The following is a 193,589-nucleotide window of genomic DNA, read 5'->3' on the forward strand; positions in this document are numbered from 1 at the left end:
CAGCACCAAATTTAGTTTGTCGATCTTCTTCTGCATGACTCTGAAGTACGGAATACCTTTGCTTGCGATCAGGAAAATCGTCAAAGCAAGGATAGGAATGGCGCCAACGAAAACGAGAGATAGGTGCGAGTCCTTCGAAATCGCCATAATCAGACCTCCGACGCACATCATCGGCGCGGCGACCATCAGGCGCATCATCATGATAAGCACCTGCTGGACTTGGGTAATATCGTTAGTCGTTCGAGTTATTAGCGACGCCGTTCCGATCTTATCGAATTCCTGCAGCGAGAAATTCTCGACGTGACGGAACGTCTTGCTGCGAACGTCGCGTCCGAATCCGGCCGCAACGCGCGAAGAGAGATAGCTGGCCGCAATCGATACGACCGTCCCTACTGCCGTTACCGCTAGCATGAAACCGCCGATTTTCCAAATGTATGGAATATCGCCCTTCACGACGCCATCGTTAATGATGTCTGCCATCAAGGTCGGAAGATATAGCTCGCTCAAAGACTGCATCAGGATAAGTGCCATAACTGCCGCGACCGCCCATCGATATGGGCCGAGAAATCGAAAAAGCTTAATCATCGTTCATCATCTCCGTAATAGTGGATTGTGTCAGCTGAACTTCATATGTAAAAATTATTATATGTTTCGATTATGAACGCAATATGAACGAAAAACAAATGCTAGATAAAATTTAACCCTGACATTAAGTTGTCAGGGTTAATCGCTTATTCTAATATAGAAAGAAAGTTCGCGGTCGACTAAGGAGGATGAAGCGCTTGAAGCTGGATCGGCTGCTCGCGATTACGATGGCATTGCTGAATCAAACCCGCGTTAGCGCGACGGAGCTGGCGGAGCGGTTCGAGGTTTCCCTTCGAACGATTTACCGGGATATGGAATCGATCAACCTGGCCGGAATACCGATCATATCGTTTCCGGGCTCCGACGGCGGCTACGAAATTCTGTCCGGATACCGCGTCGACAAGCAAATTCTGTCCATCGACGATTTCTCTTCCATTTGCGGCGCGTTGCGCGGGGCGAAAACCGCCACGAACAACGCGGATATCGACGGCCTGCTGGAGCGAATCGGCGCCTTGATGCCGAACAAACCGGGGTCGTTCGATTCATCCGTCTCGCTGGACTTTTCCCCGTCCCCTAGCGATAAAGAAAAGATCAAGCCTCTTCATCAGGCTATCAAGGAGCTTCGCTTGGTCCGATTCGAATATTGGGATTTCAAAGGCAAGGAAAGCTTGCGAACGATCGAGCCTATGGGGCTCTTCCTTAAAGGATACGCATGGTATATATACGGTTACTGCTTGGACAGGAACGACTTTCGCGTGTTCAGGTTATCCAGAATGGCCGATCCCGTCGTATTGGCGGAGAAGTTCGTCCGACGGGATTACACGTTGCAAGACGTCGAGCGGCAGTTCATGAGCAAAGCGGATTTCAACAGAGTCGGCGCGACGCTGCGCTTCGATCCCGCGATCCGAACGAGGGTTAGGGACGAATTCGGATTCGACAAGCTTACGATAAATGCCGACGGAACTATCGATGTCGAGGCCAAATACTCCTCAAAGGAGCGAGCTATCCAGAATATCCTTAGCTACGGCGTCAACGTCCAAGTGCTAGAACCTCCGGAAATACAAGAGGAATTGCGGATTATCGTGACCGAAATGCTGTCGCATTATAGTTGATGAGCGGCCGATATACCCATTGGGATATAACAACAAACGACCGTCTTATCGGATAGAATCTCCGATAAGACGGTCGTTTAGTCGTGATTATAACGCAACTTGCGATCGACGTATAACGGACCAAAAGGAAGAAACGCGGCGAGAACGGCCAGCAACGTCATGCCGATCGAGATCTTCCTGACGATAACGGCATTCAGAATGGCCAGCAAATACAATGAAAACAAAGCTCCGTGAACGATTCCGACGATCGTGACGGGTTCCGGAATATCGGCGGCATATTTAAGCGGCATCGCGATCAACAGCAATACCAAGAAGGAGATAGCTTCGAACGTTCCGATAAAACGCAACCGTCCCAATGCGGTACTTAACATAGCCCTGTCCCCCGATATGACCCATTTCCTCCATCATATCAAACGACAGGCAAGTTATTCCATGAACAAGTTGTGACTTTTCAAATTAGATTAGCTTCACCTCGAGACGTATTTCAGCGCCTCCCTTTCGCTCAATGGCGATAATCGGCTTACGGCTACGAATTCCCGAACGGACTGTTCATCGGTTTTCGAATATTCGCGAAGCGCCCAGCCTATAGCCTTGCGAATGAAAAACTCCTTTTCGTCCTTGCAACGGCTAATGTAATCGAACAAACGACCGACATCCGTTTGTTGCTTGTATCTCAGCTGATACAGAATAGCCGTCCTGCGAAGCCATAAATCGTCGGAATTAATCCATCGTTCCGTATATTCGGGAATGAGATCCGGATGTCGGGCCAGATGATCGCCCATCGTGTGCGATGCCAAATAATCGACGGTATCCCACCAAGACTTAGTCGTTATCAAGCTTTCGAATACGTCGATATCCGTTTTTTTCGCTTTTTTGGCATGTTTCTCGAGAAAGGCCATCCCTACGTTCTGGAATTCGCGTTCGGGCAATAGCCATAGCTGCCGCACGACGTCGAGCAGTTCGTTTCCTACCGGTATTCCGTGCTTCGCCCAGAATTCCTTGGTTAACCGCGTTCGTTCGGGCGTTTTTAATCCAAGGAAGGGATATTGGTTGCGCATGTAATCTTCCATCGGTTTAGCCTTGCTTCGGTCCTCGTACCGCCTGAACCATTCCGCTAGTTCCGCCGTGTACTCCGCCGTATCCGCCACTCGAAATCAACTCCTATAGAAGTTCGGAACATTTTAGAAATTCGGGTTAAGCCCCACCTGATCGGCGACGGTGCGCATGAGCGAGGGCAGCGGAGCCTTGAATTCCCTGCCGTCCGCAAGAATGATTCGCCATGCGTGAAGCAGCTGATAATTAACGTCCCCGAATCTCTTGCCTCCATACTTAATATCCCCAAGCAACGAATGTCCAATATCTTGGAAATGTGTTCTGATCTGATGCGTACGACCGCTTATTAATTCGACTTCGACCAAGGAGTACGAGCTCCCGGTCTGCAATACCCGGTACCGCGTTTCCGCGGACTTGATTTGTTCGGCTCCGCCATGACGAGCGACGTCGGTTTTCTCTCCGACCACGTGCGTGCGGTTTTGTTTCTCGTCGCGTATCAGATCACCGGATAAAATCCCTTCGCCGGTCAACCGTCCCTCCACGATCGTCACGTAATATTTTTGAAGCTCGTGCTTCTGAATCCATTGGTTCAATTGGTGCAGCATTCCCGCCGTCTTACCGACTAGGATGATGCCGCTCGTATTGCGGTCCAACCGATTTGCCGTAGCCGGCATGAACAAGGGGCTATCCAACTCGCCCTTGCGATACAGGTAAGCATGCACCCGATTGACCAGCGTATCCTTCTGATCCGCCTGATCGGGGTGCGTCAACATACCCGCCGGCTTGTTCACGACCATAAGCTCTGCATCCTCGTGCAGGACGTCGATATTGGCGTTAACGCCGACGTATTTCGTTTTCTTCTGTCCGATGCTCGCCTCTTGATAGGCAGCCTCTTCCACGTATATCGTTAATTCGTCGCCTGAGACGATCTCGTAGTTCTGGTTCTTCCGTTTGCCGTTCACTTTCACTTTCCCTGAATCGATCATTTTGTAGATTTGCCCTAATGGGATGTTCGGCATCAGATTTCTCAGATATCTATGTAATCTCTTGCCGCCCTCGGACGGAGTAACTTTGCGATTGATCATGATTGATTATCTCCTCTGGCTGTAATACAAACGGATTTGAATGTCTTGATTGTAATTTCCGAAGCCCGTGCCGTATAAAGTCATACCGCCGACATGAACGGCGTCGTCCTCGACCGCGAACCGAAGCGTCCAGAAATGCTTTTCCAGCCGCAGTTCCTCCAACGTCGTGTCCGAGATTTGCTGTCCGTCCATATACGTCCCGGTTTTGTTTACCCGCAACACTTTCCACAAGCCGTATTGGTTAACGTGGGTCGTCCACCATTCCGGCGTGAATCTCCCCCGGGTATGGCCTCCGAAATCTCCCGGGCTCGTCCATTCCCCCAACCGCACTTCATTCAAATAGAAGCGGATGTCCGATGGCCAATGGTCATTCGCTCCCGGCGCTTCCGATGCGATCTCGAATGAAATTTCCAATTCGTCCGGGCGTTGGCTCGGAAGCAAATAATTCGGCATTTTATATTCGACGTAACCTTTGCCCAGCCATAGAATCGCGGCGTTAACCCTCTCCGGATCTAGAAAATACCTGGGATCGTCGAACTGCCCTATCAGCTTCTCGCGCGTTGCCAATCCGCAAGTCGGATGCGCTTCGAAGGAGGTATAATGTCCGACCGGAATATTCTGTTCGTAAAATAATCTTTCCTCCGCTTCCGCGTGAGGCAGCGTAATTTCGACGCTCGTCTCGGCCAAAGAGCATATTTTGTGCGTGCCCCCCTGCTTGCGAACCATCTTCGTATCGATTAATCCCGCCAGTTCGAGCTTGCGAACGTGCATCGTAAGAATCGCGCTGCTTAGTGCCAGCCGTTCTGCGATTTCCTTGAGATTCATCTGCTTCTCTGCCAGCAGCTCCAGTATCCGCAAACGAACTTCGCTTGCCAGCGCTTCGTATAGCGGTAGCCATTTGCGATCCGTATTCGCTCTAATCACGGGAATCCCCTTTCTCCGAACGGTTCCTTTGATTAAATTAATATATATATAAATCCTGAGAAAATCAAATCTATTCGGGAAATTTGCTGTTGCAAACCAGCTCTCCTTCCTGTTTAATAAGAGTTGAAGAATTGATTTTATTTATTGAATAATAAATTTATTAATCCAAGGAGAGATAACTATGTCGCATCAAGCCAAAATGATCGTAGACAAGGATTTCGTTATTTCCGCCATCGACGATCGCCTGTACGGTTCGTTCATCGAGCATCTTGGAAGGGCGGTTTACGGGGGCATTTACGAGCCCGGACATCCTTCGGCCGACGAGCGAGGTTTCCGCAAAGACGTCTTGAGCTTGATCCAAGATCTGCGCGTCCCCATCATCCGTTATCCGGGCGGCAACTTCGTATCCGGCTACGATTGGAAGGACGGGGTTGGCCCGATAGATCAACGCCCAAACCGTTTGGAGTTGGCTTGGAGAACGATCGAGCCGAACAAGTTCGGGATGAACGAGTTCGTGGAGTGGTCCCGTAAGGCAGGTACCGATGTCATGTGGGCGATCAATCTCGGCACGCATGGCGTTGACGAAGCCCGCAACGTTGTAGAATACGCGAATCATTCCTCCGGGTCCTACTGGAGCGATCTGAGGATCAGCCACGGATATGCGCAACCGCACGCGATCAAGACCTGGTGTCTTGGCAACGAGATGGACGGCCCTTGGCAAATCGGAAGTAAAACGGCAGTCGAATATGGCAGGATAGCATGCGAATCGGCGAAGGTCATGAAGTGGGTAGACCCGACGATAGAATTGGTTGCTTGCGGAAGTTCCGGCCGACAGATGGCATCCTATCCCGAATGGGAAGCTACCGTGCTGGACCATACTTACGAGCACGTAGAATTTCTTTCTTTGCATAGTTATTACGGCAACCACGAGAAGGATACGGCCACTTTCCTCGGACGTTCTCTGGAGATGGAAGACTTCATCAAGAGCGTAACGGCCACCTGCGACTACATCAAGGCCAAGAAGAGAAGCAAGAAAACGATGTACCTCTCCTTCGACGAATGGAACGTCTGGTTTCATTCCAACGATGCGGACAAAAAAATCGAGCCTTGGCAAATCGCTCCTCCCCAGCTTGAGGACCATTATACGATGGAGGACGCTCTTGTCGTCGGATGTCTCTTGATCGCGCTGCTGAAACACTCGGATCGCGTTCGAATGGCATGCTTAGCCCAACTGGTCAACGTAATCGCACCGATTATGACCGAGAACGGCGGACAGGCATGGGCCCAAACGATATACTTCCCGTATATGCACGCTTCCGTGTACGGACGCGGACAAGCGCTCGTTCCGCTCGTGCAATCGCCTAAATACGATACGAAAGAAATCACGGACATCCCTTTCCTGGAATCGATAGCGGTCTACAATGAAGATGCGGGAGAGGTAACCGTATTCGCCGTAAATCGCGATCTGAAGGGCTCCCTTCCGTTGGAAGTCGATCTTCGAAGCTTCGGCGGGAGTTGTCGGATCATCGAGCATCTCGTCCTCGAGAACGAAGATTTGCTGACAAGCAATACGAGCGCCTCGCCGAATCGCGTTAAGCCCCATACCGGGGGCAATGCCGTTGCCGACGGTTCGAAGATCAACTCGACGCTCGGCAAAGCGTCTTGGAACGTCATTCGTATTAGTCTTCTATAAAATAAATAGCCCTCGTGGATATTACGAATCCATGAGGGCTACTTATTTGTCATTTATTATAATTTTTTTAGGAATGTTACCCAAAACGAAAAAAGTTATGTTATACTGAAAGCGCTACCAAAGCACCATCATTCTAAGGGGGATTGGAACGATGAATGTAGCGCTGCAGGAGAAAAATGTGTACGAGGATTTCGAGCCGCGTCAGGACACGTTGTTCTTCAAAGTCGGAGCTCAAGGATTAATCAGCTTTCACGGACGGAATTATAACATTAAAAAAAGACTATCCGCCGATGAGAGAAATAAACTGCTAACGGATTCCGCGACTTTCTTCAAAGTCTCTTCGGATTGTTACGTTAACGTGAGAAATATATCCATAATGGGCGAACATCATATTTTCTTCGGGGATACGTCCAAACGGTTGTCCTGCTCTCAACGGAAACAACAGATGATCCGCCAGATGCTGGATATGTAATTCCGCGAACAAACAAAGCCTGAGTGAACCGGGGGAATACTCCCTTGGTTGACCCAGGCTTTGTTTGTTCGGAACGGTATATAAGGCGGAGAAAAATATTAGTATCTCGGAGCCAATAGCTCCATGATAAGTCCGGCCGTCTCTTCGATCGCCTTCTCCGACACGTCGATAATCGGGCATTTCAACTTATGCATGATATCCGAAGCGAATTGTAATTCCTTCTCTATACGATCCATGGAGGCATAATTGGCTTGGCTCGGGAGCCCCAATGCCTTCAGCCGCTCCGTGCGGATCTTCAGAAGCCTTTCGGTCTGCATCGTCAATCCGACCACAAGCCTATTCGAAACCGCGAATAGCTCCTGCGGCGGCTTGACCTCGATCGTCAGCGGATAGTTGGCCGTCTTGATTCCTTTATGAGCCAAGTAGATGCTGAGCGGCGTTTTCGATGTCCGCGAAACTCCCACGAGCACCACTTGAGCCTGGAGTAGTCCCCTGGCGTCTTTGCCGTCGTCGTATTTGACGGCGAACTCGATCGCTTCGATCTTGCGATAGTAGCTTTCGTCCATCTCGTGCAGAAGTCCGGGCTTGTATTTTGGAGAATCGTTAAACGTATCGATAAAGGCTTGCATCATCGGTCCCATGACGTCTACCGCGCGAACGCCCAACCGGATCGTCTCATCCCGCATCGTCTCCCGCAGCTCGGGTTGGACGAGAGTATAGGCGATAAAACCGCCGACTTGCAAAGCCTCCTGAATAATCGATCTAATCTCTTCCTCGTGCTTAATATTGCCGTACCTTTTGATTTTGACCTGCTCGGTCGCGAACTGACGAGCCGTCGCTCTCGCTACCGCTTCGGCTGTTTCTCCGACGGCGTCCGAACAGACGAAAATCATTTTCTGCCGTTGCTCCGACATCCCTTCTCCCCCTACTCAGCTATAAACCCCGAGGTCACATCCACCAACGCTTGCGTCATATTCGTCTTCGTAATGCGCCCGACGACTTCCAAGCGGTTGCGTTCGCCTTGAGAAAACGCCTGTACGACGGGCAACCCGCCTACTTGATGGTCCAACATTCGCTTGGCGGCTTCCAGCACGGAATCTTCCGGAGAGACGAATGCCAGACGCGGCACTCTCGTCATCACCATGCTGATCGGAATGGTCGCCGCATTGGCATTTCCTAGCGTTACTTTCAGCAGATCCTTCAACGAAACCATGCCCGTTAGAGCTCCTATCTCGTCCGTTACCGTCAAGAAACCCGTGTTCTCTACGAATAAGGAAATAACCGCGTCGTTAACCGTCGCACTCTCCGAGATCACGACGGGCCGGTTCATGACGTCCTTGACCTTCAAGTTCATGAACCTCTCGCTCTGGCGGCCTTCCGTCGTCATGACTTTACCTAGGAAATACCCGACTTTAGGCTTGGCATCTATATAGCCCAGCATCACTAACACGGATAAGTCCGACCTGATGGTCGGACGGCTGATGCCCAGAGCCTCGGCGATTTGCTCGCCGGTAATAGGCGCGTGTTTCTTGACGAGCTCGATAATCGTTAACTGTCTAACCGTGAGTTCGATACCCTCTCACCCCTCTTATCCCCTGTAGCCTTCCTACTTAGGATCCTGTCCTCCTAGCGTCCAAGCTTTTCCACCCTAATTATGGTATACCACAAAGCTATATATGACACAACAATAAGCATATTACTTTTATATGGCGTCATAATTAGACAAATAAAAGGACAGCCGATAGCGCTGCCCTCAAGTTTATATTAGAAACGTACCGTTAGTGGTTCGCACCTGCTCGTTCTTTGCCTTTGTCCGATTCGCCGGCGTTCTTGTTGGCGGCATCGCGGTCAAGCTGCATCTCTTCTACGGATTTTACCTTCAAGCGCGCCGCGCCGCGATAACCTTCGTTAGTCGGAATGAGGTTACCGGCAGCCAGTCGTCCTTTGGCTTCGGCAATCGAATCTCCGTATTGCGGCAACCACTTCTCTTGCGCGACGAGCATCTCGTCGACCATCTGCCAGATTTCCTTCGGATTGCAAACCGCTCCGACCAGCGGATCCATCATGAACGCTTGACGAAGAAGCTGATCGTCTCCGTGGATGGCAGCCTCGACCGCCAAACGCTGGACGGAGATGCTAACGTTGCATACGGCTGCCGGACCGAGGGGCAGCTTACCGACCAGCGGCATGGAAATCCCGTTACGGTCCACGTATCCCGGAGCCTCGATAATCGCATCCTCGGGCAGGTTGGCGATGACGTCGTTATTCCTCACGTTGAAATGTCCGCGGTATACCCGACCCGTCTCCAGCCCTTCGATGATGTAAGAGCCATGTTCTTCCCCGCGCTCTTCCGGCGCGTATTTCATGGCGGGCTCCTTCATCCAGTTGGGGAAGTCCGTCTCGAACCAATTGCGGCCTTCCGTGCACACGCGCAAATAACCGCCCGTCTCTCCGTTGATCCAACTGCCGAGGTCGATCCATTGCTCGATCTCGTCCGGACGTTTCCGATACCAGGGCACGTATTCGCTCAGATGGCCATTCGATTCCGTGCTATAGTATCCGAATCTTCGCAGCATGTCGATCCGAACCTTCTCCGTGCGGCTGAAATCCGGATGCTTCTCGAACGCTTCCAGCAATTTCCCGGTCAGATCCTCGCCGTCGTGGCGAATCTGGATGTACCAGGTCTGATGGTTGATACCGGCGCAGATGATGTCGACGTCTTTCTTCTCTAAGCCGAACGCATCCGCGATCTGCCGATGTCCGCCTTGCACGCCGTGACAGAGTCCGATCGTCCGCACTCCGCCGTATTGATTGCAAGCCCAAGTGAGCATGGCCATCGGGTTGGCGTAATTCAGAAGCAGTACGTCTTCGGACGCCACCTCGCGAATATCTTTGCAAATATTCATCATTTCCGAGATGCCCCGCTGGCCGTACATAATGCCTCCCGCGGACAATGTATCGCCGACGCATTGGTCGACCCCGTACTTAAGCGGAATATCCACATCCGTAGCGAACGCCTCCAGACCGCCGACGCGAATCGTGCAGAATACGTATTTCGCTCCCGCCAACGCTTTCCTTCGATCCGTCGTCGCTTCGATGCGGATTCCGAGACCGTTCTCGCTAATATCCCTCTGGCATAGCTTCGTAACCATCTCCAGGTTATCCGGATTAATGTCCGTAAAAGAAACCTCGATGTCCTTAAATTCGGGAACGCTCAGCATATCCCGCAGTAATCCGCGGGTGAAGCCGATACTTCCCGCTCCAATAAACGCGATCTTAAACGCCACGATTATCGCCCTCCAGCTCGTTTTTCAATTGAATACGGTATTTGTTCAATTGTAACAAGCCCTAATAAGAAAGCGTTATCGTAATTCTGACCTCCTTGCATCCAATGTGTCAGAAATTCTCACTTCCTAATCTTACACGCCTTGAGCATTCATCGAATTGCGATACTCGATCGGAGTTAGTTCCGTATGCTTCTTGAACAAAGCATGGAAATATTGTCGGCTGCCCGTTCCCACGTATTCGGAAATATCCGCAACGGGAATATCGGTATGCAGGAGCAGCATTTTCGCCTTCTCCATTCTAATTGCGGTTAAATATTCCATGAGGGTTTGGCCGGTTTGCGATTTGAATATCCTTTGCAAATAACCGGGGTGAAGATTAACGAACGCGGCGATGTCTTTCACGAGTATGTTCCGGTCATAGTTCTGATGCAAGAAGTTCACGCTTTGTTTCACGTAGTGATCGGTTTGCTGCCAGCCGTTATTCTCGGCGTCCCGTCTTATGCGGCTAATCCGGATCAACAGCTGGGTGAGCAGCATGCGATCCAACAAACCTCCGTCTCCTCCTCTTCCGTCCAGCTCCAGGACCAAGCTTTTCAAAGTATGGTAGACTTCGTCCGGGTCCCGCAACTTCAAGTAAGCTGCAGGAGCGGAGACCATGGCGCGCAGCGTTTCCTCTTCTTCGCATACTTGTTTAATGGAAGGAAATCCTCCCTCGTGCACGGCAAATCCGAACTCGACGTTAAGCATTCGACACTTATTGTCCACGTAAAGCCGATGAGGCACGTTCGCATCCAGGAGAATGAACTCGCCCTTGTTGAGCTTGACTGCCTGACGCAATCCCGTCCCATCGTCTCCCCAGCTCCATTCCACTTGGCATTCTCCCTGGATCACGTACATGATCTCCGTGGAATCATGCTGATGAAACGGCATTTGATACCCGTCCCATTGCTTATAATAATAGGCGGAAACCCTTGGCGAATAGTTCGCTTCCAATAGATCCGCATCGAAAATGCTTCCGTTGCCCATCGTAACCTCCGCGCGATTCGCCTTCGCGAAATGTTTCTGACTCTCTCTTCAATATGGACAATAATGATTTCCCAGTCAATGCGAACGAGGAGACAAATTTATACGTAACGCATATATGACGCAGTATTATCCACGCTTCATTATCTTCGTATATTGTGTTATATTATTTAACATTATATTTACAAGAGGGAGTGTTCTTAAGATGGATAAGTTGAACCTATTATCGGAGATGCCGAAGGTAGATCTGCATGTGCATCTCGACGGCTGCATCAAACCCGCCACCTTGCTTAGGCTAGCCGATCGTCAAGGCGTTCTCCTCCCGTCCAACGATCTATCCGATTTGCAAACCTACGTACAGGTAGGAGAAGATTGCACGAACCTGACCGAGTACTTAACCAAATTCGATTTCGTCCTTCCCTTCCTGCAAACGGGCGAAGCATTGGAGCAAGTCGCGTTCGAAGTCGTGGAACAAGCCGCCGAGCACCGGATTAAATATATCGAAGTCCGCTTCGCCCCTCAGTTGCATAGAAAAGAAGGACTGTCCGCCGCGCAAGCCATTCAACACGTAATCGCGGGATTGAATCGCGGAGAGACGCAATATGGCGTCAAAGCGCGCACGATCGCCATTTGCATGCGAAACCATCCGCTCGCGGATAATGTGGAAGTTATCGAGGCCGCATCCCTCTTCATCGGAAACGGGCTTGTCGCGGTGGATCTCGCGGGAGACGAAACGAACTTTCCCGCATCGTTGTTTCGCGAAGTGTTCCAACTCGCGCAATCATTCGGCATACCCGTCACCATTCACGCAGGGGAAGCAGCGGGACCGGACAACATCGAAGAGGCGGTGCTTCACCTTGGAGCGAGCCGCATCGGACATGGCGTTCGGCTTAAGGAGAGCGACAGCGTAATGAGCCTCATTCGGGAGCAACGGATTCCGCTCGAATTATGTCCGACGAGCAATATCCAGACTAAGGCCGTTAACGGGTGGGACGTTTACCCGATCAGGGAATATTACGATCAAGGAATTCTGTTTACCGTCAACACGGATAACCCCGGCGTTTCCGGAACGGATATTACGAAGGAATACCGTCTGCTGACAGAAAAATTCGGATTCACTTTACCCGAGATTTCGACGCTGATCTTAAACGGCGTCGAAGCATCGTTCTTGAATCCTCTCGAGAAAGCCGATATGAAACGCGACTTCGAACAGATATTCACGCAGCTCGGGGTATACGATTCCACGAAACACTAAACCCTAATAGCGCCGCCCCGCTTAGAGCACAGCCTCCTATCGCGTGGCGGTGCTCTATTTTGCATGCCCCCGATGGAATTGACTATAATTGTGCAAGAGGGAGAGGATTACATGAAATCGTTCCAACAACGAATTGAGCAATACGCGGCTTTAGCCGTCGAAGTCGGAGTAAACGTTCAGCCCGGACAAACCTTGTGCATCATCACAACGATTTCCACGGCGCCGTTCGTCCGCGAAGTAGTCAAACACGCTTATAAGATCGGCGCTAAATACGTACACGTCGATTGGAGCGACGAGAATATCGTCCGCACCCGCGCGGAGCTTGCGTCGGAAGAGGGCCTTGCCCATTATCCGGATTGGCACGCCAAGGGAAGAGTCGAGATGGCGGATGCCGGAGCGGCATTCCTATGGGTCGTCGCCGAGAATCCCGACTTGCTGAAAGGTATCGATGCCGCCAGAATCGCGAGTATCTCCAAGGCGCAGCAAACCGCCCTTCAACCGTTCCGCCAGTACACGCTGAACAACAAAGTCGCTTGGTCCATTGTCGCCGTGCCATCTCCCGAATGGGCGAACAAGGTATTCCCGGATTTAGAGGCCGATACGCGCGTCGATGCGTTATGGGAAGCGATTTTCTCCGCAACCAGAGTGAACGACGAGGATCCGGTCGGCTCATGGAGAAGCCATGCGGAGTCGCTAAGCTCCAAGGCCTCATGGTTAAACGAACGTAAATTCAAGGAGCTGCGATATCGCGCGCCGGGGACGGACCTGACGATCGGTTTACCCGAAGGAGCGATATGGACGAACGCCGGCAAACGCAACGAGAGCGGAAATCCGTTCATTCCGAACATGCCGACGGAAGAGGTTTTCACTTCGCCGCACAGGGAGAAGGTAAACGGAACGGTTTCCAGTAGCAAACCTCTTAGCTATAACGGAAATCTGATCGATAACTTTTCTATTACCTTCAAGGATGGCCGTATCGTCGATTTCCAGGCCGAGAAAGCCTACGATGCGTTGAAGCAATTGATAGAAACGGACGACGGGTCCCATTACTTGGGAGAAATCGCGTTAGTCCCTCACCGCTCTCCCATCTCGAATACCGATCTCATCTTCTACAACACGCTGTTCGACGAGAACGCCGCATGCCATCTGGCCATCGGCTTCGCTTTCCCGTTCTGCTTGGAAGGCGGCTTGGAAATGAGCAAAGAGCAACTGAAGGAAAAAGGCCTTAACGATAGCTTGACACACGTCGATTTCATGATCGGTCGCGAGGAATTAGAGGTGGACGGCATTACGGAAGACGGAAGAGCCGAGGCCATATTCCGAAACGGAAATTGGGCGTTCTAAGTAATAAGAAAACCGAGCATCGGGATCGCCCCGGCCGCTCGGTTTTCTTATTCTTACACCTATTTAACGCGTAACTTCCCGGCCGCCGGACAGAAGCCTGTTCAGCTCTGCCCGTTTGGGAAGTCCTTCCCAGTCGCCTTTGTACTGTGTAGCCAGCGATCCCATGAAGTTGGCTCTCTCGAGAGCCTTCAGGAGATGATCGCCTTGCGCCAAGTCCCCGTTCTCCAAGAACCCGGACAGAAACCCGGCAGCGAACGCATCGCCCGCTCCGACCGTGTCCACGATTCTCGACACCGGGAAAGGATCGGCCTTCACCGGCGAACGCTCCGCTACGAAGCCGACGGATCCGCGCTCGCCGAGCTTGAGAATGACGGACTTAGCTCCGAGCTCCAAGAAACGAGACCCGTATTCCTCTTCCGACCGTTCCCCGATCAAGAACTCGGCTTCTTCGATGCCGGGCAGGAAGATGTCGCACAGAGGAATCAAGGAAAGCAGCATCGCCCGCGCTTCTTCTTCGGTCCATAACTTGCGACGCAAATTAGGGTCGAAAGAAATCGTCATCCCGAGTTGCCTTGCTTGCTTCATCAGTTCTTTTACCGCATCGCCCGTTTCCGGACCGAGCGCGGGAGTAATCCCCGTTACGTGCAGATGTTTTGCGCCTTGAAGCCAAGAGTTTTCAATATCGCGCGGAGTCAAGCGGCTAACCGCCGAGCCTTTGCGATAGTAATAGACATTCGGATCTCCGTAGCCTTTGAACTCCTTGAAGTAAATCGCCGTCGGATACCCATCGTCTCTCGCCACGAGCGAGACGTCGATCCCTTCGCCCGCCAGCGTGGACAGAATCGCGTCGCCGAACGGATCCGCGCCCAAACGGCTGATCCACCGTACTTTGAACCCTAGACGCGACAATCCGATCGAAACGTTGGATTCTGCTCCCGCGATAGATCGTGTAAATAACGGCGCGTAGGCTAGCGAGCCTTCGCTCATCGGCTGCATGAGCACCATGCTCTCGCCTAAGGTAACGACGTCCGCGGTTATCGGCGAGCTCATACCGTTTTCGCCCCTTGCACCTCGTTCACGAACGACCGGGCGAGCTGACGGAGCTCTTCGAATTTCCCGTCCTTCACCAGCTGCTTATCGACAAGGTTGCCTCCCAAGCCAACGGCAATCGCGCCGGCATCCAGCACTGCATTGATATTTTGCAAATTCACGCCGCCCGTAGCTACCATCGGAATATGATTCAATGGCGCGCGGATTTCTTTCAAGTAATTGATTCCGAGCGAACCCATCGGGAACACCTTAACGGCCGAAGCTCCGGCTTTGTATGCGCGGACGATTTCCGTCGGAGTCATCGTTCCCGGCCACACTTCCACTCCTTGTTCGACTCCGTAATAGACGACTTCTTCATCCAGATTCGGAGAAATCAAATATTCGGCCCCCGCCGCGATCGCTTCTTTGGCTTGTCCGAGATCGAGAACGGTACCCGCTCCGATTCTCAACCGGCCTTCATAATCCTTGCGAAACCGCGAGATCATGTCCAACGCGCCATCCGTATTCAAAGTAACTTCCAGGAATACGATTCCTCCGTCGGCCAAAGCTTTGGCCGTCGCGTCTCCGGACTCGGCGGAAATTCCGCGAATAATGGCCACGATTTTTTCGCGCGATAAAGCTTGCATGAGTTCGGAAGGCATAAGAGTAAGCTCCTTTGATGGTAAAGTGGTTTGATCTTATAATGACGTTAGATTTTCCGGTTTGACCAACGTATCCCATTTTACCATCACTGTCCGCGCGATGAAAGCATCGAATAACGGCAATATCGTACTGTTTATTGATTTTTCGTCGAGGTTTACCGCTGCGCGGCCGCCCTCTCCTTCGTTAGAGCTTCCCACATCCCGTTCAAATAAACGGCTCCCAGCGCGCGATCGTACAAGCCGTAGCCCGGTTTGCCCGTCTCTCCCCATATCATTCGGCCGTGATCGGGACGAACCGGTCCCGAATAATCCACGTCCCGCAGCGCCCTCATGATCTCGCCCATATCCAACGATCCCGCCGAAGACAGATGCGCCGATTCCTGGAACGATCGCTCACCCGTATGCTTGATATTGCGGGCATGCATAAAGTTGATTCTGTCTTCGGACCCGAACCGGCGGACGAGAGCCGGCATGTCGTTGTCCGGATTCGCGCCGAGCGAACCGCTGCAGAGGCACAATCCGTTTACTTTATGGTCGTAGAGACGAAGAAATCTGTTCAACGCATCTCCGTCGGTAATGATTCGCGGAAGGCCGAAGATCGGCCAAGGCGGATCGTCCGGATGAATCGCCATCAAGACGCCCGCTTCCTCCGCTACCGGCATGATCGCCTTAACGAAATAGGCCAGATTGTCCCACAATCTCTCTTCGTCAACCTCGGCATACTGCTCGAATAGAAGGCGCAGTTCTTCTTTTCTGTAACTGCTGTCCCAGCCCGGCAATTGCAGCTCTCCGCTTAACGGATTCATTCGCTGTACGACTTCCTCGTCGTAGATAAGCGCATTGGAACCGTCCTCCAGCACGTAATCGAGTTGCGAACGCGTCCAGTCGAATACGGGCATGAAGTTGTAGCAGACGATACCTACGCCCGCTTGCGCGAGATTACGCAGTGTTCGGCTATAATTTTCGATATAACGATCGCGACTCGGCAACCCCAGCTTGATGTCTTCATGAACGGGAACGCTCTCGATTACGCTAAGCGACAACCCTGCCGATTCGATCTTCCCTTTCAATTCGACGATCTTCTGCAGCGGCCATTCTTCTCCTACGGGAATATCATAAATGGCGCTAACGATGCCGGTCACGCCGGGAATCTGGCGAATTTGCCACAGCTTGACCGGATCTCCGTCACCGAACCAACGAAATGTCATTTGCATCTTGTTTTTCCTCCTTCGAGCTTGCCTCAAAGCGGCTCCGATGTTATGCGAAGTCAGATCGTCATAGATCCGAAACCTCCGTCGACCCTGAGCAGCGATCCCGTAACGAAGCCGGAAGCGCGTTCCGAAGCGAGGTATACGACGGCTCCTTGCAGTTCCGACGGATCTCCGAATCTTCCGAGCGGCGTATGCCCCATGATCGATGCAACCCGTTCCTCGGACAGGATTGCTCTATTCTGTACCGCCGGGAAAAATCCGGGGATGATCGCATTCACCCTAACCCGTGCCGGCGCGAATTCCCGAGCGAGAAATTGCGTCATGTTATTAACCGCCGCCTTGGATGCGGAATACGTGAATACTCGGGATAGCGGAAGCGTCGACGAGACGGAAGATAAATTGATGATGCTGCCGCCTCTCCCTCGTTCGACCATATATTTGCCGAAAACTTGGCACGCGATCATAACGCTTTTGGCGTTGACGTCCATGATCTTGTCCCAATCCTCTTCCTCGATATCGAAGAACGGCTTCGCGCTGTTCACGCCCGGGCAGTTCAACAGGATGTCGACGCCACCGGACCATGACGTTACTTCTTGAAGCAGAAGCTCCAAATCCGCTTTCGACGTCGCTTCAATCGCGTAGCTGCGCGCTTGTCCTCCGGCGGATTCGATGCGTTGGCGAACGGGCTCCGCGTTCTCGGCTTTGCGGCCCGTCAATGCGATCTTCGCTCCATATGCCGCCAAAGCTTCGGCCATCACTCCGCCAAGCGTCGAAGAACCGCCGATAACGACGGCCGTTTTGCCGCTTAAGTCGAATAAGTCCACTCGCCATCCCCCACCTTCTCCATCGCGACGCGTTTTTCCTTTAAATCCTTTTTGTAACGCTCGGGCGTGACCCCGACATGTTGCTTGAACAACCTGCTGAAATGGGCCAGATGCTTGAAGCCGAGGCGGAAGGACACTTCCGTTACGGCCACGCCGGGCTGAAGCAGGAATTGAATCTTCGCCTCGTTAATCCTCTTGCGGTATACGTACTCGAAGATCGTCACGCCGGTAACTTCCTTGAATATTTTCGCCAAGTAAGATTTGCTCAGATGCAACTCCTTCTGCAACCTCTCCATATTAAGTTCGTCGTCCGCGTATTGATGCTCCAGCAAGTCGATCACGTCCTGTACCGACTTTTCTTTATCCGAAGGGAACTCGCGTTGTTCGCTAAGCGGCTGTAAGCACCGATCGTAAATAAAATGAAGCAGATCCGCGAAGGCGAGCAACAACCGGCCGGCACCTACTTGATCGCCCCGCCGCTGATGACTTTCCATAGTGACCAGAATCCGTTCGGCTTCTTCCTTGTCATCTCCGCGCAGGCTTAACCTGTAATTCTTGAATTGCTCGAAGGGCTGCAGGATCGGAACCGCTTGCGGAAGCTCCATGTAAGGCCTTAGAATAGCCGGATCGAAATGGACGATCGACCTAACGTAAGGGACCGAAGGATCTATCTTCGGACAGTGCAGCGTCATTCCGTACATTAGGATGAGATCGCCTGGAGCCAGATGATAGATCTGATCCCCGATCAAGTAATTGCACTTGCCTTCGTGAAAATAGTACACCTCGTAGAACGTATGCGAATGAAAGACGGGCTCGAATAAGCCCGTCGATCTGTAGCTAAATTCAAACATCGGACTGAAGCTCCGCAAGCAGGGCTCCCATGTAATCGGAGAAGTGGTTCAGCATGTCCTCCGAATTCGGGAATTGTTTGCTGAAATCCTCTACCCCTAAGTAACCGTCGTATCCGACCGCCAACAAATCGGCGATAACCTGTTTCCAAGGTACCATGCCGTCCTTGAGCCCGGCCCACTCGCTATGCCATATCGCGCTTCCGTCCTCGGCAGTGCCTTTGACCGACCACCCGCCATTCTTCACGTGAACGTGGGCCAAATAAGGTCCTAACAGTTCCAGCGCCATCTTGTAATTCTCGAACCCTTCGTGCACCGTATTGCCCGGGTCGAACAGGACTCCGATCCATTCGGGATCCAAACCTTCCACCAATCTTCTCGCTCCGGATGCGGAAGCCGATAACGTCCCATGATGAATTTCGATCAAGCCCTTGACGCCGTACTGCTTGCAAAGTCCTTCGGATTCCTTTAAATACGTTCTCGCAAGCTCGAACAATTCGTCGAACGAACGAGTGCGATCATATCCGGGAACGCCCAAGCGAATATAGGATGCGCCCATATAACGCGCCGCGCGCAACACTTCCTCCGTCGACGCCAAATCTCCCGCTTGCAAGTAGGGAGTAACGCTAACCGTTTTCACCCCGGCTTGTTCCGTGGCTAGCTTAAAACGTTCAAGTTCGCTCTCCCCTCCCGAAGGAGAGATCGTGCTGCGGTTATTGCCCCAGAACGAAGGCGCTTCGTTCTTTACCTCCGCCGGCGTCTCTTTGAAGCGCCATTCGATTCCTTGCAGACCGGACTTCTTAACGACGGCTGCCAGTTCGGCCGGATCAAGCTCCGGGGTAGCGACCGTAAATACAGATAATTTAATCATGAATATCGTTCCTCCCTATAGTCGGATCTCGGTTATTCGACTTTCACGGCTTTGGCTTGCGCTATCAAGCAAAGCTCCGCCGCCTTGAAGGCGTGCGCCTGCGTCATCGCGTTGTCCGTTCGATTCAAGACGTCCAGAATGAGCTCTCCGAAATACGGATAACCCACCTTGCCGCCAAGCTCCATATGGAACTCGCCTTCGCTATTGACCAAGTAAAGCTGGTCGCCCTTAGGATCGCGCGCGATGTCGACGTATTTGCGCAATTCTATATAACCGTTAGTCCCCATAACGATCGTTCTGCCGTCGCCCCATGTCGATAATCCGTTCGGCGTCAGCCAATCCACGCGGAAATAATTCGTCGCCCCGTTGTCGCCGACCAACGTCGCATCCCCGTAGTCCTCGAGCTCGGCGTATTCCTTGTTATTGTAATTCGCCACCTTGCTATGGAGCACTTCGGCGTCAGCGCAGCCAGCGAACGACAGGAACTGCTCGATCTGGTGGCTGCCGATGTCGCACAAGATTCCCCCGTATCGTTCTTTACGGAAAAACCAATCCGGCCTCGATGCGGCGTTTAACCTGTGAGGCCCCAATCCCAGCACTTGAACAACGCGGCCGATAGCGCCGTCCTTGATCAATTGTCCCGCGAAAATCGCGCTCTCCACATGGAGACGTTCGCTATAATAGACCGAATATTTCCGCCCGGTGGATTGAACCGCGAGTTTCGCACGTTCAAGTTGATCCAATGAGGTGAACGGAGTTTTGTCCGTAAAATAGTCTTTGCCATGTTCCATTGCTTTGACGCCCAGCGGTCCTCTATCGCTTGGAATCGCCGCCGCCGCGACGAGCGCGATTTCCGGGTCCTGAAGAATCTGTTGCTCGGATTCCGCCACGCGAACATGAGGATACGTCTTGACGAACTGACTCACTTTAGCCGGATCGGGATCGTATACCCACTTCAACGTCGCGCCAGCTTCCTGAAGCCCGTTGCACATGCCGTAAATATGTCCATGGTCGAGCGACAGGGCGGCGAACGCGAATTCGCCTTCGGCGACGACCGGTTTCGGCTTTCCTTGCGGCGCATAGTTCATGCCGTTGGCTTTGGACATTGGGTTTCTCCTTATGCTCTCGATTTAGCCGAGCGTTCGATTTGCTCTTGCAGCTTGTCGTAGAATAAATCCTCGTCGATCGGGAGATCCACCCATCCGTCCGTCCAAGTCGATAGGAGCATGGCGTTGGAAATCGTCAAGCCTTTGATTCCGTCCTCTCCCGGCGCCAGAAGAGGCGTTCCGTTCAGGATAGCGTTGGTCCAATCCTGCGTAATCTCTTTATGCTGGGCTCCGCCCGCGCTAATCGGAATCTCGAACTTCCACACTTCCGGCGCCGCGAACGGGCTCGTATTGACTCTGTTAAATTCCGACTCGGGCTGGCGCAGGCGCCAGAAGGTCATCTTATCGTCCTCGATTACGATCTTGCCGCGATCTCCCGATATTTCGAAGCGGTTCGTACCCGGATATTCGTGCGTCGAGGTAACGAATACGCCCGTTGCTCCATTCTCGTATTCGGCATAAGCCGTCACGTCGTTCTCGACTTCGATGTCGCGGTGCTTTCCGAAGGAACAGAAGGCGCGAATTCTCTTAGGCATTAGCCCCGTCGCCCATTGCCATAGATCAAGCTGGTGCGGATCTTGGTTGATAAGCACGCCGCCGCCCTCGCCCGCCCAAGTCGCTCTCCAACCGCCGGAGTTATAATAACTTTGGGAGCGGTACCAATTCGTGATAATCCAATTCGTGCGCCGAATTTCTCCCAGCTCTCCCGAAGCTATCAGCTCTCTAAGCTTCATGTAAAGCGGGTTCGTGCGTTGATTGTACATGATTCCGTATATTTTGCCGCTGACGGCCGCTGCTTCGTTCATTTCCCTTACTTGTTTCGTATATACGCCCGCCGGTTTCTCTACCAACACGTGAAGTCCGCATGCGAACGCGTCGATCGCCTGAACAGGGTGCTCGTAATGCGGAGTGCATAGCAACACGCCGTCGATCGCTCCCGATCGAAACATCTCCTCGGGGCTTTCGAACGTACGAATACCGTCTCCCCATTGCTCCTTAACCTGCGCCAACCGCTCCGGCCGGATATCGCTGACGGCTGCCAATACAGCGCCATTTACTTGACCTTCAATCAAATAAGCAGCATGGCCTGTTCCCATGTTACCCAATCCCACGATACCGATTCTAACCTTATTCAACGGGATTTCGCCTTCTTTCAGTTCGAATGATTTGCTTGTTACTATTGTAACACTATTAACTGTGGATCAACTTTACCGACACGCTTCAATATCAATCTTAATTTAACTGTGAGTCTACTATTTGCGATGGGCATAATTGGATTTTTGTATGCGCGGGTGAGTATTTGTGGCTGCCTTGCGGGGAATATACGGGCCGTTGTTTGAAAAATTCGTGTAGCTCGGGCACGCTCACAGTTACTCGTTCAAACCGGGTAATTCTCTCCTCAGTGGGCGATTCACTCACCGTTAACCGTCCAAACCGGGTAATTCTATCCTCAGTTGGCGATTCGCTCACCGTTAACCGTCCAAACCGGGTAATTATCTCCTCAGCTGGTGATTCGCTCACCGTTAACCGTTCAAACCGGGTAATTATCTCCTCAGCTGGCGATTCGCTCACAGTTACTCGTTCAAACCGGGTAATTCTCACCTCAGTTGCCGTTTCCCTCGCAGTTACTCGTTCAAACCGGGTAATTCGGCAGATAGTTGGTGAGAGATGCTCGAATTATTCGAGTATCTCGGGCGCAGAGGTGACTATTTTGGCGCGTTGTTCGAATTTTTCGTGTAACTTGGATGATACGGCAGCTAGTTGGTGGGAGATGCTCGAATTTTTCGTGTATCTCGAACTCCGAGGTGTCTATTTGGGGCGCGTTATTCGAATTTTTCGAGCATCTCTGGTACGGAGGTTGTCTATTTGGGGGCGTTGTTCGAAATTTCGAGTATCTAGAGTTTCTCTGGTTACTGTCGCCGATTCGCTTGGATTCAACCCGAGAACGCAAAAAACCGCCGGCGTTATGCCGACGGCGGGTCAATATGCTACTTTTTCTATCAGCAGAAAACTTCACACCCGCAATAAATAAATGACTGCCGTCACCGTCACGATGCTTAAAACGGTCGAAATCAGGACGGTTTGCGAGGCGAACTCCTTCTCGTTATCGAATTCGACGGCCAGCAGTACGCTGGACAAGGAAGTAGGTACCGCCGAAGACACGATTAGAGCAGACGCCATCAACCCATCTAAACCCATCACGAGCACGACGCCCCATGCCAATAACGGACCTGCCAGCAGCCGAAGCGCCGATGCGATCCCGACGTCCACCGCAAGCTTCCGGTTGATAATACTCGTCATGCTGCCCAACTGAACCCCTAAGGTAAATAAAGCCGTTCCGATGAACGCGTTGGATAAGTATCCTACCGAGATATTAACGAATTCCGGCAAAGGAACGCGTAATCCGTGCAAGAGGAAGGCAACCGGAATGACGTAAATAACGGGCATGGATAAAATCACTTTGCGAATTTCCCGCCAGTTCGCCTTATGGGCGTTCACGCTGTAAATTCCGTATGTATTCGGGATAAGCGATTGCAGCATCATGATGAGAATTTGTACCGAAAGCGTATAAGCGTTGCCTGAGAAAGCGAGCTGATTAATCGGGATTCCGTAGTTCGCGCTGTTGTAGAAGAGTACGCTATTCCGCATGGCAGCGCGCTTGCCGCCGTCATATCGCCTCATCCTAACGACTACCTCGAGCAGAACGTATTGCGCAAGCATGAACAAGACGAAGAAGAGCATGACCTGACCGAAAACCTGAAGCGATATCGAGGTTTCGTACAGCAGTTCGAACATGATCGCCGGTGAAAACAAATAAAAGTTCAGCTTCGATAACGTCTTGATGTCCAAGTTGAATATCCGATGAAGGAAAGCTCCCAGACTGATGATGACCGATAACGGAAGTACGTTGTTCCATAGAATGTGCAGAAAAATGTCCATGCCGTCTATTATCCACCGGATGCCCCGAACCGTCAAACCCCAATTCTCATGGTATACTGTACCTTAGACAGCCTTGATTATCGCATAGCAAAGGATGAGACGACATGGCATTCGGTATCACCAGAGCGGAATTAAACGAGTGGAAAGCCGCCGTATCCCGCGGAGAAACTTCTTTCTTGACGCATTACTGGTTCGACCCCCGTTTTCCGGATATTCGAACTGTCACGAAAGTAGGCAATGCGAACCTGGCCAGATTGACGGAGTGGTGCGTCGGTCATGGCATAAATCCCAAATACATTCACGATCGTCCGCCGTTCCCTCATTTCGATCTGATGGGAGCCTTGCAGCGTGAAGTGCTGATGAAGGAAAACCTGGCAGAACACCTCGACCGATTCCGATTGCAACAATAAAAAACCGCCATTCGCGTTTCTCGGCGCGGAATGGCGGTTTCTCGCTTACAGCCCTTTATTCCAATCGAACCCGATCTTGTTCAAGAACGCGCGGGCAAGAACCGCGTGCCCTGCCTGGCTAGGATGAACGCGATCCCAAGCCAACGTTCCGGAATATAACCGTTGAAGAACGACGTCGAATGCCGCTTGCGTATCCACGAACAACGCTCCGGAACGTTCCGCTATTTTCTTCACGATCGCTCCGTATTCGTCCATAGTCCGTCGCATGGCATCATCCTTGTTGCTTTCCAAGAAAAACGGAGTCATAAGTACCAGTCGGCTTACGTGCGGTTTCGTCCGTTCCACCAATTGACTTAACGTCACCTCGTATTTATCCGCGTATACGTGCCAATCCTTAATGAACGGAGTATCGTATTGACGCCATACGTCATTCGTTCCGATCATGATCGATAGCCAGTCGGGCTTCCTATCGAGCACGTCCTCCTGCCATCTCGCTTGCAGGTCGACGACGGTATTACCGCTCGATCCGACGTTCACGACGCGGATGCCCAGCTCCGGATATACCGCCTGGAGGAAAGCATCGACCATGGATACGTATCCTTTGCCTAGAGCTCCGAACAAACCTTCCCCCGAAGGCTTCGCCCTATCGCAATCCGTGATCGAATCCCCGATGAATAGCAGCGTTTGGCTTTTTTGCAACAACATGTTCTTCTCTCCCCAATCGATTATGAAATTCCATCCCTTTAAGTCACCATTATTTTACATGCTAACATCGGTCAGGGATAGTCCGATTTCCGGAGATCGAATATCGGATTCGGTCAATTGCCTTAACCGGCTCAGCTCCCCGTAGATTCGGAAGAACGATTTCGTTTAGCCGGCATTAACCGATCGAGCACCCTCACGAGTCCGAATAGACCCATGCAAAGCGCAAGCGCCACAAGCTCCAATTGAAGGAGATACCATGGCCAAGGCGCGAGTAAATCCAGCATCGAAGCCGTATCGGGCTTGCGGGCGAGGAACATGAAGTTACTGCCGGATAAGCTATTGGCTATCGCAGCGGGAATGGCTAAGACGTGAAGCCAACCAATAGCCCGGAATACCGATCCTAGGGTCGGACGGTAACCCTCGATTACGGTCAGAAAAACGCTGGAACCAATAATCGCGCCGTGGGCGATGAAAAAGTGAAAGTAACGAAACTCGGGATAGGAAGCGTCCAAATTCGGCGTAATAAGAGCCTGCAGTGCGCCCATGATGCCTAGGAAAAAAGTCATTTCGTATAGATGGCGGTTACGGGTAAGGAGCAACAGGGCGGATAACCACATCATGATGCTGCAAAGCTGGAAAGGCAAGGATTGCAAACCCCAATTATCCGTCAAGCCATACCAAGCCTGAAGCGACAGTTCGCACCCGACGAGTATTGCGACAAGAGCGTATCTGGCTACGCGGTTTGTTCTCTTCTCCCTTAGCTTTCCGCGGAAAACCACGATGCCCAAGAGAATAGCCGCGGCGATCGCGACACCTAATCCGTGAGCCAACGAGAATGCTTCGAACGCCATTTCCGCACCCCTTTCCGCCTGCTTCCTTCTTATATCTTTATTCTAGGTTTAGCGAGCAAAAAAAATAGTACCAACTTTATATGGTACCCTTGCCTTGCAAGCGATATTCGATTAACTAGCCATGATTCCAACCGAGGTGTGCGTTAGAACAACCCTTTCTCCTTCGCGTCTTGCGCCGCTTCTTTGGAGCCTTTGGAGCCTAGCTTCTTGAGAATGTGGTTGATATGGTTTTTGACCGTGCGAATGGATACGAAGAGACGCCCGGCGATTTCGGATTGGGTGTAGCCCTTATCTACGAGCTTGAGTAGCTCAAGCTCCGCCGGCGTAATCAAATCCTGCATTTTCTTCGTTTCGAAATCCCGTTCGAGCCGCTTCAGCCTGCGGAATTCCTCTCTCATCCTTTCCGCCGCCGCGGAGCTGATCGGGGACTCCCTTCTCGCGGCAGCTCTGATCGCCTCGGGTAGTCCTTCAAAATCCGATTTGATCCGATAATCGATTGCCCCTGCCTGAAAAGAACGGAAAATAAACTCCTTCTCTTCCATCGACGTCAACATGATGACGCGCGCGCCGGTCGAGACGGCCACCTCTTCGGCCAGACCGATTCCGGCAGGCACTCCGTGCAGCATAATATCCATAAGCACGACGTCCGCCGATGTTTTCTCGTCTCTTTCCCCGAGCGCAACTCTCAAGGCTTCCGGATCGTCCGACGCAAAGGTTACCTCGATCCCCGCTTGGCTGCCTAAGAACGCTACCAGCCCGCGAAGCCAGTCCCTGTCATCTTCGACGATCCATACTTTGACGTTATCCATGAACCTCTCTCCCTTCCGCGATCGACTCCGCTTCTTGTATTTTTCTGTTCGCTTTGATGCTGCGTTTCGGGAAAATCATATAAGCGCGCGTGCCCACGCCCGGCTTGCTCCGGATATGAAGCGCTCCGCCGTGCTTACGCATTACGTAATAGGCATAGGGCAATCCGAGACCGAAGCTCGTTTCCCTATGGCCTTTCGTCGTATAGAACGGTTCGAGAGCCTTCGCCGTTTGCGTCTTGTCCATACCGGGTCCCGTATCCCGGACTTCCAAAATCAGCTCCTTCTTGCTCTCCCGAAGCACGAGAAATAATCGGCCTCGTCCGTCCATCGCGTCGATCGCGTTCGAGATCAAGTTGTTAAGCGATTCGCCTACCTGCGCCGCATCGAGCGTACAAAACCAACCCGAGGGAATCGCGATTTGCAGCTCGATCTCTTTCAACCTCGGTTCATGCTGCTTCGCGACGTTTCTTACGAGCGTCTCCAGCTCAGCCTCGCCAGGCCGCAGCTCAAGATCCTCCGTTCGGCGATGCACGCGGGAGATCATCTCTTGGATATGGGCAGAAGCGTTCTGGACGACTAGGATATCGTCCAATAGCTCGGGCTGATTCGTAGCCGCCGCGTACGACTTCATTTTCTCGGTGAACAATCGCATCTTTCCTACGTCGTTCTTAATCGCGTGATGCAGTATCGCCGTTCCCGAAGTAACCGCGCGTAAAGCGGAATCCAATCTTCGCTTATCGATGAATACCCTTACCCCTAAAAATCCGTACGTGAACAACCCGATCAGGAATACCGCGACTCCGACGAATACGAACCAAACGTTATATTTCCACATTCTTAATATTCCGAAGCTCGGAAGAACGTAACTCATCGCCATCGAGAAGAGAACCGTCGGCAAGACTGCGAGACAGATGATCCAATGAGAATGGGATAACGAGTAATGACCGGTTTTCTTAGACAATACGATGGCCGCTGCCGCTAAAAAATAAGGCGCTGCCCACCAAATGACGACGGAATGCGTGATCGGATGATATTCATTATATGGAGGCGTAAATATCGTGCTTAGTATGATGGGGATCAGTAAAGCGAAAGAAACCATGCGTAGAGTCCCGCGGGAATAAGAGAGGGGCTTATATGCGATAGCGAATAGCAGGAACGTATAAGGCAGTCCGTAATACGAAGTCAACGAAGCTCCGGCCTGGAGCGTATATAAGGCGTCCTCCAAGCCGGCGTTCGGTTGATTGGCATGCAAATATGGCAGGAATACGTCGTCCAGCGTAGCGGCTAGCGCTCCCGCTCCCCCGCAAAGGGCAACCGCGCTTAACCGACGGTTTACGCTCGAACGGCGGTCGGCCAATAACAATATAAGAGCGACTGCCCATAAGGCGATCCAAACGACAAGCATGGGATAGCTCCTATCTTAGAATTGCTGGCTTTCCAACCATGTACCGCAAACGGCGGTCCATGATTTCACGTGAGGATTGGCTTCGGCTAAGCCGAGTCCATGAGAACCATGCTCGTACACGTGCAAATCGAACGGAACTTTGTTCTTGCTAAGCGCCGCGGCGAAGAGCAACGCGTTCTCGACGGGCACGGCGGCGTCGTCCGACGTATGCCAGATGAACGTAGGCGGCGTATCCGGCGTGACTTGTCCTTCGCAGCTCAATAACTCTATCAACTCCGGATCCGGATTGTCGCCAAGAAGATTAATCGCCGACCCTCCATGGTAGAACGGAGGCTTCAGCGTAATGACCGGATAGCAGGGAAGGATCGCGTCGGGGCGACATGATTGTCTATCGATCGGATCCATGGCTTCCGGATTACCGGAATCGTAATGGGTACCGATCGACGCGGTCAAATGTCCGCCCGCCGAGAAGCCCAATACGCCGATTTTGCCGGCGTTGATTCCCCATTCGCCGGAATGATGCCGCACGTAGCGTACCGCCCTCTGAACGTCGGTCAACGCGCATGGATATCTGTATGGCGCGACTCTGTATCTCAGGACGAAGGCATGAATGCCCAAGCTGTTAAGCCATAAAGCGATCGGCTCGCCCTCGTGACCGGCGCGCATCCCGTATCCTCCGCCCGGACATACGACGACGGCTCCCCTGCCTACGCCTTGAACAGGAAACGCTTGAATAGCCGGGATATCTTCCTCCGTGCTTCCTTGCGCCAAAGGCGCGCCTTCCGGCCATAAAACAATCCATTCTTTGTCGTTTGCGGTCAATGTAATCCCTCTCATTCTCGTTGACTCCGACCAAATTGCGATCTGATTACATTGTAATGGCTTACATGGGAATCGACAACAAAAAAGAGATGCCCGAGATCGGCATCTCCATCCGTTAACTATGGCTATCGTCGCTATTCGTGCTTCAGATGCTGCATCGTCAGTACGAATAATTGCTCGATATGCGAATCGTCCAACGAATAGTAGACGGTTTTCCCCGCTTTGCGCCGTTTGACGATTCTCACGTTCCTTAAATAACGAAGCTGATGAGAGATAGCCGACTGCCCCATGCCCAGCAATTCGGCCAGGTCATGCACGCATAGCTCGTCGATCAACAATGCGCCGATCAACTTCACCCTGGTCGGATCGCTTAGCGCCTTGAATAAATCCGCCAATTCATGCGCGGTTGCATCGTCGACCATCTTTCGTTTCACTTCGGCCAAATCGGTATCCGTTCCCGCGCAAGCCGTATCGCACGTCTCGACCGTTAGCTTCTCCATTCCATCACCTTCGGGACAATCGTTTTAGCCATTATAACAATTTCCGTTCTTTTCGGAAAGGTTACGATCTGGACTTAAACGCTTCGTTATAGCAGCGGCGGCATACCGGCTTGTAGTCTTCGCTTCCGCCGACTTGAATCTGATCGCCCTCGTTGACCGGAACGCCGTCTTTGAACCGAATGACCATCGTGGCCTTGCGGTCGCAGTACCAGCATATCGTTTTGATTTCCTCGATTTTGTCCGCGTACACGAGCAGGTTGTAGCTTCCTTCGAACAGCTCGTTCTGAAAGTCGTTCTTCAATCCGAAAGCCATTACCGGGACGTTCAATTCGTCGACGACGCGGGTTAGCTCGACGATGTGGTGTTTTTTCAACCATTGCGCTTCGTCCACGAGCACGCAGAAAAATCTTCCGGAGCCGGATAGCTGAGTGACGACCGAGTCGTACAGGTTCGTGTTCTCGTCGACGGTTATGGCCGGACGCGTAAACCCTACCCTAGAGCCGACCTGATCCGAGCCGTTCCTCGTATCGATCGACGGAGTGAAGATCAATACGGGCTTCCCTTGCTCCTCGTAATTGTGGGCTACCTTAATAATCTCGAACGATTTGCCGCTATTCATCGTACCGTATTTGAAATATAACTGAGCCACTATGCTACCTCCGCAACGATGTTGGATAGCAACCATTATACATTAGATAAGGTTGTTTCCATAGGGAATCGTGTCGGATAGCGGCGATTGGACTAGCCCATCATTTCCGATAAAAACACCTTCCGGCCCGTCTTCGAGCTCTCGATCGCTCCAAGAACCATCGCCATGCTGTGAATGTTGTCTCGGCAATCGGTCTCAGCCCGTCGGCCTTCCTTCAGTGCGGCGAACATTTCGTTCAGACAGCCTTCATGGAACGAATCCGCTTGTTCCCGAACGTTAGCGTCGATGCGTACGAATTCCCGAACGAAGTTGCCTTCCTGATCGCCGGGCGCGACCGCTTCGGCGTAAGGATTGCCCTTGCCGTCCCAGATCGCCGTTCCCTTCTCTCCCGTCACCCTCCATTCGGCTTCCCAAGAAGTCGGGGCTCCTTCCGAGCACCAAGAGCCGCGATAACAGAATACGGAGCCGTCCGACATCTCGAATATGCAGATAGCGGCGGCTTGTCCCGCATACCATGATCCTACGGGATTGAATTCCTGGCAATAAACCGATACCGGATCTGCTCCCAGAATGAGCCTCGCCTGATCGAAAGTGTGGATGGCCATGTCGAGCAGAAGCGGACTATCCATCGCATCGCGGAAACCTCCGAAATGCGGGCCTAAGAAGAAGTCAGCGCCGACATAACCCGGTTTGCCGATATGGCCGTCCGTAATCAGCTCACGAAGCGCGCGAATCCGAACATCGTAACGTCTGTTCTGCATAACGTTATGCGTGCGTCCCGTCCGATCCGATACCCGGATGATCTCTTGGCATTCCGACAGCTTCTCGGCCAGCGGTTTCTCCGCGAAGACGTCGCATCCCGAGTTCATGGCCGTCGTGCTGATGGCAAAATGACTGGCCGGAATCGTGATATCGAATACGAGATTTGCTCCCGTCTCTTCGATGGCCTGCTTCAGATCCGTAAACGTGCGGCAGGTTAAACCGTGGCGATCCGCCATCGCTTGGGCGAATTCCTGCTTGATATCGATTAGCGCCACGATCTCGGCATCTGGCCTCTCCATCGCGTACTTCACCCAAGTGTTGGCCATTCCTCCGCAGCCCGCTACGGCGATCTTATAAGAATGCGTCATGGAACATCGACTCCTTCGTCATGGAGAATATCACTCTTATCTTGCTAAGAGAATATCTTATTCCCCTATTATATTCGCCCGATTCGGAAGTTTCTCTATACAATCCTGACCTTTACTAGCACGATATTGTCGGCTCTTTGCAATAAAAAGAAAGCATGCAAGCCTAATGGCTCGCATGCCGCCTAATCGTCTGATCGTTAGATTTTGGCCAGTGCCAGACTCGGTACGATCTCCGCGATGCAATCCGGCGTTTCCCATGCTACGTTCTCGACGAACGGCGTAACCGGGTACGTTCGGAAATCGGCTTCCGGAAGCGCGCGAAGGAGCGTTTGCAATCGTTCCGTTCGCTTCTCTTCCGGATCGAGCCATACGTCCATCGACCGTTCGTCCAGCATGACGGGCAACGGATGATCGGTATCGAAGGCCGACCCGCTCGTAATAACGGTGCACATCGGATATTCGTTTTTCTCCGAATCCAACCATACGTCGAAGATGCCGGGTATCGCGAACGTGGATTTCGTCCGATGCACGACTCTCCACGCCGCTTTGCTCTTGCCTTCCTGCTTCCAAATATAGAATCCGCTACACGGAACGACGCATCTTTTTTTCATCAGCATCGAACGAAGGTATTTTCTTTCCCCTATCGTCTCCAAGTTCGCATGAACCGAATTTTTCCCCCAATACGGCATCAAGCCCCAACGCTGTTGGTTAAGGCAACGCAGTTCTCCGATTTGTTGAATGATCGGAATTTGCTGCGTGGGGGCAATGTTATACCTTCTTGAATACGGAACCCGAACGCTGTCGATACGGAAGTCCTCGGTTAATTCCGATAACTCCGCCGTTAAAGAAAATCGATTGCACATGCTTATCAGCCCATTTCCGCGGATTTAATCCACTTAGTGTGGGCCAATCTCAGGTAAATTATGTATCTCCATGACTTCCGCTTATGACAGCTTCACGATACGCACGGCATCCCCTTTGGCGATCTTCCCCTCCCGCTCGACGGAACAGACGATTCCTCTCCGTTTGTATGCGGCTTTCACGAACTTGGAAGCGATTTCCTCGCGGCCATAAATCTTGCCGATTAATTTACCAGGGTCGAGACAGGGCTCGTTCTCTCCTTCGCAGATCAATCCGGTCCCGTCCGGGAACAGCATTCTCATGCCTAGAGGAAGAGCGGTCAGTTTATCCAACCCGCTAACCAATATGTTGGCTCCAAGCCACTCCGGCTTGATCTCCGGAACGCCCATCCGCTCGGCGATTTCGCGGCATTCTTCCACGGATACGATGCTGAGCTGGCGCCGATTGGCGATCATCGTTCCGCGAGGATAGATCGTCTGACGGGAATCGGAAGGCACCAAAATGCCGAAATGCCGATCGCCGGGAATCCCTCCGAGCTCCACCTGTATGCTTGGCGCTTCCGATGTCGCGAAAGTAGCGGTATCATCGGCCTTCAGCACGGAGACGACTACGACTTCGTTCATGCTTCAAATTCCTCCCTAACATCGTATCTGATACCGAATCCCTAGGTTGCGGACCGATCTTGCCTTTCATTCTCAGATTAACCGATAATCGTGAATCAATCCTCGAAAGAGCCGTTATTTATTTTGTCTTCCTCGTTATCGCGAATCGTTTTCTGCAGCACTAAGCTCGTCACGATCAGGAATGCCGCGGCAATCGCGTAATAACCGACGACGTAGAACGGTTCCTCCAACGTAGACAGTCCGACGAATTCGAACAAAGCCGCCAGCACGAACCCGATCCATGAAAGGAAAGTAAACGCCGACGTGTTCCGTTTGCGGTGATTATGATTAAGCTCGCGCAAATAATGGTCTTCGTCGTTGTCTCTTATGACCTTCTGCAGGACGAACGAGGTAATGATGAGCAGAATCGCGACAGCCGCGTAATATCCCCTCACGGAAAGAGGCTGCTCCAAAGAGTAAATGCCGCCGAATTCGAAGCCGAATGCAAGAACGAAAGCCCCCCAAGCCATGAACGTGTAGGTCGGGGTATTCCTGCGGCGGTAGAAGTTGTTCGTGCGTCTTGTGCTCTGAACCGGAATCGGGCTTTTCTCTTCCATGATGATGTATCCTCCTAATAGTGGGTCGTTTCGATAAATTCATCATAGAACGATCGCCGATTAACGAATAGTACCATCTTCTTGTAGTACCGAACCGACGCAATAACAAAAAAACGACTTCCCCGCCCCGGAGCAAGCTCGGCAGAGAGGTGAAGTCGTTGGGGTAAGACGTAAAAAGCCGTTAATTAAGACGTAACACGCTCGCCAATATTATCGGGTCCGCAATTTATTGAAAACCCGATAGCTTCTATCCGCGCATTCCGAGATGGAGATCGGGTGGAACCCATGAAGGTCCGCATATAAAGTATCGTTTAAGGGATCGATCCAGGAAGCCGGCAATGCATCCGCTCCAAGGCTTGCTCCGAGGATGGAGCCTACCGTCGCCCCGTTGCAGTCCGTATCCCAACCTCCCAATACGGCCGTCGTGATGCCTTTCTCGAAATCCCCCTTGGCATAGATGAGAGACGCGGCGACCAATGCGGCGTTATTGTTCGTGTGAACCGGGTCGTAGTGCTTGAATGCTTCCCAAATTCGGCTGACCAGCTCGACTTGATCTTCGGTGTCGCGCGCGATCTCGACCGCCTTCCGTATATCGTGGGCTAGCCGCGAGGTCGAAGGGATTTGTCCTAATCCGGCGGATATGATTTTCTCCGGATCGGTTTCGACGAAAGCGGCGGCGATCATGGCGGCGACGAACATCTCTCCGTAAATTCCGTTCTTCACGTGCGAGAAGGAGGCGTCGCGCCAAGCCAGCTCCGCTGCTAGCTCCGGATTGCCCGCGGCTCCGTAAGCGAACCCGTCCGCCCGAATCTGCGCGCCGATCCATTCGCGATACGGGTTCAAATGCGTTCTGACCCAATCCTTCTTCCTGTTCCAATCTTCCGGCTTATCCCATGACATATGAGCCGACACCTGCGCGAAGTTCAAGTAGGCTTGAGTTTCCGCCGTGCAAACTTGGCTATAAGTAAGCCGTCCGTGCCAGAGCTTGCCGATGTTCCACGAATCCCAATCCAATCCTTTTTCCTCGAGCATGATAAGGCCTAACAGCGTATAGCGGACATCGTCGTCGCTTTCCATGAACGCGATGCGCTCACGGGTGCTGCGCAAGCACCATCTGGAAATATCGATGCCGGCTTGCTCGGCTCTGGAATGCTCCGGCGTATAGCCGCGAATCGGCCATGCGTCCGCGCCTTCGAACCATAACTGGACGTTCTTCCAGCCGGGATTTCCGGCTCCTCCGCCCATCATGTGTCCCGCTTCGAGCGGTTTGCCTAACGCGCACCCGCTAAGGCGGCCGAGCCATGCCCCGCGAAACTTATCGCGCCATTCCGATTCTCCCGGTTCCGCGAACGAAATCAACGCTCCCGACGGACGCAAGCGCTTGATCTCCTCCAGCTCCGACGGTTCGTCGAACGGATAATCCGGTTCGATCGGCAGCTTCGCCAGCTCGTCGTATATCGTCATCAGTCGCCGCTCGTCTTCTCCGGCTTCTTCCCATTTGCTCTCGAATCCTTCAACGTTGCAGCCCTCTTCGCGCCGCTGCACGATTTCCAGCTTAACCAAATTCCTCAGCGTATCCCAACCGGCCATCTTCATCGCTCCCTAGGTCTCGTCTCTCCCTAAGATAACTCTTTTCCGCCCGGCGATCTTCCCGTTCTCTAGCTTAACATTCTTAATTTCGGCTATTCTCTTCAAGAAAAGGAGCGATTGCGGAACTGCAGAGGGGATAAACCGACAAGCTGTTGGAAGGTTCGGTAAAACGGAGCCGAGCTGGAATAGCCGCAGGCCATGTAAATATCCGTAACGCTCAGGTCGCCCTGCGAGAGCATCCGCTTGGCCTGCTGGATCCTGACGAAAGCAAGGTACTCCTTGAAGCCTTTGCCTACGCATTCCTTGAACAGATGCCTCGCTCTCGATTCGCTTAGGGATAACACGCTCGCAAGGTCATGCAAATCTATTGGCTCGGCGTAATGCTTCTCCACGAACTCCAATGCCGGCTTGATCTTGCTCAAGCTTCTCAGCATGCCATTCCAATTTTCCTTGGAATAATACGTTTCTTCCAGTCGGTGTAGCCTTACGCACAGCTCAAGCATCTTGGAACGAAGCAAAGCTTCGTATGAGGAACGCTTCGATTCGTATTCTTGCATCAGCGATCGGAAGAACGTTTCGAGATCCGGGAATCCGGGACAATTTCGCGCGATGTCCGATTCCTTGCGGAGAACCGTTTGCCTAAAGGTCAGCAGCAGCTGTCGGTTGTCCTCGGGAAGGATTTCCTCTCCGAAATACAGGAAATAAAATCCGAACGAGCCGTTCTCTCCGGAAACTCCGATATGCGGTTCATAGGGCGGGAACAGCAAAATATCGCCTGCCGCGACCTCCAGCGTTCTTTCGCCGATATGAAAGGCGCCGCTGCCTTCGTAACAATATCCGATCTCGTAGAAGGAGTGCCAATGCTGTTCTTTAAGCACGGTAGGCGGGCCGTACCGGAAAATATGAAAAGGAAGCGGAGCTTCGAAGCCGAATAGCTCCTGCATGGGAAACCCCTCCGATGGATGGAATAGTCGTTTCCTTCATTTTACGACGTCCGTCATCTTTATCCAAGCATTCACCTTATTACGTCAACCAATATATCGGGATGCACAGCAACGGAGTGATGATGCTGGAGAGCCCCATCGCGAAACCGCTCACCCCTCCCCGAAGCTCGGAGTCCCGCAATAATCGAGCCGTACCGATTCCGTGGGAAGCCGTGCCGACCGCCGTGCCGATTGCAATATCGCTACGGACTCCCGCCTTGCGCAACAACAACGGTCCGACCATGCTGCCTAGCAATCCAGTAAGCACCGCGAACACTCCGCCCAATTCCGGCGTCCCGCCCAGCTGGCGCGCGAGCTCGATCGCGATCGGCGACGTCGCCGATTTCGGCAGCATGGACAGCATCGTATCCTTTACGCCGTTTAACGCCCACATGAGCAAAGCCACGGAAAGCAAGCCGCTAAGCGAACCGATTGCCGAACCGAGCACGATTGCCCGGATCTTTCCCTTCATCGCTTGCGCCGACTTATACAAGGGCACCGCCAAAGCAACTGTCGCGGGTCCCAAGAAGAAGGTGACGATGTCGCCTCCCGCCTTATAATTTTCGTAAGGAATATTGCAGGCCACTAGGAGCACGATCATCCCTCCCGCCGTGACGAACAACGGATGCAGCCATCTCCATCTTCGGTTTAACGTTTGGGCTATCGCGTAGAATACCACGGTCAACGCCACTCCGAATAACGGTTGCCTAGTTATTTCTTCGATCGCCGTCACGCGCCTTCCCCCTTCGGCTTCCGCTTGACTAACCAAGCAGTCGTCCAGCCGGTAACGAGAAGCACGGTAAGCGCGCTTCCGACAAGGCTTAAGGTAATCGAGACCCACTCGTCGCCGATTCTGGAGAAGAAGACGATCGTCCCGACGATCGTCGGCGCGAAGAAAATCATCATATGTTTGAGCAAGAACTGCGCGGACAGCTCGATCCACTCTACCTTCACCCAACCGCAAAATAAGGAAACGACCAGCAAGATGAGCCCGATGACGTTCGCGGGAAGAGGGACTTCCAAAAAGCGATGAGCCGCATAGCCTATGCATTGATAACCGAATAGAATAGCCAAGCCTCCCATAATTTCGTCGCTCCTTCGATTTCGTATGTCCGGTTCAATTATTCGACGTGCGAGAGACGATTCCTTGCCATTAGAAAAAGCTAACCCCGGACGTTCGCGCGTCGGTGTTAGCCGTAAGATAAGGATACTCCGTCACTCGCAATGGCCAAAGACATCCATGTAGTCTATCATTTACGATGCTCTCGAATCAACTTCATCTTAAGCTCCCATATTTTCTCGCTGAAATTGACGGTATACCCTTCCGGATTCAGCTTTCGTAGATGCTCCGGCCAGAATAAGGCGATCTGCGACTCGTGATAGCTTCGGATCTGCTCGAGATTCGGCATTTCGTACGTTAGTTTTCCCGCAGAGAATATGGAATGTAGCAGAGGGATCGAATCATATTCCTCTACGAGCTTGACGCGATGCGAATGAACGGGGTCGAACAGCTTAATGGCTCTCCCTTCCCGCACTTCCGTCTCCTCCGTCATGCTCATATAATCCGACACCGCCATTCCCGTTCGCTTGTCTATGATTCGATGGACGTTTTTAACGCCCGGATTCGTTATTTTCTCCGGATTTCCGGAAATTTTAATAACCGGCACGAGCTCCCCCGCGCGCTCTCGGGCGACCAATTTATATACGGCGCCTAGCGCGGGCTGATCGTATGCAGTTATCAGTTTCGTTCCGACTCCCCAGACGTCGATTCTAGCTCCCTGGGCTTTGAGATCGGCGATTATATTCTCGTCCAGATCGTTCGAAGCGACTATCTTCACGTACGAAAGCCCGGCTTCGTCCAACATCGTTCGCGCTTTCTTCGATAAGAACGCTAAATCTCCGCTATCGAGGCGAATGCCTTTCATCCGCTTGCCTCGACTTTCCAATTGCTTGGCGATTTTAATCGCGTTCGGCATTCCGCTTCTTAAAGTATCGTACGTATCGACCAACAGCGTCACGTGATCGGGCAACGCTTCCGCGAACTGCCCGAACGCTTCTTCTTCGCTCTCATGGCCTTGAACCCAGGAGTGGGCATGGGTACCGGATGTCGGTATTCCGAAAAGCATGCCGGCACGCATGTTCGAAGTCGAGTGAAAACCCGCGATATAAGCGGCTCTTGCTCCCCATATCGCCGCATCCGCCTCCTGCGCGCGTCTCGTCCCGAATTCGAGCAGCCTTTCGTCCGGCGCAATCCGCTTGATTCGAGAAGCTTTGGTTGCGATCAAGGTTTGATAATTGACGAAATTAAGCAACGCGGTCTCAACTAGCTGGGCTTCGAATACTCTAGCTTCAACCCGTACGATAGGTTCGTTAGGGAAAACGAGCGTCCCTTCGCGCATGGCATGGATGCTGCCGTTGAACCGAAAGCGACTTAATTCCTCCAAAAAGCCTTTCTCGTACCCTTCTTCCTGCTTTCGTAAATAGGAGAGGATTTCTTTCCCGAATGAGAGCTTGCGGATATAGTCGATCAACCGCTCCAATCCCGCGAATACGGCAAACCCGTTGCCGAAGGGGAGATTGCGGAAATAAGCCTCGAATACGGCATTATCGTTCATCGTCCCTTGCTTCCAGTGCGCGTACATCATATTGATCTGATATTTGTCGGTATGTAAAGTCAAGTCAGTGTAATTCATCGGGGGGACGCTCCTTTCTTTTCTTCTTGTTCCTTCCATGTTAAGTTTAAAAGAGAAAGGATGGTACGCCATGTATGTATTCTTAATCGTAGGTTTGTTCATTATCATAATTGCATCCGTATGTACTTATGGATTCCTCATAGAGCCCCGCAGAATGATCATTACGAAACACGATATTTATTCGGACAAAATTCCCATAACCTTTCATGGGATCCGCGTCGTGCAGTTTAGCGATACGCATATCGGCCGCCACTATTCTTTGAAAAGGCTCGCGGCTCTGGTCGAAAAGATCAATTCCTTGAAGCCGGACATCGTCGCGTTCACCGGCGATCTCTTCGATGCGGGCCGAAACGAAAATCTAAGCAAGTACGATCCTTCCTCTATTCTATCGCTCATTCAAGCGCCGAACGGCAAATTCGCCGTCTACGGGAATCACGATTTCGGATATTCGAGGAAACATCGGTCGACCGGCCCATTCCTTGAGAACGCGGGTTTTGAAATGCTCCTAAACGAAAGCAAGAGAATCAAGATGCCGGACGGAGAGTTCATCACCGTGTCGGGGCTGGACGATTACGTTTGCGGCAAGCCGAACGCAAGGTCCGCTTTCGCCAAGCTGAACGACCGGCATTTCAATCTGCTTCTGGCGCATGAACCCGACGTGGCGGATAGTTTAGCCCGGTATCCGATCGATTTGCAGTTATCCGGCCATAGCCACGGCGGTCAGGTTTCGTTGCCCTTAGTCGGCGCGCTTATTCGGACGTCGCTCGGACGTAAATACATAGGCGGATTATACCGCGTGCAGGAACGACTCCGCAAAAATCGGCCTTACACGTTGTTCGTTAATCGGGGAATCGGCACGACGCGAATTCCGATCCGGCTGGGCAGCGTACCGGAATTGTGCGTCTTTACGCTGCTCCGCCCCGAGTGAGGGCGGGGCAGCCAGCCTCGCGACTATTGAATCCTTTTCGGCTATTGAATCCTTTTCTCTCCAGACTCTTTCTGCGATAACATGGACGAAGTCCTTTTCCAGACCCAAGCCACGATAAGAACGAACGCTGCGGTTGCCACCGGGAGCCAGCCGTATTCCCATCGTCCCCAGCTCGGCAGATGCGACCGAACGAACTGGACACCTTGCAGCATTTCCCCCGCGGTGTAGCCAAGTATGGCCGAACCCACCCAGACCACGGCCGGAAACCGGTTGATGAGCTTCAAGATGAGCTGGCTACCCCATATGATTAGCGGAATGCTTAGAGCGATCCCCGCTACCATCAGCCACATATTGTCTTTGGCTATCGATGCGATCGCCAGCACGTTATCCAAGCTCATCACCAAATCCGACACCAGTATGATTCCGACCGCTTTACCAAGGGAGCCGACTCCTTGTACGTCCTTGGATTCCCCATCATCCATAAGTAACTGAATCGCGATATAGAGTAGCATCAACGAACCTATGATCTGAACGGCGGGAATATCCAATAACGCGACTGCCGCGACCGACAGAATAATCCGCAGGACTACAGCGCCGACCGCTCCAAGCCAGATCGCCCGGTTACGAAGATTCTCGGGCAAATTCCTGCTTGCCATGGCGATCACGACGGCATTATCGCCGCTTAATACGATATTGACCAACAAAATTTCCAGTAGCAGAAGCACGCTCTCCAGCATCTTATCGCATCCTATCTCTTATCCTATTTCTACTTCGTTCTTTACTCGTCCTTAACGTAAGTATTATACCCATTGCCGATGACCTTCTATAACCGCCGGCCGTTTTTCCGCATGAGATAAAGACCGCCGAAAGCGGTCTTGAGCGTAACCTCGTATATTTAGTTGGCCGGAATGTGCTTAGCTTCTTAAAGCTTGAGATGGCGGCATTCCCTTGTACTTCTTGTATAACTTCGTAAAATAATTGGCATTGCCGCAGCCGACGCGTTCCGCGATTTCGGTGACGTTCAGGTCGGAATGTAGCAGCATGCGTTCCGCTTCGTTCATCCGATGGCCGTTCACGTAATCGACGAACGTTCTTCCCGTCAGCTTTTTGAAGATTTTACAGAAGTAATACGGATTCAAATTAACCATGCGGGCTGCTTGTTCGATGGACAAAGGCTCGTCGTAATGCTTCCTGATATGTTCGACCAGAGGTTTGAACGGCTCAGCGTTGCGGGTCGTCGGCCGTTTCTCCGCCAGCTTCCGCGGCAGGAACCGGCGGGCTAGGAGCGCGAATAGCAGCTCCATCTTATGCTTCACGACCAATTGATACGCGTCATCCCGTCTCTCAAGTTCGGAGGTAATCTCTCGGACGAGAGGGCGCAAGTAAAACTCTTCCGCTTCCTCGGCGCGGATCTTGACCGGCAACGAGGCTCTTCCGTCCAGATAAGGAACGATATACCTATCGTACACCGGATCATGTACGGGCTTGCTTACCAACGCGCCGTCGAATACGATCGCTACGTATTCCACGGGACCGTCCTCCGTGCTGTAACCGATATGCAACCCGCCTGAAGGAACGAATAGCAAATCGCCCTCCTGCGCCTCGTAAGGATGGCTATCGATATGAAACACGGCTCTTCCCGCCTGCATGTCTATGATCTCGAACGATTCATGCCAATGAAGCGACAGAATAACGTCGTCCTTCAAGCTCGCGCTAGCGCGGTTACGATGAATGCGAATGGGATAATGGGTATCCCATTCTTTCGTCCCTTCGCGTAACTCCAGGGGATAAGTCAACGATGATGCCCCTTTCCTACAACTTAATATTAGACCTATAAAGCACAAGATCGGATAGAGAAAACGAATTCATTGGCGGATATAATAGCGCTATGCGGTCATCATACGACAATATTGGAGTGATTATCAATCATGAGACATAACTTTCCGAGAATCGGTACGTTGGTAGGCGGCGTAGACGCCGTACGGGTCATTCCGCAAATATCGAAGCATGGCTTCGAATCTTACAGCCTGACCTTCTGGCAAACGACGGGCGAGGTCGATCTAGTAGAAACAGGGAAGCGAGTAAGCGATATCGTGGCCGAGAGCGGCGCGATTATCTCGGCCATCGGCGTGTTCGGCAATCCGCTAACCGGAGCCGGCGACAACAAAGATACGCTCGCAAGCTGGGAGCGCCTGATCGATCATGCCCATCTATTCGGAACCGATATCGTCAACGGGTTCACGGGACGAATTACCGACCGCCCTATCGACGAATCCATTCCGAAATTCAAAGAAGTATTCGGGGAGCTAACGCGCCGCGCCGCCGATAAAGGCGTACGGATCGCGTTCGAGAATTGCGATATGGGAGGCACTTGGCAAACCGGCGACTGGAATATCGCGCATAACCCAACCGCTTGGGAGATGATGTTCAACGCCGTTCCGCTGGATAATATCGGCCTCGAATGGGAGCCCTGCCATCAAATGGTGAGCCTGATCGATCCGATTCCCCAGTTGCGGAAATGGGTGAACAAAGTGTTTCACGTTCATGGCAAGGACGCGACGATCGCATGGGATATCGTTAAGGAGTACGGAGTCCACGGACCGAAAGATTTCGTCTGGCATCGCACGCCGGGCTTCGGCGATAGCAACTGGACGGATATCATTACGATATTGCGGCAAGCGGGGTATCAAGGAACCATCGATATCGAAGGCTGGCACGATCCGGTATATAAGGACGAGCTCGAGATGACCGGTCAAGTGCATGCGTTAAATTACCTGAAACGCTGCCGTGGCGGCGATTTCGTGCCTAATCCGGCGTAGGTTAGCTAAATATTAATATCTTCCACTCGATAATAGTCGGAAAAAGCGACTTTGCTGGCGCGACTTGGGGTGAATTCGCACTTTTGTGCCCGCCATAGTCGGAAAAAGCGACTTTGCTGGCGCGGTTTGGGGTGGACTCTCACCTTTGTGCCCGCCAAAGTCGGAAATAGCGACTTTGCTGGCGCGGCTTGGGTGGCCTCTCACCTTTGTGCACGCCATAGTCGGAAATAGCGACTTTGCTGGCGCGGTTTGGGGTGGACTCGCACCTTTGTGCACGCCATAGTCGGAAAAAGCGACTTTGCTGGCGCGGCTTGGGGTGGACTCGCACCTTTGTACCCGCCATAGTCGGAAATAGCGACTAAGGCTTCATCTTTTAAGGAAGAACATCTCGAATTCGTACAACGCACGCATATCGGTGATGTATGATTCTCGACTTCCGTCAAACAAATCAAACAAAGCCCCCCATCTACTCCAACAAGCATGGAGCGGACGGGGGGCTTTGCCTTATCGTTCTATTCGCACAATTTACGGTGAACGGAGGCCCCTTGATGGTTCGGGTCCATGACGAGCACCGCGTCGAATTGCGTCTTGGCTTCCTCGAACTGACGTTTACCGACGAGGCCTAGCCCTTTCATGTAGAGGCAGTGAATTTCGTTTCGTTTGTTCAGATCGTCTTCGAATACGAGGAAATCCGGCAACGAAACCGCGAAGTAGTCGAATTTGATATCATCCTGCAAATGCTTCTCCGCGTAATCGATCAGCTTATTGAACCGGCGGTTCGCTTCCTTCTCGTTGCCTAGCTTATGCCAAGCCAACCCTTGATAGAAAATCATATCGGGCGGCTGATCGTTGTAATACATCGCGCTGGCCGGTTCTTCTAAGCCTTTCGAAGCCAATAAGAAATGCTCCCTTGCTCGAATAGGCTCGTTAAGCCCTTCGTATGCGCAGCCGAGGTAGTAATAGACGTGGTTCTCCTGCGCTCCCGCCAGCTTCCCTTCTCCCAGATTCTCGGGATAGACTAGCGCTTCCTGCAGATGGACTATCGCTTGCTCGAACCGGCCGGCGTCAAGCTCCAGCTTCGCGAATTCTACGCGGGTCAATACGTGCTGGCCGGTAACTTTGCCTTCCCCGCCTTCCCATGGATGGAACCTTCGCGAGGATAACGCGGACATGGCTTCCTCGTGGCGTCCTTGAGCGTTAAGCAAGGTGACGAATTCCAAATAGAGATCGTCCCGCTTCTCGACGAGCGCTTTGCGCTTCTCCAATTGCCCGAAGCGATTTCCGGCGGCGTATCCGAGCTTCTTGTACAGCTGGTCGAGCTCGTAGAACACGCGGGCATCATCCGGCCGAAGCGCGAACGCTTTCTCCAGGGAGACGAGCGATTTGGCGGAATCGCCGAGCTTATTGAAGTAGGCTAGAGCGAGATTTCGATGGACCGTCGCAAATTCGTCGTTGACGGAAACGGATTTCTCCCAATGGGCGATTGCGTCCTTATGCCTCTTCTTGTCGTATAGCAAGTTGCCCAAATAGTAATGAGCTTTGTCGTCTTCGGCATCCGCGTCGATCGCGCTTTGCAGCACGACCAGCTCGAACAAGCTGTTCGGGAAGCAATAATCCGGAGCGGCCGCGTTGCCGGCGCGACGATATTCGGCGGCCGATCCCGCATCCCCCGCCAGCTCGTGCAAATAACCAAGCGTATAGTGCAGCATCGGATAGGCTTTCGCGCCGACGTCGGGAACGATAACGGCGAGCACGGATATCGCCTCGTCGTACAACCCGCTTCCCGCGTAATCCGAAGCCAGGTTCAAATAATTGTGGGGATCGCCGCGCATGAGTTGAGCCAGATCCCGCAAAACCTTATCGGCGCCGTTCCCGTCTCCCAAACGCGATAGAGATAGTCCAAGTTCGCGGGCGGAACCGAAATCGGCGATATCGAGGGCGAGCGTTTCCTCCGCGTACGCCTTTGCCTTAGCGAACTCTCCCAGCTTCCTTAACAACGCCGCTTTCAGGTGACGGGCCTTGTAGTTGCGGGAATTCCGAATTAAAGAGCGTTCGACCAACTCCAGGGCTTCCGCGTAGGAGCCCTTCTCGCAGGCGATCTGCGCGAGCGAGAAAAATCCGGCGTCCTGCCACGCCGCCGACCAAGTCGATTTGTAGAATGCGGCGAATGCTTCCTCCGCGCGGCCTTGCTGCCTAAGCGCAACGCCGAGCTGGTATAGAGCTTCGCTATCGTAAGGATTGGTATTGCGCCAATTCAGCGACTTCACGGCCGTCCGGAAGTGAGTCTCGGCTTCCGCGAACGAGCCTCGGCGGAGCAGCAGCGTCCCGTAAGCGACATTGATGCGAATATCGCCAGGGTCCCGCTTGAGACCTTCGAGATAATAAGCCTCCGGTTCGAATGTCGCGTGACGGTACTGCTCCAGGTGCAAGCCCGCCAAATATAGTTCCTCGTTCGTGCGAAGCTCATGAGGCTCGGGAAGGGGCTTCGCCGCTTCCGGGACCTCTTCCAGAGATGGCTTAGCCGGTCGATAAGAGACGAGCAATGTACCTTTAGCATCCCGAACCGTTAGCTTAAGATCATGAGCCAAGTCTCCTTCATCCAGCGTTACGACCGACTTAAACGTCGTTACCGGCGAAAGCTCGGCTTCCTCCCGCAAGTATACGCGAGTCTTGCCTTTGAGCTCGACGACCGCGCCTTTGAACGAAGAGGTCGCGTAAGCCCATACGGTCGCTTGACGGCTCTTCTCGTCGATCTCCAGGTTGATCGCTGCGTCTATCGTGGCATTCTTGACGACGCCGATATCCTTGTACGGCATGAAATATTGCGTGAAATTCTTTTCCTCATAAGGCTGAAGCCATGTGAAATCCGGTTGATTATCGGTGAAGACACCGGTCATGAGCTCGATATAGGGTCCATCCTCGTCCGTAAGGTTGCGATCCCACGCTTGCCCGAATTCCCCGTTCCCCCAAGTCCACTGCTTCTTGCCGGGCGAGACATGGTGGTTAGCGACGTGAAGCAGGCCGGCCTGTACGCCGTGGTCGTAACCTCCGACGAAATTGTAATCCGATTTGTACGCCATGTAGGAAGTCGGCACGGGAATATTGCGGTAACGCGAAATATCCACCCCGGCGGAATAGTCCATCTTGTAATAAGTGCCCGTCGCGATCGGAAAACGCGAAACGTCTCTTTTCCCGTGATCGAATACCGCGGTGACATCCGGCGGAAACACGGATTGCGTATGATCGTTGACGGCAACGGCCGGATTCGCCCACCAGAGGAACGTTTGCGGCTCGGCAGTCCGGTTATAGAGCTGAGCCGAAATTTCCAAATACGCTTTGCCCGGATGGAGGGTGAAGCCCGCGGTCACTTTCGTGCCGTACATCCGGTCGATCTCGCTGATCCACACGGTCGCGCTCCCGTCTTCGTTCTCGGACAGCCTATATTCGACCGGTCCGTAGGTGTTCGGACGATGATGCTGAGGCCAGTTAAACTCTATGCCCCCGGATATCCAAGGTCCCGCGAGTCCGACGAGAGCCGGCTTAATGACGCGGTTATAATAGACGAAATCGTAATCGTTCGTTTTGTCGAGAGCACGGTAGATTCTTCCTCCGAGCTCAGGCATGATCTCGATTCGCACGAACTCGTTCTCTAGAATGACCATCCTGTAGTTTTGCGGTTTCTTCTCGTCCTCGATCTTGTCTACGACGGGATGCGGGTATACCCGTCCCGAGCTCCCTTGGTACACGCGTTTCTCCAGGAACATCGGATTGCGGTCAGCTTCCCCGATCGCATAAGTCGGAATCGCTACGTCCTCTTCCCATAGGCGAACGGCTGCATCCGTGCTTCTATTCGACGATGTCAATGTCAATGTAATTCCCCCTTCGGCTTAAGCCATTGCTTATCATATCTTTACTTTACTCCGTATGCAGGGTATCGCCAATTCACGCAATTCGGTTTATGATGGACTATATTCGGATCAATGGAGGTCTAATTCATGGACAACGTTCTTAAGCCGGAAGGATTCGAAGAGGAAAAGCTGTTCGTGCTCCCTCCCCCCTTTACCGCCGAATTGGCACGCTTCCCGTTGACCCGCGACTTATACGTGAGCGACATCGGATACTTCCCTCGCGCCCTGCATCATTATCGCGAACGGGCGGATGGCTGCGAATCCCATATATTCATCTATTGCAGCGAGGGCGAAGGGTGGATTGAATGGGACGGCCGCATCTCGATCGTGCGCGAACGTCAATTAGCCATCATCCCGGCTGGTATGCCGCACCGATACGGAGCTTCGGAGGAAACGCCGTGGAGCATCTATTGGTTCCATCTGCAGGGTGAACAGGTATTGGATTATATTCGGTTATATAACTTAGATGCGGGACTGCTGTCACTTCCGGCCGGCGCCTATGGAGAGATGGTAGAGGGCTTCGACAAATGCTACGGTCTTCTGTCCGATAAACCCTACTCCCTTCCCGTGCAAGTTCTCGTCTCCCGAACAATCGGACAGCTGCTCGGATCGGTCGGGCTGAGAGCCGGAAAGTCGGGCATCGACCGCAAGAGAGAGCAGGACCTCGAGCGCGCTGTGAGATTCATGAACGAACGCCTGACGGGTACTCTGAAGCTCTCCGACATCGCACAGCACGCCGGCATTTCGAAGCAGCATCTCATCTACCTGTTCAATCAAGAGACGGGCATGCCTCCGATCGAATATTTTCTAAGGCTGAAAATGCAAAAAGCCGGCCAGCTGCTAAGCCTGACCGGCATGACCGTGAAGGAAATCGCCGCATACGTCGGCAACTCCGATCCTTACTACTTTTCCCGCTTATTCAAGAAAATCATGGGCATGTCGCCGACGGAATACCGCAACGTCCCCAAAGGTTAATCGACCGTTGTGTATGCGTTGTTCAACTTTATGGCAAAAGCTTCAAGCGAACGAGCTCGCTGCCGTAATCTCCCTTAAGCGTAAGGGCAATTCCGACGTTCATGAGCGTCGAGCCGTGGAGTCTGACCGTCTCCCGGCCTTCCCGGCTTACCTCGTACGCGGCATCCTCATCTAGCCCCTGCAGCAACAGCCTTCTCTCCTCGGAACCGAAAAACTGCGATTGAAGGAACACGAAAACGACGGACTCGTTCCGATCCTTGCCGACGTATTGATAAGCCGCGACATTCGAGCCGCGGAACGACTCCAAGCGATACAGATCGCCTCTTAGAACCGTTGGCCGGATTTCCTTGTATAACTCCACGAAGCGTTTGGCTTCCGCCATCTCGCCGTCCGTCCAATGGCTAATATTCGCGCCGATGCCTAAGCCGCCCATCATGGAGCTATGGAAACGGTACGATAACGGCAGGCTTCTTCCGTTGAAGCCGTGGGGCGATTCGGTAACCCAGCACATCATGACCGCGGGGCTGTACGCGTAGGAGAAGCCCTCTTGAATCGTCAAGCGATCGCGCGCATCCGTATTGTCGCTAATCCACGCTTGATCCGCGAAACGCAATATTCCCAGGTCGATCCTTGCCCCGCCGCCGGCGCAGGTTTCGAACTCGACATGAGGGAACCGCGCGCGCAATTCCGCCCAAATCTCGTACAAGTGCTCCGCGTGCTTCAGCCATATCGCTTCGCCCGAATGCTCCATAAGCGGAGAAATCCCCGGCTCCGTGACCGTCCGGTTCATATCCCACTTAATAAACGAGATTTCATGCGACGATAACAATTCCGTCATAAAGTCGAGAACGAAGCTCTTCACTTCGGGCAAACCTAAATTCAGCAGCAATTGATTACGAAGCTGCGTACCCGTACGCGTCGGGAACTGGTACGTCCATTCCGGATGTCGCCGGTAAAGCTCGCTGTCCGGATTGACCGATTCCGGCTCCACCCACAAGCCGAACTCCATGCCGAGGCTTTGCACCTCGTCGATCAGCTCCTGCAGCCCGTTGGGGAATTTCTCCGGGTTAACCTGCCAATCGCCTAAACCCGCGCGATCGCTATGGCGTTGGCCGAACCAGCCGTCGTCCACGACGAAACGCTCCACTCCGAGCTTGGCGGCTTGCCGCGCGAGCTCCTTCTGCGCTTCAACGGTAACCGCGAATTCGGTCGCTTCCCACGAATTATAGAGTACTTTCCGGTCCCTGCCCGAAGGCAGCACGTACTTCCTCTGGTAGCCGTGAAGGTTCCTGCTCATTCCGCCGAAGCCGGCCGAAGAGAAACCTCCGGTAAACACGGGAGATTCGCAGACTTGTCCCGGCGCGACTAGGAACGAACCGTCGAAGTCGTTGATACCGCCGGCGACGCGAACGTGTCCGAACGTCGTTTTCTCCAATACGATTTTCCAGTTGCCGCTCCATCCGAGCGCCCCGAACCACACTTGTCCGGATTGTTCGTCCGCTTTACCTCCATCCACGGCAAACCATGGATTGGAATGGGGTCCCGTAAACCCTCTTCTCGATTCGAGCACCTTCTTGCCTTCCGACAGAACGTTCGTCCTGAGCTGGTACTCTCCTGCCCAGCGTCCAGTAACGTGCGTCAGCCGGTATTCCGGTAACCGTTGTACAGTCCATACCGCGGCCATGACCTGCTCGATCCGGATCGGTTCCGCTTCCTCGTTCAGCACCCTGACTTTCCGTTCGACGAGATCGAATTCGGGAATCGCCTTGTAATGAAGCTCCACGCGCAAAGCATAGTGCTCGTCCGCGAGATGAACGACCAATTCGTTCGCTTCGAAAATCTCGTAGCCCTCGTACTTCAATTTCAAATCCCGCACGCCGTCGGCGAACGTCGCCTTAAGTGCGGGCTCGGCATAATTGCAGCCGCCCCAGCCGCCGTACTCCTCCGTTTCCCGATCTACGTCCGCATCGAAGGAGCTATGGTGCCTGCTCCTCAGCAAATCGGCGTTTTCTTCGGCAATGACCGGTTTTCCCCAATACGCGTGCTGTACGACGCCTTTAGGATTGATTCCGAACAGATAGGAGGAATTATTCGTGCGAATTTCGAATAAGTTCGTTTTTTCCGAGTAAGTGATAGGCATGGATGCATCTCCTCTTGACCGCTACCCTTTAATCGCGCCGGCAGCAATTCCTTTAATTATATATTTTTGCATAAGCAAGAAAAACCCCACGACCGGAATAATTCCCATGACCGCGTAAGCGAACGCCAAGTTCAAGTCGCTGCTGTATTGTCCGAAGAAAAAGTACTGTTGCAACGGAATCGTCCGATAAAATTTGTCCTGCAGATAAAGTAACGGCAATAAGAAATCGTTCCAAATATACAGCGCGTTCAGCACGATTACCGTTGCCGTAACCGGCTTCAGCAACGGAATGATGATGCGGATAAAGATGCCGGGCGTCGAGCAGCCGTCGATTCTGGCCGCTTCCTCGATTTCCTTGGAGATGGCTCGAATGAAGCCCGCATAGAAGAGAACGCCCATCTGCACGCCGAAGCCGCCGTAGATCAAAGCGATTCCCCAATGCGAGTTAAGCATGCTGAGCTCTTTGCCCATTTTGTACAAGGGCAGCATCGTGATCTGAAAGGGCACGACGAGACCGGCCAGAAATACGATAAACACGAAATTATAGAAAGGCTTGTTCCGTCTAGCGATCGAATATCCGGCCAATGCCGATACGAAAACAATCAGAGTCGTGGAAATGGCGGTAATGATCAGGCTGTTCGTAATGGCGGATAAATAGTTCGATGCCTTCCAGGACAAGGAGAAATTCTCAAAGCTTATGCTCGATGGCAAAGCGTAGAAGGAATCGAAGGTTTCCTTCGGCGTTTTGAAAGCCATCAACACGGCTACGTAGAAAGGAAACAGAAAGATAAGCGCGATAACGGATATGATGGCGAACGCCGCGATTTGGCCTTTTTTCACATTTCCACTTCCCGTCTTCTAAAGATGGAGATTTGCACGATGGTCACGAGAACAAGGATTAGGAAGAAAATAATGGACAGCGCCGTTCCGTATCCCGCTTGGAAATTGGCGAACGAATTTTTGTAAATGAACGTCGAGATGACTTCCGTCGAGAACGCCGGTCCGCCCTGCGTCGTCACGTAAACCAAATCGAACACCTTCAAGGAGCCCGTCAACACGAGCAGAATGTTAATCGTAATGGATGGAGCTATCAGAGGCAGCGTGATATGGAAGAACGATTGGACCGTACTCGCCCCGTCAATCTTGGCGCTCTCCACTAGCTCGCCGGAAACGCCTTGAAGCCCTGCGATATAGATGATCATCGGCGCTCCGATTCCTTGCCAGACCGCGATCAGGATCAGTCCGAACAGGGCATAGTTCGGATCTCCGAGCGGGCTGTTGACATCGAGGCCGAACATCTTGAACAAGCTGGGAAAACCGATCGCGTAGTTGTACTTCCATATGAAACCCGACAATACGGTCGAGATAGCCCCCGATAGGAAGAAAATCGCACGAAAGCCGTTTTTGAATTTGACATAAGAATCCAGAAACAAAGCTAGTAGCAGAGCGATGAAGTTAACAAGCAGCGTAACGATGAATGCGTATTTGAAAGTGTTCGCTAAGACGATCCATAGATCGCTATCGGAAAATGCCCTCACGTAATTGTCCCAACCATTGTAATGAACCGTTCTGGACAGTCCGTCCCAGTTCGTGAACGAGTATCTGGCTCCCATGATTAGCGGAACGAGTACCGCGAATATAAACAAACACAATCCCGGCAAGAGGAAAAGGATATACCACATCTCGCCACGGATTAACCGCTTTATGTTTCCCATCGTGATTTCCCTTTCTGGTGTTCATAACGGCATAGGCTGGGCCTATGCCGTTACGATGATTTATGCGCGATTACTTATGGTTTTTGCTAACCCAGTCGTCCATCGTTGCGATGACTTCGTCTTCCGTAGCTTTATTGAAGAACAATTTTTGCAGGTTTTGCACGAATTGATTCTGCCAGTCGATCGTAGATTTGATATACACTTGGGAATCGTATACCTCGCCGTTGTCGAAATACGGTTGAAGCTCGGTTACCGCGGGAGCGATATCGGCGGAAGCGCCTTTCACATAGCTAAGGGAGTTGATGTTCTTAACCCAGGAATCTCCGCCCTCTTTGCTAGCCATGAAAGCAACGAATTTCAGCGCGGCTTCCTTGTTCTTGGAATTGCTGCCGACCGCAAGCGAAGCGTCCGGATTAAATTCCAGTTTGTTCAGGCTTGCATCGTTGCTGAAAGGATAAGGGAAGTAGCCGATTCCCGTTTCGTACAGCTCGGGGTTTTTCTTTTGAATGTCCGCAAGCGGCCAAGTTCCCATGTACATCATGCCAACGTCGCCTTTGGCGAACAGGTCGACGACGCCGTTGTAATCTACGCCTAACTGATCCTTGTTACCAAGATCGAAAATTTGCTTCGCATGCTGGATCATCGTTCTCGTAGCCGGATTATCGGCGAATTTGGCTGCGCCCGTCTCCAACTGAGCGAAGAAATCGGGTTGATTCTCGACGAGAGCCGTGTTGCTCGGAAGATCGCGGCCAATCCACATGCCGAGCGTCCATCCGTCTTTCCAGCCGAGGGCGAACGGCGTTTTGCCCGCCTCTTTGATTTTCTTGCCCGCCGCGATCAGTTCATCGTACGTTCTAGGAATCGCGATGCCGAGATCGGAGAAAATCTTCTTGTTGTAGAATACCGCGATTGGCGTAGCGTTTACGGGAACGATGTAGTTTTTACCGTCCGTCTCTTGCGCCTTAACGACGCTAGGATCGAAATTCTCGAAGAGCGGCTGGCCGGTCAGATCTTCCACGTAACCGCCGTCCACGAACAATTTGGTTTGAGCTCCATTATTCAAAGTGAATACGTCCACAACGTCTCCGCCGGCCATTTTCGTTTTCAGCAGCGTGTAGTAGTCGTCGTATTTGACCGGTTGAACGTCTACGGTGATGTTCGGGTTGGCCTCCTCGAATTGATCTACGATTTTCTGAACGCCGTCGGTTACGTCGCTCTTGAAGTGCATGAAGGAAATCGTAACGGGCTTCTCTTCCGCAGCCGATTCGGTTGGCGCCGCGGAGCTTTCCGCCGGAGCGCTCGCGGCCGGATCGGACGATGCCGGCGAGGATTGGGGTTCATTGTTGTTGCCGCCGCATGCAGCGAGCAGCAATGTCATTAGTAACGCGCATAAGCCTAAAGCCAAGCTCTTTTTCATTTCTGTTTCCCCTCTTCGTGTGTTTGGATGTAGGACGGAACCGGAAGTCTTTGTCCTGTACCTAGCTTACTTTCCGGCGAGAGGATGCGTAATAGAATAAATTGTTGTGCCGATGTTCAATTTTTTGCCGCGCGCTAATTAGCTAGACTTCGCTTCCCTATACTCGGACGGAGTCATCCCGGTGAATTTCTTGAACACCTGACTGAAATACCTCTGGTTCTCGTACCCGACAAGCTCGGCGATTTCGTTGATCTTGCGGTCGGACGACCGCAAGAGCTCGCATGCCTTCTCCATCCGCTTGCGGGTGACGTATTCGATGAAATTCTCGTCGGTCACCGACTTGAATAGCTTGCTTAAATAGCTAGGATCCATATGAAAACGCGTAGCCATATCGATCAGGCTGACATCCTCGAAGTAATTCGCGTCCAGGAAAGCGACGATCTGCGCGATCGGATGGGCGGATTCCGGCTGATCGTTGTCCACGCTATGCGACGAGATTGCTTCCGCCAAGTGGGCCACGAAAGCCTCAAGCTGCTGGAAATCCAATATTCCCGCGGTTTGCCCGCCGTCGAATAACGCGGGGAAAGCAGCAGCTAGTCCTTTAGCTTCCGTGCCGGCGATCTCCAATATTTTAGCTAGCTCGCGATGGACGTCGCGAATCGTCGTGGACGGGCGCTTGCCGACCCGTTGAACGAATTCGGCCAGCAGCTTACGGCCGTCTTTCACGTTGCCCGATCCGATCGCATGCCCGAGCGCCTTCAGATCGAAAGAGGTGAGAATTCCCGCCGATGTCCCTGCTATGGGATTCTCGGCCGAGGAGAACGACAAACCCGAAAAGTCGAGCTTGTTCCTGTGCAACTCGTCGTTCGCTGCTCCGTTCGCTTCCGGGAGCCTGTCGAACCCGGCGATGACGTTGCTGATCCCCGCGACGACGTCCGTGCTCAACATGCGTTTGACGGCATCGTGAAAGTCGGAGACGCATCGGACGATTTGCTCCATGTCATAGGAAGACTCGGGAAAAATAAGACCGATGCTCATCCTGTCGTCGGATTTGAAGGCGAGCGGATTCTCGTCCCGAATGACTTCGGCGAGAATATTCTCGGCGCTGAACATGAACAAATCCGCGTTCCCGTGAAACTTCGTCTTGGTTACTTCGTTAAATTGGCGAAACATGAATATGCCTAACCGATACGTACCGTTCGCGGTCTCGATTCGAAGCTCCTCCGCTTGATTGTGGATATCGGATAAATTCGTGATTCGTTTGCCCGCAAGATTCTGAAGGAATTCCTCGCGCCTTAGCTTGAGAATGTCCTTCGCGATTTTCTTCTGCTGCTGCAAGCTCATATAGTCCCGGCAGGCGTCTATCGCCTTCGCCATCGCGTTCCGGAGCTCTTGCAAGGAAATCGGTTTAAGCACGTACTCGCTCGCTTGATAAGTCAATGCGGCCTTCAAATACTCGAATTGCGAGTAACCGCTGATGACGATAACCCGAATATCCCCATGAAGCTTGTGCAGGTTCTCCAGAAACTTCTCCCCGTTCATGATCGGCATATTCATGTCGGTCACTACGATATGAGGCTTGTTCATGCGAATAAGCTCCAATGCCTCTTGCCCGTTCTTCGCTTCCGCGATGATCTCGACGTCCAGGGCGAGCTCGCTGATCATCTTGCTGATCGATTTGCGTCCCCAGGTTTCGTCGTCCACGACCATGACTTTATACATTCGTCGCCCCTCCGTTTCGATATGGGATCACGATCTTGATCGTCGTCCCTTTCCCCCGTTCGCTCTCGACGAACAAGCCGTGCGGGGCCCCGTATACGAGCTTGATTCTCTCGTGAACGTTTTTCAATCCGATCGATACTCCCGAGAATACCTCCAAGGATCTGCGCTCCAGGCTCGACTTCAGGACGGCAAGCTTGTTCTCCTCCATCCCGAGACCGTTATCCCTGATCTCGATGACGACGAATTCCCCTTGCCTAGCGGCGCTGATGCGAATAAGAAGCTGGCGACCTCCCTGCTTATCCGCGGCATGCACGATCACGTTCTCGATGATCGGCTGCAGGACGAATCGGACGATGGAGTGGTCCATGAGATCGTTATCCACGTCGAACTCCGTCTGCAGGGAATCCTCGAAACGGAACTGCTGGATGTACAAGTAATTATTCACGTGTGCGAGCTCCTGACCGATCGTCGACTCCATGTTGCCCTCGTAGAAGCTGTAACGGAACATGTCCCCCAGCGCCCGGCACATTTCATGAATCTCGTAATCTCCGATCAATACCGCTTTGCCCCCGATCGTCTGCAGCGTATTGTACAGAAAGTGGGGATTGATCTGCATTTGCAATGCAAGGATTTGCGCTTCCTTGTTTCTAAGCTGCATCTGGTAATCGAGTTCGATCAACTCTCGGATCTTGTCCGTCATGAAATTGAAATTCCTCGTCAGCTCGGAGAGATCGTCCCTATGGCGGTACGGCTTCAAAGTAACGTGAAAATTTCCGTTCCGCACGGCTTTCATCGCTTTGCCGAGACTCTGAATCGGTTTCGTGATAAAGCGTTGCGCGAGCAACGAAAACAGAAAAATAATGAGCATGACGACCGAGAGCGCACCTACGGCCAGAAGCAGCGTGTTCTTGCGATTTTCCGCCAAATCCTCGTTCGGATAAATAATCGTAAATCCAATGTTCGAATTATCGAGATACGAGGTTCCCATAAACAGATCTTTATTCCGGGTAAACGTTACGTCGCGCGGATTATTGGCGGCGAACGCGCCCGGATGGGCAAAAGGCTTGACCGCGTTCGCGTATCGATCGTTGGTTTGGTAGAAAGTCTCCCCGTTGCCGTTCTGCAGTACGATCACGTTAGGCGATTGGTTATTCGCTTCCACCGTCTTGAGAAAATCCTTCATCTGGACATAGAATACCATCGATCCGAATTTTTTCTTATAGAACGGGTCGTAGATGGTGATCGCGTATACGAAAAAATCCTGCCCCAATGTACGGTCCGAATAAGTGAACATCATGTTATGCTGGAACGGCAAATTGAGCATCTCCTTGTAGTTCGGGATGCTCTGTTCGAATTTGATGGAATCGTAGCTGGCGGCTCTCGACCAAAAATCTCGCAACGTATCGTCCTTGCCGTACAGCATGATCTTGAAGATGTCTTTATTCTTGTTCTGTACCAGCTTATAGAAATTATCGAGGGACTCCTCGACGTAGATTACTTCCAAGTCGTTGTAATTCGTTCCGTGCTCCATTAGGCTGACTACCCGGTTAAAAGCATACACCTGCAACGCCGAGGTGGAGATATTACGGAAATACTCGTCTAAATCCTTCGATAAATAGGCCGCGTTCTGGTCGGAGCTTCGCAGTATCGCTCTTTCCAATGAATTCGTGCTCGACCTGTAGAACAAATAAGAGAGAACGAGCAACGGAATCAATGAAATCAGAACGCTGCTCCATACGATTTTCGCGCTGACGCTCCGGTTCAGGAATAACCATTTCATCCGTTAAAGCCTCCAAGCCTGGCGCCGATTCAAGTCAGTGTGATCTCGAGAAACCATCGGTAGGTTCCGCGGCCATCGACCGTCGCCGCTTCATGATGTCTCATCGCGTAATTCAAATCGTCCATTCTTCCCGTCGCGGGCTCGATGGCGAAATGATTATAACCTCCATAGCCGCCCGAATTGGCCCATATGCCCAAGTAGGGAACCTTGTCCTCGGGAAATCTCATCGCTAGCGATTCACCCGTCGCGGGGTCGCTAAGCCTAACCCATCCGACGCTCAGCTTTCCAGTAAAGTAATATTTGTCCGCCACACTCCGGTCCGGAGCTCCGAGGATGCTAAGATCGACGGTCCCTTCGTCTTTCTCGATTAAGGGCCAGTCCGTTAGATCTCCGAATTCGCCGAGCCTTTTTCCTTCCGAGTATGCGATCTCGATTTCATTCAAATCTTCGGGTACGTGAAGCTTCATGCCTTCTTTCCCTTGTAAGAGCGGGTGGGCTGCCCAGTGAAAGGAAAACGAGGAATCGGAAAGGTTCGTCACGACGTAATCGATTCGCAACGTATCCTCGGATAAGAAGGAATATGCCTTCTCTAGTCGATAAGGGAACTGCACTCCCTCCACTTTACACCGCAACTCCGATCCCGTACAACTAGCCTCCCATGCCAGCGACCAAACCTCGCCGTGATCGGGTATCCGGCGACCGCTCCATGGCTCGTCGGGGTAAGAGCATTCGTTGATTCCCGGAAACATCTCGTCCCATCCGCTCTCGTCGCCCGAAGAGAATGGCGAAGCAAAACCTTCGTTGCCGAGCTTCTTCCCGCTGCTCCATAACCATTCCCGGTTCGTCGAACGATTCGCCAACGAAACGACCTTGCTCCCTAATCCGGGTATGACGCAAAGGGAGAGCTTCTCCGTTTCGCCGAACCATGCCGCGTGTCCTTCTCTTTCGCCGATCGTCCATTGTCCGATTCCCATAACGATTCCTCATTTCCGTCGCGATCCGCGATTACGTTTGCATTGATTCTATCATTAGACCTTCCGGGAACGGTTCAATTTTTTGTGCAATCGTTGTTTAAATTATTGGAGAACACATACGTAACGACAAATAGGCTCCCCTCGAACGTTAAGGGCAGCCTATTTATATCGTTCTCGTTCGCTTTCGTTACAAGCTCGGACCTATCCGGTTGATGCTGAACTCTTGGTGGCCGAGCACTTCCGCCTTCGTCCATTTGCCTTCCGCGACCTCGACGATTTCGTCCCAGATCCGGTCGCCGGCTTGCTCCAACCCCAACTCGCCGGTCAGCATGCCGCTTACATCTACGTCCATGTTGTCTTCCATGAGCTTAAACGTGCGCGGATTGCCGGTAATCTTAATGACAGGTACGACCGCCGCGCCCGTCGGCGTTCCCCTGCCCGTCGTGAAGCAGACGATATGCGCTCCGCCGGCGGCCATGCCCGATACGCATTCGATATCGTTACCCGGCGAATCCATGAAATACAATCCGCCCTCGGGAATCGACTCGGCGTATTCGATCACGCCTCGTATCGGCGCGGATCCGCACTTGCTTATACAGCCGAGTGATTTTTCTTCTATCGTAGTCAACCCTCCGGCGATATTGCCCGGACTCGGATTACCGCCTCGCATGTCTTCGCCCATCCGTTCTACTTCCTTCTCGAACCGGTTCACGATAGAGATCAGCTTTTCCGATATTCCGTCATCCGAGCAGCGCCTGGCGAGTAAATGCTCCGCGCCGATAATCTCCGTCGTCTCGCCGATGACGATCCCCCCGCCCGAGCCGATTACTCGATCGGCGGCGAATCCTAGCGCCGGATTAGACGATAAACCGGACGTGGAGTCGGAACCTCCGCACTTGACCGCTACCTTAAGCTTGGCAAGCGGAACTTCCGTCTTTCGTTGCCGACCCAACTCTGCCTTCAAACGCTTCGCGATTTCGACACCATGGCCGATCGCTTTCACGGAGCCTCCAATGGACTGGATATCGAACATTTCCACCGGCTTCCCCGTCTTGCGAATTTCTTCCGCCAGCGCGACCGGATCGACAACCTCGCAACCGAGGCTAATAATGATAACGGCACCTACGTTGGGATTTTTCCCGGTCCCTGCGAGAACGTCGAACGTCCGGTTTTTATCCGCGCCGATCTGGCTGCAACCGTGCTGATGGGGAATCGATATCGTATCGGGTACCATCTGCATAATTCTGTTGCATACTTGATTCGCGCAAATGACCGTGGGAATGATCAACAAATGATTACGGATGCCGATATCGCCGTTATCGCGAGCGTACGCCTCGATCGTCCTCAATTCGCCTCCTCCTTGTCCGCTTGATCTCCGCGTCCGCGAATGCCTTCGATATTGTGAACGTGAACATGACTTCCCTCTTCGATTGCCTCTGTCGATCTACCGATAACTTCCCCGTATTTGCGAACCTCTTCGCCCGCCTCGATCGATACGATGGCGAATTTATGGCCGAAAGCCACGGCTTCCGACAGCCGAACCTCCCTGACCTCGGCTCCGACATGAAACCTGACTTCTTCGCCTACTTTCATATCTTTTAGAGCCGTAGCCACATGATCAAGCTCGTTCATGACGATCGCGTTCGACTTCCGTGCGATTTCATGCGACAATTCGAACTCACCGCTTCCTTTAGAAAGTGCTTGCTTTCGTGGTCGACGGGCACCACCTGGATTGCATAAGCTCGTGCAACAGCACCGCTCTCGATTGCTCGGTATCGATGTAGCGAAGAGCTTCGATCGCATGCCCTTGCACGTATCGGTTGTCGTCTTCCAGCGCTTCCGCCAAATACGGAATCGCCGCTTCCGCCGCGCGTCCCAGCTTGATCAGGGAAAGTCCCGCGGTAAAACGGACTTGCGCGTCTTCGTCCTTCAGACAAGCGATAAGACCGTCGACCGTCTCTCCTTGCGCCGTCCGACCGATCATGCCGAGCGAATCCGCTATCGTTCTGCGAACCTTCGCGGACGATCCGCCTCCTAGCTTCGATACAAGCTTAAGGGCAGATGTATCGGCGTAATGCCGCAACTCGCCGAGCGCGAATGCCGCATGGTTGACCGCATGCTCCTTCTCATCGTCGAGCGCTCGAGTCAAACCTTCGACCGCATCGGCCCCGCACGCCGACAATCCGTAAGCGGATAACAAAGAAGCCCTTGCATCCGTTCCAATCAATGTATCCAACAGAACATCCCGTCCCGCTTCCCCGCAAGTCGCCAAGCCGTATGCGGCATTCAGGGCGATTCGTTCGTCGGAATCCGTTAGCCTTCCCGCCAAATCGGATAGAAGACTTTCATGTTTAGTATCCGCTTTGCCGTAGCGGCTGCCGATTTCTCCCCGCAGCCAATTCCAAGAGTCTTGCCAGTACTCTTCCTGCGGCAATCCCACGGCCGACGCCGCTTCGGGCACGGACCATTCGCTGCCTTCGTAATTCCAAGTCGGTTCGGATGGGGCAACCGTTCTCATGAATTCGAATTTCAGCATATAACGCGGTTTGCCCGTCAGGTTTCTGGTCGACCGATGCCAGATATCGTAATGAATGAGAACGAAAGTGCCTGCCTCCCCGTTCGCCGTCACTTCGTCCTCCGAATCGTCCGGACCGAATGTGCGGCTCTCGTAAACGTGACTGCCCGGCATAACGCCCGTAGGTCCAAGCTCGACCGGAGTATCCTGCGGAAAATACATGATCATGGCCCACCAAGGATGATGGTTGCGGAGGCGATTATAGCCCCAATAGCTGTCTTTATGCCAACCGCCAGCCGTTGGCAAGGCATTATAATGGCAGTGTCTATGCGTATGCATCAGATAATCGGGACCGAGTACGCTCGTTAACGCTCCGGTGATGACCGGATGCTCGAACACCTTCTGCATCTCCCGGATTCTAGGTAAAATATTGTTGCCCAGGTTGCCTTCCTCTTCGTGGACTTGATTCAACCGTTCCAGCAGCCGATCGTGGAAATCCTTCGGAAAGTCCGTCTTCAACAACAATACTCCGTCTACGATAAACGTCTTCATCTGCTCGTCCGTCAATAGTCGCGGTTCGTTCGGTTTCATGGCTTTTTTGTCCTCCCTCTTGTCGATAAGCTCATTATAGGGGAGGGTTTACGTACCGAAAATGGATGAAGCTAAGAATGAAGGGTACAAAACTCAGCATACACATCGCGTGAACAATCCATTAGAATAGAGTCGAGAAAAGAAGAAGCAAAGGTCGTGAATGGGGATGGCTTCAATCAAGAGCGAGCAGGCGATAGCGGATTTGCTGCATAACCTGCAGATCGACGTCACGGCGGCTTACCGGACGCAATGCACCCCCGAATGGCGCAATCTCGACCATTCGCCGGACTATAACAAGTTTTATTTCATTCTTGAGGGGGAAGGTTGGGTACGCGTCGAGGAACAAACCATTCATCCGCGTCCTGGCCAGCTCTTCTTCGCGCCGGCATACACGAACCAAGGCTATTCCGCCGTCAACGATAATGCCTTTCTTAAATATTGGTGCCATTTCACGACGAGGGCCGGCGCGTTCGACCTGTTCCAATGGATCGGCGTTCCGTATTGTATCGATATCCATGACAAAGAACGGGTTTCCCGGCTATTCGAACGATTAGTCGAACCGCAAGGAAGCTCCGCCCTGGTCACTCTAATTAGACAGAAATCCGTGATGCTGGAAATATTGGCGACGTATCTGGAGCATGTTCCGGTTCAAGTGCTGCAGCATCGAAGCGAAGAGATTAACCGGCTCAACGTTATTCACGATTACGTGGACAAGCATCTTCACTTAAGCATCAGCGTCGACGAATTGGCCTCGCTACTGCACTTGCATCCGAATTATTTTATCGCCTATTTCAAGAAGCGATTCGGCGTTTCGCCACATAAATACGTCAATCGCAAAAGAGCGGAGAAAGCGAAAACTTTGTTGATGACGACCGCCCTCAGCATCAAGGAAATCTCCGCCCTTACGGGATTCCCCGACACGAATCATTTCACGAAGTTTTTCCGCAAGGAAACGGGTTTCAGTCCGACCGAATTTCGCGGAATTTATGCCTCATAGGATCGGAAGCCGCGAATGCCACTCGTTTCGGGTTTATTCCCCGTCTCCCCAATCCCACCGGTGGCGATATCGTTCAAGCCGAGGATGCAGAGCTGCTTCCGTAACCGACGTCAGAATGAGCCTTACCTTTACGATCCATTCCTCGAAGGAAGAGAACGAAGCGAACGAATTGGCCATATCGGGCGTAAGGAACAGAAAATGCGGACCGGGCAGCGTCTCCGTCAAATGCCGCAGAGCCGCCTCCATTGGCGTATACTTCTTCCTCTTTCCTTCCCAACCGTCGAACTCGACCTCCCCGCGATCGTATTCCCGTTTCCATTCGAGCAAACGTTTTTCCCGCTTATAATAAGGACTAGTCGGCTTCTTCGACATCCTTCTCATCGTTTCCTCGTGTATCGGATACAACACGAGCTTGGCGAAAGATCGGTCCGAATTGATCTCTATAGCGCGTTCCAACTGTTCGTCCGTGGTCGTCTCGAACGTGTCGTAATAGATCAACGTCCCCTTATCTCCATCCTTCGGCGGCTCGTAGCCATACGGAACGCTTTCCGTTCTTGAACTCATGTACTTGTCCTCCTAGATTGGAATCGGAATACGACGACGCCCGACATGGCAAACAACAGGAAAGCTCCGCTCAATATCCAGAAGATGCTATGCGGGGACACATAGCGAATGCCGTATCCGCCGATGATCGGTCCGGCGATGCTCCCGATGCTGAAATGAATGGAAGCGATGACGTTGGCGGCCGGCATGATCGTACGCGGCAATAGATCCGCGGCGTACGCCAAACCGAGGGAATAAAACGATCCGACAAGTCCCCCTGCCAGCGCGAAGAGCACGACAAGCCATTCCACGCGGTCCTCCGCCAGCGGAATCGCCGCGAAGACGAAGGCACCCGTCACCCCGCAGGCGATCAATACCGGTTTGCGTCCGATCCGGTCGCTCCATATGCCAAGCGGCAGCTGCAGGATGAGCCCTCCGATTCCGAAAGAGAGCAGCAGCAAGGAAATCCATTCTTTGCCCAATTCGATCCGCAATCCGTACAGGGGAAAGCTGCTGTTCATCGAAGCTTCCATGAGACCGTAAAGCATGGCGGGGATTAATCCGAACCACGCGATCCGATAGGCGTTAATGAAGCGGTTTTCTGCCGATTCGCCTCTCTTCGCTCGTTCCGGAAGCACGTTTGGCAGCCGAAGCACGAGTATTAACACAACTAGAAAGAAGAAACCGGTAGCTAAAAAAGGAACGGCATCTCCGAAAGGGAGCAGATTGATGCCAAGCGGACCGATGCTGAATCCCGTTCCGTACGCCATTCCGTACAAGGAAATATATCTTCCTCTTCGTTCGGACGGGCTAGTGGTTACGATCCACAATTGGGTGGCATAATGCAAAGCGCTATCGCCGATTCCGACTAGCAAACGGAGAGCGAACCACAATCCGAGCGATTGGCTCACCGGAAACAGAAGCACGGAAACTGCGATCAACGATATGCCCGCTATGATGACTTTCTTGTAGCCGTAACGAACGACGGGTTTCTCGATAATAAACATCGTGCAGAACACGCCGATATACAACGCCGTAGAATTGAGACCGTTCACGTCCGAGGAAATACCGGAACGTTCCAGCAGAATCGATAGCAAAGGAAGAAGAAGCCCTTGACTCATCCCGGCTACGACGACGACCAACAGTAAGGTGGCGAATCGGTATCGCGAGATGACGAAAGCGTTAGCAGAATTCCCGGTAGACAAGCTTGTAGCATCTCCTTACTGCGAATTAAAATAGCCTTGATTCGATTATGCACCGAAACAAGGCTATATTATAGCATGAATCCGCGAACGACTCCGCTTATATATCGATCAGCCACCGTTCGGCATCGATTCTATTATCGAATACGCCGATTCCGTCGCCCGATAGGGATTTAACATCAAGTTCGTTAAACTCGCCTTCGATCGTAAAATCGTCGGGGATAACAATAGCCGTCTTTACCCGGTCGTTAGACAGAAGTCGCAGCGTCTGATCCGCCACGCCAGTTGTTTGCTTAAAGAAATCTTCCGAAAGCGAATCCGCGTGAAGCATCAGTAGCGATGTCTCGTTTTCCCTGCATGCGGTTACGAGTTCAAGCGCATCCTGCTCCGTGCGTAGCGACGAATGCTCGGAACCGCATTCGACATAGCTTTCCGCGCCCGTTTCTATTACGTTATAATATATGTTCATATCCCTCCTTGACATTGCGGGCTTCCTGGCACCCGCTTACTTCCATTTTACCCAATTACGGAACATCAACCCCATCCCTAAGCGCGCAAAAAACCGCCGAACCCTGAGGTTCGGCGGTCCTTTCTATTCCGATATGAGTTAGCTCGTAAACAAACGTCCGTTAGGAACTACTTGTTTCGATTGCGAAGCGCTAGACCAAGAGAGCTTCGCATGCGCGTTTCCACCGTTCTCTAGGAATTCCATCACGATGTCGTATTTCACGCCCCCGGTCAACGAGATCGTCGCGCTGAGTTCGCCGTTCATGGAAACCCAATTGTTGATCAATTGCTGGCCGTTAACCCATAGGCGAACTCCATCGTCGGTATCCGTATAGAAGGTATACGTTTCCGTATATTGAGGCTGTACTTTCCCTGTCCATCTGGCAGTGAACCATTCACCCGGTACATCCGGCGTAGGTCTGCCGCCGCCCCAATCGAAGTCTATGGTCGCATCGGTTTGCGTTAAAGCCAAAGTTCCGAAATTGCCGGAGTAATATTGACCGATGATCCCGTTCGTAGGAGAGGACGCCGCATTCGTCGTTACGCTAAGCGCGCTGCTTGCCGCCGATACGTTATTGGCAGCGTCTTTGGCTTTAACCGTAAACGAGTACGCGGTGCTAGCGGATAAACCGTTGACCGTAAAGGTCGTCGCTCCGGTTGTGGAGCCGGCAAGCGTGCTGCCGTTGTAAATGTCGTAACCCGTAACGCCTACGTTATCCGTCGATGCCGTCCAAGATAGATTAACGCTCGTGCTTGTTTTCGACGGTGAAGAAAGTCCGGTTGGCGCGGTCGGCGCTTGAGTGTCCGTGCTCGCGTTCGTCGTCACGTTGAGAGAGTTGCTCGCGGCCGAAGCATTGCTTGCCGCATCCTTCGCCTTAACCGTGAACGTATAGGCGGTATTCGCGGTTAACCCGCTCACGGTGAAAGTCGTAGCTCCGGTTGTGGAACCGGCCAACGTGCTTCCATTGTAAACATCATAACCGGTTACGCCGACATTGTCCGTCGATGCCGTCCAAGATAGATTAACGCTATTGGCCGTCTTGGAAGGCGAAGTCAGATTCGCCGGAGCTGTCGGCGCTTGCGTGTCACCGCCGCTTCCGCCCGCTAGATTAACATCGCAGTGCTTATATTGGCCTGCGGCAGGGTCGCTACCGAACGAATTATTGGAGCACATAACGGAATTGGTATAGTTTCCGTACACGTAGCTACCCGTTACTCCATATCGCACTTGTTTCGTACCGCTGAAAGAACATAAGTTATTTTCGCCCGCGCAGAGCGTCCAGTTCGCAGCCGGATCCGTCGTCACCGACAACGAATTGCTCGCCGCCGATAAATTATTCGAAGCATCCTTAGCTTTGACCGTGTAGGTAAACGTCGTGTTTGCCGACAAGCCCGTAAGCGTGGTGGACGTCGCGCTAGCTCCCGTCGTCGTGCCTGCCAACGTTGATCCGTTATAGATGTTATAACCGATTACGCCTACGTTGTCCGTGGAAGCCGACCAGGACAAGCTGACGCTCGTGTCCGTCTTCGCCGGCGAGGTCAAGCCGGTCGGTGCCGTAGGCGCTTGAGTATCGCCCGCGTCCGTCGTTACGTTTAACGTGTTGCTTGCCGCGGATACGTTACCGGAAGCGTCTTTGGCCTTAACCGTAAAGCTGTATGCCGTGCTAGGCGTTAAGCCGGTAATCGTGAATGTTGTTGCGCCGGCTCCCGAAGTAGAGCCCGCCAACACGCCGCCTTTATAAACGTCGTAACCGATGACCGCTACGTTATCGGTCGAAGCCGTCCAAGACAGATCAACCGTCACGTTCGATTTCGTCGGAGCGGACAAGCTTGTCGGAGCGGTTGGCGCCGTCGTGTCCGGCGGTCCTGTAAATACCGTGATCGATTGTTCCTTGACGCTAGCGCGTCCTCCGTTATCCCAGACGCCTAGAATAACTTTGTAAGTGCCGGCTTTCTGGTAAGTGTACGTAGGGCTAGCGGTCGTAACCGGGATGCCCTCGCCAAGATCCCATAAGTTCTCGACGATCGTGCCGTTATCGGTCGACGTGTTCGTGAACGTTACCGGTTGGCCGAGTTGTACCGTGAGAGGACCCGTAAAATTCGCGACCGGTTTGGCATCGCCGAATCCGCGGCTCGTAAGCTGCGTGTTCGTGCCGTTGCCGCTTACCGTATTGCCGCTCCACTCCAAGTCCGCAGCCGAGGACGGATATTGGTCGATCGACGGCCCGCCGTTCCCGGTAATGGTGTTGTTAACGAAGCTCAGTTTATCGGTACCGGAAGCCGTCGTGATCTCGATCGCTTTACGGCCGTTGTTAATAATTTGGTTGCTGTCGAACACGATGTTTTTCGTGTCGCCGTGAATCCGTACCGCGTTGCCGTCATAACCCGGGTATGCCGCGGATGGATGGCCGGTCGCGCCGTTCTGCCATTTGTTCTTGTAGAAATATTGGTATTGCTCCGTGAATCCGGTTCCGGCTCCTTGGAGTTGCATCCCCCACATGACGATATTCTGGACCGTGTTATAGTTCCACAACTGATAACCGGTACCAGGCGACTGCTGCATGCCGACCTGCTGTCCGCCGTCTACCAGGTTGTTCGACGTAACTCCGTGGTCGACCATGACTTCCAAGCCCATATGTCCGACCGATCCGTCGTTAGCCATCACGATATTGTTGCGAACGGCTACGTATTTCGAACGCACCGCGCTTATCCAGTGATCGACGTTGTTGTTCTCGATGAGGGAATAGTCGGTGTTGGTATGCAGCTCGATACCAAGCCCTTCCATTTTCTTGCCCGTACCGGTGACCGTGTTGCCGCGGACGATAGCGTAGGCGCTATCGTCGTTGACGAAAATCCCGCCGCGCCCGGTATCCGCGATCGTATTGTTCTCGATCAGCGCATGGTTGGAGCCCCATCCTACGCGAACGCCTCCGCCCCAGTCGGAGTTGACGCCTGTGTTCGTTACGATATTATTAGAGATTTCGAGATAGGTTGATCCGATTCCGTACAACGCGAACGGACCGAATCCCGCCGAAGCGGCCAAATCCTTGACTCTCAGATTCCGCATTTTGTTGCCGGTGCCCGATTCGGACGTAATCGCGGACAGCAGCACTCCGCTGTTGTTGCCGTCGAGCGTCATATCGGATACTTCGGCATTCGATACGTTATGGAGATAGAAGAACATGGTCGAGCCTGAACCGGACGTCATTCTTACAGTAGTCAGGTCGCGACCTGCTCCCGCGATCTTGACGCCGGTTTTACCGTTTACGTTCGCGGATAAGTAATAAGTTCCCGATGGAATCAATACGGTATCGCCGTTCGCCGCCGAATTGACTGCGTTCTGAATGGCGGTTAAATCGTCCGTCGTATCGCTACCGCTCGCGCCGAAAGCGGTTACATTAATCGTTGCGGCAAAAGCCGTCGTTGCCGGAATAACCGGCAGCATAACCGATAAAGCGCACAAAATACTCAACACTCTCGTTTTAAGCTTTCCTGTTGTCTGGGTCTTTCTCGTCATCGTCATTGATCCCTCGCTTCATTTTTTTCTTCCCTTTCATCACTGCATGCCATGCCATGACTTGCGAATCAAAGATGATAAGCCGACGATCTTTTATCTCCTCCCCTCGTCCCTATACTGACACGTTTCATCGATTCCCGTACACTATCACAAATACGAAAATCATAAAATTTCACTGTTTTAAATACGAATTCCTGCTTCTTGTCAGCCATTTTCTCCTAACCGAAAGCCAGCATTGTATGTGTTTTTCCAAATTATATTTTCAAAAAAATTGACGTCACGGGAACTTCCGTGACGTCAATTTTATACGCGTTATGAGCCGATACCCGCCAACCTGCTATTCGTCTTCATCGATCAGGGGCATGCGTACGATATTCGGATCCGTGAAAATATCGAATTCGTCCCGGCTCGTGCTGGAAAATTCGGACACGACGGCTCCTTGCGGGCCGGCCTGGAACCAATGCTTCGTACCCGGAGCAATCGTGTATTGTTCGCCGGGATTCAGCACGACTTCCCGGAACACCGTATAGTAATGTCTGCTTCGTTCGGGAATGACGGCTTGAATGTCTTCCGCGCTGTTCTCCGGGCCATCCGGCAAGCTATCCAAATACAAGAAAACTTGGCCGGTACGGCAACGAAAAGTTTCCATCTTGCCGGGGTCGCCGCCGACCGGCGGATGCAGATGCTCCGGACAAGTCTGTCTAGGAAATAAAATGAGATCTTTGGCGCAATAGCGATCGGTATTGATATAAGTGATCAATTCCAGTCCTTGTTCCTCTAAGTCGTCCAGCCCGAAGCCGGCGACTTCGATTCCTGCGCGCTCTTCGGCCGTTAATACGATTCCCGCTTCCCCGAGCATTCTCTCCGCCCGAGCTTGAACGATTCGTATTTCGCTTCGTTTCAATGCCATGAATGTTCACTCCCCTTCCCGATAATCATTGCTTTAGCGCTCCCACAATCCATCCTCCGAACGCTTCGAGAACTCCGCGGCAACGTTCGGGTGAACGTTGCGTTGCTCCCATCCGCCTTCTATTCTGCGTTGTATTTCATCCCAAGGCCTGATTCCGCTGACCGCATCCGCTCGCTCGGCATTGCAAGCCCCGACGCCGACCGCCGCTAATAATGCCCGTTCGATAGGCTCCTCCTGGGCGAAGCTGGCCAGTAACCCGGCAATCGTGCAATCCCCCGCGCCCGTCGTGCCCGCCACCCGTACTTGGAAGCAAGGCGCGACCAGCTCGCGGCCGGTCCAAGAGACGATCGTCTCTTCCGAGCTCGCCCATCCATTCATCGCTCTTAACCGTTCGGGGTTCGGAGACGTTCTTACGTACAAACCGTATTCGCCTAGCTTTATTCCAACAATAGCAACGCCCATGTTCAGAAGCTCGTCGGATATGGACGTCAGAATCTCGGATGTCACTTGCGGTAACAGATCCTCCGAGCCTTGTCTTTCCATCATATCCGCATACAGATTCGGATTAAGCATATAGAGGATCTCTTCGAAGCTTGGCAGGAACAGATCCACGTAAGGCAGCGCCCGCTTGAGTATCAAGCGCCAATCCGCTCGACCGGCCGGTGAAGCAGGATCGGGCTTCGCCATATCAAGGGACGCGATCATGCCCTCCGCCTTAACCCCGGCAAGAAGACGAACGAGTCCTTCCCCGTCATTCTCGTACATGGCGCGCATAAGCGGCGGGTATCCGAAATGAAAGATTTTCGCTCCCGTCGCGGACAGCCCCGAGAAATCTTGCGCGGTCAACGTATCGTTCGTCCCCGTGCAATGAAGGAAAATCCGATCGACTCCCGGCGGATTAATGACTATCGTGTAAGAGGTCTGCTCGCCCTTGGCGACGATCATCCCATCCGCGATTTCGGGAGAATGCCTGCTCAGCAGATCGACTATCGCGCCACCGAAGAGATCGTCGCCTACTTTGCCCATCAATTTGACCGGCAAACCAAGCCGATGCAAAGCGAGTCCCGTATTGGATACCGCTCCTCCCGTGGCAAGCATGGCGGGACCGACATCCACCAATTTGCCCGGTACTAGAAATTCGGAGCGGACTGCTGGTTGGACGCGAATGTCCGGTATAATATCCAAGCAAATATGCCCTGCGACGACGATCGGCAGCGCCCGTTCGTTCATGTGCATTTCCTCCATGGCGACTCCGTTGTGTTTCCAACGAACATTTATGTCACTTATTTTGTATATAATATAGCATCACAATGTTGTAAAAGTCTATAAAATGTTGTTTTGTAACATCGAAAGCTGCCGAGGCTTTCTCGACAGCTTTCACTTTAGCAGATTTTTTCCCCTTCGAGGAACGAATTTGAGGCAATTAGAACCGCCGGGGCACGCTTATTTCTCTCCGCGAAGCGAACTTGAGGCAAATAGAACCGCCGGGGCATGCTTATTTCCATCTGCGGAGCGACTTTGAGGCAAATAGAACCGTCTGGCACGCTTATTTCCCTCCGCGAAGCGATTTGAGGCAAATAGTATCGCCAGGCACGCTTATTTCCCTCCGCGGATCGACTTTGAGGAAAATAGAACCGCCGGGCACGCTTATTTCCCTCCGTGGATCGACTTTGAGGCAAATAGTACCGCCCGGCGCGCTTATTTTACTCCGCGGAGCGACTTTGAGGCAAATAGAACTGCCGGGCACACGGTGAAGGTCAATACATTTTTGAAGCGCGTTCAAGATGTGAGCTGGTCATCATCCCTCTCGAACGCTCAATCTTCCGTTCGCTTCCGACAGCTCGATGAATACCGGACGCTCGTCCGGCGTATTGTTCGGCGCATGCAACGCCAACATGATTTTCCCTTCGAACGTGCGGAATATCATGCCATGGCCGCCGTCGTTCTCGAATATCGGAGCCGGTTCCTGAACCCATGGCCCGAGAATGTCCCCGGACTTCGATCGCGCTATTCCTTGGGCATACCGTCCCTGACGGAAGCTCGACCATAACAGCAGCAATTCGCCGTTATCGCACCCGTAAGCGTAAGGACCGTCCGTGACGTAGCCGGCACCGTTTTTGACCGAATCTACCCACTCCGCGTCTTGCGCCGAGAATAGCAATATCGGCTCTCCGACCGCCCGATCCAGCTCCGGCGACAGCCGCAAGGCGCATACGGTTCCGTTCTTGATTTGAACCCATTCATGGCAAAATACGATCCAAGGGGTTCCTTCCGCGTCGATCCACAAAGTCCCGTCCAAGCACTCCCAATCACGCGGAGTCACGGGACCGTCGCTATGCGGACGGAACGGTCCGAGCGGCCCGTCGGCCACGAGGATTTGCGTGCCTCTGCATACGCCATCCGCCTTGAAAGTGGCAAACATATAATATTTGCCTTTGTACTCGTGTACCTCCGGCGCCCAATAGTTCTTGTCCGACCAGAAGTCGCTATCCGGCCGGAAAGCCGGAAACGGTCCTTCCCATAACGTCAGATCCCGGCTTCGGTACGCATCGAATCCGATGCCCTTGGCTTTCCAAATATCGGGGTCCGTCGATCCGTATAAATAATAGCAGCCTTCGCTTTCCTGCTTGAGCACGAACGGGTCGCGCAACTGAATTTGACTCAGCGATAACATACGCCAATCGCTCCCTCCAATAAGATTTAAGCAAACGTCGGCAATACGACGCCCGGTGCCGATTCAACCTCGAATTGCCCTCCAACCAGCCTCAAGACCTCGTTGCCCGAAACCTGGAACGGAAGTTCCCGATCTTCCCATAACAACGCGCTTTCCAATGGGCGAACAGACATTCCGACAAGCTTGACCAGAGAGCCGAAGCGATCGGTTACGACCCGGACGCCGGCGGGAAAGCGGCATAACAGCCGACCGTCGCGATAGATCGAACATAACTCCCGCGTATTGTGAAGCTCATATTCGGATCCGTCGACTATGCGGCTATATGCCGTCTCGTCCGCCAGCTTCTCTCCATGGTCGAGCGTTTGCGGCAATAATCCGGTGAACCAAAGCTCGCCTTCCGGCGTCGGAAGAATCCCGCACATCCGTTCGATATAATCCAACATGCATAGAATCGCCGGCGAATAGGCTTCGGTATAACCTTCTTCGCCCGTCCAAGGACTAAGGCATTGGCCGAACCTGGTCATTCGCGATATCGCGGAAACGATCGGCTGCATGACCCAAGTCAGCTCGACGTATCTCCCGTGCTTTTCGAATGCGTGCGGAGCACGGATCAAGCTTAAGAAATTGACGGCGCCGCCCCATGTATTGTAAGTCGTGAACGGATCGAAGCGCGGATCGTCCATCGCGATGGACGTAAACGGGTATTTCGAGAAAAATTTGCGCGAATTCAATAGATAACGTTCGAGCGACGACGCGAAAAACCGATCATCGCCGACCTCGCAGGCAAGCACTCGCAGCAGGACGTCCGATTGAATCCGATTAAATCTTCCGTTGTTGTCCAGATCGTAGAAGAAGCCGTCGTCTTCGCTGAAGCAATGGGCGACCAGGCTTTCCAGCGTCTCGCCCGCCTTCTTCTTCCAAGCAATAGCCTCTTCCTCCAGCCCCAATTCGCTTGCCATTCGAGCTAAATATTCTCGACCGCAGTAAGCGCTTGCCGTCAAATCCGGAGCCAACAACGGCAGGATGGGGGAATGAGGATCGTATTGCTTCGGATCGTCCATATAAGGCGTATCCGGAACGTGCCAGAACCGCGGCGATAAGTCATGTCCGGTATCGAACGTACAGAACGCTTCCACGCAGCCCGTTCCGCGGGTATTGCGATACCGCGCCAGCCAGCCGTCGAAGCCGGCTAGCGATTCATACATTCGAAGAAGGAACTCGCGGTTGCGTCCGTTCATCGAATAATGGTTCCACGCGCTCCGCGCCGGCGGCGTAACCAACTGGATTTGCTTGAAGACGGGACCGTTCCCCGTCACCTTGTAAGGAAGCAATCCGTCCTCGCGCCGCAGCTCCGCGAACTGCTCGAAAGTCGATTGGGCGGTGTCGGGGCAGAAGCGCGACAAAATCTCCGCGTTGATCGTACCCGTGCTTTCAAGCCAGCAGCCGTGATAGACGCCGCCCTCCTGCAATACCGGCCTGCCTCGGGCGTCCGGCTTGACGCAATCGCCTAGCTTGCCGACGGCAGCGTAATAGACATCCTCCAGCTTACCGGGCGATGCCGCGAATTTAACGCCCGATCGAACGAACTCCGCATGAAGCTTCTTACCGGAATCCGTATCCCGCGAGCCCGCTCTGCCCATCGTATCCAAAGCTTGCAATCGCTCCAATAGGGTACTCATGTGCGCCGTGCTCCTTTGCCGATGAATTATCGATCGTATTCGGACGGGCTATAACCGGTAATCGATTTGAATACTTGGCTGAAATAAGTAGAGTTCTGAAAGCCGACTCTTTCGCTGATTTCATAGACCATGTATTTGCCAGTGCCGATCAATTCGATCGCTTTGCGAATCCGATATTTATTGAAATAGGTCACGAACGGTTCGCCGGTTACCCGTTTGAACAATTGGCTTAAGTAATTGCGGTTCACGTGGAGATTGGCCGCGATTTGTTCAAGCGAAATGTTCTCGTGATAGCACTTTTCGATATATTCCTTAATGACTTTATCCACTAAGGCATGACTCTTCTTACCGGCTTGATCGTCATTGATCTGACCGATCATCCGGGCAACCGAATCGTCCATCCATTCCAGCAATTGCCGGGTAGAACCGCATCTGTTCAATTGGAGCAGGAGATCCTCCAGAGCGGGTCCCGCCGTTTCTGCTTGCATGTCGGGGGTCAGCGAAGCCGTCCAGAACGCGCTTGCGATTCCCGAGCAAACTCCTTTGCATAGCGGAAGAGAAACGCTTCCGTTAATCAGCTCATTACGCAAGACCATCCAAAGATCGTTCGATTGCTGCCATTGCTTTTGGAAGACAGCGTCATGGAGATGCCGAACCGCATCCATCGAGACGGACTTCCCCGGCTCGGATTTATTGGACGCCTCATGCGCGTACACGCGATTCCACTCGTTCATTTCCGCGATTTCCACCGAGCTGCGGCTTTCCAAGTAGGAATCCATGAGCTGATGATAGCCGCTACGGACTGTTCCGAGCCCGGCAAGAACGGAGAGCTTCATATATTGAAGAATATTGTCCAGAATCGAAGCCGACATTTCCAGAATGATTTCCTGGGAATAATCAGACTCGGGATCCGCCAGAAAAATAACGACGAAATCCTGATCCGAATATTCCAGCACCTCGGCGGTCATCATCGGAGTCGCGCTCAAGGCCGAGCTAAGCATCTCTCGGATGATATTCCCCGTTCCGAAACGAAGCAGCTGCCAATCCCGTTCTTCTCTCCGCGCGGAAATATCCGGACGTACGAGGCTGAGGGTCAGAGCTTGAACGGTAGAAACCTCGGGCAAACCCATAAACGCGATCCGTTTGCCCGGTAGCTCGTCAGCCCGGTATCTGGTCGATATTAAATCCCGGAAAAAAGCATCCTTCATCGATCTCCGCACGATTTCCTGTTGCTGCAAATAACTGGCCAGCAGATCTTCGTGTTCTTGAGATTCGTTAAGCAGCTGCACGACTTCGCGCACGACGAACTCTATCTCCGCGATGCTAGGCGGCTTAAGAAGAAAGTGATGCACTCCGGAAGACACGGCTTTCCTCGCGTTCGCCAAATCGTCGTATCCGCTTAAGATCACGATCGGAACCGAGGGATCGATCGCGTGAATTTCTTCGGTTAATTGAAACCCGTCCATTACCGGCATATAGATATCGGTAATTACGAAATCCGGCCGAAGCTCGAGGAATTTATTCAGCCCCTCTAGACCGTCCGCTGCCGTTCCGACTATATTTACCCCCATATCCTGCCAGGGGATATGCTTGAGCAGTCCGTTAATGACATATTCGTCGTCATCCACCAAGAGAATCGAATTCATGGGAAAGGCTCCTTGTCAGTTGCTCCATTTCCTCCTCGTTGCGAATCAGCGGCAAATTCATGATTACTTGCGTGCCCCCATGCGCCCCTGATGCGATATGAACGCCGTATTTAGGACCGCAATAGAGATGGATACGGTCGATAACGTTGCGAATGCCTATTCCCGAAGCGGTCTGAATATCGAATCCGTCGGGCAATCCGCATCCGTTATCGGCGATCGTGACGATCAGCTGCTTACCCCCGATTTCATCCCGTTGCTCGATATCCACATGAACGACCGCATTGTCGTGCCGATTCTGAAAGCCGTGAATGACCGCATTTTCCAGGAAAGGCTGCAAAATGATTTTCGGAATGATGGCATCGAATAAATCGCTTTCCACGTTCTCGGCATATTCGGTGCTGAAATTTTGACGGTACTCTTGAATGGCCATATAACAACGGGCGTGAGCCAATTCATCTCTAACGGTAACGTACCACTTGTCGTTGCTGAGTCCGATGCGGAACAGCTTGGACAATTGCTGAACCATCAGACTGATCTCGTGAGCATTGTAATCCAACGCTCTCCAATGAATCAGATCCAAGGTATTGTACAGGAAATGCGGCTTGATCTGCGCGTGCAGCAGTTGGATTTCCGCTTCCCGGCGATCGCGATGCTCCTGATTCAGGCGTCCTATAAGCTCCTTCAAACGGTGCACCATCCGGTTGAAATGCGTTGTGAGATAGAGGTACTCCTGAATGCTCGACGCATTCATTCTTACGTTGAAATCCCCCTTCTCGATAGACCGCATCCCTTCTACTATGCCGTATATGGGAGAGGTCAGCCTTCTTGACACCCAGAAAGCGAGCGGAATGGACAATAGGATCAACGCGGACAACAATCCGACGATTAACGTGCGGATTTCCTTGCCGCTCTGCTTGAATACGTCTTTGGAAATCAATTGAAGGAGCATCCAATATTGCGAATTCGCGTCCGATTGAATAACGCTGTATTTCGTACCCGATACCGCGTTTACCATCTCGTCCGCGCGTTCAGGCACGGTTATGCCGGTGGGCAGCACCGAAGCGATATAGTTGCCTCCGGAGTCCAAGACTACGTAATAGTCCGGAACGTTCTCCGCCGATCCGTCCTTATCCAGAATTTCGAATAGCATCTTGTCGGGAATGTTAATCTTCACGATACCTAGAATTTCGCCGCGGTTGCCGATGATTTGGTGCACGTAGCTGATCATCCCGATTGACGAATGATCATGGGACGCGATCCAGTAGCCGTCCGACCGATCCATTCTTTCAAGCCATCCTTCCGCTTGCGCTTCTTTAATCGGATGCATGAATTGATCCTGAAAGGTCGGGTACCCGATAAGCCAATCGGTATACAGTTCAATCGAGTGCAGACCCGCCTTCACGGTAGCCAGCTTCTGAAATTCCTCGTACAATTGACGGCTCTTGAATACGAAATCATACTCGCTCTCCGGCTCGACGGACAGGTATTGCTGAACCATCGTGTTCGTCACCAGAAAACGGGCCGTATCCTGGATACCCGCCACGTAATTCGAAAGCTTCTGGGAAGTCTCGTCCAGAAGCTCTTTCTTGGCTAGCCGGATTTCGCGGTAGGCGATTTCCGAGTACGTTCCGTAATATACGACTCCGGAGATAAGCAGGAGAAGGCTATTGAATCCGACGAAGCAAAGCACCATCAGAGTGAAAAGCTTTGTCGGGTATTTGAATCGTTTGCGCATTTTGTCTATCCCTCTGAGTAAACAATTGTCGTACAACCATTTTAACCTTTCAAGCCCGTCGTCGCGATCCCTTGGGTAAAGTATTTCTGTCCCAGGAAGAAGATGACGAGGCTAGGCACGATGGATAAGACCGACATAGCGAATACCGCGCCCCAATTGGAGCTGCCGCTGGAATCCAAGAATAGGCGCAAGCCGAGAGGAACCGTGAATTTCTTGATGTCGCTCAGATAGATCAATTGCCCGAAGAAATCGTCCCATGTACCCATGAACGTGAAGATCGCGGCCGTTATTAACGCGGGCAGGCTGAGAGGCATGATAATGCGGAAATACAGCGTAAACCAGCCGCAGCCGTCGATCTTCGCGCTTTCGTCCAATTCCTTGGGAATTCCGCGTATGAATTGAACGATCAGGAAGACGAAGAAGGCGTCGCCGACGAATTTCGGGGTCATGAGCGGAAGGAACGTATCCACCCAACCGATCTTGTGGAACATGATGTATTGCGGGATCAACGTCACGTGTCCCGGAAGCATGATCGTACCCAGCATGAGCGCGAAGAACAGATTTTTCAAAGGGAAGTTGATTCTTGCGAACGAGAAGGCCGCCATGGACGAACTGAGAACCGTCCCGATGACTGCCACTACGCAAAGAATGAGGGAATTCAAGAAGAACCGGCCGAACTGAATGTTGCGCAAGCCGAACCAACCTTCCGAATAATGCTCGAACGTAATCGAAGAAGGCCATAATCCTTTGGAAGTGAAAATTTCCGTCGTCGGCTTGACCGAGGCGCTAAGCAGCCAAAATACCGGATAGAGCATAAGAAGCCCGAACCCTAGCACCAGCGCATGGAAGAAGAACGATCTGATCTGTCGATGGATGGCCATCCCTCAATCCCTCCCGTCCGAATAGTACACCCAGTAGCGGGATGTCAGGAACAGCACGCCGGTAAAGGCGGCAATTATGATCAGCAGCAGCCAAGCCATCGCGGAAGCGTAGCCCATGTCCAGGAACGTAAAGCCTTTGATATACAAATATAAGGAATAGAGTAGCGTTGAATTGATCGGTCCGCCCGAACCGCCGCTAATGATGAAAGCTTTGGTAAACGTTTGAAACGACTGAATCAACGTAATTGTCAAATTAAAGAAGATGACGGGCGTAAGCAGCGGCAGCGTGATCCGCGCGAATTTCCGAAAAATACTGGCTCCGTCTACGGTCGCCGCTTCGTAGAGCTCTTGGGGGATTTGCTTGAGTCCGGCCAGGAATATGATCATAACCGACCCGAACTGCCATACCGATAATCCGATCAACGAGAAGATCGCATAGTGAGGATCGGCGATCCAGTTGGGACCATCGATTCCCAGCAGGCTTAAGCCTTGGTTATACAGTCCTTCCTTGTCGAACACCTGCTTCCACAGGACGGATATGGCCACGCTTCCTCCCAGCAAGGAAGGAATGTAATAGATGGTGCGATATAAGCCGAGGAATTTCATTCCTTGATTAAGCAGCATGGCCAGTCCAAGCGCGAAGGCCAATCGGAAAGGAACCGACAGCAGCACGTATTTGAACGTGACTTTAATAGAATCGCCGAGACGATAATCGTCCGTAAACATGGTTTTATAATTGTCGAAGCCTATCCATTGTGGCGCGGATAGCAAGTCGTATCTCGTAAAGGATAAATACAGAGATGCGATAATCGGACTTAAGTATAGAAAGATGAAACCGATAAACCATGGCAACAGAAACAAATACCCGGCCGCATAGGTTTTGTATTTCTGCATAATTAGCTCCCCTATCCTTGGGAAAAGGGAGCCGCAAGGGCTCCCCGATATCCCGTTATTTCATGATGATATGACTTATTGCGCTTTAGCTTTGGCGAGCAATTTATCCGTTTCGGTCATGAATTCGTCGACGGAGGACTCGATCGAATTGGCGTTGAACGCGATTTTCTCGCTCGTTAGCTGCAACAGCTTCGTGAATTCGTTATCCAATGGAAATTGTTGATAATCCACGGCCGGAGCCGTGTTGCTAACCAATGAAATGTAATCGTAAAGAACCTTGTCTACCGGCGTGGATTGCGCGGCTAATACATCGCGAATCTTGGCCGCCGGAGGAACTCCTCTAGTGCTGCCGAGGATAACTCCGGCTTCTGGATCGTTCACCATGAAGTCGATGAATTTAGCCACCATCTCCGGATGTTTGGTACCCTCGTAAGAGGTAATGAATTGTCCGGAGATCGGCGGAATCATTCCGCTTCCTGCCGGGCCGTTCGGATACACCGTCAAGCCCAATTGGTCCTGAGTCAACTCTTGGAAACCGAAGATCTGGGAGGCCGACGCGCTCTGAATGGCTACCTCTCCCTTAACGACTAGAGATTTGTCTACGGCAGTCGGAGGACTGGCGACTTGCACGTCGGCAGGTACGATCGCCCCCGCTTTGCGTAGCTCATCCCACATCGAGAACCAGTCGATCATCTCTTGCTTGTCGAAATGGCGCTCTCCGTCGCGATAGAGCTCCTTGCCCACGCTTCCCAGATAGGAACCTAACGAAGCCGCATCGCTGGACAAATCATACGATCCGTAGTGGCCTTTGCCCAATTTCTCCGCGATTTGAATGACGTCCGCTTTGAAATCGTCGTAAGTCCAATTTTCATTCGGAACCGGCAGGCCCGCTTTCTCGAACATACTGGCGTTATACATCAACGTTGTCGAGCTTACGCCTAGCGTCACGCCGTACAGTTTGTCGTTGAATGTAGCCGCTTTCACCAAGCCTCCGTTGAAATCGTCCACATGAAGGATGTCGCCTACGTACGGAGTCAGATCGAGCAACGCGTTTTTGTCTACGTATTCTTTAATGTTGCCGCCTAGTTGGATCAAGTCGGGTGCGTTGCCCGCGGCAATCTGCGTGTTCAGCTTATCCAAGTATCCGTCGAACCCGGAATATTCGCCCGTGATTTTAACGCCCGGATTTTTCTGTTCGAACAGCTCGATAACCTTAAGCGTTTTCTCGTGTCTTTCATCCGCGCCCCACCAAGACATGCGAAGCTCGATTTCCTTGCCGTCGTCAGTCGTCGCCTCGCCGGTAGCTTGCGATGCCGCTCCTTCTTTGTCCGGTTCATTCGAGGCGCCGTTGGAACAGGCCGCTAAAAACAAAACCAGGGTAAGCATGTACATCGCAATAGTTTTTTTCTTCAACATATAACTAACCCTCCTTGAAGTTTGACTGCTTTTTCATTGTAGATGAGGGGAGAGGGGATGGACATAAACAAAAGTAAGGGAAACGTTAACAAAAGTCAGGAGTTGATCGTTACGTATTATGAGCTTCGGCAACGCAAAAACCCCCTTTTCCGCTTGAAGGAGCGAAAAAGAGGGCTAAATGATTCTATTATAATGGACCGATATATCCCGATTAGCGGTGAAATTTCACCAGATCTTTTACTTTAACCGGCATGCCCGTACGAATGGAACGGTTAGCAGCGATTCCGGTCAAGATAGACCTAGCCCCGTCGATATGGTTCGCCGCGCGTTTGAACGGATCGTCGACAGGCGTTCCGAAAATGTCGTTCAAAAGAACCGGATCCCCGCCGCCATGACCGCCTTCGCCTTCCTCCAGTTCAATCTCGACCGGAGGCTCCCACATCGGGAAGAGGACGATGCGCTTATCCTTTAGCGCGCCTTCCAATGCTTTATCGCCGCCGGAATTGACGTAAGATTGTTCCACGATCGTCATTTCCAAGCGTCCTTTCGTCCCGTTGAAAGCGATACGATAGCCTTCCCATGGCATATAGGCGTTCAGGGAATAAGTCAGGATCGCCTTGTTCCGATACTTTACGATTACGCCCATCGTATCCTCGATGCTGATTCCGTCGCCGAATACGCTCTGATCGCGTCTATAGCCATCCTCGTGCTCGGCATCCAGATACATCGCCTTCAAGTGTTCGTTCTCGTCCAGGTGCAGAGCGAACGGATCTTCTTTCGCGAGCGGATTGCCCGTCGCCCGTTCGTAGAAGTTCGTTACTCCGCGTTGCTCCGCGTTCTCTTTCCCGTAATAGAGCAGGTCTCCGTAAGCGAACACCTCTTCGGGCTGCGAGCCGATCCAGTAATTCACCAGATCGAAATGATGCGTCGACTTGTGCACGAGAAGACCGCCGCCGTTGCGTTTGTCCCGATGCCATCTGCGGAAATAATCGGCTCCGTGCATCGTATTGAGCAGCCACTCGAAGTGGACGGAGGTGACCTGGCCGATCGCTCCCTGCATAATCAATTCCCTGGCTTTCGTATGATGCGGCGCATAGCGATAGTTAAATGTCACCCGAACCTCGCGACCGGTCCGTTCGACCGCATCCAGGATGTCCTGGCATTTGTTCTCGTCCACCGTCATCGGCTTCTCGGTGATGACGTCGCAGCCGAGCTCCATGGCGCGAATAATATAAATATGGTGCGTCCGGTCCATGCTGGTCACGATAACGGCGTCCGGCTTCTGCTCCTCGATCATCCGGTCGAATTCGTTCGCCTTGTAGGTAGCGACGCGAGGATATCCGTAATTTTCTTCCAATAGTTTATTCGCGTAATTCATTCGCGTTTGGTTCGTATCGCAAAAGGCGGTCAGCTCGGAGGTTTCCTTATATTGCGACGCGATGGCTCCGTAGAAGAACTCGGCTCTGCCCCCGGATCCTACAAGCACGTATTTCTTTCTGCTCATTTAAAATTCTCCGTTCGAATTGGAATTGGAAATTAGAATTATAGAATGACGCCGTCCTTAAATATAGCGATTTCCCGGAAGCCGTTCTGCTCCCCGTTCGTCCGTTCGACGCCCGACGATAAGGCGATAACGTAATCCATGAGCTCGACAGCCAGCATATCCATGCCGGTACCGTTCAGAAGCTTGCCCGCATCGAAATCGATCCAATGCTTTTTCTTCCGCGCGAGCTCGCTGTTGGTCGATAGCTTAACCGTAGGCACGGGACCGCCGAACGGCGTTCCGCGTCCGGTCGTGAACAGCACGATATGAGCTCCGGCGGCGGCCAACGCCGTCACCGAGACGAGATCGTTGCCGGGGCCCTGAATCAGGTTTAACCCCGGCTTCGTCGCTCTGACGCCATAAGGCAGAACATCCGTCACGCTGGCGTGCCCGCCCTTCTGCGTGCAGCCGAGCGACTTTTCTTCCAGCGTGGTGATTCCGCCGGCTTTGTTGCCCGGTGACGGATTCTCGTATATCTCCTGACCGTGGCGAATGAAATATTGCTTGAAGTCGTTAACCAGCTCCACGACTTTACCGAACACTTCCTCGTTCTCCGCGCGATTCATCAGAATCGTCTCGGCGCCGAACATTTCGGGAACCTCGGTGAGCAAAGCCATGCCGCCTTCCGCCGTCAAAGCGTCGGCCATTCTGCCGACAAGCGGGTTGGCCGTTATGCCGGAAAATCCATCGGACCCGCCGCATTTCAGCCCTAGCTTCAGCTTAGATAAGGAGATCGGTTTACGCGAGAATCGCTCCGCATAGTCGATCAGCTCTTCCAGCAACCGCATTCCCGTCTCTAGCTCGTCATCTTCTTCTTGAGCTTTCAAATAGCGGATCCGGTCATTGTCGCCGCCTAGCAATTCCTTCATCCCGTCGATTTGGTTATTCTCGCAACCCAAGCCTACGATGAGCACGCCGGCGGCGTTTCCATGCTCTGCCAACGACGCGAGCAATTGCCGGGTATGGCCGAGATCGTCGCCCAGCTGGGAACAACCGAAAGGATGGGCGAAGTGGTAGACTCCGTCGATTCCACGATTTCCGAAGCGATTCGAGGCCATCTTGGCCAGCAGCTCGCAGGTCTTGTTAATGCAGCCGACCGTATTCAGAATCCAGATCTCGTTGCGAATGCCGACTTCCCCGTTGTCTCTTTCGTATCCGAGAAAGGTTAACCCTTTCGGCTGCGCGGCGACGGGGTCGGCCGGTTCGTACCGATAGTCCAGCAACCCGCCGAGTCCCGTGCGCAGATTATGGGAATGAATCCAGCCGCCGGCCGGGATATCCGTCTGGGACAGCCCGATGGAATAACCGAACTTGCGTACGTGCCGACCTTGCGGAATCGGGCCAATAGCCAGCTTATGTCCCCTTGGCACGTCGCCGCTTACCTTTACTTCCGTTTCCTTCCCGGACGCGGATATACGAACGTATTCTCCATCGGCTAAGTCCCTAAGCGCGACTGCGACGTCGTCATCCGGGTGCAGAATTACTGTATCGCTCATCGGATCGTCTCCTCCCATTTCGTCATATGCTTAACGATTTCATCCACCAAGCCGGGAAGCAACGTTAAATCTTCTTCCCATATCGCCGTACTTCCCAAGATGGCTTTCACGCCGGCATTCAGCCCGTCGGCTTGCCCTTTTATCGCCGGCCCCCACGCTTCGCTAATCCATTCAAGCAGAGCCGGGTCGTCTCGGATCTGGAATAACGAACCGTCGGGTAACCGCGAATGCGGCGTTGCGACGGTAACGTCCGGACGATACAGCCTGAGCAGCGAAGCAAGCGATTCCGTTAATACGGGCGGTAATTGCCCCGTCCGTTCGATGTATGCCTTAAGCGACGGAAGCAGCCGTACTTTCCATTTAGACAAGCTGTTCATCGCGATATCCGCCAATTTGTGCTTAATGAACGGATTACGGAATCTTTCCAGCGTTTCGTTGGCGTACGCCGTCATTTCATTGCGGTCGAGCTGCAATACGGGCACGATTTCTTCGAACAAACCTCGTATGAATTTAGGCCCCCACGCCGGATGCTCGAGCGCTTCTCTAACTTCGCGAAGCCCGTTCACCAGCCCGATCGCGGCCATCATCGTATGAGTTCCGTTCAGAATACGGACTTTGCGCTGCTGGTAGGGAACCAAATCTTCTACCCAAGCTACGTTAAGTCCCGCCGACGCTAGCGGAAGTCGTTCCTCCAGCTCTCGTTCTCCCTGTATCGCCCAGAAATAATAAGGCTCCGAAGTCGTTAATAACGGATCGGCATAGCCCCATTCGGCGAATAACTCTTCCGCTTCATCCGTTGGGTATCCGGTTACGATGCGATCGACCAGCGTATTGAGAAACCGATTGGAATCGTTCACCCACTGCTTAAAGGCGTCAGGCAAGCTCCAATCGTCCGCATGCCGAAGCACCGTTTCCCGCAATCGTTCGCCGTTGCGTTCCAGCAGCTCGCATGGAAGATGAACGAGACCGCGAGAGGGATCCCCCGCGAATTTATTGTAACGGCGATAGAGGAACGCCGTCAGCTTGCCGGGGAAAGACGGGATGTCCGTCTCCGCATTCCATTCCGCGTACTGATAGGCAAGTCCTGCTTCCGTCGTATTGGAAATGACGAACTCCAGGTCCGGACCATCGGCGAGTTCCAGAAACGACTCCCATTCCGAGTAAGGGTCGATCATGCGGGAGAACACGCAGATCTGCTCCCTCTCCTCTACCCGCTTTCCTTCGCGAATTCCCCTAACGAGCAGCGAATAAACCCCTTGCTGCGCCTTCAATTGATCCAAATGCGGCTTACCCGAGGGGCGAGGCTGGGTTACCGCGACGCCGCCATTAAACAGCCCTTGTCGGTTACAGACATGAATCATCCAATCCGCGAAGCCTCGCAGAAAATTACCTTCGCCGACCTGCAGCACTTTGACGGGAAGCTCCTTCAGACGTTGAAATTGCGTCGCGTTGTCCGGCTGCAAGCTTTTCTCGCCGATTAGCGGCCATGCCGCGGCTTCCGTATTACCCTCCATCATTTCTCTTCCCGCTCCCTTCTCCATTAAAGCGGAAATAACGTTCCGCGTTGCGATAGCCGATATCTTGGACTATTCCGCCTAGCCAGCCCGGATCATTCGGGGCTTCGCCCCGCTCGACCCATTCTCCGAGCATGTTGCATAGAATTCTTCGGAAATACTCATGTCTCGTGAAGGATAGGAAGCTACGGGAATCCGTCAGCATTCCCACGAATCGGCTAAGCAGCCCCATATTAGCCAGCGAGGTCATCTGGGCGATCATCCCGTCTTTGGTGTCGTTGAACCACCAGGCGGATCCGAGCTGGATTTTGCCGGGAATGCCATCCCCTTGGAAGGAGCCGATAATCGATGCCAGTATATCGTTGTCGTTCGGATTCAACGAATACAAAATCGTACGCGGCAAAGCTCCCTCCCGGTCCCATGCGTTCAGCAGTCCGACGATCGCGTCGGCAAGCCGCCCGTCGCCGATCGAATCGAAGCCGGTGTCCGGTCCGAGCTTGGCGAACATACGGCCGTTATTGTTGCGGCGCGCATGGATGTGAAGCTGCATCGCCCAATCCCGCTCGGCGTACCAGCGTCCCAGCTGAAGCAAGGTTAACGTCTTATACTTGTTTTCCTCCTCCTTGCTCACCGACTGGCCGGACAAAGCTTTGGCGAAAATCGCGGCCGCCTCGGAATGGGTAGCAAGAGCGTAAGGCACTTCATCTAGTGCATGATCTGATATTCTGCAGCCACGTTCATGGAAGTAAGCGATTCTGGACTCAAGCGCTTTCAGCAAACCGTCATAATCGGCGATGTCCGACCCGATTGACGTCTCAAGGCGCTTAAGCCATGGAAGGAACGTTTCGCTTCGAAGATTAAGAGCTTTATCCGGGCGGAACGACGGTAATACCTTCGTATCGATCGTCTTGTCCCTTCCGATGAAATCATGGTGCTCAAGAGAATCGGCCGGGTCGTCCGTCGTACAGATAACGATTACATTATTCTTGTTGATCAACTCTCGCACGGAGAATCCATCCCCGTCAAATCGTACTTTCGTTTGGTCCCAAATCGCGCGTGCGTTGCTTTCCTGTATAATATCGTCTACGCCGAACAACCGGCGAAGCTCCAGATGCGACCAATGATATAGCGGATTGCCGACGGTAGCCGGAACCGTTCTCGTCCAAGCGAGGAAACGGTCGTAATCGCCTACGCCTTCTCCGCCCGTGACGTACTTCTCCTCGATGCCGTTCGTCCGCATCGCGCGCCATTTGTAGTGATCTCCGTATAGCCAAGCCTGGGTCAGATTAGAGAATCTCTTGTTCTCCGCGATCTCGCGGGGATCCAGATGGCAGTGATAGTCGATGATGGGCATCGTCGCGGCATAATCATGATACAGCCGGATCGCCGTGTCGTTCTGAAGCAAAAAATGCTCATCCATAAAAGGCTTCATGCGTTCGGCCCCTTCCTAGTAATCATTTCCTCCTTAATCATAGGACAATTTACGTTCCTTGTATTGGCCTTTTTTGCTATAATTACGGATTATATGATCTTTTTTGCCCTGAGGTGATCGCATGTTAGCGAAGGATTCTATTACCGTCGATTTCGGCAACGATGAGAGCGACTTTTACCTGCACCAAGTCGTGCGTTCCACGCCGTTCGAGCGAAATAATCACTATCACAGCACGTACGAGATATACTACTTGCTCTCGGGAAGACGGAATTATTTTATTAAAGATAGCGCTTATTCCGTAGCCGCCGGAGATTTGGTGTTCATCAACAAATACGATGTCCATAAAACGTCGGTCCTCGGCTCACCGCAGCACGAACGGATCGTTATGAATTTCAGCGACGCTTATCTCGGCTCCGACCATCCTCTTTTCCGGCCGGACCTGCTTCACGTCTTCCAACGCGAACACCATCTATATCGGCTAAAGCCGCAAGAGCAATGGTTCGTCGAAGAGCTGTTTCGTAAAATGGCGGAAGAGATCAAACGGCAAGAAGACGGATTTGAGCTGTCTGTCCGACTTCTGGTCACGCAATTATTGTTGTTCGCCGTAAGGATGAGAGACGCCGACGTTCCCGTCACCGACGACCCGCTTAGCCCCACTCACCGGAGAATAGCCGAGGTCGTTAAATTCATCAACTCTCGATATCAAGAAAAGCTGCCGTTGACGGAATTATCGGAACGGTTCGATATGAGTCCATCCTATTTAAGCCGTACATTCAAAAGAGTAACCGGCTTCTCCATCGTGGGTTATCACAACTTGACGCGCGTTCGCGAAGCGCAGTCCTTGCTTGCCCGTTCGAACGCCAAGATCACGGACATCTCGGAACGCGTCGGATTCGAGCAATTCGCGCACTTCAACCGAACCTTCAAGAAAATAACGGGAACGAATCCCACGCGATACCGCAACTTGAACGGCGAGCCTAGCTAACTTCATATGAACTTCAGATTCGGGGAATATAATGAACTCGGGGTGAAGATCGATGAACGAACGCATATTAATCATGGAAGACGACAAAGCGATCAAGCAGCTGCTCGAGCAGTTCTTATCCTCGCAAGGATATATCGTAACGACGGCAAACGACGGCCTTGAAGGCTTGGAGCTTTGGAACAAAGGCACGTACGATCTGGTCTTATCCGATATCATGATGCCCAATCTGAACGGGAACGACGTTCTGCGGATCATCCGGCAGCAATCCGACGTCCCCGTCATATTACTATCTGCGCTAAGCGAAGAGCATCATCAGATCGAGGGTTTCGACAACGGATCCGACGATTATTTGACTAAGCCTTTTTCCTACAAACTATTGATCAAGAGAGTCGAGGCCGTATTAAGGCGCGCCAAACCGGTTCAGTCGGGCGACGGGCTCGAATTCCATGAGCTGCGATTGGACGTTACCTCGTACAATGCCTACGTAGATAACGTCCCGGTCGAACTAACGACCAAAGAATTCGATATTCTGCATACGCTCGTCGAGAACGCGGGTAAAATCGTTACCCGGGAACAGCTACTGGACAAGCTCTGGGGGTACGATTATTTCGGCGATACCCGGATTATCGATACCCATCTGAAAAATATACGCAAAAAAACGAATATTCCTTACATTAAAACGGTAAAAGGAGTGGGATATAAACTTGAACGTTAAATCGATCATTTCCCGATTGCGGAATACGATTACTTTCAAAATGTTCGGTTTGACCGTCGCGATCCTGCTCGTATTCTCGATCAGCACCTATTTAATCATTTATACGCTTCTTCCTCATACGTATAAGAGCTATAAACAACAGCAGCTAGCAAACAATATCGATAGCTTCATCGTCAAGAGCGCTACACTGTCGGACGTCGAAGCCGAGGATGCATTGACGGAGCTGCGCCTGCAAACCAACATCTTCATAACGATTAAAGACAAAGACGAAAAATTGTTATACCCGGTGTTAGGGAATGTCCAACTAACGCCGGCCGTTGCAACCGCGATCTCTTTGAGCCCGACGCCCATCTTAACCCCCTCGCCGGGAACGACGGTGTCAACCGCCGCCGCCTCCGTCTCCGTTGCGAGCGTAAGCAGGGACTTGGTTTTCAAAGGCAAGGAGGCTTCCCTGATTGCCTATTTCACTCCTCAGCCTATCGACGAAGCCTCTAAAGTGCTGGCGTTGCTCGCTCCCTACGTCGCGGCTTTTATTCTCATCGCTTCCATCGGGGGCTCGTTCTTTTATTCCACGCTTATGACGAAGCCTATACGCAAAATCACGCTTTCCGCCGGCAAGATGGCCGAGCTTCAATTGGATACGCGAATTCCGGTGCATTCCTCGGACGAGATCGGCAAGCTCGCGAACAGCCTTAACGTTATGGCAGCCAACCTGCAAGGATCCATTCACGAGTTGAAAACGGCCAACGAGCAGCTTCTGAAGGAAATGGAACGAGAGAGACAGGTCGAAGCTCGCAGAAGAGAATTATTCGCCGCGGTTTCCCATGAACTGAAATCTCCGCTAACCGTCATGAAAGGCCAGTTGGAAGGCATGTTATATAAAATCGGGATCTATGCCGACAGAGAAACCTATCTGGATAAGACGCTGGAAGTAGCCAATGAAATGGAAACGTTGATTGCCGACATGCTGCGAGTCGCTAGCTCGGACGAACGTCAGTTGTCCGGAACTCAGGAAAATGTCTCCATTCGTTCGCTTATTCAAGGACTTATAGCTAAATACGAGGAGCTCGGCCAGCAACGAGATCTCTCTCTCATTTCATTAATTTCGGACGAAAGCGAAATACGGGTCCATCGCGAAATGCTGGAAAAGGCTTTAAACAATTTGATGCACAACGCCATTATGTATACGAATCCGGGAGAGAGCGTCCTCATCAGACAAGCCGTTCATGCCGACTATCTGACGATCGAGATCATCAATACGGGTGCGCATATCGACGAACGACAAATCGGCCGCGTCTTCGAGCCCTTTTATCGAATTGACAACTCCCGCAATCGCAATACCGGAGGCTCCGGGTTAGGCTTATATATTACGAAGCAGATTCTTCAGCAATTATCGATATCGATTCAAGCTAAGAACGCGAAGGAAGGCGTCGTGTTCTCCCTGCATTTCCTCCGCGACCCATTCCAATCCGCTTGCCGCCGATAACAATCCGCACGCAAAGCACATTTCGGCTCCACATTAGCTCCAGACGGGAGAGTTAATCTAGTAAATGTAAGACACATTCTACTAGAAGGAGTTCGATTCGAATGAAGAAAAAATTATTGTTGTTAGGTGCCGCTCTTGCCATTTCCGCCGTCTCCGCTCAAGCCGTTTTTGCCGCACAGGAGCCGACGTTGTCCATCACGAAATCCGATGCTTCCTTGCCGGATATTTCCAACGTCAAGATCGGGGAAGCGAAGGCGATCGGCAAAGTAAACCTCTCGGGAGTGGAGTTTGCGACGACAACCGATCCGGGAAAGGCTACCTTGGTAGCTTCGGGCGTTAAGCTTGACCTTTCCAAAGTTAAAATGTTAAAAGGCGAATTGAAAGCCGTCGGTAAAGTTTCCATCCCAAGCGGCGGACAAACCACGCAAGCAAGCGAATAAAGACGCATTCCACTCTATTCCAAGCAACCCGGGAGTTATCTCCGGGTTGCTTTTTTTATTGCAACCTTTCGAGTTCCGACGCCGTTTAAGGCTATGATCATACTAAAGGGGGCATACACCTTGAAACGCACATTGCAATCTCTAACGATCCTCTCGACCTTGCTCGCGGGAACTCTTGCGGCGACGGCGGCCAATGCCGCGGACGATTCTTCGATCTTTACCGGCGGCTCCGTGAAGTTCAAACCGGACAGCCCTTTCATAACGCTCGGAAACAAGCAAATCAAAGTGCCTACGGCGCCTTATTCGCAAAACGGAACCTTAATGGTTCCCGTACGGGAGCTTGCCGAAGGTTTGCATGTCGCATCTTCATGGAATAGCTCAAATCAGAGTCTTAAGCTTACCAAAGGCAATCAAAGCATTCTAATTAAGGGAAATCTTATAACCGCGGGTAATAAGACTTCGAAGCTCCCCCTCGCGATTAAAAATATCAAAGGCAAGGTGTTCGTTCCCTTAAGAGCGATAACGCAAGCCTTCGGCGCTAAACTAAGCTGGGATCCAAAGTCGAAATGGGCGACCGCGAAGTCTTCGGACGCTATCGGTCAATCGGTTGCGGTTCAATATTCGTTCGCTAACGATGCCGAGGGTTGGGCCGGAGGATTCGCCGATTTACCAGTCAAGCACGAGGATACGGACTTCAGACTCATCAATAAGTGGACAAAGCTGCCTACGATCGGCAATCAAACATCCAACGGAATTCTATTAAGCGGGATGAACCGCAGCGACGATCTCTTTATTTACACCGCGAAAAAGCTGACCGGTAAAGATGGCCTTAAACCGAATACGACTTATCGCGTGAAGCTAAGCTTTCAATTGGCTACCGATGAAGCGAACGATTCCATGGGAGTCGGCGGAGCTCCGGGCGCTTCCGTTTACGTGAAGGCCGGCGTGTTGAACTTCGAGCCGAAAGCTAACGAAGTCAATGAGTCGGAAGGAGTTCCCTTTTATCGGATGAACCTAGACAAAGGCAATCAATCGACGGACGGTAAGGACATGCATTTGGTTGGCGATGCGGCCAAGCCGGCCGGTTCGAAGGAAGGCTTCCAATTCAAAGAGATGCAATCGGATAGCGTCGTAAAGACCGGCGCGAACGGGGAAGCTTACTTGATTATCGGAACGGATTCCGGTTACGAGGGGCTCAGCACTCTGTATATCTCCAACGTCAAGGCCGTTTTTACTCCTCAATCCTAAAGTTAGTCAAGGGCTGTCCAGAGATGGACGGCCTTTTTCGTATTTAGCCGCCTACTCGAAAAACGGTTATTGACGATATCGGAATTGTCTCATAAACTTAGTTTAAACGTTTAAACTAGAAGGGATTGGGAGAAATGATAATGTACAATGAAGCACTGGAAGACGCGATCGCGAAGACGAAAAGGAACATCGGACGTTTCGGGAAGCGCTTCCCGCACGTCAGCAACGACGGCGTCTACGAACTTAACGACAACACCGATTGGACTAACGGCTTCTGGTCGGGGATGCTGTGGCTCTCCTATGAGCACACGAAGGACGAGGCCTTCCGGAACGCGGCGTTAGACACGGTCGAGAGCTTCCGCGACAGGCTCGACAACCGTCTCCACTTGGATCATCACGACATCGGCTTCCTCTATTCTCTCTCCTCCAAGGCAAAATGGATGATCGAACGAGACGAGCAAGCCAAGCGGATGACGATAGAAGCCGCCGACGTTCTAATGAAACGATGGAGAGCCGAAGGCCGATACCTACAAGCTTGGGGGGCGAAAGGCGATGCCGACAACGGCGGCCGAATCATTGTCGATTGCATGATGAATTTACCTTTGCTTTACTGGGCTTTCGAGAAAACCGGCAACGAAGAATACAAGAAGGTAGCCATACAACACGCGGACAAGAGCAGGCGTTTCCTTATTCGCGGCGACGATTCCTCCTATCATACTTTCTATTTCAACCCGGCGGACGGAGAAGCGATTCGCGGCGGCACGGCTCAAGGCTACATGGACGGCTCGACATGGACTCGCGGTCAGGCATGGGCCATTTACGGCTTCGCGCTCTCCTATCGTTATACAGGCAATCAGCTGTATCTGGAAACGGCGAAGCGGACGGCGGTTTATTTCATCGAGCATTTGCCCGAGGATCAGGTGGCTTACTGGGACTTCGATGCTCCCGTCACGGCGGAAACGAAAAGGGACAGTTCGGCTTCGGCTATCGTTGCATGCGGGTTATTGGAAATTATCGGACACTTGGAATCTTCCGACCCCCTGCTCGTTTATTTCCAAGACGCCGTGCATCGCACGATGCGATCTTTGATCGAACGTTATTCCACGATAGGGCAAGCGGATGCGCAAGGTTTGCTGGAGCACGGCTCTTACAGCGTTCGCGGCGGCGCTTCGCCTGATGACTTTATGATCTGGGGAGATTATTATTATATGGAAGCGCTAATGCGCCTTCAAAACGGACATAAAGGATATTGGTACGAGTGAAAAACCGCAATATTACGATTATCGACGTTGCCAGGGAAGCGCAAGTGTCCACGGCTACCGTCTCCAACGTACTGAATCGAAAATCGAATATCCCGATGGCGGAGGAAACGATTCGAAAAGTGGAGGAAGCGGCGAAAAATCTCGGCTACAGGCGCAACGTCCTTGCTGCCAGCCTGAGCAAGAAGCATTCCTATGAATTAGGGCTGCTTCTTCCGGGCTTCGCCGGCTATTTCGGATCGTTCGCGGAAGTGATGGAAAGTGCTGCCCACGATAGGGGCTACAGGCTAGCCGTGTACTCTACTGAGTCGGACCCGATGATCGAAAAACGGCATTTGGAAAGCTTGCTCGAGCGCAGGGTAGACGGTTTATTGTGCCATGGCTTGGCCATGTCGCATGACTCCACCAGAGCGATCGTATCCGATGGCACACCGCTGGTCCTATTCAACGCATGGGATTGGCCTGAGGATATCGCCATTGGAGCCGTTAACGTCGATTTTCGCCAAGCGTGCATCTACGGCGTACGTCATTTGCGCGAGCAAGGCTGCGAATGGGTCGGTTACATCGGTCCCTCACCGACCAACGCTACGGATATTCAGCGAAGGGGAGGGTTCATCGAAGGCACTCGGCTGCTGCGAATCGAGGAACAATCGGGTTGCTTCGTTATTCCGGCAGAATTCGACTATGGCACTTTAATCGATCAGCTTGTTGCTCTACATAACGGCGACCGCTATCCGATCGGGATTCTGGCTTTCGATGACGCGATGGCATATCGGTTCCTTATGAAAGCCATGGAGAAGGGATACCGCATTCCGGGACAATTCAAGGTCATGGGCATCAACAATAGCTATTACGCGAAGTTCAGCTATCCGGGACTAACGAGCGTGGATATTCCTTACGATCTCCAAGCGAACCTGGCATTGGACTGGCTGCTCAGCCCTTCGGCTCCGCCGCCTCCCTCGAAACCGTCTTCTCCAGACATTAAAGAACCGTACTCTATCGTAGGCACCACCGTAAATATCTATGCTCCGCTTATTATTCGAGGATCTACCGGTGCATAAAATTCACGAATGCTAAAGTCGCCAGTCTATCTAATATCTACACCAAATGTGCCTCTGCCGTCGATTTAAAGCGGCGTAGCCGCACTATTCCTGCAATATGTGCCTCCTCCGTCGATTTAAAGCGGCGAAGCCACTCTATTCCCGCCATATGTGCCTCCTCCGTCGATTTAAAGCGGCGTAGCCACTCTATTCCCGCCATATGTGCCTCCTCCGTCGATTTAAAGCGGCGTAGCCGCTCTATTCCCGCCGAATGTGCTCGGCGGCTTCGTATTGCTCCGGGTTGATCCCCGCCAGCGCCGCAATATAAATGATCGCGGAAAATCCGGCTTCCTGCCATTTATTCATCGAGATGAAGATGCTCCGGAAATATTCCGCAGGAAATGCGTACAACATAGTTGATGATTAGCGTACAATAATGGCCTTCGATAACTCCCTCCGTTTCCAACTTCATCGTAAGCTTACATCCTTCCTCGAATAGCCGTATCTTGATTTCCAACACTATCAAAGTCATGCGTACAAAATAACAAACCATTTCACAGATGAAGGAACAATCCTATTGCGGAAGACGGAAATTCTACTTAAAAGCAGAGTTGTAATCCAAACCGGCGTAGAAAATAGCCGTTTGGGCAGAATACTAGCACCTATGCGAAATTGACAAACGGGAGGTGCAAGCTTGATACAGTTCATAAACGTCTCGAAACGATACAACGACGGAACGTCCGCGCTTAACGATATCGACCTGGAAATCAAGGCGGGCGAGTTAGTCACCCTAATCGGTCCTAGCGGCTGCGGAAAAACGACGACGATGAAGATGATCAATCGACTGGTCGAACCGACTTCCGGTCAAATCTTGATCGAAGGCAAAGACATCTCCCGAATCAATCCGGTAGAGTTGCGCAGGAATATCGGCTACGTGATCCAGCACATCGGCTTGTTCCCCCACATGACGATAAAAGAGAACGTAGCCGTCGTGCCCAAATTAAAAGGCGTACATAGAAGCTCGTATGAACGAAGGATAGACGAACTGATGGAAATGGTGGGACTAAACCCCGATCAATATCGGGACCGATATCCCGCGGAATTAAGCGGAGGCCAGCAACAGAGAATCGGAGTCATTCGCGCGCTCGCGGCCGAACCCTCGATTATTCTCATGGACGAGCCCTTCAGCGCATTGGATCCGATCAGTCGCGAACAATTGCAGGACGAATTGATTCGTTTGCAGGAAGAAGTGAAAAAAACGATCGTTTTCGTTTCGCACGATATGGATGAAGCGCTGAAAATCGCCGACCGCATCGTTATTATGCAAAGCGGTGAAATCGTGCAAATGGACACTCCGGATCGCATTCTCCGCCGTCCGAAAAACGATTTCGTCCGCACCTTTATCGGAGGAAACAGATTGCACGAATCGGAGCAGCTGACGGTGGACGACGTCATGGTCGACAATCCGGTGACGGTTTCGTTGACGCGCGGTCTTGCTCACGGCGCGAAGCTGATGAAGCAATTCCGGGTAACCAGCTTGCTCGTTATCGATAAGAACCGCGTACTGAAAGGCATCGTAACCAAAGAATCGTTGGAGAAAGAGTTCCGGAACGAGGATTTGTCCCTACAGGACATCATGAAGCTGGATATTCCGATCGTCCAAACCGGAACCGGGATCGCCGCGGCCGTTGAACTGATGAGACAGCACGGTTTATATAGCTTGCCCGTGGTCCATCCTGACGGATCGTTAGCAGGACTTGTAACCAACTCCAGCCTAATCGATGCTTTGCTTAAGCAAATATAACGGGGGAGGTAACCATGAATCTCTGGGATTTGATTATAAGCCGGAAAGAAGATATTTATCGGGCGACGATAGAGCATATCCAGCTTTCTCTTATCGCATTGCTGATCGCGATCGTCATATCGATTCCAACGGGTCTATTGCTGACCAGATTCCCCAAGTTCGCCTCGCCGGTAATCGGTATAGCTTCCTTATTTCAGACCATACCCAGCTTAGCCTTGCTCGGGTTTATGATCCCGATTCTCGGTATAGGAAAGCTTCCCGCGATCGTCGCGCTAACCGTCTATGCCCTGCTCCCCATTCTCAGAAACACGTATACCGGTATCATGAACGTGGAGAAGCCGATTAAGGAAGCCGGGATCGGCATGGGCATGACGAGTATGCAGGTCATGTTAAAGGTAGAGCTTCCACTCGCTTTGAGCGTGATCATGGCGGGAATTCGCACGGCAACGGTCATGTTGATCGGCGTTGCCACTCTCGCTTCCCTCGTCGGTGCCGGAGGATTGGGCGATCTTATCTTCCGTGGGATCTCGACAGTCAACACCGAGCTCATATTAGCCGGCACCATTCCTTCGGCATTGTTAGCGTTGCTATTCGACTTTATTCTGGGACGAATGGAGAAGGCCGTTACGCCCAAAGGCATTCGGCCGAACGGCAAAAAAACTTCAAGGCTCGTTAAGAGACTGGAAATCGGGCTAGGCTCGATCATCGTGATCGCCGTAATTGCGGCGATTATCTTACAAAGCAACCCTTCGGGTTCCGATTCGGTCGTCGTCGGAGGAAAAAACTTTACCGAACAGGATATTTTGACGCATATGATCGCTTCTTTGATCGAATCGAAGACGGATCTGAGGGTCGTCCGAAAACCTTTTCTCGGAGGATCCGACATTACCCATAACGCCTTGATCAAAGGAGACCTCGATATTTACCCGGAATATACCGGAACGGGCTGGACATCCGTCTTAAAGCAGCAACCGCTAGGCGGCGATCCGGATATTACTTATCAAAAGGTGAAAGCAGCCTACGAGCAAAATTTTAATGTCACATGGCTCAACCCGATAGGGTTCAACAATACTTACACGTTTGCAATGAAGAGAGAACGCGCCGAGCAAGCAGGAATAGAAACTTTTACGGATCTGGCGAAGAAATCTCGGAAATATATCCTCGGTGCCACGCATGAGTTTTTGGAACGTCCCGATGGATATAAGGGAGTGCAACAGGCTTATGGGATAAAGTTTAAGGAAACGAAGGGACTGGATCCCGGACTGACTTATACCGCTGTAAAGGATGGAACGACGGACGTGAACGACGCTTATTCCACGGATGGTCGCATCAAAGCGTTTGATCTAAAGGTTCTCAAAGACGACAAGCAGTTTTTCCCACCCTACTTCGCCGTTCCCATCATTCGTATGGACACGCTGAAGGCCCATCCGGAATTAGAAGAAGTGCTTAATCTGTTGGCCGGGAAAATCGACGATAGCCAGATGTCTGCTTTAAACGGGAAGGTGGATCTCGAAGGACTGCAACCACGAGACGTTGCCGAACAGTGGCTTAAGGATGCAGGGCTAATCGAATAAACCGTCGCTGCTCGCTCCATGAATATCAGTAAAGCCCCCACCGCATATGCGTTGGGGGCTTGCGCGTTATTTGAAATCCTTCCAAGTATAGTCGTTGCTCAATATTCCGACATGGGTTTCCTTCGCGTACCAGTTCCCCTTGGCGGCTGCTTCCGGTTTGCGAAAACAAACCAAATTATTATGCAATCCAAATGCTTGGCATACGGACGGTCTCGCCGAATGAATGCCGCACTTATCGTTTATCGAATCGTAGAAAATGCAAGTGCCGAAATGTCGCTCCTGGTTCTCCAATTCCGAACGGCTTTTAGGTGACATCGATTTCAATTTCTTCTTTATACCCTTCAGCTCCTGCCCGGTGACCGGAACAGGTCCGCAACATAACCCCCTGCATCCTTTGCAAGGAAGACTTTCCATATCGAATCCTCCTTAACCGACTCGGCGATTAAAGTTATCGCAACGCATATTACCTTTATATCATTCCCGTAATTGAATTATCAACGAAAAAGATTAATATTATAACATAAAAATAATTATTTGTAAATGTATTTACTCTCCTGATTTACCATGTGAACATGTAAACATCCAAACTATCTTCTAACAATCGCAATCCAAAAGAAATCTCCTCATGGTTTAAATGGTAAATTAAAATATAATGATTTCTTATCTTGAGTTTGAAAGGAGTACAAATGAGTAAATCCAACGTTTCCGATGATTTTGCGATTGAAGCTGTAAATCTGGTCAAGAAATTCGGAGATCTTCGCGTCGTCGACGGAATCTCTCTGAAGGTTCCAAGAGGTTCGATTTATGGATTTCTAGGACCGAATGGCGCCGGTAAAACGACGACGATCAAAATGCTGGCGACTTTATTACGTCCGGACGAGGGTTCTGCGAGGGTGATGGGCTTCGATCTGACGAATGATGCCAATCATGTTAGGCAATGCATAAGTCTAACCGGCCAATTCGCATCGGTCGACGAGGATTTGTCGGGTTTAGAGAACCTGATCCTTATCGCCCGCCTAGTCGGCTTCTCTCGCAAAGGAGCCTTATCCCGCGCGAAAGATTTGTTGAAGGCATTCGATCTTGAGGATGCGGCGAAACGCCAAGTGAAAAAATACTCGGGCGGAATGCGGCGACGCATCGACATTGCTGCCAGCATCGTGACCTCGCCTGACCTGCTTTTTCTCGACGAGCCGACAACCGGCCTCGATCCCAGAAGCCGTAATCAGGTGTGGGATATCATACGGGCGCTCGTACGCAACGGAACGACGGTATTCTTAACGACTCAGTACCTCGAGGAAGCCGACCAATTAGCGGATCGAATCGGCGTCATCGACCACGGCAAATTGATTGCCGAAGGGACAAGTAAGGAATTGAAAGCATCGGTAGGCGCGGGAAGACTAACGGTTCACATGAATACGGTGGAGGATCTTGCAAAAGCGCGCCGGATCCTTCAAGAAATGACGGACGATCAAGTTGAAATCGATGAGAGATTGCTAAGACTTGTCGTCCATATCGCCAATCACATCGACGCCGCTACCGCCATCAGCCGGCTAGTAACGGAGAACTTGCAAATATCCGACTTCTCGATGGGGCAGCCAAGCTTGGATGAAGTGTTCTTAACTCTGACCGGTAAGACGACCGGTCAATCCGAATCGAACGAGGAGGTATCCAATGTCGACCAAGCAGGATGATTATCCCGATTTGCATAAAGTACTCATTCTGACGCAACGTCCCCGAAGACCCGGACCCCTTAGCGCTTCGTTAACGCTCGGTTGGCGTGCCTTATTGAAAATCAAGTACGTTCCGGAGCAATTATTCGACGTAACCGCATTCCCGGTAATCTTCTTGTTGATGTTTACTTACCTATTCGGCGGGGCAATTGCAGGATCTACCGGCGAATATTTGGACTTCGTTCTACCCGGGATTCTGGTCATGTCGGTTACGATGATTACCATGTATACGGGAATGGATCTAAACAAGGACATTCAGAAGGGAATCTTCGACCGTCTGCGAACGTTGCCTTTCTGGCGTCCGGCCGCATTAGTCGGCGCCCTGCTCGTAGACGCCGTACGTTACTTGCTCGCCTCGACTATCATGATTACTCTTGGTTATATTTTAGGCTTTAGACCCGGGAACGGATTCGGCGGCTTAGCACTTGGCGTACTCCTCTTATTAATATTCGCGTTCAGTCTATCTTGGATTTGGACCTTCTTAAGCCTCGTCGTACGCACGGAAAAAGCTTTAATGGGCATTAGCATGCTGATCTTATTCCCGCTTACCTTCTTAAGCAGCGTATTGGTTGACACGTCGACTATGCCGGAGTGGCTGCAGAGCATCGTCGATGTCAATCCCATCACGCTAGTCGTCGATGCCGTAAGGGGATGGGTTCATGGCACGGTGACGAATCAAGAGATTTACACCGTTCTAATCGTCTCGTTGGGAATTATTGTCGTATTCGCTCCTCTTACGATGTATAAGTACAGAAATAAAAACTAATAATTCAGCATAATAGCGAATTGATAAATGGACAACAAAACCGCGAGCATGAATGCTTAGCGGTTTTGTTGTCCACTTATCTTTATTTTGACAGATATCGCGAAGTTCTAATACCGGGTGAAGAAGTATAGGAAGAAGTAAACCGCTGCGATCAGAATCGCGATGGCGATATTCACCCATCCCAATACTCTCGCGATTGCCGCCTCCTTCTTCATCGCATCGGAGACGTAGATATTCCTATCTACGAGAAGGAGAATCAATCCCGACAGGAGGAACGCGACAACGGAATAAATTTCGAACTGTACATTGTGCACGGGAACTCCTCGCCCCTCTTCCGTATCCTCTTACTCGGTTAATCCTATTCTTCTGACCACCACTTTAACTGTCGTCGTAATCGGAAGTTCTCCGTACAAACGTTCCCAATCGCTTTCGCTTTTGACGTGTTCGTTCCAATAGGAGCGTTCGTGCGCCCGGATCAATTCCCCGAATCCGAAAATATCGGAATTAACCTTTTGCGTCCTGCGTATCAAATTTTCGAAGGCATCGTAGGAGGTATGCCTAAATTCCTCCTCTACCTTTTTCAGCTTGCTCTCGCTGTCGATCGTCGCCTCGCTCAAGACTTCATCGATCGACGTTTCCATTTTAATATTCAGGAATACATGAGGTTCCCCGTCGATCATTTTGATTTGCCTCTTCGTGTCACGTCTCAATACGTTCAAAATGACGACCCCGATATCCGGCACTTCGACCAACGGAGAGTAACCTCCGGGATTGTATCCCATGATTCCCATGAATACTCCGATCTCCAACGCGTTCGTATGGCCGACCATTTTACTGTCCTTGAAATAAGCCAAACCTTTCAAGAGTATGTTTTCCTTCTGACGGATCGATACGAAGGGCAAGTAGCCCTCCTGTCCAAGCTTCGATTCCGAGCTCCAGAATTCGCCGACGAAATCGGCCGGAAACTTGCCCATGTCGTTCGCTTTCTGTAACATCGCCAACAAATATAAAGCGGGAACGCGTTCTAACGGCGGTGCAACGTCCATGAACGGCGCGGCTTCCCTATCGGATATGAGTAGCCATGTCGACCGCCGCACTTGCGGATTTCGACGGAAATAATCGTTTACGTCACCCAATCCGCTCTTAGCGACCTCCTCGCTGACCACGATGACGCGAAGATGGATCAGCGTGCGCGGATCGGCGATTTGTTGTTGCAGCGTATTCAGCGCATCGTCGATCGTATAGCCGAATACCTTAACGACCCACACGGGCAAATTACTCGCACCTTCTCCGGCTCCGGAGGATTCTCCGGGGCCAAGAGGAACTCGGCCGGGAACCGCGATTTGCACCGTCAATCGGATCATTTTCCCCTGGAGAGATTTAATGGGTTTCACGTGCGTTACATGTTCATCTACTTGTTCCTCGGGCGAAGCCTTGTCGACCGCCATGGCTAGAATAAGCGCGCGGTCTTCGATCTCCAGCTTGTCCCAACAACCCGTTAACACAGAAACCATTGTCGGAACAAGAACGACAAAAACCAGAAATCCCTTAAGCGTTCGAAGCATCGGTTATTCTCCTATGACCCCGGAAGGTGCTGATCAAGAGTAACAACGCCGGGTAACCAATCGTTAATAGTAATCCGAAACGGTATATGGGGACTCCCGTCGACGTCAATATAAACACGTCCCGAGGCAATAACGAAACGATAAAGACGTAGGGGAGCAAAAAGGAAGAGATCAATCGATGATCCCTCAAGCCGAACGTCTCTTTGGACGCCGCTACCGAGAAATAGTAGGTGGAAAAAAGCGTCGTGAACACGGAAATAACCCAAACGATGATGAAAATCCCGTCCAATCTCTCTAAGGCTCCGTCCGGAATGGTGGCGGATCTAGCGGCTTCCAACGTAGGAAACTTCAGATGTTTCGTCTCTTCCGCGCCGAAAGTCGAGATCGAGGAGACGACGATCAGCAGGAAAATTATACCTGATATTCCTACGCCCCAGATCGTGGACGCGACGATTTTGTTCGGATTCCTCATGTAAGGAATAAGCAAGCACAATACGAAAGCGGACTGAAACAAGGCGGCTATGCTCATCGCGCCTTTCCAGAACCCATCGGGATGATTGCCGATAATCGGCATCAAGTTAACGGTATCGTAATTTTTAAGAGACGCGAAAAACATAACGAAGGATATCGCTACAATGGAAGGAAGATAAAAGGAATGCACGTAGCTGAATTTAATGACGGTGCACCGGCAGGAGATAACCGTTATCAGCAATAGGACCATAATCGTAAATTTGATCGGCGTTTCGGGCAGCAGCACCTCGATGACCACCTCTCCGAACTCCCTCAGGGACAGTCCGGTGCTTGTCGCGAAGAAGAGGATCAATAAAAGATTAAAGCACCGCGCGACTCGCTTGCCGATTAGTCGTCCCCCGAATTGCATAATGTTCTCTTTCGGATATCTTCTTACGAGAACCGCAAGGATCACCAACCCGGCAAATGCGATACCGACTGCCGCCAGCGTTACTAACGGCGCCCCGCTATCCGCCGCCTCGGCGGCTATTTTCGGAAAGGACAATACGCCTACTCCTATGATCGTGCTGATGACGACGGCAGTCGCTCTGATTGCGGTAACGGGATAAGCTCTAATCACGGTTCGTTTCCTCCTTATCCGAGAATTGCAACGGTCTCGCGCTATCCGGCTTGGCGTCATCGCTCGGAAGACGATTTCCATCATACGATTGGAGATAGCTTGGGCGCTTGTTCAACCACCATAACGGTCCGCGTATCAACGTATCCTTCATCGCCTCCCAATTGCCAGGCACGATGGGATACAAGTACGGAGCGCCGAAGGATTCGAGGAACAGTAAATGATTCGCGATTAAAATTAGGCCGACCATCACCCCGTACAGACCTAATATTCCCGCTAGAATGATTAGCGGAAACCTGAGCATGCGTAAGGAAATAGCTCCATTATAGGCAGGAGTGGCGAACGAGCCGATTGTCGTAACCGCGATGATGACGATCGTAATCGGACTAGCGAAGCCTGCGGATACCGCCGCCTGACCGACGACAAGAACGCCGACGACGGACAAGGCTCCGCCGATCAATTGCGGAAGGCGAATCGTTGCTTCGCGAAGTACTTCCATCGAGATCTCGATGATCAGCACCTCCAGTACGGCGGGGAACGGCACTCCCGCTCGTCCCCCGGCGACCGCCACGGCGAAGTCGGTCGGCAGAAGCTCCGGATTGTAAGAGATCACGGATACATATAGGGAAGGAAAAATGAGCGAGAAGATAAGCGCCATCAGACGAATGAGCCGAACGAACGATCCCATGAGAAACCGCTCCGTGTAATCGTCCACTGTTTGGTAAAATTGGCTGAACAGAGCCGGAACGATTAGCGCGAAAGGCGAACCGTCAACTAGGATCGCGACTCGGCCCTCCAGCAATGCAGCCGCCGTTTTATCGGGACGCTCCGTATTCTGAACTTGCGGGAACGGGGAGAGCGGGTGATCTTCGATAAATTGCTCGATATAACCCGAATCCAGAATCCCATCCGTATCGATCTTTGAAATCCGCCTCAAGGTTTCCTGGACGAGCTTCGGGTTCGCGACTCCCTCCAAATAACAAACGGCGACTTTGGACTTCGTCCTCGCGCCTATCGGACTGATCTTTACTCTCATGTCCGTCGTTCGCAGGCGACCCCGCAATAAATTCAAGTTCGTATCCAACAACTCGATGAAGCCTTCTCGCGGCCCCCGCAGCACTTGCTCGGTCTGCGGCTGTTCGATGGCTCGCTTCTCCACTTTGCGACATCCGACGACCAGCGCTTCTTCGTTACCGTCGATGACAAGGACGACTTTGCCTATCATGATGCCTTCGAGAATCAATCCTAACTCGTTCGTTTTTACGGCGAGCGCTACGTTTAAATAATTGTTCATGACATCGTTGAGTTTCAAATAGTCTTCCGTACCCTGATCGCGCGCATTATTATCGGAAAACATAAGCGGCTTCAAAATCTGTTCGTTTATCCGTTCGAGATCCGCCATAGTGGAAAGAAATACGACGGCTGCGTCGTAACGGCCGAAAACCCTGAATTCGCGAACTTCAAAGTCGTCGTTTTCTCCAAGTATGGTTCGTAGATGGGATATCGTAACGGGCAAACGGATATCGATTAGTTCATCTCTGTAATGATCCAAAATCCGATCCGGTATCGGGACGGAGGTTCTTTGCTTATAGGATTTATATTTATGTAACCAATTTCGCAAATCATATCCCCCTTTCGAAACACGACGACAACACAATTTCCATTGTTGCTAGTTTTACCCATCGGCTCAAATGTTATGTGAAGAACCGTATTTCGTCCGAGCGTATTCAAAGGCATTTACGATTTCATCGTTAGCTCCTAAGCAACAAGCCTCCAATCGCTTAACGCTCTCTTAAGGTCGAAAAAGGATATCTCTTAGGTCAATGTTGACCTAAGAGATATCCTTTTTCTTGGCGCTACTTTACCGACGGAAATCGAACAGCCGTAGAGTATTGCTCTGCATAATTCATATTATTACTTGTAAATTCCCCTCCGAAGCTCAGTCCTACTTAATTGATTATCAAAAACATATAGGCAGTTAGGCTCCCCCTCAAATAGCAAAGCTTGATTCGCATAACGCAGCAAGGTTTGGTCCTTAGAAAAGGTTTGGATTCTGGCTTCAACCAGAATGCCATTCTCCCAGCTGATATCCACTTCCAAATTTCCTTTAGCGCGCAAACCTGAAACCTTCCCCGTAGGCCATTTTTTGGGAAGCGCCGGAAGCAGATGAATTTCTCCGGCATGACTCTGAAGCAGCATTTCCGCCATAGCCGCCATACCGCCGAAATTACCGTCCACGACAAAAATATTATTTTCTGCTCCAGCTATTCCCGGCTTAGAATAGGTTAATAAATTGTCAAAGCTCAGTTGTCCGATCAAATGGGATAAATGCCCGTAAGCTCTTTCTCCGTCATGCAATCTGGCGAAGTTGACTGAAAAAGCGGCTGCCGTAAATTCCACATCCTCCAGATCTTCGCGGCTCCTGCGGTTTTCCAAGGTTCTCCTTGCCGCCGCGCTTAATTCCGCACTTCCCGCCGGCGTGATTTGGTTGCTGGGATATAAGCTATAGAGATGCGAGAGATGACGATGATCGGGCACGGCCTCCTCATAATCTTCAAGCCATTCCTGCAACTGACCGTTTGTCCCTATCCGCAGAGGGGGTAATAAAGTCAAAGCATGCTTCAGCTTATCCTGCAGTTCGAAATCCACCTGAAGCAGTCCGGCTGATTTCAAACAAAAAGAAAAGAGGTCACGCACCAATACCTGGTCAAGCGTCGCCCCCATTGATAAGTGATGGGCACTCTCCTTATAACCATCCGCGTAAAAGCTATTTTCCGGCGAATTTGATGGACCCGTCACCAGCCAGCCGTATTTAGGATGTTGAATCATATAATCCAGGAAGAATGCCGCCGCTCCCTTTAGAATTGGATAAGCTTTGTCTTCGAGAAAATTCCGATCCCTGCCGAATTCATAATGTTCGCGAAGCTGAGTTGCAAGCCATAAGCCGCCCGTAACATGCAGCCCCCATGTATATTGCCAGCCTGGGGCCGTGAACAACCAGGCATTGGTGAATACATGGGCTACCCAGCCCTTGCAGCCATAAAAGTCTTGTGCCGTTGATTGGCCGGCGATGGACAAACGATCGATAAAATCAATCAATGGCAGCTGACTTTCCGACAAATTGCTTACTTCCGCAGGATAATAATTCATCTCCGTATTGATATCCAGATGGTAGTCGCAGCTCCATTCCATGAGGTTGGCTTCCCCATCATTCCAAATACCTTGCAGGTGCATGGGCAGAGGTGAATCTGCCCTTGAGCCAGCAATCATTAAATAGCGGCCATACTGAAAAAACAACGCAAACAATTGAGGATCGGCGTCCGGCTCGATCAAGAAAAGCCGTTTTCTTTCATCTATTGGAAGTTCGGCACGACTCGAATGTCCCAAATCGATATCCACTCGCCCGAACAAGCGGCGGTAATCCGCAATATGAGCTTCTTTAAGTTTGGAAAAGCCTTTAGCTGCAGCTTGATCTATTTGCCGCTCTGCTTCCTTGTCCCATTGCTCGTTGTCTTGCTCATAATCGGTGTTAACGGCAAAGTAAATAAAGGCTTCATCCGCATTCTCCACTACAATTTTATTGGATTCGTAGTTTATGGCTCCGCCGCTTGCGAATACCTTGACCACGCCTTTACAAAACACCCCGCACTCCCCGTCGCTGTGAATGGTTTCGGTTGCTTTCCCTTCAAAAGCAATCGTCCCCATATTCGTAAGCGAGCTGGCAAAGCTCGGCGTACTTCCCGAGATTCCAAGCGAGAATGATATTCCGCCCTTATGCTCGCTCCATAAGCGCGACGCTACAACCGAATCCACATGAGTCGCCAGCACCTCCCGTGAGACTGCCATTCCGTTTACATTATACGTTTTGCGTACAAGAGCATGGTCCAGATCGAGTTCACGTACGAAGTCCTCACCCTGATGCTCAAATTGCAGCAAAATATCGCATATATGCAGGTTAGTTCCGAAGTTGCCTTTTTCCGGTTGGAAGAGCTGGCTGGCCAGCTCTTCTCCCTGCTTATAGTTCCCCGCAAAAAAGGGCTGCCTTATCCGATCCAGATCGGCCCTGCCTTTGGAAGCACTGGGGGTTCTTTCCGCTTGTCCCGACCAATAAGTCAATTCCGTCATACGCCAGGTTTCATTTGCAATTCCACCATATACCACAGCCCCCAATCTTCCATTCCCCAGAGGCAGTCCTTGTTGCCAATTCACTGCAGGGCTGGAATACCAAAGCTTCCAATTCTTCATGCTATATCTACCATCCTTCTGTTTGACTTAGGAGGCTCAATTAAATACCTTAAGCGCGTCCAGAAGCATATACGTGCCCGAGGTTTTCACGCCTTTGATCGTGTGGGTTCCGCTAGTCGGCCAAGAGATGCTGTATACGACCTGTTGCGCCAATCTGCTGACGTTGTAGGTACTTATCGTTTCCTTAAACACGCCGTCCACGTAAATATCGATATTCCCTTGAGCGGCTTCTTTCTCCGAGATTACGTCTACGCCTTTTCCCGTAAACGTATATTCGAAATAGTCTGAGTTGGTTGTCGTATATTTCACATCGTCGCTATAGTCCCCAAGACCTCTACCGGAGCTGGTAAGCCAGCTGCCGCCGTAGGTTATGCCGCTCGCATCGTTGTTCAGCTTCTGCAGACCTTTATAAACCTTGAAGGAATCGATATTCCCATAGGAATTGGTTTTATTGACAATCTTGATCGTGTGGCTTCCGTTGGATAACCCGCTAATACTGTATACGACTTGCTTCAGCAATCTCGAAGCATTGTTCAGGTTTACGTTTTGCTTAAACACATTGTCTATATAAACATCGACATTGCCCATATCCCAATTCTTCTCGCTCAGGTAATCAATTCCCGTACCTGTGAACGTATATTGCGCAACGGCTCCGATCACATTGGAGAAATGGCCATCGTTATTATAATCGCCAAGGTCCCTGTCATTACTGTAAAACCAATTGCTATCATAGCTCATGGAAGAATGATCATCATTCACGGTGATAGCGTCACTGCCGTTCCCTACGGAAAAGCGAATTCTGAAATAGCGTTGTCCCCCGCCGGTCGGATAGAAATCTCTCGGATAGAAGATATAGAAATCATTACCTACGGTCGAATTGTCATCGGACGTACCCGTGGAAAGACTCATAAAAGTCGAATAAGCCGGACGGAAGTTCGTTCCGCTCTGCGCGGCGTCAATGACCGTTTCCTCGCCCCAGTTAATCCCATCCGTAGAGGAATACATCAGCAGCCGGCTTCCGCCCTCGTCATTTACCGTAATCAGGTATTTGCCCAAGCCGGGAACATAGGCGGCATCCGAATGAAAATCCCGCAGATTATGACCTGCGAAATAGTCCAACCCCGTGTTGGAAATAGTCCCCCCAGGTATAATATTGGAGCCCGTCCCTCCCATGCCCGCTTCCGTCCATGTACCCGCATTATACTTATAGAACGGTGTCGTTGTATTGCTGTCGATAGCTGTTTTAATTGCGGCTAAAGAGGCTTTGGCAACGCTCATTCGTTTCTCGGTACCCGTCTGCTCGTTGTAATAAATATACAGATCGCTGCCGATTACCAGATAGGGAACACCGGCAACATTACCGGCGGCTGAATTGACTCCGTTGGAAACAGGCTCCTTATAATTGACATTCGGACTCAACACATCGCCCAAGTATCGCCAATTCAAGCCATTGTCCGTTGATTTAGCCAAGCCCAGATAGAAGCAGTCATTCGCCGAATTCGACCAGTATCTTTCCCTGTGGACAAGCCCCAGCAATGTGCCGTCCGCATATTTATAGACGCCGGAAATCCATGTCAATCCGTCCCATCCGGTGTGGTCGATATTCACGTTGCCGACGAAATTCTGGAAAGGGTTGCTTAACGGCCCGTAGTACAGCTTAAAGGCATCCCATTTCCCATTCAGGACATACAAGTTATTCGCATCCTTCTTCCATGTCCCTAATGTAGCATCGATATACGGATTAGTCGTATCATTCTGATTGGTTACTCTGTTGATGTACTCGGGACCGTCAAAGCTAAGGCCGGCTACCGCTGCGCTTGCGGGTTTACCTAACAGCAGTACAGACATCAAGATAACGGCTGCGATAAATAAGATCAGGCTCCATACTGAAAGTTCCTTTTTCTGACTATCCATGGTCGTTGGCATAATCACACGCTCCCTATCGAATAGTAAGCTTCTCCTGCTTCACCCTTTAATGGCACCGGCCGTCATTCCGGAAATAATATATTTCTGTCCCAGCAAATACACGATTAGAGTAGGAAGCGCAATCATCGTCGCCCCGGCAAACAACAAATCATGTCTGGAATAATAGGCGCCGATAAACTGATACAACAACAGAATAACTCCCCATTTGCTAGACTCCGTAACGAAGTACAAAGGAAATACGAAATCATTCCAGCAGCCGACAAAGTTGATTACCATTGCTGTCGCAGTAACAGGCTTTAATAACGGAAACAGGATGGAGATATACCTGCGCAGCGGGCCTGCTCCGTCTATGACGCCTGCTTCATCCAAATCCGTAGGCAAATTTCGGATAAAGCTGTTGTACAAAAAGATCGTGAACGGTATGAAGCTTGCCGCATATAGCAGGATAATTCCGTAATAAGAGTTAATCAGATGCAGCGTCTTCATGAGCTTGAATGTCGTTACCATATTCATCGGCGCAATCATGCCGACTAGAAATAAATTAAAGATCATCCCGTTTATCCGGGTGTTCCTTCTCACCAGAATATAAGAGGCCATGGATGACAATACGGCACAGACGACAATTGATGAAATGCTGAAGATGGCGCTATTCATGAAAGCTCTGGGAACATTGGCTTTCTTCAGCACCTCCACGTAGTTGTTAAAATGAAATACAGCGGGTAGCTTGGCCGTCATCATCTGCACTTCTGTCGCCGACTTCAATGAATTTACGATCACAAAGTACAATGGAATGAGGATCAGCAAGGTAGAACACCAAAGCGCGATTTCAACGACGAGGCGGGATTTGGTTCTGCTGCCGCTCATGATACATCCACCTCGAATTTCTTAAATACATAATTAACTCCGAAATAAGCAAGCGTAACGAACAGGAACAGGATCAAGCCCATAGCGGTTGAGTAGCCGTACGCTCCTTTTGAAAATTCATTCAGAACCGTGACATTGAGCACTTCCGTCGACCGTACGGGTCCGCCGTTAGATATCACATAAATCAGATCAAACACCTTAAGTCCGCTGATCATGCCGAATAACGTATTAAGAACGATCGCTTGGTACAAGTAAGGCAGCGTAACATAAAACAGCTTCTGGAATGAGCCTGCCCCATCGATTTCAGTTGCCTCGTATATTTCCTTGGGCACCATCTGCAGCGCAGCCAGAAAGATCGCCATCGCAAACCCCGACGCTCTCCAAACCTCAACGGTAGCGACAGACCAAATGGCTATCTGCGGCTCCGCAATCCAAGCATGCGTCCAAGAGCTTAAACCGACTAGCTTTAATAGGCCATTCAAGATTCCATCCGGGCTATATATTTCCGAGAACATGATCCCTGTCAACACAACGGAAATCGTAATCGGCATAAAGAATATCGCTCTTAATATATTTTTGGTGCGGATGCCTTCATTCAGCAGTAAGGCGAGGAGCAAGCCAATTATAATTTTCAGAACCGTCGTATAGATGGCGAACACGGCTGTGTTCCTGAAAACGCCGCCATTCCCTGAGGCACTGCTGAATATCTCGCGAAAATTATCGAAGCCAATAAACTTGACGACGCTGCCGACCGCATTCCAGTTGGTAAAGGCGTAATAGAAGCTGGCTAGATTGGGAATCAAGAACAGTACGAAATATAAGAGCAATGCGGGCAGCAATAGATACTGGGGAAACATTCTCTTCGTGAGTTTACTTACGCGCATGGTTATCATCCTTTGAAATAATAAATGCGCACTGCAAACCCATCAACATCCATGCATCTGCAATGCGCATTATTCTATTTATTGAATTGCGACCTTATTGAGCTTGAGCGGTAAAGATTTTTTTGCGGTCGTTATCGATCGCTTCAAGCACTTGCTTAGGCGTTTTTTTACCTGCTAGAAGCTCTTGCACGTAATTGCCTACAGCCGTACTGTCCCAGAATTGAATACCGGTTTCCATTGTCGTATTCACCGTTCCATCTGAGTTGGCACGCAAGGATTTTTCAAGATCGGCCTGAATCGCAGGAAGAGCTTTGAAGGCCGGATTTAATCCGGAAGCGGCATAATATTTGTCCAGTACGTCAGGTCTGCTGATGTAGCTTAAATATTGCTTGGCTGCATCAATGTGTTTGCTATTCTTATTAATGACCCGAATAATTGTTCCATCGTAAACGGCAAGCGACCTATTATCCGCCAGAGGGGTAGGGAACTCTCCGAATTTGGCGAAATCGAATTCAGGGTACTGCGCTTTAGACTGCACATCCATATTGGATGGAACCATAAACATGGCATACTTGCCGGATTGCATCGTCGGAATCCCTTTGTCCCATGTATTGGAGAACGCGTCTTTTCCGAAATAGCCGTTATCGTAAAGGGTCTTATACTGCGTCAAAAAGGTTTCGAATTCCGGCACATCCGCATAGCTGGCCGTGTTCTGGTTCAGCTTGTCCATTAAGCCCGCATTGTTCTTCTCTCCGATCGGCCCCATTAAAGCGAACCAAATGCCAGAGTGCCAGCTGTCCTTCAACGGTTCATAGATGGGTGTTACGCCGCTGGCTTTGATCTTCTCGGATACGGCAACCAGATCATCAAATGTCTTCGGCACTTCTAGTCCCAGGCTGCTGAATATATCTTTGTTGTACATAATGCCCCAGCCGGCATTTTCGCCTTCCGGATTCCAACCTATGAATTTACCATTAAAGGTTCCGTTTCTTTTCGCAGCATCCGTCAGAGTGGAAACCCAAGGCTCGTTGGATAAATCGAGAAAATTGGTGTCGGGCAAGAACTGCGCCGCGTTCGCTTCAGGCCAGATCAAGGAAATGTCCGCTCCCTCGCCTGCGGCAAGCTTTGCCTTGAGCACGCCTGCATATTGGTCAGCCGGCGCGATTTGTACATCTACCTTAATGCCGGTTTCTTTGGTGAAATCGGCGATAATTTCTTGATCTATCGGACGAATCCAAGTATCTCCGCTTGCCGCGGTCAAAGAAATCGTCACATCCTGCTTGGGAATCTCGGTTGCGGATGGAGACGCTGATTCAGTTGGAGACGCTGATGCGGATGCTGTGGATGCCGACTGACTCGATTCAGCCGCACCTTTGTTATTGTTGCTGCCGCACCCTGCCAATAATCCCGTAAATATCGTTAGAGCAATAGCTGTACTTAGAATAGACAGACCTTTCTTGTTACGCACGCAAAACCCTCCCTCTGATTTTCAAACCCTGTTGCCGCAAGCTTTGTTATAACTCCTCCGGATGAGTTCCAACAAATAAAGCGCTTGCAACATTAGTATACAAACGCGTGATAGGAGGGTAAATGTAGAAAAAAAAAGCGGCGTGTGTAAATTTTTAACCGCTTCCTCACTGGTTATATGGGGTCCGTCCGATACTCGGTAGGCGTCTTCCCGACATTGCTCTTAAATACCTTGCTGAAATAATGCGGATCGAAATAACCGATCATTTCCGCGATTATTCTCAGATCAAGCTCTTTATGCTCGACGATGAGCCGTTTGGCTTCCTCCATCCGCAGGCTGGTCAAATATTTCAGAGGCGTTTCATTTTTATGCTTTTTGAATATTTTCGTAAGGTAGGCCGAAGTGAAATTAAATTTGTGGGCAAGCTCCTCGAAGCTGATGTCCTCCGCATAATGATCCTGAAGGTATTGCTCGATTTTGTCGGAAAGCTCAGCCGTCTCCTCGATTATGTTCTTGGGGATTAAAGTACGCTCCAAGAGGCTCCACACCTTAGTACATAACGTCGCATAGTCAACGGATAAAGAAATCGAATCCAGGATTTGAGCTTCAATATCATCCCATTCGTCTTTTCCGATCAGAATTTTGCTTCTCCTAAATAGATCAATAAGATCCCCGAAAGTCTTCTCAATCTGCCGCTGAGAATATCCTGCCGTTTCCCATGATTCAAATAATTTGAATAGGGCAGGCCTCAACAGTTCTGTGTTGTCTGTTTCCAGCAAAGAACTGATTCTGTTATAGGCGCTTGGTGAAACCCCTCCAGATGAATCTTCCCTCTTGCTCTTGATCTCGCTAGAGCTAAAATGGATGCTGGATTTCCCAAGCAGCATATTCCTTTCCAGCCGGCTTCTAAGCTCCTGGGCCACCTTCCACAATTCATGATTGGGAGTGATTTCAGCGTGAACGCTAATGTTAACAGCATAGGGTGCAACTGCTGCAAGAAGCGAAGCTTGAAGCCATTCTGCCGTGCTCTGAATATCGCTTATTTCATTATTCTCGGCCGCGGACAAGATTAGGAATTTCTGGTTAGACAGCTTCTCGTCGATCAGCCACCAGCTTTGCGATTTAGACGGGAGTTGCTCTATCGTCTGCTCCCAGTCTATCTGCCCCCACAAATCGGCAAAAAAATAGGCGCGGTTGATCGATGTCACATGATTGCATAGGTTGCCCAAGCAAATCAGAACGATTTGATAACGGGCATCGTTGGTCAAAGTCGCCAATTCTCTAACTTGATTCTGACCTAACAATTCCGAAGAAATGATATTTCTTTCAATCAGATCGTTCTTTGGGTAAACCACGTTGCGAACCCGATTAAGAGCATCCAGCAGCATTGCAGTATCCAAGGGCTTAAGCAAGTAATCCATAACTCCGAATCTCATAGCCTGACGCGCATATTCGAATTCGTCATATCCGCTTAATACAATAACAGGCATTTCCGGGAAGAGCAGCCTTACCTGGCTTATCAGCTCTATCCCGTCCATAATCGGCATTTTAATATCCGTTATAATGGCGTCAGGCTTATGCGCCTTAATTAGGGCTAGCCCATTTTTCCCGTTATAAGCTTTAGCCACGACCGTGAATTCGGCTTGGCTTCCTTTTATTTTTTTAATGATATTTTCCAGAATAACGGGCTCGTCTTCGATGACGATAATTTTCAAGCTCTTTACTAGCTTCATGCTATTCCTCCGTATATTTCCGGAGACCTCCGACAGTCACAGAAGTCCCTCCGGCTTTATTGTTCTTCAGATCGAAGATCAGCTTATCCTCGTTGAAAATTTTGAGCCGTGTGTAGATGTTGACGAGCCCCATTCCATTCAAATTAATTTCCGGCATTTCTTTAAGGCTATCGGTTTCCCTAAACCTCTTGTTTAACCCCTGAATAACCTCCGGCTCCATCCCGCTACCGTTATCCGAGACCGTAATCATCCAGTTCTCCGAAAGCAGCTTTCCCGTGATCCGGATGATCCACGGAGGCTCAACGTGGATTCCATGTTTAATGCAATTCTCAACTAGAGGCTGAATGATGAGCTTGGGAATCCGCAAATCCATCATGACTTCCGGAATATTTAGATGGAATTCAAGCATACTCCCGTATCTCTCCTGCATGAGCGAAATATAGTCTGTCGTATGCTTAATCTCTTCTCTTAAGCTCACAGACTTAAAGCTGGTCGACGAAGTATATCGGAGGATATTCGATAGTCCCTTGCAGAAACGAATGGCATCCTCATTTCTGTTCTCCTCGCACATGATGGTGATAACCGAAAGAGAATTATAGAGGAAATGGGGATTCATCTGGGATTGCAGCGCAAGAAACCTCGATTGAATTTCATGCGACCTCGCCGAGACTGCTTCTTCCAGCGATTCTTTTAACCTGTCTCGCATTTCAATAAAGGTTTGATTCAATTCTTCCAGCTCATCGAACTGGCTGTTTAAGGCGACCGCCTTCTTCAGATTCAGCGAATCTAGCTCCAGATTTTTCAGTGACTTGTTAATATGCTTAATAGGTCTCGATAGGCTTCTGGATACGAAATAAGTCATAATTAACGTGATCATCAAAGAGATGAATCCCAATAGGATGATTTGCTCATTAAAGGTTCTAACAGGCTTGGTTAAGGAAGCCTCCGGTTCAAGCAGCAGAACCAGCCATCCCGAGAACTCCGATTGCGCGTACACCCCGATGCTTTTTTGGTGGTCCTGAGGATTAACAAGGTTAATTTCTCCCATTTTGCCTGGTGCTTGTACAACAAGGTCTCGGAAGCCTTCAATCATTCTCGTCGTTTGATCGTCGCCCCCATACGGGAAGACCACTTTTCCTTGCCGGTCCAATACATACACCGACTTGGTCGGCCGTGCATCCTTTAACGGGGAGATTACCGCTTTTTGGATGATATTCTCGAACACGCTATACTTTTGTTCAATTTCAACGATGTTGTTGCTTTTCATCCCATATACTTCCGCGAAAGACATACTAATCGAGATGATCGGTGTAGCTTGGGGATCTCTCGCATCTATATGTGGTGGCGAAATGTATTTCTTGCCCTCTTGCTGCAAGGTTGCCTTAACCCAATCTTCCGATAGTAACTGCTTCAGGTCGCCGAATTCCGCAAAATACTGATTGCCATATGCAAATGTATAACCGTCGTTGCGATAAAGGTTAAGCTTATAGAAATTGGGCTTCGGGCCATTGATCGTCAGCACGATATTGGCCAGATTATTGAGATCTTTGTTTAGCTCAGCCGGTTCGTTCGTATTTTGAAAAAAAGCATCTTTTACCGGGCTTGAAGAAACGACCTTTAGTGCCGTGGAATAGAGGCTATTGATTTCCAAATCAAGAGTGTCGAGGATATTGGCAGAAATCTGATTCATGGATTGCTTGGATTCCATTCTTAGAATACGCGTCATATATACACTGAAAGCAACTAATAAAATAGCAATAATACAAGCAATAAGTAACGAATACCGGAAGAAGATTTTGGCATTAATAGTTTTTAATCTCAACATTTCGCGCATTCTCCAACCGTTTGTTAGTTTTAAAACCGACACTTCAAAGCAGTTCGTTTCCAGTATATTGCTATAATATACTTAAGGCAAAGTAATTAATAGTTCGGCAAGCTGCTTCGATTGTTATCCTAATTTAATAGGAAAAGGTATAGCCTCCCCAAAAATTCTTGAGGTTCTGTACCGATCTTCTTTTAGAATTTGACTCGCAAATACGATTAATCGAAATAAAGGATGCGCATATTAAATCGTAAATACCAATCCGGCTAGGATAGTTGAAGTTGTTGAGCGATCTGTCGAAATGAAATTTTCCTCCGTTTGATCAGCGGGAAATGGAAAGCGCCTATTCTTCATCTGTTATCAAGCGGCAACTTACGGTTTAACGAACTACAAAGACGGTTGCCCGAATCAACCCAAAGAATGCTAACTTACATTGACATTCTTATAAGATGAGATATAATTAAAAAATGAACGGTCTGTCTTTTATAATGGATTTTTATCTAAGGAGGCAATACACATGAGTAAAGTATGGTTTATTACTGGCACTTCAACAGGGTTCGGCCGACAATTCGTCGAGCAACTGCTTCAGACGGATGATAAAGTGGTTGCCACTGCGCGAAATATAGAAGCTATTGCCGATTTCAAATTAGTATCGCCTGACAATGTTCATATTGTGCCACTTGATGTTACCGACAAGGACCAAATCCAATTTGCAGTTCAAGAAGCCGTGAACCGCTTCGGCCGGATTGATATCATTGTCAACAATGCCGGTTATGGACTTTACGGAATGATTGAAGAATACACGGATGAGCAAATCAGAAAACAATTTGATGTCAATGTTTTTGGCGTATTAGATGTCATTCGTGCGACCCTCCCCCTATTCAAAAAGCAGAACGCGGGGCATTACGTTAATATTTCATCCTTTTTCGGAACATGGGCCATGCCTCCGTTCAGTCTTTATGCGGCATCCAAATTTGCCGTAGAAGGGTTCTCGGAAGCGATGGCAACTGAGCTTGCCGGGTTTGGTATTAAAACGACAATCGTAGAACCATCTGTATTCGCTACGGACTTCCTGGGTCATTCGTTAGAGCATACCGAACGTAAACCCGAATATGATCCGGTGTACGAAGCTTATAACAATGGCATATCGTCTTTGAAAATTGGCGATCCCGTCAAAGCGGTTAAGACCATTATCGAAATGATCAACAGCGATAATCCTCCCCTTCATTTCCCGGTTGGTTCATTTGCATCCCACAGCATACGAAATTCATTTACCAAAAGAATCGAAGAGATTAATACTTGGGAAAAATTATCGGCGGATGCGGATTAAAGACGCGTAATACCCGCTTGCGCGCGTTATGGGATCGGCCAGAACTTATTGGTCGATCCTTTTTTGATACCTAGCTTCTATTTTTTCAGGTCGTTTCCGTTATATTTTGATGAATTCTTGTATAGAACATCCACATTCCTTCAATTAGAGTGAGACATGTATTCCATTACACCGCTCTAAGCGAGAGGAGATGTTAATTATGAAAACGCTTTCCAGAATCGTGGTCATCTGTCTTACGGCCGGTTGCATCAGCTTGGGCATCGGCGCCGCCCCGCATTCAAGCGCAGATCCATCCGTAACGGGTGCTTCGCCGCAACAGGTCGAGCAGGCAGTCGCGGACGATGCTCCCGTCAGTTATGAAGCCGAAGCTGTGAGCAACGCGCTGACCGGGAATGCTTCCGCGTCGGATTGCGCAACATGTTCGGGCGGCAAGAAAATCGGCGGCCTCTACCAAGGCAGCAGCTTGCGTTTCGTCGATATTACAGTACCGGCGGGAGGTCAGTACGATGTCATGTTTACCTACCTTTCCGGAGATCCGCGGGGAGCCGATATTCGCGTAAACGAAGGCTCGCCGGTGCATTACGAGTTCGATAAGACCGCCGACTGGGATACGCCCGGTACGAAAACCATACGGATGACGCTAGCGCAAGGAAGCAACGCCATCGAAATTTCCGACGGCGGCGGGTATGCGCCCGATTTCGATCGTATCGAAATCAAGCCGGCGAAAGAAGGCTATGAAGCCGAAGCGGCAGGGAATGTCCTGACCGGTAACGCGGAGGTCGGCGATTGCGGCAGCTGTTCGGGCGGCAAGAAGGTCGGCAATCTGTACCAAGGAGCCTCGCTGCAGTTCAATCATATCTCGGCGCAAGATACTGGCGCTTACCAAATGACCGTTTACTACATTTCCGGCGATCCGCGAAGCGCGGATATCACGGTTAACGACGGCATATCCCAGCATATCGACTTCGAGAAGACGGTGGACTGGGACACCGTCGGCAGCATGACTATGACGGTCGCCCTGAACAAAGGGGAGAATACGATTCTCTTCGCTGACGGGGGCCAATATTCCCCGGACATCGATCGTATCGTGATCGCTCCCTTGGAATCCGGATACGAAGCGGAGTCGTCCGTCAATGCGCTCGTCGGCAATGCGAAAGTCGCGGAATGCGGAAGCTGCTCCGGTGGCATGAAGGTCGGCAATCTGTATCAAGGCGCCTCGCTTCAATTCAACGGAATTCAGGTTCCTGCCGCAGGTAGCTATACGGTAACGGTACATTATATTTCCGGCGATGCCCGGGCCGCCGATGTTAGCGTCAACGGCTCCGTGTATCAAAATATTCTGTTCCCGGCAACCGCGGATTGGAATACGACTGGCACTTATTCGTTCGCCGCATCGCTGAACGCGGGCAATAATACTATCCTGTTCACCGACGGCGGCGGTTACTCCCCGGACATCGACAAGATCGTCGTTACCGTGAATACCGACAACGCGGTGCAACCTTGCGAACGCGCGGACACAGCTCCGCCGCAGCCGGGTAAATCCGTTGCAAGCAAGACGATACAATCCATCACGGTGAAGCAGCATTCCAATGCAGTAATCGTCGATAATGGACAATTAGCCGTAACGGTCGATCTGAAGTCAGGTATGGCTTCCTATTCCTGGAACGGGAAGACGATCGCAACGGGCGTGTATAGTAAAATCGGCGACCAAGCCAGCAGTTGCTATGGCGCGCATAGCTTCTCGATGAGCGACGTCAAACCGATCAAGGACGACTTCGGTAAAGGCATAACTCTTAAGATCGTCAATAAGCAGGACGGCCAGCCCGACTTGAATCAGGTGTACAGCTTCTACGCCGGAGTACCCTATTTCTTGACGCGTACGGAAGCGTCCTCTTCAACCCCGGTCAGCGCGAATTACTTTGCGCCGCTCGTCACGAACACCGGCGGAGGCGTGGATGTTCGCGTCGGCGCGGACGGACGGGTCTTATCCGTACCGTACGATAACGATATGTGGATTCGCCATCAAGCGGTTCCGATCAACTCGTCGGATACGAGTTACGAGGTATCGGCGGTTTACGACAATACAAGCCGCCGGGGACTCATTGTCGGATCTATTACGCACGATACGTGGAAGACCGGCATCCGCTTCTCCGGAGGGGACGAGAAGCTGAACTCGTTGGAAGTGTACGGCGGCGCTTCCTCCGCGAAGACGCATGATTCGCAGCCGCACGGTACGGTCAATGGAGCGAGACTGCTGTCTCCGACGGTATTCGTAGGTTTCTACGACGATTACCGCACGGGTATGGAAGCCTACGGTAAGGCGAACGCGGTAATCGCGCCGCCGCTCGAATTCGGCAAGCATGTCCCCGAAGGCGTACCGGTAGGATGGAACAGCTGGGCCGCTTACGAGAGCAGGCTGACGTTCCAGGACGTCATCGACACGTCGAACTTCATCAAGAACAGCCTGCAGAAGCAAGGCTTAACTAACGACGGGACGACCTACGTGAACATGGATTCGTATTGGGATAATCTATCCGATGCGCAGCTCGCGGAAGCCGTCGCGACTATCAAACGCAATAAACAAAAGGCCGGCATCTATTGGGGGCCGTTCGTCTATTGGGGCGACAATATGGACCAGCCCGTAGAAGGATCGACGACCTATAAATACGGCGACATCCTCTTGCGAGACGCCGACGGCAAATTGCTTCCGAAGCTGGACGGCGCCTATGCCGTCGATCCGACGCATCCGGGAGCCAAGCAGCGGATGGATTACTACCTCAAGAAATTCAAGAAGCTCGGCTTCGAATACATCAAGCTGGATTTCCTGACGCACGGCGCGCTGGAAGGCCGTCACTTCGATCCTAAAGTTCAGACGGGCACGCAAGCCTACAACCAAGGAATGGCGTACGTCGATGAACTGGTCGCTGACCAAATGTTCATCAGCGCATCGATCGCTCCGCTATTCCCGAGCCAATACGCCCACAGCCGCCGAATCGCGACCGATACGTTCGGCAGCATCTCCGATACGGAATTCCAGCTGAACGCGCTGACTTACGGCTGGTGGCAGAACGGCACGATTTATCATTACACCGACCCCGATCACATGGCGCTGAGCAGAGCGGGATCGCTGACGGAAGCTCGTTCAAGAGTCAATTCCGCGGTCATCTCGGGAACCGTGTTTCTGGATTCCGACGATGTACACAATCAGCAAGCGCAGGAGTACATGAAGACCTTGCTCACGAACAAGAGCGTGCTGGCGCTCGCCAAGAAAGGCGAAGCGTTCCGGCCCGTCGAAGGCAATACGGGTGCGAAAGCGGCGGATGCATTCATCCTGAAAGACAAGAATGCTTATTACTTAGCCGTGTTCAATTTCGGTAAGACTCCGATCGGTAAGACGGTCGATCTCGCTCGGGCCGGTTTAAACGGAACGGCCATCTATACGGCGACCGATCTGTGGACGAATACCGCGTCCACGGCATCCGGACAGCTCACGGTCCAGTTGGAAGGAATGGAATCAAAGCTGATTCTCTTGGAGCCGACGAAGAAAAACGGACATTAGCAGCGGAAATACAGATTGTTGTTGAAATCCAACAAACCTCAATAGGCTGCCGATAATCGGCAGCCTATTGAGGTTGTACTATAGTTATTTATACTCTTTGAAAGAACTCGATCCATTCCTTATCGGGTCCGTAAAAGAAAAAATAGCGAATCCCGTTAGGCATCGTCGCGATCTCTTGATCGATAAATTCCACTCCGAGTTGCTTGACCCTGTCCCATTCCGCTTGAATGTCGACAACCGCAAGCGCAATGTGATGCACTTTACCTTCAGGTGGCAAATGGTCCTTAAAGCCTTGAATGAATTCGATTTCCGTCTCATTCTCGATGCCGTAGCCCAAAAAGGCCACTTCAAGCCCATTAGCATGAGCGTTTCTGTCTTTTACCTTGAGCCCGGCCACCTCCGTGTAAAAGCGGACGGATTCATCCATATTGCTCACCATGACTCCTACATGATCGATCGTTTTCTTTAACAGGGTAAGACCCTCCTCGTTATTCGTGCAAATTAGCGCTCCGGATTAAACCGAGAACTTCTCATTTGTTTGCAATACGCTTAAGTTAACGCGACCTTGGGCGCTTTCCGTCAATCGATTCATCATGTTCGGTGTCTGAGTATAGATAGGCGGATTGTGCGCCGCCTTATAATGGATAGGGATGAGAGTCTTGGCTCCAAGAATCTCCGCCACCATGACCGCTTGTTCAGGCGTAAGACAGATGGGTTGATCGCTAGGCGGCGTGACTCCCGGAAATTGCGTAACGGCTCCATTTACCGGCAAGCAGGCTGCATCGAATTCGCCATAGGCTTTAACCATCTTCCACCAGTACCCATGCCATAACGTATCTCCTGCATGAATCATTTGCTTCCCGTCGCCGCGTACGATCCATGATACTTGCGGATCGCCCGAACCGTCCACGGAATGAGCTGCAGTAATCGTAAATGGTCCGACGGTGAAGACGTCACCGATGGCAGCGCCGGTTACGTTCCCTAATCCGCTAGAAGTCACCAGATCCCGGATTTCCTTAGGTACGAAAACCGGAATATCCGAACCATAAGCGGAAATAATCCCCTGCGGATCAAAATGGTCCGCATGTTGATGCGTAATCAGGACAGCTGTTGCCGGCCCATACGACTCTAACGGATAGAAAAGCTCTTGAGGCTCCCCTAACTTATTAGGAAAGTGATAAAGCGGATCGATAACGATAGCGGTACTTTCTACTTCGACCCGAATGCCAGCCCATGGAAGCTTTTGAATATTCATGGATAACCATCCCTCTCTTTTACAGAATAATAGGCACAAAACCATCCTTCATAAATTGAGCAAAGGGTAAATGCCCGCTATTAGCTTCGCTTCCAACTAGCTTAACTCCCGCTTGTTGCACTTCTTCAACCACTTCGAAGGCGCCGGCGCAGGCTCCGCAGCCTCCTTTAATAATCCCGGTTTTCGTCACTTGCTTGTATAACGGATTGAGCAGGTGATCCGGCTTGCTGAATTCATTCGGCCACTGCGTCCCGGCTCCGTCAAAATACAATTCGACTTCCATCCCTGCCTCATGCAGCTCTTGACCGTACAGTAGTCCGTGCATAGCTTTGCCCATATCCTGTTGATTCGCTTGAATGATAATCAAATATTTATTGGTACTCAGACTTTCGGATTATAAGGCGACAACTCCGTATCCTCCCACCGCAATTCGGTAGCATTATCCAATTGAAAGACTTCGTTTATTTCAAATCGTACTAGTCGTTCGGCGCCGGGAAAGGCAGCAGAGGCTTTCTCATCCCAAATAATCTCCGATTTACCCGCCAAATGAAGCGAATGACCATGGTCATAGTCAATAAATAACAGACCCGATGAAGGGTTCGAATAAATATTTCCCAACGTGTTATACATCGAATTGCCGAAATAATCGGGAAACACTAACGTCTTCTCATTGACGACTTGAACAAAACCGGGATTACCTCCGCGATGCGAGGCATCCATCTGTCCGCCGTCGCTTACGCTGCCAATATAAAATGTGTCGGCATGCGTAATCCACTCCTGCTGCCGCTGATTCAGTACTTGACTTCGCTGCTCCGACTTTAACCGTCTAATGACGTCTTTCTCCGGATGAAACGATCTTTTCTGAATATACTTGGGACAATTCCCGTAGATCTGATGTGCCGTCACCGTTAATTGTTCATTTTCTATCCTGGCTATTCCATTGATCCGAAGCCTGATTCTCCGGTTTGTATCTATAATGAGCAATCCTATTTGTTTTTGTTCTTCCAGTTCCGACGCAAGCGGGTCATCCTCGATCAATCCAGTTCGAATAACCATCCTCTGTTCGTCAAGCACCTCTGCAAGCCCAGGCTCCCCAGTTACAAACGTTACCCATACGTTTCCCGTACGATCCGTGGATGACAATACCGCAAATTGCTGGGATTTGAGGAAATTAATAATGCCCTTCGAAAAATGGGAGCTGATCATCTTCGCGTTCTGGGTGGCAATCGCCCCTTCTCCGGTTAGACTTTGAACGGTCAGCTCGCCTTCGTGATAAACGGTATTCAAGTTGCTTCCCTCCCATCAGAACCAGAATGTCGGATACCTGCGATTCTTGTCCAGGTTGTTAACAATCAAAGCTAACACAACGATAAGAACAGAACCGATGAATACCGGCGCAAACAAAAAGGACCATCCGCTGCCGCTTAGAATGACAACCAAGGGATCGGCACCCGCAGGCGGGTGCGTCGTTTTGGTCAACATCATGAGTCCGATCGCCAACCCTACGGCAAGCGCCAATACCCAATTATTGTGTCCAAAAAAACGTAGACACAGCAGCCCTGTTAGAGTCGAAATGAAATGTCCGCCAACAATATTGCGCGGCTGAGATAATGGCGCGTCCCAGAGTCCGAATGCCAAAACGCAGGTTGCGCCAAATGGAGCCATAATCCAAACGGATGTGGTCATATCGGATAGAAAAGCTAACAGAGCTATGCTAATAAAGCCGCCGATCGCACCGATCAGCGCGTTCCTAGGAACGACTTTTAAAGGACTTTTGGTTGTACCCTTCATCTTTAGCCAAAATTCCGTTTGCTCTTTATTATCCATCAACACACCACCCATCCATTCATTTATTCACCTAGTTACCTAGTTATATAATATGTTTTATGATCTGTCAACAAGAAGTGAATACAACATTAGTAAACTGAGGTTCATATTAGAATGATAAAAAACTGTGCTATAATATACCCAGTGAACCATGAAATGAGGTGTCTTTAATGAAAGAAGATAATAAATTTATCCTCCAAGTTGATCCCCATTTGACCTTTAACGTAAATACTCAAATCAAAGAACAACTGAAATGGTTAATCGGAATCGGTCAAATAGAAACCGGAGATATGCTTCCCTCGGCAAGCCAATTGGCGGACGAGCTTGAGCTTAATCGGAATACGATCAACTGGGTATATAGCCAGCTTAGGGACGAGGGTCTTGTTCTTATGCAAAAAGGTCGCGGTACGCAAATCACCGGCGGCATCGAGTTCAAACAGCTCCTGGAAGAACGGAAACCCATGCAGCAACTGTTGAACGATACTATTGAAGCGGCTGCAGCCATGGGCTTTAATATGCAATCTTTTTTCATGGCAGGCCTTGCTTACTCCTTGCTGCATCCGCCATATCCTAACGTTAAGCTGCGCATCTCGCTGGTGGAGTGCAAAGGTCATGATCATCCTTTTTATCGCAAGAGCATTGAATCGGCAACCCAAGGGGAAGTCGAAACTTTGTTTCTGGAGGATCTCTCCGGAAACGAAGTCGCTATTAGAGAGGTTGTCCAGCGTTCCCATCTCATCGTCACGACTCTGAATCACGCGGATGAGGTCAAATCGCTCTTTGCCCGCTTCGACAGTAAGATTATGGTGATCGGTGCAACAATCGAAGCTTCTTTGCTGCTTGATATCGCCAAGCTGAAGCAAGGCACTCGCGTCGCTTTCGTCTGTCTAGGCAAAACGGGTGGAGAATGGATGGCCAACCGAATTCGCGAAGCCGGTATTAATCAGGTTGAATTCGAGACGATGGGAATGAATGAGCACGAAGATCTGAACGAGGAGTTACGGCACTTGGACAAAATTTATGCATCGGCCGCCGTATACCCGGAGTTGAAAAAAATGCTGCCTGACAAAACAGAGTTATTCTCTATGAAGCTGGAGAAAAGCAGCGAAAATTTATTGCAGGAGCTTGTTACGCAAGTAACGGTTTAAGGTAGCCGAAACCGCATGATCAGGAGGATGTTTCTTCCATAGATATGTTAGGTAAAGCGGTTGAAACGATCATGGACGACGTGCGCGACGGACTCGGTTTGAAAGACGGAGATAAAAAGGACAGATAATATTGAATAATCCTCCTCGAGAACCCGAGGAGGATTTTTTATGCCTTATAACCGCTTTTCGCAGCTTCTTTACAGTCGCCCCCCTGAGGACTGGACTGCCGGGACTGGCTGTCAACCGGAATACGATTATGTAACAAGGCGAACAATGTTAGAGCGTATAGATTCGCAAAGTTTCAATGGAACTCAGGGGGGTCAGCTTGAATAGACATCTAAGTGATCCGGCACATCGGAAACTGCTGTTTAGCGCGGGCTTCAGCTGGCTATTCGACGCCATGGACGTGGGGATCATCTCGTTCGTCGCTGCCGCGCTTGCCGTGGAATGGAATCTGGGGGCTGAGCAGATCGGACTGCTGACGGCTATCAATTCAATCGGAATGGCCGTAGGTGCTATAGTAGCCGGTTCGCTCGCCGACCGGTACGGACGTCGCTCGATACTGCTTTGGACGCTTCTTATTTTCTCCGCGGCAAGCGGGTTATCCGCCCTGGCTACCGGCTTTGCGGTATTATGCGTTCTTCGTTTCATAAGCGGGTTCGGACTCGGAGGGGAGCTTCCGGTCGCTTCAACGCTTGTGTCCGAGTCTTTTCCCTTGGAGAAAAGAGGAAGAGCGGTCGTGTTGCTCGAAAGCTTCTGGGCTGGCGGTTGGATCGTAGCGGCGCTTATCGCTTACTTCGTCATTCCCGACTATGGCTGGAGAGCCGCCTTTATCATTAGTGCGTTACCTGCTCTATATGCTCTATATCTCAGACGTGCCATTCAGGATTCACCTAGGTATACGGAGCAGCGGAGCCGGAAGTTATCGTTCCAAGAGCGGTTTGCATCCGTCTGGTCATCCAGGTACCGCAAATCTACTTTGACGATCTGGATATTATGGTTCACGGTCGTATTTTCTTACTACGGGATGTTCCTGTGGCTTCCGTCCGTAATGGTTCTCAAGGGCTTCACTCTTATTAAAAGCTTTCAATATGTATTGATTATGACGTTGGCACAGCTACCCGGATATTTTACCTCCGCGTACTTTATCGAGAAATTCGGCCGTAAGTTTGTCCTCGTCACCTATTTGTTAATGACGGCGGCAAGCGCGTTATGGTTCGGCAATGCCGATACGGAAGGCACGCTGATCGCGGCCGGCATTTGCCTCTCCTTCTTTAACCTAGGCGCATGGGGAGGCCTGTATGCCTATACCCCCGAATTGTACCCGACCGCCATCCGTTCCACAGGCGTCGGGCTTGCCGCTTCTTTCGGTCGCGTAGGCGGAGTAATCGGTCCTTATTTGGTAGGTGTACTGGTCTCGAAAGAAATAGGAATTTCCTCGATTTTTATGATTTTTTTCATTGCGATTGCCATTGGGGCACTTGTGCTGCTGTTCTTCGGTAAAGAATCGAAAGGATTGGATCCGGACAAGCTATAAAATCATTCTTTACTAATCGTTCCCGTAATGTTAAGATGTGCTCGGGAGGTGAACTTGAATGGCAAGGAGCAAAGAATTCGACGAGAATGCGGTTCTTCACAAGGCCATGCAGCTCTTCTGGGAACAAGGCTACGAAAAAACATCGATGAACGATCTTGTTGAACATATGGGCATTCATAGAAGAAGCCTATACGACACTTTCTCCGACAAACATACCTTGTTTCTTAAAGCGTTGGATCGTTACGGGGAAATAATGAGTACCAATCTTGAAAGAGGAATTAAACATTCTGAAACGGCTACTCAAGCGATACGTTTCATTTTCAAGTACACGATCGATGAAACGGATGATGCTCCTAACGGCTGTATGTTTGTGAATGCGGCAGTAGAGCTGGCTGCACGCGATACCGATGCCGATGTTAAAGCAACTAAAGGCTTCGCCAAGGAAGAGCAGCTACTCGTCGATATTATTCATTGGGGACGGCAGAACGGGGAATTTTCATCCGACTTTGAAGCCGAAGTTCTTGCGGAGTCCTTGCATAATGCGATTCTGGGACTAAGAGTAATGGTACGAACTTCGATAAGCAAAGAAAAGCTTTATCGTATAGCCGACTTATCGATGAAAGTCTTGGAAAAGTAAATATATTATTTTTTTAATCAAATTAGAATGATCGTTCCCGTAAAAGTTACAATTTATCGTTCATGAAACTTCACCCCCACATCATTTTTATTAAAAGGAGACGATTTAGATATGACTACGACACAGAATTTAAACGGCAAAGTGGCATTTGTAACTGGAGGAGCTCAGGGTATCGGATTGGAAACCGTTCGTGGTCTGGCCCAATTAGGAGCTGCTGTAGTCATCGGCACACGAGATGCTAAGAAAGGTATTGAAGCCGCTCAACAATTGAAACAAGAAGGTTTCAAAGTCGAAAGCATTAAAATCGATGTCAATGTGCATGAAGATAATAGGGCTGCTTATCATTACTTTATTGAGAACTACGGTAAGCTGGATATATTAATTAATAACGCAGGGATTTTGTTGGATCAGGAAAGTATTTCATCCAAACCTATTTACCAAACAAGTACTCTGCCGTTGAAAATTTTGCGTGACTCATTCGAAACCAACTTCTTTGCTCAAGTTGATCTGACACAGATACTTCTGCCGCTGATACGCAAATCCGATGCCGGACGTATCGTAAATCTATCCACTATTCTGGGATCGCTCTCACTCCAAGCAGATCCGAACTCACCGATCTATTCATTGAAGATATTTGCTTATAATGCTTCTAAAGCAGCGATTAACGCCTTCACGATTCATTTGGCTGCAGAACTCAAGGAAACGCCGATTAAAGTCAATTCCATTCATCCGGGTTGGGCTCGCACTCAAATCGGCGGAGGAGCGGCGGACATCGATGAGGCGGAGGGCAGCCGTACGAGCATCATGGCGGCAACGCTACCCGAGGATGGTCCGACCGGTACGTTCTTCTACCTGGAAAATACGTTGCCATGGTAAATCGTCTCTAATAAAAATTTTTCGGATTAATAGAATGATCGTTCTAGTTGAATGTGCAAAAAAGCGAAATTGTCGATTTAAAGGCAAGCAACCGCCAGACCCGCTTTCAAGCGGTATTGACGGTTGCTTTTTTTCCTTGTACTTTCGCTTAGGCTAAACGATTTAAATGAGCGGCCAAGTCCACCGGATGCGAAAAGAACGGCGAGTGGTCCGAATCCAAGCTTATGATTTCATTACACGGCTTTTCCGCTTGCATTTGCCGTTGCAGACCAATCGAGATCGCTTTATCCCTCAACGTTTCAATATAGTATCGAGGAATTGAATCCGCGTTTTCTGTAAGATGGACCGACTCGAAGAAAGGCGCAAGCGGTTCAAGACAGAGCTTGTCTTTCGCATAGTTCACGTCATCTTCCGAGCAATCCCCATAGAAATTCGCATGTATCCGATCCTTATCGAGATCCATATAGACGTGATCTTCACTGAAAATAACGGCTGAAGGCGTATCGGAAGGCTTATCTTTGATCTCGCTTTGCGAAATTTGAAGCAGCGTTTGCTCGTTTTTAGGCAAGTACGCGCACAAATAGACGAGAGACTTGATTTTTTCCGGGCGGTACTCTGCTGTTTGCGTGATGACAAGTCCAGCCATGCTGTGTCCAACCAAAACGACTTGCTCCGACTCGTTATCTAAAATACGGGTTAAACTATCCGTATAGTGTTTTAACTTAATTTCTTGCACCGGCGTTTTATCTAAGCCATGACCAGGTAAATCGAAGGTTACTACCTTGTGTCCTTCGTTTTCCAAAAGCGGTACAAGTTTATTCCAGCACCATGCTCCGTGCCATGATCCATGAACAAGAACGAAAGTACTCATTTTATAACTCTCCTAGTCAAATTCGTTTATTTCACAACCATTGGCGGTCCGATAATCACTGTGTCGTTTTCGGCTGCGATTTGAACGATCTCCTCGAGAGAATGACGACCGATTTCAATGAAGAAATCGTCGATTCCGCCCGGCGTGAAGATGAACAGCATCCGCCCCGTGTCGGGACCTACGTTAGCCCACGCGTGCGGCGTGCCGCGAGGTACCGTAACGCTTGTTCCCGGAGCGGCATCGAATTCCTCATCTCCCACTTGGAAACGGAAAGTGCCTTCGAGGATTTCAAACGTTTCTTCGCGTTCGTTATGGATATGCTTCGGAGGTCCCATCAGAGACGGAACGCGAGCTTCCACGATAGATAAGGCTCCGCCAACTTGATTGCTGTGAAGGCGCACCGCCATTTGCTCGCCTGGCATAGTGTCGAACCAAACGACATCCTTAGCGAAATTAACGACTGGTTTACTCATGTTGTCATTCTCCTATCTCATAAATCATTTCTTTAAGACTAGCTGCAACAGATTATCTACCAATTCTGTTGTGTGGGAATAAAATGGCGAATGATCCGTATCCATGGTAATGACTTGTTCGCAAGGCATTTTGGCATACATGGCTCTTTGCAGTTTGATCGGAATGGCTCTGTCTCTAAGCCCCTCGATGTATACGCGAGGTACCGAACCGAATTTATTTTCCGTTATTTGGATAGGCGTAACCGATGGGATCAAAGGCTCTTTAACGAGCTTTGCTTTGGCATACTGAAAGACCTCTTCCGAAGAATCGGCAAAGAAATGGGATTGGATCGCTTCATCTATAAGACCGATGTACGTTTGAGCTTCGTCAATGTAAACTGCTGTCGGAGCGTCATCGCCTAGATCAACGATTCCGAACGCATCGAACAACGTCTGACCGCTTTCCGGAAGGAACGCGCACAGATATATTAGTTTCTCGATTTTCTCGGGGAAATATTCAGCTGTCTGGCTGATGACTACTCCTGCCATGCTATGTCCAACCAGAATGACCTTCTCGGATTGTTGTTCCAAAACCGCGCTGAGACAGTCCGTATAACTCTTCAAGTTAACTTCGGCAATCGGTGTATGATCCTTACCGTGTGCAGGTAAGTCTATGGCAATTACCCGGTGTCCTGCTTGTTCCAGCATAGGAACTATTCTTTCCCAACACCATGCTCCGTGCCACGATCCATGAACTAATATAAAAGTACTCATCGCTTGCTCTCCTTAAACTCGGGATCGTTATAAGGCGAAGCTACCCAGCCCTCCGCCTCGATGAAGAGGCGAACCGCTACGATTTTGCGATTGTCCATTAGCGTGAAGAAATGCGGCTTGGATTCCGGAACGGAAATGACGTCGCCCGCTTCAAGCTCGACGTCGAAGTAGCCTATATCATCCGTGCCTTTAATGATAAAGATTCCTTTGCCCGCCGTGATTGCTCGAATTTCATCCTCTGAATGCGTGTGCACCGCTTCGAATTTTTGCAGCAGCTCCTCCAAGTTCGGCGTCGCTTTGGACAGAGTGATTACGTCCCATATCTTATATCCGCGCCGACCGGCCAGATCTTTAATTTCGGAATCGTAGGTCGCGAGAATTTGCCGCTTCTCTTCGTCGCTAAGCACGAATTTCTCCTTAAGTTCTTCCGTGAGCTTGTTAGAATCCCAGTGCTCATATAAAATTGCCTGCTTGTCCAGAAAGTCAAGCACTTGATCTTCAGCTTCGATACGTTCATTGGTATTGCGAATTCGAATATGTGCCACGAGTAACCCTTCTCTCTATTAAATGTTTAATGTACCCTCGTCTTCTCCCTCCATCCCCTCCTTCATTCGTGCTCTTGATTGAATCTTCAATTGCTTCGGTGTCAACTATAGCAGGTCTTTATCTATCTCATAAGAACGCTAATTTTTTAAATATGCTTTACAAAAGTAAAGCGTTGCAAGAGAAAATACACTACATATAATGAAAAGCAATTTTTAGACGATTCGCTGACTCGTAATAATGGAGAATTGCGCGGCAAACAATAAAGGGACAGAGCAGATTAAACTTGCTCCTTTCCTTATGTAGTCGCATGGCTTTATTTTTGTACAGCATGTTTAAAAAATTCGCGTCCTTATGAAAAAAATGAATCCCTGTTATAGTGGACACCGAGGCGATTGGAGTTGCGGTCGTCATCACAAAATCGAACGATAAAGGAGATACACCTATATGACGAACCAACAAATGACGGAACAAGAAAACCTCATCAACAGAATCAACGAGCTTGAAAAAAGATACCAGCGGTTGGACGATATCGAAGAAATCAAAAAATTAAAAGCACGTTATTTCCGCTTCGTGGATGAGAAGAATTGGTCAGGATTAGCAAAGCTGTTTACGGCTGACGTGAAGCTTAATCCGGGACATGAGTTCAAAAACGGGGAAGAAATGAGCGCGGTAATAGAGAGCCTTGTCGGAGCAGCTCCAACCGTTCACCACGGACATATGCCGGAGATTGATTGGATCGATGAAAATCACGCTACGGGCATCTGGGCGATGGAGGATTTATTGACTTTTCCTGACAAGGAGGGCGCGCCGGAGGGGCATAATGGATATGGCCAATATAGAGAATCTTATGAGCGCGTCGATGGAGACTGGAAAATCAGCGTCTTGGACTTAACCCGATTCAGAATGGATCCTCTCGCCAACTGGGACCCATCCAAATAATTACCGGCTTAATGAGTGACTAATTTTAGATCCCATTCTTTCTTCCAGCGATTGATTTCCGTAAAGATGTCCGAGAAAGCTTTTCCTTTATCGGTAATCGAATATTCGACGGTCACGGGTACGGTTGGAAATACCTCCCGTCTAATCATTTGATGTTCTTCTAAGTTCCGTAAGGTGTCCGTTAGGCCTTTCGTATTGACGTTGCCTAAATTTCTTCGTAATTGATTAAAACGCTGAGGCTCCTTTAGTAGCTCAGTAATCACTAAAAAAGTCCATTTTCCTGAAAGAAATTGCAAAACTTCAGATATTGTTTCAATGCAACTAACATCAAATTCCTTCATTTCTAATCAGCTCGCAATCTTTTTTCTAATATTAGACCGAAAAATAAAGTTGGTAAATTGCAGTATAGTTAAAAAAGTTTGAAATGTCACTGGGAGCACTAGGAAAATGCGATCGTGTCCGAAGCTTTATTAAAGGTATTGGAGGAGGGAACTTAGCGTTCCTCATTATATAGATAGAGATAGGAGAGAAAATGAAGTGAGTGATAGAATTTCCAAAGCGAATATGTTCTTGCTTATTATTGTTTGTCTTGCCCAGTTTATCGAGGTCATGAACAGTACGACAGTCGTAGTAGCGTTACCTTCCATCCAAACGGCGTTCCACATGCAAGCGAACGATTTGCAGTGGATCGTGACTTCATATGTGCTTACCTTCGCATGCTTCCTGATGATCGGAGGACGAGCGAGCGACTTGCTCGGAAGGAAACGCGTATTAATGATCGGCTTAACCATCTTCGCGCTCGCTTCGTTGGCTGGCGCCTTGGCGATGAATCCTGTCTGGCTCATTACCAGCAGAGCCATACAAGGGATCGGGGCGGCTCTCTCCATCCCGGCGGCGATGTCGCTTATCAGCAATAATTTCCCGGCTGGACCGCAGCGGAACAAAGCATTGGGGATATTCGGTGCCTTAGGCTCCGGAGGTGCCGCGGCCGGATCGATCGTCGGCGGTTTGCTAACCGATTCCGCTGGCTGGAGGTCGTTGTTCTATTTGAATGTTCCGTTGGGATTATTGCTTATCATCGGCTTGTCGTTCGTTAAAGTACGTACTTCGGCCAAAGCAGAGAAACAGTCCATCGATTGGCTAGGATTGATTTCCGTATTGGCGGGTATTTTCGTTCTGGTCTACGGTATTTCCATGCCCGATGTCGACGGCAATTGGTCGGCTGCCAAAATCGCTATGTTGATTATCGGAATATTGGTATTGGTCATGTTTGTATGGATCGAAAAACAAGTCAAAAATCCGTTGATGCCGCTTCGCCTGTTCAAATTTCGTTCGCTAGCTACGTCTAATATTATCGGATTTTTGATGTTTTCCTATACGACCGGCTTCATGTATTTCTCGACTTTGTACTTCCACGAGCTTGGCTATTCGTCTTTAGCCGTCGGATTGGCTTTCTTGCCGCTAGGGCTTGCTTCCATCGTCGTGACGCAAATCACGCCGTTCTTCATGCGTAGATTCGGAGCGAAAAAGGTTCTGATTTTCACCCAAGCCATCAACGCGATTGGACTATTCTGGTTAAGTAGTATGGATATGGATAAAAACTACGTATCGTTTATTCTCCCTGCCTTTATCGTACTCGGTCTATCGATCGGTACTTCCTTCACGGCCGTTATCGTCGGTTCCGTTCAGGATGTTAAACCCGAGGAACACGGTATTGCCGGCGGAATCGTGAATACGTTCCTGCAATTGGGAGGAAGCTTAGGCTTATCCATTCTGGCGACGATCGCGACTACGGTCACCGTCTCTGCAGCCCATCATGAACAGTCAAGCTTGGCTTTACTATCCGGTTTTCACACGGCGCTCATCGTAAGCGGCTGTTTCGCGATCATTGCCCTGATCCTTGCTTTCATGAGCGGGGGCAAGAGTAAGAATGCTGTTTCCGTCCCGCTAGAGGTACACGTATAAAATGGTGAATTGTGCTTCAGTCTCTTAAATAACAATCAAACAAAGGACGTGACCATGTTGAAAAACAAAAAGCTTCTAACCGGCATGATTCTGGCCGTTGCTATTCTGACAGTCGTTATCACTGGATGCACGGATCAAAATAATAATCTAACGCAATCTGCTCAAGCCATCGATACTCAAACACTGCAAGCATCCAAAATCACCGAGCTTGAAGAAAAATATCAACGCTTGGAAGACATGGAACAGGTTAAACAATTAAAAGCCCGTTATTTCCGTTTTGTCGACGAGAAAAAATGGACGGAGTTCGGGGATCTATTTACGTCGGATGCCAAGCTTGTATCCGACGGCGTGGATTATTCCAAAGGCGGCGGACAAGCTTACGGGAAAATGATCGGGGATCTGGTGGGTAAAGCACCTACGGTACACCACGGATATATGCCCGAGATTGAGATGATCGACAAGGATCACGCTAAGGGGATTTGGGCCATGGAGGATTTGTTGACCTTCCCCGAAGCGAAGAACGCCTATCCGGGACATCACGGGTACGGCCAATACCGTGAAACGTATGCAAAAGAGAATGGCGTCTGGAAAATCAGCAGCACGGAATTAACGCGATTCCGCGTGGATCCGCTTAAGAACTGGGATCCGAATACGGATCCCGTTACCGGAACGCCTGTAACCAAAAAGTAAAAGATCGACTCTACCAAAATCGACTCACAGGAGATGCTATCATATATGGATATCGAGGCAATAAAAACAGAAGTATTATCCGCATTTCATTTCAGGCATGCAACCAAGGAATTCGATCCGACAAAGAAAATATCAGATGAGGATTTCCGATTCATTCTCGAAACCGGCCGTCTATCTCCAAGTTCGGGAGGCAATGAACCTTGGAAGTTCGTCGTCGTGCAAAGTCCCGAATTCAGACGGGAACTCGCTCCGCTTGTATCCGGCGCAATGAGGTCGCTTCCTACAGCGAGTCACTTCGTTATCATTTTAGCTAGAAAAGGACTCACTCACGATTCTTCGTACCTCTTGGAGCAGTTAACCCAAGTACACGGCATGCCTGTTGAAGTTTATAACAGCATGAAGCAGGCTTACGCGCAATTCTACGATGATTTGCATCTGGATTCCGAGCGGGCGCTGCTGGATTGGTCTTCGAAGCAAACGTATTTGGCGATGGGCAATATGATGACGGCCGCGGCGCATATCGGCATCGATTCATGTCCGATCGAAGGCTTTGAAATGGATGCCGTCAATGAGCTGCTCGACAAGAAAGGGTTGCTCGGAAACGATGAATTCGGCTTGAGTGTGATGACGGCGTTCGGTTATCGAGCCAACGAACCAAAGCGCGCTAAATCGAGACGGCCTATGGAAAACATCGTCCAATTCGTATAATACCGTTGCGCGGAGGGGAAACGAATATGAAAGTGGAAATATGGTCGGATATCATTTGCCCGTTCTGTTATATCGGCAAGCGGCGTTTCGAAGCGGGATTACAAGCGTTTGCTCACCGCGATCAAGTGAAAGTCGTCTATCGCAGCTTTCAACTGGATCCGACGATTGCGATCCATCCCGATAAGCATCTCTTCGAGATCGCCGCCGCCAAAGAAGGCACTTCCACGGAAGTAATGGCGAAAGTAAGCCGCGACATCGCCGAAAGAGCTAAACAAGACGGACTACTCTTTAATTACGATACGGTAAAGCATACGAACACAATGGACGCGCACCGCTTGTCCCATTTCGCCATGGAATACGGCAAAGAAGAAGCCGTGCTCGAATTGTTGTATAAAGCTTATTTCACGGATTCCCTGCACATCGGGGAACACGAAACGCTTCTTTCGCTCGCAGAACAAGCGGGGCTGGACCATCAAGAAACGGTGGATATGCTCCTCGATAGCAAACGTTACCTGACAGCGGTCAAGGAAGACCAGCTTGCTGCTAAACGATTAGGAGTTCGAGGCGTCCCTTACTTCCTGATCAACAACCGTTACGCCATCTCCGGCGCCCAACCGGTCGGCGCGTTTATCCAAGCGCTCGAAGCGGCTTGGAAAGAAGTAAGTTCATCGCAAAAGGACGAAGATTCGGATATGTGCAGCGACGGAATATGTTAAATGACGACAGGGTGTCCCAAAAGGTCAAAAACTTGACCTTTTGGAGCACCCTGTTGTCTCATCTATTGTGATTGTGAAACCACTACTCATTATATATAATGGAACCGACTTGTAGAAAATGGACGGAACTTTATTACTTCAAAAGACAGTTGGGGAGTGGGCATCCTGTTCGACATCCTTCTTCCGGATCAAAACGAACAACCGTTATATCAACAGCTTTATATTCAAATCCGTGAACAAATCAGAAACGGGAGCATTGCAGACGGTGTGCGATTACCGTCCGTTCGTTCATTGCAATTACAACTGAATATCAGCAAAACCCCCATAGAGACGGCTTATCAGATGCTGACGGCGGAAGGTTATGCGGTCAGCAGACCCAGATCCGGCCTTTACGTGGCGAACCCTCATAAACCTATATCCGCTGGATTTCTCGATTCAGAATCCTCTAAGTCGCCAATTAAAATTAACCCAAAGCCGCAAGAACCAACATCCGTTCAACACGCCGATTTCATAGATTTCGACCCTACGGCACTGGATCATGCATCATTCTCCATACGAACATGGAGTAAAATGCTCAAAGAAGCGCTCGAGAATCATTCGGGCATGATCGGGAAATACGGGAATCCTCTAGGAGAGCATGGGCTGCGTGTCATGATAGCCGATTATCTGCGGAATTCGAGAGGGGTGATCTGCTCTCCGGAACAAATCGTCATCGGGGTAGGGATGGCATACAGTATTGGTATCTTGACCAAATTGCTGAGGGATACTCGCCGTATCGCATTCGAGGAACCGGGGTATAGTTTGGTTCGGGATCAATTCATGTTGAACGATTGCGAGATTTTACCGATCCCTTTAACCGATAAAGGAATTTCATTGACGGACTTAGAAGCAAGCACGGCACAAATGGTATACGTGACCCCCTCCCATCAATTTCCGACCGGGTGCACTATGCCATATCCCGAGCGAGAACGGCTGCTGGAGTGGGCCATCGCGAAAAAGGCATACATTATCGAAGACGATTACGACGGAGAATTCCGTTATGTGGGCAAACCGATTCCTTCCTTGCAAAGTCTGGATTCGTATGGAAGAGTCATCTACATCGGCACGTTCTCGAAAGCTCTAACGCCGGCATTGCGCATGAATTATATGGTTCTGCCTTCGCAATTAATCGAGAGATTATCCAATATGACGCACGAGTTGGTTTATGCCCCTTCGCGCGTGGAGCAATGGGCCATGCAGTCTTTTATCGAGCAAGGTCATTGGTACCGGCATATACGCAAAGTACGCAACTTATACCGCAAAAGGCACCACCATTTGATCGCATTGATTCAGGAGCATCTGGGTAACAATGTCGAGATCACGGGACAAAACGCCGGACTCCACATTCAGTTGACCGTTAAAAAGCGCCAAACGTCGGAACAATTGGTAGCTTCGGCGGCAGAAGCGGGAGTAAAGGTCTATGACTTTCGAAAAATGTGGATGGAGATGAACCAGTATCCCGTAAAATACCCCAAATTGTACTTGGGATTTGCAGGATTAAGTCCAGCTGACATGGAAATCGGAATTCGCTTGTTACGAAAGGCATGGTTCATGGAATAGCGTTGGATTTCATGGGAAGCTTTACTCTTTTTCCGCTTGCAAGAAACACTCCTGCCAGAATGAGAGCTAGTCCTGCTACCATACTCCAACCGATGCGTTCGTTTAACAACGAGGCCCCCCAAACAAGAGAGCATACCGGAAGCAGATAGGTGACCATGGTCGCGAATACGGGACCGCCATTTTGAACAATCCAATAGAAGAGGATGTAAGCGACCCCGGAGCCGAAGATGCCTAGTCCGATCAGAACGGCTATATTGTGCGGCACGGAAAGCCGCGAATACGGAATGGTTTCCAAAGATAGAGCGATTCCGCCGCTCCCTATCATTGAAAATAATAGCGTGTAGAAAGTGGCCTGATAGGTGGATATTGCTTTTAGAAGACGTTTAGACAATTGAGATCCGATTCCATAGAACAAAGAAGCCATTATCATCCCGATAAATCCCCATGCATCCACGGAAATGATCGAAGAGGAATTGAGGCCGAGCAGAACAATCAAGCCGATAATGGCCGAGCTTATTCCGACCCATTGCATCCGAAAGGCAACCATCCCGAAGAATAAAATCCCCACGACAAGCGACCAAAGAGGAGTCGTCGCATTCAGCACGGATGCCATGCTGCTCGTGAGCCTCATCTCGCTGAAACCGATGATCGCCCATGGAATGCAAGTATTAACAAGAGCCATAACGATTACGGAAACCCATGGCGTATTCTTGAACCGGAACGGTTTTCGCAACGCGACCATAACGAGAGTGATGACGGCCAAGCCAAGAACGGATCGCAGCATTACGACCGTCCAAGGCCCGAAATCTTGAATGAGCACTTTGATGAAATAATAGGAGCCGCCCCAAATGAGGCTGAGTAATAATAAGCCAAGAAAAAGCGAACGTGGCACCATGGTCATCCTGCTTCCTGATAGATTAATAAATCACGAGGGAAAGGTAGTAAACAGGTCTCTTAATTCATGAATCATAACTTCCTGATATTCGTTTCCGGCATGATAGAGCTCGCCGATCTCCCGATAGGTTTGGTTCAATTTCTCCTTATAATCGGCCCCCTGTTTATCCGGATTGTTCTTCTTGAACCGATCCATGACGGTCTGAATATAGGCCGGACGCGCTCCCCATCTGCCAAGAACTTCACCGGACGCATTCAACATAACCGCGATCGGCTGCGCCCGCCCGCCATCCGTAAGGAAGAGATCCATAGTTTCCAAATGTTCTTCCATTAGCAGGACCTCGGTCGAAATACGGCTTTGCTCCATCACTCGAAACAGTACGGGGACGTTCCAGATGACGTCCGGGCACCAATCCGTGCATAGAATCAAGCAGCGCATGGCCGAGCGATCGTTTAAGGCGGTAAAGAATGCTTTGTGATCTTCTGACGTCCAAGTAAAGTTCTCGTAAACGTCGATCAAGCGCTCTCTCGTATTCGGAATGTTACTGATTTCCATCGCTCGAATCTTCATGCCGTCCATGAATTGCCGAGGCGAAATCCCTTGACCGATTTTGTGTCTTAAGTTCAATCGTGTTCTTGCTTCCATTTCTTCACGCATCCTTTTCATTCTCTTTGGAATAGAATGAATATAAAACAAAACTGACCATCAATAAATGGTCAGTTTTGTTGATATATCAAAAGACAGTTGGAAATCCGAGCTTTATTACCGAAGGAGATTGGTTTTCGCCAGTTCAATGATTTCGTTGCCCTGCCCGTTCAGAACGGCTTTCAACATCCACATCGTAAATCCGCGTGCTTGCTCGAAGTTAATCTTCGGCGGCATAGCCAGCTCTTGCCGATTGACGACGACGTCCAGCAAGACAGGACCGCCGTGTTCGAACGCTCGGCGGACGGCGCTTTCCAATTCCTTCGGATCCTCGACCCGAATTCCTTCGATTCCCATGGCTTGAGCCAGTACCGCGAAGTTAGGATTGTCGAGTTCCGTTCCGAATTCCAAGAAGCCGGCTGCTTTCATTTCCAATTCCACGAAACCAAGCGCACCGTTATTGAAGACCACGATCTTGATAGGTAACTTATGCTGACGAAGGGTCAATAGATCTCCGAGCAGCATGGCGAGTCCTCCATCCCCCGACAGCGATACGACTTGGCGTCCCGGCTCCGCAACCTGCGCTCCGATCGCCTGCGGCATGGCGTTAGCCATCGTCCCATGGTTAAACGAACCCAGAAGCCTTCTTTTGCCATTCATACGCAAGTACCTGGCAGCCCACACGGTCGGCGTCCCGACATCGCAAGTCAGAACGGCATCCTCGTCCGCTAGATCGCTGATGACCTTCATGAGGAATTGCGGATGAATGGGCGCTCGGCCGGGAGCCGCCAGCTTGTCCAGCTCCTCGCGTACTTTGGCATAATGCGCGGAATAGCGCTGCAGATGATCGGGGGAACGCGTTTCCTTTAACAGGGGTAAAAGCAATTCTACCGTCGTCTTCACGTCCCCGCACGCCCCGTATGTAAGCGTCGTTCGCCGGCCTAACCGCGAGGCATCCAAATCAACCTGGAGGATGGTCGCTTTCTCCGGATAAAATTGCCGATATGGAAAATCGGTGCCGAGCATAAGTAAGACATCGCATTCCATCATGGCGTGATAACCGGAAGAATATCCGATAAGGCCGGTTAATCCGACGGAAAACGGGTTGTCGTATTCCAGATATTCTTTGCCTCGCAACGCTATGACCATCGGGGATTGCAGCTTCTCGCACAGCTTCATTAGCGAAGCATGAGCTCCCGCGCATCCGGCGCCGCACAGTATGGTGATCCTCTTGCCCTCGTTTAAGTAGCCGGCAAGCTTCTTCAATTCGTCCGTCGACGGGCTGACGATCGGCCGGGTGGAATGAATAACGCGTTCCGGAACGGGGCTTTCGTCGTATTCGAAGGCGGCTACGTCGCCCGGAAGCACTAAGACGGATACTCCCGACCTTGCTACCGCGGTTTGCATCGCCATCGTAACCGCTCGAGGAATTTGCTTCGGTCCGGTTACGATTTCGCAGAAGAAGCTGCATTCCCGGAATAACATGTCAGGACGAGTCTCTTGAAAGAAGCCGCTGCCGATTTCGCTGCTTGGAATATGAGCGGCAATCGCGAGTACGGGCACCCGGTTTCGATGGCAATCGTACAATCCGTTAATGAGATGCAAATTACCCGGACCGCTGCTGCCCGCGCATACGGCGATCGCTCCGGTAAGTGCGGCATCCGCGCCGGCCGCGAACGCGGCAACCTCTTCATGGCGGACATGGATCCATTCTATCTCTCCGGAACGGCGAATCGCATCGAGCAAGGCATTGAGCGAATCGCCAATAATGCCGTATATTCGCTTTACTCCCGCATTCAGAAGGGATTCCACGATGGAATCCGCTATCGTTCTTCTCAAGGGATAATCTCCTTTGCAGTTTTTAACTATTTTGCCATAATACGAGCAGGCTATTCCCTAGTTGTCGGGATAAGATGATAGCTCCACAGGAAAAAGCGGCAGGTATTCCGCATGAACGAAATACCTGCCGCTTTAATCGTAAGCAACCGTCACAAAACAAGAACTAAGAAAGAAAAAACTTGTAAGCTATCGATTTCGCTAAACGCCGTTTTCCTCGAGCGCGCGCATGCCGGCTTTCAACGTAGAAATGATGCGGTTCGCGTCGTACACGCAGCCCTTCCAGGTGCCGCCGCTTGCAGCCTGCATAGCGGCCCACAAGCGGGTGTCATCGGGAAGATCCGGGTCTTCGGCCAGACCCGGGTGCGGCGTTCTCGCAGCAAGGAGCGCCGCCCCTTCGGCCGGCGATTCCGGCCGTTCGCCGCATCCGACCATGTCGATGCTTCCGTCGAGTCCGCGCGTATCGATCCTGATGTCTACCCAGTCGCCGTCGCGAAGACGGCCGACGGGACCGCCGGCGAGCGCTTCGGGGCCGATGTGGCCGATGCATGCGCCGGTCGACACGCCCGAGAACCGGGCGTCGGTCAACAGAGTCACGCGCTTACCGAACGAAAGGTGCTTCAGCGCCGACGTCAGCTGATACGTTTCCTCCATGCCGGTCCCGGACGGTCCCCGACCGATCAGGGCCAGAACATCGCCGGCGGCGATGCCGCCGAGCTTGATCGCGCGGATCGCCTCGCGCTCGGTCGTGAAAACCTTCGCCCGGCCGACGTGCCGGAATACGCCGTTCTCATCCAGCACGGACGGGTCGATGGCGGTCGACTTGATGACCGAGCCCTCCGGAGCGAGATTACCGGTCGGGAGCGTAACGGTCGACGTCAGCCCCGCCGCCTTCGCCGCCAGTGGGCTGAAGATGACCGTATCCGGATCGATGCCCTCCCGATCGGCGAGATAGGCGCGCATCCGGCTTCTCCTTTCGGAGCCTTGCCACCAGTCCAGCACTTCGCCGACCGTAAGTCCGGACGCCGTTAGCGCCTTTTCTTCAAGAACGCCAAGCTTCCGAAGATGCAACATCGCTTCCGGGACGCCGCCGGCGAGGAATACGCGAACGGTTGGATGCGGAATCGGCCCGTTCGGCAGAACGCTGACAAGCCGCGGTACGGCTCGGTTCACCGCCGCCCAGTCTCCGGCTTCCGGGACGGCGAGCCCCGCCGCGTGCGCGATCGCGGGAATATGAAGGAGCAGGTTCGTGGATCCGCCGAAGGCCGCGTGGACGACCATCGCGTTGCGGATAGACGCGTCGGTGAGCAGGTCGCTCATCGTCAGGCCCGATGCCGCGAGCGCCATGGCCGCGCGGGCAGACTGGCGGGCCATGGCCGTCCATACCGGCTGACCCGAAGGGGCGAGAGCCGCGTGCGGCACCGTCAAGCCCAATGCCTCGGCGACGACCTGGGCGGTTCCCGCCGTCCCGAGGAACTGGCAGCCGCCTCCCGGCGTCGCGCAAGCCCGGCAGCCGAGATCGGCTGCCTCCTCAAGCGTCAGCTCGCCGTTCGCGTAACGCGCGCCGATCGTCTGGATCTTGCCGGCATCCTCTCCGCGCGTAGGCGGAAGCGTGACGCCGCCCGGAACGATGACGCCGGGCAGTTTCTTCATGCCGGCCAGCGCGACCATCATTGCGGGAAGGCCCTTGTCGCACGTCGCGACTCCGACGACCGCCGAGCGAGTCGGCAGCGAGCGGATCAGCCGGCGCATCACGATCGCCGCATCGTTGCGGTAGGGCAACGAATCGTACATGCCCGCCGTGCCCTGCGAACGGCCGTCGCAAGGATCGCTGACGTAACCGGCGAACGGTATACCGCCCGCTCCCGAGATTTCGTCCGCCGCCGCCTTCATCAGCAGCCCGATTTCCCAATGCCCGGTATGATAACCGAGCGCCGCGGGTGTACCGTCCTCGTTGCGAATGCCGCCTAACGTCCCTAGGAGAAGCACCTCCCGGCCTTTCAGCCGCTCGGGCCGCCAGCCCATGCCGACGTTCTGACTCCACCCGAACAAGTCGCCGCTCGGCGCGTTCAATAGCTGCTCCGGCGTCAGCGGCAGAGAGCCCGACGGCCCCGGCGCATGCGTCGCCACTTCGAAATAAGCCTCGTCGTCCGGACCCATGACACCCCTTAAACGTTCATCCATCGCGAGTCCTCCTCCCGTCCGGTTATGGCTTCACGAACACGGTTTTCACCGACGTATAGAACTCGATAGCCGCCTGGCCTTGTTCCCGGGAATACGAGCTGGATGCTTTCATGCCGCCGAAAGGCGCCTGCAGCTCCACGCCGGCCGTCTCGGCGTTTACGCGGACCATCCCGGCTTCCATCTCCTGGATGAACGTAAGCGCGCTGCCGATGTCGCGCGTGTATAACGAAGCGCTAAGGCCAAACTCCGTGTCGTTCGCGATCGCGATCGCCTCCTCCAGATCGGCGGCTTCGATGAGCGCCAATACGGGACCGAAAATCTCTTCCCTCGCAATCGTCATCGAAGGCTTCACCCGGTCGAACACGGCCGGCGTGACGTAGAAACCTTCGGCGAGAGCCGGATCTTCGGGCCGCCGTCCTCCGAATAGCAGCTCAGCACCTTCCTCGACGCCGATGCGGATATACCGAAGGACGGTTTCGTATTGCTTCTCGCTTGCGCAGGGGCCAAGCCACGTTTCCGCTTCCAGGCCGTCGCCTACGCGAAGCGCCTTGACCTTCTCCGCCAGCTTGGCCTTGAACGTTTCATATACGTCCCGCACCACGATCACGCGGCTTGTCGCCGTGCATTTCTGGCCGGTCGATCGCAACCCGCCGCTGATCGTCGCGTCGACCGCAAGATCTAGGTCGGCGTCGGCCGCGACGATAACCGGATTTTTGCCGCCCATCTCCAATTGGTACTTCGCCCCCCGCGCCAGCGCGATCAAGCCGACCCGTTTCCCGACATTGCCCGAGCCCGTAAACGTGATGCCGTGAATGCCCGGGTGCTCGGCAATGCCCTGTCCGATCAACGCTCCTTCTCCGACGACCATATTGACCACGCCCGCCGGGAAGCCGGCTTCATGGAAGCAAGCCGTCACCAGAGCCGCGGTGACGGCTGTTTCCGCAGCCGGCTTCCAGACGACGGTGTTGCCGTAGATGAGAGCAGGCGCCATCTTCCAGACGGGGATCGCAACCGGAAAATTCCACGGCGAAATCACGCCCACTACGCCGAGCGGCATTCGGGTCGTAAACATAAGCGCCTCCGAGTCCGTCGACGGAATGACGTCGCCGACCGGCCGCATGCCTTCTCCGGCGTAATAGCGCAGGATCGCCGCGCCGCGGGCCGTCTCGCCCTTCGCTTCGCCGAGCGTCTTGCCCATCTCGCGGGTCATCGTCCGCCCGATCTCGTCCATGCGGCTCTCGAGCAGGTCCGCCGCCTTGTACAGCAGCGCTCCCCGCTGGGCGCCGGTCAGCTTGCGCCACGCCCGGCGGGCCGCTTCGGCCGCCTCGACCGCCTCGTTCAGGTCACCTAGCTCGGAATCGGGCACCAGCCCGACAACCTCGCTCCTGCGCGCCGGATTGAGATTCGACATCCGCTTGCCGGACGCCGGCTCTTTCCAGAAGCCGCCAATATAGTTATCGATCGTCATAACGGACCGCTTCGTCCGATTGTCCGCGTTTCCCATTTCTTCGTTTCCTCCCTTATGCATGAGTACCGGCTGCTTCCAGCTCGTGTGTATATACGGCCGTGTTCGTCAGAGTGCCGATACCCTCGATTTCGATCTCGATTCGGTCGCCGGACGCCAGCGTGAATTGATTCGGCGGCACAAGGCATGTGCCTGTCAGCAGCACCGTACCGTCGAACAGCTCGTTGTCCTTCTTCAGGAACGATACGAGATCCTCCAGCCGACGCTTCAGCTGCCCGGTATTGGCGGACTCGTCGACTACCTTCGCCCCATCCCGGTAAATACGGCACGCGATCGTCAGCGCATACGGATCAGCGACGGTATCCGCCAATCGGACGAACGGGCCGATCGAGCAGGACCGCCTCCAGATTTTGGCCTGCGGCAGATAGAGCGGGTTCTCACCCTCGATGTCGCGGCAGCTCATGTCGTTGCCGGCGGTGTAGCCGATAATCGCGCCTTCGCTATCCAGCACCAGCCCCAGCTCCGCCTCCGGCACCTGCCACGACGAGTCGCTGCGAATGCAGACCGGCTCGCCGGGTCCTACCGTACGGGCCGCGGTCGACTTCATGAACAGCTCCGGGCGCTCGGCATCGTAAACTTTATCGTAGAACGTTTCGGCGTCCAGACGTCCGTCCGTCGCTTCGTAGTTTCGCGCTTCGCGGCTCCGCAAGTAAGTGACGCCGGCTGCCCAAACCTCCGGCGCGTCTATCGGCACGGCAAGATCCAGCGAATCCGCGGGTACTTCCAGCGGTACCTGATTCAAGACAAGAGAACGGACATATTCGGCTGTCGGGACGTTCGCTGCCTTGGCCTCCCGGACAAGCGCTATCAGATCCGGCGAGTCTAGTCGATATACCTTATCATCGTCCGTTATAACCCCGAGACACTTTAGAGAGTTGTTCCAGTACCGAAAAATACGCATAAATGATCGCCTCCGATATTAAGTTTTACAGCCGTTTAATCGCATTCAAATTTACAGTCCATTCGAACGCTTATCCCAGTCTATTTAGATGTAGCGAAGGAATCATAGATCCGATTTCTCTTCGCTCGTTCCTCCGGCCCGAGTTTTTGCGCGTCCGCTATCTCATAGACGCCGAAGGTATCGTACAGCCTTGACGAGGGGTCTACTTCCACGAAGGTGCACCAAGGCAACCAATGGTAATGGCTATCCAAGGTTTGGCTCGTAAAATTTCCGCTTTCGTGCCCGAGGCCCGGCATGAGATAACCGATACTTCCATCCACGTCGCAGGACTGTCGGGTATTCTTATGGATGAACTCCGCAAAATCGAGATAATGCTCATCGCCGGTAATCACGTACAGCCTGTAATAGGCGTAAGCGCACGCGGCCATGTATACATCGGCGCCTCCTCCGATGGTGATGATGCTCTGCCCGCTGATCGAATATCGATTGAACGGATGCTTCGGCATAAGCGAACGTACCGGAAACGTCCATGCATAGGTCCAGGTCTCGGTATAGTCCGCGGCTCCGATCGAACCTTCCAGCCATTTGTCCTCGCCGGTCAGGTCGTAGAGCGCAAGGAAACCGAACAGGGCATAGATACCGGCCTCTTTATCCATGATATCCGTGTTATCGCAAGTTCCGCCCCTGTATTCCATGTTCCGATAAGCATGGACGAACGACCAATCGCCTGCTTTGGCGGCAGCGGTCTTATATCTATCGTCGCCCGTTACCAGATAGAACTGCACCAAGAAACGGATGACGCTAGGTGTGTTGGCCTTCGAATCCATACGAATGGAATCGTCAGAGTTGTAAGCACGGTAAAAACTGCCGTCATCATTCTGGATGTTCACGAGCCATTCGGCGGTCTTCCTGCAGAACGCCAGCCAGGCCGGTCGCTTATCTCCCCTATTACGCTGATACAGATAAGCATCCAGTATCGCCTCGATGCCGTCCGCAAGCATCCGGATATAATGCGGGTACGGTTCGAACGCCTCGATGCCGGGGTGGTAGCACATGCGAGGCAGTCCGGAGTCGGTCATCGCGGTCCTCGTCCAGAAGTCAATGATATGGACTCCTTTGTCGTAAGCGTCGGGAACGTTTTCCTTATCGCCGTACCGCAACAACTGGTAGCCGATCCCCGGTTGCTGTCCCACGAATCCGAACTGGAAGGATACGGTGGATACATCCATATCGGGCAGTTGGCAAGCAAAGGGCAAACCGTACGAATCGCCGTATTGCCGCGTATAGGCTTGAAGGATCTTCATGCCGTTGTGGAAATGACGCTCATTGTCCACATCGAACAGCTTGTCGCGCATCCGGCCGTAGGTTGTCCGCCAGATGTCTCTCATCATGGGCTGGAAGCCCCCGTAATGCCCGAAATTCAGAGCAACGGCGTAGGTTTGCTCGAACCCGGCCTCCACGGGATGATTCACTCGCTTGAACGTCTTGGATTTCTCCTTGTAGTCAAGACCCGCGAACCGGTTTCTGCCGGGCAGTTGCCCTTCGCCTCCCGGATATACGTAATCCATGGACAGACCGTCGATCTTCGCCTCGAACTCCATGCGCACCGCAAAGCCGTAATACAAATAATTCAAGGTCTTGCTTTCAGGTTTGCTCATCCCGATGGCCCCGACCGTAAATCGAGGGTCCACGCTGTTCTCGGACAGGACGATGTCGGTGGATCTCATGGTCACGTCGGATGTCCAGCGAGACAAAGCCGCCATCTCTCCGGACGCGATGTTATGCATGGCGAATACAGGCAAGGCGTAACGGGTTTCCATCTGCCAGAAATACTCGCAATCCAGATCGTTTCCGAAGGATTGCTCCGGAGCGAATTCGTTTTGTTTATACCAGACGCCCGGCGCAAAGCAGTTATAGTCGCGAGGATCGTCCGATTCCGTCATGACCAAAGAAAACTTGGTAGAGAAACCAAGGTCGTCCCCGGCCTTAAGCACTTTGACTTTACGGCTCGCCTTGAACCCGGCATCGGTCTTTTCGTATGCGTCCGAGAAGGAAAATTCAGACCCGGAAGGGACGGTCAGAATGCCCGTAGCCGTGATTCCGTCGCCGGACTCGATGATTTCGTTGTAAGCGGCATCATAAAATTCGCTGATCGCGCACGAAGTCTTTACGGTAGCGTATAGGGGACGTTCGTTGAAATAAAGCGGCTTGCCGTTCTTGCGAACCTCTAACCCTCCATTCCGAAAGACGAGGGTATAGTCGCCATTCATCATTTTCACCGAGATCACCATTCTTTCTTTTACAATGGGTAAGGTTTTAACGATTTCGACGAATCCGAAGGCCACGTTTTCGCGGCGTCCCTAAACTCCTGCGGGGTAATGCCCGTCACTTTTTTGAAAAACCGGGTAAACGAATGCGCCGATTCGTATCCGACGCGAGAACCGACTTCATGAATCTTCCATTCCGCTTCAGCTAGCAATTCCTTCGCTTTCTTAGTTCTGGCTTTATCGATGTATTCGGATAGATTCTGACCCGTCTCCTGCTTGAACAGACGCGATAAGTATGAAGGATTGAAATGCGAGTGTTTGGCCAACCGGACAAGGGAAAGATCCTCGGCCAAGTGCTGTTCGATATAGGAGCAAATGCCTTCCATCGCGCCTGCGGCTCTGCTCTTCTCCCTTTGACGCCGGAGCGCGAACAGCGCTTCCGCGGTACGGGCCAGATATTCGAACGCTTCAAGCCACGTAGCATGCTTATCCAGCCGCAGCAAGGCGGCCGACGTAAGCGGGTCGTCGGTCGGACTCTGATTGAGATAAGAGAGAATCACGAGCGCCACGGAATCATACATCTCCATCACTTGAGCGAAATGGACCATCCGTCCGCCGCTGATAGGTTCGGATATTTCCTTTAAAGTCTGCATAAAGGCGTCCCTTCGTCCGCCTTCCAAATGACCGGAGAGAAGCTCGATTTTATCGGACCGCACTCGCTCCCGGATCGGTTCCGCCGAATCGTGCTGCCCGAAGCTTACAGTCATTACCATACTCGCGCCGTCGCCTACCCGGACATGCTGCTGTTGCCGCAAACGATCGTACACCCAAGGAAGCGATTCCCAAGACAGCGGAACGCTGCCTATCGTAAACGAGACGTCGGTAGATAGCGTTTCGCAGCATGACGCTTGGATCAGTTCCAGTGTCCCCTCCAGGAAACGTACGGTACCTGCGTAGTCCGCGTCTGGCCCATCTTTACCTTCCGTTGTAGGCTGGATTAACCATAGCAGGTCGCCGAAGCGGTCGATCATGCCGACGCAACGGGTCTTATCGCGCAGAAAGGAGTCTCCGATCAGCTTGACGGTCATTGTCGCTTCATGCCGGTCTGCATACGACGGGTTCTCCGCCGATCGAATCAAGCTGCCGAATACGGGAAGGACGGGAACTGCCGGACGGAGCGGAATATTCAGCTTGCGGAAGTCCTCCTCAAGCATCGGCGAATGGAGCGTCCCCGCGCCGGAAAGCAGATGGCGGAAATATTCGAAATGCGCAAGCGTTTCCATATCGATGCGCTGCTCCTTGGCTTGCGCCAAGAGACGGTCTGTCCGGAGTCCATCGTCCAGCTCGCGGATCGCGCCACGCACCGCTGCGATCACCTTGTCGTAGCCTTCGGTTTTCAGGAGATAGCGAACGCCCCAATTTTGAATAGCCTGATAGACGGCATCAAAATCGTTATAACCGGTAAGAAAAATAATCCGGCATCGCGGCCAATTGTTGCGGATAATCTCCATCAGCTCAAGTCCGTCGATGCCAGGCATGCGAACGTCCGACAGAACGACGTCTATTCGCGTACTGTTCAGCCAATCCAGCGCTTCTCCGCCCGAGTATGCTTTGCAAATATCCAATCCGGGAATGTCCTGTCTCGCCATAATCTCGGCCATACCGTCCGTAATGACGGCTTCGTCGTCAACGATCAGCAATCTGTACAATCGCGCCAACCCCCTTCAACGGTACGCGGATCGTCACCTTGAGGCCGCCCAGTTGTCCGCGCGCGACCCGCAATCCGCTGCCTTCGCCGTATGTAATAACGATCCGACGGTGAATATTTACGATGCCCGTCGTTTCCGATTTCTCGTTTTCGTAGGCGATGGCTGAGGAAATCCGCATCAATTTCTCGTCGGTCAGCCGATCGCCATTATCCTCGATCACAATGCAGGCCCACTCTTTCGAACGCTCGAAGCGGATCTCAACGATGCCATCCCGGGTCATTTTCTCCAGGCTATGCTCGAAGGCATTCTCGATGATCGGCTGCACGATCAGACGCGGCACCACGACCCGAACCAGCTCCGCCGGCAACTCGTCGAACCGGACCTTGATTCTTCTGGAGAAACGTAGCTCCTGTATCTCGGTATACATTCTGGCGTGATGGACTTCCTGACCCAGCGTTACCTCGTCCGACGCATTACGGGTTACGAATTGGAAATACTCGCCGAGCTGCGTCGTGAATTGCTCGATTCTGTCCGTGTCTCCGACCTTGGCCATCGTATTCAGAATAAAGAAGCTGTTATACAAAAAGTGCGGATTGATTTGGGACTGAAGCTGCTTCAATTCCGCCCGCTGCGCCATGATTTTCTGCTTGTACGCTTGATCGATCAGCGTGCGCAAATTGACTACCATCTTATTAAAGCGTGAATAAATATAACGAAATTCGTCGTTCGCCTTGTGGTCGATGGCTTGCTTAAGATCTCCGCTTTCCAGGCGGCGAAACCCTTTGACCAATCTTAGCATCGGCTTATGAATGAACTTATAAGTGGATAAGGCGTATACGGCGATGATAACGAAAGCGCCTGCGGCGAAAAACCACGCCAACGTATAAAATTTGTCCAGCGGCTTGCGTACGATTTGCTCCGGAATAAACCGGTAGATGGACATATCCAGCCGGTCGGAATAGGCGTGGGACACGAAATACCGTTCGTCTTGGAGCGTAACCGTTCCGGATCCGCCGTCGTCGATTCCGGAAATCAGCCGGCGCGCTTCGCCGTCCAGCGCGTTGACGGAGCCGCTTCCGAGCACGAATCCCTGCCGGCCCGAGAGGAGGAGAGCACTGCTGCCCGCGTACGTATTGAATTGCTGCAGCGCCTGCCTCAGCTTCCGGCTGTCCAGCTCGATGTCGATGGTAAACAGCGGTTCTCTACCCTTCATGCCGCTCGGTTTGGCGGCGCTCAGAAGAAGGTTTCCCTCCCATTGAATGAACTTCGCCCCCTGTCCCTCGATATCGGCGCGAATCGCCCGATACCGGTCGCCGTCGAACTCGCCCGCGCCGTTGATCGATGAGAGCGTTTTCGAAATCGGCCGGATATGAACGCTGACGTTATGAATATAATTGCTGCTGTTCTGCAGGGAAAAAATCCGATTCAGTACCGAAGTGATTTTCTCCATTCGCTCGATGTCCCCCATCGTTTCCCATGTGATGGCGAGCATATTCAGATCGGTGTCTTCTATCAGCCCGTACTGAAGCAGCTTCATCCGTTCGATTTCGTTCTCCAAGTCTCCGAGATAGAAGGAGATTTGGGAAACGGCCGTCTTCGAAATATCGTCGCTTGCGGTGCGAATGCTCCATTGATAGATATAGACGCCGAGCAGGATGATCGGCAGCATGATCAGCATGAACGTCGTCACCAATCGGATAAAAATCGTGTTGCGAAACGAAAATTCGGGTCGCTTGAGCAAAGCGGTCTCCCCCGGTCTTTTTTTCCTTCAGTATATAATAAACGTTGCTCCGCCGTCGCTTCCCCTATCGTTTAACCCTTCACGCTGCCCAGTACAATGCCCTTGACGAAATATTTTTGCAGAAACGGATAGGCCGCGATGATAGGCAGGGAGCCGAGGAAAATCTGCGACGCCCTTAGCGTCCTGTCCGAAATCATCGCCATATTCAGAATATCTTCACGCGACATCGATGAGAAGTTTTGCTGAATCACGATGGTTTGAATATAGCTTTGCAACGGATAATTGAAGGGGTTTCCCATCAGGATCAGGCCGTCGAACCAACTGTTCCAGTGTTCCACCATCGAGAACAGGGCCAACGTTGCGATAGCGGGCTTGGATATCGGCACATAAATTCGCCATAGCGTCGTCCACTGGTTCGCGCCGTCGATTACCGCCGACTCCTCCAGCTCTTTGGGCACTTCGCGGAAAAAATTCAACAGCAGAACGATGCTGAATACCGGAACCGCGCCGGGAAGAACGAGCGCCCAGATGGAATCGAGAAGCCCGAGCTCTTTAATGGTGATGTACCACGGAATCAGCCCACCGTTAAATAGCATCGTCATGAAAAAAATCCACGCATAGACGAGACGAAACTGGAAGTTCTTCGATTCTTTAGAGAGCGGATAGGCGATCATGATCGTCAGCAGCAGGTTGAGCGGCGTCCCGATCGCGATCCGTTCCAAGGAGACGACCATTGAGCGCCAGAAGCCTTCGCGGCCGCCCGTGAATTCATAGGAAGCGAAAGTGAAATCGACCGGCCACAGCTTTACGTAACCCGCGGCGGCCGCGGTGCTGGAGCTGAACGACACCGCGATGATATGGATAAGCGGAAGCACGCAAATGACCGCTATGAGAATCAGAAAAGTCGTATTGACGACCGAGAACCAGTCGAACCGCTTGCCGGCTTTCATGGTCTGGGATAGCTCGGGAGACGAAGACAACGATGCTTTGCCGGACATTCGGAATTCCTCCTTCTAGAAGATTCTGTATTTGGCGAACCGGTACGCGAAGAAGTAAGAACCCGCGATCAGCACGAACGATACAATCGATTTGAAGAGACCGACCGCCGTCGCTACGCCGTATTGGGCATCCAGCAATCCGATCCGGTATACGAAGGTATCCAGAATGTCGCCGCTCTCGTACACCTGCGGGCTATATAAGTTGAACACCTGATCGAACCCTGCGTTCAGAAGTTGACCCAGACTGAGCACCGACAGGAGCACGATCACCATCCGCATGCCGGGAAGAGTAATATGCCACGCCTTTTTCCATCTGTTCGCGCCGTCGATCGTCGCCGCTTCGTACAATCCCGGATCGATCCCCGTAACCGCGGCCATAAAGACGATGGTGCCATATCCGAAATTTTTCCAAACGTCGGAACCGATCAAGGTGACCGGGAACCACTTGTTGTCGCCCAGGAAAAAAATCGGTTCCAGCCCGAAGGATTTCAGCAATCCGTTCACGATTCCGCTGGACGGGGAAAGAAGGTCGATCATGATGCCGCCCAAGACGACCCAGGATAAAAAAAAGGGAAGGTAAACCGTCGTCTGGACGGAGCGCTTGATCCATTCTCTCTTCAACTCGTTCAACAGGATCGCGAATACGATCGGCACGAGAAGTCCGAGCACCAGCTTGAAGCTGGAGATGTACAACGTATTCCACAGTACCTGCATAAAGCTGGGAAGCTCCATAACGTAATCGAAATTGTCCCAGCCTACCCATTTCTGGTCGCCGAACAGCCCTCTGGCGGGTATGAATCGCTGAAACGCGATAGAGATGCCGGCCATGGGGACATAGGAGAAGATTCCGACGAACAGCAAGCCGGGTATGATCATCAAGTGCAGGGGAAGCTCCCTCCACGCCTTTTTTATTCGCATGCGTTTCCCCTCCGTCTCATGTGCAAAGAAGCGAGGAGGCAGGTGCCGTAGGCGCCTGCCCCTTCTGAATCGTTATTTCGTCGTCGCGTACCATTCGTTGACTTCTTGCGTCATCTGTTCCCCGCCGAGCTTCTTCCAATCGTCGGCGAATTTATCGAACGCTTCGATCGGCTCCCCGAGAATGATCTTGATGAAGACTTCGTTCTGCATCTTCTCGAGGGTGGATTTCCGCTCGACCATAGTCGGCGTAGGAGCGCCTACGAATTTGTCGATCAGGAATTGATTATTCTTGTCATACTGGTCGGTAATGCCCATCGAGCCCTCCGGACCGTAAATGCGTTCCCAGCCCCATACGGCGAACCCTTCCTCAGAGCCGGAATTGTACAATTCGATTTTCTCCTGAATCGTCTTGGCTTCGCCCTTCAGCACCGACATGTCGCCCGCTTTGCGCGCAGCGTCGATCTCGCGGAACGCCGTCACGTTTTTCTTCGGCGGAGCCGGCTGTATCGGAGACAACTGCCACACGCTTTCCGCTTCCTTAGGTGCGTAATACGTGTCGAACTCCGCTGTTTCGCCCCAGTTCTTCTCCAGATGCATATTGAAGAGCTTGATGACCGCTTCCGGATGTTTCGCGCCTTTCCGGACGGCAAAGAATTTCGTCGTGCTGAACTTCTGAGGTACTTTCGTCAGATCGCCGTTCTCAGACACTAGCGGGAAAGCTCGCCATTGCGCATTCGGATCGTTGTTCTTATTGAGCTGCAAAGGCCAGATGGAATTCCATTGTTCGCCGTACTCCATGCCGATTTTACCGGCCGTAATGTCCTCCGCTACTTTGCCGCCTTCTTTGATGCCGAATTCCTTATCGAGTTGGCCGCCCTTCATCATATCTTGAAGCGCTTGAAGAGCTTTCTTCACTTCAGGCTGGATGCTGCCGTACACGAGTTTGCCTTCCGCGTCCTCCACCCAGATATTCGGATACGCCTTGAAACCGGCCATAAAACCTTCTAGCCCGTTAGCCCCGCCCCAGACGTCTTTCGTCATGCCGAGGCCGAACGTATCCTTCTTGCTGTTGCCGTCCGGGTCGTTCTCGGCAAACGCCTTCGAAATCGCGAGCACGTCCGCCATGGTCTTCGGCGGCTGAAGGCCGAGCTTCTCCAGCCAATCGGTACGAATCCAGATAAACATGGATCGCTCGATCGAAGGTTCGACCTGCGGAATCGCCATCAGCCTGCCGTCGAGCGTCGCCGCGTCGAACGGGCCGCTGCCCTCCTGAGACAAAATATCCTTCGTGAGCGGAGTCGCATACTTCTCGTAAAGTTCCGTCATATCCTCGAGCTGATCGGATTCCGCCAATTGCTTTAACTGAATCGGACTTACCGGAAGGAAGTCCGGCAGTTCTCCGGACGCCAGCGTTACGTTCAGCTTCTGCAGGTATTGGTCCGAGGTGGGGTTGCCCTTGACGACCCAATCGTACTTTATCTTGATACCGAGCTGCTCCTCGTACAGTCGCGACCATCTATTGTCTTCCAGCGTTTCGCCTTGAAGCACGCCAAGCACGTTATTCTCGACGACATCGCTCAAATTCCGGACGGTCGTCACTTCAATCGGGGGATCGTACTTGCCCATCGGCTCCGCCGATGGTTCGCTTCCGGCGGATTCGCCGCTTCCCTCGGTCGATCCTTCGCTCGTTGCGGTAGCGCTCTGGCTCGCAGGCGCGTTCTCCTCGTTGCCTCCGTTATTGCCGCTGCAAGCCGAGAGCACCATGATTGCCGCCAAGAGCAGCATTATGGCCTTGGAATACTGCCGCTTTCCGATCCTGCCTCTCATTGCCATTCCCCCAATTTGTTTATTCGAGACGATGCCGCATGCGATGTCTACGCTTTCATTATGTAATCCTTTCCCGCTAGCAACAATGTGCATGTTTTTACTTCGTTACCTGGAATTTACTATTTGTAAGCGCTTAAAAAACTGGCGGGATTTTTATTTGTTATCCACTTTCCTTGAATAGCGGAAATAATCGAAATCGGCATGTCCGCCGGCTTCTTTCGCCGCATACGCGAAAAGGCCGATTCGGTAGCCCATGAAATGATGCAACGTATATTTCATCTGGAGCGGTTGACCGATAGCCTGCCATAATTCGCCGTCTTCCGAATAATAGAAAAAAGCCAAATCCACGCCGTCTTCGAAGATGAAATCGATCTTTAAAGAAATTCGATTTTCCTGGAAAGACATCTCCGCAATCGTTATTTCTTCGTCCCCGCTTCCTTTCCTGCTTACGTAAATCTGGCGTTTACCCTTCTCGTCAATCTGGATGCCTATTGCTCCGAAATGCGAGGAGAGCGCTACTATGCCGGCGCGGTCGCCAGGCTTCATTGCGGCGCTATCAAGCAGCGCCGATGCGCTGCAGGCCGGACCTTCCGTCCGCTGCGTCAGCGTATTCCGCGCATATTCCACGCTGTCTGCGAGATAGCCCGTCCCAAGACGCAGCCATCCCGGCCTCGCCGTCACCGACCATAACCGGTTGTCGGGATTGTGATTCCACTGCCAATTCAGCGCCAATCGGTTATCCTCATAATCGAACTCGTCGCTGATCACGAGCGGTTTATGCTCGGTATGCGGTAAGGGAACCTCGAAAGATTGGGACGCCTTCCCAACCGCGCCGATTACCGGCCAACCATCCTCCCACGCCATTGGAAGTACGCAAGGAACCCGACCGACGGCGTCGCGGTCCTGGAACAAGACGGCGAACCATTGTCCGGTCGGCGTATCCACGATACCGCCCTGCGCGACGCCATTGTTGCGATAGCCCATGTCGTCGTCAAGCAGTACCCGGTACTCGTAGGGACCCAGCAGCTCCCGCGAACGATAGACCAGCTGTCGGCGGCGCTTATTACCGGTGCTCGGCCAATCGATAAAAAACAAATAATAATATCCGTTCAGCTTGTACGCATGGCAACCTTCGCATCGGAGCATGATTCCTTCCCGATCCGTCTCGAACACCGATTGGTCGATGCCACCCGGCTTCACCCTCGCGGCGTCTTCCTCCAGCTCCGTAATCCGGATATCGCCGTTGCCATGAAAGACGAATACTCGGCCGTTATCGAACAGCAGCGCCGGGTCATGGCGAAGGCCGGGAATGAGGGAGCGCTCCCAAGGTCCACTCTCGATATCCCTCGTCTTGTACACGTAAAATCGGTTCATGTCATTGCTAGAGAAGCAAACGTAGAATACACCTTTGTCGAACCGTAGGTTTGCGGCCCAAGAGCCTTTGCCGTAAATGCCCCTGCCGTCCAGCAGGTTATGAGCGTCATTGTCCTCGAAGGTATGAAAGACATAGTTGACGAGTTCCCACTGCATCAGATTTTCCGATTTCATGATCGGACAGCCCGGCATCGAATGCATGCTAGTACTTACCATATAGTAGACGGTTCCTACCCGAATGACGCTAACGTCGGGCACGTCCGCCCAGATGACCGGGTTCGCAATTGTCGTTCTATTCATCTTGGTCCCGCCTTATTCTCGATTTTCGCACATAGGCGTTTTCGTATTCCATTATCCTCATTGATAAAGAGCTTTTGCAATATGCATCTTTTGATTTCGCGTTCTAATTTTTACTATTCGAAGTCTAAGCGTAAAGCAAAGGCTGCCGATCTTGCTCGGCAGCCTCTGCTTTACGCCTTATTTAGAAACGCTTGAAACTATTGAATCTGCCACTGTTGATTACTGCTGTTGCTGTCCGCCCACTGTCCCAATAGCGAGTTGTTGCCGGTACGGCCAATGCCGTCCAGATACAAATTGGTTTGCCGGTTTTTGAACCGAACGTTCCCGCCGCTTGTTTCCATGGTCCACTGCTGGTTGTTGCTGCCGCTGTAGGCCCATTGCCCGACATTGTCTCCGTTGCCGGTACGCGCCATGCCGTCTAGGTACAAACCGGTTTGCCGGTTTTTGATCAACACGTAGCTTCCCGCCGTTTCGATCGTCCATTGTTGATTATTGGAGCTGCTGGAGGCCCATTGGGTCGTATCAGCGCCATTATTGGTAGATCCCGCACCGTCGATATAAAGACCGGTAGCTACGTTGCGAAGCTTGACGTAAGCGGAAGACCCGCCGCCGCTCACCCTTACAAGCGAAGCGGATTCCGAGGAACGGTTCCCCTGTGCGTCCACGATGTATAATTTGTAATTGCCCGCCGTCTGAGGAGCGGCGATCGAGGTTGCGTTCCCGTTCGCTCTCGTCATGGAGGCGCCCTCCGCGAAGCTCGTTGTTCCCGAAGGCGCAAGCCAGACGGATTTACCCGCGTCTCCCGCGGACCGGATGCCGATCGTAACCGAAGCGCCGACGAACACGCTGGCGGGAAGAACGTAATCCTGCAAAGCCACGCGGGACGGCGTCGCAACATCCCGGTAAGCGTCTTCCACGCCGGCGCTAAGCGCGATGTTATAGGCTTGGATAGGCCATACGTTATCGGAATACGCGCCGACGGCGTTAATGACGCTGCCCGGAAGAGTGAAATTGGAAATCTTGTTGACCGTTGCGTAATTTTGCGTGAAGTTCAAGTCGTGCTTGCTGCCCCAATCGTCGGAATTCAGCGTCCAGGTAACGCCCGGATTAATATTCAAGACGTTATTCTGTATGGCGATGTACGCTGAACCCTCGTCCGGATGCATTCCGTATTTGTGACCGGCCGGAACGCCCCGGATATAGTTATTGGAAATGACGGTGTTCGGCTGGCTGCCGAGCGTGTAGATCGGAGCGGTATCGTCTAATACCTGTACCGTATCGATAAATTGATTATAGCTAATGTTGTTGTTTTGCGCCGTCGAGGTCGGGCTGCCGGGACGAACCGAACCGGATGCGCCGTTGAAATTCCACCAGCCCCAGCCGAGGGAAATGCCCGCCCACGGCGCTTTTTCGATGACGTTCCGCTGGAAATTCAATGTATTCACGAAATAGCCCGAGACCGCCGCGCTGCCGTTGAACAATACCGCGGAGTCGTAAATATAGTTGTTTTTAATATCGATATTCTGGCTAATGCCTTCTTCTCCAACCGAATATTTCTCGCGGTTCGAAGAGGTGTAATCTCCGATATAGACGTGCTGAGGATGTCCCACGTTGACCGCGGATCCTCCGCTATCGCTTATCTGATTGCCGATCAACTGTGAATTTTTGACGTCGTTGATCAAGGAGATGCCGTCTGCTCCGGTATGCTTGACCGTATTTTTCTGCATCAGAATGCCGTCCGCGTTCGCGACTTGCACGATGCCGGGCATAAGGGCCAAATTCCGGTAGGAATACGCATGGAAATTTTGTTTGGCGTAGGCGACGTTCGAGAGATTGCCTTGCTGCGCCTGTTTGTAGACGGAGCCGTCGACGTTGGTCAGGTTCCAATCGGAATGCAGCAACGTGATGCCCGAGAACGTCAGATTGCGAACGCAGCTGCTCGTGGAACTGCCTTTAACGTTAAGGATCGTATCGACGTTGTTAGGCGCGAATACCGTGGCCGTCGTCATGTTCTCGGAAGAGCTTTTATAGTAATAGACCGTTTGGTTGGCGCGGTCGAAGAAGAACTCTCCCGGCGTATCCAGGAATTCGTAGGCGTTCATGAGCTTGTGGGTTCCGTTGATCTGGAAGTTGCCGTTGAACGCTCCCTGCGCAATGGCGGCGCCAGGTTGCTGGAACAAAGCCACGCGATTGGAGCCGTTGACGGTCACTTGGCGAACTCCGACGATGGAGGTCGTCCAAGTCGTCCGCGTTTCGATCTCGATATCGCTTTGATTAGCGGCGATCGCCGGGAAATCGCTCTGACTATATTGGGCTCCATCGCACTGGGAACCCGATTCCCAAGCCCAAGGCGCTTGACCGGCCGTCACGCTGTAGGTCCCGTAACATCCCGAAGAGCTGACGGATTTAGCGGCCATTACCGCTCTTTTGTCATTCACGTACAGCGCTCGCAATTTGTTGCCGCGGGTTAGCGGCGCTTTCCAAATATTTCCGCTGTGCAATGTCCAGCCGGTAACTTGGACACCCCCGTTCAAGATAGGCGTCTCGTTCGGATAAGCTTGATAGAGGATACGATACCCGTTCGTACCGGAGTCGTTAGACGCGAAATCGATTGAACCCGTCACCGGATAGTTGCCTCCGCGAAGGTACACCAGGATATCGCCCGTCATGCTGCCGTTGACCGTTCGTACAACGTCCCTCGCCCTTTGCACGGTTTTGAAAGGCGCTCCGATCGTTCCCGGGTTGGAGTCATTGCCGTTGGGCGACACGTAATACTCGGCTTGAGTTGCGGCCGATGCCGGAGCAGGTACCGCGACGCTTGCAAACAATAATGCCGTGATTAAGAGCCATACCGGAAAGGAAAGCCATCTTTCTCGAACAATACTCGACAACATACAATTACCTCCATTGGCTAATGAAATTTGAAAAGGACCGCATTCAACAAGCCGCTCAAGCTTGCTCTAATCCCCCCTTTCACGTCGCGGATTAAGCGCTTTCAATTTGTTCCTCCCTATCTCTTACGCGCCGCCTCCCTCGTTCAATATCGACTTTGTCAGATTTATGTAAGCGATATCATAGCCATTGTAGGAGTTTGCTACGATTTAATACAGAGACTATTCTCCGGCGGGAAGGAATTTTATAGGAAGATTACAAATAGGAGCCTCGAACCTCATAATAGATTCTTCATCAAAGAGAACATTCTATTTAAAATAGAAAGAGACACCTGCTTCGGTGTCTCTTTGGAGAATTCTCTTCTTCTTCTTATTATTTTAAGATAGCTCCCGCCGTTAAAGCATTCTCGATCTTCTCGTTGCCGACCATGTAAACGATGATCATCGGTAAACTCGATAGAAACATCGTAGCCCCGATCAGTCCCCAATCGGAAACGCCGACGTTGACGAAGAAGCTAAGCAATCCGACGGTCAACGGCCTGAATTGGTCTCTGGATGCAACGATAAAGGCAAGGGGAAATTCGTTCCATATTCGAATGAATATGAGGACGCATTGCGTCACGAGCGCAGGCATGATAATCGGAAATATGATCTTAAAGAATGCCTGATAGACGTTCGTTCCGTCTATGCATGCCGCTTCTTCCAATTCCTTGGGCAGAGAACGGAGAAACGCGTACAACATGAGCACGCAGGAAGCAATTGCGAACCCGGAGTAGGGCAATATGAGACCTAAATAACTATTTTTCAGATGCAAAAACTTGATTAGCTGAAATAAAGGAATGACGACAACTTCGATGGGAACGATTAATCCCATAGATACATAAAACAACATCGAAGTATTAAATTTCCATTGCATTCGGCTTAAGCAGTAAGCGAGCATGCTGCCCGTCGTCAACGTAATGACGATCGTGCCTACAGTATAGATCAAGCTATTCTCTAAATAGGTAAAATAATGATACTTGGATAACGCTTCGCCAAAGCTATCCCATCTCCAGGATTGAGGGATGCCGAACGGATTACTGTAGGCCTCGCTTTTAGACTTTAGCGACATCGTAATCATCCAGTAGAGAGGGAAGAGAAACGTGCAGCCCACGGCTACCCAAAATATGCGGCTCAAATATTTCATGAATAATTCCTCGCTTAGAATTCCAGTTTGTCCCTTGCAATGAAACGTTGAATGAGAAAGGAGATTAAGAGACATTCCACGATAAAGATAACGGCAATGGCCGTTCCTTTACCGAATTCCGATGTATCGAATGCTGTATAGTACATCTGATAGACGACCGTCCTGGACGTATCGCCGGGTCCGCCCGCCGTCATGACGCGTACATGCGAATAGAATGCCATCGAGCCCAAGGTGGACAAGATTAATACGTATTTGATTACGTTTTGGAGCAAGGGTATCGTTATTCTCAGGCAGACCTGAACGAAATTGGCTCCGTCGATCAGTGCTGCTTCATAGTAGCTTTTAGGGATCGTTTTGATTCCCGTATAAAATAACATGGCGTTTAGTCCGATATATTGCCATAAAAAAACAAGCCCGATGCTGGGCATTACGGTTTTCTTCTCCGTTAACCAGGAGTGGGTCCACGACTCTAAACCGATCGATTTCAATATGGAGTTAAACAAACCCCAATTCGGCTCGTAGAACGCCAACCATATTTGCGAAACGACCGTAACCGACAAAATAGCGGGAAACATGGCTGCCGACTTAAAAAACCGACGAAGCTTCGGAGTTTGAACTTCCATAAAAAGCGCGAGCATCATGGAAAGGGGAATCCCTAGCAACAAGGAAATACCTACAATTAGGTAAGTATTCTTATGTGCCGTCCAGAAAGAAGGAGAAGCGATGACATCCCTGTAATTATCCAAACCGACGAAACCCATACTCCTGAAACCGTCATGCTTCTGCAAACTCATCCAAATTTCCGGTAATAGCGGGTAAACGCAAAATACGGTAAACAATAGCAATGCAGGCGAAGCAAACACAAATATGGACGTCTTCGTGCTGAAATACTTGTTCATGGCGCTCTCCACCGTCTGTTTTTATTATCGAATCCCCCCGGGTTGAAGCTCCGAGGGGATACCGACCGTCGTTTAATCGAATGACTAATTATCGAACCAAGTATTCTCGCTCCAGATCTTGCCCATAGCCGCGATGAATTTATCGGTTGAATATTCGCCCGTCAACAAATTCGCTCCTTGGCTCGACATCTCTGCCGAAGTCCGCGCGTCTAATGAGTTAAGAGCCAATGAAGCTATTTTGTTAGGAATAGGATTATACCAGTCGACGAACTTCTGCATAAGAGGACTTCTTTCCGATGCTTCGTTACCCGTGTTCAAAGAAATCGGCGCTCCGGTGGATTCGAAGTACAGCGCATCCGCCATGGCTAGGTACTCGGCTAACTTAACCGCCTCTTCGGGATGTTTGGTTTTTGCGCTAACCGCATATCCGTTCAGCGGAGAGCCCCAGAACTGTACATTTTGAGTAGGGTCGTATTTATCGCTTGCGCTCGGGAACGGGAAGAAATCGACCGATTCGTCTTTCGCCAGATTCGGCAGCTCCCAAGTGAACATCCAGAGCATAGCCGCTCTTTTGGAAGTAAACATCTCCATGGCCGGACCATAATCCAGATTGGCAATTCCATCGGGGAATACGCCTTCCTTGGCTAGTTGCTCGATACGCGCAACCCCTGCTTTGACCGATGGATTGTTGAAATCGGTCTTGTTGCTGACGAGGTCGGACATCGCCTGCGGGTCTCCGATTTGAATCATCTGCTGCAGCATGAAGAGCTTCGGTCCCCAACCGTCTTTGCCCGGAGTAACTGCAGGGACCATATCTTTGCTTTTAAGCGTTTTCGAAATTTGGATCAGTTCGTCGAACGTTGTCGGCACTTTCACGCCTGCTTGCTCGAACATGTCTTTGTGATAGAAAATGACCGGGGTGAAATACGTGTCAGCGCCGGATGATAAACTGTAAATCTTCCCATCGACATGCTTTAATGCGTCGGGAACCGAATACTTGCCCAAGAAACCGTCAGTCGTAATGTGCGAAGTTAAATCCAAGATGCTGCCCGTGCTTTTCAATGGCGTAAAGTAGCCTGCGTCGTTCCAGAATACGTCCGGCATATCGCCGGAAGAGTTTAGCGTTTTCAATTTGTTCGCCATATCTTCGCCGCCGCCGCCCGGCTCGAATTCGACTTCAAGGTTAGGAAACGCGCTAGCGATGTTCGGTTTAATGAACTTCTCCATAATGTTGTTGCGATTCTCGTCGGTCGTGATCGTAATGACTCTCATTTTGATCTTTTCTTCGTTCGAAGCGCTTTCAACGTTCCCTGCCGAGCTCTCCATGCTCGCGGCAGGGGTTGTCGAATCGGACGGTTGATTCGACGCGGATTCATTCCCGTTGCCGCATGCCGCCGAAACTAAGAGAGTTCCGGTCAAGAGAACCGTACCCATTACCTTTGATGCCTTTACCATTCTTATACCCCCTATTATTATAAATACCAGGCCGACTTCAATTTGTTGAAAGCGGTGTCAACCCTGGGTAAATTGTACGAATTCCCGCTATTTAAGTACAGAGAGTATTCTCGGACGAGAAGGAAAATTAACGGAGATTATGCAACAAAAATAAAGCGGCTCGTTTTACCTATCTGGAATTGTTCACGTACTTGCTAGGGGTGATTCCTATAACCTTTTTGAAGCATTTACTGAAATAATTAGCATCCGCGTACCCCACTTGAATGGCGACAACTTGGATGATCTTCTCTCCTTGATCGAATAGCTCCTTCGCCTTAGCGATTCGAAATTCAGTCAGATAGTCATTGATCGTAAGAGAGGTTTCCTTCTTGAACACATAGCAAAGATGGTTGTAATTCATGTGCACGCTCTTCGCGATATCTTCGATCCCCAACTCTTCATCGATGTAATGCCTTCGAATATACGACTTCACCTCATCTATGATCTTCACCGCTCTATTTTGTTTTCTGCCATGCGTATGAGTCATAACTTTCAGAATCAAGGCACTGACTCCGCTCTCAAGTTGGCTCAATGTGTTCATTCGTTGTATGTACTGCAACATATCCGGCTGTTCCTCATTCTGAAAAACATCTTCAAGGGTCAGCGACGCCTCGGCCAAAAACTCGATGCAGGTCGATAGGATTTCGAGTCCGGCCACGAGCAGCATCTCCATGGTTGCATTCTTGGTGCGAACATCTTGAAAAAAAGAGGCCAGCCACTCCTCCGTCTCGGAAAGGTTCCCAATACGCATGCACATCAGCAGGCTGCTTCTCTTTTCCACGGAGAACAAACTAACGTTCATTCTCGATTCGGTGATCATCGAATGAACGATGACCTGATTTCCTCCCGAAACGAACCGGTGTTTCAAAGCGAATAAAGCTTCTTTATGGGAAAGCGAAATCGAATCGACGCCCGGGTAACCGCTACCGATTCCGACCGTTATCGTACACGCCATGTTTTGATGGACCGATAGGCGAATCTCTTCGCAAAGGGCCTTTATACGATCATACGAACCGTCAGGAGAGCCGACAATCATGACCAACCTATCGTTGTGATCATAATAATAAGCATAAGGAAAAGTATTTTGAATAATCTCTTGCGCGATATCTTGAATGGAAAGAGCGAGGTTTGACTTGCCCTCTCCTGAACTAACGCCTTCTATCGAATCAATGTCGATAACGACTACCGCAAAGTACGGAGAATTCAAGTCGATACCCAAAACCTCCAACCTCTCCTTGGCGGATGTCGCGCCTAGGGTTCCGTTGCCCTGAAGCCATTCGTTTAACAGTCGATCCTTTAATACGGGCAAATTCTCTTTAACCTGCTTTTTCAAATTTTCCAGCTGCAGACGTTCGGACCGCTCCTTCAGGATCAGCTCTTTGATGTCATGTAAGGCGCTTTGAAGGTCCTCCTCGTTGATCGGCTTGAGCACATAATGATTTACGCCTAATTGCATGGCTTGCTTGGCGTACACGAATTCGCTATGACCGGTTAATATGATGAATTTCGTTTCCTTCTCCCGCCGTTTGGCGTTCTGAATGAACTCTATTCCATCCATGATGGGCATATTAATATCGACCAGGACGACATCCGGTTCAACTTCGGGCAATAACGCCAACGCTTCTTCTCCGTTCTTTGCTTCTCCCGCGATTTGAAAGCCGGATTCCTCCCAAGGCAATGTAACTTTCAATGCCTGTCGAAAATAATATTCGTCATCGACTATCAAGACCTTGAACATGTCATCCCTCCTGTGGAACTAGCAATGGCAGTCGAATGATAACCTTGGTATAAACGCCTAATACGCTTTCTATTTCTAAGCCGTACTTATATCCGTACAGCATGACGATTCGATTATGAACGCTTCTTGCCCCAAACCCGCTGCCGACTCCGTCGCCGGCAACCTCCTTTAGAATAGCCTTTGTTTGAATCTCGTCCATTCCCGCGCCATTATCGTAAATTTCGATTCGCACGTCCTCGCCGCAACGCCTCCCGGTAATCCGCAATAAACCTTTTTCCTTATTCATCTTCAGACCATGATAGATAGCATTTTCAACGATGGGCTGCAGCGTTAGCTTCGGGATGGAGTACGGCATGATTTCCTCGTCGATATCCATGGCATACTCCATATACTCCACGTACCGCAATTGCTGGATTTCCAGATAGCTTTCCGTTAAGAGCATCTCTTCCCTGATCGAAATCATGTCGTGTCCTTTACTTAGCGAAATCTTATAGAAATTGGCCATGTATTTCGCCGCGGATATCGCTTCCGTTTTCATATCTAGCTTAATAAGAGATACGATTGTTTCAACCGTATTATATAAAAAATGAGGTTTCACTTGGGATTGCAAGAGTTTAAACTCGATTTCGGCTTTCGTCCTCTGTTTCTCCACGTTCTCCGCCATAAGAACTTCTATTCTGTCCATTAAGTTATTGAAGCCTTCGCTTAAATATCCGATTTCGTCCGTGGATTGATAAGAGCTTCTGATGTCGAGCTCCCCCGTCCGGATTTTTCTGATCGTCTTGGAAAGCTGGAATATAGGCCTGGTAATAGAACGGGACAATCGAAAAGAAACGGCCAACGCGACTAACAGGCATACAATGCCGATACGAATGATGAGTTGGTTAATTTCCTTACGTTCTACCGTTATTTCATCAACGGGTACTACGCTTACGATCGACCAATGCAAAGGTTCGAAAAGGTGGGAGGAAACAAGAACCTTCCGTGCTCCGCTCCCCTGAATAAAGTTGTTATTCTCTTGAAAAGATTCGGGATTCGAAACGGATGTTACTTCTTTAAAGTCCTGATACAGGTTGGATTTATTCCGGGAAGAAATAATTTTCCCGTTGCGATCGAGAATGTAAAACTCTCCTCCCTTGTAATTGATTTCGCTTTCATAAATCGACGCGATAACCGTTTCTTTAATGTATAGGAAAACTCTTCCGATCGTTTTTCCGGTATCCTTGTGAATGACCGTCTTAGATACCGCAAATACGTTATCTTCCCCTTCGTATAGGAATCTGAATTTAATTAACCCTGTCCAGGCCGGTAAAAGGGTACGGTCGGAGGTTTCGTTAAAGGAGCCGAATACGCGGGCCGCGAACCGATTATCGGCAAAACCGACGTCGACCCATTGATCGCTGGCGGTGAGAATGCTTGCCGCTTTGATTTTCGTGTTCGGTTCTACGATATTGCTAATCGTCTCCGACAGCGTTTTGTTCATCGAAAGATTATTTAAACCTTCGACCGGCTTATAATCAACCATTTTTTTCGATAAAAAGTCGTTGTACAGAACGCTTTGCAATCTGAAGTCGCTTGCCAATATCTTCGAATAGTCTTCTACGGAAAACAACAAGGTTTGTAAATTATTGTCGATGAGGACGAGTTCCCGCGATGAATTGTTAACCGCTTTCTCGATAATCGCCTTTTGCGAGACGATATTGGCGAAGATAGCCAGAATAGAAATGGAAATAACGATAATTAAGATATTGGATATGAATATTTTGTTTTTAATGGAGATGCCGCTTAAATATCTTGATATCACTCTCATTCATTTCCTTTCTGCCCTATTTCAATATGTCAAAAGGATGTCCCCTACCATGTGAATCTGCCTGAGCAGGCTCACAGGGGACATCCTTGTATCATACATTATTTTCTATAAAAAAACGCTTCCATAGTTAACGCATATTACTGCAATTGGATGTAATCGAGGTTAATCCAGCCGGTATCCCCGGAGTCGTATTTGTAGGCAATCGTATTGGTGCCGGCGTTTAATGTCAATGCATCGGTTTGATTCCCCCACGTATCCCAGTTCGCCAGCCTTGCGAAGCTTGCTTGCTTGATCTTGATGCCGTTGACGTAAATACTGACCGTTGAAGCGTTGTTCTGCGCGTTGGCGTATCGTGCTAGTACGTTATAACTGCCGCCGCTCTGCACGTTGACGCTGAAGGTCGTCGTTGCTCCCGAAGTCCAGTAGCCGTCGACGAAGCCCGTTCCCGTGTAGCCGGGATGATCCGTATTAACTTTGGCCCCGCCCGAAAGCTGCGCCGATTCCGCTTCGAACTTAACGGGAACCAGAGCAATATTGTCGAGATTAATCCAACCCGTATCGCCGGAATCGTATTTGTAGGCAATCGTATTCGTCCCGGCGTTAAGCGTCACCACTTCCGATTGAGTGCCCCACGTATCCCAGTTCGCTAGTCTCGGGAAGCTGGATTGTTTGATTTTCGTCCCGTTCACGTAAAGGCTTACGATTGACGGATTGTTCTGCGCGTTCGCGTATCGAGCGGTCACGCGATAGCTGCCCGCGGTCGCTGCGTTCACGCTAAAGGTCGCGGTTGCACCGGAATTCCAATAACCGTCGACGAAACCAGATCCCGTATATCCCGAATGATCATTGTTGACTTTCGCGCCGCCCGACAATTGAGCGCTTTCCGCTTCGTACGCGCCCGTGCCTGTGCCCGAACCATCCAAGGCGGAACTTCTATACTGATCCGGAGTCGTTCCCGGTCTGACCAGCACGATGGTTTCCCCTGCCGTGGTGTTAAAGCTAAGCAAGGAACCGGAAAGCGTCTGGCTCTGCACGCCGTTTCGATACAGCACGACATTCGTTGACCATGGGTTTCTGACGCGGGCCGTATTTCCAAGCTTCGATTCGATTTCGACATACTGGATATCCCCCGATTTCATGGAGGAGGAAACCTCGAAACCGTCTTTGGCAAGCAGCTTGTATTTGGCATCCCATGCCGTTGGCCATGCCGGGAATACGCGTATCACCGGATCTCCGACGGGCGTCGGGCTAAGGCTTTGACTAAACGCTTCCTGAATCGCGGCGGCAAACGTTCCGTAGCCTTCCGCGGAGTAATAATCTCCTTGGTCGAACAGCAGGTTCGGGTACACTCCGTTCGTGCTGAACACGCCGTACTGCGTATTTAAAATCTCGTCCATATCTTGCGCCCGCCCAAGTTTTGCGGCGTCCACGTGAAAGCGGCTGGATCCGTTCCTATCGATGAGCTGATTTTGAACTTGATTGAAGTATCCCGGAGAATGAAGATAAGTATTAAGAGCGATTGCCCAATCCCCGTTATCCAGGCCCTGATCCCTCGTTTCCAAATTCAGCACGTCATACTTTTCAAGCATCTTGAAGATCGGGCTTTCCGTTCCGTGCAGATCCCTAATAAAATAGGAAGGCTGCAGCCCCTGCGCCCAAGCGGGCTGGGTAGTCGCGAGTTGAGAAGCGAGCGACGAATTCGTACTCCCCGCCCACAGGGCGCCAGTGTCCGTTCGCAACGGATATCTCGCGAGATTATCGCGGCGATCCACCCATTGCGGGCGCAAATTGGCGTCGACACCGAGCAGGGTTGAAGCTTCTACTACAGCCGCAAAGACGCCCCTAGCCATGGCCAAATCGTCGATGACGTCTTTACCGGCCCAAATATGCTCGTGAAGATTCGTATTGTAGAAATGATATTTTCCGTCCGCCTCTTTCCTTAAACCTTCATAAGTGCGGTAAAGCTCAGCAGCGCCTTTGATAAAGGGATAGGCTTCATCCCGCAACCAATCCAGATCTTTAGTGTAATGATAGATTTGCCAGTAATACTCCGCGGTTTCCTGCGTAGCCATCATGGTATGGGATACATAACTCGCTTGGTTATTAGCGCCGAATATGTTCCAATTCCATACCGGGAGGAAACGATTTCTCTCCATCGTCATATTAGTGAAGTCTTGCGAACGCGTGTTAGTATTGAAATTGTAATATTGCTGTACGGAAGCGGCAATATTGCTCGGCAACGTTTCCCAGCCAAGGATGCCGGCCGTCTCGCCGATAAATATCCCCTCGCTGCCCCACATCTGATCTGCGGCGGTTACATATTGCGAATAGCCTCTCTCCCGCATTTTAAACATCGGATCCATCAATTCCATATGATTGGCCGCGATCAAAGGCTGATACAAGGAATCCTGGTTCCAGTTCCAATAAAAGCTTCCCCAGTCCCGCCGATCCTCCTCGCCGATCCAAATCCCGCCGTTATACTTGGAGGGAAAGTTGCCTCTGTTGGAAATGGCGGCCAAATACATGTAATAATTGCGTCGTTGTTCAAAATCCTTCTTCGTAGGCAAATAGATGTATGACTTATCCCAGAAGTTGCTCCACCATCCCTGACCGGAAGCATATATGCTGCTATAAGCCGGGGAGTTCACCGCGTTCGCGATTGCGTTGGCTTTCACGTTCACCGATTGACTCAAGGTGGAGTCTCCCCCGATGATGACCGTGAAGGTGCCGCTTTGCGCGGGCAAATTGAGTCGAAGCGCTTGGCGAGAGCCAACCGTGCTACTCGTAACCGATGAAACGTTCCTGCCTTGCACGGTTGCCGCAACAGCCGTGCGGTTGTAATGATTATTAACCGTTATGCCCGTACTGCTCGGTTCCTGGATTACTTGTTCCAGTACTACCGTCTTATTATCTGAGTGCGTGGTTAGCGTGGAGACCGCGGAATGAGGCCCCCATACTTGGTTCGCGGTGCGCAGCATGGCCAGATCGACGGTGATCGCTTTAGGCGTCGCGCGATTATCCGTGATTTGGATCGCGATGGCATCCGAATTCATATTCGCGATGACATTGATGGCGACTCCGGTCCCGTTAATGCTCAATTTGCCGTCATACAAGGATAACCGTTGCGCCGTTGCGTTGTTAAAGACCGTATCCGCCCCTAAACCGACATGGACGCGTCCCAAAGCCCCGCCGCCCGAATTCGTATGATCCTTGGAAACGGAGGAGGCATCGTTGAACATGAAAGAATCCGTGTGATTCAGCTGCATGACAAGCGTATTGCCGTTGCTCTGCCAAACGGGCCCGCCGAATCTGCCGTTCGCCACGGGCATTCCTTGGGTGCCGCTCGTAATCATGCCGGTGTAAGTCAGATCGGACCGACCAATCAGCTCGCTATAATTCGGATTAAATACGGGGGTTACCGGATTGCTGAACTCCGGTAAGACAGGAGCTAGCGCAGGCGTGATTTCCGCTCGAGCTTGTCTCGGAATTATTGTAAGCGTTTGCAAAACCGTGAGAAAAAGAAGCGTAATCATCGTAATTTGCCATTTTCTCGTTTTCATTTCTTCATATTACCTCCTCAAATTGGATTGCTTTGCCTCTCTTACCGAAGCCCTTCGGAAAAATCACCCCCTCTCCCTAATGTAATGTCGATCGCGGAACGAATTTAACCTTTTACCGATCCGCTCGTCATGCCGCTAATGATGAACCGTTGGCCTAACAAGTAAACGATAACGACAGGCAATATCGTAAGAATGATATCCGCGCTTACCAAATTCCAAGACTGTTGGAACTGCCCGAAGAAATTATAAACAGCCAATGTCATCGGCCACTTATCCGCGCTGTTCAAATAATAGAGCGGCAGCAGAAACTCGTTCCAAGTATTTAAGAAGGATAGAATGAACACGGTTACCGCCGCCGGCCGAAGCACGGGGAAAATAACCGAAAAGAACAGTCGCTTGGGTCCGCATCCATCGATAATGCCGGCCTCATCGAGTTCTCTAGGAACGCCGCCGATAAATCCGTACAATATAAAGATGCTAAACGGAATTTGAGTGACCGAATACAACACGATGATTCCGGTTTTGGTATTCATCAACTGCGTCCACTTCATCACATCGATTAAAGTAAAATAGTTAAGCGGCAAGGCGATGCCCATGATAATAAAAAAGTAGAGGAAGCGGTTAAATTTGATCTTGTTTCGTGCTAGCGCAAAGGCCGCCGTTGCCGAAACAAGAATGCATAGCAAGGACGATAACCCGGAATAAGAAACGCTATTCACGAAAGAGCGAACTAGCTTTCCTTTTTCGATGACGGTGCTAAAGTTCTCGAATTGAAATAGATGAGGCAGCGAAAAGTTCATCGAACTCGCCTCGGGAGCCGTTTTAAACGCATTAATGACGATGAGCAAAATCGGGGTAATGGCTATTAAACTAATAATCCATATCGTTATATTCTGAACTAGCCTTTTCGTCGCTTTGTTTCTATTCATCCGTTTTGTTCCTCTCTGGACATCAGCTTAATGGCGAAGTAGCCTAAAATCGACATAATGAGAAACAGCACGGTAATTAAAGCTGTTCCAACGCCATAGCTCCCGAGCGTAAACTGACCGAACACCTGCGTATATACAACATCCGTCGCGTATCCAGGTCCCCCGTTCGTAAGGACGTATACGGTATCGAATATTTTGAGTCCATACAGAAGGTTTAATACGGTAGTCACCATAAGAGCCGGCATAAGCAGCGGAACGGTAATGAATCTGAACTTCTTCCACGCGCCTGCTCCATCGATATCCGCAGCTTCGTAATAGCTATGGGAGATCGCTTGAATACCCGCCAATAAAATGACCATAATATAGCCTGCGCCTTTCCAAACATCGACCGCGATAATCGATTTGAATGCCCAATTCACGTCGGTTAGCCAATGCTGAGTCCATTGGTCCAAGCCTATTGCCCTTAATGTTTCGTTAATCAAGCCGTATTCCGGATTGAATATGGACTTAAAAATAATGCCGACGACAAGCATCGGGATGATGGCAGGCAAAAATAGAATAACGCGATGAAAATTTTTAAGTCTGATTCCTTTGTTTACTAGAATCGCAAGCAACAGTCCGATCATGGTTTTTAGAATAATCGTGGATATCGTGAAGATTACCGTATTATTAATGCCGTGCATGTAATTTTCATTGGAAGAAAAAATGGTCTTAAAATTGTCGAGTCCGATAAAGTGAATTTCTCTCGAATAACTGTTCCAATCCGTAAATGACAAGTAAATTCCCATCAAACTGGGCACGACGGTAAAAATAATATAAATACCTAAAGCAATAGCGATAAAATAAAACGGATAAATTTTTCTAGTCACTTTTCATTCCTCGATTTCTTTCGGCACTTAATAAAACAGGGGCTCGATAATGATCATAATCTTATCGAGCCCCGGTTCATTTCGTCATGCCTTATTTCCAGTTCGGATCTTGGGCTGTTTTCGCTTGCTGCAACCGTCTTTTGTCGATGTTCTTCAAGATATCTTTCGGCGTTAACTGCTTGCTCATCATAGCAGCCATATCCTTGCCCATATCCGTCCATTGCGGATTTAAATAATTGACGGCAGTCTGATATACCGTTCCCGATTTCTTTCCATAGGTTTCAAAGAACGCGTTTTGTTCAGCCGTAAATTTTGCCTTTACGCCGGGGAAATTAAGCGTCGTGAATTTTGCCTCGTTATCAAGCAAGTACTGAAGATTATCGGGCTGCGTAAGATAATTGAAATATTGTTTAGCTTCTTCGACATACTTAGAGTTGCTCGAAATAAATTTACTAGGCGCGCCAGGGCTTATGTTAAGGCCTTGGTTGTCAAGCAAAGGAATCGGGAAGAAGCCATAATCGGAAGCGCTGCTACCCGGTACCGCTGCTTCGATTTGCGCAGGCAGGCCGATACCGTAAACCGTCATTGCGTATTTGCCGCTAGCCATATTCTTTTCCGTATCGGCGTACGTATTGGAGAATGCATTTTCGCCGAAGTATCCTTTTGTCGCCAGCTCGTTAAATTGAGTAAGGGATTGCTCCAAAACGGAGGAGTTGGCGAAAGTTTCTTGATTAGTATTTAGTTTGTCGGCAAGTCCCGGTGCCAATTCTTCATACCTTACCCCCAACTCAGGAAACCAGAGCACATGATGCCAACCGTCGGAAACCGGTTCGTAAATCGGAGTTACGCCGGAAGCTTTAATCGCTTCGGAAACCTTCAAGAACTCCTCATAGGATTTAGGAACGCTAAGTCCAAGTTGCTCGAAGATTTTCTTGTTGTAGACGATGACCCAACTAGAGCTCGGATCCCATATCGTGAGGCCGTAGACTTTGGATTTCCAAGTCGCTTGTTCTACGAAAAGGGGATCTTCCCGTTTAACCCACTCTTCGTTGGTCAAATCGGCCGCGTTATTTTCAACGTCGTACAGCGGGCCTAAGTCGAACTTACCGCTTTGTCCGCCGAAGATGTCAGGCGCTTCGCCTGCGGCCATCTTCGCTTTCAGTACATTCAGATATTGATCCGCCGGTACGATCTGGTAGTCGATGTGAATGCCCGTTTGCTCCTCGAATTTCTCGGCCAGCTTCATTTCCGGCTCCTTAATCCAATCCACGCTTGCTAAATAGGATAAAGTTAAATCTTTCTTTTCCGGAGCTGCGCTAGTCGTCTCGCTTGCCTGAGCGCTCTCCTGACTTGGAGCAGCGCTCTCGGAAGCTTGCGGAGAATTATTATTGCCGGAATTGCCGCAGGCGGACAACATTGTGCCTACAAGAACCAAACCTAACATGATACTCAACAGTCTCTTCATGCTCTTTTTCCCTCTTTTCATTTTGTAAACGCATTCATATGGTACTGTTTCATTATAGTAAAGCGCTCTCAATCGCTCCATGCAGATGTTTGTGTGATTCTTTGTACTTTTTTTCCGCGGGTTGACAATTGATTCGGGAAACATGCAAAATGAAAAGCAAATATACGACGATAGGAACGGGAGACATATGTATAGACTAAGGAAACCGCGTTCCATCCGCTCGATTTTGTTTCTGACCTACTCGACGATTATTATTATCGGTATTGCCATTCTGTTCGTCCTTTTTTATTCATGGGCGCACAATTTATTACGAACCAAAGCCCTTAGTTCCATTTCCGAATTATCGGGAACCCTCCAGAAGCAGATGGACTCGGAGATACAAAAATTAGACTCCGTATCCGTCAGTATCCTTTATTCCAATCTAATCACGGACCGTATTTCAGTATATGACGAACCGAGCGTAGATCCGTCTTCCCCCCATTCTTCCGATCGCGGCGTTAATAATATCAATAAACCGAATACCGATTTATATGATATCCTGGTCGCTCTTGTCGGTCCTTCTTATCCGGTCCAACAAGTATATCTTCATCTGAACTCGGGCGTATCGGTCGGGGTCGGTTTCGATAATAGCCGGAAAAAAACCGAAATCGCGAATGAACCTTGGTACGAAACGGTGAACAACAATAAAAAAACAAAACCTTTTTCTCTTTTCCTTACGAACGATCGCTCCTTGAATCCAAAAGTCTCCGTTTCGTTGTTCCGCTTCTTTTCCGATAAATATAACGCGCCTAAAGGCATCGTAGAGGTGAAACAAAGCTTTAACAAAGTGTTCAGCGGAGTGATTCAACAAGCTAAAAATAATCCCTCCCTCGAAAAAATCATTATCTATTCCGAAGAAGGCGAAATCATATTTCCGCTTGAATCCGCGAAAGAAGATCAACAATTCGTTGACGACATTCTGAATAATCCGATCAACCACTTCTCCGCCGACCATCGGACTTATATTGCCGATTCTGCTAAGAAAGACAAAGTTCTGCTTACGATTAAACATTCCGATTTTACTAACTGGAACATAGCCGTAATGATCTCCAATAAAACGCTGCTTTCCCCTTTGAACAAATTTACAAGATTAGCCATCGCGGCAACGCTTATTATTTTAGCATTTCTAATCCTGCTTTCTTTCTTGGCGTCCAAGAAAATCACGCATCCCCTGAACAAGCTTAACAAAACGATAAAATCCATAAGCTTGGAAACGCTCATTTCCGGTAACGCCGTCGAACTTAATAGCGGCATGAACGAATGGGATAAGCTCAACTTTTCTTTCTTAAAAATGAATACTAGGCTGAAAGAGTCATTCGATCAATTGCTGCTTTCCCGGACTCAGGAGCTTCAATCTAAAATGACGGCTCTTCAATCCCAGATGAACCCGCATTTCCTGTATAATTCGTTAGCGACGATTAGCGCAATGGCCTATGAGCGGACTTATGAAGAAATCATCGTCATGTGCGAAAGCTTGTCCGATATGATGAGATATATCGCTGCGGACGAATCTTCGATGGTGGATATCCAAACGGAGATCAATTATACCGAAATGTACTTAACGTGCATGAAGCTTCGTTATGGCAATATGATATCTTGCACGATTGAAGTGGATGCATCGATACGAGGTTATAAAATTCCTAAACTCATGATTCAGCCTCTCGTCGAAAACGCCATTAAGTACAGTACGAAAATAAGCCCTCCTTGGAACATTACGATTCGAGGTTCGATTGGCCAAAATCGCTGGATCATCGAGGTGATTGATAACGGTCCGGGTTTTGACGAGCACGAATTGTCGCGTTTCTATGAAAAGGTTAACGAGATGGAACAGCTTAACGTACTTCCTGCGCTGAAGCTTCATGGGATGGGATTGCTCAACATATACACTCGACTGAAATTGCATTACGGCAACCTCATGCACTTCGACATTCGGAATATGCCTGATCATGGTGCCAAAGTGACGATCGGCGGTCCTCTCAAACTATAAAACAAAGGGCGTGAACCCATGAATCCTATTCATTTCATCGTAGCGGAAGATGAGCCTCTCCTTCTAAGAACGCTAGTAAATCAAATACAAAGGGTAGACCCCTTATTTCATATCGTCCACGCTGCTCACGATGGAGAAAGCGTGCTTCGGTTCATCGAGAACTCGCAAGTACCGGACGTCCTTATAACCGATATCCACATGCCGGTCATGGACGGGATCCGTTTAATCGGCGTTATCGAAAAATACTATCCTTCCGTTAAAAAGGTTATTATTAGCGGCTTCAGCGAGTTTGAATATGCTCGACAAGCTTTAAAGAATAACGTATTGGACTTTTTGCTTAAGCCTGTCAAAAAACAAGACCTGGAGGATTTGCTCTCGAAAATACAGATCATGATCGAGAGCGAAAGAACGGACTTAAAATCCCCCATGCTGTTGAAAAATCGACAATATACTTCGGAAGAAATCGTAAAAACGGTCGCGCAGTTTATCAAAACCAACTATTCGAAAGAATTAAGCCTTGAAGACATTGCCAAGCAATTCAACGTGAACGCTCCGCATTTAAGCAAAATCTTCTTGAAATATGCCGGCGAATCGCCATCCAAATATATTATGTCTCTTAGAATGAACGAAGCCAAGCAGTTACTTTCTTTGAAAAAGGAGCTTTCCGTCAAGGAAGTCGGAGAAGCAGTCGGTTATCCCGATCCTTTTTATTTCAGCCGAATCTTTAAGCAGCATACAAGCATGACGCCTACCGAATATAGAAACCGCTTAGAATAAAGGCTTTAATTGATATCATTTTTCAGTTCGATTTTTCTGCCTGTTTTAGAGCTCTCGACGGCGCCAAGGACCATAGCGATGCTTTTGATATTATCGCGGCAATCCGTTTCGGCTGACCTACCTTCCTTAAGCGCCGCGAACATCTCATCGAGACAGCCGGCGTGACCCAGGTTTCCTTCCCATTTAAAATCGCTTTCCACGCGCGAATAATCACGGATAAACTTATCTTCTTGATCGCCGGGCGAAACGATCTCCGCATAAGGCGATTTGTGACCATCCCATATCGCCGTCCCTTGTTCGCCGGTAACTCGCCAAGAAGCTTCCCATGAAGTAGGAGCGCCTTCCGCGCACCATGACCCCTGGTAACAGAAAACGGAACCATCCGACATTTCGAATATGCATACGGCGGATGCGTTGCCCTTGTACCAAGATCCCGGAGGATTGAATTCGTGGCAATACACGGAAACGGGATCCGCTCCGGAAATGAAGCGCGCCTGGTCGAACGTATGGATCGCCATATCCAGCACCAAGGGACTGTCCATCACAGCGCGAAAACCGTCGAAATGCGCGCCGATAAAGAATTCCGCGCTGATATATCCCGGAGCGCCTATCGTTCCCGATTGCACGAGGTTGCGAAATGCGCGAATGTTGGGATCGTATCTACGATTTTGCATAACCGAATAAGATCTGCCGCTTTGTTCCATTTGTCTTATCATCTCGCTGGCTTCTTCCATCGTTGCAGACATCGGTTTCTCGCTAAAGACGTTGCACCCAAGCTGCAAAGCAGTCGTACACACGCCGAAATGGCTTGCCGGAATCGTCAAGTCGAACAAGACGTTCGCATTCGTTTGCTTAATTGCCTCTGCTACGTCGGTGTAGGTCGGGCATATCAATCCATATCGCTCGGCCATTGCGTCGGCGGATTCTTTCCGAATGTCTACCAGCGCAACGATTTCCATGTCCGTCCGCGGAAGAGCCATTTTCATCCATTCGTTAGCAATATGTCCGCAGCCCACCGATACTACTTTGAATTTTTCCATTTGATATTAACCCCTCGACTTTATTTGGTAGGATTGGAGATCACGGAACCTCCGCGACATTGCTTCAAGTAATTCAACGCATGCACCTGACCTGTCATTTCCAAATCTCCCCTGTATACGGGATCGTGCCAGCCTTCGATATCAATCGTGCCTTTATAACCCGCCTGCCTTAAAATCGTAATAATATCCGTCCAATTGCTGTCTCCGAAACCGGGAGTACGATGCCATGCAAACGTTTTGGGACCATGGATGCCGTATTCTTTCACGATATCCCATGCAATAGTCGCATCTTTTCCGTGCACGTGAAATACCTTATCGACCCATTTGCGGAGCTGTGGAATCGGATCGATCAGACTGACCATCTGATGGGCAGGCTCCCATTCCAAACCGACGTTATCCATCGGAACGGCGTTGAACATTAATTCCCAAGCGGCAGGATTATGCGCGATATTCCATTCTCCGCGATTCCAATCGCCGTCCATCGCGCAATTCTCGAAGGCGAGGCGAATGCCCTTGTCCATCGCCCTCTTCGATAGCTCCCCGAATACTTGCTTAAATCGAGGAATGGATTCCTCGATCGGCCGATCCGGCAAGCGTCCGGTAAAGCCGGTAATGAGATCGACGCCGAAATGATGGGCATTATCGATCAGACGCTCCCAACTGGCAAGCGTGTCCTCGTTGCTTCCTTCGCCTGTTAGCGCGTTACCGAATATCGAAAGGCAAGAGATCGTTGCACCCTTCTCCGATAATTGCTCTTTCAACCGCTTTGACGTTTCAATTAGATCGGTATTTCCCGTACTCAGCCAAAAGGCGATTTCAAAGCATTCAAACCCGTGAGGCAATATTTGAGGAATGACGTTTAACGCTTCCTCTCCCCATACCATTGTACCGATTCGCAATTCTTGCATGACGAAACCTCCTATTAAATGACGTTCCTTCGAACGATTGTCACATCGTCAACTCTACTTCTCTCTGGCCCCTGAATACGACTACGCTATACTTCTCGCCTTCGGAAACGGATTGGTAAATTCGCAATAGATCGTCTACCGAATCCACTTTCCGTCCATCGATTTCCAAGACTACGTCCGCAACTTGAATCCCCTTTTCCATCTGCCAGCTGCCCCAAGGGATGGACTCGATGAGAACTCCCGTTTCTCCCGGCAACCCTGCAGCGGATACCTCCCCCATTCCGACGATGTTCTTTATCTTGCACCGATCCCACGAGGTATGTTGAGGCAGGCGTCCCGATTTGCTCGGCGTATCGCCGAGAGCGGGGAGTTTGGGAGTCTTTGCTAGCTTCTTAAGCTCCGACTTTCTTACGCCGAACCGGTCCATCGGGAAATTTCGGAATCCCAATCCGATAGCGGGAGAAGCATCGCGAACCTGATAATCGCCGTTCGCCGTATCCACGAAAAGCGCATCCGCCATTACCGAATGCTTATCCGCACCGCTTAGCTCTTGAAGGCGCAAAGCAGGACTTGGCTCCAATAAGCCGGTTTGATGAAGCAGATTCCGGTCGCACGACGTTCCCCATGGCTGCGGGACGCGAATCGGTTCATATTCGCCAAAAACGATGTTATGGCGAATCTTATCCCTGCTTCCTTGAAACCAGACATGCGGATGGAACGAGTTGTTAACGAGGACATTGTTATCGCAAACCCGGTAGAAGCCTTCCCTCAGCTTAATTCCTCCACCGAGACACAAATTATTGTAAATATAGTACCAGGTCGAACCGTCGTCCAAGTCGATATCCCACCCGTAATCGCATCGCCATCTGTTATTTCGGAGGGTTATCGGTCTGACCATATCCAGAATCGGCAATAAGCTGTCTTCCTCTTCTTGATTCGAATTAATCCGATCCATATCGACGTCCTCGAGCAACCAGTAACGGTCTCTCCCCCAGGAATTGAAAGAACCATGATCTCCGGTTTCAAGCACGGTATCGAATATGTCGCAGTACTCGATCACATGTCCGCCGAATGTTCCTTCGGATATATTGATTCCGGCTCTCGGTACTTCATAGATGCTGCAATGTCGAACGGTAATATCAAGCGACATGGATATTTGAACGGGAGCCGATTGTTTCTCGACTCGTCCGACTCTGGAGATCAGGCAATCCTCCACGAGACATTGAGCGGGGTAATCATTCGTCTTGGGTCCGCGGGTTTGGTCCATGTCTTGCAGCTTTTGGCGTTCATTATATTCGAATAAAGGACTCCGAACCGACCCTGGATCGCCTACGAAGGCAATGCCGTTGGCGCCGACATCCACGATATGACAGCCTTTGATCTCCACGTTTCGGTTATAGCCGTCTACGAATATCGCGTTCCCGCCCAATTGATCGAAATTGCAATCTTGAGTCGAGCAATTCTCCGCCCCTCTATATACGACCGCACCTCCGCGATAGGTCGTCCAATCGCTGCGCAAGAGCGGTTCTCGGTTATCCATGAACGTTCTTGCCGAATGTTTAAAGGTAAAGCCTTTGATCCGAATATGGCGGACCGGCGAATGCTCGCTTCCGGAAAATTCGATTAGATGCGTTAAACGTACGCCTTCGATATCCGCTTCTTCCAAATTCAAATCCGGATACGGATAAACATAAAGCTCTTCGCTAACTTCGTCGTAAAACCATTCTCCCGGCGCGTCCAGCTCTTCAAAAATATTCTCGACGTAACGATATTCGTCATGCATTCCCATTAGCCGATTGTTTTGCCAACCGCCCTCTAATTCCAGCACATCGTTATGGTCCTTGCCCGTTATGCGATAACGGTAGTCCCCCCACAAATGCTTATGCATGGCGTGTACATATCCGCCGCGCGGATTTTTCCAATTCGCGACGCGCTTCGGATCGATACAATCCTTCGCATATCCGTTCATAATCCTGGTGTGCTCATTAAAATTCGGATATCTGGCCATGTGCATCTGCCGGCCATTGACGAATAATTGATCTAACTTCAAGCCGGGAGGAACCGACTTGGATTGCTTAATCTCTCCTTCATAAGCACTCCATTGAAGATCAAGCTTCATAGCCCCGCTGATAGTGACTTTCTCCCCATGGGCTGCCTCATAAATTACTAGAGCATCCGCGCTTCCTGAATCCTCCGGCAAAAACCGCAATGTCTCCGATAAATAATAAGTGCCCTCCCGTACCCAAACGCGAACCGGGTTTCCTAACTTCGCCGCTATTCTGGCTTCCGTCTGCGCCCGTTGCAGAGTTGCGAAGGGTTGCTGCTCGGAACCTGTCCCAGAGTCATCGCCATGGAGAGAGATATGTAATTGCACGGTTGTTTTATTCATGTGTGCTCCTTTTCTTATATTCATTCGTTTTAATATTCATCTTGAAAACGATCATGATATAATCATATTATTATGAGGATGACAATTCTAACAAAAAATTGCGTAATATTAGCACGATATTATCATTGATCGGTGGTGTTTTTATGTACGAACACCGTTATCGGGAGATTTCGGCACACGGCTTGCCCGACTTTCCTTTTGATGTGTATACGAACGAACATCATCAGAACAAACATGCCATCCTACCCATTCATTGGCATAATGAAATGGAAATGATATATCTTGTTAAGGGTTCGGCCCTATTTAAAATCGAAAATCGGGACTATTCTTTACGAGCGGGCGAAGCCGTAATCGTTCATCCGGGAGAGCTGCATTCCGGAATCCGTACCGAATCCGGAGAAGTCGTTTATCATTCCATCGTGTTTAGATTTTCTTGGCTTTCGTCCTTCCAAAAGGACCGTATCCAAGAACAGTTTATTTTTCCGATTCTGGACGGGACGATCAGATTTCCCGCCTTCTTGTCCCCTGACAAACGGGAGCACGATAAACCCCTGGAATTTATAAGAAATATTCTTATGGAAAACGAAAGAAAAGCGTACGCCTACGAAATGAATTTGAAAGCCTACTTGATAGGGTTGATTGCCCACTTGTATCAGAACGATTTGATGGAGTCTAGAATTGAAATCAAGTCGCGACAAGGGCGAGAGCTGCACCATAAAATGAAAAGCTTGTTATCGTTTATGGATAAGAATTTAAATAACAAATTGGAATTAAACCAACTCGCGTCTACCATAAATCTAAGCAGTTCGCATTTTTGCAGATTCTTTAAAGATCAGACCGGGATGCGGCCAATGGAATATTTGAACTATATCCGAGTAAACAAAGCCGCCACTTTGCTTCGAACGGGAACTTACAGCGTAATCGATGCCGCATTCGAAACGGGCTATCAGCATATAAGCTATTTCTCCAAATGGTTTAAAATCTACATGAGTATGACTCCTTCAGAGTATAAGGCTTATTACGCATCCGGGATCTAGCTTAATAAGAGTTAAGGCCTTTTCTCCCTTGGAAGAAAAGGCCTTATTTTGCGCTCGATCTATGCTATGAATTGCTATTGCGAACTATTGGACCAGAATGTAATCAAGGTTAATCCATCCCGTATCGCCCGTTTCATATTTGTACGTAATGGTATTGACTCCCGAGTTCAAAGCCAACGCTTCGGTCTGGTTCCCCCACGTATCCCAGTTCGCGAGCCTTGGGAAGCCGGATTGCTTGATTTTCGTTCCGTTCACGTAAATACTTACGGTGGATGGATTGTTCTGAGCGTTTGAGTAACGAGCAGTTACGTTATAATTGCCTGCGGTTGAAGCGGTTACGCTAAATGTCGTGGTTGCGCCCAGGGTCACGTATCCGTCCACGAATCCACTTCCCGTATATCCCGGATGATCCGTATTGACTTTAGCGCCGCCCGTAAGCTGCGCGGATTCCGCCTCGAACTTAACGGGGGCGAGCGAAATATGATCGAGGTTGATCCATCCCGTATCCCCCGAATCGTATTTGTAGGCAATCGTATTCGTTCCGGCGTTCAGCGTCAGCACTTCCGTTTGATTGCCCCACGTATCCCAGTTCGCTAGCCTCGGGAAACTTGCTTGCTTGATTTTCGTGCCATTCACGTAAAGACTGACGGTGGACGGATTGTTCTGAGCGTTCGCGTAACGAGCCGTCACGCGATAGGTGCCGGCGGTCGCGACGTTCACGCTGAAAGTCGAGGTCGCGCCGGATAGCCAATACCCGTCCACGAATCCGCTGCCCGTATATCCCGAGTGATCCGAGTTCGTTTTGGCCCCTGCCGAAAGCAGAGCGGATTCCGCTTCGTACACGCTACCGGAAGCGGACGCCGTTACTCTTACGATATATTTAGATTCCGGCGACCGATTGCCCTGAGCGTCGATAATGTACAGCTTATAAGTGCCGGAGGTTTGCGGGACGGCGATCGAAGAAGCCGTGCCGCTTGCTTTGGTCATCGTCGCTCCTTCCACGAAACTCGTCGTACCCGCGGGCGCCAGCCAGACGAACTTGCTCGCGTCTCCGGTGGATTTCAAGCCGATCGATGTCGTCGTCGCACCCGTGAATACGCTGGCCGGCAGCACATAATCCTGCAAAGGAACAGCCGCTGGCGTAATAAAACCTCTGTACGAACCGGAAACGCCGGAATTCACCGTAATGTTATAGGCTTGAACCGGCCATACGTTATCCGAATACGCGTTGACGTCTTGTATGACGCTATTCGGCACGCTGTAGTTGGAGATTTTGTTGACGGTCGCATAGTTCTGCGTGAAGTTCAAATCGTGTTTATAACCGAAGGTCGACGTATTATCGGAATTCAGCGTCCAGGTGATTCCTGGATTGACGTTCATAACGTTGTTCTGCATCGTGAGGTAAGCCGACCCTTCATCCGGATGCATGGCATACTTATGTCCCGCAGGGACGCCTTCGAAATAGTTGTTGCCGATCGTGGTCGCGGGCATGCTTCCCAGCGTGTAGATCGGACCCGCATCGTTTAAGACTTGCATCGTGTTTACGATATGATTGTAGCTGAGATTGTTGTTCTTCGCCGTCGCGGTGGGGATGTTCGGCAACGTGGAGACGGAATTACCGTTGAAGTTCGACCATCCCCATCCGAGCGAAATACCGTTATACGGCGTATTCTCGATCCGGTTGCGGATGACGTTCAACGTATCCGTGAAAAACGCTGTAATCGCAGCATGCCCCAAGAACAGCTTGCTCGAATCCAAAATGTAGTTGTCGGAGACCGTGATGTTCTTTGGAATGGCTTCCGTACCGGCGGCGAACTTCTCCTTGGAAGCTGGCGCGCCGTTCGAAACTTGATAATTCGATGGGTCGTTCGCGTAAACGTGCTGCGGATGACCGACGGATACCGAAGTGCCGCCCGTTGAATAGATGTAATTTCCGGAGATCAGTGCGTTCTGGACGTCGTTCTCCAACACGATGCCGTCCGCACCGGTAAGCTTGACTTCTCCGTCCAGAAATTGAATGTTATTGGCGGCATTCACCTCGATCGCTCCGGGGAAAACGTCGTAGTTTCGATAAAAATCCCGGTGCCAGTTGGGATTCCCGTAGGCCGTTACAACGGTTGCCGCCTGCACGGTCGCGGCTCCGGAGGAGTTTCCGATTTGGTACAGGTTGTAATCCGAGTGGGCGAACGAGATGCCTTTGAACGCGAGGTTCTGCACGCGGCCCGTAATCGGAGTGCCTTGAATGTTGATTAGCGTTTCCAAATTCGGCGCTATGATCTCCGCCGTGCTCATATTCTCGCCGGAACGCGGATAGTAGTAAACCGTTTGGTTAGCTCGATCGAAATAGAATCGTCCCGGGCTCGTCAGCCATTCGAACACGTTATATACGTTCTGGGAACCGCTCGTGTTATAGGGCGACCAATTGATGCGCTGCGCAATGGCGCCGTAAGGCTGCTGCAGCATGGCGGCGACTTGCCCGCTGCCGATACTCGCGATGGAATCCACGCTAACGATAACGCGATTCCAAGTCATCTGCGTTTCAAGCTCGATGTCCGATGGGTTCCGAGTCGTGGTCGGCAAATCGGACCCGTTGAATTTCGTCCCGGCCGACTGCGAACCGCTCTCCCAAGCCCAGGAGGCTTGCCCGGCCGTAATGGAGTACGTGCCATAGCCGCCAAGAGCGCTTATCGTCTTGCTCGTCATGTAGGCTCTTTGGCCGTTGACGTATAAGGCGCGAAGCTTTTTGTTTCTTGTCAGCGTAGCTTTATATAAGTTCGGATTCGTCGTATCCTGCGTCCAACCGTTAATCTTGGCGCCTCCGCTGATGACCGGCTTTTCCCCGGGATAGGCTTCGTAACGAATTTGAAAGCCGTTCGTCCCCGAGTCCGCGTTCGCGAAATTTACCGTATTGCTTAGGAAGTAATTCCCGCCACGCAAGTAAACGACTATATCTCCAGTCATGGAACCGTTGACGGTCCGAACCGTATCCCTTGCTTTTTGGAGCGTCAAGAACGGCGCCGATTGCGTGCCGGAATTCGAGTCGCTGCCGGAAGGAGAAACGTAATAAGTCGCTTGAATAGCGGCGCTTGCTTTTTGCGGCCACGCAATCATTGGAGCGCTTAAGCAAAAGATAAGACACACGAGACCGATAAATCGAATGCGCGGATAAGCCGAGTGAACAATGGACATTATTCCAGCCTCCTTGAATTTTAATCGCCCTGCGTACCAACGAAAGGCTAAGCGATTTACACGATCGTCACCTCCTTCTTAGATTGAATGCGCTTTCAAAGTTCCCTGATAATTACCAATGTAAGCGCATTTATCTAATAATTTCATTTTAATGAAGAGTAACCGCAGCCTCCATGCAGTTGTTTGTGTGATTTTTTGCACTTTCTTTCCGTTGACGTAAACAGGAACCCTGCTTTGCAGTCCTTAGAATGGCAGGTTTTATCGGACGATCGGAAAGAGAGTATTGAGCCGAAAAACCATTCAAAGAACCCGAGAAACTATTTAAAGAGCGCGAGAAACTATTTAAAGAGCACTAGAAACCATTCAAAATACTTGGAAAGCATCCTCACCCCAAACGGGGCCAGCTCCTTTAATCGGAAATCATTACTACTTATTTGCCCGCTAGGCTTGTCCAGTACGATGGTAATCATCGTTATTCAAGCCAATTAGCTCTATTGAATTCAAAGTAGGTTGAAGAACATCGCTATTGATCGAATATTCGGAAGGCATACAATAAATTTAGAACAATAGCGATAATAAGCATCCTTATCCATCATATATTTTGATCATGCATCGAAATTACATTGATTAGCATCGCTATTGGATACGTACTCAAGGGAATCGTAAACAAGAGAAACGAACCCAAGAGAAACGTACCCAAGAGAACTTCCTTTAACAGACTCGAGCAGTAACGGTAAATCCGACTATGGCGGGACATCCCGGAGCATCGCTCACCTCATCGTCGGAAAATCCGACTATGGCGGGGACTTCCGAAGCTTCGCTCACCTCATCGTCGGAAAATCCGACTATGGTGGGGACTTCCAAAGCTTCGCGCACCTTATAGTCGGTAAATCCGACTTTGGGCGGGGACTTCCGAAGCTTCGCTCACCTCATAATCGGAAAATCCGACTATGGCGGGACATTCCGGAGCATCGCGCAACTCATCGTCGGTAAATCCGACTATGGCGGGACGTTCCGGAGCATCGCGCACCTCATCGTCGGTAAATCCGACTATGCCGGGACATATCGGAGCATCGCGCAACTCATCGTCTTATATAAAAAATAGGCTTCATCACGATGATGAAGCCTGGCTGACGGTATGTTCGGACGCTGCTTATTCTCTAAATTCTTGCGGCGTTACGCTAAAATGTTCTTTGAAAACCTTGATGAAATAGGTCGGATTTTTATATCCCAGCATGCCGGCTACTTCATATACTTTATATTTGCTGTCTTTAAGCAGAAAAACGGCTTTCTCCATCCGCAGCCGTAGCAAATAATCGGTTATGTTTTCTCCCGTTTCCTTCTTGAACACTTTGGAAATATGGGTTGGATGCAGGAATACGTGATCGGCAATCGCCTGAAGAGAGACGTCCTCCGAGAGATGCTCTTGAATGAATTGCTGAATCTGGCTGACCAGCGAATGACGGGAGTCGGACAATTCCGCGTTCATCTCCTCCTGCAGCTTGTCCAGCATGCTCGAGGCCCAATGCTTCAGCTCGTCGTCGCCTTTCAGATCCTCGAATTTGTGCAAGCGATAATCCGCCAGCATTCTGCCGTTCTTGTGAACGAAGTAGGAGAAAGCGGCTTTGATCGCATAATCGATTTCGGACAAATGTTCGTTTGAGCCCCGATAGTCGGAACTCCACTCCCGAAATATTTCTTCAAGCTTTTCTCTGGCGCCCGTCCAGTTGCCTGCTTCCAGCAAGTGCGCAAGCAACGGAGGCGTATATAACGACTTGACGACATGGGGCGCAACTCGGGAATTTTCTCCGTTTAGCCTGACTACAATATCGTTGTCGTTACCGATTTGCGAACGAACCGTGGTAACGCAACGTTGGTACAACTCCTCCAGATTTTCCGGAAAAACGCCCGTAGGCGACAAGATCACGGAAACGGTCAAACGCAGCAATTGATTGACAATCCTTCTCGACTCGTCTGCCAACCTTTCAAGCGACTGACCTTTCTCCCCTTCCGGGTTATTATTTACGACAATCAGAAGGTGCCCGTACAAATCCTCGCAGCTCCAACACCCGTAGCCATCAGCCAGCAACTCCTCCACGATGTTGGTTACGGCAAAGCCCATAACCGGCAAGTCCGAAGTTCCATAGTACCGCTTACGATCTTCGATGCGGATGAGTATCAGCGACACTTCGTCGCCGACGCGTACCGGAATATCGTACAAATTCAACTCCTCGGCTAATTTCCTGCCGTTCCATGACCGGCCTTGGATCAAATTGTTCAAAAGGTTGGCGCGCAACACGGGCAGATTGCGATGGATCGAGCTCTGCGATTGGATATACGTGCGCAACTGCTCTTTCTCCGCCAGCAGTCCGTCGACCGCCTCCCTAACGGCGGCTATCAGCTCTTCATCCTTGACGGGCTTGAGCAAGTAGTGCGACACCTTGTGCTTTAACCCTTCTTGGACGTATTCGAACTCCGCGTGTCCGCTAAGCATCATGCAAACCGTACCGGGCCAACGGCTCTTAATGGCGCCGATCAGTTCGATACCGTTTAATCCGGGCATACGCACGTCTGTAATGACAAGATCCGCCGGATCATCCTCCATCACGTCAAGCGCTTGCTTACCGGAATACGCGGTGCTTATATCGGTAATGCCGACCTCGGACCAGGATAAACTCGCGACCATACACTCCACCAGATGTTCTTCGTCATCCACGATCAACAGCTTCATCGTCCTCAGTCTCCTCTCTCCAATGAAGCTCCGCCCGAAGTCCCGACGCGAGATTAATAGACAGCGCTAAACCGGATTTCGAACCGTAACGAAGCCTAAGCCTCCGATGCACATTGACGAGCCCGCAGCTTTCCGACCTTTCGTCGATTGGGCTATCCAGCAATTTACAAAGCTCGCTTAGGCGCTCGGATGTCAGCGAACCTCCATTATCATCCACGAATATCGAGCATGTTTCCCCGATGCGTCTCCCTGTAATCGTTATTATACCAGCCCCTTCTAGCGACTCGATGCCATGAATCAAAGCATTCTCCACGATGGGCTGCAAGATCAGCCTCGGTACCTCAAGGTCCAGCATGTCGGCATCGACGTCGATGTCGTAGCTGATGCGATTCATGCGCATCCGGTGGATGCTCAAGTAATCTGCTGTATTTTTAAGCTCTTCTCTGAGCTTGACCTGCTGATTTTGGACCCTCGTCGAATAACGATAATAATCGGACAAGTGGTAGGCCATTTTCAGAACGGCGTCTTTTTTCTCCAATTTGGTCATGCTGATGATATACGACAAGCTATTGTACAAAAAATGGGGATTGATTTGCGATTGCAGCTGTTTAAGCTCCGCATCGCGTGCCTGCAGCTTCTGTACGAACACGTTTTCGATAAGTTGCTGAATTTCATCCGTCATTTCGTTGAACCGGGAAATGATGAGTCGGAATTCATTCTTAACCTGGAGCGAGATTCTGGTTCCGTACTGTCCCATTTTGATCTTCTGCACGCCTTTGACAAGCTCGCGCAGAGGCACTTGAACGTTGCGATAAAGCACCCAAGCTACGGCGATTCCGACTACGAGCAACAATCCGTAGACGAGATAGGAGAATCGGTTCGTCATGCGAAGCGGCGTCAGGATATCTTGCACGGGAACGATATTAACGACGTAGCCCCCCAGCGAGCGTACCGTAGAATACGTCAATAAATACGACATTCCTTCGACCTTAAGCGTTATGTCGCCTTGCTCGGACAACTGGGTCCTTCCAAGCGTGTCCAAAGCATCTTTGAGCAATTCCGGCGGGCAGGTGCTTGACGCCAACGATGCCGCGTTCGACTTGTAGAACAAGACATTGCCGCTTCCCTGAGCATCGAACTGATCGAGCATGCGGACAATATTATTCATGTCGAAGCTAATTTCGACGATGGAATTGGCTTTGGACATATCAACGGCCGCTTGGTAGGGCTCGACCGTGATCAGCTCCAGCTTGGAGAAACCTTCCGAGTTATCGCTTGGCGACGGAAAATTCCAGATGCCTTTCCTGAGCTTCAAGAAGAGCTCCGGATGATAAGCCACGCCGCGGGCCGTTGAAATGGATTGCCCCGTTCGAGGCGAATACACGGTAATCTCTTGAGTCCAGTCGGACGAAGCGATCTGCAAATACAGCTTATCCTGAATGATTTTTTTGCGGCTGATCTGCTCGTAGGAGCTGAAGTTCAACAACGACATATCCTGGAATTCAATGACGTTAGGATCTCGGATCAACACGCGGGAGAACGTCTCCAACTGCATCATAATATTGTCCATCTGCGTAGCGAGCGTAGACAGCTGCCCGATGCTTGATTGTTTGATTTGCTTAGTGATAACCTTCTCGTTCATGTTGTGGGAATAGATAGACAACAGAAGCACGGGCAATAAAAGTAAAATCAGCGAGCCGACCAACTTGGAGAAAAGACTGCGTTCATTATGGCCCATGGACTTGGCTCCCGAGTTTTTGCCTATTCTATTCTTTAACCGCACCCATAGTCAACCCTTGCACGAAAAATCGCTGCAAAAACGGGTATACGAGCAAAATCGGAAGCGCGCCGATCAGAATTTGAGCGGAACGAACAGTTCTCTCCGATAAGATTTGCAATTGCGACGGATCGATATTCGTATTACGCATGTCTCCGCCCTGAATGATCGTCTGCAAGAACGTCGCCAGCGGATATTGCCGGTAGTCCGTAATATAAATCAAGCCATCGAACCAAGAATTCCAATGCCATACCATCGCGAACAAAGACAACGTAGCCAGCGAAGGGAGCGACAGAGGCAGAAATATTTTCGTCAGGGAGCGTATGTATCCCGCTCCGTCGATGTATGCCGCTTCTTCGAGCTCCTTGGGTATGGATCTGAAAAATTGCATCATTAATATCGTATTATAGACGTTCACGGCCGAAGGAAGAATTAACGCCCAAAGCGTATTAGTCAATTCAAGCTGGGTCACGATCATATAGGTAGGAATAAGGCCGCCATTGAACAGCATGGTAAATACGAAAAACCAGGAATAGAGAGATCTGCCGGAAAAAGAACGAGACAATACGAACGCGGCCGATACGGTCAGGGCCATGGACAATACAGTGCCTGCGACCGTCCTTTCGACCGACAGCACAAGCGAGCGCAAAAACAGCGGGTTGGCAAGCGTTCTTTCATAAGCTTCCGTGGAGAATCCGACCGGCCAGAAGTATACCCGGTTGGCCATCGCCGCGGAGCTTGAGCTGAAAGATACGGCCGCTACGTGGATTAACGGCAAAATGCAGAGCAAGGCAATCGCCGCTAGCAGTATAGCGTTGATGCCTGAAAACCAACGGTACCCGATCGAGTATCGATACATATGTTCAGCCACCTTTCCTCAAAAGATGCGATAATTGCCAAATCGATAGGCCAATCGATAAGCAGTCACGATCAGCACGAAACTGACTGCCGATTTGAACAGGCCGACGGCCGTCGCGAAGCTGAAGGAGCCGCTCATCAATCCTACGCGGTAAACGAACGTATCGATAATATCCCCCTCGTGATAAACGAGCGGATTGTACAAGTTGAATATTTGATCAAAGCCCGCATTCAAGATATTGCCGAGCGAAAGCGTTCCGACGACCAGAATGACGGGGACGATCGCCGGCAGCGTGATATGCAAAGTCTGCTTAAACCGGCCGGCACCATCGATCTCGGCCGCTTCGTACAAAGACAGATTGATGCCGGTCAGCGCGGCTAAATAGATAATCGTGGAAAAGCCGAATTCCTTCCACACGTCGCTTACGATTACCGTGAACCGAAACCAAGTTCCGTCCCCGAGAAAGAATATAGGTTCAAGCCCCACGCCGGACAACATTTGATTCACAATGCCTTTATTGCTGAGAATATCCGTCAAAATCCCCCCCAGTATGACCCATGACAGGAAATGGGGAAGGTAGACGAGCGTCTGTACGAATCGCTTGAATACCAGTTTTCTCACTTCGTTCAACAGCAGCGCAAACATAATCGGAATAACGGTATTGGCTGCAATCTTGAACGACGCGATCAAAAACGTGTTCCAGATCACCTGCGTGCTGTCCGGATAAGTAAACATATATTCCAGATGCTTCAGACCGACCCAAGGCGAGTGCCAAATACCCAGTCGCGGTTTGTAATCCTGAAAAGCCATAAGCAAGCCGGTCATCGGCAGATAGTTAAATACAAGCAAACAAATGACCGAGGGCAATATGAGCAAATGAAGCGGCAGCTGACGAGTCAGCCTCATTCCGCTTTTTCCTTTTCCCCTCATATACCATCACCTCTCTTTCTTGTTGCGCAATCAGGAGAGGCCTTACGTGTCGCTCGTACCGTAAGGCCTTTCCCGAGCGAAGCCTGTTATTGGTTGACCGACTCGTACCACTCGTTCACTTCTTTGGTTATTTGATCGCCGCCCGAGGACTTCCATTTGTTGACGAAGCTATCGAACGCGTCCGGCGATTCTTGTCCGTAAATGATTTTCAAGAAGATTTCGTTTTCCATTTTACGCAACAACTCGCCCTTTTCGGCCATCGTCGGGGTTGGCGGGCCGGTAAACTTGTCGAATACGGCAGCCTGATCCAAATAAGTATCCAACACGGCAGCGGCTTCCGCCCATTTCTTCGGTCTTGCTGCAAAATAGTTCTCGTAAGGCGTTTCGGGAGCTTCGCCCCGCCCGAGCTTGGCCATCACTTCGAGCTCCTTCTTCGGAGCCTGGATGTCGTTTCCATAAATCGTATATTTCTTCACGTCCACGAAGCCTCCCGGGATCTTGTCCGAATCATACACCGGTTTGCCGTCTACCATGACATAGTCGTAGCCTTCGGCCCAGCCGTTGGCGAATTCCGACGATGGATCGTATAAGCCCGGCCCCATAATGGCGTCCAGATATTGGAAGAGAACGTCCATATGTTTGAAATCCTTATTGAAGTAGAACCGGACGGAGGATTGCGGTTCGCTGCCGAAGCCAATTTGACCGTCGATACCGGCCGGTACCGGCACCGGTATATAATCGAACTTCATATCCGCGTTAAACGGAAAAGTGGGCATCCAAGTGGGACCGAATACCATGCCCGACTTGCCTTGGACGAAGCTTTCCGCGGCCTTGGATTCGTCCATCGCTCCCGCGTCCTTATCCAAGTATCCTTTTTTCATCCACTCGCTCAGCTTTGCCAACCCTTGCTTCATGGTCGGCTGCACCGAACCGTACTGCAGCTTGCCATCGGCGCCTTCGGTCCAATAGGTCGGAACGGCCGAATGTCCGAACAAGAAGTCGCTCGATACCATAAACGTATCCTTAACCGTGCTCACGCCTTTTTTCAGCGATAAGGACAAGCCGATCGTATCCTTCTTGCCGTTGCCGTCCGGATCTTGATTGACGAACGCGTCCATGACTTTGTCCATATCCTCGATCGTTTTCGGCACCTGCAATCCGAGCTTGTCCAACCAATCCTGGCGAATCCATAACACGCTAAAAGAGCTGATGGCATTAAAAGTAGGAAGTCCGTAATGTTTGCCTTCATAGGACACGGTGTTCCAGATTTCCGGATATTTGGCATACAGTTCTTTGAGTCGCGGAGAAGCATATTTATCGAATGCCTCCGTAACGTCCATTACCTTCCCGGAATCGACGACCTGGTTTTCGAGGGTAGGATCGTTAAGAGTAAATACGTCCGGCAAATCTCCGTTTGAATTCATTAACAGACGTAGCTTCGTTGTATAGGCCTCGCCGGTCCCGACAGACCAATCCACCTTGAAGTCGATACCGAATTTCTCTTTGGCCCATCTGGTGTGAACGTTATCCTCGATCGTTTCGCCGTTCTTGAATTTGTTGTCGGAGCCGACTACGCGTCCTAATTTGACCGTAACCTCCTGTTGCGAGTTATCCCCGCTTGCTCCCGATGTTGAAGACGGTTCCGTCTGGTTCGCATTCGATTTTGCGCTGCAGCCCGCGGCAGACAGCACCGCGACTGCGAGCGCTAGCGCTCCCAAGGAATGTTTCGCGAGTCTCTTCTTCATGTAACGACCTCCTTTTTTTGATTCATGATGAGTATAGCCCCAGCGCGAAAAGCGGATATATATCAAAAAAAAGAGATTTATATCACTTTATTAGTCACTATCGTTTTTCTTCATTTTTTTATATTTTTTTGATTTATATTATATTTCATATCGATCGGATAGCGATTGATATGGCAAGCGGTTTTAATATTCCTAATATGGCGGTGATAACGAATTGTTGTACGCGGGAACGAACTACCACCCTCACGACTGGCCACGCGAGCGCTGGAAACAAGACATTGACCTAATGAAAGAGGCCTCCTTCAATTTGGTTCGGCTCGGACACCTTTGCTGGGATAGCTTTGAGCCCACGGAAGGAAATTATACCTTCGAGTGGTTCGATGAAGTCATGGATCTGTTCGCGAAAGCAGATATCAAGGTCGTACTTGATATCGCGACGCGGCCTGCTCCGACCTGGCTGCATAAGAAATATCCGGAAATCGATCTTGCCGACGCAAACGGCATCCGGATGGAAGCGCAAACCCGCTATATGGAGGATGTCGGGCATCCGGCTTTTCAGGAATACGCCTACAAGTTCGCGGAGACGCTGATCTGCCGATATCGCAACCATCAAGCGTTATACGCGTTCGGTTTGTGCAATGAATTCGGCTCGGGCTCGCCATCCTATTCCGCGTCGGCTAGAGACCGATTCCAGTCTTGGTTGAGCGCCAAATACGGCACGATCGAACACCTTAACCATGCCTGGACGACGCAGCGCTGGTCCCGTAAGCTTAACAGCTTTCATGACGTGGTGCTTCCGGTCTCGGGTTCGGTACGCGGAGCGCCCGAACGACTGCTTGACATGTCGCGCTTCTATTCCGACGAGGTATTGGAATTTATGCACGGATTAAGTCGCCTCGTCAAGAGGCTTGCGCCGAAGGCAAGGGAAACGACGAATCATTGGTCGGAAAATCCCGGATACGGCTTCGACTATTTAAAAGAATATGACGAAATGATCGATCTGCCCGGTATTGGCTTCTACCCGGGCACGAACCCCGAAGACAGGAGAGCGCTGATTGCCGCTTGCTTCTTTATGGATCATCGCATCGGCGAGCTCGGCCGGCCTATCTGGTGTCTCGAATTTCAGACCGGCGACTTTGGGGGCTACGGCTCCCCTCGCAACGCCATGCGAATGTATGCTTATTTGTCCCTCATTCATAGATCCCAGACCGTTTGTGCCTGGACGTGGCGCTCTATGCTTGGCGGAGAGGAGCAGTATATTTTCGGTCTTGTCGACCATGACGGAGAACCGGGATGGAAATACGGAGAATTCAAGCAGATCGCCGAGGAGTTTAACCTGTTGAAGGATTACGGCCTCCCTCGCGACGCGTCGCCGGAAATCGCCGTCGCTTATTCGTTCGAGAGTCTTAAGGTTGCGGCAGGCAACAAGAGCTTCTACAAGACGGATTATACGGAACAAGTCCTTCAAGCCTACGAGACGCTTGAACTTTCTAACTTGGACTGCAATATCGTGAACCTGCGCCGAATGCTCCTAAGCTACAAATTGTTGATCGTACCGGGACATGCCATCATGGACGACGACTCCGCGGCGACGATCCGCTCTTATGTCGAGAATGGGGGCACCGTCGTCATGACGGCATACTCCGCCAAGGTCGACGCCCACAACCGCGTGTTCGATTCGCCGTTGCCCGGAGCGCTTAGCGACGTATTCGGCATACGCATCGGGGCGTTCGCTCGAACCCGTAGCCATACGCCGAGCGAGAACGCCGGCGGATTGGAGAAAACGGAGCTGCGCCTGGAACGGGAGCGGCCGGTCATCGTCTTGGGCCAGGAACGTTACGAACCTCCTATCGATTATTACGAAATGATCGAAACCAAGACGGCCGAAACGGAAGCCTTCTTCGACAACACGCTGGAGCGTTCTCCTGCGGTTACGCGGAATCGCTATGGCAAGGGAGAAGCCATCTATGTCGCCATACCCGCCTCCACGGCATTTCTGAAGCCGTTCCTGGAATCGCTGTACCCGGCGCTTGGCATCGAGACGGGACCGGTCACGCCGCCGGGCGTCGCCGCGCGCAGACTGGAAGACGGCTCTACTCTTTATGTGAATACGATAGGCAAAGATCAAACGATTGCGCTTGAGCATCCGAAAACCGGACTTCTAACCGGCAGGCAATATCGGAACTCTCTGGAGTTGTCCGCCTATGAAGCGGAATTGCTTTTAAACAAAGAACGATAAAAAGAAGGAGCCTAACCTCATGAACGAATGGATTAACAAAGCGGCGCAAGTAACACCTTCATCCAGTCAGGTAGCGTGGCAACAACTGGAGTTTTACTCCTTTATTCATTTTGGAATCAATACGTTCACGGACAAGGAGTGGGGTCTTGGCGACGAGAATCCCGCATTGTTCAATCCGACGGAATTCAGCGCGAAGCAATGGGTAGACGTTTGCAAGTCGGCAGACATGAAAGGGCTCATCCTCACTTGCAAGCACCATGACGGATTTTGTCTTTGGCCCAGCGATTACACCGAGCATTCCGTTAAGCACAGTCCATGGCGCGGCGGAAACGGGGACTTGGTCAAGGAGGTTGCCGAAGCATGTCGGGAAGGAGGCATCCGGTTCGGAGTCTATTTGTCTCCTTGGGACCGACACGATAGGCGTTACGGGTCCGACGAATATAACTCGTACTTTAAAAATCAGTTGCGTGAATTGCTGTCCCGGTACGGGGATGTCTTTTGCGTTTGGTTCGACGGTGCTTGCGGCGAGGGTCCGAACGGCATGAAGCAGGTTTACGACTGGGAAGGCTACTATGAAGTCATTCGCGAATTGCAGCCCGAGGCGGCCATCTCCGTTTGCGGCCCGGACGTTCGCTGGTGCGGCAATGAAGCCGGTCATACCCGGGAATCCGAGTGGAGCGTCGTTCCGGCGCATCTTCAAGATATCGAGAAAATCCAAGAAAAATCGCAGCATGTCGACGACGGAGAATTCTCCAGACTGGTTCGTTCCCAAGACGAAAATATAGGCGGCAGAAGTGCGATTCAGAATGCGGAGAAGCTAGTATGGTATCCCGCCGAGGTCAACACGTCGATCCGTCCGGGCTGGTTCTATCATGAATACGAAGACGACAAGGTCAGGAGCGTAGAGGAGCTTCTAGACATCTATTACAAATCCGTCGGCGGCAACTCCACTTTCCTGTTGAATCTTCCACCGGACCGGCGCGGACTTATTCATGAACGCGATGCCGAGACAATGGCCGCTCTTGGTCGATCATTGTCGTCCACATTCCGTAACAATCTAGCAGAGGGAGCCACCGTTAGCGCATCGGAAGCGCTGGACGACCTTCACGTCGCAGGACGAGTTATCGACGGCAACTCGGATTCTTTCTGGCGCCCGAATGAGGGAACGGAGAAAGCTTCGCTCTTGCTCGAGCTGCGAGAGGAAAAAACGTTCGACACGATCGTACTTCAAGAGCATATCAAGTCCGGTCAGAGAATCGAGGAATTCAGCATCGAATACGAGCAGCAAGGCATATGGGAGCCGCTCTGCCAGTATACGGTCGTTGGGTATAAACGAATCTGCAGATTTCCGGTAACGACCGCAAAACGTATTCGACTGACCATAGACCAATCCCGTTGGTTCCCCACCCTTTCCGCGTTCGAGGTATATCTTGACAAGCGCTAAATAGCCTTTCATTCCTCCTATATGGCCCTTGCGAAGGCGCACTTCGATTAGTGCGTTTCGTGAGGGTCTTTTCTATATGCGCGGGTCTTCTACCGTTAGCAAAGGTATGATTCTAGGTAAGTAGGATGGTAATCATCGTTATTCAAGCTAACGAACCCTATTGGAGGAAAAAGTAGGTTGAAGAACATCGCAATTGATCGAATATTCAGAAGGAATACGAAAAATTTAGACCAATAGCGATAATAAACATCTTTATCCATCTTATATTTTGATTATGCATTAAAATTACATTGATTCACATCGCTATTGGATATCACCAGTAACGCTATTTACAGTATCTTCCGGCTGCATAATTAAGTAGGAGGGGGCGGCTAGCCCCCGACCTCTCACACCACCGTACGTACCGTTCGGTATACGGCGGTTCATGAAATATTCCGTAATGAGTT

At 50.9% G+C, this 193,589-nt stretch carries 157 protein-coding genes and 1 pseudogene (1 of these 158 only partly in view); 39 read left to right on the forward strand and 119 right to left on the reverse strand.

Going from position 1 to position 193,589, the window contains the following annotated elements; all coding sequences use genetic code 11:
• Positions 1 to 585, reverse strand: the 5' portion of a protein-coding gene (locus DFP95_RS11530; protein ID WP_115992769.1) for an ABC transporter ATP-binding protein. Its footprint begins 1,155 nt before the window's first position; 585 of the gene's 1,740 nt are visible here — the first part of the coding sequence; its start codon is at positions 583 to 585; its stop codon lies beyond the left edge, outside the window.
• A 188-nt stretch (positions 586 to 773) separates the two neighbouring features.
• On the opposite strand from DFP95_RS11530, the gene DFP95_RS11535 reads away from it, so the two are divergent.
• Complete coding sequence (locus tag DFP95_RS11535) at positions 774 to 1,697, forward strand: helix-turn-helix transcriptional regulator (protein ID WP_245987564.1); 924 nt, start codon at positions 774 to 776, stop codon at positions 1,695 to 1,697.
• 77 nt (positions 1,698 to 1,774) lie between these two features.
• Here the strand turns inward: DFP95_RS11535 and DFP95_RS11540 are convergent, their stop codons facing one another.
• From DFP95_RS11540 to DFP95_RS11555, 4 genes are all read right to left on the reverse strand, one after another.
• On the reverse strand, positions 1,775 to 2,068 hold the full coding sequence (locus tag DFP95_RS11540) for a DUF3817 domain-containing protein (RefSeq protein ID WP_115992770.1): 294 nt from the start codon (positions 2,066 to 2,068) through the stop codon (positions 1,775 to 1,777).
• Positions 2,069 to 2,164: 96 nt separating this feature from the next.
• Positions 2,165 to 2,845: a DNA alkylation repair protein gene (locus DFP95_RS11545; RefSeq protein ID WP_245987565.1), complete on the reverse strand. Its 681-nt coding sequence runs from the start codon at positions 2,843 to 2,845 to the stop codon at positions 2,165 to 2,167.
• Positions 2,846 to 2,878: 33 nt separating this feature from the next.
• Positions 2,879 to 3,835 carry an RluA family pseudouridine synthase gene (locus DFP95_RS11550; RefSeq protein ID WP_115992771.1) on the reverse strand — a complete coding sequence of 319 codons (957 nt, stop codon included), beginning with the start codon at positions 3,833 to 3,835 and terminating at the stop codon, positions 2,879 to 2,881.
• 6 nt (positions 3,836 to 3,841) lie between these two features.
• Entirely contained in the window at positions 3,842 to 4,759 is a 918-nt protein-coding gene (locus tag DFP95_RS11555; protein WP_115992772.1) for an ArsR/SmtB family transcription factor, read from the reverse strand.
• Between the two features lie 181 nt (positions 4,760 to 4,940).
• On the opposite strand from DFP95_RS11555, the gene arfA reads away from it, so the two are divergent.
• Both arfA and DFP95_RS11565 read left to right on the forward strand, forming a co-directional pair.
• Entirely contained in the window at positions 4,941 to 6,452 is a 1,512-nt protein-coding gene (arfA, locus tag DFP95_RS11560) for an arabinosylfuranosidase ArfA (RefSeq protein ID WP_115992773.1), read from the forward strand.
• Between the two features lie 151 nt (positions 6,453 to 6,603).
• Positions 6,604 to 6,924 carry a hypothetical protein gene (locus DFP95_RS11565; RefSeq protein WP_115992774.1) on the forward strand — a complete coding sequence of 107 codons (321 nt, stop codon included), beginning with the start codon at positions 6,604 to 6,606 and terminating at the stop codon, positions 6,922 to 6,924.
• A 98-nt stretch (positions 6,925 to 7,022) separates the two neighbouring features.
• On the opposite strand, the gene DFP95_RS11570 is transcribed toward DFP95_RS11565, so the two are convergent.
• The 4 genes from DFP95_RS11570 to DFP95_RS11585 all read right to left on the reverse strand — a co-directional run bounded on the left by DFP95_RS11570 (position 7,023) and on the right by DFP95_RS11585 (position 11,237).
• Positions 7,023 to 7,838 (reverse strand): pyruvate, water dikinase regulatory protein, encoded by an 816-nt coding sequence (locus DFP95_RS11570; protein WP_115992775.1) that lies wholly within the window; start codon positions 7,836 to 7,838, stop codon positions 7,023 to 7,025.
• Positions 7,839 to 7,849: 11 nt separating this feature from the next.
• Positions 7,850 to 8,497: a helix-turn-helix transcriptional regulator gene (locus DFP95_RS11575; RefSeq protein WP_115992776.1), complete on the reverse strand. Its 648-nt coding sequence runs from the start codon at positions 8,495 to 8,497 to the stop codon at positions 7,850 to 7,852.
• Positions 8,498 to 8,702: 205 nt separating this feature from the next.
• Positions 8,703 to 10,211, reverse strand: coding sequence for an alpha-glucosidase/alpha-galactosidase (gene melA, locus DFP95_RS11580; protein ID WP_115992777.1), 1,509 nt, complete (start codon positions 10,209 to 10,211; stop codon positions 8,703 to 8,705).
• A gap of 132 nt (positions 10,212 to 10,343) precedes the next feature.
• Positions 10,344 to 11,237 (reverse strand): AraC family transcriptional regulator, encoded by an 894-nt coding sequence (locus DFP95_RS11585; RefSeq protein WP_115992778.1) that lies wholly within the window; start codon positions 11,235 to 11,237, stop codon positions 10,344 to 10,346.
• Between the two features lie 202 nt (positions 11,238 to 11,439).
• Here DFP95_RS11585 and add point away from each other — a divergent pair, with 202 nt between their 5' ends.
• Positions 11,440 to 12,489 (forward strand): adenosine deaminase, encoded by a 1,050-nt coding sequence (gene add / locus DFP95_RS11590; RefSeq protein ID WP_115992779.1) that lies wholly within the window; start codon positions 11,440 to 11,442, stop codon positions 12,487 to 12,489.
• A 111-nt stretch (positions 12,490 to 12,600) separates the two neighbouring features.
• Entirely contained in the window at positions 12,601 to 13,833 is a 1,233-nt protein-coding gene (locus DFP95_RS11595) for an aminopeptidase (protein ID WP_115992780.1), read from the forward strand.
• 63 nt (positions 13,834 to 13,896) lie between these two features.
• On the opposite strand, the gene DFP95_RS11600 is transcribed toward DFP95_RS11595, so the two are convergent.
• The 9 genes from DFP95_RS11600 to DFP95_RS11640 form a co-directional block, all read right to left on the reverse strand.
• Positions 13,897 to 14,883 carry a sugar kinase gene (locus DFP95_RS11600; protein ID WP_115992781.1) on the reverse strand — a complete coding sequence of 329 codons (987 nt, stop codon included), beginning with the start codon at positions 14,881 to 14,883 and terminating at the stop codon, positions 13,897 to 13,899.
• Positions 14,880 to 15,524: a bifunctional 4-hydroxy-2-oxoglutarate aldolase/2-dehydro-3-deoxy-phosphogluconate aldolase gene (locus DFP95_RS11605; RefSeq protein ID WP_115992782.1), complete on the reverse strand. Its 645-nt coding sequence runs from the start codon at positions 15,522 to 15,524 to the stop codon at positions 14,880 to 14,882. Before DFP95_RS11605 ends, DFP95_RS11600 begins: the two co-directional genes overlap by 4 nt.
• Before the next feature lie 155 nt (positions 15,525 to 15,679).
• Positions 15,680 to 16,738, reverse strand: coding sequence for a mannonate dehydratase (gene uxuA / locus DFP95_RS11610; protein WP_115992783.1), 1,059 nt, complete (start codon positions 16,736 to 16,738; stop codon positions 15,680 to 15,682).
• Positions 16,739 to 16,791: 53 nt separating this feature from the next.
• Positions 16,792 to 17,559: an SDR family oxidoreductase gene (locus DFP95_RS11615; protein ID WP_115992784.1), complete on the reverse strand. Its 768-nt coding sequence runs from the start codon at positions 17,557 to 17,559 to the stop codon at positions 16,792 to 16,794.
• The gene (locus DFP95_RS11620; RefSeq protein WP_115992785.1) at positions 17,541 to 18,410 is read right to left on the reverse strand and encodes an AraC family transcriptional regulator; all 870 of its coding nucleotides are present in this window, start codon (positions 18,408 to 18,410) and stop codon (positions 17,541 to 17,543) included. The genes DFP95_RS11615 and DFP95_RS11620 overlap by 19 nt, the downstream gene beginning before the upstream one ends.
• A complete protein-coding gene (locus DFP95_RS11625) occupies positions 18,403 to 19,275 on the reverse strand; it encodes a sugar phosphate isomerase/epimerase family protein (RefSeq protein WP_115992922.1) in 873 nt (290 codons plus the stop codon). The genes DFP95_RS11620 and DFP95_RS11625 overlap by 8 nt, the downstream gene beginning before the upstream one ends.
• 35 nt (positions 19,276 to 19,310) lie before the next feature.
• Complete coding sequence (locus DFP95_RS11630; protein ID WP_115992786.1) at positions 19,311 to 20,384, reverse strand: Gfo/Idh/MocA family protein; 1,074 nt, start codon at positions 20,382 to 20,384, stop codon at positions 19,311 to 19,313.
• 11 nt (positions 20,385 to 20,395) lie between these two features.
• The gene (locus tag DFP95_RS11635; RefSeq protein WP_115992787.1) at positions 20,396 to 21,520 is read right to left on the reverse strand and encodes a Gfo/Idh/MocA family protein; all 1,125 of its coding nucleotides are present in this window, start codon (positions 21,518 to 21,520) and stop codon (positions 20,396 to 20,398) included.
• An 877-nt stretch (positions 21,521 to 22,397) separates the two neighbouring features.
• A complete protein-coding gene (locus DFP95_RS11640) occupies positions 22,398 to 23,324 on the reverse strand; it encodes an AEC family transporter (protein ID WP_115992923.1) in 927 nt (308 codons plus the stop codon).
• Between the two features lie 104 nt (positions 23,325 to 23,428).
• Between DFP95_RS11640 and DFP95_RS11645 the strand changes: the two genes are divergently transcribed.
• The gene (locus DFP95_RS11645; RefSeq protein WP_115992788.1) at positions 23,429 to 23,734 is read left to right on the forward strand and encodes a hypothetical protein; all 306 of its coding nucleotides are present in this window, start codon (positions 23,429 to 23,431) and stop codon (positions 23,732 to 23,734) included.
• 45 nt (positions 23,735 to 23,779) lie between these two features.
• Here the strand turns inward: DFP95_RS11645 and DFP95_RS11650 are convergent, their stop codons facing one another.
• The 17 genes and pseudogenes from DFP95_RS11650 to DFP95_RS11725 all read right to left on the reverse strand — a co-directional run bounded on the left by DFP95_RS11650 (position 23,780) and on the right by DFP95_RS11725 (position 37,951).
• Entirely contained in the window at positions 23,780 to 24,439 is a 660-nt protein-coding gene (locus DFP95_RS11650) for an SGNH/GDSL hydrolase family protein (protein WP_115992789.1), read from the reverse strand.
• A gap of 131 nt (positions 24,440 to 24,570) precedes the next feature.
• Positions 24,571 to 25,290, reverse strand: a complete 720-nt coding sequence (locus DFP95_RS11655; protein ID WP_115992790.1) for a YwaF family protein — start codon at positions 25,288 to 25,290, stop codon at positions 24,571 to 24,573.
• Between the two features lie 143 nt (positions 25,291 to 25,433).
• Complete coding sequence (locus DFP95_RS11660) at positions 25,434 to 26,099, reverse strand: response regulator transcription factor (protein WP_115992791.1); 666 nt, start codon at positions 26,097 to 26,099, stop codon at positions 25,434 to 25,436.
• Positions 26,092 to 27,504 carry a sensor histidine kinase gene (locus tag DFP95_RS11665; protein WP_115992792.1) on the reverse strand — a complete coding sequence of 471 codons (1,413 nt, stop codon included), beginning with the start codon at positions 27,502 to 27,504 and terminating at the stop codon, positions 26,092 to 26,094. Before DFP95_RS11665 ends, DFP95_RS11660 begins: the two co-directional genes overlap by 8 nt.
• A 15-nt stretch (positions 27,505 to 27,519) precedes the next feature.
• Positions 27,520 to 28,341, reverse strand: coding sequence for an alpha/beta hydrolase (locus DFP95_RS11670; protein WP_115992793.1), 822 nt, complete (start codon positions 28,339 to 28,341; stop codon positions 27,520 to 27,522).
• A gap of 119 nt (positions 28,342 to 28,460) precedes the next feature.
• The gene (locus DFP95_RS11675; RefSeq protein ID WP_115992794.1) at positions 28,461 to 28,826 is read right to left on the reverse strand and encodes an ArsR/SmtB family transcription factor; all 366 of its coding nucleotides are present in this window, start codon (positions 28,824 to 28,826) and stop codon (positions 28,461 to 28,463) included.
• Positions 28,827 to 28,887: 61 nt separating this feature from the next.
• Entirely contained in the window at positions 28,888 to 29,475 is a 588-nt protein-coding gene (locus DFP95_RS11680) for a thymidine kinase (protein WP_115992795.1), read from the reverse strand.
• 92 nt (positions 29,476 to 29,567) lie between these two features.
• A complete protein-coding gene (locus tag DFP95_RS11685) occupies positions 29,568 to 30,605 on the reverse strand; it encodes a Gfo/Idh/MocA family protein (RefSeq protein ID WP_115992796.1) in 1,038 nt (345 codons plus the stop codon).
• 197 nt (positions 30,606 to 30,802) lie between these two features.
• Complete coding sequence (locus DFP95_RS11690; protein ID WP_115992797.1) at positions 30,803 to 31,468, reverse strand: SOS response-associated peptidase; 666 nt, start codon at positions 31,466 to 31,468, stop codon at positions 30,803 to 30,805.
• A gap of 81 nt (positions 31,469 to 31,549) precedes the next feature.
• Positions 31,550 to 32,089, reverse strand: a complete 540-nt coding sequence (locus DFP95_RS11695; RefSeq protein ID WP_115992798.1) for an MOSC domain-containing protein — start codon at positions 32,087 to 32,089, stop codon at positions 31,550 to 31,552.
• A gap of 95 nt (positions 32,090 to 32,184) precedes the next feature.
• A complete protein-coding gene (locus tag DFP95_RS29325; RefSeq protein ID WP_245987600.1) occupies positions 32,185 to 32,430 on the reverse strand; it encodes a YiaA/YiaB family inner membrane protein in 246 nt (81 codons plus the stop codon).
• Between the two features lie 3 nt (positions 32,431 to 32,433).
• Positions 32,434 to 32,685: pseudogene (locus tag DFP95_RS29330) on the reverse strand (YiaA/YiaB family inner membrane protein); the annotation flags it as partial.
• Between the two features lie 210 nt (positions 32,686 to 32,895).
• Complete coding sequence (locus tag DFP95_RS11705) at positions 32,896 to 34,275, reverse strand: ADP-ribosylglycohydrolase family protein (protein WP_115992799.1); 1,380 nt, start codon at positions 34,273 to 34,275, stop codon at positions 32,896 to 32,898.
• 101 nt (positions 34,276 to 34,376) lie between these two features.
• Positions 34,377 to 35,219 (reverse strand): AraC family transcriptional regulator, encoded by an 843-nt coding sequence (locus DFP95_RS11710; protein ID WP_115992800.1) that lies wholly within the window; start codon positions 35,217 to 35,219, stop codon positions 34,377 to 34,379.
• Between the two features lie 79 nt (positions 35,220 to 35,298).
• Positions 35,299 to 35,991, reverse strand: a complete 693-nt coding sequence (locus DFP95_RS11715; RefSeq protein WP_245987568.1) for an LrgB family protein — start codon at positions 35,989 to 35,991, stop codon at positions 35,299 to 35,301.
• Positions 35,988 to 36,341 carry a CidA/LrgA family protein gene (locus tag DFP95_RS11720; RefSeq protein WP_115992801.1) on the reverse strand — a complete coding sequence of 118 codons (354 nt, stop codon included), beginning with the start codon at positions 36,339 to 36,341 and terminating at the stop codon, positions 35,988 to 35,990. The genes DFP95_RS11715 and DFP95_RS11720 overlap by 4 nt, the downstream gene beginning before the upstream one ends.
• Positions 36,342 to 36,508: 167 nt before the next feature.
• Positions 36,509 to 37,951 carry a nicotinate phosphoribosyltransferase gene (locus DFP95_RS11725; RefSeq protein ID WP_115992802.1) on the reverse strand — a complete coding sequence of 481 codons (1,443 nt, stop codon included), beginning with the start codon at positions 37,949 to 37,951 and terminating at the stop codon, positions 36,509 to 36,511.
• Between the two features lie 70 nt (positions 37,952 to 38,021).
• Between DFP95_RS11725 and DFP95_RS11730 the strand changes: the two genes are divergently transcribed.
• On the forward strand, positions 38,022 to 38,879 hold the full coding sequence (locus tag DFP95_RS11730) for a metallophosphoesterase (protein ID WP_181907363.1): 858 nt from the start codon (positions 38,022 to 38,024) through the stop codon (positions 38,877 to 38,879).
• A 41-nt stretch (positions 38,880 to 38,920) separates the two neighbouring features.
• Here the strand turns inward: DFP95_RS11730 and DFP95_RS11735 are convergent, their stop codons facing one another.
• Both DFP95_RS11735 and DFP95_RS11740 read right to left on the reverse strand, forming a co-directional pair.
• Entirely contained in the window at positions 38,921 to 39,616 is a 696-nt protein-coding gene (locus DFP95_RS11735) for a TerC family protein (RefSeq protein ID WP_245987570.1), read from the reverse strand.
• A gap of 177 nt (positions 39,617 to 39,793) precedes the next feature.
• On the reverse strand, positions 39,794 to 40,675 hold the full coding sequence (locus DFP95_RS11740; protein ID WP_115992804.1) for a helix-turn-helix transcriptional regulator: 882 nt from the start codon (positions 40,673 to 40,675) through the stop codon (positions 39,794 to 39,796).
• Between the two features lie 132 nt (positions 40,676 to 40,807).
• Between DFP95_RS11740 and DFP95_RS11745 the strand changes: the two genes are divergently transcribed.
• Complete coding sequence (locus tag DFP95_RS11745) at positions 40,808 to 41,698, forward strand: sugar phosphate isomerase/epimerase family protein (RefSeq protein WP_115992805.1); 891 nt, start codon at positions 40,808 to 40,810, stop codon at positions 41,696 to 41,698.
• 512 nt (positions 41,699 to 42,210) lie between these two features.
• On the opposite strand, the gene DFP95_RS11750 is transcribed toward DFP95_RS11745, so the two are convergent.
• Positions 42,211 to 45,567 (reverse strand): DUF5107 domain-containing protein, encoded by a 3,357-nt coding sequence (locus DFP95_RS11750; RefSeq protein WP_425453273.1) that lies wholly within the window; start codon positions 45,565 to 45,567, stop codon positions 42,211 to 42,213.
• A 126-nt stretch (positions 45,568 to 45,693) separates the two neighbouring features.
• Between DFP95_RS11750 and DFP95_RS11755 the strand changes: the two genes are divergently transcribed.
• A complete protein-coding gene (locus DFP95_RS11755) occupies positions 45,694 to 46,581 on the forward strand; it encodes a helix-turn-helix domain-containing protein (RefSeq protein WP_115992806.1) in 888 nt (295 codons plus the stop codon).
• Positions 46,582 to 46,609: 28 nt separating this feature from the next.
• On the opposite strand, the gene DFP95_RS11760 is transcribed toward DFP95_RS11755, so the two are convergent.
• The 10 genes from DFP95_RS11760 to DFP95_RS11805 all read right to left on the reverse strand — a co-directional run bounded on the left by DFP95_RS11760 (position 46,610) and on the right by DFP95_RS11805 (position 59,435).
• Positions 46,610 to 48,721: an alpha-galactosidase gene (locus DFP95_RS11760; RefSeq protein WP_115992807.1), complete on the reverse strand. Its 2,112-nt coding sequence runs from the start codon at positions 48,719 to 48,721 to the stop codon at positions 46,610 to 46,612.
• 21 nt (positions 48,722 to 48,742) lie between these two features.
• On the reverse strand, positions 48,743 to 49,561 hold the full coding sequence (locus tag DFP95_RS11765; protein WP_245987571.1) for a carbohydrate ABC transporter permease: 819 nt from the start codon (positions 49,559 to 49,561) through the stop codon (positions 48,743 to 48,745).
• Positions 49,558 to 50,436 carry a carbohydrate ABC transporter permease gene (locus DFP95_RS11770; RefSeq protein ID WP_115992808.1) on the reverse strand — a complete coding sequence of 293 codons (879 nt, stop codon included), beginning with the start codon at positions 50,434 to 50,436 and terminating at the stop codon, positions 49,558 to 49,560. The genes DFP95_RS11765 and DFP95_RS11770 overlap by 4 nt, the downstream gene beginning before the upstream one ends.
• Before the next feature lie 70 nt (positions 50,437 to 50,506).
• Positions 50,507 to 51,853, reverse strand: coding sequence for an ABC transporter substrate-binding protein (locus DFP95_RS11775; RefSeq protein ID WP_115992809.1), 1,347 nt, complete (start codon positions 51,851 to 51,853; stop codon positions 50,507 to 50,509).
• Between the two features lie 138 nt (positions 51,854 to 51,991).
• Positions 51,992 to 53,575 carry a response regulator transcription factor gene (locus tag DFP95_RS11780; RefSeq protein ID WP_115992810.1) on the reverse strand — a complete coding sequence of 528 codons (1,584 nt, stop codon included), beginning with the start codon at positions 53,573 to 53,575 and terminating at the stop codon, positions 51,992 to 51,994.
• The gene (locus tag DFP95_RS11785) at positions 53,568 to 55,355 is read right to left on the reverse strand and encodes a sensor histidine kinase (RefSeq protein WP_115992811.1); all 1,788 of its coding nucleotides are present in this window, start codon (positions 55,353 to 55,355) and stop codon (positions 53,568 to 53,570) included. The genes DFP95_RS11780 and DFP95_RS11785 overlap by 8 nt, the downstream gene beginning before the upstream one ends.
• 29 nt (positions 55,356 to 55,384) lie before the next feature.
• Positions 55,385 to 56,329, reverse strand: coding sequence for an aldose epimerase family protein (locus tag DFP95_RS11790; protein WP_115992812.1), 945 nt, complete (start codon positions 56,327 to 56,329; stop codon positions 55,385 to 55,387).
• Between the two features lie 187 nt (positions 56,330 to 56,516).
• Positions 56,517 to 57,677 (reverse strand): UxaA family hydrolase, encoded by a 1,161-nt coding sequence (locus tag DFP95_RS11795; RefSeq protein WP_115992813.1) that lies wholly within the window; start codon positions 57,675 to 57,677, stop codon positions 56,517 to 56,519.
• Positions 57,674 to 58,000, reverse strand: coding sequence for a UxaA family hydrolase (locus tag DFP95_RS11800; protein ID WP_245987573.1), 327 nt, complete (start codon positions 57,998 to 58,000; stop codon positions 57,674 to 57,676). The genes DFP95_RS11795 and DFP95_RS11800 overlap by 4 nt, the downstream gene beginning before the upstream one ends.
• A 19-nt stretch (positions 58,001 to 58,019) precedes the next feature.
• Positions 58,020 to 59,435 carry a HEAT repeat domain-containing protein gene (locus tag DFP95_RS11805; protein ID WP_115992814.1) on the reverse strand — a complete coding sequence of 472 codons (1,416 nt, stop codon included), beginning with the start codon at positions 59,433 to 59,435 and terminating at the stop codon, positions 58,020 to 58,022.
• A gap of 166 nt (positions 59,436 to 59,601) precedes the next feature.
• Between DFP95_RS11805 and DFP95_RS11810 the strand changes: the two genes are divergently transcribed.
• The gene (locus DFP95_RS11810) at positions 59,602 to 60,432 is read left to right on the forward strand and encodes a helix-turn-helix domain-containing protein (protein WP_181907364.1); all 831 of its coding nucleotides are present in this window, start codon (positions 59,602 to 59,604) and stop codon (positions 60,430 to 60,432) included.
• Positions 60,433 to 60,465: 33 nt separating this feature from the next.
• Here DFP95_RS11810 and DFP95_RS11815 read toward each other — a convergent pair whose 3' ends face one another.
• The 17 genes from DFP95_RS11815 to uxaC all read right to left on the reverse strand — a co-directional run bounded on the left by DFP95_RS11815 (position 60,466) and on the right by uxaC (position 84,021).
• A complete protein-coding gene (locus DFP95_RS11815) occupies positions 60,466 to 60,996 on the reverse strand; it encodes a hypothetical protein (protein ID WP_115992816.1) in 531 nt (176 codons plus the stop codon).
• Positions 60,993 to 62,180 (reverse strand): MFS transporter, encoded by a 1,188-nt coding sequence (locus DFP95_RS11820; protein ID WP_115992817.1) that lies wholly within the window; start codon positions 62,178 to 62,180, stop codon positions 60,993 to 60,995. The genes DFP95_RS11815 and DFP95_RS11820 overlap by 4 nt, the downstream gene beginning before the upstream one ends.
• 97 nt (positions 62,181 to 62,277) lie before the next feature.
• The gene (locus DFP95_RS11825; protein ID WP_181907365.1) at positions 62,278 to 62,646 is read right to left on the reverse strand and encodes a DUF4180 domain-containing protein; all 369 of its coding nucleotides are present in this window, start codon (positions 62,644 to 62,646) and stop codon (positions 62,278 to 62,280) included.
• Between the two features lie 138 nt (positions 62,647 to 62,784).
• Positions 62,785 to 66,201 (reverse strand): fibronectin type III domain-containing protein, encoded by a 3,417-nt coding sequence (locus DFP95_RS29615; RefSeq protein WP_181907366.1) that lies wholly within the window; start codon positions 66,199 to 66,201, stop codon positions 62,785 to 62,787.
• A gap of 337 nt (positions 66,202 to 66,538) precedes the next feature.
• Positions 66,539 to 67,111 carry a D-lyxose/D-mannose family sugar isomerase gene (locus tag DFP95_RS11835; protein ID WP_115992820.1) on the reverse strand — a complete coding sequence of 191 codons (573 nt, stop codon included), beginning with the start codon at positions 67,109 to 67,111 and terminating at the stop codon, positions 66,539 to 66,541.
• Positions 67,112 to 67,144: 33 nt separating this feature from the next.
• On the reverse strand, positions 67,145 to 68,341 hold the full coding sequence (locus DFP95_RS11840) for a carbohydrate kinase family protein (RefSeq protein ID WP_181907367.1): 1,197 nt from the start codon (positions 68,339 to 68,341) through the stop codon (positions 67,145 to 67,147).
• A gap of 568 nt (positions 68,342 to 68,909) precedes the next feature.
• Entirely contained in the window at positions 68,910 to 69,785 is an 876-nt protein-coding gene (locus DFP95_RS11845) for a glycoside hydrolase family 43 protein (protein ID WP_115992822.1), read from the reverse strand.
• Between the two features lie 26 nt (positions 69,786 to 69,811).
• Entirely contained in the window at positions 69,812 to 71,464 is a 1,653-nt protein-coding gene (locus DFP95_RS11850) for an MGH1-like glycoside hydrolase domain-containing protein (protein ID WP_115992823.1), read from the reverse strand.
• Positions 71,465 to 71,490: 26 nt separating this feature from the next.
• Positions 71,491 to 73,110, reverse strand: coding sequence for a response regulator transcription factor (locus DFP95_RS11855; RefSeq protein ID WP_115992824.1), 1,620 nt, complete (start codon positions 73,108 to 73,110; stop codon positions 71,491 to 71,493).
• Positions 73,085 to 74,845 carry a sensor histidine kinase gene (locus DFP95_RS11860; RefSeq protein ID WP_115992825.1) on the reverse strand — a complete coding sequence of 587 codons (1,761 nt, stop codon included), beginning with the start codon at positions 74,843 to 74,845 and terminating at the stop codon, positions 73,085 to 73,087. The genes DFP95_RS11855 and DFP95_RS11860 overlap by 26 nt, the downstream gene beginning before the upstream one ends.
• Before the next feature lie 41 nt (positions 74,846 to 74,886).
• A complete protein-coding gene (locus DFP95_RS11865) occupies positions 74,887 to 75,726 on the reverse strand; it encodes a carbohydrate ABC transporter permease (RefSeq protein ID WP_115992826.1) in 840 nt (279 codons plus the stop codon).
• 3 nt (positions 75,727 to 75,729) lie between these two features.
• Positions 75,730 to 76,620, reverse strand: a complete 891-nt coding sequence (locus tag DFP95_RS11870; protein ID WP_115992827.1) for a carbohydrate ABC transporter permease — start codon at positions 76,618 to 76,620, stop codon at positions 75,730 to 75,732.
• Positions 76,621 to 76,695: 75 nt separating this feature from the next.
• The gene (locus DFP95_RS11875; RefSeq protein WP_115992828.1) at positions 76,696 to 78,036 is read right to left on the reverse strand and encodes an ABC transporter substrate-binding protein; all 1,341 of its coding nucleotides are present in this window, start codon (positions 78,034 to 78,036) and stop codon (positions 76,696 to 76,698) included.
• A 211-nt stretch (positions 78,037 to 78,247) separates the two neighbouring features.
• On the reverse strand, positions 78,248 to 79,540 hold the full coding sequence (locus tag DFP95_RS11880; RefSeq protein ID WP_115992829.1) for a Gfo/Idh/MocA family oxidoreductase: 1,293 nt from the start codon (positions 79,538 to 79,540) through the stop codon (positions 78,248 to 78,250).
• Between the two features lie 38 nt (positions 79,541 to 79,578).
• Positions 79,579 to 81,075 (reverse strand): UxaA family hydrolase, encoded by a 1,497-nt coding sequence (locus DFP95_RS11885; RefSeq protein WP_115992830.1) that lies wholly within the window; start codon positions 81,073 to 81,075, stop codon positions 79,579 to 79,581.
• A complete protein-coding gene (locus DFP95_RS11890; RefSeq protein ID WP_181907368.1) occupies positions 81,072 to 82,592 on the reverse strand; it encodes a tagaturonate reductase in 1,521 nt (506 codons plus the stop codon). Before DFP95_RS11890 ends, DFP95_RS11885 begins: the two co-directional genes overlap by 4 nt.
• Positions 82,579 to 84,021 carry a glucuronate isomerase gene (uxaC, locus tag DFP95_RS11895; protein ID WP_115992832.1) on the reverse strand — a complete coding sequence of 481 codons (1,443 nt, stop codon included), beginning with the start codon at positions 84,019 to 84,021 and terminating at the stop codon, positions 82,579 to 82,581. The genes DFP95_RS11890 and uxaC overlap by 14 nt, the downstream gene beginning before the upstream one ends.
• A 121-nt stretch (positions 84,022 to 84,142) precedes the next feature.
• On the opposite strand from uxaC, the gene DFP95_RS11900 reads away from it, so the two are divergent.
• The 9 genes from DFP95_RS11900 to DFP95_RS29620 all read left to right on the forward strand — a co-directional run bounded on the left by DFP95_RS11900 (position 84,143) and on the right by DFP95_RS29620 (position 94,572).
• On the forward strand, positions 84,143 to 85,006 hold the full coding sequence (locus DFP95_RS11900) for a helix-turn-helix domain-containing protein (protein WP_115992833.1): 864 nt from the start codon (positions 84,143 to 84,145) through the stop codon (positions 85,004 to 85,006).
• Positions 85,007 to 85,058: 52 nt separating this feature from the next.
• Entirely contained in the window at positions 85,059 to 85,721 is a 663-nt protein-coding gene (locus DFP95_RS11905; RefSeq protein ID WP_115992834.1) for a response regulator transcription factor, read from the forward strand.
• Entirely contained in the window at positions 85,711 to 87,207 is a 1,497-nt protein-coding gene (locus DFP95_RS11910; RefSeq protein WP_115992835.1) for a sensor histidine kinase, read from the forward strand. Before DFP95_RS11905 ends, DFP95_RS11910 begins: the two co-directional genes overlap by 11 nt.
• 101 nt (positions 87,208 to 87,308) lie before the next feature.
• On the forward strand, positions 87,309 to 87,647 hold the full coding sequence (locus DFP95_RS11915) for a hypothetical protein (protein WP_115992836.1): 339 nt from the start codon (positions 87,309 to 87,311) through the stop codon (positions 87,645 to 87,647).
• Between the two features lie 120 nt (positions 87,648 to 87,767).
• Positions 87,768 to 88,895, forward strand: coding sequence for a copper amine oxidase N-terminal domain-containing protein (locus DFP95_RS11920; RefSeq protein WP_181907369.1), 1,128 nt, complete (start codon positions 87,768 to 87,770; stop codon positions 88,893 to 88,895).
• A gap of 140 nt (positions 88,896 to 89,035) precedes the next feature.
• The gene (locus tag DFP95_RS11925) at positions 89,036 to 90,157 is read left to right on the forward strand and encodes a glycoside hydrolase family 88 protein (RefSeq protein WP_181907370.1); all 1,122 of its coding nucleotides are present in this window, start codon (positions 89,036 to 89,038) and stop codon (positions 90,155 to 90,157) included.
• A complete protein-coding gene (locus tag DFP95_RS11930) occupies positions 90,154 to 91,215 on the forward strand; it encodes a LacI family DNA-binding transcriptional regulator (protein WP_147304160.1) in 1,062 nt (353 codons plus the stop codon). The genes DFP95_RS11925 and DFP95_RS11930 overlap by 4 nt, the downstream gene beginning before the upstream one ends.
• 673 nt (positions 91,216 to 91,888) lie before the next feature.
• A complete protein-coding gene (locus DFP95_RS11935) occupies positions 91,889 to 92,998 on the forward strand; it encodes an ABC transporter ATP-binding protein (RefSeq protein WP_115992840.1) in 1,110 nt (369 codons plus the stop codon).
• Positions 92,999 to 93,012: 14 nt separating this feature from the next.
• Positions 93,013 to 94,572, forward strand: a complete 1,560-nt coding sequence (locus DFP95_RS29620) for a glycine betaine ABC transporter substrate-binding protein (protein WP_115992841.1) — start codon at positions 93,013 to 93,015, stop codon at positions 94,570 to 94,572.
• A gap of 66 nt (positions 94,573 to 94,638) precedes the next feature.
• Here the strand turns inward: DFP95_RS29620 and DFP95_RS11945 are convergent, their stop codons facing one another.
• On the reverse strand, positions 94,639 to 94,986 hold the full coding sequence (locus DFP95_RS11945) for a YkgJ family cysteine cluster protein (RefSeq protein ID WP_115992842.1): 348 nt from the start codon (positions 94,984 to 94,986) through the stop codon (positions 94,639 to 94,641).
• Positions 94,987 to 95,258: 272 nt separating this feature from the next.
• Between DFP95_RS11945 and DFP95_RS11950 the strand changes: the two genes are divergently transcribed.
• Both DFP95_RS11950 and DFP95_RS11955 read left to right on the forward strand, forming a co-directional pair.
• Entirely contained in the window at positions 95,259 to 96,263 is a 1,005-nt protein-coding gene (locus DFP95_RS11950; protein WP_115992843.1) for an ATP-binding cassette domain-containing protein, read from the forward strand.
• Positions 96,244 to 97,068 carry an ABC transporter permease gene (locus DFP95_RS11955; protein ID WP_115992844.1) on the forward strand — a complete coding sequence of 275 codons (825 nt, stop codon included), beginning with the start codon at positions 96,244 to 96,246 and terminating at the stop codon, positions 97,066 to 97,068. The genes DFP95_RS11950 and DFP95_RS11955 overlap by 20 nt, the downstream gene beginning before the upstream one ends.
• A gap of 107 nt (positions 97,069 to 97,175) precedes the next feature.
• On the opposite strand, the gene DFP95_RS11960 is transcribed toward DFP95_RS11955, so the two are convergent.
• From DFP95_RS11960 to DFP95_RS12010, 11 genes are all read right to left on the reverse strand, one after another.
• A complete protein-coding gene (locus DFP95_RS11960; protein WP_115992845.1) occupies positions 97,176 to 97,382 on the reverse strand; it encodes a CLC_0170 family protein in 207 nt (68 codons plus the stop codon).
• A 30-nt stretch (positions 97,383 to 97,412) separates the two neighbouring features.
• The gene (locus DFP95_RS11965; RefSeq protein WP_115992846.1) at positions 97,413 to 98,633 is read right to left on the reverse strand and encodes a Ger(x)C family spore germination protein; all 1,221 of its coding nucleotides are present in this window, start codon (positions 98,631 to 98,633) and stop codon (positions 97,413 to 97,415) included.
• Positions 98,617 to 99,723 (reverse strand): GerAB/ArcD/ProY family transporter, encoded by a 1,107-nt coding sequence (locus DFP95_RS11970; RefSeq protein WP_181907371.1) that lies wholly within the window; start codon positions 99,721 to 99,723, stop codon positions 98,617 to 98,619. The genes DFP95_RS11965 and DFP95_RS11970 overlap by 17 nt, the downstream gene beginning before the upstream one ends.
• Positions 99,716 to 101,341: a spore germination protein gene (locus tag DFP95_RS11975; protein WP_115992848.1), complete on the reverse strand. Its 1,626-nt coding sequence runs from the start codon at positions 101,339 to 101,341 to the stop codon at positions 99,716 to 99,718. Before DFP95_RS11975 ends, DFP95_RS11970 begins: the two co-directional genes overlap by 8 nt.
• A gap of 293 nt (positions 101,342 to 101,634) precedes the next feature.
• Positions 101,635 to 103,965 (reverse strand): glycoside hydrolase family 95 protein, encoded by a 2,331-nt coding sequence (locus DFP95_RS11980; protein ID WP_115992849.1) that lies wholly within the window; start codon positions 103,963 to 103,965, stop codon positions 101,635 to 101,637.
• 36 nt (positions 103,966 to 104,001) lie between these two features.
• Complete coding sequence (locus DFP95_RS11985) at positions 104,002 to 105,891, reverse strand: hypothetical protein (protein ID WP_115992850.1); 1,890 nt, start codon at positions 105,889 to 105,891, stop codon at positions 104,002 to 104,004.
• Between the two features lie 39 nt (positions 105,892 to 105,930).
• On the reverse strand, positions 105,931 to 106,755 hold the full coding sequence (locus DFP95_RS11990; protein ID WP_115992851.1) for a carbohydrate ABC transporter permease: 825 nt from the start codon (positions 106,753 to 106,755) through the stop codon (positions 105,931 to 105,933).
• Entirely contained in the window at positions 106,752 to 107,639 is an 888-nt protein-coding gene (locus DFP95_RS11995; RefSeq protein WP_245987574.1) for a carbohydrate ABC transporter permease, read from the reverse strand. Before DFP95_RS11995 ends, DFP95_RS11990 begins: the two co-directional genes overlap by 4 nt.
• Before the next feature lie 94 nt (positions 107,640 to 107,733).
• Positions 107,734 to 109,107 (reverse strand): ABC transporter substrate-binding protein, encoded by a 1,374-nt coding sequence (locus DFP95_RS12000; RefSeq protein WP_115992852.1) that lies wholly within the window; start codon positions 109,105 to 109,107, stop codon positions 107,734 to 107,736.
• Between the two features lie 173 nt (positions 109,108 to 109,280).
• Entirely contained in the window at positions 109,281 to 110,840 is a 1,560-nt protein-coding gene (locus DFP95_RS12005) for a response regulator transcription factor (RefSeq protein ID WP_115992853.1), read from the reverse strand.
• Between the two features lies 1 nt (position 110,841).
• On the reverse strand, positions 110,842 to 112,530 hold the full coding sequence (locus DFP95_RS12010) for a cache domain-containing sensor histidine kinase (RefSeq protein ID WP_181907372.1): 1,689 nt from the start codon (positions 112,528 to 112,530) through the stop codon (positions 110,842 to 110,844).
• Positions 112,531 to 112,980: 450 nt separating this feature from the next.
• Between DFP95_RS12010 and DFP95_RS12015 the strand changes: the two genes are divergently transcribed.
• The 3 genes from DFP95_RS12015 (at position 112,981) to DFP95_RS12025 (ending at position 117,551) form a co-directional block, all read left to right on the forward strand.
• Positions 112,981 to 113,115, forward strand: a complete 135-nt coding sequence (locus DFP95_RS12015) for a winged helix-turn-helix transcriptional regulator (RefSeq protein ID WP_245987576.1) — start codon at positions 112,981 to 112,983, stop codon at positions 113,113 to 113,115.
• A gap of 64 nt (positions 113,116 to 113,179) precedes the next feature.
• Positions 113,180 to 113,992 carry an SDR family NAD(P)-dependent oxidoreductase gene (locus tag DFP95_RS12020; RefSeq protein WP_115992856.1) on the forward strand — a complete coding sequence of 271 codons (813 nt, stop codon included), beginning with the start codon at positions 113,180 to 113,182 and terminating at the stop codon, positions 113,990 to 113,992.
• Between the two features lie 199 nt (positions 113,993 to 114,191).
• A complete protein-coding gene (locus DFP95_RS12025; protein WP_181907373.1) occupies positions 114,192 to 117,551 on the forward strand; it encodes a carbohydrate-binding protein in 3,360 nt (1,119 codons plus the stop codon).
• Positions 117,552 to 117,639: 88 nt separating this feature from the next.
• Here the strand turns inward: DFP95_RS12025 and DFP95_RS12030 are convergent, their stop codons facing one another.
• From DFP95_RS12030 to DFP95_RS12050, 5 genes are read right to left on the reverse strand one after another with little or no spacing between them, the layout of a single operon-like run.
• Positions 117,640 to 118,023 carry a VOC family protein gene (locus DFP95_RS12030; RefSeq protein ID WP_181907379.1) on the reverse strand — a complete coding sequence of 128 codons (384 nt, stop codon included), beginning with the start codon at positions 118,021 to 118,023 and terminating at the stop codon, positions 117,640 to 117,642.
• Between the two features lie 42 nt (positions 118,024 to 118,065).
• Positions 118,066 to 118,806, reverse strand: a complete 741-nt coding sequence (locus DFP95_RS12035) for an MBL fold metallo-hydrolase (RefSeq protein ID WP_115992859.1) — start codon at positions 118,804 to 118,806, stop codon at positions 118,066 to 118,068.
• Positions 118,807 to 118,825: 19 nt separating this feature from the next.
• Positions 118,826 to 119,131, reverse strand: coding sequence for a hypothetical protein (locus DFP95_RS12040; protein ID WP_245987579.1), 306 nt, complete (start codon positions 119,129 to 119,131; stop codon positions 118,826 to 118,828).
• A gap of 56 nt (positions 119,132 to 119,187) precedes the next feature.
• Positions 119,188 to 120,093 (reverse strand): pyridoxamine 5'-phosphate oxidase family protein, encoded by a 906-nt coding sequence (locus DFP95_RS12045; RefSeq protein WP_245987580.1) that lies wholly within the window; start codon positions 120,091 to 120,093, stop codon positions 119,188 to 119,190.
• Positions 120,094 to 120,108: 15 nt separating this feature from the next.
• A complete protein-coding gene (locus DFP95_RS12050) occupies positions 120,109 to 120,633 on the reverse strand; it encodes an HPP family protein (RefSeq protein ID WP_115992861.1) in 525 nt (174 codons plus the stop codon).
• 170 nt (positions 120,634 to 120,803) lie between these two features.
• Here DFP95_RS12050 and DFP95_RS12055 point away from each other — a divergent pair, with 170 nt between their 5' ends.
• The 4 genes from DFP95_RS12055 (at position 120,804) to DFP95_RS12070 (ending at position 124,831) form a co-directional block, all read left to right on the forward strand.
• Complete coding sequence (locus DFP95_RS12055) at positions 120,804 to 121,781, forward strand: GntR family transcriptional regulator (RefSeq protein ID WP_115992862.1); 978 nt, start codon at positions 120,804 to 120,806, stop codon at positions 121,779 to 121,781.
• Between the two features lie 325 nt (positions 121,782 to 122,106).
• Entirely contained in the window at positions 122,107 to 123,318 is a 1,212-nt protein-coding gene (locus DFP95_RS12060) for an MFS transporter (RefSeq protein WP_425453275.1), read from the forward strand.
• Between the two features lie 58 nt (positions 123,319 to 123,376).
• Entirely contained in the window at positions 123,377 to 123,955 is a 579-nt protein-coding gene (locus DFP95_RS12065) for a TetR/AcrR family transcriptional regulator (RefSeq protein WP_115992864.1), read from the forward strand.
• Positions 123,956 to 124,066: 111 nt separating this feature from the next.
• Entirely contained in the window at positions 124,067 to 124,831 is a 765-nt protein-coding gene (locus tag DFP95_RS12070; protein WP_115992865.1) for an SDR family oxidoreductase, read from the forward strand.
• Positions 124,832 to 124,979: 148 nt separating this feature from the next.
• Here DFP95_RS12070 and DFP95_RS12075 read toward each other — a convergent pair whose 3' ends face one another.
• The 4 genes from DFP95_RS12075 to DFP95_RS12090 are packed head-to-tail and all read right to left on the reverse strand — an operon-like array spanning position 124,980 to position 127,473.
• Positions 124,980 to 125,702: an alpha/beta fold hydrolase gene (locus DFP95_RS12075; RefSeq protein ID WP_115992866.1), complete on the reverse strand. Its 723-nt coding sequence runs from the start codon at positions 125,700 to 125,702 to the stop codon at positions 124,980 to 124,982.
• Positions 125,703 to 125,728: 26 nt separating this feature from the next.
• Positions 125,729 to 126,175 carry a cupin domain-containing protein gene (locus DFP95_RS12080; RefSeq protein ID WP_115992867.1) on the reverse strand — a complete coding sequence of 149 codons (447 nt, stop codon included), beginning with the start codon at positions 126,173 to 126,175 and terminating at the stop codon, positions 125,729 to 125,731.
• Between the two features lie 24 nt (positions 126,176 to 126,199).
• Complete coding sequence (locus tag DFP95_RS12085) at positions 126,200 to 126,928, reverse strand: alpha/beta fold hydrolase (protein WP_115992868.1); 729 nt, start codon at positions 126,926 to 126,928, stop codon at positions 126,200 to 126,202.
• Positions 126,925 to 127,473 (reverse strand): 1,2-dihydroxy-3-keto-5-methylthiopentene dioxygenase, encoded by a 549-nt coding sequence (locus tag DFP95_RS12090; protein ID WP_115992869.1) that lies wholly within the window; start codon positions 127,471 to 127,473, stop codon positions 126,925 to 126,927. The genes DFP95_RS12085 and DFP95_RS12090 overlap by 4 nt, the downstream gene beginning before the upstream one ends.
• Positions 127,474 to 127,918: 445 nt before the next feature.
• Between DFP95_RS12090 and DFP95_RS12095 the strand changes: the two genes are divergently transcribed.
• Positions 127,919 to 128,413, forward strand: a complete 495-nt coding sequence (locus DFP95_RS12095) for a nuclear transport factor 2 family protein (protein ID WP_115992870.1) — start codon at positions 127,919 to 127,921, stop codon at positions 128,411 to 128,413.
• Positions 128,414 to 128,421: 8 nt separating this feature from the next.
• Here the strand turns inward: DFP95_RS12095 and DFP95_RS12100 are convergent, their stop codons facing one another.
• Positions 128,422 to 128,754, reverse strand: coding sequence for a winged helix-turn-helix transcriptional regulator (locus tag DFP95_RS12100; RefSeq protein ID WP_115992871.1), 333 nt, complete (start codon positions 128,752 to 128,754; stop codon positions 128,422 to 128,424).
• 196 nt (positions 128,755 to 128,950) lie between these two features.
• Between DFP95_RS12100 and DFP95_RS12105 the strand changes: the two genes are divergently transcribed.
• From DFP95_RS12105 to pdxR, 5 genes are all read left to right on the forward strand, one after another.
• Positions 128,951 to 130,378, forward strand: coding sequence for an MFS transporter (locus DFP95_RS12105; RefSeq protein WP_115992872.1), 1,428 nt, complete (start codon positions 128,951 to 128,953; stop codon positions 130,376 to 130,378).
• A 54-nt stretch (positions 130,379 to 130,432) separates the two neighbouring features.
• The gene (locus DFP95_RS12110; RefSeq protein WP_115992873.1) at positions 130,433 to 131,068 is read left to right on the forward strand and encodes a nuclear transport factor 2 family protein; all 636 of its coding nucleotides are present in this window, start codon (positions 130,433 to 130,435) and stop codon (positions 131,066 to 131,068) included.
• Between the two features lie 51 nt (positions 131,069 to 131,119).
• Entirely contained in the window at positions 131,120 to 131,776 is a 657-nt protein-coding gene (locus DFP95_RS12115; RefSeq protein ID WP_245987610.1) for an NAD(P)H-dependent oxidoreductase, read from the forward strand.
• 26 nt (positions 131,777 to 131,802) lie between these two features.
• Positions 131,803 to 132,492, forward strand: coding sequence for a DsbA family oxidoreductase (locus DFP95_RS12120; protein WP_115992875.1), 690 nt, complete (start codon positions 131,803 to 131,805; stop codon positions 132,490 to 132,492).
• 165 nt (positions 132,493 to 132,657) lie between these two features.
• Complete coding sequence (gene pdxR / locus DFP95_RS12125) at positions 132,658 to 134,091, forward strand: MocR-like pyridoxine biosynthesis transcription factor PdxR (RefSeq protein ID WP_115992932.1); 1,434 nt, start codon at positions 132,658 to 132,660, stop codon at positions 134,089 to 134,091.
• Here pdxR and DFP95_RS12130 read toward each other — a convergent pair.
• The 23 genes from DFP95_RS12130 to DFP95_RS12240 all read right to left on the reverse strand — a co-directional run bounded on the left by DFP95_RS12130 (position 134,081) and on the right by DFP95_RS12240 (position 170,052).
• On the reverse strand, positions 134,081 to 134,986 hold the full coding sequence (locus tag DFP95_RS12130; RefSeq protein WP_342768209.1) for a DMT family transporter: 906 nt from the start codon (positions 134,984 to 134,986) through the stop codon (positions 134,081 to 134,083). The genes pdxR and DFP95_RS12130 overlap by 11 nt on opposite strands.
• A 30-nt stretch (positions 134,987 to 135,016) precedes the next feature.
• Positions 135,017 to 135,631, reverse strand: a complete 615-nt coding sequence (locus DFP95_RS12135; protein WP_115992876.1) for a thioredoxin family protein — start codon at positions 135,629 to 135,631, stop codon at positions 135,017 to 135,019.
• 117 nt (positions 135,632 to 135,748) lie between these two features.
• Entirely contained in the window at positions 135,749 to 137,470 is a 1,722-nt protein-coding gene (gene poxB / locus DFP95_RS12140) for a ubiquinone-dependent pyruvate dehydrogenase (protein WP_115992877.1), read from the reverse strand.
• 198 nt (positions 137,471 to 137,668) lie between these two features.
• A complete protein-coding gene (locus tag DFP95_RS12145) occupies positions 137,669 to 139,627 on the reverse strand; it encodes a YjhG/YagF family D-xylonate dehydratase (protein WP_425453277.1) in 1,959 nt (652 codons plus the stop codon).
• Positions 139,628 to 139,673: 46 nt separating this feature from the next.
• Positions 139,674 to 141,155: an alpha-ketoglutaric semialdehyde dehydrogenase GucD gene (gucD, locus tag DFP95_RS12150; RefSeq protein WP_245987584.1), complete on the reverse strand. Its 1,482-nt coding sequence runs from the start codon at positions 141,153 to 141,155 to the stop codon at positions 139,674 to 139,676.
• A gap of 16 nt (positions 141,156 to 141,171) precedes the next feature.
• Positions 141,172 to 142,077 (reverse strand): fumarylacetoacetate hydrolase family protein, encoded by a 906-nt coding sequence (locus tag DFP95_RS12155; protein ID WP_115992879.1) that lies wholly within the window; start codon positions 142,075 to 142,077, stop codon positions 141,172 to 141,174.
• A gap of 80 nt (positions 142,078 to 142,157) precedes the next feature.
• On the reverse strand, positions 142,158 to 144,422 hold the full coding sequence (locus DFP95_RS12160) for a glycoside hydrolase family protein (protein WP_245987586.1): 2,265 nt from the start codon (positions 144,420 to 144,422) through the stop codon (positions 142,158 to 142,160).
• Entirely contained in the window at positions 144,377 to 146,053 is a 1,677-nt protein-coding gene (locus DFP95_RS12165) for a response regulator transcription factor (RefSeq protein ID WP_115992880.1), read from the reverse strand. Before DFP95_RS12165 ends, DFP95_RS12160 begins: the two co-directional genes overlap by 46 nt.
• Positions 146,031 to 147,794 carry a sensor histidine kinase gene (locus DFP95_RS12170; RefSeq protein ID WP_245987588.1) on the reverse strand — a complete coding sequence of 588 codons (1,764 nt, stop codon included), beginning with the start codon at positions 147,792 to 147,794 and terminating at the stop codon, positions 146,031 to 146,033. The genes DFP95_RS12165 and DFP95_RS12170 overlap by 23 nt, the downstream gene beginning before the upstream one ends.
• Before the next feature lie 71 nt (positions 147,795 to 147,865).
• Complete coding sequence (locus DFP95_RS12175; protein WP_115992937.1) at positions 147,866 to 148,744, reverse strand: carbohydrate ABC transporter permease; 879 nt, start codon at positions 148,742 to 148,744, stop codon at positions 147,866 to 147,868.
• A 63-nt stretch (positions 148,745 to 148,807) separates the two neighbouring features.
• The gene (locus DFP95_RS12180; protein ID WP_115992881.1) at positions 148,808 to 149,710 is read right to left on the reverse strand and encodes an ABC transporter permease; all 903 of its coding nucleotides are present in this window, start codon (positions 149,708 to 149,710) and stop codon (positions 148,808 to 148,810) included.
• A 72-nt stretch (positions 149,711 to 149,782) separates the two neighbouring features.
• Complete coding sequence (locus DFP95_RS12185) at positions 149,783 to 151,537, reverse strand: extracellular solute-binding protein (protein ID WP_115992938.1); 1,755 nt, start codon at positions 151,535 to 151,537, stop codon at positions 149,783 to 149,785.
• Positions 151,538 to 151,690: 153 nt separating this feature from the next.
• On the reverse strand, positions 151,691 to 153,211 hold the full coding sequence (locus DFP95_RS12190; protein WP_115992882.1) for a glycoside hydrolase family 43 protein: 1,521 nt from the start codon (positions 153,209 to 153,211) through the stop codon (positions 151,691 to 151,693).
• Between the two features lie 197 nt (positions 153,212 to 153,408).
• On the reverse strand, positions 153,409 to 156,105 hold the full coding sequence (locus DFP95_RS12195) for an RICIN domain-containing protein (RefSeq protein WP_115992883.1): 2,697 nt from the start codon (positions 156,103 to 156,105) through the stop codon (positions 153,409 to 153,411).
• A 370-nt stretch (positions 156,106 to 156,475) separates the two neighbouring features.
• Positions 156,476 to 157,288, reverse strand: a complete 813-nt coding sequence (locus DFP95_RS12200; protein ID WP_115992884.1) for a carbohydrate ABC transporter permease — start codon at positions 157,286 to 157,288, stop codon at positions 156,476 to 156,478.
• A gap of 14 nt (positions 157,289 to 157,302) precedes the next feature.
• Positions 157,303 to 158,187, reverse strand: a complete 885-nt coding sequence (locus DFP95_RS12205) for a carbohydrate ABC transporter permease (protein WP_115992885.1) — start codon at positions 158,185 to 158,187, stop codon at positions 157,303 to 157,305.
• Between the two features lie 84 nt (positions 158,188 to 158,271).
• Positions 158,272 to 159,642, reverse strand: a complete 1,371-nt coding sequence (locus DFP95_RS12210) for an ABC transporter substrate-binding protein (protein ID WP_115992886.1) — start codon at positions 159,640 to 159,642, stop codon at positions 158,272 to 158,274.
• Positions 159,643 to 159,811: 169 nt separating this feature from the next.
• Positions 159,812 to 161,419: a response regulator gene (locus DFP95_RS12215; protein WP_115992887.1), complete on the reverse strand. Its 1,608-nt coding sequence runs from the start codon at positions 161,417 to 161,419 to the stop codon at positions 159,812 to 159,814.
• A 1-nt stretch (position 161,420) separates the two neighbouring features.
• Positions 161,421 to 163,229 carry a cache domain-containing sensor histidine kinase gene (locus DFP95_RS12220; protein ID WP_115992888.1) on the reverse strand — a complete coding sequence of 603 codons (1,809 nt, stop codon included), beginning with the start codon at positions 163,227 to 163,229 and terminating at the stop codon, positions 161,421 to 161,423.
• Between the two features lie 137 nt (positions 163,230 to 163,366).
• On the reverse strand, positions 163,367 to 166,789 hold the full coding sequence (locus tag DFP95_RS29695) for a CBM35 domain-containing protein (protein ID WP_115992889.1): 3,423 nt from the start codon (positions 166,787 to 166,789) through the stop codon (positions 163,367 to 163,369).
• Positions 166,790 to 166,893: 104 nt separating this feature from the next.
• A complete protein-coding gene (locus DFP95_RS12230) occupies positions 166,894 to 167,718 on the reverse strand; it encodes a carbohydrate ABC transporter permease (protein ID WP_115992890.1) in 825 nt (274 codons plus the stop codon).
• Positions 167,715 to 168,587 carry a carbohydrate ABC transporter permease gene (locus DFP95_RS12235; protein ID WP_245987590.1) on the reverse strand — a complete coding sequence of 291 codons (873 nt, stop codon included), beginning with the start codon at positions 168,585 to 168,587 and terminating at the stop codon, positions 167,715 to 167,717. Before DFP95_RS12235 ends, DFP95_RS12230 begins: the two co-directional genes overlap by 4 nt.
• 91 nt (positions 168,588 to 168,678) lie before the next feature.
• Positions 168,679 to 170,052 (reverse strand): ABC transporter substrate-binding protein, encoded by a 1,374-nt coding sequence (locus DFP95_RS12240; protein WP_181907374.1) that lies wholly within the window; start codon positions 170,050 to 170,052, stop codon positions 168,679 to 168,681.
• Positions 170,053 to 170,239: 187 nt separating this feature from the next.
• On the opposite strand from DFP95_RS12240, the gene DFP95_RS12245 reads away from it, so the two are divergent.
• Both DFP95_RS12245 and DFP95_RS12250 read left to right on the forward strand, forming a co-directional pair.
• The gene (locus tag DFP95_RS12245) at positions 170,240 to 172,078 is read left to right on the forward strand and encodes a sensor histidine kinase (RefSeq protein ID WP_181907375.1); all 1,839 of its coding nucleotides are present in this window, start codon (positions 170,240 to 170,242) and stop codon (positions 172,076 to 172,078) included.
• A gap of 18 nt (positions 172,079 to 172,096) precedes the next feature.
• Entirely contained in the window at positions 172,097 to 172,855 is a 759-nt protein-coding gene (locus DFP95_RS12250; RefSeq protein WP_115992892.1) for a response regulator transcription factor, read from the forward strand.
• 5 nt (positions 172,856 to 172,860) lie between these two features.
• On the opposite strand, the gene DFP95_RS12255 is transcribed toward DFP95_RS12250, so the two are convergent.
• Genes DFP95_RS12255 through DFP95_RS12265 form a run of 3 tightly spaced genes read right to left on the reverse strand, consistent with a single transcriptional unit; the run spans position 172,861 to position 177,192 of the window.
• Entirely contained in the window at positions 172,861 to 173,895 is a 1,035-nt protein-coding gene (locus DFP95_RS12255) for a Gfo/Idh/MocA family protein (RefSeq protein ID WP_115992893.1), read from the reverse strand.
• Positions 173,896 to 173,915: 20 nt separating this feature from the next.
• Positions 173,916 to 174,803, reverse strand: a complete 888-nt coding sequence (locus tag DFP95_RS12260; RefSeq protein WP_115992894.1) for a sugar phosphate isomerase/epimerase family protein — start codon at positions 174,801 to 174,803, stop codon at positions 173,916 to 173,918.
• Between the two features lie 40 nt (positions 174,804 to 174,843).
• Positions 174,844 to 177,192, reverse strand: coding sequence for a PDZ domain-containing protein (locus DFP95_RS12265; RefSeq protein WP_115992895.1), 2,349 nt, complete (start codon positions 177,190 to 177,192; stop codon positions 174,844 to 174,846).
• Between the two features lie 143 nt (positions 177,193 to 177,335).
• Between DFP95_RS12265 and DFP95_RS12270 the strand changes: the two genes are divergently transcribed.
• Entirely contained in the window at positions 177,336 to 178,229 is an 894-nt protein-coding gene (locus DFP95_RS12270) for a helix-turn-helix transcriptional regulator (protein WP_115992896.1), read from the forward strand.
• 84 nt (positions 178,230 to 178,313) lie between these two features.
• Here DFP95_RS12270 and DFP95_RS29370 read toward each other — a convergent pair whose 3' ends face one another.
• The 6 genes from DFP95_RS29370 to DFP95_RS12305 form a co-directional block, all read right to left on the reverse strand.
• Complete coding sequence (locus DFP95_RS29370; protein ID WP_115992897.1) at positions 178,314 to 181,418, reverse strand: CBM35 domain-containing protein; 3,105 nt, start codon at positions 181,416 to 181,418, stop codon at positions 178,314 to 178,316.
• A gap of 1,153 nt (positions 181,419 to 182,571) precedes the next feature.
• Positions 182,572 to 184,149, reverse strand: a complete 1,578-nt coding sequence (locus DFP95_RS12285) for a response regulator (protein WP_115992899.1) — start codon at positions 184,147 to 184,149, stop codon at positions 182,572 to 182,574.
• Positions 184,127 to 185,887, reverse strand: a complete 1,761-nt coding sequence (locus tag DFP95_RS12290) for a sensor histidine kinase (protein ID WP_115992900.1) — start codon at positions 185,885 to 185,887, stop codon at positions 184,127 to 184,129. Before DFP95_RS12290 ends, DFP95_RS12285 begins: the two co-directional genes overlap by 23 nt.
• A 28-nt stretch (positions 185,888 to 185,915) precedes the next feature.
• Positions 185,916 to 186,785 (reverse strand): carbohydrate ABC transporter permease, encoded by an 870-nt coding sequence (locus DFP95_RS12295; RefSeq protein ID WP_115992901.1) that lies wholly within the window; start codon positions 186,783 to 186,785, stop codon positions 185,916 to 185,918.
• A gap of 18 nt (positions 186,786 to 186,803) precedes the next feature.
• On the reverse strand, positions 186,804 to 187,715 hold the full coding sequence (locus DFP95_RS12300; RefSeq protein WP_245987593.1) for an ABC transporter permease: 912 nt from the start codon (positions 187,713 to 187,715) through the stop codon (positions 186,804 to 186,806).
• A gap of 86 nt (positions 187,716 to 187,801) precedes the next feature.
• Positions 187,802 to 189,460: an extracellular solute-binding protein gene (locus DFP95_RS12305; RefSeq protein ID WP_115992902.1), complete on the reverse strand. Its 1,659-nt coding sequence runs from the start codon at positions 189,458 to 189,460 to the stop codon at positions 187,802 to 187,804.
• Between the two features lie 217 nt (positions 189,461 to 189,677).
• Between DFP95_RS12305 and DFP95_RS12310 the strand changes: the two genes are divergently transcribed.
• Both DFP95_RS12310 and DFP95_RS12315 read left to right on the forward strand, forming a co-directional pair.
• Positions 189,678 to 191,699, forward strand: a complete 2,022-nt coding sequence (locus DFP95_RS12310) for a beta-galactosidase (RefSeq protein WP_281273410.1) — start codon at positions 189,678 to 189,680, stop codon at positions 191,697 to 191,699.
• A 19-nt stretch (positions 191,700 to 191,718) separates the two neighbouring features.
• A complete protein-coding gene (locus tag DFP95_RS12315) occupies positions 191,719 to 193,143 on the forward strand; it encodes an alpha-L-fucosidase (RefSeq protein WP_115992904.1) in 1,425 nt (474 codons plus the stop codon).
• Positions 193,144 to 193,589: the final 446 nt, after the last annotated feature.

The sequence above is a fragment of the Cohnella lupini genome (assembly GCF_003386205.1).
Taxonomy (GTDB): domain Bacteria; phylum Bacillota; class Bacilli; order Paenibacillales; family Paenibacillaceae; genus Cohnella; species Cohnella lupini.

Bases quoted from the DNA above. Each gene is read 5' to 3' on its own strand.
- DFP95_RS11535 (WP_245987564.1), top strand. From the start codon at position 774: ATGAAGCGCTTGAAGCTGGATCGGCTGCTCGCGATTACGATGGCATTG.
- DFP95_RS11540 (WP_115992770.1), bottom strand. From the start codon at position 2,068: ATGTTAAGTACCGCATTGGGACGGTTGCGTTTTATCGGAACGTTCGAA.
- DFP95_RS11550 (WP_115992771.1), bottom strand. From the start codon at position 3,835: ATGATCAATCGCAAAGTTACTCCGTCCGAGGGCGGCAAGAGATTACAT.
- arfA (WP_115992773.1), top strand. From the start codon at position 4,941: ATGTCGCATCAAGCCAAAATGATCGTAGACAAGGATTTCGTTATTTCC.
- DFP95_RS11565 (WP_115992774.1), top strand. From the start codon at position 6,604: ATGAATGTAGCGCTGCAGGAGAAAAATGTGTACGAGGATTTCGAGCCG.
- DFP95_RS11570 (WP_115992775.1), bottom strand. From the start codon at position 7,838: ATGTCGGAGCAACGGCAGAAAATGATTTTCGTCTGTTCGGACGCCGTC.
- DFP95_RS11585 (WP_115992778.1), bottom strand. From the start codon at position 11,237: ATGGGCAACGGAAGCATTTTCGATGCGGATCTATTGGAAGCGAACTAT.
- add (WP_115992779.1), top strand. From the start codon at position 11,440: ATGGATAAGTTGAACCTATTATCGGAGATGCCGAAGGTAGATCTGCAT.
- DFP95_RS11595 (WP_115992780.1), top strand. From the start codon at position 12,601: ATGAAATCGTTCCAACAACGAATTGAGCAATACGCGGCTTTAGCCGTC.
- DFP95_RS11600 (WP_115992781.1), bottom strand. From the start codon at position 14,883: ATGAGCTCGCCGATAACCGCGGACGTCGTTACCTTAGGCGAGAGCATG.
- DFP95_RS11605 (WP_115992782.1), bottom strand. From the start codon at position 15,524: ATGCCTTCCGAACTCATGCAAGCTTTATCGCGCGAAAAAATCGTGGCC.
- uxuA (WP_115992783.1), bottom strand. From the start codon at position 16,738: ATGCAAATGACATTTCGTTGGTTCGGTGACGGAGATCCGGTCAAGCTG.
- DFP95_RS11620 (WP_115992785.1), bottom strand. From the start codon at position 18,410: ATGTTTGAATTTAGCTACAGATCGACGGGCTTATTCGAGCCCGTCTTT.
- DFP95_RS11630 (WP_115992786.1), bottom strand. From the start codon at position 20,384: ATGTCCAAAGCCAACGGCATGAACTATGCGCCGCAAGGAAAGCCGAAA.
- DFP95_RS11640 (WP_115992923.1), bottom strand. From the start codon at position 23,324: ATGGACATTTTTCTGCACATTCTATGGAACAACGTACTTCCGTTATCG.
- DFP95_RS11645 (WP_115992788.1), top strand. From the start codon at position 23,429: ATGGCATTCGGTATCACCAGAGCGGAATTAAACGAGTGGAAAGCCGCC.
- DFP95_RS11650 (WP_115992789.1), bottom strand. From the start codon at position 24,439: ATGTTGTTGCAAAAAAGCCAAACGCTGCTATTCATCGGGGATTCGATC.
- DFP95_RS11655 (WP_115992790.1), bottom strand. From the start codon at position 25,290: ATGGCGTTCGAAGCATTCTCGTTGGCTCACGGATTAGGTGTCGCGATC.
- DFP95_RS11660 (WP_115992791.1), bottom strand. From the start codon at position 26,099: ATGGATAACGTCAAAGTATGGATCGTCGAAGATGACAGGGACTGGCTT.
- DFP95_RS11665 (WP_115992792.1), bottom strand. From the start codon at position 27,504: ATGCTTGTCGTTTGGATCGCCTTATGGGCAGTCGCTCTTATATTGTTA.
- DFP95_RS11670 (WP_115992793.1), bottom strand. From the start codon at position 28,341: ATGAGAGGGATTACATTGACCGCAAACGACAAAGAATGGATTGTTTTA.
- DFP95_RS11675 (WP_115992794.1), bottom strand. From the start codon at position 28,826: ATGGAGAAGCTAACGGTCGAGACGTGCGATACGGCTTGCGCGGGAACG.
- DFP95_RS11685 (WP_115992796.1), bottom strand. From the start codon at position 30,605: ATGACGCATTCTTATAAGATCGCCGTAGCGGGCTGCGGAGGAATGGCC.
- DFP95_RS11690 (WP_115992797.1), bottom strand. From the start codon at position 31,468: ATGTGCAATCGATTTTCTTTAACGGCGGAGTTATCGGAATTAACCGAG.
- DFP95_RS11695 (WP_115992798.1), bottom strand. From the start codon at position 32,089: ATGAACGAAGTCGTAGTCGTCTCCGTGCTGAAGGCCGATGATACCGCT.
- DFP95_RS11705 (WP_115992799.1), bottom strand. From the start codon at position 34,275: ATGGCCGGTTGGGATACGCTGAGGAATTTGGTTAAGCTGGAAATCGTG.
- DFP95_RS11710 (WP_115992800.1), bottom strand. From the start codon at position 35,219: ATGCAGGAGCTATTCGGCTTCGAAGCTCCGCTTCCTTTTCATATTTTC.
- DFP95_RS11720 (WP_115992801.1), bottom strand. From the start codon at position 36,341: ATGGGAGGCTTGGCTATTCTATTCGGTTATCAATGCATAGGCTATGCG.
- DFP95_RS11725 (WP_115992802.1), bottom strand. From the start codon at position 37,951: ATGAATTACACTGACTTGACTTTACATACCGACAAATATCAGATCAAT.
- DFP95_RS11730 (WP_181907363.1), top strand. From the start codon at position 38,022: ATGTATGTATTCTTAATCGTAGGTTTGTTCATTATCATAATTGCATCC.
- DFP95_RS11735 (WP_245987570.1), bottom strand. From the start codon at position 39,616: ATGCTGGAGAGCGTGCTTCTGCTACTGGAAATTTTGTTGGTCAATATC.
- DFP95_RS11745 (WP_115992805.1), top strand. From the start codon at position 40,808: ATGAGACATAACTTTCCGAGAATCGGTACGTTGGTAGGCGGCGTAGAC.
- DFP95_RS11755 (WP_115992806.1), top strand. From the start codon at position 45,694: ATGGACAACGTTCTTAAGCCGGAAGGATTCGAAGAGGAAAAGCTGTTC.
- DFP95_RS11760 (WP_115992807.1), bottom strand. From the start codon at position 48,721: ATGCCTATCACTTACTCGGAAAAAACGAACTTATTCGAAATTCGCACG.
- DFP95_RS11770 (WP_115992808.1), bottom strand. From the start codon at position 50,436: ATGGGAAACATAAAGCGGTTAATCCGTGGCGAGATGTGGTATATCCTT.
- DFP95_RS11775 (WP_115992809.1), bottom strand. From the start codon at position 51,853: ATGAAAAAGAGCTTGGCTTTAGGCTTATGCGCGTTACTAATGACATTG.
- DFP95_RS11780 (WP_115992810.1), bottom strand. From the start codon at position 53,575: ATGTATAAAGTCATGGTCGTGGACGACGAAACCTGGGGACGCAAATCG.
- DFP95_RS11785 (WP_115992811.1), bottom strand. From the start codon at position 55,355: ATGAAATGGTTATTCCTGAACCGGAGCGTCAGCGCGAAAATCGTATGG.
- DFP95_RS11790 (WP_115992812.1), bottom strand. From the start codon at position 56,329: ATGGGAATCGGACAATGGACGATCGGCGAAAGAGAAGGACACGCGGCA.
- DFP95_RS11805 (WP_115992814.1), bottom strand. From the start codon at position 59,435: ATGAAACCGAACGAACCGCGACTATTGACGGACGAGCAGATGAAGACG.
- DFP95_RS11810 (WP_181907364.1), top strand. From the start codon at position 59,602: ATGGCTTCAATCAAGAGCGAGCAGGCGATAGCGGATTTGCTGCATAAC.
- DFP95_RS11815 (WP_115992816.1), bottom strand. From the start codon at position 60,996: ATGAGTTCAAGAACGGAAAGCGTTCCGTATGGCTACGAGCCGCCGAAG.
- DFP95_RS11825 (WP_181907365.1), bottom strand. From the start codon at position 62,646: ATGAACATATATTATAACGTAATAGAAACGGGCGCGGAAAGCTATGTC.
- DFP95_RS29615 (WP_181907366.1), bottom strand. From the start codon at position 66,201: ATGACGAGAAAGACCCAGACAACAGGAAAGCTTAAAACGAGAGTGTTG.
- DFP95_RS11835 (WP_115992820.1), bottom strand. From the start codon at position 67,111: ATGGCATTGAAACGAAGCGAAATACGAATCGTTCAAGCTCGGGCGGAG.
- DFP95_RS11840 (WP_181907367.1), bottom strand. From the start codon at position 68,341: ATGAACGAACGGGCGCTGCCGATCGTCGTCGCAGGGCATATTTGCTTG.
- DFP95_RS11845 (WP_115992822.1), bottom strand. From the start codon at position 69,785: ATGTTATCGCTGAGTCAAATTCAGTTGCGCGACCCGTTCGTGCTCAAG.
- DFP95_RS11850 (WP_115992823.1), bottom strand. From the start codon at position 71,464: ATGAGTACCCTATTGGAGCGATTGCAAGCTTTGGATACGATGGGCAGA.
- DFP95_RS11855 (WP_115992824.1), bottom strand. From the start codon at position 73,110: ATGAATTCGATTCTCTTGGTGGATGACGACGAATATGTCATTAACGGA.
- DFP95_RS11860 (WP_115992825.1), bottom strand. From the start codon at position 74,845: ATGCGCAAACGATTCAAATACCCGACAAAGCTTTTCACTCTGATGGTG.
- DFP95_RS11865 (WP_115992826.1), bottom strand. From the start codon at position 75,726: ATGGCCATCCATCGACAGATCAGATCGTTCTTCTTCCATGCGCTGGTG.
- DFP95_RS11870 (WP_115992827.1), bottom strand. From the start codon at position 76,620: ATGCAGAAATACAAAACCTATGCGGCCGGGTATTTGTTTCTGTTGCCA.
- DFP95_RS11875 (WP_115992828.1), bottom strand. From the start codon at position 78,036: ATGTTGAAGAAAAAAACTATTGCGATGTACATGCTTACCCTGGTTTTG.
- DFP95_RS11880 (WP_115992829.1), bottom strand. From the start codon at position 79,540: ATGAGCAGAAAGAAATACGTGCTTGTAGGATCCGGGGGCAGAGCCGAG.
- DFP95_RS11885 (WP_115992830.1), bottom strand. From the start codon at position 81,075: ATGAGCGATACAGTAATTCTGCACCCGGATGACGACGTCGCAGTCGCG.
- DFP95_RS11890 (WP_181907368.1), bottom strand. From the start codon at position 82,592: ATGATGGAGGGTAATACGGAAGCCGCGGCATGGCCGCTAATCGGCGAG.
- uxaC (WP_115992832.1), bottom strand. From the start codon at position 84,021: ATGAAGCCTTTTATGGATGAGCATTTTTTGCTTCAGAACGACACGGCG.
- DFP95_RS11900 (WP_115992833.1), top strand. From the start codon at position 84,143: ATGTTAGCGAAGGATTCTATTACCGTCGATTTCGGCAACGATGAGAGC.
- DFP95_RS11905 (WP_115992834.1), top strand. From the start codon at position 85,059: ATGAACGAACGCATATTAATCATGGAAGACGACAAAGCGATCAAGCAG.
- DFP95_RS11915 (WP_115992836.1), top strand. From the start codon at position 87,309: ATGAAGAAAAAATTATTGTTGTTAGGTGCCGCTCTTGCCATTTCCGCC.
- DFP95_RS11925 (WP_181907370.1), top strand. From the start codon at position 89,036: ATGTACAATGAAGCACTGGAAGACGCGATCGCGAAGACGAAAAGGAAC.
- DFP95_RS29620 (WP_115992841.1), top strand. From the start codon at position 93,013: ATGAATCTCTGGGATTTGATTATAAGCCGGAAAGAAGATATTTATCGG.
- DFP95_RS11945 (WP_115992842.1), bottom strand. From the start codon at position 94,986: ATGGAAAGTCTTCCTTGCAAAGGATGCAGGGGGTTATGTTGCGGACCT.
- DFP95_RS11950 (WP_115992843.1), top strand. From the start codon at position 95,259: ATGAGTAAATCCAACGTTTCCGATGATTTTGCGATTGAAGCTGTAAAT.
- DFP95_RS11955 (WP_115992844.1), top strand. From the start codon at position 96,244: ATGTCGACCAAGCAGGATGATTATCCCGATTTGCATAAAGTACTCATT.
- DFP95_RS11965 (WP_115992846.1), bottom strand. From the start codon at position 98,633: ATGCTTCGAACGCTTAAGGGATTTCTGGTTTTTGTCGTTCTTGTTCCG.
- DFP95_RS11980 (WP_115992849.1), bottom strand. From the start codon at position 103,965: ATGAAGAATTGGAAGCTTTGGTATTCCAGCCCTGCAGTGAATTGGCAA.
- DFP95_RS11985 (WP_115992850.1), bottom strand. From the start codon at position 105,891: ATGCCAACGACCATGGATAGTCAGAAAAAGGAACTTTCAGTATGGAGC.
- DFP95_RS11990 (WP_115992851.1), bottom strand. From the start codon at position 106,755: ATGAGCGGCAGCAGAACCAAATCCCGCCTCGTCGTTGAAATCGCGCTT.
- DFP95_RS11995 (WP_245987574.1), bottom strand. From the start codon at position 107,639: ATGCGCGTAAGTAAACTCACGAAGAGAATGTTTCCCCAGTATCTATTG.
- DFP95_RS12005 (WP_115992853.1), bottom strand. From the start codon at position 110,840: ATGAAGCTAGTAAAGAGCTTGAAAATTATCGTCATCGAAGACGAGCCC.
- DFP95_RS12010 (WP_181907372.1), bottom strand. From the start codon at position 112,530: ATGAATCAGATTTCTGCCAATATCCTCGACACTCTTGATTTGGAAATC.
- DFP95_RS12020 (WP_115992856.1), top strand. From the start codon at position 113,180: ATGAGTAAAGTATGGTTTATTACTGGCACTTCAACAGGGTTCGGCCGA.
- DFP95_RS12025 (WP_181907373.1), top strand. From the start codon at position 114,192: ATGAAAACGCTTTCCAGAATCGTGGTCATCTGTCTTACGGCCGGTTGC.
- DFP95_RS12035 (WP_115992859.1), bottom strand. From the start codon at position 118,806: ATGAATATTCAAAAGCTTCCATGGGCTGGCATTCGGGTCGAAGTAGAA.
- DFP95_RS12040 (WP_245987579.1), bottom strand. From the start codon at position 119,131: ATGCACGGACTACTGTACGGTCAAGAGCTGCATGAGGCAGGGATGGAA.
- DFP95_RS12050 (WP_115992861.1), bottom strand. From the start codon at position 120,633: ATGGATAATAAAGAGCAAACGGAATTTTGGCTAAAGATGAAGGGTACA.
- DFP95_RS12055 (WP_115992862.1), top strand. From the start codon at position 120,804: ATGAAAGAAGATAATAAATTTATCCTCCAAGTTGATCCCCATTTGACC.
- DFP95_RS12065 (WP_115992864.1), top strand. From the start codon at position 123,377: ATGGCAAGGAGCAAAGAATTCGACGAGAATGCGGTTCTTCACAAGGCC.
- DFP95_RS12070 (WP_115992865.1), top strand. From the start codon at position 124,067: ATGACTACGACACAGAATTTAAACGGCAAAGTGGCATTTGTAACTGGA.
- DFP95_RS12075 (WP_115992866.1), bottom strand. From the start codon at position 125,702: ATGAGTACTTTCGTTCTTGTTCATGGATCATGGCACGGAGCATGGTGC.
- DFP95_RS12080 (WP_115992867.1), bottom strand. From the start codon at position 126,175: ATGAGTAAACCAGTCGTTAATTTCGCTAAGGATGTCGTTTGGTTCGAC.
- DFP95_RS12085 (WP_115992868.1), bottom strand. From the start codon at position 126,928: ATGAGTACTTTTATATTAGTTCATGGATCGTGGCACGGAGCATGGTGT.
- DFP95_RS12095 (WP_115992870.1), top strand. From the start codon at position 127,919: ATGACGAACCAACAAATGACGGAACAAGAAAACCTCATCAACAGAATC.
- DFP95_RS12100 (WP_115992871.1), bottom strand. From the start codon at position 128,754: ATGAAGGAATTTGATGTTAGTTGCATTGAAACAATATCTGAAGTTTTG.
- DFP95_RS12110 (WP_115992873.1), top strand. From the start codon at position 130,433: ATGTTGAAAAACAAAAAGCTTCTAACCGGCATGATTCTGGCCGTTGCT.
- DFP95_RS12120 (WP_115992875.1), top strand. From the start codon at position 131,803: ATGAAAGTGGAAATATGGTCGGATATCATTTGCCCGTTCTGTTATATC.
- DFP95_RS12130 (WP_342768209.1), bottom strand. From the start codon at position 134,986: ATGGTGCCACGTTCGCTTTTTCTTGGCTTATTATTACTCAGCCTCATT.
- DFP95_RS12135 (WP_115992876.1), bottom strand. From the start codon at position 135,631: ATGGAAGCAAGAACACGATTGAACTTAAGACACAAAATCGGTCAAGGG.
- DFP95_RS12145 (WP_425453277.1), bottom strand. From the start codon at position 139,627: ATGGGTCCGGACGACGAGGCTTATTTCGAAGTGGCGACGCATGCGCCG.
- gucD (WP_245987584.1), bottom strand. From the start codon at position 141,155: ATGGGAAACGCGGACAATCGGACGAAGCGGTCCGTTATGACGATCGAT.
- DFP95_RS12155 (WP_115992879.1), bottom strand. From the start codon at position 142,077: ATGCGTATTTTTCGGTACTGGAACAACTCTCTAAAGTGTCTCGGGGTT.
- DFP95_RS12175 (WP_115992937.1), bottom strand. From the start codon at position 148,744: ATGAAAGCCGGCAAGCGGTTCGACTGGTTCTCGGTCGTCAATACGACT.
- DFP95_RS12180 (WP_115992881.1), bottom strand. From the start codon at position 149,710: ATGCGAATAAAAAAGGCGTGGAGGGAGCTTCCCCTGCACTTGATGATC.
- DFP95_RS12185 (WP_115992938.1), bottom strand. From the start codon at position 151,537: ATGAGAGGCAGGATCGGAAAGCGGCAGTATTCCAAGGCCATAATGCTG.
- DFP95_RS12190 (WP_115992882.1), bottom strand. From the start codon at position 153,211: ATGAATAGAACGACAATTGCGAACCCGGTCATCTGGGCGGACGTGCCC.
- DFP95_RS12195 (WP_115992883.1), bottom strand. From the start codon at position 156,105: ATGTTGTCGAGTATTGTTCGAGAAAGATGGCTTTCCTTTCCGGTATGG.
- DFP95_RS12200 (WP_115992884.1), bottom strand. From the start codon at position 157,288: ATGAAATATTTGAGCCGCATATTTTGGGTAGCCGTGGGCTGCACGTTT.
- DFP95_RS12205 (WP_115992885.1), bottom strand. From the start codon at position 158,187: ATGAACAAGTATTTCAGCACGAAGACGTCCATATTTGTGTTTGCTTCG.
- DFP95_RS12210 (WP_115992886.1), bottom strand. From the start codon at position 159,642: ATGGTAAAGGCATCAAAGGTAATGGGTACGGTTCTCTTGACCGGAACT.
- DFP95_RS12215 (WP_115992887.1), bottom strand. From the start codon at position 161,419: ATGTTCAAGGTCTTGATAGTCGATGACGAATATTATTTTCGACAGGCA.
- DFP95_RS12220 (WP_115992888.1), bottom strand. From the start codon at position 163,229: ATGAGAGTGATATCAAGATATTTAAGCGGCATCTCCATTAAAAACAAA.
- DFP95_RS29695 (WP_115992889.1), bottom strand. From the start codon at position 166,789: ATGAAAACGAGAAAATGGCAAATTACGATGATTACGCTTCTTTTTCTC.
- DFP95_RS12230 (WP_115992890.1), bottom strand. From the start codon at position 167,718: ATGAATAGAAACAAAGCGACGAAAAGGCTAGTTCAGAATATAACGATA.
- DFP95_RS12240 (WP_181907374.1), bottom strand. From the start codon at position 170,052: ATGAAGAGACTGTTGAGTATCATGTTAGGTTTGGTTCTTGTAGGCACA.
- DFP95_RS12245 (WP_181907375.1), top strand. From the start codon at position 170,240: ATGTATAGACTAAGGAAACCGCGTTCCATCCGCTCGATTTTGTTTCTG.
- DFP95_RS12250 (WP_115992892.1), top strand. From the start codon at position 172,097: ATGAATCCTATTCATTTCATCGTAGCGGAAGATGAGCCTCTCCTTCTA.
- DFP95_RS12255 (WP_115992893.1), bottom strand. From the start codon at position 173,895: ATGGAAAAATTCAAAGTAGTATCGGTGGGCTGCGGACATATTGCTAAC.
- DFP95_RS12260 (WP_115992894.1), bottom strand. From the start codon at position 174,803: ATGCAAGAATTGCGAATCGGTACAATGGTATGGGGAGAGGAAGCGTTA.
- DFP95_RS12265 (WP_115992895.1), bottom strand. From the start codon at position 177,192: ATGAATAAAACAACCGTGCAATTACATATCTCTCTCCATGGCGATGAC.
- DFP95_RS12270 (WP_115992896.1), top strand. From the start codon at position 177,336: ATGTACGAACACCGTTATCGGGAGATTTCGGCACACGGCTTGCCCGAC.
- DFP95_RS29370 (WP_115992897.1), bottom strand. From the start codon at position 181,418: ATGTCCATTGTTCACTCGGCTTATCCGCGCATTCGATTTATCGGTCTC.
- DFP95_RS12285 (WP_115992899.1), bottom strand. From the start codon at position 184,149: ATGAAGCTGTTGATCGTGGATGACGAAGAACATCTGGTGGAGTGTATG.
- DFP95_RS12290 (WP_115992900.1), bottom strand. From the start codon at position 185,887: ATGGGCCATAATGAACGCAGTCTTTTCTCCAAGTTGGTCGGCTCGCTG.
- DFP95_RS12295 (WP_115992901.1), bottom strand. From the start codon at position 186,785: ATGTATCGATACTCGATCGGGTACCGTTGGTTTTCAGGCATCAACGCT.
- DFP95_RS12300 (WP_245987593.1), bottom strand. From the start codon at position 187,715: ATGAGGGGAAAAGGAAAAAGCGGAATGAGGCTGACTCGTCAGCTGCCG.
- DFP95_RS12305 (WP_115992902.1), bottom strand. From the start codon at position 189,460: ATGAAGAAGAGACTCGCGAAACATTCCTTGGGAGCGCTAGCGCTCGCA.
- DFP95_RS12315 (WP_115992904.1), top strand. From the start codon at position 191,719: ATGAACGAATGGATTAACAAAGCGGCGCAAGTAACACCTTCATCCAGT.